This window comes from Afipia felis ATCC 53690, assembly GCF_000314735.2.
In the GTDB taxonomy this organism is placed as follows: domain Bacteria; phylum Pseudomonadota; class Alphaproteobacteria; order Rhizobiales; family Xanthobacteraceae; genus Afipia; species Afipia felis.
Genome location: NZ_KB375270.1, coordinates 3,321,227 through 3,535,000 on the forward strand (window position 1 = coordinate 3,321,227; position 213,774 = coordinate 3,535,000).

The 213,774-nt window shown below is 61.6% G+C and carries 201 protein-coding genes, 3 tRNA genes, 1 rRNA gene, 1 other RNA gene and 1 riboswitch (2 of these 207 only partly in view); of the genes, 100 read left to right on the top strand and 106 right to left on the bottom strand.

What is annotated here, in order from left to right; translation table 11 throughout:
* Both HMPREF9697_RS15865 and HMPREF9697_RS15870 read right to left on the bottom strand, forming a co-directional pair.
* Positions 1 to 312 carry the 5' portion of a hypothetical protein gene (locus tag HMPREF9697_RS15865; RefSeq protein ID WP_002718256.1) on the bottom strand. It extends 192 nt beyond the left edge of the window, so 312 of the gene's 504 nt are visible here — the first part of the coding sequence; it begins with the start codon at positions 310 to 312; its stop codon lies beyond the left edge, outside the window.
* Between the two features lie 240 nt (positions 313 to 552).
* Positions 553 to 963 carry a VOC family protein gene (locus HMPREF9697_RS15870; protein WP_002718257.1) on the bottom strand — a complete coding sequence of 137 codons (411 nt, stop codon included), beginning with the start codon at positions 961 to 963 and terminating at the stop codon, positions 553 to 555.
* A 276-nt stretch (positions 964 to 1,239) separates the two neighbouring features.
* On the opposite strand from HMPREF9697_RS15870, the gene HMPREF9697_RS15875 reads away from it, so the two are divergent.
* From HMPREF9697_RS15875 to HMPREF9697_RS15890, 4 genes are all read left to right on the top strand, one after another.
* A complete protein-coding gene (locus tag HMPREF9697_RS15875) occupies positions 1,240 to 3,168 on the top strand; it encodes a methyl-accepting chemotaxis protein (RefSeq protein WP_040307982.1) in 1,929 nt (642 codons plus the stop codon).
* 544 nt (positions 3,169 to 3,712) lie between these two features.
* Positions 3,713 to 3,789: transfer RNA gene (locus tag HMPREF9697_RS15880), tRNA-Arg, on the top strand.
* A gap of 155 nt (positions 3,790 to 3,944) precedes the next feature.
* Positions 3,945 to 5,429 carry an NHL repeat-containing protein gene (locus HMPREF9697_RS15885; protein WP_002718260.1) on the top strand — a complete coding sequence of 495 codons (1,485 nt, stop codon included), beginning with the start codon at positions 3,945 to 3,947 and terminating at the stop codon, positions 5,427 to 5,429.
* 225 nt (positions 5,430 to 5,654) lie between these two features.
* Positions 5,655 to 7,280 carry an FMN-binding glutamate synthase family protein gene (locus HMPREF9697_RS15890; RefSeq protein WP_002718261.1) on the top strand — a complete coding sequence of 542 codons (1,626 nt, stop codon included), beginning with the start codon at positions 5,655 to 5,657 and terminating at the stop codon, positions 7,278 to 7,280.
* 3 nt (positions 7,281 to 7,283) lie between these two features.
* On the opposite strand, the gene HMPREF9697_RS15895 is transcribed toward HMPREF9697_RS15890, so the two are convergent.
* Both HMPREF9697_RS15895 and HMPREF9697_RS15900 read right to left on the bottom strand, forming a co-directional pair.
* Positions 7,284 to 9,269 (bottom strand): carbohydrate porin, encoded by a 1,986-nt coding sequence (locus HMPREF9697_RS15895; RefSeq protein ID WP_040307983.1) that lies wholly within the window; start codon positions 9,267 to 9,269, stop codon positions 7,284 to 7,286.
* Positions 9,270 to 9,571: 302 nt separating this feature from the next.
* A complete protein-coding gene (locus HMPREF9697_RS15900; protein WP_002718263.1) occupies positions 9,572 to 10,384 on the bottom strand; it encodes a creatininase family protein in 813 nt (270 codons plus the stop codon).
* A gap of 115 nt (positions 10,385 to 10,499) precedes the next feature.
* Here HMPREF9697_RS15900 and HMPREF9697_RS15905 point away from each other — a divergent pair, with 115 nt between their 5' ends.
* The 5 genes from HMPREF9697_RS15905 to HMPREF9697_RS15925 are packed head-to-tail and all read left to right on the top strand — an operon-like array spanning position 10,500 to position 14,797.
* Positions 10,500 to 11,525 (top strand): ABC transporter substrate-binding protein, encoded by a 1,026-nt coding sequence (locus tag HMPREF9697_RS15905; RefSeq protein WP_002718264.1) that lies wholly within the window; start codon positions 10,500 to 10,502, stop codon positions 11,523 to 11,525.
* Positions 11,522 to 12,289: an ABC transporter ATP-binding protein gene (locus HMPREF9697_RS15910; RefSeq protein ID WP_002718265.1), complete on the top strand. Its 768-nt coding sequence runs from the start codon at positions 11,522 to 11,524 to the stop codon at positions 12,287 to 12,289. The genes HMPREF9697_RS15905 and HMPREF9697_RS15910 overlap by 4 nt, the downstream gene beginning before the upstream one ends.
* Before the next feature lie 29 nt (positions 12,290 to 12,318).
* Positions 12,319 to 13,116: an ABC transporter permease gene (locus HMPREF9697_RS15915; protein WP_002718266.1), complete on the top strand. Its 798-nt coding sequence runs from the start codon at positions 12,319 to 12,321 to the stop codon at positions 13,114 to 13,116.
* Between the two features lie 5 nt (positions 13,117 to 13,121).
* On the top strand, positions 13,122 to 14,102 hold the full coding sequence (locus tag HMPREF9697_RS15920; RefSeq protein WP_040308314.1) for a 2-hydroxyacid dehydrogenase: 981 nt from the start codon (positions 13,122 to 13,124) through the stop codon (positions 14,100 to 14,102).
* Positions 14,099 to 14,797, top strand: a complete 699-nt coding sequence (locus HMPREF9697_RS15925) for an AprI/Inh family metalloprotease inhibitor (protein WP_002718268.1) — start codon at positions 14,099 to 14,101, stop codon at positions 14,795 to 14,797. The genes HMPREF9697_RS15920 and HMPREF9697_RS15925 overlap by 4 nt, the downstream gene beginning before the upstream one ends.
* 18 nt (positions 14,798 to 14,815) lie before the next feature.
* Here HMPREF9697_RS15925 and radC read toward each other — a convergent pair whose 3' ends face one another.
* The 3 genes from radC to HMPREF9697_RS15940 form a co-directional block, all read right to left on the bottom strand.
* Positions 14,816 to 15,535, bottom strand: coding sequence for a RadC family protein (gene radC / locus HMPREF9697_RS15930; protein WP_002718269.1), 720 nt, complete (start codon positions 15,533 to 15,535; stop codon positions 14,816 to 14,818).
* A gap of 87 nt (positions 15,536 to 15,622) precedes the next feature.
* Entirely contained in the window at positions 15,623 to 16,450 is an 828-nt protein-coding gene (gene map / locus HMPREF9697_RS15935) for a type I methionyl aminopeptidase (RefSeq protein ID WP_002718270.1), read from the bottom strand.
* A gap of 105 nt (positions 16,451 to 16,555) precedes the next feature.
* Positions 16,556 to 17,902, bottom strand: a complete 1,347-nt coding sequence (locus HMPREF9697_RS15940) for a mechanosensitive ion channel family protein (RefSeq protein ID WP_002718271.1) — start codon at positions 17,900 to 17,902, stop codon at positions 16,556 to 16,558.
* Positions 17,903 to 18,119: 217 nt separating this feature from the next.
* On the opposite strand from HMPREF9697_RS15940, the gene HMPREF9697_RS15945 reads away from it, so the two are divergent.
* Positions 18,120 to 19,913: a potassium/proton antiporter gene (locus HMPREF9697_RS15945; RefSeq protein ID WP_002718273.1), complete on the top strand. Its 1,794-nt coding sequence runs from the start codon at positions 18,120 to 18,122 to the stop codon at positions 19,911 to 19,913.
* Between the two features lie 10 nt (positions 19,914 to 19,923).
* Here HMPREF9697_RS15945 and HMPREF9697_RS15950 read toward each other — a convergent pair whose 3' ends face one another.
* A complete protein-coding gene (locus HMPREF9697_RS15950) occupies positions 19,924 to 20,709 on the bottom strand; it encodes an ABC transporter ATP-binding protein (RefSeq protein WP_002718274.1) in 786 nt (261 codons plus the stop codon).
* Positions 20,706 to 21,713, bottom strand: a complete 1,008-nt coding sequence (locus tag HMPREF9697_RS15955; protein ID WP_002718275.1) for a FecCD family ABC transporter permease — start codon at positions 21,711 to 21,713, stop codon at positions 20,706 to 20,708. The genes HMPREF9697_RS15950 and HMPREF9697_RS15955 overlap by 4 nt, the downstream gene beginning before the upstream one ends.
* A 149-nt stretch (positions 21,714 to 21,862) precedes the next feature.
* On the opposite strand from HMPREF9697_RS15955, the gene HMPREF9697_RS15960 reads away from it, so the two are divergent.
* A complete protein-coding gene (locus tag HMPREF9697_RS15960; RefSeq protein ID WP_430642225.1) occupies positions 21,863 to 22,642 on the top strand; it encodes an ABC transporter substrate-binding protein in 780 nt (259 codons plus the stop codon).
* A 6-nt stretch (positions 22,643 to 22,648) separates the two neighbouring features.
* Here the strand turns inward: HMPREF9697_RS15960 and modC are convergent, their stop codons facing one another.
* The 7 genes from modC to mepA all read right to left on the bottom strand — a co-directional run bounded on the left by modC (position 22,649) and on the right by mepA (position 27,662).
* Complete coding sequence (gene modC / locus HMPREF9697_RS15965) at positions 22,649 to 23,314, bottom strand: molybdenum ABC transporter ATP-binding protein (RefSeq protein WP_002718277.1); 666 nt, start codon at positions 23,312 to 23,314, stop codon at positions 22,649 to 22,651.
* A 1-nt stretch (position 23,315) separates the two neighbouring features.
* Positions 23,316 to 24,011 carry a molybdate ABC transporter permease subunit gene (modB, locus tag HMPREF9697_RS15970; protein WP_002718278.1) on the bottom strand — a complete coding sequence of 232 codons (696 nt, stop codon included), beginning with the start codon at positions 24,009 to 24,011 and terminating at the stop codon, positions 23,316 to 23,318.
* 18 nt (positions 24,012 to 24,029) lie between these two features.
* Entirely contained in the window at positions 24,030 to 24,842 is an 813-nt protein-coding gene (modA, locus tag HMPREF9697_RS15975; protein ID WP_002718279.1) for a molybdate ABC transporter substrate-binding protein, read from the bottom strand.
* Between the two features lie 248 nt (positions 24,843 to 25,090).
* Positions 25,091 to 25,594 (bottom strand): hypothetical protein, encoded by a 504-nt coding sequence (locus HMPREF9697_RS15980; protein WP_002718280.1) that lies wholly within the window; start codon positions 25,592 to 25,594, stop codon positions 25,091 to 25,093.
* The gene (locus HMPREF9697_RS15985) at positions 25,594 to 25,803 is read right to left on the bottom strand and encodes a TOBE domain-containing protein (RefSeq protein WP_002718281.1); all 210 of its coding nucleotides are present in this window, start codon (positions 25,801 to 25,803) and stop codon (positions 25,594 to 25,596) included. The genes HMPREF9697_RS15980 and HMPREF9697_RS15985 overlap by 1 nt, the downstream gene beginning before the upstream one ends.
* A 157-nt stretch (positions 25,804 to 25,960) precedes the next feature.
* The gene (locus HMPREF9697_RS15990; protein ID WP_002718282.1) at positions 25,961 to 26,548 is read right to left on the bottom strand and encodes a rhodanese-like domain-containing protein; all 588 of its coding nucleotides are present in this window, start codon (positions 26,546 to 26,548) and stop codon (positions 25,961 to 25,963) included.
* Positions 26,549 to 26,714: 166 nt separating this feature from the next.
* Positions 26,715 to 27,662 carry a penicillin-insensitive murein endopeptidase gene (gene mepA / locus HMPREF9697_RS15995; RefSeq protein ID WP_051053947.1) on the bottom strand — a complete coding sequence of 316 codons (948 nt, stop codon included), beginning with the start codon at positions 27,660 to 27,662 and terminating at the stop codon, positions 26,715 to 26,717.
* Positions 27,663 to 27,803: 141 nt separating this feature from the next.
* On the opposite strand from mepA, the gene HMPREF9697_RS16000 reads away from it, so the two are divergent.
* On the top strand, positions 27,804 to 29,042 hold the full coding sequence (locus HMPREF9697_RS16000) for an alpha/beta fold hydrolase (RefSeq protein WP_002718284.1): 1,239 nt from the start codon (positions 27,804 to 27,806) through the stop codon (positions 29,040 to 29,042).
* 55 nt (positions 29,043 to 29,097) lie between these two features.
* On the opposite strand, the gene HMPREF9697_RS16005 is transcribed toward HMPREF9697_RS16000, so the two are convergent.
* The 7 genes from HMPREF9697_RS16005 to HMPREF9697_RS16035 form a co-directional block, all read right to left on the bottom strand.
* Positions 29,098 to 29,280 carry a YegP family protein gene (locus tag HMPREF9697_RS16005; RefSeq protein ID WP_002718285.1) on the bottom strand — a complete coding sequence of 61 codons (183 nt, stop codon included), beginning with the start codon at positions 29,278 to 29,280 and terminating at the stop codon, positions 29,098 to 29,100.
* Between the two features lie 141 nt (positions 29,281 to 29,421).
* Positions 29,422 to 31,227, bottom strand: coding sequence for a translation elongation factor 4 (gene lepA, locus HMPREF9697_RS16010; protein ID WP_040307984.1), 1,806 nt, complete (start codon positions 31,225 to 31,227; stop codon positions 29,422 to 29,424).
* Between the two features lie 107 nt (positions 31,228 to 31,334).
* Complete coding sequence (locus HMPREF9697_RS16015) at positions 31,335 to 31,631, bottom strand: HPr family phosphocarrier protein (RefSeq protein ID WP_002718287.1); 297 nt, start codon at positions 31,629 to 31,631, stop codon at positions 31,335 to 31,337.
* A gap of 2 nt (positions 31,632 to 31,633) precedes the next feature.
* Positions 31,634 to 32,035 (bottom strand): PTS sugar transporter subunit IIA, encoded by a 402-nt coding sequence (locus HMPREF9697_RS16020; protein WP_002718288.1) that lies wholly within the window; start codon positions 32,033 to 32,035, stop codon positions 31,634 to 31,636.
* 209 nt (positions 32,036 to 32,244) lie between these two features.
* Positions 32,245 to 32,688, bottom strand: a complete 444-nt coding sequence (locus HMPREF9697_RS16025) for an HPr kinase/phosphorylase (protein WP_002718289.1) — start codon at positions 32,686 to 32,688, stop codon at positions 32,245 to 32,247.
* Complete coding sequence (locus tag HMPREF9697_RS16030; protein ID WP_002718290.1) at positions 32,685 to 34,520, bottom strand: sensor histidine kinase; 1,836 nt, start codon at positions 34,518 to 34,520, stop codon at positions 32,685 to 32,687. Before HMPREF9697_RS16030 ends, HMPREF9697_RS16025 begins: the two co-directional genes overlap by 4 nt.
* A 75-nt stretch (positions 34,521 to 34,595) precedes the next feature.
* A complete protein-coding gene (locus HMPREF9697_RS16035; protein ID WP_002718291.1) occupies positions 34,596 to 35,300 on the bottom strand; it encodes a response regulator transcription factor in 705 nt (234 codons plus the stop codon).
* 224 nt (positions 35,301 to 35,524) lie between these two features.
* Here HMPREF9697_RS16035 and HMPREF9697_RS16040 point away from each other — a divergent pair, with 224 nt between their 5' ends.
* From HMPREF9697_RS16040 to HMPREF9697_RS16050, 3 genes are all read left to right on the top strand, one after another.
* Positions 35,525 to 36,262 carry a HugZ family pyridoxamine 5'-phosphate oxidase gene (locus tag HMPREF9697_RS16040; protein ID WP_002718292.1) on the top strand — a complete coding sequence of 246 codons (738 nt, stop codon included), beginning with the start codon at positions 35,525 to 35,527 and terminating at the stop codon, positions 36,260 to 36,262.
* A 102-nt stretch (positions 36,263 to 36,364) separates the two neighbouring features.
* Complete coding sequence (locus HMPREF9697_RS16045; RefSeq protein WP_002718293.1) at positions 36,365 to 37,981, top strand: phosphoenolpyruvate carboxykinase; 1,617 nt, start codon at positions 36,365 to 36,367, stop codon at positions 37,979 to 37,981.
* 144 nt (positions 37,982 to 38,125) lie between these two features.
* Positions 38,126 to 38,557, top strand: a complete 432-nt coding sequence (locus HMPREF9697_RS16050; RefSeq protein ID WP_002718294.1) for a hypothetical protein — start codon at positions 38,126 to 38,128, stop codon at positions 38,555 to 38,557.
* 13 nt (positions 38,558 to 38,570) lie between these two features.
* On the opposite strand, the gene HMPREF9697_RS16055 is transcribed toward HMPREF9697_RS16050, so the two are convergent.
* The 5 genes from HMPREF9697_RS16055 to polA form a co-directional block, all read right to left on the bottom strand.
* Positions 38,571 to 39,371: a DUF2865 domain-containing protein gene (locus tag HMPREF9697_RS16055; RefSeq protein ID WP_002718295.1), complete on the bottom strand. Its 801-nt coding sequence runs from the start codon at positions 39,369 to 39,371 to the stop codon at positions 38,571 to 38,573.
* 119 nt (positions 39,372 to 39,490) lie between these two features.
* Positions 39,491 to 40,879: a sodium:proton antiporter gene (locus HMPREF9697_RS16060; protein ID WP_430642226.1), complete on the bottom strand. Its 1,389-nt coding sequence runs from the start codon at positions 40,877 to 40,879 to the stop codon at positions 39,491 to 39,493.
* A gap of 58 nt (positions 40,880 to 40,937) precedes the next feature.
* Positions 40,938 to 41,498, bottom strand: a complete 561-nt coding sequence (gene pyrE, locus HMPREF9697_RS16065) for an orotate phosphoribosyltransferase (RefSeq protein WP_002718297.1) — start codon at positions 41,496 to 41,498, stop codon at positions 40,938 to 40,940.
* Positions 41,499 to 41,592: 94 nt separating this feature from the next.
* Positions 41,593 to 42,222, bottom strand: coding sequence for a LysE family translocator (locus HMPREF9697_RS16070; protein ID WP_002718298.1), 630 nt, complete (start codon positions 42,220 to 42,222; stop codon positions 41,593 to 41,595).
* Positions 42,223 to 42,250: 28 nt separating this feature from the next.
* The gene (gene polA, locus HMPREF9697_RS16075; RefSeq protein WP_002718299.1) at positions 42,251 to 45,274 is read right to left on the bottom strand and encodes a DNA polymerase I; all 3,024 of its coding nucleotides are present in this window, start codon (positions 45,272 to 45,274) and stop codon (positions 42,251 to 42,253) included.
* Between the two features lie 127 nt (positions 45,275 to 45,401).
* Between polA and HMPREF9697_RS16080 the strand changes: the two genes are divergently transcribed.
* A complete protein-coding gene (locus HMPREF9697_RS16080; protein ID WP_002718300.1) occupies positions 45,402 to 45,995 on the top strand; it encodes a hypothetical protein in 594 nt (197 codons plus the stop codon).
* Positions 45,996 to 46,001: 6 nt separating this feature from the next.
* Here HMPREF9697_RS16080 and HMPREF9697_RS16085 read toward each other — a convergent pair whose 3' ends face one another.
* Complete coding sequence (locus HMPREF9697_RS16085; RefSeq protein WP_002718301.1) at positions 46,002 to 47,063, bottom strand: acyltransferase family protein; 1,062 nt, start codon at positions 47,061 to 47,063, stop codon at positions 46,002 to 46,004.
* Between the two features lie 182 nt (positions 47,064 to 47,245).
* Between HMPREF9697_RS16085 and HMPREF9697_RS16090 the strand changes: the two genes are divergently transcribed.
* The 3 genes from HMPREF9697_RS16090 (at position 47,246) to HMPREF9697_RS16100 (ending at position 51,840) form a co-directional block, all read left to right on the top strand.
* A complete protein-coding gene (locus tag HMPREF9697_RS16090; RefSeq protein ID WP_002718302.1) occupies positions 47,246 to 48,553 on the top strand; it encodes a UDP-glucose dehydrogenase family protein in 1,308 nt (435 codons plus the stop codon).
* A 109-nt stretch (positions 48,554 to 48,662) separates the two neighbouring features.
* Positions 48,663 to 51,140, top strand: a complete 2,478-nt coding sequence (gene hrpB / locus HMPREF9697_RS16095) for an ATP-dependent helicase HrpB (protein ID WP_002718303.1) — start codon at positions 48,663 to 48,665, stop codon at positions 51,138 to 51,140.
* Positions 51,141 to 51,312: 172 nt separating this feature from the next.
* Complete coding sequence (locus HMPREF9697_RS16100) at positions 51,313 to 51,840, top strand: TIGR02281 family clan AA aspartic protease (protein ID WP_002718304.1); 528 nt, start codon at positions 51,313 to 51,315, stop codon at positions 51,838 to 51,840.
* 12 nt (positions 51,841 to 51,852) lie between these two features.
* Here HMPREF9697_RS16100 and HMPREF9697_RS16105 read toward each other — a convergent pair whose 3' ends face one another.
* Complete coding sequence (locus tag HMPREF9697_RS16105) at positions 51,853 to 52,455, bottom strand: DUF938 domain-containing protein (RefSeq protein WP_002718305.1); 603 nt, start codon at positions 52,453 to 52,455, stop codon at positions 51,853 to 51,855.
* A 139-nt stretch (positions 52,456 to 52,594) separates the two neighbouring features.
* Here HMPREF9697_RS16105 and HMPREF9697_RS16110 point away from each other — a divergent pair, with 139 nt between their 5' ends.
* Positions 52,595 to 54,094, top strand: a complete 1,500-nt coding sequence (locus HMPREF9697_RS16110) for a phosphomannomutase/phosphoglucomutase (RefSeq protein ID WP_002718306.1) — start codon at positions 52,595 to 52,597, stop codon at positions 54,092 to 54,094.
* A 7-nt stretch (positions 54,095 to 54,101) separates the two neighbouring features.
* Here HMPREF9697_RS16110 and HMPREF9697_RS16115 read toward each other — a convergent pair whose 3' ends face one another.
* The 5 genes from HMPREF9697_RS16115 to HMPREF9697_RS16135 form a co-directional block, all read right to left on the bottom strand.
* The gene (locus HMPREF9697_RS16115) at positions 54,102 to 54,989 is read right to left on the bottom strand and encodes a LysR family transcriptional regulator (RefSeq protein ID WP_002718307.1); all 888 of its coding nucleotides are present in this window, start codon (positions 54,987 to 54,989) and stop codon (positions 54,102 to 54,104) included.
* A gap of 8 nt (positions 54,990 to 54,997) precedes the next feature.
* A complete protein-coding gene (locus tag HMPREF9697_RS16120) occupies positions 54,998 to 56,035 on the bottom strand; it encodes a YeiH family protein (RefSeq protein ID WP_002718308.1) in 1,038 nt (345 codons plus the stop codon).
* A 178-nt stretch (positions 56,036 to 56,213) separates the two neighbouring features.
* Entirely contained in the window at positions 56,214 to 56,729 is a 516-nt protein-coding gene (locus HMPREF9697_RS16125; RefSeq protein ID WP_002718309.1) for an Lrp/AsnC family transcriptional regulator, read from the bottom strand.
* An 87-nt stretch (positions 56,730 to 56,816) separates the two neighbouring features.
* Positions 56,817 to 57,755: a PfkB family carbohydrate kinase gene (locus HMPREF9697_RS16130; protein WP_002718310.1), complete on the bottom strand. Its 939-nt coding sequence runs from the start codon at positions 57,753 to 57,755 to the stop codon at positions 56,817 to 56,819.
* A 98-nt stretch (positions 57,756 to 57,853) separates the two neighbouring features.
* Positions 57,854 to 58,270, bottom strand: a complete 417-nt coding sequence (locus HMPREF9697_RS16135) for an HIT domain-containing protein (RefSeq protein WP_002718311.1) — start codon at positions 58,268 to 58,270, stop codon at positions 57,854 to 57,856.
* Positions 58,271 to 58,456: 186 nt separating this feature from the next.
* Here HMPREF9697_RS16135 and ffs point away from each other — a divergent pair.
* The 4 genes from ffs to recR all read left to right on the top strand — a co-directional run bounded on the left by ffs (position 58,457) and on the right by recR (position 61,467).
* An RNA gene (ffs, locus tag HMPREF9697_RS20590) (signal recognition particle sRNA small type) lies at positions 58,457 to 58,553 on the top strand.
* Between the two features lie 94 nt (positions 58,554 to 58,647).
* Positions 58,648 to 60,522, top strand: coding sequence for a DNA polymerase III subunit gamma/tau (locus HMPREF9697_RS16140; protein WP_002718312.1), 1,875 nt, complete (start codon positions 58,648 to 58,650; stop codon positions 60,520 to 60,522).
* A gap of 20 nt (positions 60,523 to 60,542) precedes the next feature.
* Positions 60,543 to 60,860, top strand: a complete 318-nt coding sequence (locus tag HMPREF9697_RS16145) for a YbaB/EbfC family nucleoid-associated protein (RefSeq protein WP_002718313.1) — start codon at positions 60,543 to 60,545, stop codon at positions 60,858 to 60,860.
* 1 nt (position 60,861) lies between these two features.
* On the top strand, positions 60,862 to 61,467 hold the full coding sequence (recR, locus tag HMPREF9697_RS16150; RefSeq protein ID WP_002718314.1) for a recombination mediator RecR: 606 nt from the start codon (positions 60,862 to 60,864) through the stop codon (positions 61,465 to 61,467).
* Between the two features lie 3 nt (positions 61,468 to 61,470).
* On the opposite strand, the gene HMPREF9697_RS16155 is transcribed toward recR, so the two are convergent.
* Positions 61,471 to 62,826 (bottom strand): AmpG family muropeptide MFS transporter, encoded by a 1,356-nt coding sequence (locus HMPREF9697_RS16155; RefSeq protein ID WP_002718315.1) that lies wholly within the window; start codon positions 62,824 to 62,826, stop codon positions 61,471 to 61,473.
* 49 nt (positions 62,827 to 62,875) lie between these two features.
* Complete coding sequence (locus tag HMPREF9697_RS16160; protein ID WP_002718316.1) at positions 62,876 to 64,081, bottom strand: DNA recombination protein RmuC; 1,206 nt, start codon at positions 64,079 to 64,081, stop codon at positions 62,876 to 62,878.
* A gap of 159 nt (positions 64,082 to 64,240) precedes the next feature.
* On the opposite strand from HMPREF9697_RS16160, the gene def reads away from it, so the two are divergent.
* Genes def through truA form a run of 3 tightly spaced genes read left to right on the top strand, consistent with a single transcriptional unit; the run spans position 64,241 to position 66,437 of the window.
* A complete protein-coding gene (gene def / locus HMPREF9697_RS16165; RefSeq protein WP_040307986.1) occupies positions 64,241 to 64,756 on the top strand; it encodes a peptide deformylase in 516 nt (171 codons plus the stop codon).
* Between the two features lie 11 nt (positions 64,757 to 64,767).
* Positions 64,768 to 65,700, top strand: coding sequence for a methionyl-tRNA formyltransferase (gene fmt / locus HMPREF9697_RS16170; protein ID WP_002718318.1), 933 nt, complete (start codon positions 64,768 to 64,770; stop codon positions 65,698 to 65,700).
* On the top strand, positions 65,700 to 66,437 hold the full coding sequence (truA, locus tag HMPREF9697_RS16175) for a tRNA pseudouridine(38-40) synthase TruA (RefSeq protein ID WP_002718319.1): 738 nt from the start codon (positions 65,700 to 65,702) through the stop codon (positions 66,435 to 66,437). The genes fmt and truA overlap by 1 nt, the downstream gene beginning before the upstream one ends.
* Here truA and HMPREF9697_RS16180 read toward each other — a convergent pair.
* The 10 genes from HMPREF9697_RS16180 to rpmH all read right to left on the bottom strand — a co-directional run bounded on the left by HMPREF9697_RS16180 (position 66,431) and on the right by rpmH (position 74,405).
* Positions 66,431 to 67,003, bottom strand: a complete 573-nt coding sequence (locus tag HMPREF9697_RS16180; RefSeq protein WP_002718320.1) for a phosphorylase family protein — start codon at positions 67,001 to 67,003, stop codon at positions 66,431 to 66,433. The genes truA and HMPREF9697_RS16180 overlap by 7 nt on opposite strands.
* A 10-nt stretch (positions 67,004 to 67,013) precedes the next feature.
* On the bottom strand, positions 67,014 to 68,168 hold the full coding sequence (gene dapE / locus HMPREF9697_RS16185) for a succinyl-diaminopimelate desuccinylase (protein ID WP_002718321.1): 1,155 nt from the start codon (positions 68,166 to 68,168) through the stop codon (positions 67,014 to 67,016).
* A 3-nt stretch (positions 68,169 to 68,171) separates the two neighbouring features.
* The gene (dapD, locus tag HMPREF9697_RS16190; RefSeq protein WP_002718322.1) at positions 68,172 to 69,017 is read right to left on the bottom strand and encodes a 2,3,4,5-tetrahydropyridine-2,6-dicarboxylate N-succinyltransferase; all 846 of its coding nucleotides are present in this window, start codon (positions 69,015 to 69,017) and stop codon (positions 68,172 to 68,174) included.
* Between the two features lie 152 nt (positions 69,018 to 69,169).
* Positions 69,170 to 69,862: a pyrimidine 5'-nucleotidase gene (locus HMPREF9697_RS16195; protein ID WP_002718323.1), complete on the bottom strand. Its 693-nt coding sequence runs from the start codon at positions 69,860 to 69,862 to the stop codon at positions 69,170 to 69,172.
* A gap of 40 nt (positions 69,863 to 69,902) precedes the next feature.
* Positions 69,903 to 70,790 (bottom strand): acetylglutamate kinase, encoded by an 888-nt coding sequence (gene argB, locus HMPREF9697_RS16200; RefSeq protein ID WP_002718324.1) that lies wholly within the window; start codon positions 70,788 to 70,790, stop codon positions 69,903 to 69,905.
* Positions 70,791 to 70,874: 84 nt separating this feature from the next.
* A complete protein-coding gene (locus tag HMPREF9697_RS16205) occupies positions 70,875 to 71,261 on the bottom strand; it encodes a DUF423 domain-containing protein (RefSeq protein ID WP_002718325.1) in 387 nt (128 codons plus the stop codon).
* On the bottom strand, positions 71,258 to 71,923 hold the full coding sequence (gene yihA / locus HMPREF9697_RS16210; RefSeq protein ID WP_002718326.1) for a ribosome biogenesis GTP-binding protein YihA/YsxC: 666 nt from the start codon (positions 71,921 to 71,923) through the stop codon (positions 71,258 to 71,260). Before yihA ends, HMPREF9697_RS16205 begins: the two co-directional genes overlap by 4 nt.
* Before the next feature lie 83 nt (positions 71,924 to 72,006).
* Positions 72,007 to 73,842, bottom strand: a complete 1,836-nt coding sequence (yidC, locus tag HMPREF9697_RS16215) for a membrane protein insertase YidC (RefSeq protein WP_002718327.1) — start codon at positions 73,840 to 73,842, stop codon at positions 72,007 to 72,009.
* 3 nt (positions 73,843 to 73,845) lie between these two features.
* The gene (rnpA, locus tag HMPREF9697_RS16220; protein WP_002718328.1) at positions 73,846 to 74,241 is read right to left on the bottom strand and encodes a ribonuclease P protein component; all 396 of its coding nucleotides are present in this window, start codon (positions 74,239 to 74,241) and stop codon (positions 73,846 to 73,848) included.
* A gap of 29 nt (positions 74,242 to 74,270) precedes the next feature.
* Entirely contained in the window at positions 74,271 to 74,405 is a 135-nt protein-coding gene (rpmH, locus tag HMPREF9697_RS16225; RefSeq protein ID WP_006609582.1) for a 50S ribosomal protein L34, read from the bottom strand.
* Between the two features lie 404 nt (positions 74,406 to 74,809).
* Between rpmH and HMPREF9697_RS16230 the strand changes: the two genes are divergently transcribed.
* The 4 genes from HMPREF9697_RS16230 to HMPREF9697_RS16245 all read left to right on the top strand — a co-directional run bounded on the left by HMPREF9697_RS16230 (position 74,810) and on the right by HMPREF9697_RS16245 (position 80,356).
* Positions 74,810 to 76,243, top strand: a complete 1,434-nt coding sequence (locus tag HMPREF9697_RS16230) for an ATP-binding protein (RefSeq protein WP_002718329.1) — start codon at positions 74,810 to 74,812, stop codon at positions 76,241 to 76,243.
* A gap of 142 nt (positions 76,244 to 76,385) precedes the next feature.
* Positions 76,386 to 76,462 (top strand) — tRNA-Arg (locus tag HMPREF9697_RS16235).
* 684 nt (positions 76,463 to 77,146) lie between these two features.
* Positions 77,147 to 79,456, top strand: coding sequence for a Tex family protein (locus HMPREF9697_RS16240; RefSeq protein ID WP_002718330.1), 2,310 nt, complete (start codon positions 77,147 to 77,149; stop codon positions 79,454 to 79,456).
* 222 nt (positions 79,457 to 79,678) lie between these two features.
* Positions 79,679 to 80,356: a TenA family protein gene (locus HMPREF9697_RS16245; RefSeq protein WP_002718332.1), complete on the top strand. Its 678-nt coding sequence runs from the start codon at positions 79,679 to 79,681 to the stop codon at positions 80,354 to 80,356.
* 171 nt (positions 80,357 to 80,527) lie between these two features.
* On the opposite strand, the gene HMPREF9697_RS16250 is transcribed toward HMPREF9697_RS16245, so the two are convergent.
* Positions 80,528 to 81,553 carry a flavin reductase family protein gene (locus tag HMPREF9697_RS16250; protein WP_002718333.1) on the bottom strand — a complete coding sequence of 342 codons (1,026 nt, stop codon included), beginning with the start codon at positions 81,551 to 81,553 and terminating at the stop codon, positions 80,528 to 80,530.
* Positions 81,554 to 81,715: 162 nt separating this feature from the next.
* On the opposite strand from HMPREF9697_RS16250, the gene HMPREF9697_RS16255 reads away from it, so the two are divergent.
* Positions 81,716 to 82,339, top strand: coding sequence for a helix-turn-helix domain-containing protein (locus HMPREF9697_RS16255; protein ID WP_002718334.1), 624 nt, complete (start codon positions 81,716 to 81,718; stop codon positions 82,337 to 82,339).
* Positions 82,340 to 82,436: 97 nt separating this feature from the next.
* Here HMPREF9697_RS16255 and HMPREF9697_RS16260 read toward each other — a convergent pair whose 3' ends face one another.
* The gene (locus HMPREF9697_RS16260; RefSeq protein WP_002718335.1) at positions 82,437 to 82,841 is read right to left on the bottom strand and encodes a cupin domain-containing protein; all 405 of its coding nucleotides are present in this window, start codon (positions 82,839 to 82,841) and stop codon (positions 82,437 to 82,439) included.
* Between the two features lie 65 nt (positions 82,842 to 82,906).
* A complete protein-coding gene (locus tag HMPREF9697_RS16265; RefSeq protein WP_002718336.1) occupies positions 82,907 to 83,554 on the bottom strand; it encodes a DJ-1/PfpI family protein in 648 nt (215 codons plus the stop codon).
* 143 nt (positions 83,555 to 83,697) lie between these two features.
* Here HMPREF9697_RS16265 and HMPREF9697_RS16270 point away from each other — a divergent pair, with 143 nt between their 5' ends.
* The 4 genes from HMPREF9697_RS16270 (at position 83,698) to HMPREF9697_RS16285 (ending at position 91,088) form a co-directional block, all read left to right on the top strand.
* Positions 83,698 to 85,002, top strand: coding sequence for an MFS transporter (locus HMPREF9697_RS16270; RefSeq protein WP_002718337.1), 1,305 nt, complete (start codon positions 83,698 to 83,700; stop codon positions 85,000 to 85,002).
* A gap of 187 nt (positions 85,003 to 85,189) precedes the next feature.
* Positions 85,190 to 86,269 carry a hypothetical protein gene (locus tag HMPREF9697_RS16275; RefSeq protein WP_002718338.1) on the top strand — a complete coding sequence of 360 codons (1,080 nt, stop codon included), beginning with the start codon at positions 85,190 to 85,192 and terminating at the stop codon, positions 86,267 to 86,269.
* Between the two features lie 519 nt (positions 86,270 to 86,788).
* Positions 86,789 to 87,901, top strand: a complete 1,113-nt coding sequence (locus HMPREF9697_RS16280; protein WP_002718339.1) for an efflux RND transporter periplasmic adaptor subunit — start codon at positions 86,789 to 86,791, stop codon at positions 87,899 to 87,901.
* A 4-nt stretch (positions 87,902 to 87,905) separates the two neighbouring features.
* Complete coding sequence (locus HMPREF9697_RS16285) at positions 87,906 to 91,088, top strand: efflux RND transporter permease subunit (RefSeq protein ID WP_002718340.1); 3,183 nt, start codon at positions 87,906 to 87,908, stop codon at positions 91,086 to 91,088.
* A 165-nt stretch (positions 91,089 to 91,253) separates the two neighbouring features.
* Here HMPREF9697_RS16285 and HMPREF9697_RS20200 read toward each other — a convergent pair whose 3' ends face one another.
* From HMPREF9697_RS20200 to HMPREF9697_RS16300, 3 genes are all read right to left on the bottom strand, one after another.
* Complete coding sequence (locus tag HMPREF9697_RS20200) at positions 91,254 to 92,054, bottom strand: helix-turn-helix transcriptional regulator (RefSeq protein WP_157223256.1); 801 nt, start codon at positions 92,052 to 92,054, stop codon at positions 91,254 to 91,256.
* 544 nt (positions 92,055 to 92,598) lie between these two features.
* Positions 92,599 to 93,363, bottom strand: coding sequence for a slipin family protein (locus tag HMPREF9697_RS16295; protein ID WP_002718342.1), 765 nt, complete (start codon positions 93,361 to 93,363; stop codon positions 92,599 to 92,601).
* Positions 93,360 to 94,760: an NfeD family protein gene (locus HMPREF9697_RS16300; RefSeq protein ID WP_002718343.1), complete on the bottom strand. Its 1,401-nt coding sequence runs from the start codon at positions 94,758 to 94,760 to the stop codon at positions 93,360 to 93,362. Before HMPREF9697_RS16300 ends, HMPREF9697_RS16295 begins: the two co-directional genes overlap by 4 nt.
* 447 nt (positions 94,761 to 95,207) lie before the next feature.
* On the opposite strand from HMPREF9697_RS16300, the gene HMPREF9697_RS16305 reads away from it, so the two are divergent.
* The 5 genes from HMPREF9697_RS16305 (at position 95,208) to HMPREF9697_RS16325 (ending at position 98,456) form a co-directional block, all read left to right on the top strand.
* Positions 95,208 to 95,831, top strand: coding sequence for a LemA family protein (locus tag HMPREF9697_RS16305; protein ID WP_002718344.1), 624 nt, complete (start codon positions 95,208 to 95,210; stop codon positions 95,829 to 95,831).
* Positions 95,832 to 95,855: 24 nt separating this feature from the next.
* Positions 95,856 to 96,719, top strand: coding sequence for a TPM domain-containing protein (locus tag HMPREF9697_RS16310; RefSeq protein WP_002718345.1), 864 nt, complete (start codon positions 95,856 to 95,858; stop codon positions 96,717 to 96,719).
* Positions 96,720 to 96,736: 17 nt separating this feature from the next.
* Positions 96,737 to 97,234 (top strand): TPM domain-containing protein, encoded by a 498-nt coding sequence (locus HMPREF9697_RS16315; protein ID WP_040307987.1) that lies wholly within the window; start codon positions 96,737 to 96,739, stop codon positions 97,232 to 97,234.
* A gap of 120 nt (positions 97,235 to 97,354) precedes the next feature.
* Positions 97,355 to 97,978, top strand: coding sequence for a hypothetical protein (locus HMPREF9697_RS16320; protein ID WP_002718347.1), 624 nt, complete (start codon positions 97,355 to 97,357; stop codon positions 97,976 to 97,978).
* A 91-nt stretch (positions 97,979 to 98,069) separates the two neighbouring features.
* Complete coding sequence (locus HMPREF9697_RS16325) at positions 98,070 to 98,456, top strand: hypothetical protein (RefSeq protein ID WP_002718348.1); 387 nt, start codon at positions 98,070 to 98,072, stop codon at positions 98,454 to 98,456.
* A gap of 58 nt (positions 98,457 to 98,514) precedes the next feature.
* Here the strand turns inward: HMPREF9697_RS16325 and HMPREF9697_RS16330 are convergent, their stop codons facing one another.
* On the bottom strand, positions 98,515 to 99,795 hold the full coding sequence (locus tag HMPREF9697_RS16330) for a glycerate kinase type-2 family protein (RefSeq protein ID WP_002718349.1): 1,281 nt from the start codon (positions 99,793 to 99,795) through the stop codon (positions 98,515 to 98,517).
* 228 nt (positions 99,796 to 100,023) lie between these two features.
* On the opposite strand from HMPREF9697_RS16330, the gene HMPREF9697_RS16335 reads away from it, so the two are divergent.
* Complete coding sequence (locus HMPREF9697_RS16335) at positions 100,024 to 101,211, top strand: acetyl-CoA C-acyltransferase (RefSeq protein ID WP_002718350.1); 1,188 nt, start codon at positions 100,024 to 100,026, stop codon at positions 101,209 to 101,211.
* Positions 101,212 to 101,220: 9 nt separating this feature from the next.
* Positions 101,221 to 102,723 (top strand): glycerol kinase GlpK, encoded by a 1,503-nt coding sequence (gene glpK / locus HMPREF9697_RS16340; protein ID WP_002718351.1) that lies wholly within the window; start codon positions 101,221 to 101,223, stop codon positions 102,721 to 102,723.
* 63 nt (positions 102,724 to 102,786) lie between these two features.
* Here the strand turns inward: glpK and HMPREF9697_RS16345 are convergent, their stop codons facing one another.
* The 3 genes from HMPREF9697_RS16345 to metF form a co-directional block, all read right to left on the bottom strand.
* Positions 102,787 to 103,305, bottom strand: coding sequence for a hypothetical protein (locus HMPREF9697_RS16345; RefSeq protein ID WP_002718352.1), 519 nt, complete (start codon positions 103,303 to 103,305; stop codon positions 102,787 to 102,789).
* A 226-nt stretch (positions 103,306 to 103,531) separates the two neighbouring features.
* Positions 103,532 to 107,404 (bottom strand): methionine synthase, encoded by a 3,873-nt coding sequence (gene metH / locus HMPREF9697_RS16350; protein ID WP_002718353.1) that lies wholly within the window; start codon positions 107,402 to 107,404, stop codon positions 103,532 to 103,534.
* A gap of 42 nt (positions 107,405 to 107,446) precedes the next feature.
* The gene (gene metF / locus HMPREF9697_RS16355; RefSeq protein ID WP_002718354.1) at positions 107,447 to 108,352 is read right to left on the bottom strand and encodes a methylenetetrahydrofolate reductase [NAD(P)H]; all 906 of its coding nucleotides are present in this window, start codon (positions 108,350 to 108,352) and stop codon (positions 107,447 to 107,449) included.
* Between the two features lie 344 nt (positions 108,353 to 108,696).
* Here metF and HMPREF9697_RS16360 point away from each other — a divergent pair, with 344 nt between their 5' ends.
* Positions 108,697 to 109,716 (top strand): LLM class flavin-dependent oxidoreductase, encoded by a 1,020-nt coding sequence (locus HMPREF9697_RS16360; protein WP_002718355.1) that lies wholly within the window; start codon positions 108,697 to 108,699, stop codon positions 109,714 to 109,716.
* Positions 109,717 to 109,722: 6 nt separating this feature from the next.
* Here the strand turns inward: HMPREF9697_RS16360 and HMPREF9697_RS16365 are convergent, their stop codons facing one another.
* Both HMPREF9697_RS16365 and HMPREF9697_RS16370 read right to left on the bottom strand, forming a co-directional pair.
* A complete protein-coding gene (locus tag HMPREF9697_RS16365; RefSeq protein WP_040308319.1) occupies positions 109,723 to 110,589 on the bottom strand; it encodes a prephenate dehydratase in 867 nt (288 codons plus the stop codon).
* 8 nt (positions 110,590 to 110,597) lie between these two features.
* On the bottom strand, positions 110,598 to 111,341 hold the full coding sequence (locus HMPREF9697_RS16370) for a 3-deoxy-manno-octulosonate cytidylyltransferase (RefSeq protein WP_002718357.1): 744 nt from the start codon (positions 111,339 to 111,341) through the stop codon (positions 110,598 to 110,600).
* A 219-nt stretch (positions 111,342 to 111,560) separates the two neighbouring features.
* On the opposite strand from HMPREF9697_RS16370, the gene HMPREF9697_RS16375 reads away from it, so the two are divergent.
* The 6 genes from HMPREF9697_RS16375 (at position 111,561) to HMPREF9697_RS16400 (ending at position 119,945) form a co-directional block, all read left to right on the top strand.
* Entirely contained in the window at positions 111,561 to 112,079 is a 519-nt protein-coding gene (locus HMPREF9697_RS16375) for a c-type cytochrome (protein ID WP_002718358.1), read from the top strand.
* 201 nt (positions 112,080 to 112,280) lie between these two features.
* The gene (locus HMPREF9697_RS16380; protein ID WP_002718359.1) at positions 112,281 to 114,164 is read left to right on the top strand and encodes an extracellular solute-binding protein; all 1,884 of its coding nucleotides are present in this window, start codon (positions 112,281 to 112,283) and stop codon (positions 114,162 to 114,164) included.
* The gene (locus HMPREF9697_RS16385; protein ID WP_002718360.1) at positions 114,161 to 116,023 is read left to right on the top strand and encodes an extracellular solute-binding protein; all 1,863 of its coding nucleotides are present in this window, start codon (positions 114,161 to 114,163) and stop codon (positions 116,021 to 116,023) included. Before HMPREF9697_RS16380 ends, HMPREF9697_RS16385 begins: the two co-directional genes overlap by 4 nt.
* A 3-nt stretch (positions 116,024 to 116,026) precedes the next feature.
* A complete protein-coding gene (locus tag HMPREF9697_RS16390; RefSeq protein ID WP_002718361.1) occupies positions 116,027 to 117,133 on the top strand; it encodes a microcin C ABC transporter permease YejB in 1,107 nt (368 codons plus the stop codon).
* On the top strand, positions 117,130 to 118,302 hold the full coding sequence (locus HMPREF9697_RS16395) for an ABC transporter permease (RefSeq protein ID WP_002718362.1): 1,173 nt from the start codon (positions 117,130 to 117,132) through the stop codon (positions 118,300 to 118,302). Before HMPREF9697_RS16390 ends, HMPREF9697_RS16395 begins: the two co-directional genes overlap by 4 nt.
* Before the next feature lie 5 nt (positions 118,303 to 118,307).
* Entirely contained in the window at positions 118,308 to 119,945 is a 1,638-nt protein-coding gene (locus HMPREF9697_RS16400; protein ID WP_002718363.1) for an ABC transporter ATP-binding protein, read from the top strand.
* Positions 119,946 to 119,973: 28 nt separating this feature from the next.
* Here HMPREF9697_RS16400 and HMPREF9697_RS16405 read toward each other — a convergent pair whose 3' ends face one another.
* Positions 119,974 to 120,831 (bottom strand): C40 family peptidase, encoded by an 858-nt coding sequence (locus tag HMPREF9697_RS16405; RefSeq protein ID WP_002718364.1) that lies wholly within the window; start codon positions 120,829 to 120,831, stop codon positions 119,974 to 119,976.
* Positions 120,824 to 122,200, bottom strand: coding sequence for a leucyl aminopeptidase family protein (locus HMPREF9697_RS16410; RefSeq protein ID WP_002718365.1), 1,377 nt, complete (start codon positions 122,198 to 122,200; stop codon positions 120,824 to 120,826). Before HMPREF9697_RS16410 ends, HMPREF9697_RS16405 begins: the two co-directional genes overlap by 8 nt.
* Positions 122,201 to 122,352: 152 nt before the next feature.
* Between HMPREF9697_RS16410 and HMPREF9697_RS16415 the strand changes: the two genes are divergently transcribed.
* Complete coding sequence (locus HMPREF9697_RS16415; protein WP_002718366.1) at positions 122,353 to 123,162, top strand: tetratricopeptide repeat protein; 810 nt, start codon at positions 122,353 to 122,355, stop codon at positions 123,160 to 123,162.
* 61 nt (positions 123,163 to 123,223) lie between these two features.
* Here HMPREF9697_RS16415 and HMPREF9697_RS16420 read toward each other — a convergent pair whose 3' ends face one another.
* From HMPREF9697_RS16420 to HMPREF9697_RS16455, 8 genes are all read right to left on the bottom strand, one after another.
* The gene (locus tag HMPREF9697_RS16420) at positions 123,224 to 124,201 is read right to left on the bottom strand and encodes a type II secretion system F family protein (RefSeq protein ID WP_002718367.1); all 978 of its coding nucleotides are present in this window, start codon (positions 124,199 to 124,201) and stop codon (positions 123,224 to 123,226) included.
* A gap of 10 nt (positions 124,202 to 124,211) precedes the next feature.
* Entirely contained in the window at positions 124,212 to 125,186 is a 975-nt protein-coding gene (locus tag HMPREF9697_RS16425) for a type II secretion system F family protein (RefSeq protein ID WP_002718368.1), read from the bottom strand.
* 11 nt (positions 125,187 to 125,197) lie between these two features.
* Positions 125,198 to 126,664: a TadA family conjugal transfer-associated ATPase gene (locus HMPREF9697_RS16430; protein ID WP_002718369.1), complete on the bottom strand. Its 1,467-nt coding sequence runs from the start codon at positions 126,662 to 126,664 to the stop codon at positions 125,198 to 125,200.
* An 18-nt stretch (positions 126,665 to 126,682) separates the two neighbouring features.
* The gene (locus HMPREF9697_RS16435; RefSeq protein ID WP_002718370.1) at positions 126,683 to 127,948 is read right to left on the bottom strand and encodes a CpaE/TadZ family protein; all 1,266 of its coding nucleotides are present in this window, start codon (positions 127,946 to 127,948) and stop codon (positions 126,683 to 126,685) included.
* Positions 127,945 to 128,685 carry a CpaD family pilus assembly protein gene (locus HMPREF9697_RS16440; RefSeq protein WP_002718371.1) on the bottom strand — a complete coding sequence of 247 codons (741 nt, stop codon included), beginning with the start codon at positions 128,683 to 128,685 and terminating at the stop codon, positions 127,945 to 127,947. Before HMPREF9697_RS16440 ends, HMPREF9697_RS16435 begins: the two co-directional genes overlap by 4 nt.
* Positions 128,686 to 128,705: 20 nt before the next feature.
* On the bottom strand, positions 128,706 to 130,181 hold the full coding sequence (locus HMPREF9697_RS16445) for a type II and III secretion system protein family protein (protein ID WP_040308320.1): 1,476 nt from the start codon (positions 130,179 to 130,181) through the stop codon (positions 128,706 to 128,708).
* Between the two features lie 135 nt (positions 130,182 to 130,316).
* Entirely contained in the window at positions 130,317 to 130,841 is a 525-nt protein-coding gene (locus HMPREF9697_RS16450; RefSeq protein ID WP_002718373.1) for an A24 family peptidase, read from the bottom strand.
* Positions 130,842 to 131,146: 305 nt separating this feature from the next.
* On the bottom strand, positions 131,147 to 131,314 hold the full coding sequence (locus HMPREF9697_RS16455; protein ID WP_002718374.1) for a Flp family type IVb pilin: 168 nt from the start codon (positions 131,312 to 131,314) through the stop codon (positions 131,147 to 131,149).
* A 365-nt stretch (positions 131,315 to 131,679) separates the two neighbouring features.
* Here HMPREF9697_RS16455 and cpaB point away from each other — a divergent pair, with 365 nt between their 5' ends.
* From cpaB to HMPREF9697_RS16470, 3 genes are all read left to right on the top strand, one after another.
* Positions 131,680 to 132,501 carry a Flp pilus assembly protein CpaB gene (cpaB, locus tag HMPREF9697_RS16460; protein ID WP_002718375.1) on the top strand — a complete coding sequence of 274 codons (822 nt, stop codon included), beginning with the start codon at positions 131,680 to 131,682 and terminating at the stop codon, positions 132,499 to 132,501.
* A gap of 155 nt (positions 132,502 to 132,656) precedes the next feature.
* Entirely contained in the window at positions 132,657 to 133,202 is a 546-nt protein-coding gene (locus HMPREF9697_RS16465; protein WP_002718376.1) for a TadE/TadG family type IV pilus assembly protein, read from the top strand.
* 21 nt (positions 133,203 to 133,223) lie between these two features.
* On the top strand, positions 133,224 to 133,805 hold the full coding sequence (locus HMPREF9697_RS16470; RefSeq protein WP_040308321.1) for a TadE/TadG family type IV pilus assembly protein: 582 nt from the start codon (positions 133,224 to 133,226) through the stop codon (positions 133,803 to 133,805).
* 111 nt (positions 133,806 to 133,916) lie between these two features.
* Here the strand turns inward: HMPREF9697_RS16470 and HMPREF9697_RS16475 are convergent, their stop codons facing one another.
* The 4 genes from HMPREF9697_RS16475 to HMPREF9697_RS21570 all read right to left on the bottom strand — a co-directional run bounded on the left by HMPREF9697_RS16475 (position 133,917) and on the right by HMPREF9697_RS21570 (position 137,244).
* Positions 133,917 to 134,129 (bottom strand): cold-shock protein, encoded by a 213-nt coding sequence (locus tag HMPREF9697_RS16475; protein WP_002714433.1) that lies wholly within the window; start codon positions 134,127 to 134,129, stop codon positions 133,917 to 133,919.
* Positions 134,130 to 134,352: 223 nt separating this feature from the next.
* Positions 134,353 to 134,631 carry a translation initiation factor IF-1 gene (gene infA, locus HMPREF9697_RS16480; protein WP_002718378.1) on the bottom strand — a complete coding sequence of 93 codons (279 nt, stop codon included), beginning with the start codon at positions 134,629 to 134,631 and terminating at the stop codon, positions 134,353 to 134,355.
* Positions 134,632 to 134,649: 18 nt separating this feature from the next.
* Entirely contained in the window at positions 134,650 to 136,152 is a 1,503-nt protein-coding gene (locus HMPREF9697_RS16485; RefSeq protein ID WP_002718379.1) for a DEAD/DEAH box helicase, read from the bottom strand.
* Between the two features lie 891 nt (positions 136,153 to 137,043).
* Positions 137,044 to 137,244, bottom strand: a complete 201-nt coding sequence (locus HMPREF9697_RS21570; protein ID WP_244598034.1) for a hypothetical protein — start codon at positions 137,242 to 137,244, stop codon at positions 137,044 to 137,046.
* Here HMPREF9697_RS21570 and HMPREF9697_RS16490 point away from each other — a divergent pair.
* Positions 137,149 to 138,750 carry a CHASE domain-containing protein gene (locus HMPREF9697_RS16490; protein ID WP_244597981.1) on the top strand — a complete coding sequence of 534 codons (1,602 nt, stop codon included), beginning with the start codon at positions 137,149 to 137,151 and terminating at the stop codon, positions 138,748 to 138,750. The two genes, HMPREF9697_RS21570 and HMPREF9697_RS16490, sit on opposite strands and share 96 nt — an antisense overlap.
* Positions 138,751 to 138,883: 133 nt before the next feature.
* Here the strand turns inward: HMPREF9697_RS16490 and HMPREF9697_RS16495 are convergent, their stop codons facing one another.
* Together HMPREF9697_RS16495 and HMPREF9697_RS16500 are read right to left on the bottom strand one after the other, a co-directional pair.
* Entirely contained in the window at positions 138,884 to 139,432 is a 549-nt protein-coding gene (locus HMPREF9697_RS16495; protein WP_002718381.1) for a sigma-70 family RNA polymerase sigma factor, read from the bottom strand.
* On the bottom strand, positions 139,432 to 139,650 hold the full coding sequence (locus tag HMPREF9697_RS16500) for a NepR family anti-sigma factor (RefSeq protein WP_002718382.1): 219 nt from the start codon (positions 139,648 to 139,650) through the stop codon (positions 139,432 to 139,434). Before HMPREF9697_RS16500 ends, HMPREF9697_RS16495 begins: the two co-directional genes overlap by 1 nt.
* A gap of 223 nt (positions 139,651 to 139,873) precedes the next feature.
* Between HMPREF9697_RS16500 and HMPREF9697_RS16505 the strand changes: the two genes are divergently transcribed.
* Both HMPREF9697_RS16505 and HMPREF9697_RS16510 read left to right on the top strand, forming a co-directional pair.
* Positions 139,874 to 140,674, top strand: a complete 801-nt coding sequence (locus HMPREF9697_RS16505; RefSeq protein ID WP_002718383.1) for a response regulator — start codon at positions 139,874 to 139,876, stop codon at positions 140,672 to 140,674.
* A gap of 198 nt (positions 140,675 to 140,872) precedes the next feature.
* A complete protein-coding gene (locus HMPREF9697_RS16510; RefSeq protein WP_002718384.1) occupies positions 140,873 to 141,277 on the top strand; it encodes a hypothetical protein in 405 nt (134 codons plus the stop codon).
* A 63-nt stretch (positions 141,278 to 141,340) separates the two neighbouring features.
* On the opposite strand, the gene HMPREF9697_RS16515 is transcribed toward HMPREF9697_RS16510, so the two are convergent.
* The 3 genes from HMPREF9697_RS16515 to HMPREF9697_RS16525 all read right to left on the bottom strand — a co-directional run bounded on the left by HMPREF9697_RS16515 (position 141,341) and on the right by HMPREF9697_RS16525 (position 143,368).
* A complete protein-coding gene (locus HMPREF9697_RS16515) occupies positions 141,341 to 141,760 on the bottom strand; it encodes a hypothetical protein (protein WP_002718385.1) in 420 nt (139 codons plus the stop codon).
* Between the two features lie 75 nt (positions 141,761 to 141,835).
* Positions 141,836 to 142,171, bottom strand: a complete 336-nt coding sequence (locus HMPREF9697_RS16520; RefSeq protein ID WP_002718386.1) for an ElaB/YgaM/YqjD family protein — start codon at positions 142,169 to 142,171, stop codon at positions 141,836 to 141,838.
* A gap of 99 nt (positions 142,172 to 142,270) precedes the next feature.
* Positions 142,271 to 143,368: an AI-2E family transporter gene (locus tag HMPREF9697_RS16525; RefSeq protein ID WP_002718387.1), complete on the bottom strand. Its 1,098-nt coding sequence runs from the start codon at positions 143,366 to 143,368 to the stop codon at positions 142,271 to 142,273.
* A gap of 278 nt (positions 143,369 to 143,646) precedes the next feature.
* Here HMPREF9697_RS16525 and HMPREF9697_RS16530 point away from each other — a divergent pair, with 278 nt between their 5' ends.
* From HMPREF9697_RS16530 to HMPREF9697_RS20750, 3 genes are all read left to right on the top strand, one after another.
* Positions 143,647 to 144,417, top strand: coding sequence for a L,D-transpeptidase (locus tag HMPREF9697_RS16530; RefSeq protein WP_002718388.1), 771 nt, complete (start codon positions 143,647 to 143,649; stop codon positions 144,415 to 144,417).
* Between the two features lie 45 nt (positions 144,418 to 144,462).
* Positions 144,463 to 145,116 carry a DUF2865 domain-containing protein gene (locus tag HMPREF9697_RS16535; protein WP_002718389.1) on the top strand — a complete coding sequence of 218 codons (654 nt, stop codon included), beginning with the start codon at positions 144,463 to 144,465 and terminating at the stop codon, positions 145,114 to 145,116.
* A gap of 94 nt (positions 145,117 to 145,210) precedes the next feature.
* Positions 145,211 to 145,369, top strand: a complete 159-nt coding sequence (locus tag HMPREF9697_RS20750) for a Thivi_2564 family membrane protein (RefSeq protein WP_002718390.1) — start codon at positions 145,211 to 145,213, stop codon at positions 145,367 to 145,369.
* 58 nt (positions 145,370 to 145,427) lie between these two features.
* Here HMPREF9697_RS20750 and HMPREF9697_RS16540 read toward each other — a convergent pair whose 3' ends face one another.
* The 4 genes from HMPREF9697_RS16540 to HMPREF9697_RS16555 all read right to left on the bottom strand — a co-directional run bounded on the left by HMPREF9697_RS16540 (position 145,428) and on the right by HMPREF9697_RS16555 (position 150,915).
* Positions 145,428 to 147,593 carry a malate synthase G gene (locus tag HMPREF9697_RS16540; RefSeq protein ID WP_002718391.1) on the bottom strand — a complete coding sequence of 722 codons (2,166 nt, stop codon included), beginning with the start codon at positions 147,591 to 147,593 and terminating at the stop codon, positions 145,428 to 145,430.
* 261 nt (positions 147,594 to 147,854) lie between these two features.
* Positions 147,855 to 149,771, bottom strand: a complete 1,917-nt coding sequence (cysC, locus tag HMPREF9697_RS16545) for an adenylyl-sulfate kinase (protein ID WP_002718392.1) — start codon at positions 149,769 to 149,771, stop codon at positions 147,855 to 147,857.
* Positions 149,772 to 149,786: 15 nt separating this feature from the next.
* Positions 149,787 to 150,581, bottom strand: coding sequence for a sulfate adenylyltransferase subunit CysD (cysD, locus tag HMPREF9697_RS16550; RefSeq protein WP_002718393.1), 795 nt, complete (start codon positions 150,579 to 150,581; stop codon positions 149,787 to 149,789).
* A 19-nt stretch (positions 150,582 to 150,600) separates the two neighbouring features.
* On the bottom strand, positions 150,601 to 150,915 hold the full coding sequence (locus tag HMPREF9697_RS16555) for a 2Fe-2S iron-sulfur cluster-binding protein (RefSeq protein ID WP_002718394.1): 315 nt from the start codon (positions 150,913 to 150,915) through the stop codon (positions 150,601 to 150,603).
* A gap of 143 nt (positions 150,916 to 151,058) precedes the next feature.
* Here HMPREF9697_RS16555 and cysG point away from each other — a divergent pair, with 143 nt between their 5' ends.
* From cysG to HMPREF9697_RS16595, 8 genes are all read left to right on the top strand, one after another.
* A complete protein-coding gene (gene cysG, locus HMPREF9697_RS16560; RefSeq protein ID WP_002718395.1) occupies positions 151,059 to 152,471 on the top strand; it encodes a siroheme synthase CysG in 1,413 nt (470 codons plus the stop codon).
* A gap of 11 nt (positions 152,472 to 152,482) precedes the next feature.
* Positions 152,483 to 153,172 carry a phosphoadenylyl-sulfate reductase gene (locus HMPREF9697_RS16565; protein WP_051053950.1) on the top strand — a complete coding sequence of 230 codons (690 nt, stop codon included), beginning with the start codon at positions 152,483 to 152,485 and terminating at the stop codon, positions 153,170 to 153,172.
* A 123-nt stretch (positions 153,173 to 153,295) separates the two neighbouring features.
* Positions 153,296 to 154,285, top strand: coding sequence for a sulfate ABC transporter substrate-binding protein (locus HMPREF9697_RS16570; RefSeq protein WP_002718397.1), 990 nt, complete (start codon positions 153,296 to 153,298; stop codon positions 154,283 to 154,285).
* An 83-nt stretch (positions 154,286 to 154,368) separates the two neighbouring features.
* On the top strand, positions 154,369 to 155,196 hold the full coding sequence (gene cysT, locus HMPREF9697_RS16575; RefSeq protein WP_040307988.1) for a sulfate ABC transporter permease subunit CysT: 828 nt from the start codon (positions 154,369 to 154,371) through the stop codon (positions 155,194 to 155,196).
* A gap of 1 nt (position 155,197) precedes the next feature.
* Positions 155,198 to 156,076 carry a sulfate ABC transporter permease subunit CysW gene (gene cysW, locus HMPREF9697_RS16580; protein ID WP_002718399.1) on the top strand — a complete coding sequence of 293 codons (879 nt, stop codon included), beginning with the start codon at positions 155,198 to 155,200 and terminating at the stop codon, positions 156,074 to 156,076.
* Entirely contained in the window at positions 156,066 to 157,112 is a 1,047-nt protein-coding gene (locus tag HMPREF9697_RS16585; RefSeq protein WP_002718400.1) for a sulfate/molybdate ABC transporter ATP-binding protein, read from the top strand. Before cysW ends, HMPREF9697_RS16585 begins: the two co-directional genes overlap by 11 nt.
* A gap of 105 nt (positions 157,113 to 157,217) precedes the next feature.
* Positions 157,218 to 157,721, top strand: a complete 504-nt coding sequence (locus tag HMPREF9697_RS16590) for a CAP domain-containing protein (protein ID WP_002718401.1) — start codon at positions 157,218 to 157,220, stop codon at positions 157,719 to 157,721.
* A gap of 145 nt (positions 157,722 to 157,866) precedes the next feature.
* Positions 157,867 to 158,655, top strand: coding sequence for a 3-hydroxybutyrate dehydrogenase (locus tag HMPREF9697_RS16595; protein ID WP_002718402.1), 789 nt, complete (start codon positions 157,867 to 157,869; stop codon positions 158,653 to 158,655).
* A gap of 19 nt (positions 158,656 to 158,674) precedes the next feature.
* Here the strand turns inward: HMPREF9697_RS16595 and HMPREF9697_RS16600 are convergent, their stop codons facing one another.
* From HMPREF9697_RS16600 to HMPREF9697_RS16620, 5 genes are all read right to left on the bottom strand, one after another.
* Entirely contained in the window at positions 158,675 to 160,033 is a 1,359-nt protein-coding gene (locus HMPREF9697_RS16600; protein WP_002718403.1) for a lipopolysaccharide biosynthesis protein, read from the bottom strand.
* Between the two features lie 83 nt (positions 160,034 to 160,116).
* Positions 160,117 to 160,665 carry a DUF924 family protein gene (locus tag HMPREF9697_RS16605; protein WP_002718404.1) on the bottom strand — a complete coding sequence of 183 codons (549 nt, stop codon included), beginning with the start codon at positions 160,663 to 160,665 and terminating at the stop codon, positions 160,117 to 160,119.
* Positions 160,662 to 162,350 carry a long-chain-fatty-acid--CoA ligase gene (locus HMPREF9697_RS16610; RefSeq protein WP_002718405.1) on the bottom strand — a complete coding sequence of 563 codons (1,689 nt, stop codon included), beginning with the start codon at positions 162,348 to 162,350 and terminating at the stop codon, positions 160,662 to 160,664. Before HMPREF9697_RS16610 ends, HMPREF9697_RS16605 begins: the two co-directional genes overlap by 4 nt.
* A 145-nt stretch (positions 162,351 to 162,495) precedes the next feature.
* The gene (locus HMPREF9697_RS16615; protein ID WP_002718406.1) at positions 162,496 to 163,929 is read right to left on the bottom strand and encodes a serine hydrolase; all 1,434 of its coding nucleotides are present in this window, start codon (positions 163,927 to 163,929) and stop codon (positions 162,496 to 162,498) included.
* 233 nt (positions 163,930 to 164,162) lie between these two features.
* Positions 164,163 to 165,965 (bottom strand): glucan ABC transporter ATP-binding protein/ permease, encoded by a 1,803-nt coding sequence (locus HMPREF9697_RS16620; RefSeq protein WP_002718407.1) that lies wholly within the window; start codon positions 165,963 to 165,965, stop codon positions 164,163 to 164,165.
* Positions 165,966 to 166,160: 195 nt separating this feature from the next.
* Here HMPREF9697_RS16620 and HMPREF9697_RS16625 point away from each other — a divergent pair, with 195 nt between their 5' ends.
* The 5 genes from HMPREF9697_RS16625 to HMPREF9697_RS16645 all read left to right on the top strand — a co-directional run bounded on the left by HMPREF9697_RS16625 (position 166,161) and on the right by HMPREF9697_RS16645 (position 169,677).
* Positions 166,161 to 166,565, top strand: a complete 405-nt coding sequence (locus tag HMPREF9697_RS16625) for a hypothetical protein (RefSeq protein ID WP_002718408.1) — start codon at positions 166,161 to 166,163, stop codon at positions 166,563 to 166,565.
* 118 nt (positions 166,566 to 166,683) lie between these two features.
* The gene (hisE, locus tag HMPREF9697_RS16630) at positions 166,684 to 167,076 is read left to right on the top strand and encodes a phosphoribosyl-ATP diphosphatase (protein ID WP_002718409.1); all 393 of its coding nucleotides are present in this window, start codon (positions 166,684 to 166,686) and stop codon (positions 167,074 to 167,076) included.
* Positions 167,077 to 167,139: 63 nt separating this feature from the next.
* The gene (locus tag HMPREF9697_RS16635) at positions 167,140 to 167,721 is read left to right on the top strand and encodes a YqaA family protein (RefSeq protein ID WP_002718410.1); all 582 of its coding nucleotides are present in this window, start codon (positions 167,140 to 167,142) and stop codon (positions 167,719 to 167,721) included.
* Positions 167,722 to 167,788: 67 nt separating this feature from the next.
* A complete protein-coding gene (locus HMPREF9697_RS16640) occupies positions 167,789 to 168,373 on the top strand; it encodes a hypothetical protein (RefSeq protein ID WP_244597804.1) in 585 nt (194 codons plus the stop codon).
* 269 nt (positions 168,374 to 168,642) lie between these two features.
* Complete coding sequence (locus HMPREF9697_RS16645; RefSeq protein WP_002718412.1) at positions 168,643 to 169,677, top strand: GGDEF domain-containing protein; 1,035 nt, start codon at positions 168,643 to 168,645, stop codon at positions 169,675 to 169,677.
* A gap of 5 nt (positions 169,678 to 169,682) precedes the next feature.
* Here HMPREF9697_RS16645 and HMPREF9697_RS16650 read toward each other — a convergent pair whose 3' ends face one another.
* The 4 genes from HMPREF9697_RS16650 to HMPREF9697_RS16665 all read right to left on the bottom strand — a co-directional run bounded on the left by HMPREF9697_RS16650 (position 169,683) and on the right by HMPREF9697_RS16665 (position 172,233).
* Positions 169,683 to 169,937: a DUF3551 domain-containing protein gene (locus tag HMPREF9697_RS16650; protein WP_002718413.1), complete on the bottom strand. Its 255-nt coding sequence runs from the start codon at positions 169,935 to 169,937 to the stop codon at positions 169,683 to 169,685.
* A 127-nt stretch (positions 169,938 to 170,064) separates the two neighbouring features.
* Positions 170,065 to 171,186, bottom strand: a complete 1,122-nt coding sequence (locus tag HMPREF9697_RS16655; RefSeq protein WP_002718414.1) for a nickel/cobalt transporter — start codon at positions 171,184 to 171,186, stop codon at positions 170,065 to 170,067.
* Between the two features lie 61 nt (positions 171,187 to 171,247).
* The gene (locus tag HMPREF9697_RS16660) at positions 171,248 to 171,913 is read right to left on the bottom strand and encodes a DUF1007 family protein (RefSeq protein WP_430642172.1); all 666 of its coding nucleotides are present in this window, start codon (positions 171,911 to 171,913) and stop codon (positions 171,248 to 171,250) included.
* A 235-nt stretch (positions 171,914 to 172,148) separates the two neighbouring features.
* A tRNA-Leu gene (locus HMPREF9697_RS16665) sits at positions 172,149 to 172,233 on the bottom strand.
* A 137-nt stretch (positions 172,234 to 172,370) separates the two neighbouring features.
* Here HMPREF9697_RS16665 and HMPREF9697_RS16670 point away from each other — a divergent pair.
* Positions 172,371 to 172,910, top strand: coding sequence for a disulfide bond formation protein B (locus HMPREF9697_RS16670; RefSeq protein ID WP_002718416.1), 540 nt, complete (start codon positions 172,371 to 172,373; stop codon positions 172,908 to 172,910).
* 95 nt (positions 172,911 to 173,005) lie between these two features.
* On the opposite strand, the gene HMPREF9697_RS16675 is transcribed toward HMPREF9697_RS16670, so the two are convergent.
* Complete coding sequence (locus HMPREF9697_RS16675) at positions 173,006 to 173,236, bottom strand: PsiF family protein (protein ID WP_002718417.1); 231 nt, start codon at positions 173,234 to 173,236, stop codon at positions 173,006 to 173,008.
* 172 nt (positions 173,237 to 173,408) lie between these two features.
* Between HMPREF9697_RS16675 and HMPREF9697_RS16680 the strand changes: the two genes are divergently transcribed.
* A complete protein-coding gene (locus HMPREF9697_RS16680; RefSeq protein ID WP_002718418.1) occupies positions 173,409 to 173,885 on the top strand; it encodes a hypothetical protein in 477 nt (158 codons plus the stop codon).
* Between the two features lie 82 nt (positions 173,886 to 173,967).
* Here HMPREF9697_RS16680 and HMPREF9697_RS16685 read toward each other — a convergent pair whose 3' ends face one another.
* Positions 173,968 to 176,010, bottom strand: coding sequence for a methyl-accepting chemotaxis protein (locus HMPREF9697_RS16685; RefSeq protein WP_244597806.1), 2,043 nt, complete (start codon positions 176,008 to 176,010; stop codon positions 173,968 to 173,970).
* A 455-nt stretch (positions 176,011 to 176,465) separates the two neighbouring features.
* Between HMPREF9697_RS16685 and HMPREF9697_RS16690 the strand changes: the two genes are divergently transcribed.
* The 3 genes from HMPREF9697_RS16690 (at position 176,466) to HMPREF9697_RS16700 (ending at position 178,483) form a co-directional block, all read left to right on the top strand.
* Positions 176,466 to 176,741, top strand: a complete 276-nt coding sequence (locus tag HMPREF9697_RS16690; RefSeq protein ID WP_002718420.1) for a ribbon-helix-helix domain-containing protein — start codon at positions 176,466 to 176,468, stop codon at positions 176,739 to 176,741.
* A 162-nt stretch (positions 176,742 to 176,903) separates the two neighbouring features.
* Complete coding sequence (locus HMPREF9697_RS16695; RefSeq protein ID WP_002718421.1) at positions 176,904 to 177,923, top strand: beta-ketoacyl-ACP synthase III; 1,020 nt, start codon at positions 176,904 to 176,906, stop codon at positions 177,921 to 177,923.
* A 116-nt stretch (positions 177,924 to 178,039) separates the two neighbouring features.
* Complete coding sequence (locus HMPREF9697_RS16700) at positions 178,040 to 178,483, top strand: acyl-CoA thioesterase (RefSeq protein WP_002718422.1); 444 nt, start codon at positions 178,040 to 178,042, stop codon at positions 178,481 to 178,483.
* Here the strand turns inward: HMPREF9697_RS16700 and HMPREF9697_RS16705 are convergent.
* Together HMPREF9697_RS16705 and HMPREF9697_RS16710 are read right to left on the bottom strand one after the other, a co-directional pair.
* Positions 178,456 to 179,013 carry an HNH endonuclease gene (locus HMPREF9697_RS16705; protein ID WP_002718423.1) on the bottom strand — a complete coding sequence of 186 codons (558 nt, stop codon included), beginning with the start codon at positions 179,011 to 179,013 and terminating at the stop codon, positions 178,456 to 178,458. The genes HMPREF9697_RS16700 and HMPREF9697_RS16705 overlap by 28 nt on opposite strands.
* Positions 179,014 to 179,103: 90 nt before the next feature.
* Entirely contained in the window at positions 179,104 to 179,901 is a 798-nt protein-coding gene (locus HMPREF9697_RS16710) for a DNA-3-methyladenine glycosylase family protein (RefSeq protein ID WP_002718424.1), read from the bottom strand.
* Positions 179,902 to 179,919: 18 nt separating this feature from the next.
* Between HMPREF9697_RS16710 and gluQRS the strand changes: the two genes are divergently transcribed.
* A complete protein-coding gene (gluQRS, locus tag HMPREF9697_RS16715) occupies positions 179,920 to 180,789 on the top strand; it encodes a tRNA glutamyl-Q(34) synthetase GluQRS (RefSeq protein ID WP_002718425.1) in 870 nt (289 codons plus the stop codon).
* 46 nt (positions 180,790 to 180,835) lie between these two features.
* Complete coding sequence (locus HMPREF9697_RS16720; protein WP_002718426.1) at positions 180,836 to 182,131, top strand: ATP-binding protein; 1,296 nt, start codon at positions 180,836 to 180,838, stop codon at positions 182,129 to 182,131.
* Here the strand turns inward: HMPREF9697_RS16720 and HMPREF9697_RS16725 are convergent.
* Entirely contained in the window at positions 182,064 to 182,948 is an 885-nt protein-coding gene (locus HMPREF9697_RS16725) for a YihY/virulence factor BrkB family protein (RefSeq protein WP_002718427.1), read from the bottom strand. The two genes, HMPREF9697_RS16720 and HMPREF9697_RS16725, sit on opposite strands and share 68 nt — an antisense overlap.
* A 156-nt stretch (positions 182,949 to 183,104) precedes the next feature.
* Between HMPREF9697_RS16725 and HMPREF9697_RS16730 the strand changes: the two genes are divergently transcribed.
* From HMPREF9697_RS16730 to HMPREF9697_RS16755, 6 genes are all read left to right on the top strand, one after another.
* Positions 183,105 to 183,299 carry a twin transmembrane helix small protein gene (locus HMPREF9697_RS16730; RefSeq protein ID WP_040307992.1) on the top strand — a complete coding sequence of 65 codons (195 nt, stop codon included), beginning with the start codon at positions 183,105 to 183,107 and terminating at the stop codon, positions 183,297 to 183,299.
* A 12-nt stretch (positions 183,300 to 183,311) separates the two neighbouring features.
* Positions 183,312 to 183,884: a cob(I)yrinic acid a,c-diamide adenosyltransferase gene (locus tag HMPREF9697_RS16735; RefSeq protein ID WP_002718429.1), complete on the top strand. Its 573-nt coding sequence runs from the start codon at positions 183,312 to 183,314 to the stop codon at positions 183,882 to 183,884.
* A gap of 123 nt (positions 183,885 to 184,007) precedes the next feature.
* Positions 184,008 to 184,754 carry an electron transfer flavoprotein subunit beta/FixA family protein gene (locus HMPREF9697_RS16740; RefSeq protein ID WP_002718430.1) on the top strand — a complete coding sequence of 249 codons (747 nt, stop codon included), beginning with the start codon at positions 184,008 to 184,010 and terminating at the stop codon, positions 184,752 to 184,754.
* Entirely contained in the window at positions 184,754 to 185,698 is a 945-nt protein-coding gene (locus HMPREF9697_RS16745; RefSeq protein ID WP_002718431.1) for an electron transfer flavoprotein subunit alpha/FixB family protein, read from the top strand. Before HMPREF9697_RS16740 ends, HMPREF9697_RS16745 begins: the two co-directional genes overlap by 1 nt.
* Positions 185,699 to 185,806: 108 nt before the next feature.
* On the top strand, positions 185,807 to 186,688 hold the full coding sequence (locus HMPREF9697_RS16750; protein WP_002718432.1) for a 3-hydroxybutyryl-CoA dehydrogenase: 882 nt from the start codon (positions 185,807 to 185,809) through the stop codon (positions 186,686 to 186,688).
* An 82-nt stretch (positions 186,689 to 186,770) separates the two neighbouring features.
* Positions 186,771 to 186,962, top strand: coding sequence for a putative motility protein (locus tag HMPREF9697_RS16755; RefSeq protein ID WP_002718433.1), 192 nt, complete (start codon positions 186,771 to 186,773; stop codon positions 186,960 to 186,962).
* Between the two features lies 1 nt (position 186,963).
* Here HMPREF9697_RS16755 and HMPREF9697_RS16760 read toward each other — a convergent pair whose 3' ends face one another.
* Both HMPREF9697_RS16760 and tlpA read right to left on the bottom strand, forming a co-directional pair.
* Positions 186,964 to 187,323, bottom strand: a complete 360-nt coding sequence (locus HMPREF9697_RS16760; RefSeq protein WP_002718434.1) for a DUF1428 domain-containing protein — start codon at positions 187,321 to 187,323, stop codon at positions 186,964 to 186,966.
* A 78-nt stretch (positions 187,324 to 187,401) separates the two neighbouring features.
* Entirely contained in the window at positions 187,402 to 188,061 is a 660-nt protein-coding gene (gene tlpA / locus HMPREF9697_RS16765; protein WP_002718435.1) for a thiol:disulfide interchange protein TlpA, read from the bottom strand.
* 46 nt (positions 188,062 to 188,107) lie between these two features.
* Here tlpA and argH point away from each other — a divergent pair, with 46 nt between their 5' ends.
* From argH to HMPREF9697_RS16785, 4 genes are all read left to right on the top strand, one after another.
* Positions 188,108 to 189,505 (top strand): argininosuccinate lyase, encoded by a 1,398-nt coding sequence (gene argH / locus HMPREF9697_RS16770; RefSeq protein ID WP_002718436.1) that lies wholly within the window; start codon positions 188,108 to 188,110, stop codon positions 189,503 to 189,505.
* Positions 189,506 to 189,587: 82 nt separating this feature from the next.
* Positions 189,588 to 189,887 (top strand): LPS translocon maturation chaperone LptM, encoded by a 300-nt coding sequence (lptM, locus tag HMPREF9697_RS16775; RefSeq protein WP_244597808.1) that lies wholly within the window; start codon positions 189,588 to 189,590, stop codon positions 189,885 to 189,887.
* A gap of 6 nt (positions 189,888 to 189,893) precedes the next feature.
* Positions 189,894 to 191,159, top strand: a complete 1,266-nt coding sequence (lysA, locus tag HMPREF9697_RS16780) for a diaminopimelate decarboxylase (protein WP_002718438.1) — start codon at positions 189,894 to 189,896, stop codon at positions 191,157 to 191,159.
* 88 nt (positions 191,160 to 191,247) lie between these two features.
* The gene (locus HMPREF9697_RS16785; RefSeq protein WP_040307993.1) at positions 191,248 to 193,749 is read left to right on the top strand and encodes a TIGR02302 family protein; all 2,502 of its coding nucleotides are present in this window, start codon (positions 191,248 to 191,250) and stop codon (positions 193,747 to 193,749) included.
* On the opposite strand, the gene HMPREF9697_RS16790 is transcribed toward HMPREF9697_RS16785, so the two are convergent.
* Together HMPREF9697_RS16790 and HMPREF9697_RS16795 are read right to left on the bottom strand one after the other, a co-directional pair.
* Positions 193,743 to 194,120 carry a response regulator gene (locus tag HMPREF9697_RS16790; protein ID WP_002718440.1) on the bottom strand — a complete coding sequence of 126 codons (378 nt, stop codon included), beginning with the start codon at positions 194,118 to 194,120 and terminating at the stop codon, positions 193,743 to 193,745. The two genes, HMPREF9697_RS16785 and HMPREF9697_RS16790, sit on opposite strands and share 7 nt — an antisense overlap.
* Positions 194,120 to 194,980 (bottom strand): zinc-ribbon domain-containing protein, encoded by an 861-nt coding sequence (locus HMPREF9697_RS16795; RefSeq protein WP_002718441.1) that lies wholly within the window; start codon positions 194,978 to 194,980, stop codon positions 194,120 to 194,122. The genes HMPREF9697_RS16790 and HMPREF9697_RS16795 overlap by 1 nt, the downstream gene beginning before the upstream one ends.
* Before the next feature lie 159 nt (positions 194,981 to 195,139).
* On the opposite strand from HMPREF9697_RS16795, the gene ftsE reads away from it, so the two are divergent.
* From ftsE to HMPREF9697_RS16815, 4 genes are all read left to right on the top strand, one after another.
* Positions 195,140 to 195,799 (top strand): cell division ATP-binding protein FtsE, encoded by a 660-nt coding sequence (gene ftsE, locus HMPREF9697_RS16800; RefSeq protein WP_002718442.1) that lies wholly within the window; start codon positions 195,140 to 195,142, stop codon positions 195,797 to 195,799.
* Positions 195,800 to 195,822: 23 nt separating this feature from the next.
* Positions 195,823 to 196,761, top strand: coding sequence for a cell division protein FtsX (locus tag HMPREF9697_RS16805; protein ID WP_002718443.1), 939 nt, complete (start codon positions 195,823 to 195,825; stop codon positions 196,759 to 196,761).
* Positions 196,762 to 196,865: 104 nt separating this feature from the next.
* Complete coding sequence (locus tag HMPREF9697_RS16810) at positions 196,866 to 197,576, top strand: YdcF family protein (protein WP_040307994.1); 711 nt, start codon at positions 196,866 to 196,868, stop codon at positions 197,574 to 197,576.
* Entirely contained in the window at positions 197,576 to 198,343 is a 768-nt protein-coding gene (locus HMPREF9697_RS16815) for a lysophospholipid acyltransferase family protein (protein WP_002718445.1), read from the top strand. The genes HMPREF9697_RS16810 and HMPREF9697_RS16815 overlap by 1 nt, the downstream gene beginning before the upstream one ends.
* Before the next feature lie 10 nt (positions 198,344 to 198,353).
* Here HMPREF9697_RS16815 and HMPREF9697_RS16820 read toward each other — a convergent pair whose 3' ends face one another.
* Positions 198,354 to 198,938 (bottom strand): gamma-glutamylcyclotransferase, encoded by a 585-nt coding sequence (locus HMPREF9697_RS16820; protein WP_002718446.1) that lies wholly within the window; start codon positions 198,936 to 198,938, stop codon positions 198,354 to 198,356.
* A 92-nt stretch (positions 198,939 to 199,030) separates the two neighbouring features.
* Between HMPREF9697_RS16820 and HMPREF9697_RS16825 the strand changes: the two genes are divergently transcribed.
* Positions 199,031 to 200,248: a DUF2125 domain-containing protein gene (locus HMPREF9697_RS16825; protein ID WP_002718447.1), complete on the top strand. Its 1,218-nt coding sequence runs from the start codon at positions 199,031 to 199,033 to the stop codon at positions 200,246 to 200,248.
* Between the two features lie 9 nt (positions 200,249 to 200,257).
* Here the strand turns inward: HMPREF9697_RS16825 and HMPREF9697_RS16830 are convergent, their stop codons facing one another.
* Genes HMPREF9697_RS16830 through HMPREF9697_RS16840 form a run of 3 tightly spaced genes read right to left on the bottom strand, consistent with a single transcriptional unit; the run spans position 200,258 to position 203,177 of the window.
* The gene (locus HMPREF9697_RS16830) at positions 200,258 to 201,220 is read right to left on the bottom strand and encodes a prephenate/arogenate dehydrogenase family protein (RefSeq protein WP_002718448.1); all 963 of its coding nucleotides are present in this window, start codon (positions 201,218 to 201,220) and stop codon (positions 200,258 to 200,260) included.
* Positions 201,217 to 202,311 carry a histidinol-phosphate transaminase gene (gene hisC / locus HMPREF9697_RS16835; protein WP_002718449.1) on the bottom strand — a complete coding sequence of 365 codons (1,095 nt, stop codon included), beginning with the start codon at positions 202,309 to 202,311 and terminating at the stop codon, positions 201,217 to 201,219. The genes HMPREF9697_RS16830 and hisC overlap by 4 nt, the downstream gene beginning before the upstream one ends.
* A gap of 17 nt (positions 202,312 to 202,328) precedes the next feature.
* Complete coding sequence (locus HMPREF9697_RS16840; RefSeq protein ID WP_002718450.1) at positions 202,329 to 203,177, bottom strand: chorismate mutase; 849 nt, start codon at positions 203,175 to 203,177, stop codon at positions 202,329 to 202,331.
* 129 nt (positions 203,178 to 203,306) lie between these two features.
* Positions 203,307 to 203,386: riboswitch (SAM riboswitch) on the top strand.
* Positions 203,387 to 203,444: 58 nt separating this feature from the next.
* Between HMPREF9697_RS16840 and metX the strand changes: the two genes are divergently transcribed.
* The 3 genes from metX (at position 203,445) to HMPREF9697_RS16855 (ending at position 206,117) form a co-directional block, all read left to right on the top strand.
* Positions 203,445 to 204,653, top strand: a complete 1,209-nt coding sequence (gene metX / locus HMPREF9697_RS16845) for a homoserine O-acetyltransferase MetX (RefSeq protein ID WP_002718451.1) — start codon at positions 203,445 to 203,447, stop codon at positions 204,651 to 204,653.
* A gap of 1 nt (position 204,654) precedes the next feature.
* The gene (gene metW, locus HMPREF9697_RS16850) at positions 204,655 to 205,308 is read left to right on the top strand and encodes a methionine biosynthesis protein MetW (protein ID WP_002718452.1); all 654 of its coding nucleotides are present in this window, start codon (positions 204,655 to 204,657) and stop codon (positions 205,306 to 205,308) included.
* 191 nt (positions 205,309 to 205,499) lie between these two features.
* On the top strand, positions 205,500 to 206,117 hold the full coding sequence (locus HMPREF9697_RS16855; protein WP_002718453.1) for a TIGR02594 family protein: 618 nt from the start codon (positions 205,500 to 205,502) through the stop codon (positions 206,115 to 206,117).
* Here HMPREF9697_RS16855 and HMPREF9697_RS16860 read toward each other — a convergent pair.
* Positions 206,114 to 206,884, bottom strand: a complete 771-nt coding sequence (locus tag HMPREF9697_RS16860; protein WP_002718454.1) for an MOSC domain-containing protein — start codon at positions 206,882 to 206,884, stop codon at positions 206,114 to 206,116. The genes HMPREF9697_RS16855 and HMPREF9697_RS16860 overlap by 4 nt on opposite strands.
* A gap of 213 nt (positions 206,885 to 207,097) precedes the next feature.
* On the opposite strand from HMPREF9697_RS16860, the gene clpB reads away from it, so the two are divergent.
* A complete protein-coding gene (gene clpB / locus HMPREF9697_RS16865) occupies positions 207,098 to 209,734 on the top strand; it encodes an ATP-dependent chaperone ClpB (RefSeq protein ID WP_002718455.1) in 2,637 nt (878 codons plus the stop codon).
* 81 nt (positions 209,735 to 209,815) lie between these two features.
* On the opposite strand, the gene HMPREF9697_RS16870 is transcribed toward clpB, so the two are convergent.
* Positions 209,816 to 212,074 (bottom strand): M23 family metallopeptidase, encoded by a 2,259-nt coding sequence (locus HMPREF9697_RS16870; protein WP_002718456.1) that lies wholly within the window; start codon positions 212,072 to 212,074, stop codon positions 209,816 to 209,818.
* A 531-nt stretch (positions 212,075 to 212,605) separates the two neighbouring features.
* Here HMPREF9697_RS16870 and HMPREF9697_RS16875 point away from each other — a divergent pair.
* A 16S ribosomal RNA gene (locus HMPREF9697_RS16875) occupies positions 212,606 to 213,774 on the top strand (it continues 320 nt past the right edge of the window).

Consider the following 213,774-nt stretch of genomic DNA (forward strand, 5'->3'; position numbering starts at 1 on the left):
ACCGCTGAGCTGGCCACCGCTCGAGCGAACCTCGCTTGCAAGATCGAAGCGATAGCTGTCGCTCGCGCAACGCAGGTTGATGCCCACCACGTTGTTGCCGTTGCTGGTCGTGTACTGCCCGCGGCAGCGAATCCGTTCATTGCTGACGCCGTTGTTATTGGCGATGGAGATCGTACCGCTGCCCGACCAGTGGCCAGCATAGTCGGAGAAGGCGCCGTCGGCGGCATAACCGGCCGAAGACGGCAACAGCATCGCAGCGCCCAGTGCGGCGGCGACGGCAGCGCCCGGCAAAGTTCTGGAAAAACGGATCATGTGGCGTGTTCCTGCAGTGAGCATGTCTGTTGTGGTCCCGATCTGCGAGCGGACATGACTCGCCTCAGGCCACGACGAAAGTGAGGCAGCACCATAGATTGCTAGCCCGAAGGATATAGGAACCGACCCGGCAGCGCCAAGGGGTTGGAACCCGGCTCCCGGATCGTCTCCATGTCTATAAGTCGGACGAGCCAGGGAAAGGTTCAAAGCATCTGTGTGACATCGGCCGCTCACCGATACCTATTTGTCGTAGGACGAAATCTCGATCAGGCTTCCGTCCGGGTCACGGCAATAGACCGAGGTGAGGGTGCCGCGCGCGCCCTGCTTTTTCACCGGTCCTTCCTCGATCGCGACGCCGCAGGCCCCCAGATGGGCGATCACCGCCTCTGGCCCGGCGGCGGTGAGAAAGCACAGATCGTCGCTGCCCGCAGCCTCATGGTCGGCGGTGAACCATTCCCCCTTGTTGGTTTGGACCGGACGCAGGTTGATCTTCTGCTGCCCGAATTTCATGGAAATACGGGGCGCCTTACCTTGGCCGGGGTCGAAGACGACGCGGGTCATGCCGAGCACGCGCTCATACCATCGGGCGGAGGCCTCCGCGTCCGCGACATTGACGACGAGATGGTCGAGTGCATCGACGGCGACTGTCATGTGATCTCCATATTGCGGCTGCTTGGGATGTCACTGGATTTTGCGGCAGGCTGGGGTCGGTGGCAACCGTGCGACCGTCGTTCTGTCGCCTAGCCGGTGCCTGCGAGGTGCTAATCGCCGCCTAAATTCTAGAAAATGGAATCGGTCGTTAAATTGAGTTCGCCAAAGAATGACGGCGTTAATTCGTTATTGAGTCCCCGTCATTACGGTACCGCCGGGCACTGTATCGGTCAGTTGGGGGTATCGGTGAAATTCAAGTCTATTTCAGTTCGTATCATGGTGGCGATTTCTCTCGTCGCCGCAGGTTCATGCGCGGTTTTGGGAGGCCTCGGTCTGTGGCGCCAGCAGGCGACCATCGACACGGCGCTGGAGCGAGAATCGCGCGCTGATTATGCCAATCTGACGGCGGCACTCGATGCGGATACGCGCACGACGCTTGCCGTGGCGAACTCGCTTGCAGTCATTCCCGAACTCAAGGCGCTCGTTCATGCCGGTGATCGCGATGGCACGATCGCGCTGACGACGAAGGTGCTGGAAAAGATCAAGCCATTGGGACTTGAGCTGATCACGATCCAGACGCCACCCTCGATTTCTTTCATGCGCGCCCATGCACCGAAGGCTTTTGGCGATGACGTCGGTCCCCGCCGCAAGATGGTGGTCGAGGCGATGGCCGAGAAGAGGGCGATTGGCGGTGTTGAAGTCGGCCGCGAAATCCTGAACGTGTTCGGTTCGTCTCCGATGATCGATAATGGCACGGTGATCGGCAATGTCGACATCGGCGAGCCCTTCGGCGAAGCCTTCGTAAAGAACATGAAAGCGCGGTTCGGCGTCGACGTCGCGATCCACCAGATGAACGACGGCAAGATGAAGACGCTCGCGACCACGCTCACGGATTCCGTGACGAGCGTCGACGACGTCAAGCGCGCCTTGAGCGGTGAAATCTTCACGCATCAAAGCGAGCATGCAGGCCGCCCCGTTGCGACTGCTTTCGGTCCGATCAAGAGCTATTCCGGCAAGCCTGTCGCGGTGTTCGAAATTGTTCGTGATGCATCGGCCTATGCCGCTCTGAGGCAGAGTTCGACGATGTGGCTCGGGCTGATGACCCTTGCTGCGGTGATTCTGGCCGGTCTGATTTCGGTGTGGATCGGGCGCGGGCTTGCCGAGCCGATCCGCGCGCTCGAAGGTGCGATGCGCGCCATCACCGCCGGCGATCACGAACTGGTGGTGCCGGGTGCTCAGCGAGCCGATGAAATCGGTTCGATGGCGGCTGCGGTCGAGGTATTCAAGGACAGCCTCGCGGAAACGACACGTTTGCGAAACGCGCAGGAGCAGCAGCGCGCGATGTCCGAGGCGGAGCGTCGAGAGACGCTGCATGCCTTGGCGATGCGATTCGAGGAAGGCGTCGGACAGATCGTCTCCTCCGTCAGCACGTCGGCGGACGATCTGCGCGGCACGGCGGAATCGATGGCCAGCACAGCCGAGGAAGCAACCAACCAGACCGATCTGGTGGCGCGCGTCTCGGAAGACGTATCCCGCAGTTCGCAGGCGGTTGCGGCGGCGATCGAGGAAATGAATGCCTCGATCAATGAGATCGCCCAGCAGGTCAACGAATCGACCAAGGTGACGGGCGACGCGGTGGCGCAGGCCAATGAAACCAACGCGGGCGTTCGTGATCTGGCGCAGGCTGCGCAGCGGATCGGCGACGTTGTGAAGCTGATCAGCGAGATCGCCGCGCAGACCAATCTGCTGGCGCTCAACGCCACCATCGAGGCGGCGCGGGCGGGCGAAGCCGGCCGTGGGTTCGCGGTCGTTGCCTCCGAGGTGAAGGAGCTTGCGACCCAGACCTCCAAGGCGACCGACGAGATTGCTGCGCAGGTCGCGGCGATCCAGTCCGCGACGCGTACGTCCGTCGATGCGATCGACGAGATCACGCAGACGATCGGTCGCGTCAACGAGATCGCCAGCGCGATCGCCTCGGCGGTCGAAGAGCAGGGTGCGGCGACGCGCGAGATCGCCAACAACGTCTCGCAGGCGGCCGAAGGCACCAGCGAAGTCTCGAGCAACATCGCTGGCGTCCGCGACGCCGCGCGTGAGACCGGCGTCACCGCGGGCCGCGTGGTCGATGCCGCGGCGGCGCTGTCGGAGAACGGCGAGACGCTGAAGCAGCAGGTCCAGGCTTTCCTGAACGAAGTGCGGGCCGCCTGATCGCTACTTCGTCATTCTTTGCTGGCGGCGGTTACGCCGCCGCCAGCGTGTTACCCTGCGCGAGCGCTAACCTGTTGGAGGCCGTGCGCTCGCGATGAACGGTCAAATCCCGCTCTCGATAAGATGCCAGCGACTTCGTGCGTGCGCTGTTCAGCGCAACGCGCGTACCAGACTATCTTACTGGATCGGCAATATATTGCCTATCCAGACTGCTCAGTACCCGGTAGCGATTAGTTCGGACCGCAGGGTACGGGATGCAGCCATGATGACCGACAATCTGAGAGTTAATGAACGGGTCGCTCTAGACCTCATCGCAGTTCTACTCGCCTGCGTAATGATACAGTCAGTGGAAGTGGGAGTTAATCTGGCAAACCAGTATCCGGTTTTTGGTTTCTACAGGGCTGGTCTGCTCGGCATTGTGTAGTCGTCATGCGGCGGAATGGAATCGCTTTGAAGCTACCGTTGCGGGGTAAATTGGCGGCGATGGCTACCTGATATGTCGGTTCTAGCCTCATAGCGTCTCCTCTGCTATTAACGGGCCGCCGGTCCCGTAGCTCAGCCGGATAGAGCGACGGTTTCCTAAACCGTAGGTCGGAAGTTCGAGTCTTCCCGGGATCGCCATCTCTCCACCAGACCTGACGTCAATCGCTGCATTGTGATCGGCTGCATTGCGAAACCGCGCAAGTCGGCCCTGTCCTCCGAACCGACACCAATTGACGGCGCGCCGAAATCTTCAGAACCTTCTTGTCCCACTCATAAGAAAAAGAGTTCACGGGATGAGAAACAAACGGGAGTTCGCAGCGCTGCTGCTTGCCGGCACGTTTGCATCAATGATGCCGGTGTTTGCCGCCGAAAAAATCGATCTCGCAAAGAACGGGGTCCTTGATCGTCTGATCGCCCAGACCGGGGTCTACAACAAATCCAAGACCGGCAAGATGCCGGACTTCGTCGCCGATCCGACATGGCCTCAGCCATTGCCGCACAACTGGCTGCTTGGTCAGATCGGTGGCCTTTATGTCGACAGCCACGATCACGTCTGGGTCTACAATCGCCCCCGGACCATGACCAATGACGAGGTGGGTCTTGAAGGGCCTCTGCCGGGCGCCACCAACGCAAAAGGCGAGCCGGTTAACGGTCTCGGCTTTGCTCGCGTGAACGGGTTTGGCGCCGATTGCTGCCGTGCCGCGCCGTCGGTGCTCGAATTCGATGTCGACGGAAAATTGTTGCGCAGCTGGGGCGGTCCGTCCGATCCAGATTTCCTCAAAACCAAATGCAAGGCCGAGGACGGTTGCATCTGGCCGAACAGCGAGCACGGCATCTACGTCGATCAGAGGGACAACATCTGGCTCGCCGGCAACGAAACAGGCGGCAAGGTCGGCATGCCATGGATGACGAACAAGGAGGGCGGCGACGGCTTCGTTCTCAAGTTCGACATGAACGGCAACTTCAAGATGCGGATCGGCGGAACGCCGAAGGCAGCCGACAGCAACAACAAGGATGGTGGACTGAACGGCACGCCGTTGCTGTATCGCCCGGCCGATATGGTGGTCGATCCGAAAACCAATCGGCTTTACATCGCGGACGGTTATGGCAATCGCCGTATCCTGATCGTCGATGCCGATACCGGAAAATATATCGGGCACTTTGGAGCCTACGGAAACAATCCTGTCGATGATGCGGCTGCGGCCGCGCAGGGTGCGTGGCCGGAAGGTGTTGCAAAGGGCGTGAAGAAGCCGGCGTTCTTCCGCAATCCGGTGCACTGCGTGAAGATTGCGGATGACGGCAGGCTTTATGTTTGCGACCGCGGCAACGATCGCATCCAGGTATTCGACAGCAACGATCCTTCACTCGGCAAGGAATGCAGCAATCCAAACGGCGAGGCCGGGAAGTGCGGCTTCGTCGATGAGCGCTGGGTCTCCGCCAACACCTACACCCAGCCGGTCATGCCGGGCACGGCCGTGTCGCTGAACTTCTCGGTCGACAAGGATCAAAGTTGCCTCTTCGTCGGCGATAACACCAACCAGACCATCTATATTCTCAACCGCAGCTACCTCGAAGAACTCGGACGCTTCGGCCGAGGTGGACGTGCGAGCGGTGACTTCCACTGGCTGCATCAGGTGAGCCTCGACAGCAAAGGCAACATCTACACAGCCGAGGTTGACACGGGAAAGCGCATCCAGAAATTTCTGCGTTATGGCGAGATTGGATGCAGCGGAAGCGGGACTAAAACGGTTGGCGGGGAAGCTGCAGAACTCAAATAAGCCACTTGGCGACAGATCATGCCTGTCGACGGCAGGCATGATCTGATTCAATAGTAGGTAGAAATCTGGAATCGACGTCGCTTCGCAGGTGATCAGCACGCATATTTGTCGATTCAAACGTTCATTTCGGCAGGGTAAGCGTTCTTTGTCGTGACGCCGTGATGCGTAAGAGGGTAAAAGTGGTCCTGTTATTCTGCTGGGACTGCAATTTTCTTCGAGGCGCTTATGCGGATGCTACTTCTGCCCTTCACCTCGCGATTCATCGTTCTCACCCTTTGCACGATAGCCACGCTGGTGCTGTTCGTTGCGGGACTCGCGAATGGCGGACTGCCTGCGGTCCTTTGGGTGGCGGTTGCGATATTCGGCGGCCTTACCTGCATCGGCATCAACGATCTGGTGCAGCGGCGCCATTCGGTGCTGCGCAACTATCCGATCACGGCGCATTTCCGCTTCCTGCTCGAAACAATTCGCCCGGAGATGCGGCAATACTTTTTCGAGAGCGAGAAGGACGGCAGGCCGTTCAGCCGCGATACTCGCGCTGTCGTCTATCAGCGCGCCAAGATGGCGCTCGACAAACGCCCTTTCGGCACTCAGAAGGACGTCTATGTCGATGGTTACGAATGGATGCACCATTCGATCACGCCGAAGCCACCAACGGAATCGGATCTGCGCATCGTCATCGGTGGCACGGAATGTGCCAAGCCATACTCGGCCTCCGTCTTCAACATTTCGGCGATGAGCTTCGGCGCGTTGAGCGCGAATGCGATCCGCGCGCTGAACGCCGGCGCGCGTCAGGGCAATTTCGCGCACGACACCGGCGAGGGTGGCGTCAGCTCGTATCACCGCGAGAATGGTGGCGACATCATCTGGGAGATCGGCTCCGGTTATTTCGGCTGCCGTACCCGCGACGGGCAGTTCGATCCCGAGGCATTCGCGCGCGTCGCATCTGACGACCAGATCAAGATGGTTGAGCTCAAGATCAGCCAGGGCGCGAAGCCAGGCCATGGTGGCGTATTGCCGGCGGCGAAAGTATCCGAGGAGATTTCATTGATCCGTGGCGTTGCGATGGGCGAGGATTGTATCTCGCCGGCCTATCATCGCGCTTTCTCGACGCCGGTGGGATTGATGCAGTTTATCGGCGAGATGCGGCGGCTGTCGGGTGGCAAGCCCGCGGGCTTCAAGCTATGCATCGGTCATCGTTGGGAGTTTCTCGCGATCTGCAAGGCGATGCTGCAGACCGGCATCTATCCCGACTTCATCGTGGTCGACGGCAAGGAGGGCGGCACCGGCGCCGCGCCGATCGAGTTCGCCGATCACATCGGCATGCCGATGCGCGACGGCGTCAACTTCGTCCACAATGCGCTGGTTGGCATCGGCGCGCGCCATCGCATCCGTATCGGTGCATCGGGCAAGATCGCGACCGCCTTCGACATGGCGCGGGCGATGGCGCTCGGCGCGGACTGGTGTAATTCCGCGCGCGGCTTCATGTTCTCTTTGGGATGTATCCAGTCGCTGAGCTGTCACACCGATCGCTGTCCGACCGGTGTTGCGACACAAGACCCGGTGCGCGGGCGCGCGCTCGTCGTCGAAGATAAACGGGTTCGCGTTGCGAACTACCACAGCGCGATGGTGCGTGCGCTCTCGGAGCTGATCGCAGCCGCCGGGCTTGAGCATCCGAGCGAGATCCGACCGATCCATTTTTCCCAGCGCATCTCAGGCAACGATGTGGTGTCGTTCGCGCAGCTTTATCCGCAGCTGGAGCCCGGCGAATTGCTGTCGGTCACCGAAGACAAGCGGTTTGGTAGGGCGTGGGGGCTGGCACAGGCCGAGACCTTCGCGCCGAAGGTGTGAGGTTCAGAACTCGCCGTGCAGGCGGCCGGAGAAGATCGATACCGGGCCGCGGTCGGCGTTGTAGGCCGGATTGACGACGAACTGGTAGTCGGCGGTCGCGGTCAGCTTCGGGGTGATGGCATAGGCGTAATAGGCCTCCATCAGCCGCTCCTGCCGATAGTTCAGGCGACCGTCGCCGATCAGCACGCCCATGCCGCCCGCCGCGATGAAATCGCGATGGTCGCGCGACAGGGCATTGATCGCGCCGCCAATGCCGATGGTGTCGTCGGGGCGGCCCCATGACTTGCCTTTGATCGACAGGCCGCCCGACAGGCTGGCGTCGATATCGGTGAAAGCCATGATCTCGGTCTTGCCGTTATTCCAGCTCCAGCGGCCGAACAGGCCCACGGTGTCGCTCAGCGCCTGTTCGAGATTGACGACGTAGCCGTATTTGATGCGCCCTTCGCGCGTCGCGGCGATGTCGAGATTGAGCGCGGGGTTGTCGAGCGTCGCGCGGTAGCTGCCGGCGAACGCGCTGTTGAGCCATCCGATCGTGCGCAGTTTTCCCGGCTGGCCGAACAGCGTGTAGCGCTGCTCGAATTCGGCGACGTACTCACCGCGCCGGAAAAGATGCATGTCGAAATTGTTGGAATTGGATTCGGAGTCCATCAGGAAATAGCCGAAACGCAATGCCCAGTTTTTCTGGTTGAGTTCTGCGGTCGCGCCATAGGTGAGCCCGACCTTGTCGGCCGCATAGTCGAACGCGCCCGGTGCCCAGATCGCCCAGTTCATGAAATCCTTGCGGGGATCTTTCGCATAGGCGTTGCCATCGAAGACATCGACCACGGCAAACTTGCCGACCTGCACCGTGAGGCGGGAGACATCGGCCTTGCCGCTGAGTTGGGTCGGTCCGCTTTCAAGCGTCTCCTGTTCGCCGCCGAAGCCGAAGGTCTGGCGCACGAAGAGACGCGAGGGATTGAAACGCGGATAGGGAAAGCTCGATTTCTGCGCCTCGCCGCTGGAGAATCCGGCCAGGCCGACCGTGTCGCTGAGGCCGAATCCCTGCACAAGATCGGGATTGAAATATAACTCGCCGCCATCCCAGAGCCGCGCGTTGATGAAGAGGCTGTTGCTCCATGTCGCTTTGGCCTGCCCGTTCGGTGCAAGGCTGTTCAGGCCGGAATAGGGGGCGCGAAACGAAGGATAGGCCTGCATGAGATAGGTAGACTGGCCGGAGACTTCCCAGTTCGACGGGCCGCCGTCGCCAAAGTTGCTGTCGTTGCCGCCGACGAAGTCGAGCTTCCGGTTAAGCCCGAAGCGGACGGTCTGGAAATCGAACGAGCCTGCCGATTGCAGGCCTGAACCCAACTGCACATTCGTGCGACCATAATCGCTGTAGAGGTATTCGACCCTCGCGCTCCATTTCGGCCCGATCGCGTATTCGGCGCCGACGCCCGCAATCCATCCCGTTCGCAGCGACAACTTCTTCTCGTCGAAAGCCGGAGATGTGTACTCGAAGCGTTCGCCTGCGAATGCGAGGCCGCCGGTGACATAGAGCAGCCAGCGCGGTGCTGCGTAACCGAGCCGCGCGCGCAGTGATCCGGCGTAGTCCAGTCGTTCAGTCAGAATACCGTTCGCCGTTGCGGTCGTAGTGATAACCCCGCCGGAATCCAGATAGTCTGGAAAGGTCAGGTCGCCTTCGACGCCAAGCAAGACACGTGACGGCAGTACGACATTGTAGCCAGCCTGCACGCCAGCGGCGGCGGTACCGAAATGGTCATGCGTATTGTAGGCGGCGCCATCAAACACGTTCGCGCGCGAAGAGCCGAAGCCATAACCGAAATGTGCGCCCACATAGGCGCCGCTCCAGTCGAATGCAGGCGCGGCCTTGAACACTGGGTCTGCCGCGAACACAGCCGGGGACGGCAACGCAGCCGCCATTGCCGCCGCCAGCGCGCATGTGGCGGGTGTGCCGATTGAGAAAAAACGCGGGCGGCGAATCGCGGTCATAGGCCACAGGTGCCATGGCGCCAGCGGGTGCGCCACAGGTCGTTGTGGTGTGTGCACTGTCGTCAGGCCGTCACAGGACCGGTGCAAAAGGCGAGCGTTCTTCATGGCGGCAACCAACGCTATATGCGAATGATTGTCAACAGTATTGCGAGCAATTCGCAACTAGACAGGAGAACGACTTCCCCGATAGCCCGTTAAGTGGCGCGTCCGATCAGAGCAGTTTGGCGGATCGGTTCGTGCAGCCGCCCTCCCGCCCGGTCAAGGGCGGCTGAGCCGTTGAGAGCGGTCTAAGTGGGAAATTCTCAGGCGGTGGGGCGGTTCGCGAGACGCGCGATGTCGAAGGCATGAACGTCGGCGAGCAGTTCGCAGAACGCCCCGGCGCCATGCTCGATCAACTGCCGGCCCTTGTCCGCACTTGCCAGCGTGGCGTCGCCTGCGACGCCGCTGGGGTGCAGGTCCTGCGCCGCCCACGCGAAGGGCGCGGGCCGGTGCGGCGACAGCCAGCGGAATTCGCGCGCCATCGCGATGCTCGCAGGCTCGAAGTTGGCGATCTTGTCCTGACGCACCATCTCCGGCTGCGCCGCCAGCATGATCGAAGTCTCGATTGCGCCACCATGGATGCCGTGAGCGATTTCCTCGTCCGGGAAAAGTCCGTCAGGCGTGCCGAAACGGTGCCAGTTCGTCGTCACCGCGAGCATGCCGAGGCGGGAGCGCAGCTCCTGCGCGACAATCGCCATCGGCGCGCTGTTGCCGCCGTGGCTCGTCACCATAACGATCTTCTTTACGCCGCTGCGCGCGACGCTTTCGCCGAGCGACATCCAGTGACGGATGGCGACGTGATAGGGCAGCGTTACTGTACCCGGATAATCGATGTGCTCGATCGAGAAGCCGATGCTCTGGGTCGGCAGGAATGACGCCGGAATCTGCGCGGGAAGCAGCGCCTGCACGCGCGCGAGGTAGGCCTGCGCGATCAGCGTATCGGTGCCGACCGGCAGATGCGGGCCATGCTGCTCCGTCGCCGCCAGCGGCAGTACCGCGATCCATTGCCCTGCGGCTGCAGGATCGACATCCGGCCATTTGATGGCGGTCCAGTCGCGGGGTGGTGTGACACTCATGAATGAAGATATCTTTGGATGAGATGGCGCGGATCGATTAGAAGGCGATGGGCTCTTTCAGGAACCGGAGCCTTCGGCTTCTATCATGGGCCAGAACGACCAGCGGAGTCCAATCATGCAGCCTGCCCTTTCGTTGCGAGCGTTAACGGCGGCCGGCCTGCTGATCTCGCTTCTGATGCCCGCACAGGCGCAAACTCCACAGAAGCTCGACAAGGTCACCTTCGGCACCAACTGGCTGGCGGAAGGCGAGCAGGGCGGCTTCTTCCAGGCGCTTGCCGACGGCACCTACAAGAAATACGGCCTTGACGTGACGATCGTGCCGGGTGGCCCCAACGTCAATAACCGCATCCTGCTGCTGTCGAAGAAACTGGATTTCGACATCGCCGCCAACAACCTGCAATCGCTGGATGCGGTTGCGAACAAAGTGCCGGTGGTGGCGGTCGCGGCGATGTTCCAGAAAGACCCGCAGGTTTTCATCGCGCACCCGGAATCCAAGGTTAAATCGCTCGACGATCTCAAGCCGCTGACGCTGTTCGTCTCGAAAGAGGGGATGCCGACCTATTTTCAGTGGCTGAAAACCGAACACGGCTTCAGCGAGGATCGTGTCAAACCCTACACTTCCAACGCGCAACCGTTTCTGGCGAACCGCAACAGCGCGATGCAGGGTTATGTGACCTCCGAGCCTTTCGCCATCGAGCAGAAAGCCAAGTTCAAGCCGACGGTAATTCTGCTCGCCGATTACGGTTTCAACGCCTATTCGACCTTCATCGAAACAAGAACCGATCTGGTCGAGAACAAACCCGATCTGGTGCAGCGTTTCGTCGATGCCTCGATCGTCGGCTGGTACCATTATCTGTATGGTGACAACAAAGCGGGCAACGCGCTCATCAAGAAAATGAATCCGGACATGACCGACGCGATCCTGGATTACTCGGTCGCGAAAATGAAGGAATACGGCATCGTCGATTCCGGCGACACGCTGAAGAACGGGATCGGCGCGATGAGCGACGAGCGCATGGCGGATTTCTTCTCGACCATGGTGCATGCCGGGGTGGTGAAGCGCGATATCGATTTCCGCAAGGCCTATACGCTGCGCTTCGTCAACAAAGGCGTCGGGCTCGACCTGCGCCCCGCGCAATGACGGCGATTGTCTGCAAGGATGTCACGCGGCGCTACGCCAATGGCGTAGATGCGCTCGGCCCTGTCGATTTGAAAATCCGCGAAGGCGAATTCGTCTCGCTGCTCGGCCCCTCGGGCTGCGGCAAGTCGACCTTGCTGCGGATCATCGCCGGGCTCGATGCGCCGAGCGCGGGGAGCGTCACGGTCAACACCCGTGCGCGGTCATCCCGCAGCATTGGTTTCGTGTTTCAGGAGCCGACGCTGATGCCGTGGGCGAGTGTCCGCGACAATGTCTGCCTGCCGCTGCGGCTCAAAGGAGACACGAGCGCGGCAAGTCTTGCACGGGTCGACGATCTGCTGGTGCGCGTCGGCCTGCGGGAATTCGCCGGCGCCTATCCGCGCGAACTGTCCGGCGGCATGAAAATGCGCGCATCGCTTGCCCGTGCGCTGGTGACAGACCCGGATATCCTGCTGCTGGACGAGCCCTTTGCTGCGCTCGATGAAATTACCCGCTTTCGTCTCAATAATGATCTTTTGGCGTTGTGGCGCGACCTGCGCAAGACGGTGGTTTTCGTCACCCATTCGGTGTTTGAATCTGTCTTTCTGTCGCAACGCGTGATCGTGCTGACCGCGCGGCCCGGTCGGATTTTCACCGAGCGCCGGATCGATGCGCCTGAACCGCGCGACGAGAACTTCCGCACCTCGGCGTCATATGCCGGTTTCTGCCGCGAGGTCTCCGCTCTGCTGGGGCAGGCGAGCGCAGGGGAAAGCGGGCGGGTTGCCTGATGGGCCGGGATAGAGAGCAAACCAGATCGATGTTCACGCAGGATCGCTCGCTGCCGAAGGCGCTGCGCGTTCTGCTGCCTGTTATCGTCTTTGCTGTCCTGATGGGGATCTGGGAAACGACGGTCCGCCTGCGTGATATCCCTCCTTACATCCTGCCTGCGCCGAGCCTGATCCTGCAGACGCTGGTGAAGGATTGGAGCCTTCTGTTTGCCTCTCTGCTCGCGACGCTGCGCGCGACGTTGGAGGGGTTTCTGGCAGCGGTAGTCGGCGGCATTGGTCTTGCGCTGCTGTTCAACCGCTCAAAATGGGTGGAGGATGCGTTCTTGCCCTATGCGGTGATCCTGCAGGTCACGCCCGTCATCGCCGTCGCGCCGCTGCTGCTGGTCTATCTGCCGCAGCATCTGGCCGTGGTGGCCTGCGCCTGGATCGTCGCGTTCTTTCCAGTGCTGTCGAACACGTTGCTCGGACTGAAATCGGTTGACCGTAATCTCGTTGGACTGTTCACCTTGTACGACGCCTCCCCGGCTCAGAAACTGTGGCGGCTTCGTCTGCCCTCGGCGCTGCCTTACATCATGGGCGGCCTGCGGATCGCAGGCGGCCTGTCGCTGATCGGTGCCGTGGTGGCGGAAATCGCGGCGGGCTCCGCAGGCTCCGGCTCCGGTCTTGCCTTCCGGATCGCGGAGGCCGGATATCGCCTGAATATTCCGCGCATGTTTGCCGCGTTGGCGCTCTTGTCGGCTGCCGGGATTGTGATTTATGCCGGTCTCTCAGCGGTGTCGCGCCTCGTGCTACGACGCTGGCATGAGAGCGCAATTGAAGGGGACTGATGACGATGGCGAATGAAACGGCGAAACCCGACATCCTGATTTTTGGCCCGAAGAAGCCCTTGATCGAGCGCGGTCTGGCCGAGCGGTTCAACGTGCACATCTTCCACCACCCGGATGATCTCGCCAAACTCTCGCCAGCGCAGGCGCAAAACATCCGCGGCATGGCGATCACAAATCTGGTCAAGGCCGATAGCACGATGCTGGCGCGCTTCCCGAAACTCGAGATGATCGCTTCCTTTGGCGTGGGCTACGATCATGTCGATTTCCGCTATGCGGCAGAGCACAACATCGTCGTCACCCACACGCCGGACGTGCTGACCGACGAAGTTGCCGACACCGCCATCGGGCTTCTGATCGCGACGCTGCGGGAATTCATCAATGCCGACCGCTATGTGCGTGAAGGCCGCTGGCCCAAGCAGAATTATCGTCTCAGCCCGGGCTCGCTGCGCGACCGCACCGTCGGCATCGTCGGCATGGGCCGGATCGGGCAGGCGATTGCCAGACGCGTGGCGGCCTGCGACGTGCCGATCGTCTATCATTCGCGCAATCCGGCTGCTGGCGTCACCTTCAAGCATTATCCGAACCTGATCGAGATGGCGACGGAGGTCGATACCCTGATCGCGATTACCCCGGGCGGCGCTTCGACCGCGAAGATGATCAATGCCGACGTGCTGAAGGCACTGGGACCCCGCGGCGTCCTCATCAACGTTGCGCGCGGCTCGGTGGTCGACGAGGATGCGCTGATCGCAGCCCTCCAGGATGGAACGATTATGGCGGCCGGGCTTGATGTCTTCGCACATGAACCGAACGTGCCGGAAGCTTTCTTTGCGATGGATAACGTCGTGTTGCTGCCGCACATCGCTTCGGCGTCGGTGGCGACACGCGATGCGATGGATCAGCTTGTGGTCGACAATCTGTTGAACTGGTTCTCCGGCAAGCCGGCGTTGACCCCGGTGCCGGAGACGCCTTTCGGAAAGCGTGCATGACATTTCGCACCGCTGCGCTTGCTGTATGTGTCGCCGCAGGCTTTGGGTCTGCGGTGCCGGCGTTCGCGCAGGACGCACGCTCGCTCACCAAGGAGATGGTGGGACAATGGGAGCTTGCGACGGCAGGGCGCGACCGGACCTGCGTGGTGACGTTGAAGAACGATGAGGTGCCGCTCGGCATGAAACTCGATCTCGAAAAAGGCTGCGAAGAAGCCCTGCCGTTCACGGGATCGATTGCATCGTGGACGGTGAAGGGCCTCGATATCGTTCGCTTTCAGGATGCGAAGGGCGAGTCCGTGCTGGATGTCTCCGAAGTCGAGAACGGCATCCTTGAAGGCGTCCGCAGCGGCGAGGGCGTCTACATCCTGCAGGGTCTCGCAGCCGCGCGTGCGCTGTCGAAGTCGACCGACCAGATGATCGGCGACTGGGCGATGGTGCGCGGCAACGGGAGCCCGATCTGTGGCCTGACTCTCACCAACAACGAGGCGGGTACGCCGGAAAACTTTCAGGTTTTCCTCAAGCCGAAATGCGATCCTGCTGTGAGCCGCTTCGCGCCGGTGATGTGGCGGATCGAGCGCGGCGAAATGCTGCTGATCTCGGCGAGCGGCGAGGTCTGGCGGTTCGGCGCCGACGATCATGCGCAATGGCGGCGGATCCCCGACAGCGCCGATCCGTTCATCATGGTGCGCCAGTAAAGCGCGCAACGCGCACGGCTACATCAGCTTCATGCCCTTGAGGCTCGAATGGCCATTCTTTCCGACGATGATGTGGTCGTGCACGGAGATGCCGAGCGGGGCCGCGATCGCGACGATGGATTTCGTCATCTGGATGTCGGCCTGCGACGGTGTCGGGTCGCCTGATGGATGGTTGTGGACGAGAACGATGGCGGTTGCCGACAATTCCAACGCGCGCTTCACCACTTCGCGGGGGTAGACCGGCGTATGATCGACGGTGCCGACCTGCTGCAATTCGTCGGCGATCAGCTGATTGCGCTTGTCGAGAAACAGGATGCGGAATTGCTCTTTGTCGGCAAAGGCCATCGCGGCGCGGCAATAGTCGATCACGCTCGACCATGACGACAGTACGGTGCGCTGCTTGACCTGACCCTTGGCGACGCGGCTCGCGGTCGCGGCGATCAGCTTCATTTCGGTCACGGCGGCATCGCCCAGCCCGCTGATTTCGCGCAGTCGCGCCTCGGGTGCATGGACCACCTCGGCGAAGGAGCCGAATTTGGCGATCAGGGTTTTCGCCAGCGGCTTGACGTCGCGCCGTGGCAGCGCGCGAAACAGCACCATTTCCAGCAATTCGTAATCGCTGAGCGCGTCGGGGCCCGCATCGCGAAAGCGATCCCGCAATCGTTCCCGATGGCCGTGATAATGCGGCGCTTCGGAGAAACCAGACTTGTCTGACTGATCGTCAGCGTTTTCAGGCATGGGCTGGCACGTCGCGAACTTACACGACCACCATGCCGAGCCTGCCATCTTTTGCAAGGCGGCAATTGCGGCGCGTCCGCTACGAAATCAGGCGGCGTTGTAGGGAGGCTTGTCCAGCTTGCCGGGGGAGAGCGTGAAAATCTCGACCCCGTCCTGTGTCACGCCAACGGAATGTTCGAATTGCGCTGACAGCGACCGGTCCCGCGTCACCGCAGTCCAGCCATCGGAGAGAATCTTCACATGCGGCTTGCCGAGGTTGATCATCGGCTCGATGGTAAAGATCATGCCGGGGCGCAGCATGACGCCGTCTCCCGGCTTGCCGATATGGATGATGTTCGGCTCGTCGTGAAACAGCCGGCCGAGGCCATGACCGCAGAAATCGCGGACCACGCTCATCTGCTGCGGCTCGACAAAGCTCTGGATCGCATGACCGATGTCGCCAGTAGTCGCGCCCGGCTTCACAGCGGCAATGCCACGCATCATCGCCTCGTAGGTCACGTCGATCAGCCGCTCGGAACGGCGCGAGATCGCGCCCGCGGTGTACATGCGGCTGGAATCGCCGTACCAGCCATCGACGATCAGGGTGACGTCAATGTTGACGATATCACCTTCCTTCAACTGCCGATCGCCGGGAATGCCGTGGCAGACGACATGGTTGATCGAGGTGCAGGTGGAGTGACGGTAGCCGCGATACATCAGGGTCGCGGGAATGGCATCGTGCGCAATCGCGAATGTCTGGACGAACTCGTCGATCTCCGAAGTCAGAACGCCCGGCCGTACGATCGGCACCAGTTCGTCGAGGCATTTGGCGGTCAGCGCGCCGGCTTTACGCATTCCGGCGAAGGCGGCCGGGCCGTACAGCTTGATCTGGCCGGTCTTGCGCGCGGCAGCTTGGGTAGCATCAACGTAGTTCATGAAAAGTCTGGCTTCGAAGGGGTTGCGGGCACACCGGCCGGATCACGCTAATCTAATGCCTTACGGGTAATTCGCAACCTTTGCGCGCAGGCCGGAGCTTCGAAATTAGACGGGCTTGGCGGCCGCGCCCGGGATGTTGTCGGTTGGAACTTCGACGATGGTTTCCACCGGTAGCGCCCCGCTGCGAACCCGCAGTTCGCGCACCGGATAGGGCACACGGATGTTTTCCTTCTTGAAGGCGGTCCAGAGCGCCTGCATGACCGCGCTTTTGACATTGTCCATTCCGACGTCGAGGTCGGCGACCCAGAAGGTCAGCGCGAATTTCATTCCCGTTTCGGCGAATTCGGTCAGCAGGCAATTCGGAGCCTTGAAGGTCGCGACATTCTGCGTGTTGCGGGCGATGTCGACAGCAAGCTCGCAGACCCGGTTCGGGTCTGCTTCGTAATTGGTGGCAAAAGTGACTTTCACCAGCATGCTTTTGTCAGTGTAGGTCCAGTTGATGACACGCTGGGTGACGAGATCCTCGTTCGGAATCAGAATCGAGCGCCCGTCGCCGGGCGCGACCGAGATGTAGCGGGTGTTCATCGAGCTGATTTTCCCGGTACTGTCGCCGATGGTCACGAGGTCGCCCGGCTTCACCGATTTGTCCGCGAGCAGGATCACGCCGCTGATGAAATTGGCGATGATCTTCTGCAGGCCGAAGCCGAGGCCGACGCCGATCGCTCCCGAGAACAGCGCGAAGGCTGATAGGTCGATGCCGACCGCCGACATCACCATGGCGATGGCGACGACCACGAGCGCGACCCGCACGAGCTTGATCAGCAGGACTTGAACCGACGGGGTGAGATCGTGCGAGCGGACGATCCGGGCTTCGATGAAGTTGCCGGCCGCGCCGACGAGCCACATCGCGATCGAAAGCAGGACGGCCGCCTTGATGAGCAGGAGCGGGGTCAGCCGCAGCGCGCCCAAGGTGATCGAGATCGAATCGAGCGCATTAGCGACGTCGTCCAGTCGGCCGATGATGCTCAGCGCCGCCACGGCCCATGCTGCGATGGAGACCACGCGGACTACGAACTCGTTGCGGATAACGCTGGTGGCAACGCGGATGATAAGCCAGGCGGTCGCGAGATTGACCGCTGTCGACAGGACGTAGCCGCGATAGAGCAACCCCGTCTGGACCATGATCAACCGCGATATTTCGGCCAACAGGGCAAAAATGATCGTGCCGGCACGTTGCATCACTGTCCGGGCGAGCAGCCTCAGTGGTGCCGGCCAGCCCATCGTCAGCGAAGTAATGTCAAATCTGGTCCGCAGGCCGCTACCGAGCGCGAGCGAGATACCGGCTGCGACCAGGATGATGCCGAACTGCAGATAGAACCACGGCGAGGTGATTTCCCCGCCGATGGATTGCATCGTGCGGTTCAGGGCGTCTCGCAGGTCGTCCCAATCCATTGGTAGATCCCGTCAGATGGAGGCAGGGGGCATCTTTTCATGCGGCCTTGCGACGCGGGCGTCAATATCGGTAAGGGCTGCATATGGGTCGTGCAGGTCGCGACGCGATGCGTTTGGCGCCGGAAATCCGGCACATTTGTGATGCCGATTTTATTTGGCGATCTGCCGTGGCCACTATAAGCAAGGTGGAAGCGCAAGTCGAAAGTCCCCGCCGCCCATGGCCATTCTCGATTCCGTCAGTCTCTCGATCCTGCTCGGCTCCGTGCTGATCATGGCTGGCATATTATCGAGCTTGCTGGCGCTTCGGTTCGGCGCACCGTTGTTGCTGGTCTTCCTTGGCCTCGGTCTGCTCGCGGGCGATGGCGGGGTCGGCAAGCTCAAATTTGACGATGTCAGGCTCGCCTATCTGGTCGGCTCCACAGCGCTGGCGCTGATTCTGTTCGACGGCGGACTGAAGACGCGCTTTCAGAGCATCCGCGCCGTTATCGCGCCCTCGGCAGTGCTCGCGACCGTGGGCGTTCTGATAACGGCGCTGCTGACAACCCCTATCGCCAAGTATGTACTCGATCTGAGCTGGATCGAGTCCTTCCTGCTTGGGGCGGTGGTCGCATCGACGGATGCCGCAGCGGTGTTTCTGCTGGTCCATGCGCAGGGCCTGCGCCTTCGTCCGCGCATCGGTGCGACGCTGGAGGTCGAATCCGGCACCAACGATCCGTTTGCCGTGTTTCTGACGATGGTACTGGTAGAGTTCCTGTCGCTCGGAAAAGGCTCGGCCTCGCACATCTTCTGGCAGTTCGCGCAGGAAGCGGTGCTCGGCATGGTCATCGGATTTTTGGGTGGCCGGCTTGTCGTGTTTGCGCTCAACAAGATATCCCTGCCGCAGGGCCTGCATGCGCCGTTCGTTACCACGGCGGCGCTGGTGATTTTCGGCTTCGCGCAGATCGATCATGCGTCCGGTTTTCTTGCGGTCTATCTCGCCGGGATCGTGATCGGAAACCGCCCCACGCGCGCTCACAATTCCGTGCTGACGTTCCTTGATGCCGCGACCTGGCTTGCGCAGATCGTGATGTTCGTGCTGCTCGGCCTTCTCGCGTCGCCCGACAAGCTGGCGGTGGTGGCTCTGCCGGCGCTGGCGGTTGCACTTGGGCTGATGTTCTTCGCGCGGCCGGTGGCGGTGTTTCTCTGCCTGACGCCTTTCCCCTTTCAACTGCGCGAAAAGATATTCATCTCCTGGGTCGGCTTGCGCGGTGCCGTCGCGATCTTCCTCGCGTCGATTCCGCTGCTTCTCGATCTGCCGAAGGCTCAGATCTACTTCAATGTCGCGTTCATCGTCGTTATCGTCTCCCTTCTGTTACAGGGGTGGACGCTCGGGTTCGCGGCGCGGCGGCTGCACGTCGCTCTGCCGCGTACTGATCGCGGCCCGCGACGCATCGAACTGGATCTGCCGGGGCAGCTCGAACAGCAATTGGTCGGCTATGCCGTGCGACCCAACAGTCTGTTCCTGAAGCGAGGACTGATCCCGTCGTGGTCGAAGCCGACGCTGGTTATCCGCGAGGAGAAGATCTTGTCCGCCGCGGAAGCCGCGCCGGTTCAGAAGGGCGACTATCTCTACCTGCTTGCGCCGCCGGAGAAGGCTGACGCGCTCGACCGTTTCTTCGTCGATATGGCGCCGGTGGCGGCTCCCGATCCGAACCTGCTCGGTGACTTCATGCTCGCGGGCGACGTAACGCTGGATGCGGTGGCCGAAGTCTATGGCATCGATGTGCCTGCGAATTTGCGATCACTGACGCTGGCGGATTATTTCGACATTCATCTGGACGGTGCGCCCCGTGTCGGCGCGGCGCTACCCCTTGGGTCCATCGCCCTGGTGGCCCGTGGTCTCGGTGGTAACCGCGTCAATGTCATCGGCCTGCGCCTGTCGCAGGATGAAAAGCCCATCCGCGTGCCCCGGCGTATCCCAGCGATCCAGCGCAAGGTCTTGCGGGCCTGGAAGAGGTTATCGGGCACCTAGCGCTCGTGTTTCAGAGCGCGCGGGACGGGATCAGCAACGGCCCGTCCGGCGTCTCGATCCGGTGCACGGAGATGTTGAAAATCTGCGCGATGCGTTCCGGCGTCAGCGCCGCCCCCGGCGTATCGTTGGCGATGATACGGCCTTCATCCATCAGAACCACGCGGTCGGCGAAACGCGCCGCCAGCGTGAGATCGTGAATGATCGCCAGCACCGCCGCGCCCCGATGGGCGATGCCGCGCAGCAATTCCATGACGATGAGCTGGTGACGTTCGTCGAGCGCGGCGATCGGCTCGTCGGCGATCAGCACCGAGGCCTGCGTCGCGAGCGCGCGTGCGAGCGCGACACGGGCGCGTTCGCCGCCGGACAGCGTGGTGACGATGCGGGTGGCGAGCGTGTCGGTCGTGGTCGCTTCCATCGCGCTCAGGATGGCGGCGCGATCCTCGGGCGTGACTTGCGAAAACGGATCGGCATGCGGCTCGCGCCCGAGCGCGACGATATGCTCGACGCTCATCGGCCAGTGGAATTCATGGCCTTGCGGCAGATAGGCCAGCGCGCGGGCGCGTTCGCGCGTACTCATGGCGGCCAGCGCCGTGCCGTCGAGGCTGATATTGCCCTGCGACGGAATAAGCCCCGCCATGGCGCGGGCCAGCGTGGTTTTTCCGGCACCGTTCGGCCCGGCGAGCACTGTCAGTTCGCCTGCGTTCAGCACGAGGCTTGCATCGGTCACGATGGTGCGCGCCCCGCGGCGGATGGTGAGGTTGTCCGCGTGCAGGCGCGGTGCGGTGTCGGGCTTCATGCCGATTCCTCCAGCACCTGACGTTCGCGGAAGATCATCACGATGAAGAACGGCACGCCGATCAGCGCGGTGATGACGCCGATCTTGATCTCCAGCGGTCCGGGCACGAGCCGCACGATGATATCGGCGGCAAGCAGCAGCGCGGCGCCCGCCAGCGCGGAGGGAAGCAGTGTGCGGGCCGGATCGGAGCCGTAGAACCGCCGCACCAGATGCGGTGCGACAAGGCCGACGAAGGAGATCGCGCCCGCCACAGACACCGCCGCGCCGACACCGAGCGCCACGCCGATCACGACCCAGATCCGCACGCGTCCGACATTGACGCCGAGCGAGGTCGCCGCATCCTCGCCGAGCGTCAGCGCGCGGAAGGCGCGGGCGTTTGCCGCGAGCACGATCCAGCTTGCAATCATGAATGGTGCCGCGATCCAGACATGGATCATGCTGCGGTCTCGCAGCGAGCCGAGCAGCCAGAATGCGATTTCCAGTGCGATGTAGGGATTGGGCGCGAGATTGAGGACGAGTGCGATGGCAGCCCCTGCGAGGCTTGCGAGCGCGAGGCCCGCGAGCAGCGTCATGGTCAGCGAGGCGCGTCGCCCGGCGATAGCAACCAGCGCGCCGACCGAGAGCAGCGCGCCAAGGATGCCGCCGAGCGGCACGGCGAGCGAAATAGGGCTCACAAGTCCGAAGGCCATCAGGCCCGCGGCGGTGGCGGCGGCGGCCTGCGGCGCGCCGAACAGCGACGGTTCGGCGAGCGGGTTGCGCAGCAGTCCCTGCAGCGACGCGCCCGCAATCCCGAACGTCGCGCCGATCAGGGTCGCGAGCAGTGTACGCGGCAGGCGCACGTCGCGGACGATGATCGAGGCGACGCCCTGATCGGAGAATAAAGCCTTTGCTACGGTCTCTGCGCCGAAATGCGCCGGTCCCGTCATCAACGACGACGCGAACAGCACCGCAACGAGGGCGGCAAGCAGGAGGCTGAGTAGACTTCCCTGTCGGTCGAAGGCCATGCGATCCGGGTACGATTCAGGGCGCCAGCGGCTGGCGCGATAGGATGGGCGTGGCATAACAGGGCCCCGCGATCAAGAAAATGGCGAACAGGGACATGCCGGCCCGGAAAACATCAGTTTGCGCAGCGTTGATCTTGCTGCTGGCGAATATGGTCTGCAGGGCTGCGGAGCCGCCGAAGCGCGTGGTATCCTTCAATCTATGTGCAGATCAGTTGCTGCTGACGCTGGCTGATCCTGCGCAGATCGCAGCGCTGTCACCCTATGCGACCGATGCCACGCTGTCGGTCACGGCGAAGCAGGCAGAGGCTTTTCCGAAAATCGACTGGAACTCTGAGTCAGTGGTCAATTTGGCTCCGGATCTTGTTCTGTCCGGCTTCAGTGATCGGCCGACGCAGGCCATTCTTGCCGCGACGGGGCTTCGCGTGGTGCAGGTCGCGCTGGTGCGCAATCTTGCCGAGGCGCGCGCGCAAGTGCGTGAGATTGCCACGCTTCTCGGCCATCCCGAGCGCGGTGAGATCCTCGCCGAAAAACTGCGTCGGGCGGAATCGGACCTGAAAGCGGTCGCTTTGAATCCGCCGCGCACCGCCATCGTCCTGCAGCGGGAAGGCTACACGGAAGGCACAGAGAGCCTTGTCGCGTCGATGCTGGCTGCGGCTGGATTGAAGCCGCCGCCGAATGCGCGCGGCGGCATCGGCGGCTTCATGGATATGGAAACGCTGCTCACGGCAGGTCCGGATATTCTGGTGCTGCAGGAGACGGCGAGCCACGCGAGCGATCAGGGCGCATTGTTTCTCACGCATCCCGCGCTGCGTGCGCGCTACAACGAGACGAAGCGCATCAATCTGCCGTCGCGTTACACGCTGTGTGGCGGCCCTGCGCTGCTCGAAGGCCTCGGTGTTCTGAAGGATGCGTTGAAGAAACTGCGTTAGGGCGTTTTAAGGTGGAAGAATCTCCGGCCCGCCCTGCGCGACGATGCGGCCGCGCTTGAGCATCACCACATGCCCGGCAAGACGGCGCGTCTCGTCCGGGTCGTGGCTGACATAGACCATCGGGATATTCTCCTCGTCACGCAGCCGCTCGAGATAGGGCAGGATTTCAGCCTTGCGGTCCTGATCGAGCGATCCGAGCGGTTCATCGAGAAGAAGAAGGCGCGGTTTCGAGAGCAACGCGCGGCCGAGCGCGACACGCTGGCGTTCGCCGCCGGACAATTGCCCCGGCCGCCGCATCAGGAGATGGCCGATATCCAGAAGGGCGAGGATGTGCTGCAAATGCGCGGCATCCGGTGCGAGCTTGTTCATGCGCCGGCCGTAATCGAGATTCTGCGCGACGCTGCGGTGGGGAAACAGCCGCGCATCCTGAAACACGTAGCCGATGCGCCGGCGATAGGGCGGCACGTGCAGGCCTTTGGTGGTATCGTCCACCGTCTCGTCACCGATGGCGATAATGCCGCGATCCGGTTTCGACAGGCCGGCAATCATGTTGATGATCGAGCTCTTGCCAGCGCCGGACGGCCCGAACAGGCCTGTGACGGGGCTGTCGCTCTGGAATGCGGCTTCGAGCTTCAATTCGCCGAGCTGCTTGGTGACGTCGATGCTCAGCATGTCACAGCCCGTGAATGCGGCGCAGTGCGCGCCGTGCGAAGAATTCCGAAGCAATCAGTGCCCCGATGGCCATGACGGCAGAGATGATGACGAGCCGCAACGCCGGCATGTCGCCTTCCGGCGTCTGGATCAGCGAATAGATCGCCGATGAGATGGTTTGTGTTTCGCCCGGGATGTTCGAGACGAAGGTAATGGTTGCGCCGAATTCGCCTAGCGCCTTGGCGAAACCCATGATCATTCCAGCGACGATGCCGGGCAAAGCAAGTGGTAGCGTCACGGTGAGAAACACCTGCCAAGGCGTGGCGCCGAGTGTGCCCGCAGCCTGCTCCAGCCTGCGGTCGATCGCCTCGATCGACAGCCGCATCGGCCGCACCAGCAGCGGAAAGGACATCACGCCGCAAGCCAGCGCGGCGCCGGTCCAGCGGAACGAGAATACGATGCCAAGGTAATGGTCGAGGAAGCCGCCGATCGGGCCTTTTCGGCCGAAGCTCAGCAGCAGAAGATAACCGGTGACGACGGGCGGCAGCACCAGCGGCAGATGGATCACCGCGTCAAGGAGCGCTTTGCCCCAGAAATCGCGACGCGCCAGCAGCCACGCCACGGCGATGCCGATTGGCGTGGATACCAGCGTGGCGACGACGGCGACACGAAGCGAAAGCTCGATCGCCGTCCATTCTTCAGGAGTGATGTCGAACACAGTCGTGCGCGATGTCGCTTACGTCGTGGGCTTGATCAGGTAGCTGAAGCCGTACTTCTCGAACGTGGCTTTTGCCGCCGAGCTCTTCAGAAACGATAGATAGTCCGCAGTGCCGTCCTTCGCGGTGGCGGTCGCTGCCACCGGATAGATGATCGGAGGATGCGAATCCGCCGGGAAGGTGCCGACGATCTTCACGCCGGGATCGACCTTGGCATCGGTGGAATAGACGATGCCGAGAGCGGCTTCGCCGCGCGACACCAGTGCCAGTGCTGCGCGCACGTTTTCAGCCATCGCCATTTTCGGCTCGACAGCCTGCCATGCGCCGAGTTTCTCCAGCGCGGCCTTGGCGTATTTGCCGACCGGCACGGCCTTGACGTCGCCCGTGGTGATCTTGCCGTCGCCGACGAGCTTGGCGAGATCGAAGCCCTGCTTGATGTCCACGTGGGTGATTTTGGAATCCTTCGGCGCGATCAGGACGATGCTGTTGCCGAGCAGATCGATGCGGGTGGCAGGATTCACGCTCTTGTTCTTGATGGCGTAGTCCATCCAGGCGGTATCGGCCGAGATGAAGACGTCGGCGGGCGCGCCCTGTTCGAGCTGCTTGGCAAGCGCGGACGAGGCCGCATAGCTTGCGGTGACCTTGTTTCCGGACTTCGCGGCATAGGCGGCATCGACTTCGTCGAGCGCGTTCTTCATCGAGGCGGCGGCGAAGTTGATGAATGTCTTGGCCGACGTTGCGGCGGCAGGCTTCGCATCCTGCGCAAACGCCGAGGTCGCAAGCGGTGCGCTGACCAGCGCAGCGGCGAGGAAAATACGGGGAAACAATTGCATAACGCGCTCCATATCCCTCCGCCGCAAAATCCGGGCGGAGTCCAAGTGTCAAATGGGAAGGGACGAAAATTGGAAGCGCCGTTCCAAAGGCTTCGGCAGGCTTACGGCGAGCCAAAGCATCGTGCGAGGCGCACCATATCAGGCATGAGGCGTGCGTAAAGGGTCGGTGCTGCCGCACTCACGTGGTTTGCCTAGATGTACCAACGGCCTAGCTGCGGCTTGGCTATGGAATGGTGCAGGAATACGGTTCAGTTCGACGATGGCGTGACAGCAACCCGGATCGTTTTGGTCGCGACGCTGCTGATCTGCATGGTGACCGGCCCACCGGCAATATTGAAGCGCATGGTCTTGCGGATTCCCGAGCAGCCAGTCGCGCCGCTGAATTCCGTCGGCTTGAGGTAGTTGCCATCCTGGATCAAGTCGATCCAGGCACCATCCGAAACGCTGACGGCGTAGAAGCCGCCGGGAATTTGGCCGAGACGCAAATATCCGGCGAAGGTACCGGGCTTTTGCGTCCGCTCGGAGGGCTTGGGCAACCCCGCCTCCGTCGGAGGGTGAAGAGACAATGTTGCCGCGAAGGGCGGCAGTGTCGAGACGTCCACGCCCGACTTCAGATTCGGCAAGTCGGGTGTGGTCAGAAGCGCGCGCTCGCGCGTCACCGGCCATTTGAAATGCTCGCAGCCGACAGGCTCGGCTGCATAAGCGGGCGCGAGGCCCAGCATCAGGACAGCGACGGCGAGGCGCTTGCGCATCAGTTCACCGCGATCATCACATCGGAGGCCTTGATGACGGCGATGACGTTGTCGCCCTTTTTTAGGCCGAGTTCGTCGACGGCTTCATTGGTGATCGCCGAGGTCACGATCTGGCCGCCGCCGATGTCGACGCGCACGTGCGAGGTGGTCGCACCCTTGGTGACTTCCACGACCTTTCCCTTGATCTGGTTACGGGCGCTGATACGCATGTCGATCTCCTCATTGTTTGGCGGCCATCACGCTGAAGGTAACGAGCCAGAAATGGCAAGATTATGAATCCTGAAACGCCGCAGGGTGCAAGCATAAGGACAAGCTAGCAAGTCAGGACGGGCGGTTCAAACGCGGCGGAAAAGCATTGTGACAGCGTCAGTTATCGACGCGGTACATTTTGGCTTTGTCGAGCTTGTAGGACCACGCCATGCCGGAGTTCTTCCAGCCGTTGACGGCGCGTTGGCCTGCGTGCGGTCCGTCTGACGCAAGGTCGCCTTCAAAGCCTTCGACGACGGTGTAGACATTCTTGAAGCCGGCTTCGCTCAACAGGTTTGCTGACGCCGCGCTACGATCACCGGAGCGGCAAATCAGTACGATCGGGCTGTCGCTGGTGAGTCCCTTCGCACTCAGACGCTTGCGTACTTCGGGAATGAAGTCGGGATTGGGTTCGAGTTTGAGCGTGTGCTTTTGCTGATCGAACACGGGAATGGCGGGCTCGAGCATATAGGGCACGTTCGCATCCGTTTCGCTCGGCATGCCGAGAAAGACGACTTCGGAGGGCGTGCGCACGTCGAGGAACAGGCTGTCCTTCGGATGCTTGGCGACGAAGTCCGACGCTTCCTGCGCGGACAGATATTTGCCGAGCCGGGTCTGCTTCTGCTTCGGCACCGAAGCGGCGTCGAGTGCGTGAGATGCCGACACCGTCAGCAGAAGCGCCAGCGCTCCGAACAAGAATCGTTTCATGAACGTCTCCCGAAAGAATGAGTGATGATGTTGCGAGCCGGACAGGACAGCTGACAGGCGAGGGCGCACCTCGCTGCATGCCGATCCTCGGGACACGTTCCGGGGAGGCTCAATAATTTAGATTATTCTAAATTAGCTTTTCCTGCAATAGCGCACAGGTCTTCCGCTAGGGCGCGGTGAGCACCGTGCGGCAGGCTGCGGGCAGGTCAGCAAGCGTTAAAGGCGGCTTCGGTTTCGGCGGCACCTTCGGTGGCCTCGGATGCAGCACCGCGTCGCTGAACCAGTAGGCGAGATCCGCAGGCTTGCAATGCTCGTGATCATCCGGCGGCGTCTGCGGTTCGCATCCGGCGCTGCCTGCCGGGCATTTGATGCGGATGTGGAAGTGATAATCGTGCCCGTACATCGGCCGGACTTTTGAGAGCCACTGACGATTCCCGGTCGCCTCGCGGCACAGTGCCTTCTTGATCGCTGCGTTGACGAAGATGCGTTCGACCTGCGGCGCCTCGGCGGCTGCGCGGATGACCTTGAGATGTTCAGGCGTCCAGACGCGCGGATCGATGTCGAGGCGGTCTTTCCGCACCATCTGCACGGCCGACATGTTTTCGCGCTCGGCGCGGGTGAGCGTGCGGTTTGGCATCGGCGTCAGCCAGATGTCGGCATCCAGCCCGATCTGGTGGCTGGCGTGGCCGGTGAACATCGGCCCGCCGCGCGGCTGCGACATGTCGCCGACGAGCAGGCCCGGCCAGCCGAGCTTGTGAGCTTTCGCTGCGAGATGTTCCAGGAACGCGACGAGCGTGGGGTTGCCCCAGTTGCGGTTGCGCGACAGACGCATCACCTGCCAGTACGGCCCGTCGATCGGCAGCGCCTCTGCGCCGGCGAGGCAGCCTTTGGCATAAAATCCGATCGAACGCGGCGCGAGCCGTGCAGGCGAAGGCTCCCGCCCGAACAACTGTTTTGCCGCGAGATGCGGATCGTTCGGATCGGCGAGCGGTGGCAACGGCTTTGGATTCAGCGTGCCTCTGTCTTGCGCGAGCGCGGGAGACGCCATAGCGATGATGGCTGCGACGACGGCAGCGGACAAAAGGCCGGGCGTGAGAATCAGGCGCGAGGTCATCGCGTGCGAGCATAGCGTAAGAGGGGCTTGAGGAGAATCGCCGCGCGCGAGTTCCTTGAAGAGGTCCATCGCACATGGTTGCATTCATCCATCTTTCAGAGGTTGATGATGATCGGGTCGTCTCGCACAGGAAGCATTTGCATGTCCGTTGTCCGTCATATCGCCGCGTTTATCTGGGTCGCCATCGCCTGCCTGGCCTCGCTTCCGGCGCGCGCGGCTCCCATTCCGGCCGGGCCTGCGGGCGATGCCTTCTATGCGCCGCCGTCGCCGCTGCCGAAGGGGCCACGCGGCTCGGTGATCTGGATGCGCCCGCTGGATGGCACGATGGCGCTACCGGGCGCGGCGAAGAATATCCTCGTGCTGTATCGCTCGGTGGGCGGTGCCGGTGAGAGCGTCGCGGTGTCCGGCACGGTTTCAATTCCGCAAGGCACCCCGCCGCGCGGCGGCTGGCCGGTCATCACATGGACTCACGGCACCACCGGCCTTGCGCCGTCATGCGCGCCGTCGCGCGATACCGACAACGGCCCCGAACACGACTACATCGCGATCATCCGCACGCTGCTCGATAGCTTCGTGAAGAAGGGCTACGTCGTCGTCGCGAGTGACTATGCCGGGCTCGGCACGCCGGGCGACCATCCGTTCCTGCAAGGCGTAACGACCGGGCGCAATGCGCTCGACATGCTACGCGCCGCAAAGGCCATCGAACCGCGGATCGGCAAGCGATACGCGGTAATGGGCCATTCGCAGGGCGGACAGGTCGATCTGTTCGCTGCGGCACAGGGCCCGCGCTACGCTTCTGAATTTAGGCTCGTGGGTAATGTCGCCTTCGCGCCCGGCTCGCATATCGCAGGGCGGCTCGATGCGGTGATGACGTCGCCGACGACCGAGCTGGCGTTGCCTTATGTGCTCTACACACTCGGCTCTTATGCCAAGACCAATAAGAACATCGATCTCGCGCGCATCCTGACGCCGCAGGCGCTGTCGCATATGCCGGATCTGTTGGAGGGCTGCATGACGCATGCGCTGTCGACCGGCTACTGGTCGACCGCCATCGCCAAGGATCAGTTCGTCGCCAAGCCGGATGTGCGAGCCTTCCTCAAGATGGCGCGCAGGAACGAGCCGGGGCTGCTGCGCATCTTCGCGCCCACGCTTGTCGTGCAAGGCACAGCCGACGTGACCGTGTTACCCGGCGACACTGACGATGTCGCCAAACAACTCTGCATCCGCGGCAACGATGTCGACTACAGAGTGGTCGCGGGTGCGGACCACAACGGCTCGATGCAGAAAGGCGGCGCCGATGCGCTGGCCTGGATCGATGCGCGCTTCAGGAGCCAGCGAGCCGCAAAGAATTGCCGCACGCTGCCGAAAGCCGGCAAGTGAAGTTTCCGATTCCCGAGCCTTCTCGATCTGAAGGCCCGGAAATCGACATCAAATCTTACTTGGTCTGATCTTCGATCTCGGCTCCGGGAGCATGGGCCTTGATGGAATCAATGGCGCTGGTCGCGGACGATTTCTGCTTGTAACCCTGCGAGCCGAACATTTCCTCGCCGTTCGGGGCTCGAAACCGGAACCGGAATTCTCCCGCCTTGTCTTTATAAATCTCGAATTTGTAAGCCATCATGCCTCCCGAAATTCGCAAAGGAAAAGCGCAGGGCTTCATTGCCCCGGCCGGGAGAATGCTTGAGCGGGTCCCTTAGCGAGTCAAGCCCGACAGGGGCCCGAGATCAGTGTTTCCGCCTCGCAGGACCGCGATGTGCGGTCAACTATCGACCTTGAGCGCGGCGATGAAGGCTTCCTGCGGAATGTCGACCTTGCCGAACTGCCGCATCTTCTTCTTGCCTTCCTTCTGCTTCTCCAGAAGTTTGCGTTTGCGCGTGATGTCGCCGCCGTAACATTTCGCGGTGACGTCCTTGCGCAGTGCGCGCACGGTCTCGCGCGCAATCACCTTGCCGCCGATCGCAGCCTGGATCGGAATGACGAACATGTGCGGCGGGATCAGTTCCTTCATCTTCTCGACCATGGCGCGGCCGCGGCCTTCGGCGCGCGAGCGGTGCACGAGCATTGAGAGCGCATCGACCGGCTCGCTGTTGACGAGGATCTGCATCTTGACGAGATCAGCCGCCTTGTAGTCGGTGAGGTGATAGTCGAACGAGGCATAGCCCTTCGAGACCGATTTCAGCCGGTCGTAGAAATCGAATACCACCTCGTTGAGCGGCAGCTCGTATTTCACCATCGCGCGCGCGCCGACATAGGTGAGTTCTTTCTGCGTGCCGCGCCGCTCCTGGCACAACTTCAGAACGGAGCCGAGATATTCGTCGGGTGTGAGAATCGTTGCCTCGATCCACGGCTCCTCGATCTCGGCGATCTTCACTACGTCCGGCATGTCGATCGGATTGTGAATCTCGATCTCCTGCCCGTCGTTGAGGTGCATTTTGTAAATGACGGACGGCGCGGTCGCGATGAGGTTGAGGTTGAACTCGCGCGACAGGCGTTCCTGGATGATCTCTAGATGCAGCAGGCCGAGGAAGCCGCAGCGGAAGCCGAAACCCAATGCCGCGCTGGTTTCCATCTCGAAGGAGAAACTCGCGTCGTTCAGGCGCAGCTTGCCCATCGCCGCGCGCAGCGTCTCGAAGTCGTCGGCATCGACCGGGAACAGGCCGCAGAACACCACTGGGATCGCCGGCTTGAAGCCCGGCAGCATTTCGGTGATCGGCTTGCGGTCGTCGGTGATCGTGTCGCCGACGCGGGTATCGGCGACTTCCTTGATCGCGGCGGTGATGAAGCCGACTTCGCCCGGCCCCAGTTCGTCGACATTGACCATCTTCGGCGTGAACACGCCGACGCGTTCGACGTCATAGGCAGCACCCGTGCCCATCATGCGGATGCGATCACCCTTCTTCAGCACGCCGTCGACGACGCGGACGAGAACGACGACGCCGAGATAGACGTCGTACCAGCTGTCAACGAGCAGGGCCTTCAGCGTCGCGTCGCGATCGCCCTTCGGCGGCGGCAGGCGCGTGACGATCGCTTCCAGCGCGTCGGGAATGCCGAGGCCGGTCTTGGCAGACACCATGATGGCGTCGGAGGCGTCGATACCGATAACGTCCTCGATCTGCTGCTTCACCTGCTCGGGTTCGGCAGCGGGCAGATCGACCTTGTTGAGGACCGGTACGATCTCGAGGTTGTTGTCGATGGCCTGATAGACGTTGGCGAGCGTTTGCGCTTCCACGCCCTGCGAGGCGTCGACCACGAGCAGGGCACCCTCGCAGGCGGCGAGGCAGCGGCTGACCTCGTAGGCGAAGTCGACGTGGCCGGGCGTGTCCATCAGGTTGAAGATGTAGTCCTTGCCGTCCTTCGCCTTGTAATGGAGGCGGACGGTCTGCGCCTTGATGGTGATGCCGCGCTCGCGCTCGATATCCATCGAATCGAGCACCTGTTCCTTCATCTCGCGCTCGGCAAGGCCGCCCGTCGTCTGGATCAGGCGGTCGGCCAGCGTCGATTTGCCATGGTCGATATGGGCGACGATGGAGAAGTTGCGGATGTTCGATATCGGGGTGGTTGTCATGCGCGCGGGGATACCATTTGCAGCATTTTCCGGCAAAGGCCGAATGCTGCTTTGGGGCATAAAATAACGGGTTTTGCGGAGGCCGGCCGGACCGGGCGGGAACGGTGTTACTCTTCGTCGAACTTGTTCGTTACCAGCGTGGTGATGGCCTCGACCGCTTCCCGCGCTTCACGGCCGGTCGCGGTGACGGTGATCGATGTTCCGATCCCGGCGGACAGCATCATCAGGCCCATGATCGAGGTGCCGCCGACGCTCTCGCCGTTGCGTGTGACGGTGATCTCAGCGTCGAACTTCTCGGCCGTCTGCACGAACTTGGCGGACGCCCGCGCATGCAGGCCGCGCTTGTTGGTGATGGGAATCTCCCGGACGATGGCATCGGCCTGTGACGTTTGCTCGTCCGCCATGGTCATTTCCCCGCCAGAACCCGGCTGGCGATGGTGACATATTTGCGCCCCGCCTCCTGAGCTGCGGCGATCGCGTCAGGCAGCGATTTCTCCTCGCGCACCTTGGCGAGCTTCACCAGCATCGGCAGGTTGATGCCTGCAAGCACTTCCACCTTCGGGCGGCTCATGCAGGAGATCGCGAGGTTCGAAGGCGTGCCGCCGAACATGTCGGTGAGAATGGCAACGCCTTGCCCGCTGTCTGCGCGCTTGACGGCCTCGATTATATCGCTGCGGCACAAATCGGCATCGTCTTCCGCGCCGATCGTGATCGTTTCGATTTGCTTTTGCGGACCCATGACGTGTTCAAGCGCTGCCTTGAACTCGTCGGCAAGACGCCCGTGGGTCACCAGAACCAGACCTATCATCAAAGACTCCTCGCGGGTGCGTTTGGTGCACCGCACGAAAGGGCCACATGTTGACCATCCCGCGCGTGGGCGCAAGAGGGTCAATGGCATTGCCCCCGCTGAAACCGCAGGAAGCCGTGCCGGCTAAACTGGAGGTTATAGTGGGATTTATATGGTTACCAAATCCCTTCCGGCAATCGGCGGCAGCCTACCGCGACATAACGGCAAGGTTAATTCGTGGAGAGGAACCCGAGCACCAGCGGCAGCGGATCGTATTCCGGCCCGACCGGAATCCGGGGCAATTCGATCCCTGAAATCAAGGTTTTGAGCCGCTCCGGCGGTGGCATCCGCTCGGCATCGGAAGCGGCGAGATCGACCACCAGCGCAACCTGCGCTTCGGGAACAAATGCGCAGCGGCGGATGCCGAGACCGCGAATTTCGATCATGCCTTCAAGCTCGGGAACAACACGCACGATAAGATTGCCGTCCCGGGTATCGAGACGCACGCGATCATCGCCGATCAGCCGCGTCTCTGTGATCGCACCGGTGCGGCCTGCGAGAATGAGATCGAGCGCGAGACGCGATTTGCCGGTGCCGGAGGCACCACGAATGAGGATCGCCCGATCGCCGACGCAGACGGCAGAGGCGTGAACGCTGGCGGATGGCGGCGTCATGTCGCGGGCAACCGCACCACGAAACGCGCGCCGGCGACCCGCGCATCGCCTTCGGCATCCGTCGGACCAGCACGGTTCTCGGCCCAGATCTTTCCGCCATGCGCTTCGATGATCTGCTTCGAGATCGAAAGCCCCAATCCGGAATTCTGGCCGAAGCCCTGATGCGGCCGGTCGGTGTAGAAGCGCTCGAAGATTTTCTCCAATGCGCCGGGGCGGATGCCGGGACCGTCATCGTCGATCACGATCTCGACCTGATCGCGACGGCGGCGGCAGGTGACGCGGACCTTGCTGCCTGGTTTCGAGAAGGACTGGGCATTGGCGAGCAGATTGGCGATTACCTGGCCGAGACGTGAATCGTGGCCGGGCACCGAGAAGGCGTCGAACGCCGTACCCTCGAAGCGCGTTTCCACCTTCACCTCGTGGCCCTGCTGCGTCTCGTTGGCGACGGAGGTCAGCGTCTCCAGCAGGCGGCGGATATCGACCGGCTCGGCATCCTGACGCTGCAATTCGGCGTCGAGGCGGCTTGCGTCCGAGATGTCGGAGATCAGGCGGTCGAGACGGCGCACGTCGTGTTCGATCACGGCGAGCAACCTGCCGCGGCTGTCGTCAGATCTTGCGAGCGGCAGCGTCTCGACGGCGGAGCGCATTGAGGTCAGCGGATTTTTCAATTCATGCGCGACGTCGGCGGCGAAACGCTCGATGTCGTCGATGCGGTTGTAGAGCGCGTCCGTCATGTCGCGCAGCGCCTGCGAGAGGTGGCCGATCTCATCGCTGCGCGAGGAGAAATCGGGAATCTCGACGCGGGTCTTGATACGCCGGCGCACGCGCTCGGCGCTGGCGGCGAGGCGACGTACCGGACCTGCGATGGTGCTCGCGAGCAGGAGCGACAGTGCGATCATCACCACGGCGGCGATGCCGAACACTTTCAGAATCGCGAGGCGCTCGGCCGTGACCATTTCGTCGATGTCGTCGCCCTGCGTGGAAAGCATCAGTGCACCGCGCACTGCGCGGAATCGCTGCACCGGCACCGCGACGGAGACGATCACCTCGCCGCGGTCGTTGATCCGTACCCTGCTGGCGCTCTGTCCATCGAGTGCCTGCTGCACTTCCTGATAGCCGTTGCCGTTCTCGGGGCCCAACTCGCGATAGAGCGGGAGGTCGCCGCGGTTGAGCCATGTGCGGATCGCAATGACCGTGCGTTCCCACAGGCCGGGCTTGCTGTCGGAAGGCGCGGGCAGTTCGAACCGCATCACATCGCCGCGGCCGTAAAGGCTGCGGCTGTCGAGCAGCAGCACACCGTCGCGGTCATAGATGCGCGCGCGCGTCTTTGTCGGCGAGATCAGGCGGCGCAGCACCGGGGCGACGCGCTCCGGATTGATCGGAAAGTCCATGCCGGAGAGCGTTTCGTCGTTCGGCCCGTAGCTTTCACCGGGCTTGAGATCGCCGAGGCGGTCCGGGTCGACGGTAATGGCGTTGGTCTCGACCGTGGCGGAGGCGGCGATCGCGCCTGAGATGATTTCGGCTTGCACCAGCAAGCTCTGCGCGCGGGCGTCGATCAGTCCGGCGCGGAATTGCGACAGATAGAGGATGCCGACCACCAGCACGATCAATCCCGCGAGATTGAGCGAGACAATGCGCCGCGTCAGGCTGGAGAATGTCAGGGCAAGGAAATAGCGGCTCGCGCGCTGGAAGACGCTGAGGTGTTTGGCGCGGGTCTCGATGGGTGCGACATCATCGATCGAGGCCTCGTCAGGCGCAAGATCGGCCGGTGCGGCACCGCCGGTGGTCTTGGATTGATCTGATTGCGGGCGGTCGAGCAATCGTAAACCCATTCGCTTGTCAGAGCGGCGGGCGCCTTGACCTCAGGAAGCCCGCCGCCAATCTCGATTCCAAAATTGGAAAGCCGCTCAGGCGGCTTCCTTGAAACGATAGCCTACGCCGTAAAGCGTTTCGATCATCTCAAAGTCGTCGTCAACGACCTTGAACTTCTTGCGCAGGCGCTTGATGTGGCTGTCGATGGTGCGGTCGTCGACATAGACCTGATCGTCATAAGCGGCGTCCATCAGCGCGTTGCGGCTTTTCACGACGCCGGGGCGCTGAGCGAGCGCCTGCAGGATCAGGAATTCGGTGACCGTCAGTGTCACCGGCTCGTTCTTCCAGGTGCAGGTATGGCGCTCGGGGTCCATGCGCAGCATGCCGCGCTCCAATGCCTTGGCGTCCATTTCCTTCTGCGTGACGGTGGGGTCCTTCGGCACCGCGCGGCGCAGCACGGCCTTGACGCGCTCCACCAGCAGCCGCTGGGAGAACGGTTTGCGGATGAAATCGTCGGCGCCCATCTTGAGGCCGAACAGTTCATCGATCTCCTCGTCCTTGGACGTGAGGAAGATCACCGGCAGGTCGGATTTCTGGCGCAGGCGACGCAGCGTCTCCATGCCGTCCATGCGAGGCATCTTGATATCGAGGATCGCCATGTCGGGAGGGCTGGTCTTGAAGCCGTCCAGCGCGGAGGCGCCGTCAGTATAAGTCATAATCCGGTAGCCTTCGGCTTCCAGCGCGATCGAGACAGAAGTGAGGATGTTGCGATCGTCGTCAACGAGAGCGATTGTTGGCATGGTCTGGTTTCCGAGCGTTTTTGATGCGTCTGGTTGAGACCCTGATGCCGAGCAAAATAAGGCAATCGGGATAATCCACGAGCAATGCAAGCTGGGCTGAAATGTGACCGGGTTCCCCGACCCAGACAAATCAACCTGATTTTGCTCATATAATGCGCCAAACCACGAAAAGAACCACCTTTCGCTTGGAAAAAGTCCTTTAATTTCAAGAAAGATTCTGGGCCATGAAACCGTCGCCGTCGTCCGATTCCGCCGGAATGGTCCGCGAATTGCTCCGTTCCAGCCGTCAGGGGGCGCTGGCGACGCTGATGGTGGAAAGCGGCGCACCCTATTGCTCGCTGGTCAATGTGGCGCCGGATGCCGATGGGGCGCCGTTACTGCTGGTTTCGGCCCTGGCTCTTCACACCAAGAACATCGCGTCGGATGCCCGCGTCTCTTTGATGCTGGACGAGCGCCGGGCAGGCGATCCGCTTGAGGGCGCCCGGATCATGCTGGCGGGCGAGGCGCGGCCGACAGCGCCGGATGACCTGCCGCGTATCAGGCGGCGGTACCTCGCTTTTCACCCCTCGGCCGCGGATTTCGCCGGTTTCGCCGATTTCTCCTTTTTGAAGATTTTCCCGACGGGCGTGCATCTCGTTGCGGGGTTCGGCCGCATCGTCGATCTGCCGCCCGCGCGCTTTCTCACCGCGGTCGATGACGCGGAGAGCCTGCTCGCGGCGGAGGAGGGGATCGTCGCGCATCTCAATGCCGATCACCGCGATACGATGAATCTATATGCCGTCCATCTCGCAGGTGCACCAGCGGCCGACTGGTCCTGTGTGGCCTGCGATCCGGATGGTCTCGATCTTGCCGCGGAGGGCCGGTATCTGCGTTTGACGTTCCCGCGGCACGTGACCAGTCCGGAGGTTTTGCGGATGCTCCTGAAGGAATTGGCCGCGCAGGCGCGCGCGAAGGCGGGTTAACCGGCGCTTTCGGTGCGACTCGTCAGTCCGTTTTCGAGGAGATAAGCTCACCTCATTAAATCAACGACTGCGCAGAACGCGTAGCATAATGGGAGACGTTCAGTGGAGCAGAGTGGCGTACATAACGGCGCATTCGGCGTCGACAAGTTCGGTCTCAAGAAACTCAAGGCCGTGCACTGGAATCTCGGCACGGCCGCCCTCTACGAACATGCATTGCAAAGCTACGAGGCGGAGCTGACGCGGGAGGGCGCGCTGTGCGCGGAGACCGGCGAGTTCACCGGCCGCAGCCCGAAGGACAAGTTCACGGTGCGCGATGCGCTCACCGACAAGACGATGTCGTGGAGCACCAATCAGTCGATCACGTCGGAACAGTTCGCGACGCTGCATGCGGACTTCATCAAGCATGCCGAGGGGATGACGCTGTTCGCGCAGGATCTCCATGGCGGCGCCGATCCGAAATTCCAGATTAAGGTGCGTGTCTACACCGAGTTCGCGTGGCACTCGCTGTTCATCCGCACGCTGCTGCGCAGGCCCGAGACGGCCGAGCTGGCAGGCTTCGTGCCGGAACTCACCATCATCGATTTGCCGAGCTTCCGCGCCGATCCGAAACGCCACGGCTGCAAATCGGAAAACGTCGTCGCGATCGATTTCACCCGCAAGATCGTGCTGATCGGCGGCAGCCAGTACGCCGGCGAGATGAAGAAGTCGGTGTTCACCACGCTGAACTTCTATTTGCCCGAACAGGGCGTGTTGCCGATGCATTGCTCCGCCAATGTCGGGCCGAAAGGCGACACGGCAGTGTTCTTCGGGCTGTCCGGCACCGGCAAGACCACGCTCTCCGCCGATCCCGGTCGCACGCTGCTCGGCGACGACGAGCACGGCTGGGGACCGGACGGTGTGTTCAACTTCGAAGGCGGCTGCTACGCCAAGACCATTCGCCTGTCGCGCGAGGCGGAGCCTGCGATCTACGATGCCAGCCTGCGCTTCGGCGCGATCCTGGAGAATGTCGCGGTCGATCCTTCGACTCGCGAAGTCGATTTCGACGACGGCTCCAAGACCGAGAACACACGCTCGGCCTATCCGCTCGATGCGATTCCGAACGCGTCGCCGACCGGCCGCGCCGGACAGCCGAAGAATATCGTGATGCTCGCGGCCGACGCCTTCGGCGTGCTGCCGCCGATCGCCAAGCTGACACCGTCGCAGGCGATGTATCACTTCCTGTCGGGCTATACTGCCAAGGTCGCGGGCACGGAGCGGGGTCTCGGCAATGAGCCGCAGCCGGAATTCTCCGCCTGCTTCGGCGCGCCGTTCCTGCCGCGTGATCCGACCGTGTACGGCAAGATGCTGCGGGAGCTGATCGCCAAACATAACGTTGACTGCTGGCTGGTGAACACCGGCTGGACCGCCGGCAAGTTCGGTACGGGCAGCCGGATGCCGATCAAGGTGACGCGGGCGCTGCTCACCGCGGCGCTCGACGGCTCGCTGCGCGATACCAAATTCCGCACCGATCCTTATTTCGGGTTCGCGGTGCCGACCGCGCTACCCGGCGTGCCGAGTGAGATTCTCGATCCGGTCAATACCTGGAAGGACAAGGCCGAGTTCGCGAAGACGGCACAGGCGCTGGTCGGCATGTTCCAGAAGAACTTCGCCAAGTTCGAGAAGCTCGTTGATGCCGACGTGCTGGCGGCCGCGCCCGAGGTGAAACAGGCGGCCGAGTAACGCGTCCCTTATCTGTCCGCCGGGGCCAAACGCCGCGGCGGGTGGTTTTTGCGATGAGAACAAATATAGAACATTTTTAACGATTGCTGTAGCATGGTGATTCGCCGGGCGCCGCTGGAGGCGCTCTTTTGTTTCGAGGGTGCCATGTCCCATACTGCGCTGAACGCCGTCGCCATGACCCGGATCGCCGATTTCGCGCGGACGCTGACGCGCCTGCACGCCGCCGCGCGCCGCCAGATGATCGACGACGACCAGATCGACCGCGCCTTCAATGCGGTATGCCTGTCGGTGTGGGGCTACACCATCGAGGATATTTCCGACGACATGCTCTCAGTGGAGGATCACGAGTTTCTCGATACGCTTGATGAGTATCGCGCGCGCCTGTTCGCGGCCGAGCACGGCTACGATCTTCTCGGAGACGAGGGCATCCTCACCGACTGGTGGGGTTATTGCTGGATGATTTTGGCCGAGAAGCGCGGCCTGCTAACGCCGGAAAACCGTGCCGCTGCGCGGCTCGAGTGGGAAGATCGTTTCCGCTCGGTCCCGAACGTAATCGGCGTGATCGTCAGCCGCTAGCAGCCGTGTCGCCTCAATAAAGCGAGGCGCGGGTTGTCGGCATCGCGTTTTTCGGCGCGGCGCCGCTCGCATGCGCAGATTTGGCAATCGGCAGCGCGCCGGTGATCTCCACGTTCGAATTCGGCTCAGCCTGACTGATGTCTGCCCGCACCGGCGCGACCTTCATCTCGCCGAGCTTGGCGCGCAGTTCGGGCGTCAGGCCCGGATAATTCGCGACGGGTGTGAACTCCGCGGTCTGTCCGTTGATCGGCGACACGCCCTTGTAGGCAACCAAACCGTCGGTGGTGGCAACGATGTCGCCGGGCCGCAGCGTGGTGTCGAGCGACAGATCGATCGGCGCAAGCCCTGCGGGATCCCGGCCGTTACAAGTGCAGTCCGCCTTCAGCGCCTTGCGATAGGCGAAGGCGTGAGGCAAGTCGGCATAGCGCTCGCCGTTCGGGCCGAGCGCACTGTCGATGTTGCTTCCGAAGTAAATCTTTGTGGTGCTCGCCGGGCAGAATGACTGACACATCTGGGCGGGCGTCATGCCGGCGCGCGCGGACAGCGGGAAATACTTTCCGTCGCAGGTGCGCACGCAATAGGACGCGGAGCGGCCGCTGCTCACGGGCGCGACGCTTGTCGGACCCGGATCGATCGGGTTGCCGAAGAAATCCGTCTGCTGGGTTTGCGTGGGAGACTGGGTCGCGCGGGGTGCGCGGTCGCCGCCGAACAGAAAATCGAAGAAGCCAGCGGAAGCCGGGCGCGGCGTCAGCGCCAGCAGGGACACAGCCAGCAGCGCGACGTGACCGGGCATGAATGCGAAACGCAAACGCAACGCTTACTCCACGACGCGACGGGAATGTCAGCCGGCAACCTGCGGCGCCAGCGTCGAAACATTATCGCGGGATGGTAAATGGAGAGTTTAGATCGTTCTCGCGGAGTGTACGCGCGCTTCTAGAAGAAGATCCATGTGACAAGCAGGAACGTCGGCAGCAGCACCAGCGACGACCAGGCCATGTAGCCGAAGAAGCTCGGCATCTTCACACCGTTCTCGCGCGCAATAGCGTAGACCATGAAGTTCGGCGCGTTCCCGATATAGGTGTTGGCGCCCATAAAGACCGCGCCGGAGGAAATCGCCGCAAGCAGCGCCGCTTGCGTTGTCATCAGAACTTGCGGATCGCCGCCTGCGAGCTGGAAGAACACCAGATAGGTCGGTGCATTGTCGAGGAAGGACGACAGCGCGCCTGTCAGCCAGAAATAGGCCGCCGGATTGCCGGAGCCGTCGGGGTGGCTCACCAGCTTGAGCAAATTCGCGAACGGGCCATTAGCACCCGCCTGCAGCATCGCCATCACCGGAATGATGCAAATGAAGATGCCTGCGAACAGGATCGCGACTTCCTTGATGGGCCCCCACGAGAACCCGTTGGCGGCACGGACGCTCTTCGCCGTGATACGGACGGAGACGATCGCGACGAGCAGGAAGACCAGGTCGCGCAGCAGGTCCTGCAATTGCAGATCGACGCCGGCGACATGGAAGGCGATGCCCGGCTTCCACTGTGCGCTCATCAGGATCGCGGCGATGATGATGGCGAGAAGCAGAAGATTGGCTTTGCCGTGGAGCTTGAGCGGGGCGTCCGGCGTCGGGTCCTTGATGCGCGAGAAGCGCCCATCACGGTGGTGGAAATAAAGATCGAGCACGCAGAAGATCGTGAGCACGATGCCGGCCGTGGTCAGCGTTTCCAGCCACAGATGTTGGGTGGTCCAGAAGAAATCGACGCCCTTGAGGAAGCCGATGAACAGCGGTGGATCACCGAGCGGCGACAGCGCGCCGCCGATATTGGCGACGAGGAAAATAAAGAACACCACGACGTGGGCGTTGTAGCGGCGGTCGTCGTTGGCACGGATGAGCGGGCGGATCAGGATCATCGCGGCACCCGTGGTGCCGACGACGCTAGCGAGAGCGGCGCCTACGCCGAGCAGTACGGTGTTGGTGAAAACGCTGTCGTGCAGATTACCTTCGAGATAGATGCCGCCCGCGACCGTGAACAGCGCCAGCAGCAGCAGAATGAACGGCATGTATTCGAGGAACGCCGTGTGCGCGAGCGCACCGCCGACCGCCGCCATGTCAGCGCTGGTCAGCATCGCGATGATAATCAGCGCCGACCAGACCGCGGCGAATTTGCCGTAATGATGTTCCCAGAGATGGGGATAGAGCACCGGTCCGGTAGCGATGGACAGCAGGATGCCGACAAACGGCAGTGCCTGCCATAGCGGCAGATGCGCGCCATTAAGACCTTCGGCGGCGAAGGCTGGCGCCGGGATGGCGGCAAGAAAACCAATCATGACGGCAGAGAGGAGTCCGCGCTTATAGAGACGCGTGTCAGTCACCGTCATGTCGTTTTCAACCTTTCAGGAATTCGTCGGCCTTGAACAGCGTGCGCAGCGTGAGACCGGCTTCACGGAAATTGTCTTCGGCGCCTTCATTTCGGTCGACCATGGTGAGCACCATCACGACATCGCCGCCGGCATCCTTCACCGCTTCGATGGCCTTGATCGCCGAGCCGCCGGTGGTGGTGACATCCTCGACGATGACGATGCGCTTGCCCTTGAGGCTTTCATTCCTGGCGAGCCCTTCGACCGCGAGCCGTGCGCCGTGTTCCTTCGGCTTCTTGCGGACGAAGAAGGCCGCGATGGGATTGCCCTTCATCCATGAGAGCTGGGCGATGGCGCCCGCGAGCGGTACCGCTCCCATCTCGAGTCCGCCGATGTAATCGATCTTCTCGTCCTTGAGGGCCTCGTAGGACAACTCCGCCAGCAACGCCGCGCCTTCCGGATCGAGCATGGTCGGCTTGAGGTTGAAGTAGAAATCGCTCTTGCGCCCGGAGGCGAGGGTGATTTCGCCGCGCCCGAATGAGCGGGTGCGGATGATGTCGGCCAGGCGGGCGCGGGAAGAGGTGGACACAAGCTTGCTCGAAAGTTCATGGAAAGCCGCAATCTAGCGGCGATCGGAAAGGTGAACCACTATCGCGCGAGCCGATCAACAGTTCAATGCGGAATTATGAACGGGCTGTGCTGAAGGCAAACCAGATTGCAATGGCCGCCAGCAGCAGCGCGAGGATGCGACGAATGGTCCTGCGTTTGTCCGGCGTTGCGATCACACCCTGCAGGCGTCCGGCGAGACACACGATCACGAGATGAATGGCCGTGGCGATGCCAACATAGATTGCCGACAGCATCAGGGTCTGAGACGCGACTGATCCCGCGTCGATCCGGACGAAGTCCGGCAGCACCGCGACATAGAACACCGCAGCCTTGGGGTTGAGCAGATTGGTGATGAGGCCGCGGCGGAAGGCGATCCACGGCCGGGCATTGGGATCGTCCGCGTGTTGGGGCGAAGTCTCGGCCTCGCTCGCCCACGCTTCCCAGGCCAGCCACAACAGATAGGCGACACCGCCCCAGCGCAGCACCTCGTAGAGCAGCGGCGACCTGTCGATGATGGCGCTGAGGCCGAGTGCCGCCGCGACGCCATAGACCGACAAGCCGAGCGCGACACCAATCACGGCAGCAAGTCCTGCGCGAATACCTTGCGACAGCGATAGCGCTGCGAGATAGGCCATGTTCGGCCCCGGCGTCATCTCGACGACGAGCGCGGTCAGGGCAAACGCAGCGAGCGAACTGGAAAGCATCTCGCTCATCCGATCAGGCCATGATGATCTAGTGCGCCTCGTCCCAGTTATGGGCGGCGCGGGCATCGACATGCAGCGGTACCGACAGCCTGGCGGCCGGGAATGCTGCGTTCTCCATCACCTCGCGGATGACGGGAAGGGTTTTGTCCACCTCGCCGTCCGGGACCTCGAACACCAGTTCGTCGTGCACCTGAAGCAGCATGCGCGCGGCGAGCTTTTGCTCCGCCAGTGCATCCTCCATCCGGATCATGGCGCGGCGAATGATATCGGCGGCGGTGCCCTGCAGGCGCGCGTTGATCGCGGCGCGTTCGTTGAAGGCGCGAATCGAGGCGTTCGAGGCCTTGATGTCCGGGTAGTGGCACTTGCGCCCGAACAGCGTTTCGACATAGCCGTGCTCGCGGCAGAAATCGCGCGTCGCATCCATATAGGCGCGGATGCCCGGAAAGCGCTCAAAGTATTTTTTGATATAGGCGCCTGCCTCTTCTCGCGGAATGCCGAGCTGGTTGGCGAGGCCGAAGGCCGAGATGCCGTAGATGATGCCGAAATTGATCGCCTTGGCGCGGCGGCGCACTTCGGCGGGCATGTCCTTCACCGGCACGCCGAACATCTCGGACGCGGTCATCGCGTGAATGTCGAGTCCGTCGGTGAAGGCCTTCTTCAGCACTGGAATGTCAGCGATCTCCGCGAGCAGCCGCAGTTCGATCTGCGAATAGTCAGCCGAGACGAGCTTGTGGCCCTTCTCGGCAATGAAGGCGCGACGGATCTTTCGGCCATCCTCGGTGCGCACCGGAATGTTCTGCAGATTCGGCTCGTTCGACGACAGCCGCCCCGTCGTGGTCGCCGCGAGCGCATAGGTGGTGTGAACACGTTGCGTCTGCGGATTGAGATAATTCGGCAGCGCATCGGTGTAGGTCGATTTCAGCTTCGACACCTGCCGCCAGTCGAGGATCTTACGCGGAAAGACATGGCCTTCCTCCGCGAGGTCTTCGAGGATCGAGGCGGAGGTTGACCATGCGCCGGTCTTGGTTTTTTGCCCGCCGGGCAGGCCCATCTTGCCGAAGATTACGTCGCCAAGCTGCTTCGGACTGCCGGGGTTGATGTCCTCGCCCGCGATCTCGCGGATTTCGCTTTCCAGCCGCGATGCGGTTTGAGCGAAATCGCCGGACAGGCGCGACAGCACCTGACGGTCGATCATGATGCCGCGCCGTTCCATCCGCGCCAGCACGCCGACCAGCGGCCGCTCCAGCGATTCATAGACGTTGTTCATGCGCTCGGAAATCAGCCGCGCCTTCATGAGAAGCCACAGCCGGATGGTGATGTCGGCCGTTTCCGCGCCGTACTCAGTAGCCCGCTCGATGGTCACCTGATCGAGCGACAGCTTGTTGCGGCCGCTGCCGATCACATCGCCATGCTTGATGGCTGCGTGGCCAAGCCAGCGCTCCGCGAGATTCTCGATGTCGTGCGAGCCACGCCCGGCATCGAGCGCGTAGGACATCAGTTGCACGTCGTCGACCGTGCGCAATGTGATCTTGTGCTGCGCCAGCATCACAGAAGTAAACTTGATGTCGAAGCCGGATTTCAGCACGGCTTCGGATTCCATGAGCTTACGAAGCGCCTCGAACGCTTCCGCTGCCTCGATCTGTCCTTCGGCAAGTCCACTGGCGAAAAGATCCTCGCCGCCGCCGGACTTTTTGTGGCCGAGCGGAATGTAGCAGGCCTCGTTCGGCGTCAGCGCCAGGGCGATGCCGCAGATGTCGGCCTGCATCGGATCGATCGAGGTCGCCTTGATGTCGATCGCGACATGGCCGAGATCGTGAGCGCGAGTAATCCAGCGGTTGAGCTCGTCGAGCGTGCGGATGGTCTGATATTTGCTGCGGTCGATTTTGGTGGTGGCGGCCTGCGCGGTGCGTGTTTCAGCCAGGGCCTGCGGTGAATGGGCGGAGGCCGCCGCGGTGGTGGCGCCGCCGGACATTGCCGCCGTGCCTTTCGCCCGCGCATCCGGCTCGCCGCCGAGCGACGGCGTCTGCGGCGAATCTTGGTGGGCGGCTGCCGCAAGCGGACTTTTTAGATGCTCGTCCGGCAAGATATCGGCGGGATCGATTTGCGCGTATTCGGCGACGCGCCGCGTCAGCGTCGAAAACTCCATCGCCTTGAGGAAAGCGACCAGCTTGCGCGAATCCGGCTCATGCACCGCAAGCTCGTCGAGCGGCACGTCGAGCTTCACGTTGTTGTCGAGCAGCACGAGTTCTCGGGAGATGCGTGCCTTCTCGGCGTGTTCGATCAGCGACTCGCGCCGTTTCGGCTGCTTGATTTCGCCTGCACGCTGCAGGAGTGTTTCGAGATCGCCATATTCGGTGATGAGCTGTGCGGCGGTCTTGATGCCGATGCCCGGCACGCCCGGCACGTTGTCGACGGAATCGCCGGCCAGCGCCTGAACCTCAACGACCTTCTCCGGCGGCACACCGAATTTCTCGATCACCTCGGGGATGCCAAGGCGGCGATCCTTCATGGTGTCGTACATCGTGACGCAATCGGTCACGAGCTGCATCAGATCCTTGTCGGAAGAGACGATGGTGGCAGTGGCGCCGCGCTCGCAGGCCTGCCGCACATAGGTCGCGATCAGGTCGTCGGCCTCGAAGCCGATCTGTTCGAGGCAAGGCAGGTCGAAAGCGCGGACGGCTTCGCGGATCAGCGCGAATTGCGGAATGAGATCGTCAGGCGCAGGCGGGCGGTGCGCCTTGTATTCGGGATAGATCTTGTTGCGGAATGTGACCTCGGACCTGTCGAACACGATGGCGAGGTGCGTCGGCCGGTTGTCCGGCGGCATATCGCGCATCAGCTTCCACAGCATGTTGCAGAAGCCGAGCACGGCGTTGACCTGCAGGCCGTCCGACTTGCGGTTCAGCGGCGGCAGCGCGTGATAGGCGCGAAAGATGTAGCCCGAGCCGTCGACCAAAAAGACATGGTCGCCCTTGCCGGGAGGTTTCACGCCAGCGGGCGTGCGAGCCTGCGGAGCGGCGGATTTTGCGGAGGACTTTGCCATGGTGCTCATATAGGAGAGAACCTAGGCAATATCACCCTGAACCGGAGGGAAGCTACCCGGAAATGCCATGGAAAGAGGCTTGATAAGCGTTTTCCAAGGTCGGCATTTCGTGGTCCCGGTTACGAAGGAGGCTATGATGGATGCGCAGTTGTCAGAGTTGTTCGAGAAGCTGCGGGTGGCCGAGGCCAACATCGAGGCCGAGTTGACGCGGCGGCGAGAAGCCTTGCGTTACGACCTGCACAATCGCCGCATTGTCTTCGAGCAGGAGGTTCGCCGTCTTCACCGCGCCATGAAGACCCACGCGTTGCGCTATCTGTTCGAGGCCAATCTGCTGGTGATGCTGACCGCGCCGGTGATCTACTCGCTCATTGTCCCGATGATCATTCTCGATATTTTCGTGATGGTTTATCAGGCGATCTGTTTTCCGATCTACGGAATTCCGAAGGTGCGCCGCCGCGACTATCTGGTGTTCGACCGTCACCATCTCGCGTATCTGAATATTATCGAGAAAATAAACTGCGCTTACTGCTCATATTTCAACCAGACAGTCGCATTCGTGCGTGAGGTCGCTTCACGCACCGAGGTTTACTGGTGCCCGATCAAACATGCCCGTCGCGTGCTCGGCCCGCATCCGCATTATGTCGGGTTTGCCGATTTCGGCGACGCCAATGCCTATCGCGAGCGGGTCGCTGACATGAAAAATGGCGTGACGCCTGAGATGTTGCGATAGAGCGGACTATTCCGCTGGCTGGAGCGCAGCTCGCTGTTTCGGCGGCGCGATCCAGAACATCGCCGGCCGCTTGAACAGGAAGCCGAGGCGGGTATCGCGCAGCGCCCACCAGATCAGCAGCGAGCCGATTACCCCGACAGTGGTGACGATCAGCGAGATCCATCCTGTGTCGGTGACGAGATGGGTTTTCAGCAGCAGCGTACGGGTCGAGGCCATCGGCAGGAAGAAAGCTAGGTAGATCACGATCGAATGCTCGCCGCAGTAGCGGATTGCGTCGATCCATTTCATGCGGGCGAGCAGCGTGGCGATGGTGATGACGGCGCATGCGCCCGCGATGCCGAGCGCCAGCGAGATCGCCGGCCATTCGCTCATGCCGACATAGACCAGCGTGGCGTTCATCAACGCCCATGCGCCGAGGCCCGCGAGCGCGAATCCCGGATTGCGCCGCACGGTTTCCGCCAGTGTGAACACGTGTTTCGAGAACAAATAGCCCGAATAGAAATAGACGAAGCGCGATGCGAATTCATCGATCGTGGTCCAGCCGGTATTGAGGTGCGAGGATTCCAGCAATGCGGCGGTGATCCAGATCGCCCACGCCGGGACGCGCAGCGTCGCCTTGGTGACGATGAAGAACACCGGCAGCAGATAGATGAACCACAGCGTGCCGAACGGATCGATGAACGTCTCCAGATACATCAGGCCGACATGCGACCAGCCTCCGCCTTCGGCTGCGAAATGCGGCGCCTTGAAGCCGAACTGGATCGCGGTCCAGAGCAGATAGAAATAGAAGAAGTGCACCACCTTGCGGTCGAGGTAGGTGCGCCAGTCGCGATTGATGACGAGCGGAAGGAACAGGCCCGAGATCAGGAAGAAATCCGGCATGCGAAAGGGTTTCGCGAAAGCTACGACCAGATGCATGAAACCGGTCTCGCCCGCCGCGGCCTCTACGCCGAGCGTCGAGTGCATCATCACCACCATGACGATGCAGATGCCCTTGGCGTAATCGACCCAGTCGACGCGCTCTGCGCTCAAACGAGGTGTCGCGGCTGTCTCGTTTTTAGCCACCATCGTCCCATATCCGCTATGCTGGCGGCACATTCGCGGGCCCCAGCTTTCATTCCGGTGTATTCATTCAAATGTCATGCCGGATTGCTCTTTAGGTTTGCGGCATGGGTTTTCTCTCCTTGCCAAAACCGCTAAGAGGCGAAGGAATTTGGCAGGCGGCCGTTAACCATGAGGCGGGTTGAGCAATGCGGATAACGATGATCGGGACTGGCTATGTCGGACTTGTTTCCGGGGCCTGTTTCGCAGATTTCGGCCATCGCGTGACCTGCGTTGACACTGACGCCGCCAAGATCGCGGCACTTCATCGCGGCGAGATGCCGATCTTCGAACCCGGCCTCGATCAACTTGTCGAAGCTTCCGTGAAAGCGGGCCGCCTCGATTTCCAGACCGATCTTGCAGGCCCCGTCGGCGAGGCGGATGCAGTCTTCATCGCGGTCGGGACGCCCTCGCGGCGCGGCGACGGGCACGCCGATCTCAGCTACGTCTACGCGGCGGCGCGCGAGATCGCGGGCGCGTTGAAGGGTTTCACTGTTGTTGTCACCAAGTCGACGGTGCCTGTGGGCACCGGCGACGAGGTCGAGCGCATTATCCGCGAAACCAATCCGAACGCGGACGTAGCGGTTGCCTCGAACCCGGAATTTCTGCGCGAAGGCGCGGCGATCCGCGACTTCAAGCATCCCGACCGCATTGTGGTCGGCGCGGAAGACGAACGTGCGCGCAAGGCGATGGGTGAGGTCTACCGGCCGCTCTACCTCAACCAGGCGCCGATCATGTACACGGCGCGGCGCACGGCCGAGCTCATCAAGTACGCGGCAAATGCGTTTCTCGCGACCAAGATCACCTTCATCAATGAGATCGCGGACCTATCGGAGAAGGTTGGTGCCGACGTGCAGGAAGTCGCGCGCGGTATCGGTCTCGACAACCGCATCGGCTCGAAGTTTCTCAACGCCGGGCCGGGCTTCGGTGGCTCCTGTTTCCCGAAGGACACCCGCGCGCTGGTGAAGACCGCGCTCGATCATGACGTGCCGCTGCGTATCGTCGAGGCCGTGCTCGCGGTGAACGACAACCGCAAGCGCGCGATGGCGCGCAAGGTCGCCGCCGCAGTGGGCGGCAGCCTGCGTGGCAAGACCGTGGCGGTACTCGGCCTCACCTTCAAGCCGGAGACCGACGACATGCGCGAGGCGCCGTCGATCCCGCTGGTGACGGGCCTGCTTGATCTCGGCGCGCGCGTCCGCGCCTATGATCCGATCGGCATGGAGCTCGCGAAGCACGAACTGCCGGACATCGGCTACGCCACGGATCCTTACGATTGCGCCAAGGGCGCCGACGCACTGGTGATCGTCACCGAATGGGTGCAATTCCGCGCGCTCGATCTGGTGCGCTTGAAGCAGGAGATGGCGCGGCCGGTGATCGTCGACCTGCGCAACATCTACCGTCGCGACGAGATGAAAGAGCTCGGCTTCATCTATGAGAGCGTGGGGCGGGGGCCGTAATTCGCTTCGGGGCATTGCGAGGACCCCTTGCGATGAAGCAATCCAACCTATCTTGCTGTTCCGGATTGCTTCGCTTCGCTCGCAATGACGGCTATGTATTGTAGTCGATATGATCTTCACCACGCCTCTTCCCATCGATGCTGTTCTCGCGGACCTCGCGGCGACGCTCGCGCGCGACAACACCGCCGTGCTGGTCGCGCCGCCCGGTGCAGGCAAGACCACGCGCGTGCCTTTGGCGCTGCTCGATGCGCCGTGGATCGGCGAGGGCAAGATCATCGTGCTGGAGCCGCGCCGGATCGCAGCGCGCGCCGCCGCTGAGCGGATGGCGCACACGCTGGGCGAAAAGGTCGGCGAGCGCGTCGGCTATCGGGTTCGCTTCGGCTCGAAGATTTCGCGCAGGACCAAGATCGAAGTGGTGACCGAAGGCATCTTCACCCGCCAGATTCTCGACGATCCTGAACTGAAAGGCGTCGCGGCCGTCCTGTTCGACGAATTCCACGAGCGCTCGCTCGATGCCGATCTCGGCCTTGCGCTTGCGCGCGATGCGCAGAGTGGCCTGCGCGAGGATCTGCGCATTCTGGTGATGTCGGCGACGCTCGACGGCGCGCGGGTGGCGAATCTGCTTGGCGATGCACCGGTGGTGGAAAGCGAGGGACGTGCTTTTCCGGTCGAAACGCGTTATCTCGGCCGCAAGGTCGATGCGCCTGTCGAGCGGCAGATGGCGGATGCGATTGCATCCGCATTGCGCGCGGATTCCGGTTCGGTGCTGGCGTTTCTGCCGGGCGCTGCTGAAATCCGCCGCACGCAGACTTTTCTGGCCGAGCGCGTCAGCGATCCGAATATCGAGATTGTGCCGCTGTTCGGCGCGCTCGACGCGGCCGTGCAAGATCGCGCCATCGCGCCTGCGCCCAAGGGCATGCGCAAGGTGGTGCTCGCGACATCCATTGCGGAAACCTCGCTCACCATCGAAGGCGTGCGGATCGTGGTCGATTCCGGCCTCGCGCGTGTGCCGCGCTACGAGCCGGACATCGCCCTGACGCGGCTGGAGACCGTGCGTGCCTCGCGTGCCGCAGTCGATCAGCGCCGCGGCCGTGCCGGACGCACCGAGCCGGGTGTCTGTTACCGGCTATGGGATGAGCCGCAGACGGCGTCGTTCGAGGCGTTCACGCGGCCGGAAATTTTGTCCGCCGATCTGTCGCCGCTGGTGCTCGATCTCGCGCATTGGGGCGTAAGCGATCCGGCGACGTTGGCGTTTCTCGATCCCCCGCCGCCGGTCGCGCTTAAGGAGGCGGCCGCATTGTTGCGCGAACTCGATGCGCTCGATGCCGATGGGCGCATTACAGCGGAAGGCAAGGCGCTACGTGCGTTGGCACTGCCGCCGCGGCTTGCGCGCATGATCGTCGATGCCAGTCGAATGGGTGCGGCCGAAGAGGCCGCGCAGATCGCCGCGATCCTCACCGAGCGCGGGCTTGGTGGCGACAGCGTCGATCTTGATGTGCGGCTGGAAAATTTTGCCCGTGACCGCTCGCCGCGTGGACAAAGCGCGCGGCAACTCGCGCAGCGATGGGTCGCGCAGGTGAAAGAGCGCGCCGCGAAAATCGACGGTGCTGCGGATAACGGGCTCTCGACCGGCGCGATCCTTGCGCTTGCCTTCCCCGATCGCGTCGCGCGCAATCGCGGCAAGGCAAGTTTCACGCTGGCGAACGGACGCGGTGCGTCGGTTGATCCCGCCTCGGCGCTGGCGAAGGCGTCCTATATTGCGGTCGCGGAATTGACAGGCACCGCCGCCAGCGGGCGCATCCTGCTCGCCGCGCCAATCACGCAAGGCGAGATCGAGTCGCGCTTTGCGGATCATATTATTGTCGAAGACGAAACGAGCTTCGACAAATCCGCGATGGCGCTGCGCGCACGCCGGCGCAAGCGGTTGCACGCGATCACGCTGTCGGAGCAGAATTTGCCCGTGATGCCATCGGCGCAGACCGCGCAAGTCCTTGCCGATGGTCTCGCCGCAGCAGGTCTCGACCGCCTGCCATGGTCGAAGCCGCTGAAGCAATGGCGCGACCGCGTCATGTTCCTGCGCGCGACCGCGCCCGATGCGTGGCCCGATCTGTCCGATGCCGCGCTCGCGGCAAGCCGCGCCGAATGGCTCGTGCCTGCATTGATGGACAAGACCTCGCTGTCCGATTTCTCCGCGGGCGATCTGTCGGACGCGGTGATGGCGCTGCTGCCGTGGGACAAGCGCGCGCAGCTCGAGCGCGAGGCCCCGACCCATTTCACCGCGCCGACCGGCACGTCGCTGCCGATCGACTATGAAGCGGAGCAGGGCCCCACCATTGCCGTCCGGCTGCAGGAATTGTTCGGCTTGAATGTCCACCCTGCGATCGCGAATGGAAGGCTGCCGCTGGTGGTGGAGTTGTTGTCGCCCGCGCATCGGCCGGTACAAGTGACGCGCGACCTGCCAGGTTTCTGGCGCGGCTCCTACGCGGCCGTGCGTGCCGATCTGCGCGGGCGCTATCCACGCCATCCCTGGCCGGAGGACCCGGCTGTGGCGGAACCGACGCGCCGGGTGAAGCCGCGTGGAACCTGAACAGCGCGGTACCGGCTTCGAAAATTAAGACTTTGCTTACCCTATTCGTTGAAACAAGACGGGAGCCTGCCGCGAGGGGACGCTTTCGTTAACCCCTTCTGGCAGGGAGTCGGCCGGCCCGAATCGGCGTGAAGCGGATTTGGCGGGCAATGTCGTTGAAAGGCGTTGGCGAATGCGTACCGTCCTGATCGTTGCGGTCATCATGGCCGCTTCCGGCAGTTACCTGGCCAAGGTCGCCGAGCGGCTGGATTTTCCGCTGCCCGCGAAAGCCGACGCCCAGTCCCAGACGATGAACGCCTATGCCGCGATGCCTGATGCGCAGGCGGGCGTGCGCCGGGTGTCGCTGCGCTCCGACCGCAGCGGGCATTTCCGCACCGAAGCGCGGGTCGATGGCCGTGATCTCGATTTTCTCGTCGATACCGGCGCAACCGTGATTGCGCTGACGCAGAAGGATGCCGAGCGGATCGGCATCCGTCCGTTTCTCAGCGAATACACCACCAACGTGAATACGGCGAATGGTCCGGCAAAGGCCGCTCGTACCCGCATCGGTCGCATCGATATCGGTGGGGTGGTGGTGCGCGACGTCGATGCGCTGGTGATGCCGGAAGGCGCACTGCAGCAGAACCTGCTCGGCATGACTTATCTGTCGAAGCTCAAGCGGTTCGAATACAGCAGCGGCAGCCTCGTGCTGGAGCAGTAACCGCGCGACGGTTTATGTTCGTCGAAACACCACGCTAAGATTGTTTGCCGGCATCGGCATCACCTCCGGCCCTGAAAATCCTGCCTCGCGCGCGAGTGCTGCGACCTCGTCCAGATGGCGAAGTCCCCATTGCGGGTTGCGTGATTTCAGATCGGCATCGAACGCCTCGTTGCTCTCGGCGGTGACGACATCCTTCTGCCGGTAAGGCCCATAGAGATAGATCGCCGCGCCGTGCGGCAAAATGCGTCCGGCATTGCGCATCAGCGCCTGCGTCGCTTCCCACGGCGAGATGTGGATCATGTTGATGCACAGGATCGCGTCGGCCTGTGCAATCGGCCATGGTTCGTGCAGCACGTCGATTGCGAGCGGCGGGCGGATATTGGAAAGCTTCATCTCCGCCGTCCATGCGGCAATGCTGAGACGCGCAGCGTCTTCCGGATCGGAGGGCTGGAACGTCAGGCCGGGCAGGGCGCTCGCAAAATGCACGACATGCTCGCCCGAGCCGCTCGCGATTTCCAGCACCAGTCCCGAAGGCGGCAACACGCTGCGCAGCACCTCAAGGATGGCGTCTCGGTTGCGCTGGGTGGCGGGGTATTGCAGTCGATGGCTGGTCATAGGAGAAAAATGCGTTAGACATCTGTTCGGAGTATGGCTGTCAAACTGCCGCAATTCATTCCTAAAAGCTACGTCCCGCCTTTTCTCAGGCCGTCGCACTCGCTATGGCTTGCCACCGTTCTTTCCACGAGGCCTTTTCATGTTTCCGAAGCCGAAAGCTGAGCTGAAGCCCAACACCTATGCCTACGAGTCCGAGCCGATGGTGAAGGCCACCGGCTTCCGCGAATACGACGCGCGCTGGCTGTTCGGCAAAGAGATCAACCTGATGGGCATTCAGGCGCTCGGCATGGGGCTCGGGACCATGATCGGCGAGATGGGTGTGAAGCAGGAGATCGTGGTTGGGCACGACTTCCGCGGCTATTCGGCCTCGATCAAATACGCGCTGATCTCGGGTTTGCTGGCGGCGGGTTGCAAGGTGCATGACATCGGGCTCGCGGTGACGCCGATGGCGTATTTCGCGCAGTTCGATCTCGACGTGCCCTGTGTGGCGATGGTCACGGCCTCCCACAACGACAATGGCTGGACTGGTGTGAAGATGGGCGCGAACCGTCCGCTCACCTTCGGTCCCGACGAGATGACGCGGCTGAAGGAGATCGTGCTCAACGCCGCGTTCAAGCCGAAGCCGGCGGGCGGCTACCAATTTCATGAAAACTTCCCGGCGCGCTATATCGCCGATCTCACCAACCGCAAGCCGTTCTCGCGCCGCATCCGCGCGGTGGTCGCCTGTGGTAACGGCACCGCGGGTGCGTTCGCGCCGCAGGTGCTGGAAAAGCTCGGCGTCGATGTTATCCCGCTCGATGTCGAACTCGATCACACCTTCCCGAAGTACAATCCGAATCCGGAAGACATGGAGATGCTGCACGCGATTCGCGATGCGGTGCTCGCCAACAAAGCGGACGTCGGTTTGGGTTTCGATGGTGACGGTGACCGCTGTGGCGTTGTCGATGACACTGGCGAGGAAATTTTTGCGGACAAGGTCGGCGTGATGCTCGCGCGCGACATGTCGGCGATCCACAAGAATGCGCAGTTCGTCGTCGATGTGAAATCGACCGGCTTGTTCGTGACGGATCCCGTGCTGCAGAAGCAAGGTGTCCACGCGAGCTACTGGAAGACCGGCCATTCCTACATGAAGCGGCGCACGCACGAGCTCGGCGCGCTGGCCGGTTTCGAGAAGTCCGGCCACTTCTTCTTCAACCCGCCAGTCGGTCGCGGTTACGACGACGGTCTCGTCTCGGCGATCGCGATCTGCGAGATGCTCGAGCGTGCGGGCAACAAGAAGATGTCCGACCTGAAGAACGCTCTGCCGAAAACCTGGTCGTCGCCGACCATGTCGCCGCATTGCGCGGACGAAGCCAAGTACGGCATCGTCGCCGATGTGGTGAAGCATTTCGAAGCGGCTCAGGCGAAAGGCGACAAGGTTGCCGGTCAGCCGATCCGCGATCTCGTCACCGTCAACGGCGTGCGTGTCACCTGCGAGGACGGAAGCTGGGGGCTCATTCGCGCTTCATCGAACAAGCCCGAGCTTGTCGTCGTGGTTGAAAGTCCGGTTTCCGAGCAGCGCATGCGCGACATGTTCGAGGCGATGGATTCCGTGCTGCGCACCCACCCCGAAGTCGGCGAGTACAATCAGAAAATCTGATTGCCGCTTACTGAGGTTTCTCGACGATCAGCTTCTCGAACTCGCGTTCGGCCTGCGTGACGTGATGCTCCTTGTGGCGCAGCCGGAAGAAGCGCCGCGATGGCAGCGGGATTTTCAGTTCGGTCAACGCACCTGAATTCAGCAGGTTCGCGACCACGATGCGCGAGATGACAGTCGCGCCGGCGCCGGCGACGACGGCGGCGCGCACCGATTCGTTCGACGGCAGTTCGAGACCGATGGCGATATCGTTGCGGGCGATGCCGAGCCCGGCGAGAACCGTCTCAAGCACATGGCGCGTGCCTGAGCCTGGCTCGCGAACGACCCATTTCCCATCCTTGAGTTGTTCGGCGGTCGGCTTCTTCATCGCTGCCCATGGGTGAGTGGCGGCGACCACCAGCGCAAGCTCATCGTTCGCAACATTGGTGATAGACAGGCCTGTATCTTCGACATCGCCTTCGATGAAGCCGAGATCGGCAAGCCCGCTATGCACCCATGCCGTGACCTGTTCGGTGTTGCCGATCTTCAGCGTCACGTTGATACCGGGATAGCGCTGACGGTAACGGTGGATCAACGGCGGCAGCCAGTAATTGCCGACGGTCTGGCTCGCCGCGAGCGACAGCGAACCACGGGTGAGGCCGGTGAGATCGGCGAGCAGGGCTTCGGCGGCGGCGGCGCGCGCCAGAACCGCGCGCGCCTCAATGACGAATTGCCGCCCCGCATCGGTCAGCTTGATGCTGCGGCCGATGCGGTCGAACAGCTTGATCGCATAACGGTCTTCAAGTGCTGCGATGGCAGCACTTGTCGCCGACTGGGTGAGATTGAGAACGCCGGCGGCACGAGTCATATGCTCCTGTTCCGCGACCGCAACGAAGATACGAAGCTGCTCCAGCGTCATTCATGGTCCTAAGTCGTCAGCTTGATCAGCATCAGGCTGAACAAGGAAATGAAAATCGATGCCGCCGCGCCGACTGCCAGCGGGCGAAGCCCCTTAGCGTACAGCTTGCCGATATCGGTTTCGAGCCCCATCGCGGCGAGCGCCATGGTCAGCAGGAAGGTCGTAACCGATACAATCACGGACTTGGCTTCCGGAGGTATCGTGATGATGCTGTTGAGGGCAATCATCGCAATGAAGCCGAGCACGAACCACGGCATCGGTGGGCGCGCACTGGAGGTGCCGCTGCTGCGGCGGGCCGCGGCCACGCCGAGCGCGATGACCAGTGGTGCCAGCAGTGTCACGCGCGACAGCTTGGCGATGGTGCCGAACTCGCCGGCCTGACGGCCTTCCTGGAAGGCTGCCGCCACCACCTGGGCGATCTCATGGATGGAAGAGCCTGCCCACAGGCCGTAGGCGCGCGGATCGAGATGCAGCAGGGTGCCGAGTGTTGGATAGGCGAACATAGCGATCGAGCCGAACACCGTGACGCATGCGACGGCGTAGGCGACATCCTCGTCATGCGCGTCGGTGACAGTGTTGGTCGCGATCACGGCCGATGCGCCGCAGACTGAGGTGCCCGCGCCGATCAACTGGGCGAGCTTGGGGTCGATGCCCATCATGCGGCCGAACCAGCCCGTGAAAAGGAAAGTTGCAGCCAGCGTCACCGCAATGATGCCGATGCCGGTTGCGCCGACTTCGCCAATCTGCGTCGCCGTGAGCTGCAGGCCGAGCATGATGATTGCGAAGCGCAGGACCCGCCGCAGCGAAAAAGTCACGCCTGGCTTGGCGCTCACAGGCGTCCCGACGACGTTATGGAAGATCATGCCAAGCAGGATCGCGATGATCAGCGGGCTGAAGGTCGAGACAACGGGCAGGAGGTGCACGCCATAGGCGGCGCAGGCGACCAGCGTCGTCAGGAACAGGCCGGGCCAGATCCCGGTGATTTGAAAACGGGCGGCGGGGCGTGACTTCTCCTCGTCGGCGGCGGTGTAGGTGATGGTGGACATTGGCCGAACTCCTTGAATACGGCCACTGATCGCAAGTAACGATCAATCGTTCAAACTCATTATATATGTATTTTTAACATATAAAATCGATTATTCGGAATAAATGATGGAGCGCGCGCAAAAGAAAACGCGCCGCTGATGAGGCGGCGCGTTTTCGCTAGGAATTGCGGGCTTGTTATCAGGCCGGATTCAAGGCCGGGACGGGCAGGGCCGTCACAGATTTGATCTTTTCCATCGCGAAGCGCGAGGTGACGTTCTTTAACGCCACGGCGCTGATGAGCTTCTTGTAGAACACGTCGTAGCTCTGCATGTCGGCGACGACAACGCGCAGCATGTAATCGACGTCGCCCGCCATCCGGTAGAATTCCATCACTTCGGGCATGGCCTTCACGGCACCGGCGAATTTCTTCAGCCACGCGTCGGAATGGTCGCCGCTCTCCACCGAGACAAAGACAGTGATGCCGAGGCCGATCTTGTTCTGATCGACGAGCGCCACGCGGCGCAGGATGATGCCTTCGGCTTCGAGCCGCTGGATGCGCTTCCAGCAGGGCGTAGACGACAGGCCGACCCGGTCGCCGATTTCGGCAACGGAGAGAGAGGCATCGTCCTGCAGCACGGTCAGGATCTTGCGGTCGATGGCATCAAGCCGGCGAGGTGTATCGAGCGCGGCAGGTGCGAGGTCGGCGTCTGACATTGGAAACATTCTTCTAATGAAGTGGGATATGAAAACTTCATATAGAAGAATATTCTAAATCACAAGTCCAGAATCCGGAATATTCCGTCAGGCGAAGTGCGGGATGGCTGATTTGGTCAAAAACTCTTCCACTTCAACGCGTTGAGGCGAGCCGAAGGCCCCACCATGCCGGGTGCATTTCAGCGCTGCGGCGGCGGCGGAAAAGCGCACCGCGGCTTCAAGGGGTTGGCCTTCCGCGATCGCTATGGTGAAGGCGCCGTGGAACACGTCGCCCGCACCCAGCGTATCCACCGCTGCGATCGGGAAGGCCGCCATGTGGCGAACGTTGCCGTCTTCGAGCCAGGTCATCCCGCCCGCGCCATTGGTGACCCCGACGAACGCCGGTGTCAGTGCTGCGATTGTCCGCAGCGCGGCGATGCCGTCCTCGGCGCCTGTGGCCGCGTGCAGAGCCTCGGCGGAAAACACGATGTGTGTGGAAGCTTGCAGGAGAGGCTCGTCCAGCGGCATCGCGCGGTCGGCGTCGAGGATAACCGGAATGCCGCGCCGCTTGGCTTCGAAGCAGAGGTCGCGCACGAAAACACAACGGTTCTCGGTCAGGACCGCCTCGCAATCCTTCAGCAGTTCGTTGGTGTCCGGCAGCGTGACGTCCCACATTTTCGGATCGCGATAGGTGACGATGGTCCGCTCGCCGGTGTGGTCGATCATGATGTTGGAGATCGGCGTCACGAGACCCGGCATCTGCACCATAGCGCTGCCGTCGATGCCTTCGCGCGCGAGATCCTCGAAAATCTGTTCGGCGGCTTTCTCGCCGACATGGCCCATGGGGCCCGACATCAGGACGCGGCCGCCCAGGCGCGCGATGGCGATGGAGGCGTTCAGCGCATTGCCGCCGCTATATTCGGTGAAATGCGTGGCGCGCATCTTGTTGCCCCGCGCGGGAATACTCTCGACGCGAAACACCAGATCGCGCACAGGCATGCCGACACAGAGAATGTTCGGGGCGACCGGTCGAGGCTGTGCAGTCATATGGGTTCCCCCAAATCAGGCAAGACGGCTCAAGGAAAACAGCGGGAACGCCTGCTGGGTTCCAGCATGCTGAATGCCATCTCGCCAAAGCGCGTGGTTCAGGTGATCCAGATTTTCTCGCGCAGCGCCTGCGTAAATCTTACGGCCTCCGCCGGATCGTAAGGCGCGGCCGCCACCAAGCCCCAGACCGGTCGCGGCCACGCGGCGTCGCTGGTCCGGCGCGCGATGATGTGGACATGCAGTTGCGGCACGACATTCCCGAGCGCGGCGACATTGAGCTTGTCCGGCTTGGTGATCTCCTTCAGCGCACGCGAGACACGATTGATCTCGGTGGTGAGTTGCGCCTGTTCGACCTCATTGAGATCGATCAGGTCGGAAGCCCCTGCACGGCGCGGCACCAGCAGCAGCCACGGGTAGTTGGAATCCTTGATGATGAGGAGGCGAGACAGCGGCAGGTCGCCGACTTCAAGCGTGTCCTTTGCGAGTTGGTGGTGAAGCGACCACGATGACGACATGCGGGCCTCGAAATTGATTCTGCAATGTGACCACTCTATCAGGCGGAAGCGCGGACGTGGGGAACCCTGTATCCGTCGGAATGCGCATCCGGTGCCTCCCTGAGTGTGTCCTGGCGTCCGTGTAAAGCGGTAAAACGGCCGATGCCTTGCTTGCTTTCCCTTCGGTTTGGCCCCAAATAGGCGTCGGGAGATTGGCGGTGGACGAGCCACTCGCCAACCGGGTCAGGTCCGGAAGGAAGCAGCCCTAACGAGGTCCGGATCGGGTCGCTCGTCAGTCTCCTACCTCTTTTCATGCCGGGGCCGGCGCGATGCTGGTCGACTGCCCGCCGTTTCGCGTGGCAGAGCGGCGCGCCCGATGAACCAATGCGGATCGTTCGATGCCCGATTCCGACCTCCCAGGCCTGAGTGCGGGCGATCAAGCGGGCCTTGGCCTCGCCGATACGGGAGCGGCTGGGACCGCAAGCGCATCCGGCTACCGCGTTCTGGCGCGCAAATATCGTCCTTCGAATTTCAACGATCTGATCGGCCAGGAGGCAATGGTCCGCACCGTTTCGAATGCGTTCGAGACCGGACGCATTCCGCAGGCCTGGATTCTCACCGGGGTGCGCGGCGTCGGCAAGACCACGACCGCGCGCATCCTGGCGCGCGCGCTGAACTACGAACTGCCCGATGGCTCGGTGAAGGGGCCGACCATCGCCATGCCGACGCCCGGCGTCCACTGTCAGGCGATCATGGAGAGCCGTCACATCGACGTGCTCGAAATGGACGCGGCTTCGCACACCGGCATCGACGACGTGCGCCAGATCACCGACGGCGTGCGTTATGCGCCGTCGAGCGCGCGCTACAAGGTCTACATCATCGACGAAGTCCACATGCTGTCGGAGAAGGCGTTCAACGCCTTCCTCAAGACGCTGGAGGAGCCGCCGGAGCACGCCAAGTTCGTGTTCGCGACCACTGAAATTCGCAAAGTGCCGGTGACGGTGCTGTCGCGCTGCCAGCGCTTCGATCTGCGCCGTGTCGATGCCGACGTGCTGATGTCCCATCTCGGCAACATCGTAACGCGCGAAGGCGTCGAGGCGGAGCCCGAGGCGCTGGGGCTGATCGCGCGCGCGGCCGAAGGCTCGGTGCGCGATTCGCTGTCGCTGCTCGATCAGGCGATCGCGCATGCGGCGGGTCTCGTGCGTGCCGAAGATGTGCGGCAGATGCTCGGCCTCGCCGATCGCACGCGCGTAATCGATCTGTTCGAACATCTTGCCAAGGGCGACATCGCCAGCGCCTTTGCCGAATTCCGCGAACAGTACGACACCGGCGCCGATCCGGTCGTGGTGCTGAGCGATCTCGCCGAATTCGTGAATTTCGTCACACGCGTGAAGGTGGTGCCCGCGACGGCGGATAACGTCGCGCTCGGCGAAGCGGAACGCACGCGCGGCCGCGAGTTCGCCACCAAGCTCTCGATGCGCGTGCTGTCGCGGATGTGGCAGATGCTGCTCAAGGGCATTGCTGAAGTGCAGAATGCCACGCGCCCACAGGCCGCCGCCGAAATGGTGCTGGTCCGCATCGCCTATGTCGCGGACCTGCCGACGCCGGATGAAGCGATCAAGATGATCGGTGAGGGCGGAGGTGCACCGGCTGCGTCGTCGGCTGTTTCCAGCGGGGGTGCTGCGCCTCGCTCGCTTGTGCCATCCGCGCTAGCTGATCGGAACGCGGCGCCGCGTGGAATTGTATCGCCTGTGATGGGCTTAGCTGGTGCACGCACGGGCAACGAGACAATGGCTCGGCAGCAACCGCGACCCGTGGAAGTCGCAGCGACGCAGGCGGCACCGACATTGCGGCTGTCGAGTTACCCCGAAATCGTCGCGCTCGCCAGCGAGAAACGTGATATTGCGCTCAAGGCCGCGCTGGAGGCTGACCTGCGGTTGGTGCGCATGGAAGACGGCAGGCTCGAGATTGCACTCGAGCGCAGCGCCGCGCGCTCGGTGGTCAACGATCTGCAGCGCAAGCTTGAACAATGGACCGGCCGCCGCTGGGCGGTGATCGTCTCCAACGAGGAAGGCCAGCCGACGCTGCGCGCGCAGGCGCGGGAGCAAAAGGATAAACTGACCGAGGACGTACAGGCTGATCCGCGCGTGCAGGCGGTGATGGCGGCGTTCCCTGGCACCCAGGTGGTTGATGTGCGGCGTCTCGCGCCGGAGCCGCCGCCGGCGGTCATGCCCATCGAGGACGACGCCGATGGTGACGATGATGATCTCTGAGATTGTGAGAAGGACAATGAATGGCTGATTTTCTCGGCATGATGAAGCAGGCCGCCCAGCTTCAGTCGAAAATGAAGGAAATGCAGGAGCAGCTCGATCTGATCGAGGTCGAGGGCTCGGCTGGGGGCAACATGGTCACCGTGCGCATGACCGCGAAGATGGAACTGAAGTCTGTGTCTATCGATCCCTCGCTGATGAAGGCCGAGGAGCGCGAGGTGCTGGAGGATCTTCTCGTCGCAGCCCAGAACGACGCGCGCCGCAAGGCGGAAGAGGCGATGCAGGAGCGGATGCAAGCCATCACCGGCGGCCTCAACATTCCGGGGTTGGGCCTCGGCTGACATGGCCTCCACGGTTGCCGGACCCGAGATCGAGCGGCTGATCCAGTTGCTGGCGCGGCTGCCGGGCCTTGGCCCGCGTTCGGCGCGGCGTGCGGCGCTGCATCTCATCAAGAAGCGCGAAGCGCTGATGGCACCCCTTACCAGCGCGCTGCAGGTCGCGATCGAGCGCATTCAGGTGTGCAGCACCTGCGGCAATATCGACACGCAGAATCCGTGCACGATCTGCACCGATCCGCGCCGCGATCCGTCGATCATCGTCGTGGTTGCCGATGTCGCCGATCTCTGGGCGCTGGAGCGGGCGCATGCGACGCAGGGCCGTTATCATGTGCTGGGCGCGACATTGTCACCGCTCGATGGCATTGGACCGCAGGATCTCACCATCGACGCGCTGGTGACGCGCGCGCAGGCTTCGGACGTGACGGAGATCATTCTCGCCCTTAATGCCACGGTCGATGGCCAGACCACGGCGCATTACGTCACCGATCTGTTGCAGGACGCCGGCGTCAAGGTGACGCGGCTGGCGCATGGTGTGCCGGTTGGCGGCGAACTCGACTATCTCGATGAGGGCACGCTGTCGGCGGCAATGCGCCAGCGCACGTTGTTCTGACACTCAGGGTTTCATCGGTGCGGTCAACGTCTCGAAGTGTCCGCGCGCCTGCAGCCACGCCAGCAACATGAAGCTCGGCACCGCCACCACCATGCAGATCGCGAAGAACCATGCCCAGCCCGTGGCTGCCGCGACATAGCCCGCACCCGATGACAGGTAGGTGCGGCCGATCGCGGCCAGCGCGGTGAGCAGCGCGTATTGGGTCGCGGTGTGCGCGGGATTGCGGCACAGCGCGGAGAGATAGGCGACGAAGATCACGGTGCCGACAGCGCTGGTGAAATTCTCGGCGGTGATGGCAACCGCCAGGGCATAATGGTTGATGCCGACGAGGGCGAGCCATGAGAACGACAGATTGGCGATGGCTTGCAGCATGCCGCCGATCCACAGGCTTGCGACAAGCGAGTAGCGGCTGGCGAGAAAGCCGCCGGCGAATCCGCCGAGCAGCGTGGCGGCGAGGCCCAATCCTTTCACGATGGCGGCGTAATCGTTGCGGGTGAAGCCGAGATCGATGACGAAGGGCGCCGTCATGGTGCCGGAAAAGGCATCGGTGAACTTGAACAATACCACGAAGGCGAGAATGGCCCACGCATCCTTGTAGCGGGCGAACTCGGTGAATGCGCCTGCTGCGGCGTGGACTATGCGCCCGAATGCGCGCTCGGTACTGGCCTCGGCCTTGCGCGAGGCTTCCGGCTCTGTCGCAAAGAGCGCCGTGACAATACCGATGACGACGAGCGCCGCCATCGCGACATAACCCCACTGCCATGCGGCATGGCGAACGAAGCCCAACGCTTCGAATCCGCTGACAAGAAACAGAGCGCCTGCTGTCGAGAGCAGCATGCCGACGCGATAGGCCGCGACATAGGAGGCCATGCCCGCGGCCTGTTCGTTTTCCGGCAGGCTTTCGACACGGAAGGCGTCGATCACGATGTCCTGCGTCGCGGAGGCCGCCGCGACGAAGAGTGCTGCGAGCGCGACGCCAAGCGGTTTGGTCGGATCGCTCACGGCCAGCAGCACGATCGCGATCATCAGCACCAATTGGGAAAAGATCAGCCACGCCCGCCGCCGCCCGAGCAGGCGGGTCAGGATCGGCACATGCAGCGCATCGACCAGCGGTGCCCAGAAGAACTTGATGGTGTAGGGTGTGCCGACCAGCGCGAACAACCCGATGGTCTTGAGATCGACACCGGCTTCGCGCATCCACACCAGAAGTGTCGAGCCCGACAGCGCCAGCGGCAGGCCGGACGAGAAGCCGAGGAACAGCACGACCAGCACGCGCGGCTGCAGATAGACCGCAAGCGCGTCGCGCCACGAAGCACGGGTGGTAATGGAGGTTTTCTCGACGCTCTCGGGAGATGTCATGGAGAGGTGTTAGCAGATTCGCACGCCTCCCCGGGAGACGGCTGCGGAGCTATTCGCCCGCCTGCAGTTTCCGTGGTTGAGCCGGAAACAGGTCCGGTCCCCGGGCGCTCTCGGAACTGGCGGGAGCCTCTTCGTTCTGGCCGAAATCCAGTTCCTCGATGCGGCCTGCACGCTTCTCGATCTTGTCGGCGGAAATCAGGATCTGGCGGACGTCCTCGTTCACCTGTCCAAAGTGATTTTGCAGTTTCAGCACTCGCTCGCGCAGCCGTGCGAGATCGTCCGACATGGTCATGACCTCGGTGCGGATCTGGCCCGCCGCGTCGCGCATCCGCGCGTCCTTCATGATCTGCTGCATCACTTGAATCGCGAGCATCAAGAGCGAGGGCGACACCAGCACGACGCGAGCGCGATAGGCCTTTTGCACCACGTCATCGAAACCGTCATGAATCTCCGCATAGACGGATTCGGAAGGCACGAACATCAAGGCCGTGTCCTGCGTTTCGCCCGGGACAAGATATTTGTCGGCGATGTCGGCGACGTGCTTCATCACGTCCTGTCGCAGGCGCTGCGAGGCGAACTTGCGCTCGTCGTCGCTTTTGGCCTCGCGCAGAGCCGTCACAGCCTCGAGCGGGAATTTGGCGTCAATGCACAGCGGCCGCTGATCGGGCAGAAACACTACGCAGTCCGGGCGCTTGTTGTTGGTCAGCGTATGCTGGAACGCGAACGAGCCCTTCGGCAGGCCGTCCTGCACGATGGCTTCCATGCGCGCCTGGCCGAACGCGCCACGCGCCTGCTTGTTGGCGAGCACGTCGCGCAGCGTCGTCACCTGCGTGGTGAGGTCGGTGAGGTTCTTGTGCGCGCTGTCGATGATGCCGAGGCGTTCGTGCAGCACGCGCAAACTGTCCATGGTGTTGCGGGTGGTCTGCTCCATCGACTGGCCGACGCGATGCGTCACCGAATCCAGCCGCTCGTTCACCGCACGCGCCATCTCTGCCTGCCGCCCGACGAGCGCCTGTCCCATTTCATGCACGCGGCCCGCGGCTTCGTTCTGGGTACGCAGCACTTCGCTCAAGCGCTCCTCCAGTTCGTCGGCGCGGATCGCCTGTGCCATGGCGAGCGCGGCGTTCTTGCTCCCCGAGCGGGAGATGATGAGGGCGATGATTGCAAGCAGCACAAGCGCCAGCACGCCGAAGGCAAGCAGGGCTGCACCAGTGCGGACGGGGACGTCACCGATGGAAAACAAAATCTCATTCATCGCCGCACTGTAGCGCGATTCGCTGTCGAATAGGAACGAATGGGGAACATTTATGGTTAATAATTCCTTGATGCACCGGTTTTCCGCAGCGGAAAGACAGTTGTTTTGAGGACTCAATCCCCGTTTGACCCCGGCAGGCAGTCCGATTACATCGCGGGCATGGCCATTCGTGAAATCATCAGCATCCCGGACAAGCGCCTGCGCGTTGTTTCCGATCCCGTCGCAAAAATCACGCCCGAGGTGCGCGCCCTCGCCGAAGATATGTTCGAAACCATGTATGACGCGCCGGGCATCGGCCTTGCCGCCATTCAGGTGGCGGTGCCGCTGCGGCTTATCACCATGGACCTTGCTAAGAAGGAAGGTGAGACCGAGCCGCGCGTGTTCATCAACCCGGAAATTCTGTCGAAATCGGACGATCTTTCGGTCTACGAAGAAGGCTGCCTGTCGATCCCTGAATATTACGAGGAAGTCGAGCGGGCAGCATCGGTGCGCGTGCGCTTCATGGACCTCGACGGCAAGGTGCATGAGGAAGATGCGGAAGGGCTTTATGCCACCTGCATCCAGCATGAGATCGACCATCTCAACGGCGTTCTGTTCATCGACTATCTGTCCAAGCTCAAGCGCGACCGCGTGATGAAGAAGTTCACCAAGGCCGCGAAGCTCGCGGCCAAGTAACAGCGAGCACCATGCCGCTTCGTCTGATCTTCATGGGCACGCCGGACTTCGCGGTGCCGACGCTGCGCGCATTGCACGCGCACGGCCATGACATCGCGGCGGTCTATACCCGCGCGGCGAAGCCTGCCGGGCGCGGCATGAAACTGCAGCCGACGCCGGTGGAGCAGGCGGCGCGCGACCTCGGCCTTTCCGTATTGACGCCCTCAACGCTGAAGACGCCGGAAGCGGAAGCCGAGTTTCGCGCCCACAATGCCGCGGCTGCCGTCGTCGTCGCCTACGGCATGATCCTGCCTGCAAACATTCTCGACGCCGTGCCGCGCGGTTGCTTCAACCTGCATGCCTCGCTGCTACCGCGCTGGAGAGGCGCTGCGCCGATCCAGCGCGCAATCATGACCGGCGATGCTGAATCCGGTGCCATGGTCATGAAGATGGATGTCGGTCTTGATACCGGCGACGTCGCGATGACGGATCGCCTGCTCATCACTGACGATATGACGGCGCAGGATCTGCATGACGCGCTGGCGCCGCGCGGCGCCGATCTCATGGTGCGGGCGATTGCCGCGCTGGAGCAGGGCCGTCTCGATCTCACGCCGCAAGATGACGCTGGCGTCACTTATGCCGCCAAGATCGGCAAGGCTGAGGCGAAGATCGACTGGACGAAGCCCGCGCACGAGGTGCTGCGCCACGTCCACGGCCTGTCGCCATTTCCCGGCGCGTGGTTCGAGGTGGACATCGACGGCGCGCCTGTCCGCATCAAGGTGCTTCGTTGCGAACTCGCGCAAGGGGCGGGCAAGCCGGGCGCGTTGCTTGACGACCGGCTGACGATCGCCTGCGGGAGCGGCGCGATCCGTCTTCTTCAGGTGCAGCGCGCGGGCAAGCAGCCGATGACCGCGCCGGATTTCCTGCGCGGCACGCCGCTCGCGCCGCCGCTGAGTGTGGTTTGATGCCGCGCTACAAACTCATCATCGAATATGACGGCACGCCGTTTTGTGGCTGGCAGTATCAGGACAACGGCCCGTCAGTGCAGGGCGCGCTGGAAGATGCCGTGATGGCGATGACCGGTAGCCGCGTGCGTGTTCATGGTGCAGGTCGCACCGATGCCGGCGTGCATGCGCTCGGCCAGGTCGCGCATATTGATCTCGAGAAAACCTATCGCGCCGACCGGGTGCGCGACGCGCTGAACGCGCATCTGCGACCGCATCCCATCGGCGTGCTGTCTGCGGAGATCGTGCCGGAGACGTTCGAGGCGCGGTTCTCGGCAATGAAGCGACACTACATCTATCGCATCAGCAACCGGCGGGCGAACCTCGCGCTCGATGTCGGGCACGCGTGGCGTGTGGCGCGTCTGCTGGACGTGGTGGCGATGCAGGAGGCCGCGCAGGTGCTGATCGGCAAGCACGATTTCACGACGTTCCGCGACACGGAATGTCAGGCGAAGTCAGCGGAGAAGACGCTCGACCAACTCGATGTCGTGCGCGAGGGTGATGCCGTCAATATCGTCACCTCGGCGCGCTCGTTCCTGCACAGTCAGGTGCGCTCGATGGTCGGCTCGCTGGTCTGGGTCGGGCACGGGCGATGGACCGCCGCCGACATGCGGAAAGCGCTCGATGCGCGCGACCGCGCGGCGTGCGGTCCCGTCGCGCCGCCGGATGGTCTGTATCTGGTGAGAGTAGATTACTGAGCGGTCTGCGCGAGCAGCGGCTTCATCGCGTCCCAGAACAGCTCCTCGCCGTCCTTCACATTGTCTTGCCAGTGATCGGCGGCGTTGTCGTCGGCTTCATCGGTGATGAACTTGAATGCGCGCCATGGCAGCGAATGGCGCTGGCAGACATGGGCGATGGCGTAAAGCTCCATGTCGACGATGTCGATGTTATTCTCGACCAGCCACGGGTCAGTTGCGGTGACGAAGCTGTCGCCGGTGCCGCAGATCACGCCGTCCTGTCCCGACGAAAGGCGATCGATCTCCGGCGAGAACGGCGTGCGGCCGCGCGGCGCCAGCGGCATCGCCATCATGTCGCGCTGGATGACGTGCGCGACCTCGACGAGGCCGCTGTGCATCTTGTGAATCTTGCCGGCGGTGCCGTAATTGACGACAAGACGCGGGCGCAGCACCAGCAGCGCGAGCGTCGCGGCGCTTGCCGCGTTGACCTTGCCGACGCCGGTGTAGATCACCTCGATGCCTTCGGGGGCGCGGGCCTTGTCGAGTTCGTCGTCGATGGCGGTGAGAACGAGAATGTTGCCGCTCATGCGCGCGCCCTCACTTGAAGTAGCGATCCAGTACGCCGCGATAGATTTTCGTCAGCGCCTCAAGATCGGCGACCGGTGTGCGTTCGTCGATCTGGTGCATGGTCTGGCCGACGAGGCCGAATTCGAGCACCGGACAATAATGAGTGATGAAGCGCGCGTCCGATGTTCCGCCGCCGGTGTCGAGCTTCGGCGGCCGCTTGGTCACCTCTTCGATGGCGGCGACGACGAGATCGGTGAAGGGGCCGGGTTGCGTCAGGAAGGCGTCGGCGTTCGACGGCTCCCATTCGACGCGTGCGGTGGTGTGGTTGCCGGAGAGCTTTTCGACGCGTCCCTCGATCAGCGCGCGCAGCGCGTCCTGTGTGCGGCAATCGTTGTGGCGGATGTTGAAGCGCGCGCGAGCCTGCGCAGGGATCACGTTCCAGGCCGGGTTGCCGGTGTCGATCGACAGGAATTCGAGATTGGACGGCGGGAAGTGATCGGTCCCTTGATCCAGTGGATCGGCGTTCAATGCGCTGACGAGTGCTGCGATGTCCGGCAGGGGATTATGCGCGCGGTTGGGATAGGCGACATGGCCCTGCTTGCCTTCGACGATCAATGTGCCGGACAGCGATCCGCGCCGCCCGACCTTGATGCAGTCGCCGAGCGCATTGACGTTGCTCGGCTCGCCCAGCACGCAATGATCGAACTTCTCGCCGCGCTTCGCGATCCAGTCGAGCAGCTTCACGGTGCCGTTGACGGCGGGGCCTTCTTCATCGCCGGTGATAAGAAAGGAGATCGAGCCCTTGGGCTTGCCGCCGTTCTCTTGCAGATAATCGAGCACGGCGGCGACCGAGCAGGCGATCGCGCCCTTCATGTCGACCGCGCCGCGGCCATAGAGCACGCCGCCGTCCACCTCGCCCGCGAATGCATTGTGCGACCACGCCTTGTCGTCGCCCGGCGGCACCACGTCGGTGTGGCCAGCGAAGGTAATGTGTGGCGCGGCCGTGCCGATGCGGGCGTAGAGGTTGTCGGTGTCGTCCGCGCCCGGTTCGCTGAAGGTCAGACGGTGGGTTTCGAACCCGGCGCCCTTCAGCAGCTTTTCAAGCACGCCGAGCGCGCCTGCGTCTGCCGGCGTCACCGAAGGGCAGCGCAACAGATCGCGGGCGACGTCGAGCGCCTTGGTCATTTGTCAGTCCCGCAGCAGTTCGTTGATGCTGGTCTTGGAACGGGTCTTCTCGTCGACGCGCTTGACGATCACCGCGCAGTAGAGCGATGGGCCGGGCGAGCCATCCTTCAGCGGCTTGCCGGGCAGCGAGCCCGGCACGACGACGGAATAGGCCGGTACTTCGCCAATGAAGGTTTCACCAGTGGTGCGATCGATAATCTTGGTCGATGCGCCGATGAACACTCCCATCGAGAGCACCGCGCCCTTGCGCACGATGACGCCTTCAGCGACTTCCGAACGCGCGCCGATGAAGCAGTCATCCTCGATGATGACCGGGCCGGCCTGCAGCGGTTCGAGCACGCCGCCGATGCCGACGCCGCCGGAGATGTGGACGTGCTTGCCGATCTGCGCGCACGAGCCGACGGTGGACCACGTGTCGATCATGGTCGCTTCATCGACATAGGCGCCGAGATTGACGAAGGACGGCATCAGCACGACGTTCTTGCCGATGAAGGCCGAGCGACGGACGATCGCGCCGGGAACCGCGCGGAAACCGGCGTCGCGGAAGGCCTGCTCGGAATAGTCCTCGAACTTCGAGGGCACCTTGTCCCACCAGTGCGCACCGCCAGGGCCGCCGGAAATCGGCGCCATGTCGTTGAGGCGGAACGACAGCAGCACGGCCTTCTTCAGCCACTGATTGACCTTCCACTCGCCGTTCGCCTGCGGCTCCGCGACCCGCGCCTCGCCCTTGTCGAGCATATCGAGCGCGAGCTCCACCGCATCGCGCACCTCGCCCTTGGTCGAGGCGTTGACGGTGTCGCGGGCGTCGAAGGCTGTGTTCAGCGTGGTTTCGAGAGCGGAGAGAGACATCGGTTTCCTTGGAAAATCAGTGCGATAAGAATTGTTGCCAACTCGCTTGAATTGCGAGTTTGTTGTAATTCTTTGGCTGAAAACCCTAAGGAGAGCAAGGTACAACTAGATTGCTAGTTGTCATGCCCGCGACGAGTGCGGGCATGACGGGGTTAGTGGTTGCTGAGAGCCGCCAGAAATCCCGTCAGATCTTCGGTGACGTGATCGACGTGTGGGGCGTCGCGGCCCTCCATTTCCCACGCCTCGCGCACGACCTCCTTGGTGCCGTCGGGCACCACCAGCACCGTGGTCATGCCGAGCTCGTGGGGGATGGCGAGGTTACGGGCGAGGTCTTCGAACATCGCCGCGCGCGAGGCGTCGACGTCGTGCAAATCGAGAAAGCGGCGGTAGGTCTGGCGCGCGGGCTTCGGCTCGAACTCCGCCGAGATGATGTCGAACACGCCGTCGAATTCGACGCCGAGCGCGAGCCGTTCCAGCACCTTGTCGGCGTGGGCGACGGAAGCGTTGGTCAGGATCAGCTTGCGGCCGGGCAATTTGGCTAACGCCTGTCCCATCGCGGGGTTCGGCTCGAGCGGCGAATGGTCGATGTCGTGGACGTAAGCGAGGAAATCGTCGGGGCTGACGCCGTGCTCGGTCATCATGCCGCGCATCGTGGTGCCGTAGCGACGATAGTAGTCTTTCTGGATGCGGAACGCTTCCGCAGCCTCGACCTTAAGCTGGTTGGCGACGAAATCGCGAATGCGACCGTCTACCTGCTGCCACAGATTGACGTGGTGCGGATAAAGGGTGTTGTCGAGATCGAACACCCAGGTGTCGATATGGTCGAAGCCGCGTATGTCGGTCATGATATTCTGGAAGCGGCGCCAGCCGTTCGCATCCGCTCCGTCACTTGTACATCAGTGTGCCGGTGCCCTGATTGGTGAACAGCTCCAGCAGCACGGCATGTGGCGTTTTTCCATCGAGAATGACGACGCCTTCGACGCCCGCTTCCAGCGCGTAGATGCAGGTCTCGACCTTCGGAATCATGCCGCCGGAAATGGTGCCGTCCGCGATCAGCCGTCGCGCATCCTTGATCGACAGTTCGGGGATCAGCTTTTTGGATTTGTCGAGCACGCCGGGCACGTCGGTCAGCAGCAACAGCCGCTTCGCGCGCAGCGCACCGGCGACGGCGCCAGCGAAGGTGTCGGCGTTGACGTTGTAGGTCTGCCCGTCGGAGGACACCGCCAGCGGCGCAAGCACCGGGATGAGTTCGTGGCCGATCAACTGATTCAGGAGCGCGAGGTCGACCTTGTCGGGCTCGCCGACGAAGCCGAGATCGATCACCTTCTCGATGTTGGAATCCGGATCGATCATGGTGCGCGTCGCCTTCACGGCGGTGACCATATTGCCGTCCTTGCCGGACAGGCCGACGGCCTTGCCGCCCGCCGCATTGATGTGGCTGACGATCTGCTTGTTGATCGATCCCGCCAGCACCATCTCGACGATCTCGATGGCGGAGGCGTCGGTGATCCGCAGTCCGGCTGCGAATTCGGACTTGATGCCGAGGCGCGACAACATGGTGGCGATCTGCGGGCCGCCACCATGGACCACCACCGGATTGATCGCGGTCTGCTCCAGCAGCACGATGTCGCGCGCGAAGTCGCGGGCGAGGTTTTCTTCGCCCATGGCGTGACCGCCGTACTTAATGACGATGGTTTCCTCATCGTACTGCTGCATATGCGGCAGCGCTTCGGACAGAATGCGGGCCTGATCCTGCGGGCTTATCTCGGACATGAAACGAACCTTGAGTGGCGGGTGGCCCAAGGGTTTGGCTGGGCGGGAAGGGTTTAGCCGATTGATGTGACGGTGCAAAGCACCTCAGGCGCGGGGTGTCCGGCTCAGGCTGAGTGCGGCGGCGGCAACCATCAGCCAGCAGACAATGAACAGGGTACCCCCAGTCGGAGCGGCCATCGGGAAGAGGCTGTGACCGGCATAGTGCAATGAGACGAGGTCGCCACCGAAAAGGATACCGGCGAGTACGAAGCCGTAGGCTGCCGTCAGCCCGAGGCGTCGCCTCACCAACCCTTGATGAACCAGCAGCACCGTGCCGATCACTGCGCAGGCGTGGAACAGCAGCATCGAGGAGGCGATGCCGAGTTGTCTTGCGTCCGCCAGATGCGCGGCAGCAGCGGCGAGTGCTACGCCGATGGCGCCCATCAAGCCTGCAAGAGCCGCCGCGATTCGCAGCGACAGGGTGGAAGTCATGCCCGCTCCCTCAACAGTTTGACGATGGCCGCGCGCATCTCAGCCATGCCTCCGCCGTCGCGCGAGGATGTCACCAGTAGTTCTGGGAAGGCGGCCGGGTGCTTGCGCAGCTTGTCCGCCATCGTGGCCATGGTTTCGTCGAGCGCGGCCTTTTTCACCTGATCGGTCTTGGTCAGTACGATCTGGTAGCTGACGGCAGCCTTGTCGAGTGTGGTCAGCACCTCGTTGTCGGCGTCCTTGAAGCCGTGCCGGGAGTCGATCAGCACGTAGACGCGCGCGAGATTGGCCCGGCCGTGCAGGAAGCTATGGATCAGCTTGGTCCATGACGCGATCTGGGTTTTTGGAGCGGAAGCGTAACCGTAGCCCGGCATGTCCACGAGCCGCAGTTCGGGCGTACGTTCGTCGAGCGGCCCCGGTCCCTTGAAGAAGATCAGCTCCTGCGTGCGACCCGGGGTATGCGAGGTGCGCGCCAGCGCGTTGCGGTTGGTCAGCGCGTTGATGAGGCTCGACTTGCCGACATTGGAGCGACCGGCGAAAGCGATCTCGACGCCCTGCATCGGCGGCAGTGTCTCGATGGAGGGCGAAGCCCAGAAGAACTGCCAGTCGCCGGCGAACAGCTTCCGGCCGGCTTCCATCAGTTCAGCGTCTGGTTCGGTCATCATGTTCTTTCGAGACTACAAAAACGTGGATGCCCGGCACAAGGCCGGGCATCGCGATGAGATGATGATTGCAACGTTTGGCGCGGCTATCCGGGTTTCTTTGTGCCGGCAAAGGTTGATTTCACATTGTCGAACAGCTCGATCTTCACGCCGTTCTTTTTCATGATTGCGCTCTGCTGGAGCACGGAGAGCGTGTTGTTCCAGGCCCAGTAGATCACGAGACCGGCGGGGAAGCTCGCCAGCATGAACGTGAAGATCACGGGCATCCAGTCGAAGATCATCTTCTGCGTCGGGTCCGGCGGCGCGGGATTGAGCTTCATCTGGAACCACATGGTCACGCCCATAATCAGCGGCCATGCGCCGATCGCGAGGTAATGGCCGATCACCGGCACCGCGCTAGGGTCGTAGGGCAGGAGGCCGAACAGGTTGAAGACATGCGTTGGGTCCGGCGCGGAGAGGTCGTGAATCCAGCCGAAGAACGGCGCATGACGCATCTCGATGGTGATGAACAGCACCTTATAGAGTGCAAAGAAGACCGGAATCTGGATCGCGATCGGCAGGCAGCCCGCGATCGGATTGATCTTCTCCTTCTTGTAGATCTCCATCATTTCCTGCTGCTGCTTCATCTTGTCGTCGGGATATTTCTCCTTCAACGCGGCGAGCTGCGGCTGTACGGCCTTCATCTTCGCCATCGAGGCGTAGGACTTGTTGGCGAGCGGGAAGAAGATCGCCTTCACGATGACGGTGACGAGCAGGATGGCGATGCCGAAGTTGCCGAACAGGCGATACAGATGATCGATCGTCCAGAACATCGGCTTGGTGATGAAGTAGAACCAGCCCCAGTCGATCAGCAGTTCGAAACGGTTGAGCTTGAGCTGCTTGTCGTAGGCGTCGACGGTCGAGACTTCCTTGGCGCCCGCGAACAGATGCGTGGTGGTGGTCGCATTGCCGCCGGCCTGCACGGTGACCGGGTCGAGCAGGTAGTCGGTCTGGTAGACGCGGGTGCTGCCGGAGAGATTCGACGAGAAGCGCGCGGTCAGTGCGGCGGCGGGATCTGGCAGCAGCGTCGCGGCCCAGTATTTGTCGGTGATACCGAGCCAGGCGTTGGTGACCTTGAATTCGGCCGACTTGGCCTCGTCCATCTTCTTGTAGGTGAATTCCTGCAGGCCCTTGTCGCCGAGAACGCCGATCGGGCCTTCATGCAGAATATAATAGCCGGACGTCTCCGGCAGGCCATGCCGCGAGATCAGGCCGAACGGATAAAGCGTCGCGGCAGTCGAGCCGGCGTTGGCCACTTCATCCTTGATGGTGAAAACGTATTTGTCGTCCACCGAAATGGTGCGGGTGAAGACGAGGCCCTGGCCATTGTCGTATTTCAGGACGACCGGCGTCGAGGGCGTCAGCGCGTTCGAGCCCTGCTGGGTCCAGACGGTATCGCTGCCCGGCATTTTGGTGGCTGCGCCCGCGGCGGGTACGAAGCCGAACTCGGCATAGTAAGGCGCTTTGGTGCCCGACGGCGAGAACAGCACTTCCGCCGGAGATTTCGGATCGACCGTCTCGCGATATTTTACGAAGGCGACGTCATCGATGCGCGCGCCCTTCAGCGCGATGCTGCCGATCAGGCTCGGCGTGTCGATTTTGACGCGCGGCGAGGAGGCGATCGCTTCGGCGCGGTCCTTCACCGGCGCAGCCTGCTGCTGCTCGGTGCCGGGCGAATTCGGAGTGGGTGCAGCACTGCCGGCGGCCGGGGTCTGCGTGGTCGCGGCGGGTGCCGAGGAGTTGGCCGGGTTGGCGGCCTGCATCTGCGCCTGCTGCGCTGCGCGCTGCTTCTCCATCTGCGGCATGTTGTAGAAATACTGCCAGGCGAGCAGCACGAGGCCGGACAAAACTACGGCGATGATGGTGTTGCGATTGTCGGTCATCGGTCAGGTCTCGCGGGTAGGCTGAGAGAATTTTGGTGAAGGGCGGGCAGAATGAGAATCGCCGTCGCGATCCTTCATACGGGCCAGACGCATGAGCGCGGAACGGAAATCCTCAATCATGACGGAGAATTCACGTTCCAGCGCGCCGCGCCGGCCGACAATGACATAGTCGCGAGGCGATGGCGGCGCGATGACACCGGCCAGCCTGACCATTTCGCGAAGCCTGCGGCGCACGCGGTTGCGCTCGGTCGCAGTGCCGACTTTTTTGGTGACGGTGAAGCCGATGCGGGTGGGGCCGGTATCGTCGCGAAAGCGCGACTGCACCACGAACGCGGGCCGGGCAATGCGGGGGCCTTGGGCGGCGGCAATGAAATCCGCGCGTTTTTTCAACCGGTCCATGTTGTCAACCGGCGCATCGTGATGCCGGTTCAGGCGCTCAGACGCTTGCGGCCACGCGCACGACGGGCAGCGAGAACCTTGCGGCCGCCAGTGGTCGCGAGGCGCGCACGAAAGCCATGACGGCGCTTGCGCACCAGTTTGCTGGGTTGATAAGTCCGCTTCACGGTCGTTCTCCGCTGCCGGGCGTCCGCCGATCGCGGTATCGCCCCAGTGAGTGCCGAGCAAATTCGAATTGCCGAGCAAGTTTCAATGGTTTCGTCCGGGTTCAGCCGGTTCAAGGTCCTAAGTGACCATGGCCCTTAAATGAACCGGCCCGGTCGAACCGGGCCATCGCGGACAATTGGCCGGGCTTATACGGGAGCGGGCTGTTTTCGTCAACGGAGCGTGCAAATTGCCCCATTGCCGCGCCGGAAGCCAGTCTGCCCTGAAATATTCATATATTTCAGGCATTTCGAGCGTTTGACGAGGCCAGCCGCAGGTGCGACTGTGGCGGTGCGGAAGATCGAAAATCAAGGGCCGGATCGTGGCTGAAAGCGTGCCGCCAATGACGTCGCAGGAGAGGCCGGCCATGCCGCGCGGGCGCCTCAACCTGTCCGGCAAGCTGCTGCTGCTGACGATCCCCCTCGTGATGATCGCCGAAGTGCTGATCTACGTCCCCTCGATCGCCAATTTCAGCGTCAACCGCCTGAACGACCGGATCGCGGCAGCCAACACCGCGGCGCTGGTGCTTGATGCCGCGCCGGCGGGCATGGTGCCGGATTCGCTGGCGCGCAGCATCCTGCAAAGCATCGGTGCGCGCGCGGTCGCGATCAAGACCGGCCAGCAGCGACGCCTGCTTGCGGTCGCGGACATGCCGCCCGCCGTGGTGCGCGACGTCGACATGCGGACCATGAACGTGTGGGAAGCTATCGTCGATTCATTCTCGATGATGCTGGAACGCGGCGACGGCGTCATCCGCATCATCGGACCTGCGCCGCAGGGCGAGCAGTTCATCGAGGTCGTGGTGGATGAAGCGCCGCTGCGTCAGGCGATGTATCGCTTCTCCTCGAACGTGCTGTTGCTATCGTTCGGCTTCGCCATCGCCACGGCGGGATTGATTTATCTTGCCCTGCATTTTCTGTTCGTGCGGCCGATGCGGCGGATGACCGCGAGCCTCATTGCTTTCCACGAAAACCCGGAAAGCGCTGATCGCGTGATCGTGCCGTCGAATCGCGCCGATGAGATCGGCGTGGCAGAGCGCGAACTTGCCGACATGCAGCACGATCTGGTCTCGATGCTGCATCAGAAAAGCCATCTTGCGGCGCTCGGGCTTGCAGTCTCGAAAATTAACCACGACCTGCGCAATCTTCTCGCGTCTTCGCAACTTCTGTCAGACCAGCTCGCGAGCGTGCCGGATCCGCGCGTGCAGCGTTTTGCGCCGAAGCTGCTGCGTTCGCTCGAGCGCGCTATCGCGTTCTGTCAATCGACGCTCTCCTACGGCAAGGTGCAGGAAGCGCGGCCGGAGCGTCGCATGGTGGCAGCAGAGCCGATCATCAACGAAGTGCGCGAATCCGCGGGCATCGCTACCGATCCCGATATCGTCTGGAGCAATGCGATCGAGCGCGGTCTCGTCGTAGATGCAGATCCCGATCAGTTGTTTCGTGTGCTGCTCAATCTCGTGCGCAATGCCTTTCAGGCGCTCGAAGGCCAGCCGCATGCCGATATCGCGCCGAAGCAGATCCGGATCGCGGGCCGCCGCGAGGGTGCGGTCGCGGTGCTGGAGATTTCAGATACCGGCCCTGGCATCCCGGAACAGGCGCGCGCCCATCTGTTCGAGGCCTTCCAGGGCTCCTCGCGCGATGGCGGCACCGGACTCGGGCTCGCGATCGCCGCCGAACTCATCCGTGCCCATGGCGGGCAGCTCGATCTGGTGGAGGGGACGATCGGTGCGACCTTCCGGATCGTGATTCCCGACCGAACCATCCCGCTGCATCAACTCCGGCAGGAGCGTTCCCGCGCCTGAAGGGCGTAAGCCGCGGTCTGCCTTGGGAAAATGGGGCGTTTCAGCCGGTATACGATCCTGTCAAAACCGAGCTTGCCAAGCCGCACCGGAGCCGTTAGCTATGCCCCCTCGCGAGGGCGTTTTCGCCCCATATCCGCGACACGCGCCCGTAGCTCAGCTGGATAGAGCACCAGACTACGAATCTGGGGGTCAGAGGTTCGAATCCTTTCGGGCGCGCCATTTATCAATGACTTAGCCGTCACCCCGCTCGCTGATACCGAGTGTTACCATAAGCGTTATCGTGAGGTTGGTCGCGTCATTTCAGCGCCAAGGCGATGTCGATCAGGGCTCGTCGTCTAACGATCCTTACCTGAAAAAGACATGGCTTGAGTCCTGATCCAGGGGATCTGAAATCTCGGTGCCTCTGTCGAGGCTTTCTCATTTCGGGCCAAACACCAGAACGTTGCTGTGCCCCGGTGATCGAGCCAGCGCAATAAGCGGCCCCTGGCTTCGCGAACGTCAAATTGTCCGTGGCCTAGATGTCCGAGAGCTTGTTCAGGATTTGGGACCCACAGAGAGAATCATCAGGGGACAGACTTTGTTGGAGAACAGAGCGCTCTGAGTTTGTAATTGAGTTGTCGATCTTGAATTTCTGCTTTTGATCCAAAGCGGACATGGACCCGACATACGGTAGCTCTGGGAGGGCTAAGCGTTCTCGTTCAAGTTAACTACTTTGCTTTCCTCAACCAGCCTGGGCATCAATTCATTCGATTCGTTGAGGAGGCTCGTCGCGGAGTCACGCAGAGTTGCCGCGACAAAGTCGGTGATCCGCAAACAGCAGCTTGAAGAATCAAGAGTGTGCAGTCCATATCCGCTGCCTAGTTTAGCAACACACTCTAACGTTCCTCGATAAGGTGCTTTTTGGTGGTTTCCATTCAGACGCGAATCTCTACAGAACTCGGAGTCAAAGAGCAGCAAGTCCAAGCTGCCGTAGAGTTACTCGATAGCGGTGCTACCGTGCCGTTTATTGCTCGCTATCGCAAGGAAGTCACAGGCTCGCTTGACGATGCACAGCTCCGCACGCTTGAGGAGCGGCTGCGGTATCTGCGTGAGCTAGAGGACCGACGCAAGGTGATCCTCGACTCCGTGCGCGAACAGGGCAAGCTCGACGCGACGCTTGAAGCGGCGATTATGGCGGCCGATAGCAAGAGCCGGCTTGAAGATATCTATCTTCCCTACAAGCCGAAGCGCCGCACCAAGGCCGAGATGGCAAGGGAGGCGGGTCTGGAGCCACTTGCAGACCTTTTGATGACGCAGCCTCTGAACGAACCCGAGGCGAGTGCGGCTCAATTTGTCTCAGTCGACAAGAATGTCGCCGACGTCGCAGCGGCCCTTGAGGGCGCGCGCGCTATTCTCGTTGAGCGTTTCGCGGAAAATGCAGACCTCATTGGCGCGCTGCGTGAGGAATTGTGGACGAATGGTCGCCTTAAATCGACCGTGCGTGACGGCAAGCAGGAGGCCGGCGCGAAATTCAAGGACTATTTCGAATTTTCGGAAGCCCTGAAAAAGATGCCGTCGCATCGCGTTCTGGCGTTGTCCCGCGGCGAAGGGGAGGAGATTCTCTCTCTGACCGTTGAGCCGGATGATGGGGAGACGCGCCCGACCATCAGTGCGTATGAGTTGCGTATCATGGGTGCCTTCGGCATCGCTGATCAGGGCCGTCCCGGGGACAAATGGCTCGTGGACACGGCACGCTGGGCTTGGCGCACGAGGATTTTTACAACACTGTCGATCGATCTTCGGATGCGTCTGTGGAGCGCGGCCGAAGAGGAAGCCGTGCGCGTTTTTGCTTCCAACCTCCGTGATCTGTTGCTCGCTGCGCCGGGAGGTGCACGACCGACTCTCGGGCTCGATCCTGGATACCGGACGGGTGTGAAAGTCGCGGTCGTCGACGCCACGGGCAAGGTCGTGGCCACGAGCACGATCTATCCGCACGAGCCGCAGCGGCGATGGGACGAAGCGCTCGCCGTCCTGATGAAACTCGTGCGCGAGCACAAGGTAGAGTTGGTTGCCATTGGCAACGGCACTGCCTCGCGCGAGACTGACAAACTTGCAATAGAGCTGGTCAAAAAACTCTCCGATCTCAAGCTGCACAAGGTCGTCGTGTCAGAGGCGGGCGCATCAGTCTATTCGGCCTCGGCTTACGCGTCGGAAGAGCTTCCCGATCTCGACGTGACATTGCGTGGTGCGGTCTCTATCGCGCGACGCCTGCAGGACCCTCTCGCCGAACTGGTGAAAATCGATCCGAAATCAATCGGCGTCGGCCAGTATCAACACGATCTCAGTGAATTCAAACTGTCGAGATCGCTCGGTGCGGTGGTTGAAGATTGCGTCAACGGTGTCGGTGTGGATCTGAACACCGCTTCACCGCCTTTGCTGGCGCGCGTCTCCGGAATTGGAGCCGGCCTTGCCGAAAGCATCGTATCCTATCGCGACGCGCACGGTTCGTTCCGCTCTCGCAAAGCGCTTATGGATGTGCCGAGACTTGGCCCCAAGGCATTCGAGCAATGCGCCGGCTTCCTGCGTATTTCCGGCGGTGACGATCCGCTGGACGCATCCGCGGTGCATCCGGAATCCTATCCGGTAGTGCGCCGGATCATGGAATCCACCAAGAGTGATATTCGCGGCCTGATCGGAAACGCGCCGGTTCTGCGCGCGCTCAAACCGCAAGCTTTCGCCGACGACAAATTCGGTATTCCCACTGTCACGGATATCCTGCGGGAACTCGAGAAGCCAGGCCGCGATCCGCGGCCGGCATTCAAGACGGCGGAATTCAAGGACGGCGTCGAAACACTCAGCGACCTGCGGCCGGGTATGGTGCTCGAAGGGGCTGTAACGAATGTCGCGGCATTTGGGGCGTTCGTCGATATTGGTGTGCACCAGGATGGCCTTGTGCATGTCTCGGCAATGTCGAAGACCTTCGTGAAAGATCCCCGCAGCGTGGTGAAGCCGGGCGATATCGTGCGCGTGAAAGTGCTGGAAGTCGACCAGCCGCGTAAGCGTATCAGCCTGTCGCTTCGTCTTGACGATGAAATCGGTGCGCAGCCGCAGCGCTCTGCTGGAACCGACCGCGTTTCGGCCAAGCGCAGTTTTGCCAACAACCCGAGCCGCAATACGAAAACTTCAGACGGAGCGTTGGCGGATGCCTTGCGACGGGCAGGTCTCCGTGACTGAAGGCAATGCGCGGGCTCGGCTGTCGCAATGGCTGTGCCATCGCGATCGTAAGGGCTCCTTTCGGCGCAAAGCGGACATGGCCTCGGCAGAGGTAGATTTCGCCGACAACAAGCGTAACCGGCGAAGAATGGCGATGCTCCTTCGTTGGTTTGGCGGGATTCTCTATTGCTCGTTGGAGAGCCGTAGTGTTCGAATTCGATATGATTACAAACGGACTGACAAATGGATATTTTCGATCGGCTGAAGGCGGCGGCGATTGCGGACTGGCAAAGCTATATCGGCCATGACTTCGTCCTTCGCCTCGGAACGGGTACGTTGCCGCAGGCAGCATTTCGCGCCTACCTTGTGCAGGACTATTTGTTCCTGGTTCAATTTGCCCGAGCCTATGCGCTTGCCACCTACAAGAGTCGTACTGTTGCAGACATGCGGATAGCGCAGGCAGGGCTTTCCGCCATTCTCGACGAGATGAACCTTCATATACGGCTGTGCGGTCGTTGGGGTCTTTCGCCAAAGGAGATCGAGGCGACCCCGGAACATCAGGCCACTATCGCCTATACGCGTTTCGTGTTGGATTGCGGTGCGGCCGGGGATCTGCTCGATCTGCATGTTGCGCTTGCTCCATGCGTTATCGGCTACGCTGAGATCGGTCGTAATCTGATGCCGAACCGCATCGAGGACCTCGGCAATCATCCTTACCGTGAATGGATTAGTGAATACGCAGGCGAGTCGTATCAGGACGTTGCTGTCGTGGCGCGACGTCATCTGGATGATCTCGCGGCGAGGGCGATGACCGAACAGCGCGTTGCAGAGCTTGCTGCTCTGTTTGGAAAAGCGTCAAGGCTTGAGGCGGAGTTCTGGCAGATGGGTCTCGATGTTGCTGAGCGGCATGCCACTACTTAGGACTTCAATCATCTCCTGTTTTGCGGTTTCTTCCCATTTCCATCGCGTCAATCGCCCGCGGAGTTGAGGCGTGCCGCGCCTGCTCTCGATCCTGAGAAGTGGTCCTCGGGCAATATTCGCATCTAGCGCCGGTGGAGCAGTAAGGCTCTGGAGGGGCGCGAAGCCTGCCTGCTACAGTTCGATCTCAACCTTGCTCATGGGAATGTTTGAGCACATCAGCTGGCAGTGCTCCCGTGTCTTTGCCGACGTGACTCGGATTTTCATCAACTCGCCCACGACGACCTTGCGTGCGCACATGCCGCACATACCGGTGCGGCAGTTGAAGGGCGCCTTAATTCCGAGGCTTTCGGCGAATTCCAGCAACGTGCCTTGTTCAGGGGTCCAGATTGCCTCGATACCTGATGTCGTGAACGTCACCGATTGCGGATGGAGCGGCGGTAGCTCTTTTTCCTCCGCAATTTCGGCTGGCGGAGCGAGTGTTGCACCCATCTCCTGCTTGTAGATCCTACGGCATACGACGCGGCTTTCGCGCAGGGCCGCCTCAGTCGCTGCAACAAACTCTCGTGGGCCGCAAATGTAGGCGTCGAACTCCTCGGAGGGGAGGAATTCCACGTCTTGGTCCAGATGCATCTCGCCGCCGAGATCGTATTCCTTGCCTGGCCGGTCGACCTGACGCGGATTGCTGAACCAGACTTTCCAGACGCTGTTCGGCAGATCAGCTTTCAGCGACCCCAGTTTGCCCTTCAGGGCGAATGTCGAACTGTTGAACGTGCTGTGCAGGAACACGACATGATGCCGTGATGCTCTCACGGCCAGTTCTTCTGCCATCGCGGTAACGGCGGCCTCGCCGATGTCCTTGCTGAAGATGACGACAGGTCGGTCGAGTTCAGCGGTGAGATGGAATGAACCCTGCGGCCCAGTCGCGTGGATGAGGCCGCCTTTTTCTGCCTGATCGGTCCAGAAGAACGCTGCCCGCGCAGCATCCTTCACGTCTGTATGAATGACCGTGATACGATAAATCTTCGGGTCGGAGGAAAAGGCTGACAGCACATAAGGGCGCTCGCCGACACCCGGAATGTCGAAGGCAAGGTGCTGTCCGGCCTGAAAACGGCTCAGTGTCTCGTCCGATGTCAGGAATACGGAGATCGTATTCGGTGTTTCATTGACCTTCCGGGCGATTTTGTACTGTCGCTGCATGTGCCGTCCCTGAGTTCCGAATGTTTCTTATCAGGAAACTTGAGGAGGATCAAATGATGGGTGGCTGGCAGTTTGCTATAGATGGGATTATCTGCTGAAAACGGTTCCGACTACGCCGGACTATTGATAATCAAGAGTTTCTGGCGCAATTGACGATTCGAAATGACAGCTACCGACATCTTGGAAACTGGGTCTAACAGCGAGCAGGAGACTGACACGCTCGGACGCCGGATCAGGCAACTCCGAAAAGCGCGGGAGCGCACGCTGGATTCGCTGGCGCAGGAGGTCGGGCTCACCAAGGGCTATCTTTCCAAGGTCGAGACAGGTCGCCAGACACCGCCTTTGGGGACGTTGTCGAAACTCGCCAAGGCTCTCGGTACTGACCTTGCCGGACTCGTTGAAAACGGCACCACTGATCGCACTGAGCTTGGTTATGAAGGTGTTTCGGTGGTGCGGGCCGATGAGCGGCGCAATGTCGTACGTGGTGCGACGTCATTCGGCTACGACTATCAGTCGCTGGTGCAGAATGCCGTCGGCAAGCACATGTCGCCGTTTCTGTTCACCTTCCCCTCGCAGATCCTCAAGGAAGTGTTTTTCGAGCATGGCGGCGAGGAGATGATCTTCGTGCTCAGCGGTGTTGTAGAATTCGAAGTCGGCAGCGAAACCTTCGAGTTGATGCCGGGCGACTGCATTTATTTCGATCCTCGCCAACGGCATCGCGGGCGCGGAAAGTACGGCGAGGCCAAGGCGCTGGTTGTACTGTACGAGCCGAAAAATCGCAGCTAGTTCGTCTTCCTAAAAGGACGCGGCATAGAGCACTAAAAAAGGGGCGCTGCGAGCAGCGCCCCGAGATCAAGGCTGGGGGAACGATAGTGGCCTTGAATCAGCTCGCGAGAGCGTCTTCCTTCTCGACGCCGAACCCCGCGGTTTCACCGAATTTGTTCGGCTTGCGATAGACGGCGAGCAGGATGCAGCCTTCGTCGCTCTTGGTCTCGTGATAGGAGCCCGGGTGGCGCCAGACGAAATTGCCGGCCCGACAAATACCGTCATGGTCGTAGAACGAGCCTTCGAGCACGTAGCTCTGCTCGAGTTCCGGATGCTGGTGGAATGGAAGCGTGGTGCCCGGCTCCCACTTCAATAGGCAGGTCAGCTCGCCACTTGCCGGATTTTCATACAGAACCTTGATCTGGATGCCTTCGAACTGGGAAGGCTTCCAGCCCATATCAGTGACCTTCACATAGACCGAGCCGCCTGGCGTGGGTTCCTTGGTGACGAAACGCGGATCCATTGGGTATCCTCCTTGTTAAATAAGTATCCTATTAGGATACAAAATGACATGAGATGTCAACTCGATTATGCGGCCACGGTTTTTGGTGCAGCAGCGGCCTCGGAAAACGCGCCGTCGCCGCCGCTCCATCGATATTCGATGATGCGCGCGGTCTCTCTCGCGACGTCTGCGCCGCGAAGTCGTGCGATCAGATGCAATGTCGTATCGATTGCCAGAGCGACGCCGCCGCCGGTCACGACCGTTCCGGAATCAACGAACCGCGCTTCTGTACCATTCACTCCGGGGTAGAGCTTTTTCATCAAAGCGAGCGGCGTCTCGACGCCGGCAGGAGCGTAACGGCGGGTGGTTGCCTCCTTGCCGTCGAGCAGGCCAGCGCCTGCAACGATAAGCGCCCCAGTGCAAACTGACGCAACGATGCCCTTGCGTGAGAACGCCCGGATGAAGCTGAGAGTCTGTTCGTCCTTGCTGACCTCCGGCCATGCGGCCCCGCCGAGAATCATCAACACATCGCCGGGAGGACAATTCGTCACGCTGTAAGGCGCGAGGATCTCAAGTCCATTGGCCAGACGGACTATACCGGCCTTGTTGGCCACCAAAGCCATCTCAATACCCGGATCGACACGCTTGGCCATTGAAAGAACGCCGAATGTTGCGCCGATGTCGATCGGTTCAACATCATCATAGGCGTGGATGATGAACGTGGTGTTTGACATGCCAGATATCCTCCTCAGCAAGAAACTTCGTCAAAATAAGTATCGCAAAAGGAAACTTAGTTGACAACTTTTCATTCTGCAACGATGCTCAAGTTTCTTAAGACGGGAAACAAACCCCGCAAAAGTCAACTAGGGAGAAACAAATGTCGACGGCAGAGGTCCTTAATCCCGCTGTTCCCAAGGAAGGGTCCAGCATTAAACACATCGTTGCGGCGAGCGTGCTCGGCACGACGGTCGAATGGTATGATTTCCTTATCTACGGCACCGCGGCTGCGTTGGTGTTCAACAAGCTGTTCTTTCCGAATTTCGATCCGCTCGTCGGCACGCTTGCCGCGTTCGGCTCCTATGCGGTTGGCTTCGTCGCGCGTCCGCTCGGCGGCGCAATCTTCGGCCATTTCGGCGACAAGCTAGGCCGCAAGGCGATGCTCACGCTGACCATGATCATCATGGGTGCGGGCACGTTCCTGATTGGTTGTCTGCCCACCTATGATCAGGTCGGCATTCTTGCTCCGATCCTGCTGTTGATCCTGCGTATGGCGCAGGGCATCGGTATCGGCGGTGAGTGGGGTGGTGCGACCCTGATGGTCATCGAAAGCGGCGATCGCAACCGGCGCGGCTTTCTCGGCAGCCTTGTGCAGGTCGGTTTTCCACTCGGCATGGTGTGCGCGACCCTGATCTTCCTTCTCGTCTCAAAACTGCCTGATGAGCAGTTCATGAGTTGGGGCTGGCGTCTTCCGTTCTGGCTGAGTGCGATCCTCGTCGCCGTCGGGCTGTTCGTGCGCATGCGGCTCGTCGAAACGCCGAAGTTCGCGAAGGTCCAGGAGCAGGGTGAGATCTCCAACGCTCCGCTCCTCGACGTTCTCACCAAGGACTTCAAGAACTTCGTCGTCGCTGTCGGCCTCAAGATATCGGAAGTAGCGTGGGTGTATGTGCTGATCGGCTTCCTTGTCTACTACGCGACATCGCATCTTCATCTGTCGAAGACGGTTATTCTCGACGCGGTGCTTTACGCAGCGATTCTGGAACTGGTCACGCTGCCGCTGTTCGGCCTGTTGTCGGATTATGTGGGGCGCAAGCCGCTCTACATCGCAGGTACCATCCTATCGATGATTGTGGCCTTCCCGCTGTTTACGCTGGTCGCGACCAAGGACCCGACGACAATCGCGATTTCGATTGCGATCATCATGAGTATTACCCACGGTCTGATGTTCAGTCCGCAAGCTGCGTTCATTCCCGAACTGTTCGGCACGAAGGTGCGCTATAGCGGTGCCTCGCTCGGTGTGCAGGTATCGGCGGCAATCAGCGGCGGCTTCGCCCCGATGATCGCAACGGGACTCCTTGCTTACTACGGCACCACGACGCCGATTTCCTGGTACCTCATCGCGCTCGGCGCCATCACGCTGATTGCGACACTGGTTTCGCGGGAAACTGCTTTCGAGGACCTGTAGTGAATCATGAGCCGGCCCCCTTAGGGCCGGCTCATCTCTGCCGCCCGGTTGATAGATGCGTTGGTCTGGCTAGAAGGCGCAAACGCTGGGCATAAAACGTTCAAGCAAAAAACACCTTGGGAAATACGGAGATAGACTCTGGCCGGCAAGGCCGGTCGCAGCGTCTCCGTCTGCAAAGAGAACAACAATGCCGCACTATAAAATCCTCATCCTCGGCGCGTCCTATGGATCGCTACTTGCCTCCAAACTTCTGTTCGGCGGCCATTCCGTCACGTTGGTCTGCCTGCCCGCGGAGGCTGACCTCATCAACAGCGAAGGCTTCCGCGTGCGGATGCCCATCCGTGGCCGTGAGCAGCCGGTGCTGATCGATTCGCGCGAATTGCCCGGCAAGGTCTTCGCCGTGAGTGCGGCGGATGCGAATCCGGCAGATTTCGATCTGATTGGGCTTGCAATGCAGGAGCCGCAATATGGCTCGCCCGGCGTGCGCGAACTGCTTGAGCGTATCGCGAAGTCACGCGTACCCTGCATGTCGATCATGAACATGCCGCCGCTGCCCTACATCGCGCGTCTGCCGGGCATTGATGCGAGCGCGGCGAAAGCCGCATACACCGATCCGTCGGTCTGGAGTGCATTCGATCCCGGCGCGCTGACCTTGTGCAGCCCCGACCCGCAGGCGATCCGTCCGCCGGAGGAAAAGGTCAACTTCCTTCATGTCACGTTACCGACCAATTTCAAGGTCGCGCGTTTCGATAGTGAAGACAGCAACGCCATCCTGCGCCAGCTTGAGCAGGATATCGATGCGATCCGCATGGAGACACCGGAAGGTAAGACCGAAGTGCCGGTGAAGCTGCGCTTCCACGATTCGCTGTTCGTGCCGCTGGCGAAATGGCCGATGCTGCTCGCGGGCAACTATCGCTGCGTGACGGCGGGTGGCATGCGCACCGCGCAGGAGGCGGTGCACTCCGATCTGACGGAGTCGCGCGCGGTGTATGAGTTCGTGATCGATGTTTGCATCGCGCTCGGCGCCAAACGTGAGGATCTCGTGCCGTTCGACAAATATGCCGCGGCAGCCAAAAGCCTTGCACGCCCGGCTTCGGTGGCACGGGCGCTGACCAATGGTGCGCCGAATGTCGAACGCGCTGACAAGCTCGTGCAGTTGCTGGCGCAGCAGAAGGGCATGAGTCATCCGGTGGTCGACCAGATTGTCGCGCTGGTGGACCGTCGGCTTGAAGTCAATCGGAAGAAAATGAAATCTGCGGCTGCCTGAGGCGGCCGCAGTTCCGCTCAGGTCCTCAAGGACCTTCGCTCACCTGAAGGCAGGTCAACAAGGCGCAGATCGAAACTGGAGACCGAAATGGCGTTAATCGGTTCGTCTTCGCAGCTGGCATGATTTGCTTAGTCCAAATAGCGTCTTACGGTAACAGACTTCAATAATTTCAATGATCTGGCCGAGATTACTAACCGGGGGATCAGAGGTTCGAATCCTCTCGTGCGCGCCATTTGCATTTAAAACTTGTGAAGCCGGAATGAACTCCTTCCGGCTGGCCAGGACCGCTCCTTCGGGGACGCCTTTGCCGTCATCTATCGCGTTGTCCCCCGGGGCATCACCCTCCGCTAAACGCCGACGTGGACCGCAAACACCATCGCACTTTGCCGAAAGTGCATAGCGCGGACGACGCGACAAAGCCGAAATATATCAAGGAATAATGTTGTCGGCTCATGCTGTCGCAAGAGCGCGGGTGCAGCGACTTTCGGGTCGACAAGTGAAGGCAATGGTGAGCTTGCAATGCGCGTTGCGATTTTTGCCTTGTTCGTGGCTGGCGGACTTACCTTGCCCTCTTACGCGGAACAGGCAGCCACAGCCGTTCCGGTCGGCGTCGTTAAGGCTGAGCTGAAGTCGGTGGGCACGACGCTCGACTTCGTGGGGCGCGTCGAGGCGATCAACCGGGTCGAAATCAAGGCGCGGGTAACGGGCTTTCTGGAAGCGGTCTTGTTCAAGGAAGGCGACCTGATCAAGGAGGGTGCGCCCCTCTACCGCATCGAAAAAGGGCTATTCCAGGCTGCTGTCGAGCAGGCGACAGGAGCGCTTGAGCGTAGCAAGGCGGCCAAGGCGCTCAGTGATTTGCAGCTCCAGCGTGCCCAGGAATTGCTCGACAGGAATGTCGGCACGGTGGTGGCCCGCGATCAGCAGAAGGCAGCAGTCGATCAGGCTGCGGGAGCCATGCTGACCGATGAGGCCACCCTTGCGACGGCCAATATCAATCTCGGCTACACCGATATCACCTCGCCGATCACGGGCAAGGTCAGCAAGACAAACGTGACCAAAGGCAATCTCGTTGGGCCGGATACCGGCACGCTGACGATGATCGTCAGTCAAGATCCCATGTATGTGACCTTCCCCGTAAGTCAGCGTGATTTCCTGAAGGCGCGCCAGAGCGGGACTAAACTCGACGTCGGCGCCATCAAGGCCCAACTCCGCTTCGCCGACGGAACGATCTACGAGCACCCGGGGCGGATCAACTTCATCGATGTGACGGTCGATCGCGCCACCGATACGGTGCTGGCGCGCGCGACTTTTCCCAATCCCGATTTTAGCCTCATCGACGGTCAGTTCGTGCAGGTGCAGATTGATCTGCAAGGCAACAATGCAAAAGACCGAGTCGAAGTGCCGCAGACCGCTCTGATCGCAGACCAGCAGGGTGTCTATGTGTTCGTGGTCGAGGACGGCAAGGCGGTGGTCAAGCGTGTTAAGCCCCTAAGGGGGGCTGGCACCAACGTCATTCTGGACTCCGGACTCAACGGCGGCGAGGAGGTCATAGTCCAGGGCCTCCAGGGCGTGCGTCCAGGTGCGCCGGTGCGCGCCACCCCGATTCAGCCGGCTCTCAACCAAAGAGGCTGAGACCATGCTGTCCGCCATTTTCGTCGACCGGCCACGGCTAGCCATCGTCATCGCTATCGTTACGACGATCGCCGGCGCGCTGGCGCTCTATGCGATTCCCATCGCGCAATACCCTGACATTGTGCCTCCGCAAGTATCGGTTACGACGTTCTATCCCGGTGCTAACAGCGCTGTAGTCGACCAGACGGTTGCCCAACCGATCGAAGCGCAAGTCGTCGGCGTCGACAAGATGATATATATGAAGAGTGTCAGCGGCGATGATGGCAGCTACACGCTCACTGTCTCGTTCGAACTCGGCACCAATCCCGACATCAACACCGTCAACGTGAACAACCGGGTACAGGTCGCGCTCTCCGGCTTGCCGGAGACCGTGCAGCGCCAGGGCGTCACGGTGAAGAAAAAGTCGTCCGCCTTGCTCGGTGTGATCGCGCTCTACTCGCCGAAGCACACGCATGACTCACTGTTCCTGTCCAATTACGTCACCATCAACATGCTCGACGCGATCAAGAGCACGCCCGGTGTCGGTGATGCGAGTCTGTGGGGGCCGCAGGACTATTCGATGCGCGCTTGGGTGCGGACCGATCGGTTGACCGGCCTCAATCTGACGACCGGCGACATCGTCAACGCAATCAAGGCCCAGAATTTCCAGGCAGCGGTCGGACGGATCGGCGCGCGGCCGATCTCGAACGATCAGCAGCTCCAACTCAACATTCAGACAAAGGGCCGTCTAACCTCGAAGACAGAATTCGAGAACATCGTCATACGTACTAATCCAGACGGATCGATACTTCGGCTCGGCGACGTGGCGCGGATCGAGTTGGGCGCGGCAAATGTCGACCGCGAAACTCGCTTTAACGGTGGACCGGCCGCGGCCATCGCGATGTACCAGAGTCCCGGCGCAAACGCGATCACCACGCTAAAAGAGGTGCGAGCCAAGATCGAGGAACTGCAGAAGCGCTTCCCTGAGGATCTCGCCTGGAAAGTCACTTACGATCCCACGGTATTCGTAACCGATACAATTCATGAGGTGCTGAAGACGCTGTTCGAGGCATTCATCCTCGTTGTAATCGTTGTCTACCTGTTCCTCGGCAGTATACGCGCGACCCTTATTCCGACCATCGCCGTTCCGGTCAGTCTGATCGGCACCTTCATCGTGTTGCTTGCCGTCGGCTATTCGGCAAACTCGGTGTCGCTGCTTGCCGTCGTGCTTGCCATCGGCATTGTCGTCGACGACGCTATTGTTGTCGTTGAGAACGTCGAGCGCGTGATGGAGGAACATCCGGAGCTCTCACCCGCCGACGCAACCAAGCGCGCCATGGCGGAGATTACTGCGCCGATCGTCGCCATCACCCTGGTGCTACTCTCGGTGTTCGTGCCGGTGGCTTTTATCCCCGGTATTTCCGGCGAGTTGTTCCGCCAGTTTGCCGTCACTGTCGCGGTTTCGATGTTCTTGTCGGCCATCAATGCGCTCACGCTATCGCCGGCGTTGGCGGCTGTGTTGTTGCGGCCGCATCACGGGCCGCGGCGCGGCCCAATCGGCTATGTGATGCGTGGGATCGACCGCGTCCGGGATCTCTACGGCGCAGCGGTGGCTCGCCTCGTGCGGCTGTCGATCATCGGGCTCGTCATGGTCGCGGTTGCCGGTGCGGGTGTGTTCGGTCTAGCGAAAATTACGCCCACCGGCTTCCTGCCGGAGGATGATCAGGGCGCGCTTTTTGTGGTCGTCCAGTTGCCGGGCGGTTCGTCTGTCTCGCGGACCGCTAATGTGATTCAGCAGGCGGAGGCGATCCTCAAAAAGGACCCGGCGGTTGCCGACTACACCTCAGTCGTCGGTTTGAACTTCATCGACAATTATTCTGCGTCTAACGCTGGGTTCATCGTGGTGACGCTCAAATCCTTCGATGAGCGCAAGAAGGATCGAACGCTCGGCGTATCGGCGCTGATTCCGCGACTCGGCGCTGAATTTCGTCAGATCAGCGATGGCACGGTGGTCCCCCTGGCACCGCCTCCAATCATCGGGCTCGGTACAGGCGGCGGGTTCACCTATGTGCTGAAGGACCTGCGTGGTGGCGACCCGGGAGCGTTGGCACAGGCGGTGCGTGGTTTGGTTGTGGCGGCGAACCAGGATCCGCAATTGAGGCGCGTGTTCACCACCTTCTCGGCCACCAACCCGTCAATTTACCTCGATATCGACCGCGACAAGGTGCAAATTCTCGGCGTGCAGCTCAATGATGTGTTTCAGGCGCTGCAGACGTCGCTCGGCGGTTTTTATGTGAACGACATCAATCTGTTCGGTCGCCGGTGGCAGGTCAATGTTCAGGCCGAGGCATCCGATCGGGCAAGCATCGACGATATCTATCGCATCAACGTCAGGAACGCTGAAGGCAAGATGATTCCCATGCGCAGCCTGGCAGAGGCGCGTATCGTGGTCGGACCGCCAGCGCTGATCCGTTACAACAATCTCCGCGCCGTCACCATCCAAGGCAGTCCGGCTGCCAACGTCTCGTCTGGACAGGCGCTGAATGCGATGGAATCCGTGGCTGCCAAGACGTTGCCTGATGGCTACGCCGGAGAATGGACCGACACCGCTTTCCAGGAGAAACGCGCGGAGGGTAAAACCGGATTGATCCTCGGATTTGCGGTGCTCTTCGCCTACCTGTTCCTGGTTGGACTGTACGAAAGCTGGACGATTCCTGTACCGGTGTTGCTGTCGGTTTCAATCGGCGTCCTTGGGTCATTCATCGCCATGGTTTTGAGCGGCCTTACTCTCGATCTCTATGCCCAGATTGGTATGGTCGTGCTGATCGGCCTCGCCGCCAAGAACGGCATCCTGATCGTCGAATTTGCCAAGGAGCAACGCGAGAAGGGTGTGCCGCTGCTTGAGGCCGCCGCCGAAGGTTCACGACTGCGATTTCGTCCGGTGATGATGACGTCTTTTGCCTTCATCCTCGGACTTTTGCCGCTGGTCATTGCGACGGGTGCCTCTGAACTCGCACGGCGCAACGTTGGTACCCCTGTGTTTGGCGGGATGATCCTTGCGTCCTTCATCGGCATCTTCGCTATCCCGCCACTCTATGTGACCTTTCAGGCTGTGCGAGAGCGTATACGGCCCGGGTCACGGCCACAGGCAGGCAAACCCGCGATTGCACCCGAGGCAGGCGGACCAACAACGGACATTCCTGCTTGAGAAGCCGACCGCCGTTTCTGGATTGTGCATATCGCCTGTTGCTGCGACGTTGCAGTGATGGACAGCGCCGATCGCGATGACCAGCAACGGCCCCGGCGGGGCCGTGCCGTCCTTGCCGCATTTGCTACGAGCTACGAGGGAGGATCGAGGTAAATCGCTCGTTGCTCAGCCAGTTGTCCGCAATGTTTTCGACGGCGATTCTCCGAACAGTGTGCGGTAGGCGACCGAGAAACGTCCAAGCTCCCAGAATCCATGGTCGGTGACGACGCGCGTGACGTTCGTCTTGCCGGCGTCGGCATCGCGAAGCGCCTGACGCACGAGATGCATTCGCCGCAAGGTGAGATAGCGTATCGGCCCCATGCCCAAATGTTCTTCGCACGCTGCGCGAAGTGTTCGCTCCGCGACGCCGATGCCCGAACAGATATCGGTGAGATAAAGCGGTCGATCCGGATGAGCCGCCAGATACTTCTCGAACTTCGTCATGATCGCATCGTACCGGCGGCCGCCGGTCGTGATCTCAATGTCGGCACCTTCCGCGAGGCACCGCACCATGAGATGAATCAATCGTTGCTCAAGTGCTCGGCGAATTTCTGGAAGTTCGAAAATTTCGGGAGTATCGAGAGCCAGCTGTCCGACCATCTTATGAAGCTCCAGCAAGCGCAACATCAAAGCCGGGCTTGGTCGAACGATGGGTTTTGTGAGCTTCTCCATAAAATTATGACCGATGATCGCCTCGAGCGCCGTATTGAGATCATCGATGACAAGAGACATGGTGCCGCCATGAAGATCCGTGTCGGTTTGTTGATGTCTCTCGCCGTCTTTGTTGATGATGATGTCACCGGGCAGGACTTTCAAACCACGATGACGAACTGACGCCTCTGGCTCAGTCAGAAAGGCAATCACTGCACGCTCAGGCTTGATGCCGAAAACGTTGACTTGCGGCGAGGACAGGCTGTAGCGCGCCATCCAGAGCCGCTCCATGCCGATCTGTGTAAGCTTGAAGTGAAAATGACCCGTTTCCTTAGGAAACGCTTGGAAATTGCAATCTGCAAACGCGTCCTGGCAATCGGCCGGGTCGTTAATCTCCCGAGTTCTAATCCAAGGCATCTCTGTCCACCGAGTCAGAAATTGCGCTTTAATTCTCGAGTTGAATTTTCCTAAATCTTCTCAAGTGGTGTCCCAGGAGCGACAGCGTTGCTTGGATGCATCCCTCTGTCAATGAACCGAGTAAGACATAATCGTTGCGCCTCGATATGGCGCGCTTTGTCCAGCACGCGGATTGGCTAAAAGGTAACTTCCCACGATGCAATTTGGCAAACAATTTCGAGGGATGTCGAATCTAAAGCGAGGTCGGGCCGAGCTCTCCGATTCTGGATTGGCCGGGTTGCTGGCGCGCTAGAATGGCGCGCCAAATTGCCCCACTTGAAACGGACTTCGAAGGTCGCGTCGCTGCCCGCGCCATCGACGGTTCTCGATGGTCCATGGCATGTCGCTTTCCCTCAACAGCAAGTCACGACGTGCTACCCTGCCGCGGTGTCAAATGGCTGAGGAGATCCATCGGCAGCGGAAAAACGACGGTCGATGATCGGTCGCCTGCGATGTCGTGCAATGCTGCGAAATAGCGTAGCTGCATCGCCTGCGGCTCCTGAGCGAGAATCCGGCCTGCCTCGACGAGCTTCTCGGCAGCTTGCTGCTCGCCCATCGCGTTGATCACCTTCGCGCGCCGCAACCGCTCCGCTTCGGCCTGCTTGGCGATGGCGCGCACCATGTTCTCATTCAGGTCGATATCCTTGATCTCGATGTTCGTGACTTTGATGCCCCAAGCGTCAGTCTGCTGGTCGAGGATTTCCTGAATGTCGGCGTTGAGCCTGTCGCGCTCGGCAAGCATTTCGTCCAACTCGTGTTTGCCGAGAACTGAACGCAGCGTGGTCTGTGCCAACTGGCTTGTCGCGGCCATGAAATTCCCGACCTTGATGATCGCGCGCTCCGGATCGATGATACGGAAGTAGAGAACGGCGTTCACTTTCACTGAGACGTTGTCGCGGGAAATCACATCCTGCGGCGGCACGTCCTGCACCATCACCCTGAGGTCGACCTTCACCATCTGCTGCACGAACGGAATCAGGATGATGAGGCCCGGGCCTTTCACACCGGTGAACCGTCCGAGCGTGAAGACGATGCCGCGTTCGTACTCTCGCAGGATGCGTATGGCCGAGGTCAGAAAAACGATCACGACGATCGCGAGGAGAAGATAGCTCAGATAATCAATCATCATCGCACACCTCCTTCGCCGGCTTTCAGGGCCGGCCGGCGACGTACCACAAGCGTCAGGTCCATAACGTTGGCCACCTCGACCATTTCGCCGGGCCTGAAAGCTTCCGCGCCGCGTGCTTGCCAGCGCTCGCCCTGCGTGAAGACGTGGCCTTCAATGTCGTTCCAGTCGAGAACCTCGGCGGACAGGCCACGCATGGCTTGCGCGCCGACTCGTGCCGGGGCTTTGCGAGCACGCCAAAGCGAGCGGAGCACCACGAGAATAAGGCCGATGAACATGGCTGCCGCGATGCCAACGACCGTCCATGAGAGCCGGTATCCCGGCGTTTCGACCTTGAACAGCATCATTGCCCCGAGCAGGAAGGCGATGACGCCGCCGAAACCGAGAACCACTGTCGGATTGAAGGCTTCCACGACCAGAAGCGCGATTCCCAGCAGCATCAAGGCGAGGCCCGCATAGTTGATGGGAAGCATGTTGAGGGCATAAAGGCCGAGCAGCAGACAGATCGTGCCCACCACACCGGGCGCGACGGCACCAGGCGACATGAACTCGAAGATCAGACCGTAGATGCCGACCAGCAGCAGAATGAAGGCGACGTTGGGATTGGTGATGATCGACAGAAATTGCGATACCCGACCGGGATTGAGCGCTTGGATCGTTGCGTCCTTCGTCGTCAGCCGCCGTGTCTCGCCGCCGGCGACTTCCACGGTACGGCCGTTGATTTGTTTCAGCAGGTCAGCCGGATTGCTTGCGATGAGATCAATAACATTCGCCTGCAACGCGGCGCTGGCGGATAGGCTGGCTGCCTCGCGAACAGCTTTTTCGGCCCAGTCGGCATTGCGTCCGCGCAGTTCAGCAAGGCTGCGGATGAAGGCGACTGCGTCATTCGTGACCTTCGCCGCCATCGCGTCTTTTGGTTCGGGCTGGTGGGTGCTGTCGTCCTTGCCTTTGCCGCCTTTGTCAGGGCTGGAGCCTGGCAGACCCGGTATTGGACTGTCGATTTGCACGGGCGTCGCGGCGCCGAGATTGGTGCCGGGCGCCATTGCTGCGATATGCGTTGCATAAAGGATATAGGTGCCGGCGCTTGCGGCGTGGGCACCGGACGGAGCAACATAACCGATGACAGGAACGGGCGACGCCAGTACGTCTGCAATGATCCCACGCATGCTGGTGACAAGACCGCCCGGTGTGTTCAGACGCAGGATGACGGCTTCGGCGTGCTGCTCGTTTGCCTTGGCCAGCGCGTCTTTAACGTAATCGGCAGTCGCCGGTCCGATCGCGTCGTCAATCGTGACTGTCAGCACAACATTGCTTTTCTCTGCCGCCGAACCGGCGGTGGGAGAGAGAAGCAAAATGGCGGCTGCAATTGCCGCGGCAAGAGTCGCCTGTACGGTCTGCACGGCGAGGACTCCCTAATCTCGGTGATATGGGGAGAACCTCGCTTAACCTCAATATGAGCGGGTTTGGCGAGCAGCCGCGGCGCCTGCCGAAGCGAAGGTAAGTGAGGTCGTGCAAAATGAGAAAAGAATTAAAAATTATATAGTAATTTCAATATTATATTTGTTTTCTATCCATTCGTTTTGTGGACTTGAGGCCGTCGCGGCGGCTCCGTCTTCGCATACGTCACGCCTGTCATGTCTCTAACTACCGCCGTCGCGGGAGGGCGGAGAGACATGGTCCGGCGATGTTGGGCAACGGCAAGGTATGGTTGCCTTCATTCAGGCGGGTTTGGCAGTCGATTGCCGCGCATTAAGGCCGGTGGTCATGACGCAATGACCGTATTGATATAGAGTGCGATGCATCATGCCACGCGGATGCGTGGCATCTTTTGATATCAGGAGGTTTTCATGCGCAGATTGCTGACGGTTCTCGCCGCGCTCGCGACGCTCAGTCTGACCAATTGCGGCTACAACGCGATCCAGCAGAACGACGAGCAGGTGAAGTCGGCCTGGTCGGAGGTGGTGAACCAGTATCAGCGCCGCGCGGATCTTGTGCCCAACCTCGTCAATTCGGTGAAGGGTTTTGCGCAACAGGAAAAGGATGTGCTGCTCGGCGTCACCAATGCGCGCGCCAAGGTCGGCAGCGTGCAGGCGGGTCCTGAAGTCGTCAACGACCCAGCGGCGCTGCAGAAATTCCAGGCGGCGCAGGGTGAACTGTCGAGTGCGCTGTCGCGTCTGCTCGTCGTCACCGAAAACTATCCGCAGCTCAAGTCCGACCAGTTGTTTCGCGATTTGATGGCGCAACTCGAAGGCACCGAGAACCGCATCACGGTCGCGCGCAACCGCTACATCAAGGCAGTGCAGGATTATAACGTCAACATCCGCACCTTCCCGAACAACCTCACCGCGATGGCGTTCGGCTACAAGACAAAGGCAAACTTCACTGTCGACAATGAGAAGGACATCTCGACCGCGCCGAAGGTCGATTTCAACGTGCCTTCAAGTGCGCCCGCTCCTGCGCCTGCCAAATAGCGGGGTGATGCTCGAGGCGCGTCGATGAAGATCGCCAGACAACTCGTTCTTGCGCTCCTGCTGTGCTGGGCTGTGGTCGCCGTGGCGGATGTCGCGGTGCCGCAACTCACTGCGCGCGTCACCGACCAGACCGGCACGCTCAGCGCCGCCGACATCGCGAATCTCGATCAGAAGCTCGCGGACTTCGAGGCTCGCAAGGGTAGCCAGATCGCGGTGCTGATCGTGCCGACGACGCAGCCGGAGAACATCGCGCAATACTCCATCCGCGTCGTCGAGCAGTGGAAGCTCGGCCGCAAGGGCGTTGATGACGGCGTGCTGCTGCTGGTCGCGAAGGATGATCGCCGCCTGCGCATCGAAGTCGGCTACGGTCTCGAGGGTGCGCTGCCGGACGTCACCGCCAGCCGCATCATCAACGAGATCATCACGCCGAAATTCAAGCAAGGCGACTTTGCCGGCGGCATCGATGCCGGTGTTGACCGGATCATCAAGACGCTCGACGGTGAGCCGCTGCCTGCACCCAAGCCGCGGAATGATGTCAGCCAGGGTAATTGGGACGAGGTCGGCCAGGCGTTTCCGGTCTTTCTGGTGGTGACCATCGTGATCGGAGGGATTCTGCGTCAGGTCTTTGGCCGGTTTCCGGGTTCGCTATTGACGGGAGGCGGCGTCGCCGTCGTGGCCTGGCTGTTCATGGGAATTTGGGCTGTCGCGCTTTTTGCCGGTGCCATTGCGTTCTTTTTCACGCTGATTGGCGATGCGATGTTTTTATCCGGTGGTGGCGGCGGTTATGGCGGCGGCCGCGGCGGATCGAGCTGGAGCGGCGGATCTGGCGGCGGCTTCAGTGGAGGCGGCGGTAGCTTCGGCGGCGGCGGCGCGTCGGGAAGCTGGTAGCGAGGTTGGCGATGCCAATGAATGTCAGGCGATTGGGCAAGCATCTTCTCAGCAATCGCACGCGCGTGCGCAAGACGTTCGCGCCGCAGGCGTTGAAGCGCATTGAGGATGCGATCAAGGCGAGCGAAGCGCGCCATGCCGGTCAGATTCGTTTTGCTGTAGAGGGTGCGCTCGATGGGCGGCCGTTGTTGGCGGGGCAATCCGCGCGGGACCGCGCGCTCGATCTGTTCGCGCATCTGCGCATCTGGGATACCGAACATAATTCTGGTGTGCTGATCTATCTGCTGCTCGCGGACCGCGACGTCGAGATCGTCGCCGATCGCGGCATCGACGCGAAGGTTGGTGCGGCACGCTGGCGCGAAATTTGCGCCGTGATGGAAAGCGAATTCCGGCAGAATCATTTCGAGCAGGGCGTGTTGGCCGGCATCGAGCGCATCACCACCGAACTCGCGGCGCATTTTCCGGCGCATGGAGCGCATCGCAACGAATTGCCGGACCCGCCAGTGGTTCTTTGATGCATCAGTGTGGGGAAAACTTTTTCGCGTCGACGTAAGCCCGCCATCGCGCCTTGGCGGTTCGTTCTTGCTCGATTAGCCTTCGTCTCGTTGCGCCAGTCTGAGTTGAGTAGGCTTGTCATGTTCCGCAGTTCATCACTTCGAGGCGTATTTCTGGCAATGGCGGCGATGTCGCCCTTGCCTGCTGTTGCGATGGAGCTGACGCCACCGCAGGCCGATCTTTACACGTCGGTGTCGATCAATCCGCCGTCTAAGAGCGAAATGACTGTGTGCTACGGTTTCGTGTGCCGCCGCCGCGCGATTCTGGCTTTCTCCGACGCGGACCGCAGGACGCTGACGCAAATTCTTTCCGCCGGAAAAGCAAGTGCCGCCGCCGAGCGCGTGGCGCTACAGAGGGCCGTGGTCTGGTTCGATCGCCGCGTAGGGCCGATGATCGGCACCACCAAGCGTGTTGCCAAGGCCGATATCCGTGCCGGATCGGACGCCACCAATTTCGACTGTTTCGACACCACCCGCGACACGACAAGCCTGTTGCTGGTGCTGCAGGAATGGAATCTGCTGAAATTCCATAAGGTCGGCAATCCGCGCTACCGGGGCAATCCGTTTGCGCTCCAGACTCCGCACAACACCGCGGTGGTGGTCGACAAGGCGAGCGGCGTTGAATGGGTGGTCGATCTCTGGCCGAAGAACTACGCCGAGGCGCCCGACGTCATGCCGGTCGAGCAGTGGCTGAAGGAAGACTGAGGCCAGTCTCGCGTCCATCCGGGCGTTGCCCTGCTATGGTTAACCTTCCGTTAGCGAATTACATCGCATCTTTCGCGGAAGGAGAGATGCCATGTCTTCCAACCGCACTTCTTTGGACAATGATTCCTGTCCCGTCGGGGACGAACTGCTCGGTAGCCTGTATCGCGCGAGCGAACACGGTCTTGCCCAGTTGGTCGATACAGTGTCGGGCGACGTACGGGCGATGCTGGCGCTGTTCTGCTATCGGCGGGCTCATTTGCATTCGATGAGCCTTGCCATCGCCGCGACATGCAGCGAGCGGGATTTGAAAGAGCAGGGCGGCACGGTCGGCGCGACGTTGTTTGCGATGTCGCGTGAGGCACCCGCCGAGCAAACTGTTTCTGCTGCAAGCGGCCGCCGCGCCATCACGCTCTCGACCAAGCCGCTTCGGGTTATCCCCGAAATGGCCGACGATGATACCGAGTCGCTGAGCGCCTAAAACGGCTTTGCCCGCGCGCCATCGCGCGAGGGCTTTATGTCTGCCGCCTGCCGCGCGGTTACTCGACCAAGATGACCCGGATGTCGTTGACGTTCGTCAACGTCGGTCCGGTCAGCACGAGGTCGCCGGTCTTCTCGAAAAACGTCGTGGCGTCGTTGTTGTCGAGATAGGCGACCGGATCGAGCTTCATCTCCCGCATTTTCGCAAAGGTCGTTTCGTCTGCCATTGCGCCGGCAGGGTCGGTTGGCGAACCGCCGCCGCCATCGGCGCCGTCGGTATCGGCAGCGAGGATCGAGATGCCCTTGGTGTCCGCCAGTGCTGCGGTTGCGGCAAGCACATATTCCTGGTTTGGGCCGCCGCGTCCGTTTCCGCGCACGATCACGGTGAGTTCGCCGCCCGACACGATGGCGACGCGCTTACCCTTGGCACGGGCGTCCAGAGCGAGTTTGGCATGTTTGGTGGCAACCGCGCGTGCTTCACCTTCGAGGTCGGCGCCGAGGTCGATGACTTCGTATCCGGCCTGCGCTGCGACGCGCAGTGCGGCATCGAGCGAATCGCTCGGTTTGGCAACGATGTCGAAGCGCGCACGTTCGAAGGCCTTGTCGCTGGGCTTGACGCTTTCGTTGCGCGGATCGGTCAAAGCCGTGCGCACCGCATCGTCCACCTGCAGCTTGTAGCGTTCGACGATGTTGCGCGCGTCCTGCAGCGTCGAGGGATCGGGAACGGTTGGGCCGGATGCGATGACGGCCGGATCGTCATGCGGCACGTCGGAGATCGCGAGCGTCACCAGTTGGGCCGGGTAGGCGGCGCGGGCGAGCCGCCCGCCCTTGATACGCGACAGATGCTTGCGCACCGTGTTCATTTCGGAGATCGGAGCGCCCGAGCGCAACAGGCTTTTGTTGACCTGCTGCTTTTGCGTGTAAGCGACCCCTTCGACCGGCGCGATCCAGTTGGCGGAGCCGCCGCCCGAAATCAGAGCGAGCACCAGATCGTCTGGGCCGGCTTCCGCGGCCAGCGCGAGAGCTTTCTCCGCGCCGCGAACGCTGGCCTCGTCCGGCACGGGATGGCCAGCCTCGATTACTTCGACCCGGCGGGTTGGCACGGCATGGCCGTGGCGGGTGGTGGCGATACCTGAAATCCGGTCCGCGCTCAGGCCTGCTTCGTCCATGTAATGGCGCTCGGCCGCAGCGGCCATCGCGGCGGCAGCCTTGCCGACGGCGACGATAAAAACCTTCCCCCGCGGCGGCCCGGGTAAGTGCCGGCGCAGCATTTTGTCGGGATGGGCTGCAGCCACGGCAGCATCAAAAATGGCGCGAAGCAGGGAACGGTGATCGGTCATCAGGTACCTTTTACGTGAGTTCAGCACCGCCGAATATATCCCGGCTACCGGGATACGGAGCTGAAAGGTCTGCGCCGGAATAAGGAAAACTGAAGCGGATTACAACCTTTGGAGTATATCGGAACCCGACGTGGCTAACGTCGGGTGGCCGATCATGGTTTTCGGCTGGTAGATCGTGCAACACTCATTGGGCGCTTGAATCGTTGCCCGCCTGACAAGGGGAAGTGTATGCCCGAGGCCGTTATCGTTTCCACAGCCCGTACCCCGATCGGAAAAGCCTATCGGGGCGCGCTGAATGCAACCGAAGGCGCGACCCTGCTGGGCCATGCCATCAGGGCGGCGGTGGAGCGGGCCAACCTCGATCCCGCCGAGGTGGAGGACGTGGTGATGGGGGCGGCCCTGCAGCAGGGCGCGACCTTCGGCAATATCGCGCGCAAGGCGCTGCTCCGGGCAGGGCTGCCGGTTAGCGTCGCCGGGACCACGGTCGACCGGCAATGCGCTTCCGGCCTGCAGGCGATCGCGACGGCCGCACGCTCGGTGCTGTTCGACGGTGTCGACATTGCGGTCGGCGGCGGCGGCGAATCGATCAGCCTCGTTCAGAACGACAAAATGAATATGTTTCACGCTGTCGATCCGGCGCTGATGGAGATCAAGCCCGAGATTTACATGTCGATGCTCGACACCGCCGAGGTGGTGGCGAAGCGTTACGGCATCTCGCGCGAACGGCAGGATGAATACGCGCTCGAAAGTCAGCGCCGCATCGCCGCCGCGCAGCAGGCGGGCAGGTTCAGCGATGAGATCGCGCCGATCACGACGAAAATGGGTGTGCTCGATAAAGCGAGCGGCGAGGTCTCGTTCAAGGACGTGACGCTGTCGCAGGATGAAGGCCCGCGCCCCGACACCACGGCCGAGGGCTTGGCAGCGCTGAAGCCGGTAAAGGGCGAGGGCTTCAGCATCACTGCAGGCAACGCGAGCCAGTTGTCGGACGGCGCGAGTGCGGCCGTTATCATGAGCGACAGGATGGCCGCGCAGAAGAATCTCAAGCCGCTCGGAATCTTCCGCGGCATGGTTTCGGTCGGATGCGAGCCCGACGAGATGGGCATCGGCCCGGTATTCGCGGTGCCGCGTCTCCTCAAGCGCCACGGGCTCACGGTTGACGACATCGATCTGTGGGAATTGAACGAAGCATTCGCCGTGCAGGTGGTCTATTGCCGCGACCGACTCGGTCTCGATCCGCAAAAGCTCAACGTCAATGGCGGCGCCATCGGTGTAGGGCATCCTTATGGTATGACCGGCGCGCGGCTCGCAGGCCATGTGCTGATCGAAGGACGGCGGCGCAAGGCGAAATATGCCGTGGTAACGATGTGCGTTGGCGGCGGTATGGGTTCGGCCGGATTGTTCGAGATCGTGCACTAGGCGGCCATGATGGCTTATCTTCTTGCCATCGACCAGGGCACGACATCCTCCCGCGCCATGCTGTTTCGCGACGATCTTTCCGTCGCGGCGAAGGCGCAGCAGGAATATACGCAACACTTTCCGGCATCGGGCTGGGTCGAGCACGAGCCTGAGGATATCTGGACAAGCACGCTCGCCACCTGTCGCGCCGCGATGCGCGAAGGTGATGTCACAGCGTCGGGCATCGCGGCCATCGGTATCTCCAACCAGCGCGAGACGGTGGTGGTGTGGGATCGCCAGACAGGGCAGGCGATCCATCGCGCCATCGTCTGGCAGGATCGTCGCACGGCGGATGTCTGCGCGCGATTACAGGCTGAAGGCAGCGAGACCCTGATCACCGCGCGGACCGGGCTGATCGCCGATCCTTATTTCTCGGCGACCAAGATCGCGTGGATTCTCGATCATGTCAGCGGAGCACGCGAGCGCGCCGAACGTGGCGATCTCCTGTTCGGCACGGTCGATTGCTATCTGCTCTGGCGGCTCACCGGCGGTGCGGTGCATGCGACCGACGCCACCAATGCCTCGCGTACCCTGCTGTTCAACATCCACACCGGCGCGTGGGACGACGATCTGCTCAAGCTGTTACGTGTACCGCGCGCGATGCTGCCCGAGGTTCGCGACTGCGCTTCCGACTTCGGCGTAACGCATCCCGATCTGTTCGGTGGCCCAATCGCTATTCGCGGCATCGCGGGTGACCAGCAGGCGGCAACCATCGGTCAGGCCTGTTTCGCGCCCGGAATGATGAAATCCACCTACGGCACCGGCTGTTTTGCAGTGCTCAACACTGGCGAGACGGCGGTGGCGTCAAACAACAAGCTGCTCACGACCATCGCCTATCAGTTGAACGGCAAACGCACCTACGCGCTCGAAGGCTCGATCTTTGTGGCAGGCTCGGCCGTGCAATGGCTGCGCGACAGCCTTCATCTCATCAAGACTGCGCATGACAGCGATAATCTTGCGCCGACAGCGGACGAGACGCAGTCGGTCTATCTGGTTCCAGCTTTTGTCGGGTTAGGTGCGCCGTACTGGAATCCGCGCGTGCGTGGCGCGTTGTTCGGGCTGACGCGCAACACTGGCCCCGCCGAACTCGCGCAGGCGGCGCTGGAAAGTGTCTGCTATCAGACCCACGATCTGTGGCAGGCAATGCGTGCCGACTGGCCGGACCTGATTTCGAAAGACACCACGCTACGCGTCGATGGGGGCATGGCGATCTCGGACTGGACCATGCAGCGCCTCGCTGACATCCTGAAGGCGACGGTCGATCGGCCGGTGATTCCCGAGACCACGGCGCTTGGCGCAGCCTATCTCGCGGGCCATGCCGCAGGGGTCTGTCCGTCGCCCGAAGCATTCGCCGCGAACTGGCAACTCGACCGCCGCTTCACGCCCACGATGGACGATGCCCTGCGCACAAAGAAACTGCGCGGTTGGTCCCAAGCAGTAAAAGGCCTGCTCGCGAGCGACATGGATACCTAGTTCATTGCAGTAATGAGAGGGCAACGGCGAAGCGTTGCCCTCTCATTGTCATCGAAGACCTGTTTACTGGCAGAGCGTAGGCTGCCCGTTCAGCTTGATGATGGTGCCGGGACGGCAGGTAAAGCCATTGCGGGCGTCGAAGCTCGGTGAGCCCGGAATGGCGGTGCCGTCATAGTTATATGGGCCGAAACCTTCGTCCATCGACGCAAAGGTGTTGTCGTGGCGGTAATCGTTGCGGTAGGCGACATCGCCATAAGGTCGGCGATACTCTCCATAGTAGCCGTTGTCATAACCGCCACGGAAAGGTGCTGTTGCAATCGCACCAGCGGTCGCGACTGCGCCGCCGGCAATGCCGGCTGCGGTATCGGCAGGCCAGAAGCCGCTTCGGCGGCCCCGGGTGTGGAACTCATCGCGTCGCGCAAGGCGATCGCCCGAGCGCATGGCGCGAGCATGGTGCACGGCATGAGGGCGCATGGACTTCATGTGCATCTTCGAATGCGGTTGAGCCGTATCCTGTGCGAGCGCAGGTGTTGCGATGAGCGCGATCGCGGCGGTGGCTGCGAGGAGAGTTGCCTTGGTCACAGTGAATCTCCTTTTTCTATTGCGAAATTTTATGAGAAGGCCGGAGGAGAAGGTTCCGGCGTGGCGCAACGCCGTCAAATTTCCGGCGCTGTGCGGGCAGAACGAACCGGCGCAGATGCAAGTTCCACCTAGGGATCGCCTCACTCAGACGTGAACGGCAAAAGGCCGAACGGAATCGAGGTTCCGTTCGGCCTTTTCTGAAAATCTTCGGAAAAATACGGTGCCCTTAGCCCGGTCGTGCATCCGTGCGCGGCTTCATGTTCAGTCGCATATGGATGGCGCAGCCGCAGCCGGGCGGATGCTGCGCAGGCGGCAGGTTTGCGATGTCGTCTTCCGCGGGTGCAGGCGGCTGAGGTTCGCTGGCCGGAATATAGTTCAAGACTGGTGCGAGCGAACGTTCGGTGTCCGCGACAGTCGTACCGATGCGCTCGGCGTAATCCTCGACCTGATCGCGCTCGATTTTGCCGACGCCGAAATACTCGCTTTGCGGGTGGCTGTAATAGATGCCGGACACCGACGAGCCCGGCCACATTGCGAGGCTCTCCGTCAGCGTCACGCCCGCATTGCGCTCGGCATCGAGCAGCTTGAAGATCGTCGTCTTCTCGTTGTGGTCGGGTTGCGCAGGATAGCCTGGAGCCGGACGAATGCCTTGATACTTCTCGAGGATCAGATCGTCGTTCGAGAGCGTTTCGTCGGCCGCATAGCCCCACAGCTCCATGCGGACGCGCTGGTGCATCCGTTCGGCGAACGCCTCGGCGAGACGATCCGCGAGCGCCTTGACGATGATCGAGGAGTAATCGTCGTTCGCTTTTTTGAAGCGCATGGTGATCGCTTCTTCGCCGATGCCGGCGGTTACGACGAACGCGCCGATGTAGTCGGCGACGCCGCTTTGCTTCGGTGCGATGAAATCCGACAGCGCGAGGTTATGGCGGCCTTCGCGCTTCTCGAGTTGCTGGCGCAGTGTGTGCAGTGTCGCAAGCGGCTTGGTACGGGCTTCGTCGCTGTAGAGCGTGACGTCGTCGCCATCGGAGTTGGCGGGCCAGAAGCCGATGGTGGCGTTGGCGGTGAACCAGTTCTCCTTGATGATGGTGTCGAGCATCTTGCGCGCGTCGTTGTAGAGCGACTGCGCGACCTCGCCGACATTGGGATCCTTCAGGATCGCAGGGAAGCGCCCCGACAACTCCCAGGCCTGGAAGAACGGCGTCCAGTCGATGTATTCGGCCAGTTCCGCCAGCGAGTAGTTGCTGAAGTTCTTCACGCCGAGGAATGAAGGCTTCTTCGGCGTGGCCTTCGACCAGTCGATCTTCAGAGCATTGGCGCGCGCCGCCTCAAGAGACAGCCGCTTCTTGTTCTGCTGGGCGCGGAAATGTGCGTCCGCGATCTTGGTATAGTCGGCGCGAACTTCGGAGATGTATTCGTCGCGCTTCTCGGATGACAGCAGTGAGGAAGCGACGCCGACCGCGCGGCTCGCGTCGTTGACATGCACCACCGGGCCTTTGCGATAGCGCGGGTCGATCTTCACGGCGGTATGGACGCGGCTCGTGGTCGCGCCACCGATCAGCAGCGGAATGTCGAAGCCCTGCCGCTCCATTTCGGAGGCGACGAACACCATTTCATCCAGAGAAGGCGTAATCAGCCCGGACAGGCCGATGATGTCAGCGCCTTCGTTCTTTGCGGTTTCCAAAATCTTGTTGGCGGGCACCATGACGCCGAGGTCGATCACCTCGAAATTGTTGCACTGAAGCACGATGCCGACGATGTTCTTGCCGATGTCGTGGACATCGCCCTTTACCGTCGCCATCACGATCTTGCCGGCGGATGAGCGCTGGCCTTCGGCAAGGCCTGCAGCCCTGTTCCGCTCCTTCTCTTCTTCCATGAACGGCATCAGATAGGCGACCGCCTGCTTCATGACGCGAGCAGACTTCACCACCTGCGGCAGGAACATCTTGCCCGAGCCGAACAGGTCGCCGACGACGTTCATGCCGTCCATCAGCGGACCTTCGATCACCGAGAGCGGACGATCGACGGTCTGACGCGCTTCTTCGGTGTCGATCTCGATGTATTCGGTGATGCCGTTGACGAGCGCGTGCGCGAGCCGCTTCTCGACCGGCCATTCGCGCCAGCTAAGATCCTGCTCCTTGACCTGCTTGCCCTGGCCGCGGAATTTTTCCGCAAGCTGCAACAGACGCTCGGATGCGCCGGGGTCGCGGTTGAGGATGACGTCCTCGCAGACGTTGCGCAGTTCGGGATCGATGTCGTCATAGATCACCATCTGCCCGGCATTGACGATGCCCATGTCCATGCCCGCCTTGATGGCGTAGTACAGGAACACCGAATGCATCGCCTCGCGCACCGGTTCGTTGCCGCGGAACGAGAACGACAGGTTCGAGACGCCGCCGGAGATATGCGCGTGCGGGAGGTTCTGGCGGATCCAGCGCGTCGCCTCGATGAAGTCGACGCCGTAGTTGTTGTGCTCTTCAAGGCCGGTAGCGATGGCGAAGATGTTGGGATCGAAGATGATGTCCTGCGGCGGGAAGTCGAGCTTCGTCGTCAACAGATCATAGGCGCGTTTGCAAATCTCGATCTTGCGCTCATAGGTGTCTGCCTGTCCGGTCTCGTCGAAGGCCATGACCACGACCGCCGCGCCGTGGCGGCGGGCGATCAGCGCCTCGTGCAGAAACTTCTCCTCGCCCTCTTTCATCGAGATGGAGTTGACGATCGGCTTGCCCTGCACGCATTTCAGTCCGGCCTCGATCACTTCGAACTTCGAGGAGTCGACCATCACCGGCACCTTGGCGATGTCAGGCTCTGATGCGACGAGGTTGAGGAATTCGATCATCGCCTGCTTGGAGTCGAGCAGGCCCTCGTCCATGTTGACGTCGATCACCTGCGCGCCGTTCTCGACCTGATCGCGGGCGACCTGAAGTGCTGCGGTGTAGTTGCCTTCCTTGATGAGCTTGCGGAAGCGCGCCGAGCCGGTGACGTTGGTGCGCTCGCCGACATTGACGAACGGAATGTCGTTGGTGAGCACGAAGGGTTCAAGGCCGGACAATCGCAGCCTTGGCTCGATGGCGGGCACCACGCGCGGCTTATGTGGTGCGACGGCCCGCGCAATTGCGCCAATGTGGTCCGGCGTGGTGCCGCAGCAACCGCCGACGACGTTGACGAGACCGGCTTCGGCGAACTCGCCGACGAGGCGCGCCATGTATTCCGGCGTCTCGTCATACTGGCCGAACTCGTTCGGCAGACCGGCGTTCGGGTAAGCGCAGATGAGCGTATCGGCGACGCGGCCGATATCGGCGATGTGGGCCCGCAGGTCTTCGGCGCCGAGCGCGCAGTTGAAGCCGATGGTGATCGGGTTCGCGTGTTGCACCGAATACCAGAACGCTTCCGGCATCTGGCCGGACAGCAGGCGGCCGGATTTGTCGGTGATGGTGCCTGAAATCATGATCGGCACGTCAATGCCGCGCGCCTCGCAGATTTCCGCGATGGCGTAGAGAGCGGCCTTGGCGTTGAGCGTATCGAAAATGGTTTCGACCAGCAGCAGGTCGGCGCCGCCGTCGAGCAGGCCGTTGATCTGCTCGCTGTAGGCGATGCGCAGATCGTCGAACGTCACCGCGCGATAGCCGGGGTTGGCGACGTCCGGCGAGATCGAGGCGGTGCGGTTGGTCGGGCCTAGCGCGCCCGCGACGAAGCGCGGCTTGCCGTCATCTGCCTCGGCGCGGTTGGCGGCGTTGCGCGCGAGCCGTGCGCCCTCGTGGTTCAACTCATAGGCGAGCTCCGACATGTCGTAGTCGGCCTGCGCGATCGAGGTCGAGGAGAAGGTGTTGGTTTCGACGATGTCCGCGCCGGCTTTCAGGTATTCGTAGTGAATGTCCTCGATTGCCTGCGGCTGGGTCAGGATCAACAGGTCGTTGTTGCCGCGGACGTCGCGGTGAAAATCCTTGAAGCGTTCGCCGCGGAACGCGGCCTCGTCGAGCTCGAGCCGCTGGATCATCGTGCCCATGGCGCCGTCGAGCACCAGAATGCGCTCGCGTGCGAGGGCGCGGAATTTGTCGGCGGTGGGAGAGGTCACTTTACTCACGGCATTACCCTGCATGCGTCACGTCCGCGACAGAAGCGGGCATGACGAAAAAAAACACTAAGCGGCTTGCTGCGATCCGTTCGGACGGATGCCGAGCAGATGGCTGATGGCAAACACGAGGTCGGCGCGGTTCATGGTGTAGAAATGGAAATTCTCGACGCCCTGCTTGGCCAGCTTCTGCACCTGGCCCGCGGCGACGGTCGCGGCGACGAGCTTGCGGGTCTCGGCATCGTCGTCGAGACCCTCGAATTTCGCGGCGAGCCAGTCCGGCACGGTGGCTCCAGCGCGCTCGGCGAAATTCTTCGCCAGTTTGAAGTTCTGTACCGGCAGGATGCCGGGCACGATCGGAATTTCAATGCCGGCTTTGCGGACGCGGTCGAGGTAACGGAAGTAGAGATCGTTGTCGAAGAAGAACTGGGTGATGGCGCGTGCCGCTCCCGCATCGACCTTGGCCTTAAGGACGTCGATATCGGCGTCAATGGTCGCGCTCTCGGGATGTTTCTCCGGATAGGCCGAGACGGTGACTTCCATGTCCGGGTGGCGACGTCTGATCGAGGCAACGAGATCGGCGGAGGTCTGATACCCTTCCGGGTGTGCCCGATAGGCGGTGCCGATGCCGCCCGACGGATCGCCGCGCAGCGCCACGATGTGACGCACGCCGATCTCGTGATAGCGGTCAACCACGTCGTCGATGTCGGCGCATGTTGCGTCGACGCAGGTCAGATGCGCAGCCGGAGTCAGGCTGGTCTCATCGAGGATGCGCTTGATGGTCGAATGGGTGCGCTCGCGCGTCGAGCCGCCCGCGCCGTAGGTCACGGAGACAAAATTCGGCGTCAGCGGCGCGAGGCGATTGATGACGCCCCACAGATTCTGCTCCATCTCCTCGGTCTTCGGCGGGAAGAACTCGAACGAGATCGCGGGTCGCTTGGCCTGCGTATGGGCAGATGGGTTGGTGTCGCTCATGACGCCTCGGGAGCCGGCTGGAATGTGAGTGTGGCGCGCGGTGGCGAAAGCCTACCGCGCAAACGGCAAAATAGGCCATATCGGTCCGCCCGGACAGCCCACTGCGGCCTCTATCACAGTGGGAAATTGCCCATAACATGGGAAATAACTCCAAAAAGTCCAGTTCTTGAGGGGCGAGTGGGCCGTGTCACGACCCCGACAAGGCTGTACTTCAACGAAAGCCGCAAGGGATCGTCAGGCCATGGGCGGGAATGGCGAAATGGAGTAGGCCAAGATGGACTTTTCCGGCTGGCGTTGCCCACCGGCGACTTGAGCGCGGCGGCGCAGCCATTACCTGAGAGCCTATGCCTCCCTTGTCTGTTCTCGATCTCTCCGTCGTCACCACCGGTACCAAACCCGCACAGGCGCTGCGCAACAGCATCGACCTTGCGCAGGAGGCCGACCGGCTCGGCTACACCCGCTATTGGCTCGCCGAGCATCATGGGCTCGCGTCCGTCGCAAGCCCTGCGCCCGATCTCATGATCGGGCAGATCGCAGCGGCTACGCAGCGCATCCATGTCGGGTCAGGCGGCGTGATGCTGCCGAACCACGCGCCGCTTGTCGTGGCCGAGCGCTTCAAGATGCTGGAGGCGTTGTTTCCCGGGCGTATCGATTTAGGCCTCGGTCGTGCGCCGGGTACCGATGGCGTGACGGCTTACGCGCTCCGTAACCGGCTGGAAGTGCGGCCGGGCGATGATTTTCTGGAGCGGCTGCAGGAATTGATGTTGTGGGAGACGCGGGAATTTCCACCGGATCATCCCTTCAACAAGGTCGTCGCGATGCCGGACGATACGCCGCTGCCGCCGCTGTGGCTGCTCGGCTCCAGCGACTACAGCGCGCAACTGGCGGCACAGGTCGGGATGGGCTTCGCTTTCGCCCACCATTTCGCATCGTTCGATGCGGTTGCGGCGCTCACGCATTATCGAGCGCATTTCCGCCCCTCGCACTGGCGGCAGACGCCGCACGGCATTCTTGCGGTCGCCATCGTCGCTGCACCGACCGACGCGGAGGCCGAGGAATTGGCGATGTCGATGGACCTCAATCGCCTGCAGCGCGAGCGCGGCGCGTATCTGCCGATTCCGAGCATCGCGGAAGCGAAGGCCTATCCGTACACCGAAGCCGACCGTGCGATCATTGCACGCAACCGCGCGAAGCTGTTCGTCGGCAGTCCGGCGACGGTGATGTCACGGCTGATGCCGCTGATCGAGGAAAGCCAAGCCGATGAGGTGATGGTGACGAGCGCGATCTACGATCACGACGCGCGCAAACGCTCCTACGGGTTACTCGCCGAGGCATTCGGGCTGAACAAGCCGGCGGCGGCGTAACGCCGTCTACTTGATGATCCTGTTGTTGAACGCGATACGGAACGGGTGCGCCGGATAAACACCGACGATACGCAGCTCCGCCGAGAAGAACTTCAACTCTTCCAGCGCATAGGCGAGGTTCTGGTCGTCCGGGTGGCCGTCGACGTCGGCGAAAAACTGCGTAGCGGCGAAATTGCCGTCCACCATGTAGCTTTCCAGCTTGGTCATGTTGACGCCGTTGGTCGCGAAGCCGCCGAGCGCCTTGTAGAGCGCAGCCGGCAGGTTGCGCACACGGAAGACAAAGGAGGTCACGGTGGCGCCGGAATCGTGCGGCGCCCATTTCGGTTCGCGCGCCAGGATAACGAAGCGCGTGGTGTTGTGGTGCTCATCCTCGACGTCTTCGGCCAAGATGTCGAGATTGTAGATGTCGGCAGCGATCTTCGGTGCGAGCGCGGCGCGGGTCTTGTCGCCCGCTGCCGCGATGGTGCGGGCGGAGCCTGCGGTGTCCGGGCTGACGATCGAGCGCAGTCCGAGCTTGCGGATGATGTTACGGCACTGGCCGAGCGCGTGGACGTGGCTTTCTATGGTCTTGAGGCCTTCGAGCGTCGCGCCGCGCGGCGCCATCAATTGATGATGGATCGGCAGGAACCATTCACCGACGATGAACAGGTTCGATTGCGGCAGCAGATGATGGATGTCCGCGACGCGACCCGCGACCGAGTTCTCGATTGGGATCATGCCGAGGTCGGCTTCGCCCGATGAAATCGCGGCCAGCGCATCCTCAAAGGTCGGACAGGGCAACGCCTTGGCTCCGGGATAGGCTTCGTCGATCGCGATATGCGAATTCGCGCCGGGCTCGCCCTGAAAAGCGATGGTTATCGGTTTTGTTGTCATGCTCGTCGTCATGCCTGTTTTGCCAGTGTCCGCCGTGCGGCGTCCAGATCGTGAGGGGTGTCGACCCCGAGCGGCACCGAATCGACGATCCGGACGTCGATCCTCATGCCCGCTTCCAGTGCGCGCAATTGTTCGAGCTTCTCGCGCTGCTCAAGGGGCGAGGGCGGCATCCCGACGAACCGCGTCAGCGCCGCGCGACGATAGGCATAGAGCCCGATGTGATGATAGCGCGGTCCCTCGCCATAGGGCGCGGTGGCGCGGGTAAAATACAGCGCGCGTAGCGTGTTATGGGACAGCGGCGAGCCGACCACCTTCACCACGTTGGAATTGCCGTGTTCTTCCGGAATGCGGATTTCCGCGGCCAGGGTGGAGATCTCCACGGCGGGCTCCGAGAAGGGCTGCAGTACGGCGCGAATATCACCCGGCGCGATGGTCGGCAGATCGCCCTGGACGTTGATGATGGTGTTGATACCCCCATTGCCGTCGAGCTTGTCCAGTGCCTCGAAAATGCGATCCGATCCGGAGGGATGGTCGGCGCGAGTCATCACGGCTTCGCCGCCCTGGGCTGTGACCGCGGCGGCGATTTCGGCCGAATCGGTCGCCACCGCGACGCGCCCGAGTCGCGCCGCCTGCGCCCGGCGCAGGACATGGACGATCATCGGCAGTCCGGCGATATCCAGAAGCGGTTTTCCCGGCAGTCGCGACGCCGCCATGCGGGCGGGAATCAGGACCAGGGTGTCTTGTTCGGTCATGGAAGGGGCCGGGCTTGCGGGGCTGGAAACGCACGGAAACGCGGGATATTTGCGAGACCGGGACATTTATACGGGTTGCCAGAAGCCGGGCAAACCGTTATTCCCTCGGCGCTGCCCTTCGAGCGGCGCGTAGCTGACCCTGCACTGATGTTTTGGTCCGTTTTTCAGCGGAAAATGCAAGGCATCAGGTCAATTTCCCGGCCCGGAGCCTGATCTGAAATGGACTCTTTCGAACTCAACAAGATCATGGGTGCGATTCTCGGTACCTGCCTTGTTTTGCTGGTGACGAATTTTGCTGCCCACGCGATTTTCGCTCCGAAGGCGCCGGCCAAGCCGGGCTTTGAGATCGCGGTGAAGGAAGCGGCGGCTGGCGGCGGCGAGGCAGCCAAGGCGGCGCCCGAAGTGCCGATCAAGGACCTCCTTAAAACGGCCTCGGCCGAGAAGGGCCAGGCGGTTTCCAAGAAGTGCGCAGCCTGCCACACCTTCGAGAAGGGCGGCGCGAACAAGGTCGGTCCGAACCTGTTTGGTATCGTCGACGAGCCGCGTGGCCAGGGCCGCGGCGGCTTCAACTTCTCGGCGGCCATGAAGGCCAAGGGCGGCAACTGGAGCGTCGAGGACCTCAACGAGTTCATCAAGAGCCCGAAGGGTTTCGTCCCCGGCACGGCGATGGGCTTCGCGGGTATCAGCAAGGACTCCGAGCGCGCCGATCTGATCGCCTATCTTGAGACTCTCAAGTAAGGTCAAGTTAGTACGGTCACGTTCGCTCAAGCGCACGTTCCAGCCTAAACGAATTTTTAGAATCCGCGCGACATCGTCGCGCGGATTTATCGTTTCAACAGGCTGGCATCACATCCAAAAACCGACATAATGAACGCGGACGGTAAAGCGGTCGCGCTCTGCGGCGTTGCGTTTATTTCACAACCAACAGGATTTTGACGGTTGCCGATTTCCCGACGCCAACTCCTTCGCAGCGGTGCGTTCGCCGCCTCGTTTCCTCTCCTCAGCTCTGTCCGGCCGGCCTTCGCCGAAACGGCACCCGCCAGGGATGGCGCGTGGACACACGGCCTGTCGCTGTTCGGCGACGTGAAGTATCCGGCGAATTTTCCGCACTTCGATTACGTCAATGCGGCCGCGCCGAAGGGCGGCGTGGTGCGGCAGACCGCGCTTGGCACGTTCGACAATTTCAACATGGTCGTTGCCGGCGTGAAGGGATCAATCGGCGCCATCGGTGAGATCTATGAGGCACTGACGGTGTCCGCGCTCGACGAAGTGTCCACCCAATACGGTCTGCTTGCGGAAGCGATGAGCTACCCGGCGGATTATTCGTCCGTGACCTATCGCCTGCGCAAGGAAGCGAAATGGCATGACGGCAAGCCGGTGACGCCGGATGATGTCATCTTCTCGCTTGAGGCGTTCAAGAAATATCACCCGTTTTATTCCGCCTATTATCGCCATGTCACCAAGGCGGAGAAGGCTGGCGACCGCGAGGTCAAGTTCACCTTCGATGCGCCGGGCAATCGCGAGCTGCCGCAGATTCTCGGCCAGTTGACGGTGCTGCCCAAGCACTATTGGGAAGGCAAGGACAGCGCGGGCAAGCCACGCGACATCGGCGCGACAACGCTCGAGCCGCCGCTTTCTTGCGGCCCCTACAAGATCAAGAGTTTCGTGCCGGGCCGCTCGATCGTGCTCGAGCGCGTGAAGGAGTATTGGGGGCGCGACATCAATGTGAATGTCGGTCGTAACAATTTCGACGAGTTGCGCTACGAATATTTCCGCGACTCGACGGTGGCGCTGGAAGCTTTCAAGGGCGACCAGATCGACTGGCGCACCGAGAACAGCGCCAAGAATTGGGCGACTGCCTACGACTTTCCGGCAGTGGCAGACAAGCGCGTGGTGCTGGAGGAGTTTCCCAACCGCACCGTCGGCATCATGCAGGCATTTGCGTTCAACATCCGGCGCGACAGGTTCAAGGATGCGCGCGTGCGCCGCGCGATGAATTTCGCCTTCGATTTCGAGGAAATGAACCGGCAGATTTTCTTCGGCCAGTACACGCGCATCGCGAGCTACTTCGAAGGCACCGAACTTGCATCGAGCGGTCTGCCGCAGGGTCGCGAGCTCGAGATTCTTGAAACGGTTCGAGGTCAGGTGCCGCCCGAGGTCTTCACTGCGCAATACACCAATCCGGTTGGCGGCTCGCCGGAGAATGTGCGCAACAATCTGCGCGAAGGTCTGCGGCTTCTCAAATCGGCCGGTTACGAGATCAAGGATCGCAAGCTCGTCGATGGCAAGACCGGCGCGCCGTTCGAGGTCGAACTCCTCACCTACGATCCGAGCTTCGAGCGCGTGTTGCTGTTCTTCAAGCCGTCGCTGGAGCGCATGGGCATGACGGTGAATGTGCGCACAGTCGACGCGACCCAGTACGAGAATCGTTTGCGCAACTGGGACTTCGACGTGGTGGTGAACTCGTGGGCGGAGTCGCTGTCGCCGGGCAACGAGCAGCGTGAGTTCTGGGGCTCGCAGGCCGCCGACATGCCGGGCTCGCGCAATATCATCGGCATCAAGGATGCCGCGATCGATAAACTGATCGGGCGCGTCATCTACGCCAAGGATCGCGACGACCTCGTTGCGGCGACCAAGGCGCTGGATCGCGTGCTGCTCTGGCATCATTTCGTTGTGCCGCAATGGACTTACGGCAAGATCCGCACCGCGCGATGGGATCGTTTCGGCCGCCCACCTGAGATGCCGAAATACGGCATGTCCGCTTTCCCAGACATCTGGTGGTTCGACGCCGACAAGGCGGGCAAGACCGGGCGGCGCTCTTGACGCGGGTTTCGCGCCGACACGTTCTGGTGCTTGGCGGTGGCGCTGCACTCGCCTGCGCCGTCAAGCCGGTGTTCGCTGATAACGCAAATTTTGTGCACGGCATGTCGGCCTTCGGTGACCTGAAGTACCCGAAGGACTTCAAGCAGTTCGACTACGTCAACGTCAGCGCACCGAAGGGCGGGCTGTTCTCGACGGTGCCCTCGAGTCGCTCCTACAATCAGTCGTTCCAGACCTTCAATTCGCTCAACGCGTTTATTCTGAAGGGTGACGGTGCCATCGGCATGGAGCAGACCTTCACCGCGCTGATGGCGCGCTCCGGCGATGAACCAGATGCGATGTATGGCTTGGCTGCAAGCGGCGTGCAGATTTCCGCTGACGGTCTGACCTATCGTTTCAAGATGCGACCTGAGGCGCGTTTTCACGACGGCTCACGCCTGACGGCGAAGGATGCTGCCTTTTCATTGAACATCCTGAAAGAGAAGGGCCATCCGATCATCCGTCAGCAGATGCGCGACGTCATCAAGGCCGACGCGCCGGACGACGATGCGTTGGTGGTGACCTTTGCGCCGAACCGCGCGCGCGACGTGCCGCTCTACGTTGCCTCGCTGCCGGTTTTCTCGCGTACCTATTACGCCAAGCAGCCGTTCGAGGAATCGACGCTGGACATTCCGCTCGGCTCAGGACCCTACAAGGTCGGCAAGTTCGAGGTCGGGCGCTTTATCGAGTACGACCGCGTCAAGGACTGGTGGGGACGCGATCTTCCCGTTTCGAAAGGTGCTTTCAACTTCGATACTGTGCGTTACGAATTCTATCGCGACCGTGACGTTGCGTTCGAAGGCTTCACCGCGCGCAACTATCTCTACCGCGAGGAATTCACCGCGCGCGTGTGGGCGACGCGCTATGATTTTCCCGCGATCAAGGATGGTCGGGTGAAGCGCGAAACGCTGCCGGACGACACGCCGTCCGGCGCGCAAGGCTGGTTTATCAATCTGCGGCGCGAGCAGTTCAAGGACCCGCGCGTGCGTGAGGCACTCGGCTGTGCCTTCGATTTCGAATGGACCAACAAGACCATCATGTATGGCGCATATGCGCGCACTGTCTCGCCATTCCAGAATTCCGATTTGATGGCTACGGGTGTACCAGACGCCGACGAGCTCAAGCTGCTCGAGCCGTTCCGCGGGCAGGTGCCGGACGAAGTGTTCGGCGAGCCGTTCGTGCCGCCGGTGAGCGACGGCTCGGGTCAGGACCGCGCGCTGCTGCGGAAGGCAGCACATCTGCTGCAGGAGGCGGGCTGGACGATCAAGGACGGCAAGCGCGTCTCGAAGTCGGGCCAACGCTTCACGCTCGAGTTCCTGCTGGATGAGCCGTCGTTCCAGCCGCATCACGCGCCCTACATCAAGAATCTCGGTGTGCTCGGCATCGATGCAAGTTTGCGCGTGGTGGACCCTGTACAATATCGCGCCCGCCGCGACGATTTCGATTTCGACGTCACCATTGAGCGGTTCTCGATGGCATCGACGCCGGGCGAGGCATTGCGCACGTTCTTTTCGTCGCAAGCCGCCGCAATCAAGGGGTCGAACAATCTGTCGGGCGTGGCCAGCCCCGTGCTCGATGCGCTGATCGAGAAGATCATTGCCGCCAACAGTCGTGACGAATTGCGCATCGCCTGCCATGCGTTCGACCGGGTGTTTCGCGCCGGCCGCTATTGGGTGCCGCAATGGTACCGTAACAACCATCCCATCGCGTACTGGGACGTGTTCGGTCATCCGGCGAAACTGCCGCGCTATGCGGGCGTGGGCGTGCCGGACCTATGGTGGTACGATGCCGCGAAGGCATCGAAGCCCGAACAGGCGAAATAACCGATGGTTGCCTATATCGCTCGCCGCATCCTGCTGATGGTGCCGACGCTGTTCGGCATCCTGTTTGTGTCCTTTGTGGTCGTGCAGTTCGCGCCGGGTGGGCCGGTGGAGCGGGTGATCGCGCAGTTGTCGGGCGCCGATACGGGTGCGAGTTCGCGCATTTCTGGCGGTGGCGGAGATCTCGGTGCGCGCGGCGCTCCGGGCGCCTCGATGGATGCGGTGAATTCGAAATATCGTGGCGCGCAGGGGCTCGATCCCGAATTCATCAAGAGCCTCGAGAAGCAGTTCGGCTTCGATAAGCCGGCACCGGAACGTTTCGCGCTGATGCTGTGGAATTTCGCTCGCTTCGATTTCGGCAAGAGTTATTTCCGCGATGTCAGCGTGCTGCAGCTCATCAAGGAGAAGCTGCCGGTGTCAATGTCGCTCGGCATCTGGATGACGCTGCTAACTTACCTGATCTCGATTCCACTCGGCATCCGCAAGGCGGTGGCGGACGGCTCGCGCTTCGATACATGGACCTCAGCGGTCATTATCGTTGGCTTCGCGATTCCGGGTTTCATGTTCGCGATCCTGCTCATCATCCTGTTCGCAGGCGGTTCGTTCTACGACATTTTCCCGCTGCGCGGGCTGACTTCGGACGGCTGGTCGCAGTTTCCGTGGTACTGGAAGATCATCGATTACTTCTGGCATCTGACGTTGCCGCTGCTATCGATGGCGCTGAGTTCGTTCGCGACCATGACGCTGCTGACCAAGAATTCGTTCCTCGACGAAATCCGCAAGCAATATGTCATGACCGCGCGCGCCAAAGGATGCAGCGAGCATCGCGTGCTTTACGGGCACATTTTCCGCAACGCGATGCTGATCGTGATCGCCGGATTCCCCGGCGCGTTCGTCCATGCGTTCTTCTCCGGCTCGCTGCTGATCGAGACGATCTTCTCGCTCGACGGCCTCGGATTGCTCGGCTTCGAAAGTGTTCTGAACCGCGACTATCCCGTGGTGTTCGGAACGCTGTTCATCTTCTCGCTGGTGGGTCTCGTCGTGAACCTGCTCTCCGACCTGACTTACATGTGGGTCGATCCGCGAATCGATTTCGAGGCGCGTCAGGCATGAGTGTCACGCCGCCGATCGAGACGAAAAGCCTGTCGCCGCTCGGGGAGGCTGTACCGGCATCGCAGCACGGATTGCAGCTGTCGCCGCTCAATCGGCGGCGCTGGCAGAATTTCAAGGCCAACCGTCGCGGCTACTGGTCGTTCTGGATCTTCTCAATTCTGTTCATCGTCTCGCTGTTCGCGGAATTGATCGCGAATGATCGGCCGTTTCTGATCCAGTACGATGGGCATTTGTATTTCCCTGCTTTCGTCACCTATCCGGAGACGACATTCGGTGGCGATTTCGAGACGGCGGCTGACTATCGCGATCCTTATCTGCAGAAAATGATCGCGGAGAAGGGCGGTCGCATCGTCTGGCCGCTGATCCGCTATTCCTACGACACCCATAATCTCGATCTGCCGACGCCCGCTCCCTCCAAGCCGACATGGATGTTGACCGAGAAGGAATGCGCGCCGGTCGTGGAGCGCAAGGGACTGAAAAGCTGTCGGGATCTCGAATACAACTGGCTCGGTACCGACGATCAGGGGCGCGACGTGGTGGCGCGGCTGATCTACGGCTTCCGCATTTCCGTGCTGTTCGGTCTCGCGTTGACGATTGTTTCTTCGATTGTTGGCGTCGCGGCAGGCGGCATTCAGGGGTACTTCGGCGGCTGGATCGATCTTGGCTTCCAGCGCTTTATCGAAGTGTGGACCGCGATCCCCTCGCTTTATCTGCTTCTGATTCTGTCCTCGATTCTGGTGCCGGGTTTCTTCGTGCTGCTCGGTATTCTGCTGCTATTCTCCTGGGTGTCGCTGGTGGGGCTTGTGCGCGCGGAATTCCTGCGCGGGCGAAATTTTGAATACATCCAGGCGGCACGTGCGCTCGGCGTTTCCGATCGTGTCATCATGTTCCGCCATCTGCTGCCGAACGCGATGGTTGCGACCATGACGTTCCTGCCCTTCATCGTGTCGTCGTCGGTGATGACGCTGACGGCGCTGGATTTTCTGGGCTTTGGCCTGCCGCCGGGCTCGCCCTCGCTCGGCGAACTGCTGTCGCAGGCCAAAGCCAATATTCAGGCGCCGTGGCTCGGCCTGTCCGGCTTCTTCTCGCTTGCGATCATGTTGTCGCTGTTGATCTTCATCGGCGAAGCCGTGCGTGACGCCTTCGATCCGCGCAAGACGTTCGAGTGAGGAGCATGGACACAACCTCACAGCCCTTGCTTGATGTGCAGGATTTATCGGTCGCCTTCCGGCAGGGCGGCAAGACATCCGTTGCGGTCGACAGGATTTCGTTCACGATCAACCGTGGCGAATGCGTCGCGCTGGTCGGCGAGTCCGGTTCGGGAAAATCCGTCAGTGCGCTGTCGGTGCTGAAGCTACTGCCTTATCCGACCGCATCACATCCATCGGGCAGCATCAGGTTTAACGGGCGCGATCTGTTGCCGCTCGACGAGAATGAGATGCGTGGGGTGCGCGGCAACGACATCTCGATCATCTTTCAGGAGCCGATGACCTCGCTCAATCCGCTCCATACCATCGAAAACCAGATCGGCGAGGCGCTGCTGCTCCACGGCGGCCTGCGCGGCAAGGCCGCGCGCGCCCGCACACTGGAGTTGCTCGCGCAGGTCGGCATTCCCGATCCGGAGACGAGGCTTGGGGCGTACCCGCATCAATTGTCCGGTGGGCAGCGTCAGCGCGTCATGATCGCGATGGCGCTTGCCAACGAACCTGATCTTCTGATCGCCGACGAACCGACCACGGCGCTCGACGTCACTGTGCAGGCGCAGATTCTCAAGCTGCTGGCGGACATTCGCGCGAGGCTCGGTATGAGCCTTCTGTTCATCACGCATGATCTCGGCATCGTGCGGCGTATCGCGGACCGTGTCTGCGTCATGAACAATGGCAAGATCGTCGAGCAGGGACCGGTCGAACAGGTTTTCACCGCGCCCCAGCACGACTATACCAAGGCGCTGCTCGCGGCCGAGCCGAAGCCCGATCCTGCGCCGCCGCGTCCCGATGCGCCGATTGTGATGCAGGCGGACGATCTCAAGGTCTGGTTTCCGATCAAGCGCGGGCTGATGCGCTCCACGGTCGGTCACGTCAAGGCCGTCGATGGCGTCTCGCTTGCGGTGCGCAAGGGCGAGACTCTTGGTGTGGTCGGCGAATCCGGCTCGGGCAAGACCACGCTTGGTCTCGCGCTGCTGCGGCTGATTTCGTCCGATGGCTCCATCGTGTTTCTCGGCAAGCCCATTCAGGGGCTGCGCTTCAAGGAAATGCGGCCGTTCCGGCGTGACATGCAGATCGTGTTTCAGGATCCTTACGGAGCGCTCAGTCCACGCATGTCGGTGAACGACATCGTTGCCGAGGGTCTGAGCGTGCACCAGCCGTCATTGTCTGCGGCGGAGCGCGAGGCGCGCGTGGTGAAGGCGCTCACCGATGTCGGCCTCGATCCGCAGGTACGGTTTCGCTATCCGCATGAATTCTCCGGCGGGCAGCGCCAGCGCATCAGCGTGGCGCGTGCCATCGTGCTGGAGCCGGATTTCGTCGTGCTGGATGAGCCGACCAGTGCGCTCGATATGCTATTCCAGGCGCAGATGGTCGATCTGTTGCGCAGCCTGCAGCGCAAACGCGATCTCACCTACATGTTCATTTCCCACGATCTGCGCGTGGTGGCCTCACTCGCGAGCCATCTGATCGTGATGCGGCAGGGCAAGGTCGTGGAAGAAGGGGAGGCGGCGACACTCTTCAAGAATCCAAAGACGGACTACACCCGCGCGCTGTTTGCGGCGGCGTTCAATATCGAGGCAGATGCGGCGATTGCGCTGGAGGGGTGAGGCGAAGGGCGATTATTTCAAAGGGCGATTATTTCAATCGCTTGACGCTCGTCACCTTGCTGCCTACGGCCTCGATCCGCGCGATGGCTTGTCCCAAGGGCTCATAGGCCGTGGCCATCGCATGAGCGTTGGCATGAACGAGCATGTCGTAGCCGCTGACGATGGCGACATGTCCTTTCCAGAACACAAGATCGCCGCGCCGCAAGTCGCTCCATTGCGATGGCGGCACGATATTGCCCAGGGCGTTTTCCTGCATATCGCTGTCGCGCGGCGCATGAATGCCTGCAGCTGCAAGTGAGATTTGCACCAACCCCGAGCAGTCGATGCCCATGTTGCTCTTGCCGCCCCACAGATAGGGCGTGCCGACGAAACGCTCCGCGACCGCGACAAAATCAGTTTCATGAGCGGCAAGCGGTGCCAGATGCTGCGCGGGAATATGATGGCCCTGCCGTGTGACAGCGAAAATTCCGGTCTTCACGACGATCTCAATCCGCGCACCAAGCGGCAGGCTTTCGACAGGTGGAAGCTTGATGGAAGGGCCGGGGAAGGCGAGCGTCTGCAGGGCGATGACATGATGCGTCGGCGTCGTGCGTGGATGCACGAGGGCTGATTCCGGCAGCCAGCCAACATAGCCGTCGGCATTCAACTGCCCCCATGCCCAGCCCTCGCCATTGCGCTCGTAGATCGTGACGCGCTCGCCCTTTAGCGCCTGCGTGAGTTGCGTGGCGTTGTGCGAGGGTTCGCAGCGCACCGGCGCGATCGGATCGAGCACCTCGTTCTCCCCGCCGTCGACGAAACGCACGGCTTCGACCTGGCCGCGCAGATGCGATGCCGCGAGATCGGGCCGTGCAGGCGTCAGCCGTGGATCGAGCTTCATCTCAGCCATAGCGTTCGCTCAACAGTTTGTAGAATGCTCGAGCGCCCTGGCATTCGCCGCCTTCGGGACGTGCGGGTTTGGCCGATGGTGTCCAACCATAGATATCGGCATGCAGCCAGCGCGTCTCGGCATCAACGAAGCGCTGCATGAACAGCGCGCAGGTGATCGAGCCCGCGAATCCGCCCGAGGGTGCATTGTTAATGTCGGCCACTTTCGAGTCGAGCCATGCATCGTAGGGTTGCCACAGCGGCAGCCGCCACAGCGGATCGTTTTCCTGCCGCGCATGACGCGCGACGTCGGCCGCGAGCGCGTCGTCATTGGTGTAGAACGGCGGCAGATCGGGACCGAGCGCCACGCGTGCCGCGCCCGTGAGCGTGCCCATGTCGATCAGCAGATCTGGTTTGTCCTCGCAGGCCAATGTGAGCGCGTCGGCGAGCACGAGGCGGCCTTCGGCATCGGTGTTGCCGATCTCGACCGTCAGCCCCTTGCGTGAGCGGAACACATCGAGCGGGCGGAAGGCGTTGCCGGCGACGGAGTTTTCGACCGCCGGAATCAGCACCCGCAACCGAACCTTCAGCTTCGCGTCCATCACCATCCGTGCCAGCGCGAGCACGTTGGCTGCGCCGCCCATGTCTTTCTTCATGATGAGCATGGCGCTGGAGGGTTTCAGATCGAGACCGCCGGTGTCGAAGCAGACGCCCTTGCCGACCAGCGTGATCTTGGGATGCGCGGCATCGCCCCATGTAAAGTCGATCAGGCGCGGTGCGCGGGTCGACGCCATGCCGACGGCGTGGATGAGCGGAAACTCGCGCGCAAGCTCTTCGCCGCTGACGCAGCGAAAGGCCGCGCCGAATTCGTCCGCAAGCGCCTTGGCGGCGTCCGCAAGTTCATCGGGCCCCATGTCGTTCGGCGGCGTGTTGATGAGATCGCGCGCCAGCGCCGCGGCTTCGGCCATGCGCGTCAATTCGCTTGCATTGATGCCTTCCGGCGGCACGAGGCTGACCTCATAAGGCTCGGCTTTTTTGTACCGGCCGAACCGGTAACTGCCGAGCGCGAAGGCAAGCGTAGCGAGGCGTGCATCGTGCGGCGCGTTCGCGAAGCGATAGGTCCCCTTCGGCAGCTTGGCGGGCAACTGGCCCGCCCGGAACGGATCGGCTTTGGTTGCATCGTCCTCCAGCCCGAACAGGACAAAGCCGAGCTTGCCGTCCTCACCCGGCAGCGTGAGACATTCGCCGGGTTTGGCTTTGAAGGCGTTGGTTGCCGCGAATTCACGCGCAAGCGCGGGCAGGCTTGCGGCAACCGATTCCCAGGTCGATTTCGTGGCGAACAGGATGGGCGTGGCGAGAGAGGCAGGCGCGGTCGAAAAGAAGGCTGGCATCAGGCAACTCGGAATTGAATCGGCAGGCGCGAAGCGCGGCTTGAGAAGCGGTGTATCATGCCGTCGGTGAAATTAACCACTCATTAGGGTTAACAATTTACTGCTCAGGTATCGGCGGCGTTTGTCGCCCATCTTGCCTCGAGCGAACGCCCATGCGGCCATCCTCCCATGTTGTCCGGTTTCTCGGCTCGGCCGGCTTTCTGGCCATCGCCGCGATCGGCCTTGCCGGTTGCCAGACGATAGGCGCGTCGGATGTCACGGGATCGTTGGGCAGCAAGACGAGCGCTGCCGCTCCGGAGACCGATGCCCGTCGGGTAGTCGAGGTCTATGGCGAGAAATATCGCGCCAACCCGAAGGATCTCGACATCGCACTTCGCTACGGGCAGGCGCTGCGCGCCAACGGCCAGCGCGAGCAGGCTGTGGCGGTGCTGGAGCAGGCAAATCTCACGCATCCCGGCAACCGGGAAGTGCTCGGCGCTTATGGCCGGGCGCTGGCGGAAAACGGCAACTTCAAACCTGCCTTCGATGTGCTTTCTCGCGCGCATTCGCCGACCAATCCGGATTGGCGCATCCTCTCCATTCAGGGGGCGGTGCTCGACCAGATGGGCAAGCCCGAAGAAGCGCGGCGCTATTATGCCAGCGCGCTGAAGATCAGGCCGGACGATCCTTCGGTGCTATCCAATCTCGGGCTGTCCTACGTGCTCACCAAGGAGTTGCCGCAGGCAGAGGCGACGTTGCGTCGCGCCCAACAACTCGCGCCGAACGATTCTCGTATCCGTCAGAACCTGGGTCTCGCGCTCGGGCTGCAGGGCCGCTTCGCGGAAGCCGAGGCCATCGTGCGGGCGGATCTGCCCCCGGATGAAGCCGCGGCAAACGTCGCCTATCTCAAGGATATGCTGAACAGCGGGCAGGGCGGCAAGACGGCCGCGCAGCCGCGCAACGCGATGTCCTCGCGCTCCTGAAATCTTTCTCTTTTTGAAGAGTAAAGGTGGAACTGCCGCGCGTATGGCAGCAGGTCATGGTTTAGTGCATGTAGGCCGCGACCTTGATGCCGGTCGGTCCGAGAATGACCACGAACAGGATCGGCAGGAAGAACACGATCATCGGCACGGTGAGCTTCGGCGGCAGACTTGCTGCCTTCTTCTCGGCTTCGTTCATGCGCATGTCGCGGTTTTCCTGTGCCATGACGCGCAGCGTCTGGCCGAGCGGCGTTCCGTAGCGCTCCGATTGCATCAGCGCCATGCAAACCGATTTCACGCCTTCGAGGCCGGTTCGTTTCTGCAGGTTCTCGTAGGCCATTTTGCGATCCTGCAAATAGGATAGTTCCGCGGTCGTCAGCGTGAATTCCTCAGCGAGCGCCACGGATTGCGATCCGATCTCGTAGCTGACCTTGCGGAAGGCCGCTTCGATCGACATGCCGGATTCGACGCAGATCAGGAGGAGATCCAAGGCGTCCGGAAAGGCGCGTTTGATAGAAAGCTGCCGCTTGCTGATAGCGTTCTTCAGAAACAGCATTGGAGCCTGCATGCCCGTCCAGGCGGCGCCGATGCAGATGCCGATCTTGACCAACGTGGTCATTTGAAGATTCAAGATCACGAAAATGTACAGCGCCGTCGCGAGCAGGAGGACGAGCGGCGTGACGAGGCGGAAAAACAGGAAGGTGATGTAGGGTGCGTGGCCGCGATAGCCGGCCATCACCAGCTTGTCCTTGGCCTCCTCCTGCGCAAGCCATTTGCCGAGGTTGAAATCGTGGACGATCTTTCCGACGAACTGCTTCGGGCTTTGCCGCAGAGTGACTTTCTCGTTGCGGCTCATGCGATCGCGTTCACGCTGCCGAATCCGCTCGCGTTCGTTGGCGACCGCCTTCATTCGCCGCGTCAACCCGTCGCTGACAAACATCGGAGAGATCAGCGCATAGGCGGTGGCGCTCGCGGCGACGGCGGCAAACAGCATCGTCAGGAAGCGGACATCGTGGAGCTTGTCGATCAACAAATCGAGCATGGCATGTCCATCAGAAATCGAAGTTGATCATTTTCTTCATGACGAGGATGCCGGCGGTCATCCAGACAGCGCAACATGCGAGCATGAAGCGGCCGGTCGGATGGGTCCACAGCAACGAGATGTAATCCGGTGACATGACGTAGACGATAACCATCACCACCGGCGGCAGCGAGCCGATGATGCCAGCGGAGGCTTTTGCTTCCATCGACATCGCCTGAATCTTGGCTTTCATTCTCTTGCGGTCGCGCAACACCTTGGAGAGATTGCCGAGCGCCTCCGACAGGTTGCCGCCGGATTTGGTCTGAATGCCGATTACGATACCGAAGAAATTAGCTTCCGGCAGCGGCATGCGCTCGTAAAGGCGCATGCAGGCTTCGCCGAGTGGAATGCCGATGCTCTGGGTCTCGATGATGGCACGGAATTCCGAGCGCAGCGGCTCCGGTGAATCGTTGACGACCACCTTGATCGAGTCGAACAGCGGAAGGCCGGCCTTGACGCCGCGTACGATGACGTCGACGGCGTCGGGAAGTGCATCGAGGAATTTGTTCTCGCGGCGGCGCTTCAGATAGCCCAGTACCCAGCGCGGCAGTCCGAGACCAGCGGAAAGGCCGAACGCGATCGTTGCGATCAGGTTCGCCCCGATCATATAGCAGACGAGGAATGTCAGGAGGCCAAGCCCTGCCGACCCGATGATAAACTGCTGTTTGGTCCAGTTCACGCCAGCCTGGGCAAGTCGGATATTCAGGGGAATCTTTTTGGCCTGCTTGGCGCGGCTATCCACCTCTTTCAGCGTGTCCTCGACCTGCTCGCGGCGCGAGCGTTGATTGCGCTCGACGCGCCGCGTCGTGACTTCGGGACGCGCGAAGGAGGCGCGGCGTTGCTCGGCTTTACGCTCACCGGACAGGAGAGGATACAGGAACACCCAGGCAAGGCCGCCCAGCGTCACTGCGCTCATGAATGCAATCGCAAGGGTCTGAATCTTCATGAGATCACCCCTTACCGCTCGGGATCGGGCGCTTCCGCCGCGTCGAGTGCTGCGGCCAGCCGCTTCTCCTCGCCATAGTAACGTGCACGATCCCAGAAGCGCGGACGCCCGATGCCGGTCGAACGATGCCGGCCGAGAATGTTGCCGTTGATGTCTTCGCCGACGATGTCGTAGACGAAAATATCCTGGGTGATGATGGTGTCGCCTTCCATGCCCATCACCTCGGTGATGTGCGTGATGCGACGCGAGCCGTCGCGCAGGCGCGCGGCCTGAACGACGACATCGATGGAGGCGCACATCATCTCGCGGATGGTACGAGACGGCAGCGCGTAACCGCCCATCGTGATCATGGATTCGCAGCGGGAAAGGGCTTCGCGCGGATTGTTGGCGTGTAGTGTCCCCATTGAGCCGTCATGGCCGGTGTTCATCGCTTGCAGCAGGTCGAACGCCTCAGGTCCGCGGACTTCGCCGACGATGATGCGCTCAGGACGCATGCGCAGACAGTTCTTGACGAGATCGCGCATCGTAACCTGACCCTCGCCCTCGATGTTCGGCGGGCGGGTTTCGAGGCGTACGACATGCGGCTGCTGGAGCTGAAGTTCGGCCGCGTCCTCACAGGTGATGACGCGTTCGTCCTCGTCGATATAGTTGGTCAGGCAGTTCAGCAGCGTGGTTTTGCCCGAGCCCGTGCCGCCGGAGATCAGCACGTTGGCGCGGCAGCGGCCGATGATCTGGAGAATCTGCGCGCCCTCCGGCGAGATTGCGCCGAACTGGACGAGCTGGTCGAGAGTCAGCTTGTCCTTCTTGAATTTGCGGATGGTGAGCGCGGGACCGTCGATGGCGAGCGGCGGCACGATCGCGTTGACGCGGGAGCCGTCGGCGAGACGCGCGTCGCAGATCGGGGAGGATTCGTCGACGCGGCGGCCAACCTGGCTCACGATGCGCTGGCAGATATTGAGAAGCTGCTGGTTGTCGCGAAAGCGGATGCCGGTCTTCTGGATCTTGCCTGAGACTTCGATGAACACAGTGCCGGCGCCATTCACCATGATGTCGGCGATATCGTCGCGGGCGAGCAGCGGCTCCAGCGGGCCGTAGCCCAGCACGTCGTTGCAGATATCGTCGAGCAGTTCTTCCTGCTCGGCGATCGACATCACGATATTCTTAATCGCGATGATCTCGTTGACGATGTCGCGGATTTCCTCGCGCGCCGACTCGATGTCGAGCTTGGAGAGCTGGGCCAGATCGATGGCTTCGATCAGCGCGCCGAAGATCGTCGCCTTGACCTGATAATAGGAATCGGAACGGCGGGATTCTTGGACGGGCGGCGGCGCCGGACGTGCGGGCGCCAGCGGCGGTGTTGCAGCTTTCGGCACGTCGATGACCGGCGCGCGCGGCGCCGGCGCCTGGGGCTCCGCCGGTTTGACGGCGACGCTTCCTGGCCGGAAGTCCGTGTCTACTCCGCTACGCTTGCCGAACACGCTCTACCTCAAACCGGATTACTTCCGGCGCAACTTCCCGAGAAGGGGGGCCAAAAATGAATTGCCTGATTTCTTCGATTCGCCGCGACCGGTGAGGCGCTGCGCGATCTGCAGGAACATCTCCGCGGTGCGGTGATTGGCCGAGATTTCCGCGATCATCTGGCCGTTGTTGGCGGCGGACCCGAAAATCTGCGGTTCGAACGGAATCGAGACAATCGGATCGCTCTCAATCGCCTTGGCAAATTCTCCGGCCTTGATCTCGGGCCGCTTCGGAATTCCGACCTGATTGAGACAATAGATCGGCGCGCGGTCGTTCGGACGGGCGGCCTTCAGCGTGTCGAACATATTCTTGGCGTTGCGCAGATTGGCAAGATCCGGTGCAGCCACGATCAGGATGTCGTCGGCGCCGACGAGGGCACGTTTGGTCCAGCCCGACCATTGATGCGGCACGTCGAGCACGATGCAGGGCATAGTGGTACGCAGCGTATCGAAGATCGCGTCGAACGCGTCGGTGCCGAAGTCGTAGACCCGGTCGAGTGCGGCAGGTGCCGCGAGCAAATTGAGGTGGTCCGTGCACTTCGACAGCAGGCGGTCCAGAAAGGCGGTGTCGACGCGGTCCGGCGAGAACACGGCATCGGCAATGCCCTGCGGGGGGTCCTGATTGTAGTCGAGCCCTGCGGTGCCGAAGGCAAGATCGAGATCTGCAACCACCGAATCCAGCGCAAGATCGCGGGCGATCGCCCAGGCGACGTTGTGCGCGATGGTGGAGGCGCCGACACCGCCCTTGGCCCCAACGACGGCGATGATGCGGCCGACAGCCTTGGCTTCCGGCGTCGTGAACAGGTTGCAGACCGAGCGGACGATATCGAGTGGGCCGATCGGCGCGATCACGTAATCGCTGACACCCCGGCGCACCAGCTCGCGATAGAGCGTGACGTCGTTGACGCGACCGATCACGATGACGCGCGTGCCGGCGTCGCAAACGGACGCCAACTGGTCGAGGCCCGGAAGGATATCGGTGTGGCCCTCGGTTTCGAGAAGAATGACGTTGGGCGTCGGCGCGGTGCGATAGGCCTCGATGGCGGCGGCCATGCCGCCCATCTGGATTTTCAGGTGAGCTTTGGCGAGCCGTCGATCTTCGCAGGCTGCCTGCACGGCGGCTGCGGTCTCGACGGTTTCGCAGAACGCCTGCACGGACACGCGTGGCGCGGGAGCGATATGCTCGTCCATCGCCGCCTGATGTGTCTCGTCGTTCTGCTCGCCCTGACGCGCGTAACTGATCATTTGCCTACCGTACTGAGTTTGGCTTTTTCAACCTCGGGGTAATCGGTCGCCGTCGTCTGTCCGTTGCGATATTTGGTGAAAGCCTCGGTACGGCGGGCCGAGTTCGGCGGAGTTTCCGCGCGCGGCTGTACGAGATCGGCCGGATTGGCAACCATCGCAGCCATATTGCGCTGATAGGCGCAGCCGAAGTTCTCGTAGGACCGATTTTCGTAATACGACTTATTCTTCACCGAAGGGCCGAGATCCTCCGGCCACAGGCCGCATGGGCCTGCATCGGCGATGATGCGCGCATAGCGCACGCGAACCGGCGCGAACTGACGCGGATCGGTCGGATGATAGGGCACGACCTTTATCCCTCGCGGTGGAATGCCGGTAGCCGCCAGAATGTTCTGGATGTCGCGAGCGGTCACGCCTGCTGCCTGGGCGTTCGGCGTTCCCGCCGGAACGTCGATCGTGATGGCACCAGTGCCTTCGCTGAGCCATGCCTGAGAAAGCCCGGCGATGTCGGCGCGCTGCGCCGTCGTCAGTCCGCCGCGGGCATGGCCGACGAAAATCTCCGTGGTCTTGCTCGCCTCCTGAATGACGATCGGATGGCGCAAGCGGTAATCGTCAGGCAACGAGCCGGTCACGATCTCGGCGTCCCGGCTGTGCATACATCCGCCAAGCGTGACGGCGCTGACCAGCGCCAGCGCGGCCAGTGCCGTGGTGCGGGAGAGGTTGGATACGCGTCTATTCATCGTCGAAATCCTGTCCAACCTTAATCGGTGATGAAACCGTACTTGCCGCGATAGCTGCTGACCGCGCCTTCGCGGCGCGGCACGCCGTAAATGCGGGTGAGATTTCCGAGCAGAACCGTCTGCGGGTCCGAGGCCGAGGCGAAGCCGTCGTCAGGCCGCGAGAGATCCTTCTGCGCCACGGCGCGCACCACGTAAGGGGTCACCAGCACCATTAGTTCGGTCTGGTTGTTGATGAAGTCGCGGCTGCGGAACAGCGAGCCGAGCACCGGCACCTGCGCGAGACCCGGCAGGCCGTTGATGGCCTGCTTGGTCTGCTCCTGAATAAGGCCGGCCATCGCCATCGAGCCGCCCGAGGGAATTTCCAGCGTGGTTTCGGCGCGGCGGGTCTTGATCGAGGGAATGGTATAAGAGGAAGTTCCTCCCCCGTTGATCGTGATCGAATTGTCGTTCGACACTTCCGAGACTTCGGTCATGACCCGCAGGCTGATGCGGCCCTCGGTCAGCACGACCGGCGTGAAGTTCAACGAAATGCCGAATTTCTTGAAGGCGATGGAAGGCTGGCAAGGGCCGCTCGAAGTGCCGGAGCCGCCACTGGTTTGACAGGTAATGCCGGTGGGAATCGGGAATTCGCCGCCTGCGACGAACGTGGCGTTCTCACCGGAAATGGCGGTCAAATTGGGCTCCGCGAGAGTGCGGACCACGCCCGCGCTTTCCATCGCGCGCAGCGTGGCTTTCACCGAGGGAGCCGAACCGAATGCGGTGGAGATTTGATTGTCCGCGTTAAGAGGTCGGCCGAGCGCGGTGAAGGCATTGGTATTGTTGAAGTTCACGACGGCGGTGCCGTAGTTGAAGCTGCCACTGAGATCGACACCGAGCTGCTTGATGATGTTGCGCTGAACCTCCGCGACGGTGACCTTCAGCATCACCTGATCGCGGCCGCGCACGGTGATGTTATTGACGACGAGGGTATTGCCTTTGTCCGGGCCGCCGATCAGCCGCGCGGCCAGCTCATAAGCCTGCTGCGCCTCGGCCTGGTTGGCGGCGCTGCCGGTCAGCACCACGCCGTCGCCCAAACCTTCGACCTGGATGTCGGATTGCGGCAAGGCCTGGCGGATCGCACTGCGGATGCCGTTGAGGTCGCGGGTGACGGCGACGTCGTAGGCGGCCATCTGCTGGCCGTCGGCATCGAAGAAGATGATGTTGGTCTGGCCGACGGCGGCGCCGATGATGTAGGCTCGCCGTGAGGAGCGCACGACCGCATTGGCGATCTTCGGGTCCGCCACCAGCACGTCCTTGACGTCGCGCGGCAGGTCGACGACCAGCGATTTGCTGATGCCGAGCGTCAGCGATCTTGCGTTCAGCGAATCCGGCGATGCGGTGTTGGCGGAAGCAACGCGGTAGTCCGTGGCCAGAACGGGCGAAAGAGCCGAATTAAGGGTGAGAGCGGAGACCGCCACAAACGACAATGCGCGGGCAATTCGGGAGGCAGTCTTCATACGCTTCACTTTCCACATCACGCGGCGACGGCTCCGTCGCTGTGAGGGGATTTGACCAGTTATTCGTCAAAGCATGGTTAATGAGGCGTATCTAAATCGGGTTAACGGGAGCTTTATCGCTCGTGCCGATGCTGTTCATTGCATCGCGAGTTGAAATAGATCGACGGCCTTGATCCAGTCAGTGTTGGGATAGATCAGGAGCGCACCAACCGCGAGAGCGATCCCGTAAGGGATCCCCGTATTCTTGTCGTGCAGACGCGTGAGCCAATCCTGCGACATCAGGAAGGGCGGCAGCGGCCATTTGCGGAATGCCAGAATAAGAAATGTGAGCACGCCACCGGCGATCGCGGCGAAAACGAGATAGTCGAGCAGATAGCCGAAGCCGAACCAGAGCCCGGCTGCGGCTGCGACCTTGGCATCGCCGCCGCCGATCCAGCCGAAGGCAAAGCAGGCGAATGCAACCACGAGGACGCTCAATCCCGCGAGGCTGTGCCAGCCGATCGCCTCCCAGCTCATCCCGGTGATGAAAGCGAGAGCGAAGAAACCCGCGATCAGCAAAAGCGATACACGGTTGGGGATGGTCATGGTGAGAAGGTCGCTGGCGGCGGCGAATGCCATGAGCGCGGGAAACAGAAACAGGCGCGCAAGGTCCAGCAGCATGGCGTCTCGCAGATTGTCCGGAGCGTTCTTTCCTCCGCAGACTAGAAGTCAGATGTGAACAATCACCAAATACTGACGATCCGGATTGCCAGCAGAAGACACGCGAGAGTCAGCCCCGCGCAGATGATGCCGAGGCATTCGACATCGGATTTGGAATGGCCGGGCTTCAGGGCGGCGGCTTTGGAGAGGAGCGATTTCATGGGCGACGCAACGCAGATACGGGTGAAGGAGGGCTGTCGTCCCTTGCCAGGAATGAAAAAGGCTTCGGTTCCCCGAAGCCTTTGTTCCGGGCAGATGCCGTCGGCTTAGCCGCCGAGGCTGCTCTTGATGGTTTCAAACTTCGAGGAGATCGCGCTGCCGACACCGTTGACGGCGGCGATGATGACGATCGCGATGCCCGCGGCAATCAGCGCGTACTCGATAGCGGTGGCGCCGGATTCGTCCTTGACGAAGCGAGCGAACAGGTTGGTCATTGGTGTCTCCATAAATGGCTAAACGTGGCTGTCTATTTCAATTGGTCCATCCGGAGCGGGTGGGCGCCGAGGCCAAGCGCGAGACTAAGTTCGAGGAATTGCATCGCAGTTAATTCGATTGCGGAAAGACGCCTGCATCAGGCTCTTCTTGCACACGGTAAATGCGGCGTTAAACGAATATATCGCATTTGAAAGGCGCTGAATTGACGGGCAAAATTCGAGAAAATGAGAGATGAAATGTCGGCGTGCGTTTGATTGCAGAGAATGCGCGCACGAACATTTGCAGTTCATTCATCAATTAACGGCAGATTTGCCATACCGGGTCGTGTCGAGGCCCTTGTACTGTTGCGTAAGAGAGTAAGCAGATGAACACCGCGCGTGTTGTGGTGCTGGCCATCGCCGTCAGTGCCGGTGGCGTTGCAGCCTTCCTCGCCAGTGGATCGGATCAAAAGCCGGCAGCCCATGTCGCCGCTCCCGTCCCGCAACTGGAAACAACGGACGTGCTGGTGGCGAAGAGCGACATTCCGCTCGGCCAGACCCTCACCGCCGACGACATGAAGTGGCAATCCTGGCCGGCTGCCGCCGCAAGCTCAAGCTTCATCCGCAAAAGTGAGCGCGCCGACGCCATCAAAGATATGACGGGCTCGATCGTGCGCTCGCCTTTCCTTGCGGGCGAGCCGATCCGTGAAACCAAGCTTGTCAAGGCGAATGGTTCGGGCTTCATGGCGGCCATTCTGCCGAGCGGCATGCGCGCGATTTCGACGGAGATCTCACCGGAAACCGGCGCCGGCGGTTTTATCCTGCCCAACGACCGCGTCGATGTGTTGTTGTCTCGCCGCAATAAGAACAATGATAGCAACGGCGGCGAAGTCATCAGCTCGGATATTATTCTGAGCGATGTCCGGGTTCTCGCGATCGATCAGACGGTCGAGGAAAAGAACGGTCAGAAGGTCGTCGTCGGCAAGACCGCGACGCTTGAGCTCAAGCCGAAGCAGGCGGAAACGCTGGCACGTTCCCGGCAGAGCGGAACGCTGTCGCTGGCTTTGCGCAGCCTCGTCGATGCCAACAAATCGGCCAAGGCCGAGGACACCAGTGACGAGAAACTGATCACGGTCTATCGCGGCGGTGAGCGTGAAACCTACAATTGCACGACGTCGTGCAAGAAGAACGGCAGCGAAGGCGGTTAGCGTCGCTTTCTTCCCGAGCCCGGATGCACGGGGAAATTGGTTACCGTTTTCTTAACCGACCCCCTTGCCTTGTCCGAATCGGGCGCAAGCATTCGACAATCTCTCTCGGTTAGTCTCGGCGGTAGCTATTTAATGGCCCGACTGAGGATAACACGATGCCCGCGCCATCGCCGCGCACGCTGCGCCTGAACGCTGTTTTTCGCCGGTTCGGCGCGAACCGGAAGGGCAGCGCGGCGGTTCAATTTGCTCTTGTCGCGCCGATATTTTTCGCCGTGCTGTTTGCGATCATCGAAGTGTCGCTGGTGTTCTTTGCCACGCAAATTCTTGAGACGGGTACGCAGGATACGGCGCGCCTTCTTTTGACCCACCAGGCGCAAGACCAGAGCATGACCGCCGAGCAGGTTCATGACGATCTGTGCAGCCGGGTCCAGGTGCTGCTGACATGCAGCGGAATCTATCTTGACGTAAGAGCGTACCCCGCCAACGCGGCCTTCACTGTACCAGCCCTGTTCGACAGCGCAGGAAATGCCACCAATAATTTCACCTATCAGCCGCCCGATGCCGGAAGCGCCAGTGTCGTCGTGGTGCGGGCGTTTTACAAATGGCCGCTCTTCATCACAAATCTTGGCTTCTCGCTGGCGAACATCGGGTCGGACCAGCGGCTGATATCTTCGACGACCGCGTTTCGGGTCGAGCCGTAAATGCGATTTGGGATCGTGGAAATGTCACTTCGTCGAATGGCTGGATGGTTGAACGCACGCAAGTTGATGCGAGACACGAAGGGCGTCGCGGCAGTGGAGTTCGCCGTCATTCTGCCGATCGCGCTGATGTTGTTTTTCGGAACGATCGGAGTGTCGACGGGCGTTGCCGTTGATCGCAAGGTCATCATTCTGACACGTACGTTGTCGGATCTGATTTCGCGAGCGCAGACGATCACCGATGTCGATATCAGTAACGCCTTCAATATCTCGTCTGCGGTAATGGCACCTTATTCCAATGCACCGGTAAAGGCGAAGATCTCGCAGATCTACATCGATCCGAACACGTCGCAGCCCAAGCTAATGTGGAGCAAAGGCTACAACACGAATGCCAATGCGTGTGGCGCTGCGATCACCATCCCTCCGGGGATTGCGATTGGTGGCACCTATCTCATCATGAGTGAGGTGAGCTACGACTATACGCCTGTCGCGGGAATGAGCGGTGGGGTCTTTTCACCGCCGACATTCCATCTGAGCGACAGAACCTTCACCCGTCCCCGCCAGACAGACTCGGTCTCTTACTCTGCCGCTTCATCGTGCCCTTGAGGCAGAGTTGATGTCACGCGCCGCTATCGCGAGCGCGCTCTAGCCACAAACTAAAAAGGCCGCGCAGAGCGCGGCCTTAATAGATCACCGATAGATATCGGCGAGATCGGTTTAACCGGCCGCGCGAAGATTGTCGGCCGACGACTTGCCCGAACGACGATCGGCAACGATTTCGTAGCTGATCTTCTGGCCTTCGCGCAGTGTGCCGAGGCCAGCGCGTTCAACGGCGCTGATGTGGACGAACACGTCGTTGCCGCCATCATCCGGCTGAATGAAGCCGTAGCCCTTGGTCGCGTTAAACCACTTCACTGTTCCCATGCTCACGTGGGTAGTTCCTCTCAAGTAGATGTCGAATAACCCGTGTCGCCACGGGTTGGTGAGATCGAAATTTGGAAGAGGTCGTCAGCGCTAACCGGCTATACCGGGGATAGCTATTGTCGTCCGGCCGAAATTCGATTGAGTGATATTATTCGAAACAGGGCCCCAAAACAATCCTGCCTCCCGACGTTTTTGGGAGGCAGGCTCAGGGGCGTGTAACGAGGACCGATCAGCGGCGGCGAAACTGACCGCGTGGTGGCGTGGGGCGCGGTGCGCCCGCGGGGCGCTCGTCCTTGTGGCGGAAAATCAGGCGGCCCTTTTCCAGATCGTAGGGTGACATTTCGATCGTCACGCGATCGCCTGCCAGCGTCTTGATGCGATTCTTCTTCATCTTGCCCGCTGTGTAGGCAACTATTTCATGCCCGGCATCCAGTTGGACGCGATAGCGCGCGTCCGGGAGGATTTCGGTTACCAATCCTTCGAATTGGATCAGTTCTTCTTTGGCCATAAACGTCTCCGGATCAGGTCAGCGCTGCGGGCGCCGATTGCGATTGGGTTGTGTTGCGGTGCGCGCAGGCGCGCTGCCGCGGTGGAGGAAGGCGACGCCTTGTATACCGCTTCCCTGGCCGGCTTGCGACGGCCGAGTTCGTTCATGTTGCCCCTGTTCGGTACGGGGAGTGGCCGCCGGATCGTGATGCGAGCCATGGGTTGAGCCCTGACCGGGGTGCCGGCGCCGGCGCTGCGGCCCGCGAGATCCCGGGGCGCCCTCGCCTTGGGAGCGGTCGGACTGCTCAAACGAGCGTCCCTTGCCGTGCCCTTGGCCGCCACGGCCCTTGCCGGGGCCGCCGCTGCCACGATGGCTTTTGCGCGGCTGTGAGGTGGGCTGGGCGGCTTCGTGCTTGCCGGTCCGGCGATCCTCGCGCGGGAGGCTGACGCGGGTCAGCCGCTCGATGTCTCGCAGGTAGGTGTTTTCCTCACCCGCGACGAGCGAGATCGCGGTGCCTTCCGCGCCAGCGCGCGCGGTGCGGCCGATGCGGTGGACGTAGGTTTCCGGCACGTTCGGCAGGTCGAAATTGAAGACGTGGGTGATGCCGTCGACGTCGATGCCGCGCGCCGCGATATCGGTCGCGACAAGGGTGCGGATGTCGCCGTTGCGGAACGAGGCCAGCACGCGCTCGCGGTGGTTCTGCGACTTGTTGCCGTGGATGGCTTGCGCTGGGATGCCGGCCTTTTCGAGGCTGCGGACGACCTTGTCGGCGCCATGCTTGGTGCGGGTGAACACCAGCGCCCGGTTGACGGGCTCGGATTTTATCAGTTCCGACAAAATGCCAGGCTTGGCGCTGTGATCGACCTGAATGATGCGCTGGACGATGCGTTCGGCGGTCGATGCGACGGGGGTCACGGCGACGCGCGCTGGATCGCGCAGCATGTGCTCGGCGAGTTCGGCGATGTCCTTTGGCATGGTGGCCGAGAAGAACAGCGTCTGGCGGCGCGCCGGCAGCTTGGCCACGACTTTGCGGATGTCGTTGATGAAGCCCATGTCGAGCATGCGGTCGGCTTCGTCGAGAACGAGGAATTCGACCTGATTCAGCCGGACGGCATTGCCCTGCACGAGATCGAGCAGGCGGCCGGGGGTTGCCACCAGCACTTCGACGCCCTGCATCATCGCGCGGACCTGACGGCCCATCGGAACGCCGCCGATGGCAAGCGTTGCGCTCAGCCGGATGTGGCGGCCATAGGCATTGAAGCTGTCGAGGATCTGCCCGGACAGTTCACGGGTCGGGCTGAGCACCAGTACGCGGCAGGTCTTGGGTTGCGGACGGACCCGGTTTTCCAGAATCCGGTGCAGGATCGGCAGCGCGAACGAAGCGGTCTTGCCGGTGCCGGTCTGGGCAATGCCGATGACATCGCGTCCGGTGATCGCGATCGGAATGGTCTGGGCTTGGATGGGTGTGGGGGTGACGTAGTTCTCTTCGGTGAGAGCACGCGAGATGGGATCGGCGAGGCCGAAATCCTGAAAGGAGGTCAAGTGAGGCTTTCTATATGAATCAAAGGGCGAGCCCGGCGGCCATATCGGGCCTCGGGGCGCTCGGGTGTCGGAGACACCCGCGTGCTTGGGGCGTCGGTTCGGTTAGCTAAAAGAAGGCAAGCCAGAAACCGTAAACGGATCCGAACACGCGGCTCGCAAAGACCTGACGATTCTCAAGGTCGTGGTCAGAGCTATGGAGCACGAAGACGGCGCTTTCAAGGTTAAAATCGAAGCACGGAGCCAGCACGTTCCGGCTCCGCAATCTGCTTTCGCGGCTGGGATAACACCAACCATATGATCCATTAGGCTAATTTCCGCCCTCGCCCGGAACAGGAGGCTGGGTCACCGGTTGACCCTGCATGCGGCTGAGGACACAAAAGAAACCCGTAGATCACGGCGATTTTCTCCTCGCGATGATCTTGTTCGGGCTGTTCGTTCTCGTGGCCGGGCTGATGGCGGCCGTCCTGCAGTGATCGCGGTATTGATTTTGCTGACTTTTCCGAATGAGCCGACAGAGCCTCCGGTTTTGCAGAGCGGGAGAGCTTCGAGGCCGCGAGGAAAGGTCCGGCGACGAACGAATTGAAATATGGGGTGAAATAGCGGCCGGGACATTCGGCGTTCGGAACTATTGGCGAAGGTGCGCTTTAACGTGGCTTCAGTTTTATCGAACCGGCGCCGGTAAGCTTCGATAGATGGTTCATTGTTATTTTCAGTATGGCCCGGCAACGCTGGGTCATTTTGTAGATTGGGTGGCCTTTCGGGCCTGTTTCAAAGGGGCGCTATTCCCGATGCAGCACGAGCGGCGCTCAGGAGCAGGCGTTTTTTCATTTGGCTGGTCGAGGCGGTGCGTCCGCGTCCGTGCGGGGGCGCCGACTTTTTTGAGTTCGTCCGTCAATCCGGAGGAGTTGCAATCATCTTGAAGCGTCTTTCGCAAATGTTTGCTGCGAGTCGATAAGCGTGCTCCGGGTTGGTTTTTTCATCGGGCTTCTCGCCATCATCGGGATACTGGTCTCCGGGCTCGTGTCCTACCGGATTTATGAGCAGGAAGGCGTCATCGATCGGGCTGCTTTGACGCGCCAGATCGATGCCCATGCCGGTCTCGTCCAGGAGAGGTTGAGCGAACGCGAGGTTCTCGCGCGCGTTTCGGCAGGCACCTTCCGGCCTTCCACGGCGATTTCCTCGACAGCGTTGCAGCCGCTGCGGTCCTCGATCTATGCCTTCAAGACCAATTTCGTGGTGACGGGCTGGATCGCGCATCTGATGCCGTCCGATTTCCCGCTCGCCGAGGCGGAGCTGAAAAAAGCCGGCTTCCAGAATCCGCACATCAGGAATTTCAACGATACGCCGCTCGACGCTGCGCTTGCGGCGAAGGGCGTCGACGTGCTGATGGACGTCGAGCCGCAGGACGACCACACGCTCAAGCTGCCGGGCCGCGCCTACAATCAGCATCCGGTGATCGGTCCTACGCTCGCAAAGGCTGCGGAGACGGGAGAGCCGGAAGCATCCGATCCACTCAGCCTGTCGCCGGTCGGTGGCCCTTTGGGCGTAGTGCTGGTCGTGCCGGTCCTGAATCAGGACACGAAAGTCCCGGTCGGGTTCATCACCACGTCGTATCGCCTGTCACTCATGCTCGGAAATGACGACCTCTCGCTGTTCTCCGTGGCATTGCGGGACCCCCGGTCGAATGGCGGCGAGCTTGCGCTCAATGGCGACGGCGAGGTGGTGACGGCTGCGGCACGACCGGAGGAGAACCGGCCTGAAGTCCGCAAGATCCTGTTCGGCGGGCGGCAATGGGCGCTCGATTATTATCCGAGAACCTACACCATGCAGCGCGCGCTCAATCATGCGCTAGTCGCAGGCCTGATCGGTCTGGCGATCACCGTCGTGCTGTGTTCGCTGTTCGGTTACGTGTCCTACAACAACGTGCGTTTGAGCCGGGAAATCCAGACCCGGATAGGCTTCGAACGGCGACTGACGGCGGTGATCGACGAGCTTAATCATCGCGTAAAGAACATCCTCGCGGTGATCCAGTCGATCGTAACGCGAACGTTGCGTCACGGCTCCGATATCGACACCGCGCGCGAGTTGCTGATCGGCCGTATCCACGCGATGTCCAACGTCGTCACGCTTCTGAGCGACAGCCAATGGCAGGGCGTGAAGCTCAAAGGTCTGTTCGACTCGCGCGCTATTCCGCACGGCGACCGTATCGCGCTCGATGGTCCCGACATCACGGTTTCGGCGCGCGCGGCGCAAAGCCTGTCGCTGCTGTTTTTCGAACTGGCTTCGCATTCCGACGAGGGCCTGTCGCTGGTCGGCAAGCATCCGCATATCGTGGCGAACTGGACCGTCTCCGGCGAGGAGCCGCATTCGATCTTCAAATTCCATTGGGAAGAATTCAACACCAGCGTCGCGACCCGCAGGCCCGAGAGCGATTTCGGCATTGTACTGCTCGACCGCGTCGCGCCCGAAGCACTCGGGGGTACGTCGAAGCGATATTTCACCGATGTCAGCTATGTGTATGAACTGACCGCGCCGATGGCGACGGTGGTGGATGAGAATGAGATGAACCGGACGGGCTACATCTCGCGTACGACCTGAGATCAGTGATTCAAGGCGTTAGTGATTGAGCCCGCCGAAGGCCCAGATCAGCAGAAGAACCGGCAACGGGACGCCAAGCAACCAGAGTAGCAAGTAGCGTCCCATTGCCTTCTCCGCCTGAGGGCAGTAGCGGTCAGTTGCCGCTGCCGCCGATCACGGCACGAACCGTGCTGTCGGGGCCGAAATCTTCCGTGCCGTCGACATACAGCATGGCGCTGAGTTTCGAGCGGGCGCGGTTGACGCGGCTCTTGATGGTGCCGACGGCGCATCCGCAAATCGCAGCCGCATCCTCGTAGGAGAAGCCGGAAGCGCCGACCAGGATCAGGGCTTCGCGCTGGTCCTGCGGAAGCTTTTCGAGCGCCGCGCGAAACTCCTCGAACTCGAGATGCGAGCTTTGCGCAGGCTGCGACTTCAGCGTTTTCGAATAGCTTCCTTCGGCGTCTTCCACCTCGCGCCGCCGCTTGCGGTAGTCGGAGCGAAACAGGTTACGCAGGATCGTAAACAGCCAGGCCGGCAGGTTGGAGCCAGGCTGAAACGAGTCGATGTTGGCGAGTGCGCGCAACAGCGTTTCCTGAACCAGATCGTCGGCACGGTCGCTCTTTCCACTCAAGGAAATCGCGAAGGCGCGCAGGCTCGGCACGGACGCAAGGATTTCGTCGCGAAGGGAATCTGTGAGAGGCATTAATCCCTCCCGATACTGTTTTGCGGCAGGCCCTCGGCGTCAGCCGGGGTTTCGCCGGCATCCAGTTTACGGATCAGATCGGCAAACCGGTCCGGGACGCCCTGTTTGACCACATCGTCGTACATAGCGCGGAGCTGATGGCCGATCCGGGCCTGGATTTCTGCATTGAGGCCGCTTTTGGGGGCCGGCTTGTTTGGAAGCGGCTTGGGGTCTTTCATGGGTGAATCCATGCTGTCGCCATGGGTTAACTCCTTCAAGGAGAATGCTTTTTTCAGTTGGCGCGATAGCTCGCTGGCTATTCTCGAAAAATCTAATGCGGTTCGAACCGGAAAGTTCCGAGAAGAGGGAACTTTAATCGCCCTTGGGGGTAGATAGGTGCACGGCTTCCGGGACATAGTCCTGATCGCCTGCAGCCACACGATATCGATTAATGGAGGGGGTATGTCCCGTTCTCAGCTTGTTGCTGAACATTTGCCTCTGTTGCGCCGGTATGCCCGCGCGCTGACAGGAAGCCAGGCGTCCGGAGATTCTTATGTCGGCGCGATGCTGGAAGCCCTGTTGCAGGATCCCTCCTTGCTGGATGAGAGCCGCGGTCCCCGCATCGGTCTGTTTCGTCTCTTCACCAAGATATGGAATTCGGTCGCGCTGAACGATGAAGGCGAGCCTGTTCCTCAGGCCGCCTCTGAGCGTCGGCTTTCCAACATCACGCCGCTTGCGCGGCAGGCCTTTCTGCTGCTGTCGCTGGAAGGTTTCTCCGAAGAGGAAGTCGGCTTCATTCTCGACATTCCCGTTGCGGAAGTTCGTACCTTGACCGACACCGCAGGCCGCGAACTCGCGGCCGAGATCGCGACCGATGTGCTGATCATCGAGGACGAGACCTTCATCGCCATGGATCTCGAAAGCCTGGTGAAGAACCTCGGCCACAACGTCATCGGCGTTGCGCGCACCCACAGCGATGCGTTGGCGCTGGCGAAGACCAAACGGCCGGGCCTGATCCTGGCCGACATTCAGCTCGCGGACGGCAGTTCGGGTCTCGATGCGGTGAACGAATTGCTGCGTACCTTCGAGGTGCCGGTGGTGTTCATTACCGCCTATCCGGAGCGCTTCCTCACCGGGGAGCGGCCGGAGCCAGCCTTCCTGATTTCGAAGCCGTTCCAGCCAGCGATGGTTTCGGCGGTGGCGAGCCAGGCGCTGTTCTTTCAAAGGAACTCACGCAATCGTAATCAGCGGGCGAATGCCTGACGGCTTACCCGATGCAACAATGCAAAGCCCCGCGCGAGCGGGGCTTTTTTGTATGCGGGGCGGTGCGAAGAAGCGGAACTAACTAATCGGGGTACCTCTAAAGACTAACCGTCCGTTGCCGGATGCAGGAACGAAGCCTCTGGGCAATCGTTATCTGGCGCATCGTTTGTGGTGCGTTTGGCAGAAGCGACGACGACCATGTTTCAGTTGGCTTCAGGAATTTTAGGTGCGGCGGCGGCGACGCTGGCTTTCAGCACTGTGCATCTCGAAGTCTCCGCAAAAGGCGACCAGCAACGGCAGACGGTTGCAAGCGTGCAATCCGATGCTGCCGCTCAGGTCATGCGTGCGGGCAAAGGCGACCGTCTGACGACTCCGTCGGCGCAAGGGCAGAATCTCACCGTATCCTTCCGTCTACCGGATGCCGACAGTTCGGTGATGATGCGTGTGCAGCTTCCAGCAAGCGGTCAGAACGCGACCGATCGCAACGCGGCTCCTCCAGCCGATCGCGCATCGACCGGCAAGCGTATGGTGGCGTGCGAGCCTTCCGTCAGCGTGCTGACGTCGGTGGCAAAGGTGCTGCAGCCCTCGCGTTGTGTGACTTGAATTTTGCAAAGGGATATTTTGGTTCTGACCGCCCGCCGTTTGGCGGGCGATTTTTTGATGCCTTTATTCTTTTGCGTGGGTCCGCTTCGCCATAAGGCCCAAGGCTATGCCACCGATCGCGAGTAGGGGTATCAAACGCTTCACGCCGATGACCCGTACAGCCTGCAATGCGGTGGCCATCACCAGCGGATCGCTAAGCGCAGTCTGCAGGGTCGACTTCGCGGCCTCGACAGGGCGCTTCCGGATGGCGCGCTTGCGTAGCGCGTAGCAGATTGCTGCCAGCACTGCGCAGACGAAGAACACGCCGGCCCCTGCGAGGCAGGCATAGACCGGACCGTATTTGCCCAGCACGAAAATGAACGCCGCCGCGCACAGGAATGCTGTGGTGATGAAAAGACAAACGGCAACCGCAACAGCGAGCGATGTGAGCCGTGCCACGGTCCCGGCGCTTTCCTTCAGGTCGTCAACAAACTTGTCGAGCATGAAAGCCTCGATCAATCAAAAGGAGACAAACGAAAAGGCGGCCGCCAATGCGTCCGCCTTGAAGGTGCAGGGAGATCAGCGGCGCCACGTCACGCCGATGAGAAAGCCGAGGCCGATGGCAAGGCCGACGGCCGCTATGGGACGCTCGGTGATTGCATCCTCGATGGTTTCTTCCAGCGAGTTGGCGGCGTCCTGTGCCATGTCGAGCGCCGCGCTGCCGCGCTCGGCCGCATCGGAGACGGCGGCATCGACCTGCGCGCGTGCCTGACGATAGCCGCGCCGAGCGCGGGTCTGGGCGTCGCCAGCGAGCGAATTCAGGGACTCGGTGAGCTGCTGTGCGAGATTTGAAACGTCTTTTCTGACGGCATCAAAATCTTTCTGAAGGCGGTCAAGAGCGGCTTGATCGGTCATGTGCTGGATTTCCTGTTACCGGGACGCATATCGAAGCCCCGCCGCGCGGCGGGGCGTGTGCAGCAGAAACGCGGCCCCATCACGTAAGGTTCCCGCGCGTCAGTCGTTGGGTAGTTGCTGGTCGCGCTCGGGCATCATGTGCTCCTTGACGATGAGCCCCACGATCAGCAGCGGAGACGATAGAAACGCGCCCATCGGCCCCCATAGCCAGGTCCAGAACGCCAGAGCGAGAAACACGGCGAGCGCGTTGAGCGACAGACGGCGCCCGATGATGGTCGGTGTGATGAAATGCCCTTCGGTGAAAGCGATCACGGCAAAGGCCAAAGGTGCGATCAGCGCGCCGGTCAGTGTCGGCATCGCGACGAGACCCACACACAGCAGGATCGCAAACATCAGGATCGGCCCGATGATGGGAATGAAGTTCAGCGTTGCGGCGAGCCCTCCCAGGCCTGCCGGGTTGGGCATGTGTGTGAAGGCACAAGCGAGTCCTGTGGCTATGCCGAGACCTGCGTTGATGAGCGTGACCGTGAGCAGGTAGCCGCCGAGATTGGTCTCGATGGCGTTGAGAATTCTCAGCATTCGCAGCCGGGATTCATGATTGGGGAAGTTCATCACCAGACCGCGACGCAGGTCCGGCCAGCTTGCGATGAAGAGCACCAGCACCGCGAAGAACAGCAGGATTTCCGTGAAGGTCGGCGAGAGGAATTCGATCGTGGGCTGTACCCACGCCACTTTCGGCAACTGAAACGATGGCTCCGCCGTGTCCGGCGTACCCAGCAGCGCTTGCAACTGGTGCCAGATCGCCAGCGGCCGGTCGAATACATGCAGCTTGTCTTTCAGGATCGGACCAAGCTCAGGCAGCTTGCCGAACCAGTCCATCACCGGCACGGATATCAGCCCGATCATCAGCACGAAGGCAGCCCAGGTCAGGACCACGATCAGTGCGGCCGAAACCGGACGCGGCACCTTGAAAGCTTCGAGACGCTTGGCTGCCGGCGAAAGCATGGTGCCGAGAATGACCGCGGTGACGACCGGCAGGAAGAACGCGCGCGCCACATACAGCACTGCGACGACGGAGAGGACCAACAGCGCCACCAGACAGAAGGCGACGACTTCGGCACGCTGGATGATGGGAGGCGAGATGGTGGCGCTTTCGGGAAGGGGCTCGCCTATGGTCTCGATCGCGCGTTCATGCATGGGTTTTTCGCTCGATCGGCATCCGGCGATGGCCTCAACTTGAATGGGACGACAGAAACGCCGGCTGCCTGTCAGACGCAAAAATCCCTTTCGACGACGAATGCCGGCATCGAGAAGCGTCGATCTGACAGGCCTCATAACGAGGCTGTACGGGCAATGGTTCCGTATTTGTAGTTCGCGTGTTTTGTGATCGGGCCGCTCAGGCGCGAAGGAACCACAAGGCTTGTCTGCGCATTGGCTTCGCGCTCGCATCGTGGGATGCGCGGAGGCGTGGTGTCATGAGTGACCAATCTGGCGGTGCGAGGGACTTTTTTGCGTTGCGCTCGATGCTCAACTGGAGCGCTGGTGTATTTGTCATGGCAGCGGCGATGCTCATGGCCGCGCCTGCTTCGGCGCAGTCGCTGAGTTATGCGGTACAGCCGGGCCTGTACTGGCCGCAGGGTGCGGCGCCATCTGCTATGCCTGATGATGAAGCGACGGAAGACAGCCTTTTGCCGGCGCGCTTGAAGCGCACTGTCGTGTCCTATCCAAGCCGCGAGGCACCGGGCACGATCATCATCGATACACGCAATACGTATTTGTACCTTGTTCTCGGCGGCAATCGCGCCATCCGTTATGGCGTCGGCGTTGGGCGGGAAGGCTTCACATGGGCGGGCGTGCAGACCATTTCGCGCAAGGCGGAATGGCCGGATTGGCACCCCCCGGCACAGATGATCGCACGCCAGCCTTACCTGCCACGCTTCGTCGCGGGCGGCCCGGGCAATCCGCTCGGCGCGCGAGCGATGTATCTCGGCCATAGCGATTACCGCATTCACGGTACCAACGATCCCACCACCATCGGCAAGTTCGTATCGAGTGGCTGCATCCGCCTCACCAACACCGATGTCGAGGATCTCTTCAATCGCGTGAAGGTAGGCTCCAAGGTGATCGTGCTGCCGAAGGGCGGTTCTCCGCAATTTGAAGCAAAACGCGCGATCCGCTCTCAGGCGTCGCTAACCAGCGGCGCGGAAAGGGCAGGCCAGCCGATGCAGTTGTCGAAGCTCGATTAACGCTGCCCCTGTAGGGACGCACAGCAGGGCATGAGGACCAATCGAATGCAGCCGAACAAAACCGTCCGTGGGGCAACATTCATTGCAGCAGGATTGATGGCCGTTACGGCTGTCTCAGGCTCGCCGGTCCAAGCGCAGGATTTTTTCTCATCGCTGTTCGGCGGATTCGTGCAACCGAGCCGTCATGCGCCTGTGATGCCGTTCGCCGATCCCGGTGGCTATGGGGGCAATGGCGATGCGCAGCCGCAACCGCGCGTCGCATCGGGACCTTCGAAAGCCTACTGCGTGCGGACCTGCGACGGTCGCTATTTCCCGATGGGCGCGACAGGAAACGAGAGCAAGGCCGAGATGTGCCAGAGTCTCTGTCCTGCGAGCGCGACCAAGGTTGTGTTTGGGCATGACATCGACAGCGCCGCCACCGACAGCGGTAAACCTTATTCGGCGCTTCCCAATGCGTTTCGTTATCGCACCGAGCTTGTGACCGGATGCACCTGTAACGGCAAGACGCCGGGCGGGCTCGCACACATCGACGTCAAGGATGACCCGACTCTGCGCAAGGGCGATCTGATCGCCGCTGGAGACGGTACGCTGGTGGCGAACGGCACCAAGTCGGGGCGTCTGTCTCTGAAGGTCAGTCCCGCTCAAACGAAGCGCGCGGCCTCCCGCTTCGAGACCATTCCCGTAATGGCGGCGCAGTAGTCCGTTCCCCGGCGGGAACTTCAGGTTCCGTTGCGCGTTGGCTCGATGAAAGGCGGACATCTCCCTCCGCCGCGGTCAAACAAGCGGGACCTTCATGGCATTGCTCATCAGCGCACTGATTACGTTCGTCGTCGTTATCCTGGTTCTGTATCTGGTCAACATGCTGCCGATCGAGGGGCGCGCGAAGCAGATCATCCGCATCGTCGTTATCATCATCGGCATTCTCTCTCTGGTGCGATACATCACGCTGTAGCGGACATGAAAAAGCCCGGCGCAAAGGCCGGGCTTTTTGTTTGTCGCGATGCCGACCCTCAGGACGCCAGCTTCTGCCGTGCGGCTTCCTTGATCTCGCGGCGGCGCGCATGAAGGATGAACTCGGTGTAGCCGTTCGGCTGCTCGCGGCCCTTGAAGATCAGGTCGCAGGCGGCCTGGAAGGGGATGCCATCGTAGCGGGGCGCCATTGGCTTGTAGTCCGGGTCGCCCTCGTTCTGTTTGTCGACGATGACCGCCATGTGCTTGAGCGCTTCCATCACCTGTTCAGGAGCGATCACACCATGGTGCAGCCAGTTCGCCAGCAACTGGCTGGAGATGCGCAGCGTGGCGCGGTCTTCCATCAGGCCGACATTGTGGATGTCCGGCACCTTTGAACAGCCGATGCCCTGATCGAGCCAGCGCACGACATAGCCGAGGATGCTCTGGCAGTTGTTTTCGAGCTCCTCCTTCACATCGTCCGTCGACCAGTTGGAGTTGGCGAGCGGAATGGTGAGGATGTCGGAGAGTTTGGCGCGCGGACGCGACTTCAATTCGTTCTGGCGCGCATCGACGTCGACGAGATGATAGTGCATCGCGTGCAGCGTGGCTGCGGTCGGCGAGGGCACCCATGCGGTTGCGGCGCCCGCCTGCGGGTGCGCGATCTTCTGTGCCAGCATGTCCGCCATCTTGTCCGGCGCTGCCCACATGCCCTTGCCGATCTGGGCGTGGCCGGGAAGGCCGTCGAGCAGGCCTGTATCCACGTTCGAATCCTCGTAGGCCTTGATCCAGGCGCTTGCCTTCATCTCGGCCTTGCGGACCATCGGGCCTGCTTCGATCGAGGTGTGGATCTCGTCGCCGGTCCGGTCGAGGAAGCCGGTGTTGATGAAGCAGACGCGCTCGGAGGCGTTCTGGATGCAGTTCTTCAGGTTGACGGTGGTGCGGCGCTCCTCGTCCATGATGCCGACCTTGAGCGTGTTGGCCGGCAGTGAGAGCACTTCTTCCACGCGTCCGAACAGACGGACGGTCAGGGCCACTTCATCCGGGCCATGCAGCTTCGGCTTCACGATGTAGACCGAGCCGGAGCGGCTGTTGCGGCGCGCCTTGAGGTCGTGCAGTGCGAGCAGCGCGGTGATGGCGGCGTCGAGAATGCCTTCGGGGATCTCGTGACCAGCCGCATCGAGCACGGCATCGGTGTACATGTGAATGCTGACATTGCGCACCAGCATCAGGCTGCGGCCGGGGAGCGTGAACTCCTTGCCGTCGCGGCCGGTGTAGGAACGGTCTTCGTTCAGCGCGCGGTGGACTGTCTTGCCGCCCTTGCTGAACTCAGCCTTCAGCGTGCCCTGCATCAGGCCCAGGGTGTTGCGATAGATCAGAACCTTATCCTCGGCATCGACGGCGGCGACGCTGTCTTCCATGTCGAGAATGGTCGTCACCGCGGATTCGATGATGATGTCGTTGACGCCGGCAGGATCGTCCTTGCCGATCATCGCGGTGCGGTCGATTTCGATGTCGATGTGCAGCCGATGATTAACGAGCAGGATCGTCGACGGCGCGGCGGCATCGCCCTTGGAGCCGACGAACTGCGCCGGGTTTTTCAACGCGGTCGTGCCGCTCGCAAGCCGCGCGACCAATTCGCCCTTCTCGATAGCATAGCCGGTGACGTCGGCATGGCTACCGTTGGCAAGCGGCACGGACTGGTCGAGAAACTCCTTGGCCTTCGCGATGACCTTGGCACCGCGGTTCTTGTCGTAGCCGTTCGCCTTGTAGCCGGAATCGTAGGGGATCGCGTCGGTGCCATACAGCGCGTCATACAGGCTGCCCCAGCGCGCGTTGGCGGCGTTGAGCGAATAGCGTGCGTTGCTCAGCGGCACGACGAGCTGTGGCCCGTGAATGTAGGCAATCTCGTCGTCGACATTGGCGGTTTTGACGGGCTGCGTCGGCTGTTCAGGCACGAGATAGCCGATCTCCTTCAGAAACGCGGTGTAGGCCGCGAGGTCGATCGGCTTGCCGCGATGGGCGCGATGCCACCCGTCGATCTGCTCCTGCAGTTCGTCGCGCTTTTTCAAAAGCGCCTGATTGTCAGTGGCGAATTCCTTCACCAGCGTAGCGACGCCATTCCAGAATTTTTCGGCGGAAATTCCGGTGCCAGGTACGGCTTCCTTCGCAACGAATTCTGCGAGGACAGGAGCAATCTTCAGGCCGGCGATTTCTGTACGAGTCATATCAGTCCCATTCCCAAACAAACGTCGGCGGCCATTTCAAAAAATGGAATGAAATGTCCGCCGAAATGAAGTGAGTTGGGCCGATCTAACGATAAATGCCTCAGAAAGAGAAGCATTTTGCTGCATAGCACCTATTAGACCTAAGGCGCACGAATGCGACTGCACATTTCGACTTTGCAAATCTATTTTTACAAAAGTTACAATTTGACTCTACCACTGGGCCAATTTTGTCGCAGGTTGTGGGACATCCGTGACCAGCCGTCAGATATGGGCCGCAATATCCATCGGTTCCTGTTGCAGCACGTGGCTCGCAAGCAGCATCCGTTCGATTTCGCCGACGGCTTCCGCGACAGAACTTGTGGCAGTGTCGAGCGCGAGTTCGGCGGCGGAGGGCGGCTGGTAATCGGTGCCGGTGCCGGTGAATCCGGGCAGGCCGCCCGCCCGCGCCTTGGCGTAATGGCCTTTCGGATCGCGGCTTTCGCAAACCTCGGCGGGGGTCGACACATAGATCTCGCGGAAGAGATCGTCGGCGATGCGCCGGGCCTGGGCGCGATCTTCCGCGGCCGGCGAGACCGCTGCGACGATGGCGATGTGACCGTTGCGGGCAAGGTGAGCCGCGACCTCGGCGAGACGGCGGATGTTTTCGCGCCGGTCGTCGGCGGAAAATCCGAGATCGCTGTTGAGCCCTGCGCGCAGCGTGTCGCCGTCGAGCAATATCGCGGAGCCGCCGCGGCTGAACAGCCTGCGCTCCAGCGCGAGCGCAAGCGTCGACTTGCCGGCGCCGGGCAGGCCGGTGAACCACAGCACCGCGCCCGCGTGATGATGGCGCGCGGCCCGCTCTTCCGGCTGCAGGGCGGATTCCACCGGCACGATGTCGACCGGGACCGCGCGTTGCCCGGTATCGATGCTGAGCACGAGGCCGCCGCCCGCGATCCGGCCGCCGACTTCGATGACCAGCCGCCCGTTGCGCGGATTGTCGGCATAAGGGTCGGCGGCAGCGGGTCTGGCAAGCGACAGATCGATTTCACCGACATGGTTGCGCGCAATCGACGTGCTCGCGATGCCTGTCAGTTCTCCGGGGTCGACCGCCTTCTCGATGGCGACCACTGTGGCGCGGCTCTCCATCGTGCCGATGCGCACGAGAACCGTATCGCCGGTCTTCAGCGCCGTCTCGTGCAGCCAGAAGATGCGGGCGTGCAGGCGGCGCGTGTCGCGCGGTGCCGTCGCCGTGTGCGCGATGACGTCGCCGCGCTCGAGAAATAGTTCGCGGTCCAGCGTGATGCCGACCGAGCGGCCAGCACCTTGTGGTCCACTCAGCGGCGTCTGCGGCCAACTTTCGACGGTCTTGATCTTCGCGATCTTGCCTGCGGGCATGATGACGATCTCGTCGCCGGGCGAAAGCCGCCCTGCCTCGATGCGGCCCGCAATGATGCGGCGGTCGTCGAATTTGTAGATTGCCTGCACCGGCAGGCGCAGCGGCAATTCGGTGAGGGCGCGTGTCGGCGTCAGCGTGTCGAGCGCGCCGACGACCGTCGGACCCTTGTACCAGCTGATCCGCGGTGTGTTGTGCGCGACGCCATCGCCATCGCGCGCGGAAATCGGAATCACGGCGGTTGGCGTCACGCCGAGCCCGGTGAGATGTTCGCTGATCTCGCGTTTGATCTCGTCGAAACGCGCTTCGCTGAAATCGACGCGATCCATCTTGTTGATGACGACGCAGACCTGTTTCACGCCGAGCAGATGCAACAGATAGCCGTGGCGGCGGGTCTGGTCGCGCACGCCTTCGAGCGCGTCGATGATCAGCACGGCGGCGTCGGCCTGCGACGCGCCGGTGATCATGTTGCGCAGGAATTCCGCGTGGCCGGGCGCGTCGATCAGAACGATGTCGCGCGACGGCGTGCGAAAACGAATCTGCGTGGTGTCGATGGTGATGCCCTGGTCGCGCTCGGTCTGCAGCGCGTCGAGCAGGAACGACCATTCGAACGGCATACCACGCCGTGCGCTGACGGCCTTCAGCATTTCGAGTTTGCCGTCCGGCAGGCTGCCGGTCTCATGCAGCAGGCGGCCGACAAGGGTCGATTTGCCGTGATCGACGTGGCCGACGATGACGATGCTGACTTGCGGGCGCTCGCCACTCGAGGCATGCGGAACGGTGGACGGAGAAACAAGAATGGTCATGGCGTTGCTCCCGCTTCACAGATAGCCGGCGACACGCAGTCGCTCGAAGGCATCTTCGGTCTCGTGATCGAGCGCGCGGCCGGCGCGCTCCGGCACCTTGGTGCTGTGCAGTTCGGCGAGAATCTCGGGGATGCTCGTCGCATGCGAGGCAACGGGATGAGTGATGTCCTGATCGCCGAGCGAGCGATAGCGTTTGCCGTCCTTCGCGAGATAAAGCGGGATTATCGGAATGTTCTCGCGCTGGGTGTAGGCCCAGATGTCGGTCTCGGTCCAATGCAGGATCGGATGGATGCGCAGATGCGCGCCGGTCGGCACTGAGGCGTTGAAATGATCCCAGAATTCCGGCGGCTGGTCGCGCACGTCCCATCCACCTTCGGTGCCGCGCGGCGAGAACACGCGTTCCTTGGCGCGGGTGGCTTCCTCATCACGGCGGATGCCGGCGATCAGACCGTCGAAGCCGTACTTTGCGAGTGCGAGCTTGAGGCCTTCGGTCTTGCGCGCGGCGGAGCGGGCTGCCGGCGGCAGCGTGGGATCGACCTCCTCGACCGGCGGGCAGAAATCGATCTTGAGATCGAGGCCCCATTCTTTGGAGTAGTGATCCCGGAAGGCATACATTTCCGGGAATTTCTTCTGCGTGTCGACATGCAGGCAAGGAAACGGCACTTTGCCGAAGAACGCCTTGCGGGCGAGCCAGATCATGACGTTCGAATCCTTGCCGAGCGACCACAGCAAGGCGAGCCGTTTCAGGCGCGCGAACCCTTCCCGAAGAATGTAGATGCTTTGTGCTTCAAGCTCGTCGAGATGGTCCATGCGTCCTCATCGTTGGTTGCTACTCCGATCCCGGGGCCAGCTTGACGCGCAGGCCGTCGATCTCGGGAGTCATCAGGATCTGGCAGGCAAGTCGTGAATTCGGTTCGACAAAGAACGCCCCGTCGAGCATGTCGATTTCCTCGTCGGTCGGCGGTACGAGGCGCCCGACCCACTCCGGGTCGACATAGACGTGGCAGGTGGCGCAGGCGCAGGCGCCGCCGCACTCGGCCTTGATCGAGAGGCCCCAATCACGGATGACCTCCATGACGCGCCAGCCGTCCAGACTCTCCAGTTTGTGCTCTTGGCCGTCGCGGTCTTCGACAAGAAGATACATTTCCCTTGTTTCACTGGTTGGGGAGGCGAAAATTCTTCGTCAGGATCGATTTGTAGTAGAATTAAATTCTATGTTGTGTATTTTGAAGATACATATATAGAAATAAATTCTAGTCAATCCCAGAATTCGAGCTCCGAGTTGTCATGCGCTTCCTGCCGATCTTTCTCGACCTTCAAACCGGGCCCGTTCTTCTTGTGGGCGCAGGGGATCTGGTGCGGGCAAAGCTGCGGCTGCTGTTGTCAGCGGGAGCGCGGGTGAGATGGTTTGCCGTGGATGGCGACTACGACGCCGGTCTCGATAGCGAGGCTGTCGGCCGGGTCGAACGCGCCGGCGATCCTTTAACAGCCGACCTGAATGGTGTCATTGCCATTCTCTGCGCCGGGGCGGGGGAGTTGGGCGAAAACGTGGCAAGGCGCGCACGGGCGGTCGGCATTCCCGTTAACGTCATGGACGATCTCACGCATTCGACCTTCATTTTCCCCGCCATCGTTGATCGCGGCGATGTCGTTGTCGCGGTCGGCACGGGCGGCAGTTCGCCGGTGGTGGCGCGGCGCGTGCGCGAGAAGATCGAAAGCATTCTGCCCGCGCGCATCGGCGACCTCGCGGGGTTCATTGGTCGTTGGCGCAAGCCGATGCAGACGCGATTGCCCGAGATGTCCGATCGGCGGAAATTCTGGGAACGCATTGTCGATGGGCCGATTGGCGCGCTTGTTCTGTCTGGACGCGAAAGCGAAGCCGAGCATGCGCTGAATGCGATCGAAGATCCTGTCGCCTTCACATCTGAACGCGGCCTCGTCACGTTGGTCGGCGCAGGGCCGGGCGATCCCGATTTGCTGACGGTGAAGGCGCTGCGCGCGCTGCAGGATGCAGACGTGATTTTCTACGACGATCTGGTGTCACCCGAGGTGCTTGATCGCGCGCGCCGTGATGCTGCCCGAATTTCGGTCGGTCGCCGTATCGGCAAGCCGGGCATCGGGCAGGAGGCTACCAACAGGTTGATGATCGAGGCCGCGCGCGAGGGCAAACGCGCCGTTCGCCTCAAGGGGGGCGATTCCTTCATTTTCGGTCGCGGCGGCGAGGAGATCGCGGCGCTGCGCGAAGCGGGTGTGGCTTACGCCGTCGTTCCGGGCGTCACCGCTGGCATAGGAGCGGCGGCGCAATTCGAGGTGCCGCTGACGTTCCGCAAGAAGGCCACGCGCATTACCTTCCTCACGGCGCACAAGACTCATGATGCCGAGATAGTGGACTGGTCGCTGCTAACAGACGTCGCGATGACGGTGGTGGTTTACATGGGTATCACCGCGGCGCCTGCGATCCGCGCGGGAATGCTGGCCGCGGGCCGCTCGCCGAATACGCCAGTCGGTGTGTTCGCGCGTGTGACGCGGCCGGATGCGAAGGCCGTGGTCGGCACGCTCGACCAGCTTCCAGACCTCGTCACGCAGGTGGAGAACGGCCCTGCGATCCTCATCATCGGAGATGTTGTGTCGCGCTCGCTGCCGTGGCGGCGTTCGGATTTCGATCGGCTGGCCGCCAGCCTGATGGAGAAAGTCGAGTGACGGCATTGGATATGAAAGTTGCAGATGTAGCAGCGTTGGACGCGCGATTGAACGATGCTTCGCCTGCGGACATTATCCGCGCGGCGCTCGATGCGGTCGGGCGCGACAAGCTCGCGCTGGTGTCGTCGTTCGGCACGGAATCGGCGGCGCTGTTGAAGTTCGCAGCCGATGTTGATCCCGCGATCCCGGTGATCTTTCTCGACACCGGCTGGCTGTTCGAGGAAACGCTTGCCTATCGCAACACGCTGATCGAGCATCTCGGCCTGACCGACGTGCGCACGATCCATCCTCTGACCGAGGATGTCGCGCGGCAGGATGCGGATCGCGAATTGTGGCTGACCGATCCGGATCGGTGCTGTCATCTGCGCAAGGTTGAGCCGCTGACGCGCGCGCTGGCGCCATTCGAAGCGTGGCTTAATGGCCGCAAGCGATTTCAGGGCGGAGCACGCGCCGCCATTCCTGTCGTTGAGATCGAGGGTGCTCGGCTGAAATTCAATCCGCTGGCGAATGTGACGGCAGAGGAATTGAAGGCGCTTTATGCTGACGCGAAGTTGCCGCAGCATCCTTTGGTCGCGTCAGGATTCGCATCTGTGGGATGCATGCCGTGCTCGAGTCGAAGTGCGCCGGGTGAAGACGCGCGGGCCGGTCGCTGGCGCGGAAAAGCGAAGACAGAATGCGGCATCCACGTTGCGAAGACTTGATAGCACGTTCGTTGCGCATCGCATCAAACAAAGAAATCCCGTTTCGTTGACGTAAGTACGTGAGTTTCGGACTGTAGCTCCATCGCTGATGACGCTTTGTCGTCAGTTCGAATGGAGATTTGAATGATCCGTCGTACTCTACTTGCGCTCGCGGGATTCGTGATTGCGGGCACCGCGCATGCCGCCGATTATTCGTTGCTGAATGTATCGTATGACCCGACGCGCGAGCTCTACGTCGACTTCAACAAGTCCTTCGCGGCTGCCTATCAGAAGGAAACCGGCAAGACCGTCGAGATCAAGCAGTCGCACGGTGGCTCGGGATCGCAGGCGCGTTCGGTGATCGACGGCCTGCAGGCGGACGTTGTGACGCTTGCGCTCGCCTATGACATCGATGCCATTGCCAATAAGGGAGCGCTAAAAAAGGACTGGCAGAAGAGCCTGCCGCAGAATTCCTCGCCCTATACCTCGACTATTGTCTTTCTTGTTCGCAAGGGGAATCCGAAGGCGATCAAGGACTGGGATGACCTCGTTAAGTCCGGCGTGAGCGTAATTACGCCGAACCCGAAGACGTCTGGCGGCGCGCGCTGGAATTATCTCGCGGCCTGGGGCTATGCGCTGAAGAAATACGGCTCCGAGGACAAGGCGCGCGAGTTCGTCGCCAACATCTACAAGAACGTGCCCGTGCTCGATACCGGTGCGCGCGGTTCGACCGTGACATTCGTCGAACGCGGCGTGGGCGACGTGCTGCTTGCCTGGGAAAATGAAGCGTATCTCGCCGTGAAGGAGTTCGGTGCGGATAAGTTCGAGATCGTGGCGCCATCGGTCTCCATTCTGGCCGAGCCGCCGGTGGCAATTGTCGACAGCGTCGTCGACAAGAAGGGGACGCGCGCCGTTGCCGAGGCCTATCTGAAGCACTGGTACACGCCGGAAGGTCAGGAGATCGCTGCGCGCAATTTCTACCGGCCGCGCGATCCGGCGGTTGCGAAGAAGTTCGAGACAAACTTCGCCAAGGTTGACCTGTTCACCATCGACGACGTGTTCGGCGGCTGGACCAAGGCGCAGAAGGATCACTTCGCCGAAGGTGGTGTGTTCGACAAGATCTACAAGAACTGACGAGCGACTGTGAACGAAGGCTGCCGGGCGCACCAGTGCTCGGCAGTCCGGTTTATGAAAGCAAGCGAGGCGCTGTGAGTGTGTTGACGAAACGAAGCGTGTTGCCGGGGTTCGGGTTGACCCTGGGGCTGTCGCTGACGTGGCTTTCGGTTCTAATTCTGCTGCCACTTGCGTGTCTGTTTCTAAAGACCGCGGAGCTCGGCTTTTCCGGGTTCGTCGAGACGGTCACGAGCGGGCGCATCCTTCATGCGCTGTCGGTGTCGTTCGGCATCGCCTTCGCTGCGGCTCTGGTCAATCTCGTGGCGGGTGTCGTCGTGGTCTGGGCGCTGACGCGCTATGATTTCCCCGGCCGCCGTCTGTTCGATGCGATCGTGGATATTCCCTTCGCCCTGCCGACGGCGGTCGCGGGCATCGCGCTGAGTACTTTGTTCGGCACCACTGGCTGGCTTGGCGCGCCGCTGGCTGCGCTCGGGATCAAGGTGGCCTTCACGCCGCTCGGCATTTTCGTGGCGATGATCTTCATCGGCATTCCGTTTGTCGTGCGCACTGTGCAGCCGGTACTGGCCGATCTGGAACCAGAGCTTGAGGAGGCCGCAAGCAGCCTCGGTGCACGGCGCTGGCAGGTCATCACGAGAGTCATATTGCCGAGTCTGACACCGGCCATTCTCACTGGCTTCGCGCTCGCTTTCGCGCGCGCGGTCGGTGAGTACGGCTCGGTGATTTTTATCGCGGGCAATCTGCCGAACGTGTCGGAAATCGCGCCGCTGCTGATCGTGATCCGGCTGTCCGAATTCCGCTATGCCGATGCAACGGCGATCGCGGTCGTCATGCTGGTTGCCGCTTTCCTGATCATTTTTGTCATCAACCGCATTCAGCGCTGGGCCCAGACCCGCGGCGCCGCAGGTTACTGAAATGAGCGATTTTGTTCTCACCTCAAGCCAGGTTCTGCCGTTGGCGCGCCCCGATGCACGCTCGGAGCCGCGCGTTCTGCGCTTCCTCGTCATCGCTTTTGCGATCGGGTTTCTCTCGATCTTCGTGCTGTTGCCCTTGGTGCTGGTCTTCGTCACCGCGCTGGCTAAGGGCGTATTGGCCTATTTCGATGCGCTTAGCGGCCCCGAGACGCTGTCGGCGATTCTTCTGACGTTAACGACGGCGCTAATCTCGGTGAGCGCCAATCTTGTTTTTGGCCTGCTGGCGGCGTGGGCGATTGCCAAGTTCGAGTTCAGAGGCAAGACGCTGCTGATCACGCTGATCGATCTTCCGTTCTCGGTCAGCCCTGTGATCTCAGGTCTTGTTTTTGTGTTGCTGTTTGGCACCCAGGGTCTGTTCGGCGTCTGGCTGCAGCAGCACGGCATTCAGATCCTGTTCGCGACACCGGGCATTGTGCTGGCGACGACGTTTGTCACCTTTCCGTTCGTTGCGCGCGAATTGATTCCGCTGATGCAGGAGCAGGGCACGCAGGAGGAGGAGGCTGCGATCTCGCTTGGCGCGTCCGGGCTCCAGACATTTTTCCGCGTCACCGTTCCCAATATCAAATGGGGCATTCTGTACGGCGTGCTGTTGTGCAACGCGCGGGCGATGGGCGAGTTCGGCGCGGTTTCGGTGGTGTCCGGCCATATCCGCGGCGAGACCAACACGATGCCGCTGCTCGTGGAGATTTTATACAACGAGTATCAGCTCGTTGCGGCCTTTGCCGTCGCCTCGCTGCTGGCGCTGCTGGCGCTGGTGACGCTGGTCGCCAAGACCATCCTCGAAGGACATTTGGAAGGACAACCCGCAAGTGACGATTGATGTTCGTAACCTCGTCAAACGCTTCGGCGCGTTCAAGGCGCTCGACGATGTCAGCCTTAGAGTGGACGATGGCGAGCTGCTGGCGCTGCTCGGCCCATCCGGCTCCGGCAAGACCACGCTTTTGCGCATCATCGCGGGGCTCGACTGGCCTGATGCAGGATCGGTGCGGTTCGATGGCAACGATGCGCTCGCGCGTGGCGCGGGCGAGCGCAATGTTGGTTTCGTCTTCCAGCACTACGCGCTGTTCCGCCATATGACCGTATTCGAGAATGTCGCCTTCGGCCTGCGGGTGCAGCCGCGCGCGGTGCGCCCGAGCGAAGAGTCCATTCGACGGCGCGTGAAGGAATTGCTCGATCTCGTTCAACTGGACTGGCTGTCCGACCGTTATCCCGCGCAACTGTCGGGCGGCCAGCGTCAGCGCATCGCGTTGGCGCGCGCGCTGGCGATCGAGCCGCGCATCCTGCTGCTTGATGAGCCGTTCGGCGCGCTCGATGCCAAGGTGCGGAAGGAACTGCGGCGTTGGCTGCGCCAGTTGCATGACGAGATTCATGTCACGTCGATTTTCGTCACTCACGACCAGGAGGAGGCATTGGAAGTCGCCAACCGTGTGGTGGTGATGGACAAGGGCAGGATCGAGCAGGTCGGCTCGCCGGACGACGTGTATGACAATCCCGCCAGCGCCTTCGTGCATGGCTTTATCGGCGAATCGATCGTGCTGCCTGTGCAGGTCGTCGATGGGCAGGTTCGTCTCGGCGAGACGACCCTCGCGCTGGATGCGCAAGGCAGTGTTGCGGGGCCTTCGAAACTGTTCATCCGCCGTCACGATGTCGCAGTCGGTGCGGCGGGCAGCGGGCTTCTCGAGGGTGACGTCAGGCATGTGCGCACCTTCGGGCCGACGCAGCGGGCCGATATCGCGCTGCATGTGGGGGGTGGGGAGACCGTGATTGAGATTGATGCGCCGCGTGACCGTGGGCTGAAATCGGGAGATGTGGTGGGGCTTCAGCCGCGCCGGTTCCGTATTTTCGCTGAGGCCTGAATCAGCGGCCAAAAGGAAGCTTCCGTCCGGGGAAATCGTCGCCGCGTTCACCTTTCAGCCATTGTTCCTGTGCAACAACGGCCTCTTCGAGGGGCCTTTGCACATATGTTACGAATTGCCGCCGCCATTCTGGGATTGCTGGTGCTCGCCGGTTGTGCCGGGAACGAGGTTTCGACCGAACAGCCGTCGTTTTACGTCAGCATGGCCAATCCCAATGCCAAGCTCGATGCCGTTGCGGCGGCCTCGATGATCTCCCAATACCGTCAGAACAACGGCCTTGGCGCGGTGACGATCGATTCCGAATTAATGGCGGCCGCTGAGACCCAGTCGCGTGCTATGGCCGGGAAGAACAAGCTTGATCACGATGTCGCAGCGCCGTTCGGTAAGCGCGTGAAGGCCTCGGGCTTCAATGCCGCGAAGGCGGTCGAGAATATTTCCGCTGGCTACCACACCATGGCGGAAGCGTTTTCCGGCTGGCGTGACTCGCCCTCGCACCGCGCCAATATGCTGGCCTCCGGCGTGAACAAGATGGGCATCGCCGCGGTCTATGCGCCGAATTCCAAATACAAGGTGTTCTGGACCATGATCCTGGCCGCGCCGGATCGCTAGAGCGTTTTCAAGCGAAGTGGAAACCGGTTCGCGTTAAGAAAACGCGTCAAAAAGATTGCAGTCTGTCCTGCGCTTGTCGGGATTGACGGCGCCTCGATCACGCCCCACGTTCTCCGCGACATTCTTCAGGACGCAGGAGCACGCAATGACTTCCCTGGCAGGCAAGGCCGCCGTCATCACCGGATCGACCAGCGGTATCGGTCTCGCTTACGCGCGCACTTTAGCCAAAGCAGGCGCGAATATCGTGCTCAACGGCATGGGTGAGCCCGCCGACATCGAAAAGGAACGCTCCGGCATCGAGCGCGAATTCGGCGTGAAGGCGGTGCATTCGCCTGCCGATATGACAAAGCCTGCCGAGATCGCCGAAATGGTCGCGCTGGGGGAAAAGACTTTCGGCTCGGTCGACATTCTCATCAACAATGCCGGTATTCAGTTCGTCTCTCCAGTTGAGGAATTTCCGCTCGGCAAATGGGACGCGATTATTGCCATCAATCTGTCATCTGCCTTTCATGCGATCCACGCCGCTGTGCCTGGTATGAAGAAGCGCGGCTGGGGCCGCATCATCAATACCGCGTCGGCGCATTCGCTGGTGGCCTCGCCCTTCAAGTCGGCCTATGTCGCGGCCAAGCACGGCATCGCGGGCCTGACCAAGACCGTGGCGCTGGAGCTTGCGACCTTCAAGATCACCTGTAACGCGATCAGCCCCGGCTATGTCTGGACGCCGCTGGTCGAGCGACAGATCCCCGACACCATGAAGGCGCGCAACATGACCAAAGATCAGGTCATCAAGGACGTGATGCTGCTGGCGCAGCCGACCAAGGAATTCGTGACGTCCGAACAGGTCGCGGCCCTTGCGCTCTATCTGTGCGGCGACGATGCGAGCCAGATCACCGGCGCCAATCTGTCGATCGACGGCGGATGGACGGCGGCGTAGCCGTTCGACAAGCCCGCTCTCAGGAGGAGGCCTGCCGTCCGCCGAAGACGAGGACGTGCAGGCCGAGCTTGCGCTTGGTGAGCGCGAACAGAACGATGCTTTCAAAAACCAGCGCGGTCGAGGTTGCGGCAGCGGCTCCATAGCCGCCGTAGCGCGGCACCAGGATCACGCACAGCACGATATTCACGACAAATGCACTCGCATAGGCCAGCGCGCAGGTGTTCTGATTGCCGCTCATGTTCAGAAGCCGCTCGACCGGCCCGATCGCCGCGCGTGAGATCAGCCCGATCGCGGCAACGAACATAATGCCGTAACCGGCGGTGAATTGCGGTCCGAACAGCCACAGCAGCGGCTCGCCAAATGCCAGCAGCACCAGCGTCGCCGCAAGCGAAGGCCAGAATGTCCATTTGATCGCGTGCGTGACATAGGCCGAGAGTCGTTCGGTGTCGCCGCTCGTATAATATTCAGTGAAGCGATGCGCGGTCGTCGCGGACATCGCGTAGTGAATGAACGATACCAGTGCGAGTGTCTTCACCACCGCGAAGTAGATGCCGACTTCTTCAGCGGATCTGTACTGCTGCAGCACCAGAATATCGATGTGGGATAACAGCAGAAAAAAACCTTCCACCATCATGATGGGAAGCGACAGCTTGAGCCAGTTCGGAATCTCATAAGCGCGCGGGCCGGGGGCCACACTGCCGCGCAGACGACGATTCAGCACGATCATTTGCCCGATCATCGCAACCCACACCGCGGCGGCGCTGATAAGGGTCGCTGCGGTCGCACCGAGATGCAGCCCGAGTGCGACCATGCCTGTCGTGAAGGCGATGATCAGCGTCTGGCGGACGATGAATTGCGGCATCAGGCCGAGCCGTATCCAGTCGTGCGAGCGCGCGATGCCGTCCTGCATGTTGGCGACCACGAAAGCCGGCAGAATCAGGCAGCCGATGTAAAGCGGTGTCGGCAGGTTTGCTTCCAGCGACGGCGTCAGCAGATAAACGATGCCGGCAAACACAAGAGCCATCACGCTCGACGTGCCGAACACCATCAGGCGACTGCCGGTCAGGAAGCCGCGCAGCAGCGCGTGTTTGCCGCTGCCGCGATACTCGGGGATCAGCTTTTGTGCCGAAACAGAGAGGCCGAAATCGAGCAGACTGCCGATCAGCACCACCCAGGTCCAGACGTAGACGAAGACGCCGTATTCCGAACCGTTCATCCAGCGCGCCAGCAGAATCTGCGACAGGTACGCAAGGCCTGCGCTGAACACGCGAATGACGAACACGGTGCCTGCGAGGCGGTTCGTCAGCGAGGCCTCGCTGGTGCCTCCCAGCGCGCCGCGCAGCCGCTCCAGCCAGTTCGTCGGGCTTTGCGCATCCATGAGGGCCAAAATGATGATCCGTCTGCCGCTTCTGCGGCGATGGCTCGGCCTAGCAAGGATTCGTTAAGATATTGTTGGGCGGCCTATCCGGAGAAACCGCCGTCGGCGAGGAAGGCCGCTTCCTCCGCTGTCGTCTGCCGTCCGAGCATCGCGTTGCGGTGGGGAAAGCGGCCGAATTTGCGAATGATGTCGGCATGGATTTCCGCGAACGCAAGATTGTTTGCATTGCCAAACGCTCGAAACACCTCGATGCAGCGAAGCTGATCCTTCGGGTCTTCCGAATGCATCAGCGGCATGTAGACGAACGCGCGAAGGTCTGGGCCGATGCGTTGGTCCATGCCCAGTTCGATGGCGCGCTTGGTGAGCGCAAGCGCCTGCGGATCGGTCGCGAAAGCCTCGGCACTGCTGCGAAACATGTTTCGCGGAAACTGATCGAGCACGATGATGAGCGCCAGCATGCCTTCGGGCGTTTTCATCCAATCGGCATGCTGACCGTTGCGTGCGTCCTGCCACAAGGTCTGAAACCGCTCGCGTACTTCGGCGTCGAAATCCGCGTTCGCCTTGAACCAGCGGTCTTCTCCAGCATTCCGCCAGAACGAGATGATGTCATCGGGAGAAAACGAGGTCGTCATCGCTTGGTCTTCGCCATTTCTTCATCGCGCAGCGCACGGCGCAGGATCTTTCCGACATTGGATTTGGGTAGCTCGTCGCGGAATTCGATGCGCTTCGGCGCCTTGTAGTGGCTGAGTTGGTCCAAAGCGAAGGCGTGCAGCGCTTGTTCGGTCAAATGAGGGTCCTTCCTCACCACGAATGCTTTCACCACCTCACCGGACTTCCCATCCGGTGCGCCGATCACCGCGCATTCCCGCACGCCGGGGTGGCTGGCGAGCACTTCCTCGACCTCGTTCGGGTAGACGTTGAAACCGGACACGAGGATCATGTCTTTCTTCCGGTCCACGATCCGCAGATAACCCTCCGGCGATAACATGCCGATGTCACCTGTGCGAAAGAATCCATCCGGCGAAATCGCCTTTGCGGTCTCGTCGGGCTTATTCCAGTAACCCTGCATAATCTGAGGGCCGTTCGCGCAAACCTCACCGCGCTCGCCGATCGGCACTTCATTGTCGGCATCGTCGCGTATCGAGATCGTTGTCGACGGCAACGGCAACCCGACCGTGCCGTTGAAGTCGTCGATGTTGGACGGATTGCAGGTCAACACTGGCGATGTTTCGGACAGACCGTAGCCTTCCGCGATGGCGCAGCCGGTGCGCTTCTTCCATTCCTCGGCGACCGTGCGCTGCACGGCCATGCCGCCGCCTGCGCAGGCGATCAGATGTGTGAAATCGATGTCATCGAATCCGGGCGTATTGAGCAGCGCGTTGTAGAGCGTGTTCACCGCTGGCAGGCTGTGGATGCGGTACTGCTTCAATTCCTTGATGAAGCCTGGAATGTCGCGCGGGTTGGGGATCAGCAGGCTGGCCCCGCCCGCGCGCAATGTCAGCAGGAAGCAGGCGCTCAGCGCGAAGATATGATAGAGCGGCAGCGCGCAGACTTGAAGAAACTGGCCTTCGATATGCTTCTTCTTCAAGGCGGGCTGCAGCCAGGCGTCGTTCTGCAGCACGTTGGCGACGATGTTGCGATGAAGCAGCACGGCGCCCTTGGCGATGCCGGTGGTGCCGCCGGTGTATTGCAGGAAAGCGATATCGTCAGGGGCGAGCGCCGGCTTCTTGAATGCAAGGCTGCGCCCGCGCGCCAATGCTTCGTTGAACGGTACTGCGCCGGAGAGCGAGAACGCGGGCACCAGTTTTTTGACGTGCCGCACGACGAAATTGACGATCCTGCCCTTGAAACCCATCAGGTCGCCGAGTGTTGCCACGATGATGTGACGCACCGGCGTGACGGCCAGCGCTTTCTCCAGCGTGTGGGCGAAATTTTCCAGCACGATGATGGCGTCAGCGCCGCTGTCCTTGAGTTGCACTTCAAGCTCGCGCGGCGTGTAGAGCGGGTTGATGTTCACCACGACGTAGCCCGCGCGCAGGATCGCGGTGGAGGCGATCGGGTGCTGCAGCACGTTCGGCATCATCACCCCGATGCGCGCGCCCTTGGGCAGGCCAAGACTCTGGAAATAGGCGGCGAGCGCTGCGGAGAATTCGTCGTAGTCCCGGTAGCTCAGCGACTTCCCCATGCAGGTGAAGGCGGTGCGGCCGGCGAAGGCCGTCATGCTTTCCTCGATCAGGTCGACAAGCGAGGCGTAACGGCTCGCATCAATATCCGCCGGCACGCCGGGCGGATAGCTTTTGAGCCAGATACGTTCCATGACATCTCCCGAAATCAGCGCAGCTATTGCGCGCGCAAGTATCGGAGAGCGGCTGCATCAACGCAAGACACAGCATGTGCGTCGTCAGGATGCGCACCGAACATTTTGCCGCGCCGTCTTGTGTTGCGGCGAAAGTGTCGCGTTGTCAGGTTTTGGGAGCAGAGTCTTTTTGCGACGTGGTCGGTTTTGCTTTCGGCTTGGCCGAAGCGTTTGCCGCTGGCTTTTTGGCCGGGTGCGCCACCGGTTTCGCGTGAGCTGCAGGTTTTGTGGAAGAATGTGCTGCGGGCTTGGTTGCAGGTTTCACGGCTGGAGCGGCCGATGCAGTGGCGGTGTTTTTCTTGCCCGCGGCTGAGGTCGCCTGTTTCGCTGCTTCCGGTTTATCTGCTGATGCGACCGCAGGTTTGGCATGCTTGTGCGTGCCACGCTTTGCAGCAGTTCGCGCCTTGCGCAGTGCCTTGTTTGCTGCGGCCTGTTTGGCCGTTTCTTCCGCATCGGCCGCAAGCAGGGAGGAGCCTGTTCGCGTCGGCCCGGTATAGACGATGATCGGTTGCGCCTGCACGGCCGGTACCGACAGGATGTCCGATGCCTTGATGTTGACCTGAAGCTTGGCGAGCGCGAAAGCCGGATTCGCGGAATCGCTGTTGTTGTCGAGCGTGATCTGGACGTCGTCGTCCTCGTCTTCGGCGGCAGGACGCTTGCGATGCGGGCCACAGACCTGATCGCGCAGGTTCGGCGGCGCGGCCTCGAGAGGAGGCAGTTGCTCGACCGTGCCGAGAGAGGGTTTCAACCAGGCGAGCTTGCTGCCGCTGAATCCCTTTTCCAGAAGCTGGGCCGCCTTGATCGAGCGCTGCGCCGAGGAGGGTGCGCCAAGCACGACCGCGATCAGATGCTTGTCGTTGCGCGTGGCGCTTGCCACCAGGTTGAAGCCGGAGGCGCAGATGAAGCCGGTCTTCATGCCGTCGGCGCCGGGATAGCGGCCGATCAGCTTGTTGAAGTTCATCGTCACGCGGCGGCCGAATTTGATGCCAGGCAGGTGCGCGAAATATTCGTACTCCGGCAGGTCGCGATAGAACGCGCGCGCGAGAATGCCGATGTCACGCGCCGATGAGATGTGCGCGTCGTCGGGCAGGCCGTTGGGATTGACGAAATGACTCTGCGTCATGCCGAGTTGCCGGGCGGTCTCGTTCATCATCCCCGCAAAGCCATCGATGGAGCCGCCGACGCCTTCGGCGAGCACGACAGCCATGTCGTTCGCCGATTTCACCATCATCATCTTCAGTGCGTTATCGACCGTCACCGTTGTGCCGGCAGGGAAACCCATTTTCGACGGGGCCTGCGCCACCGCGTTCGGCGAAACCGTAAGCAGCGTGTTGAGGCTGATGCGGCCCTGCTTCACCGCCGTCAGCGTCACATAGGCGGTCATGATCTTGGTGAGTGATGCCGGATACCACGGCTGGGTGGCATTCTCCGCCTGCAGCACCTTCCCGGAATTGGCGTCGAACAGCAGATACGCTTCCGCATGTGCGGGCGTGGCCGAGACGTGCAGCGACAACGCGGCGGCGATTGCGATCAGCCACATGCGAAATGCGCCGGAATGGCGAAGCAGAAAATCAGTCACGCTTAAGTCCGGTTCGTTGTGGCGCCGGCGTAGCAGGCAGGCACGTTGCGATGGAGCCGCTCTTTGCGGATGCATGAAAACGGATGGAGCGACGGGCAAACCTATACCGGCTCGGGCGCGAGAGAAAGCCTGTGGACGCTCTTTGGGCAGTCTATCCGCCACGAACTGGGCCAAATTTCGTCGCGGGCCGGTTCCTAGAGTTTCTCGATAGCGATCGGCGGCGCATCGCGATCCGTCTCCTGCACCATGAACTGCGCCCGAGCAAGGTTCGCAAAATATCCGCCGTGCGCAACCAGTTCGTCGAAGGTTCCACTCTCGATCACGCGGCCCTTGTCGAATACGAGAATGCGCGTCGCATCGCGGATGGTGGAGAGGCGATGAGCGATCACGAATGTCGTTCGGCCCTTCATCACAGTGTCGAGAGCGGCGTTAACCTTTGCTTCGGTCACGGCATCGAGCGCGGAGGTCGCTTCGTCCAGAATGAGGATCGGAGGGTTCTTCAGTAGTGCGCGGGCGATCGACAGCCGCTGCCGCTCGCCGCCCGACAGCATGCGCCCACGCTCGCCTGCATTGGTCTCGAATTTCTGCTCGCTGCGTTCGATGAAGTCGAGCGCCTGCGCCCCACGTGCAGCCTCACGCAGTTCATCGTCGGTCGCGTCAGGCTTGCCGACGCGCAGGTTCTCAGCGATCGAGCGGTTGAACAGCAGCGCTTCCTGAAAGACCACGCCGATGTTCCGCCGCAGTGACGCAAGCGTGATGCCGCGAATGTCCATGCCATCGATCTTGATGATGCCGGATTGCGGATCGAACGCGCGGTGCAGCAGCGCGATGGCGGTGGATTTACCCGCGCCGGTTTCTCCGACGAGCGCAATGGTCTGGCCGGGCAGGGCGGTGAACGACACGTCTTCGATCGCGGGACGCTTGCCGTCATAGGAAAATGACACGTCGTTGAATTCGACGAGTCCCTGCAGGCGGCCGGGGTCGATCGCATCCGGCCGGTCGCGCACGGCGGGCACGGCGTCGAGGACGTTGAAATATTCCTGCAGTCGCGGGGCTTCCATGAACACGCTGTTGACGAAGCTGACGACCTGTTCGAGCCGCTGGATCAGCATCGTCGCGAAGGAGACGAACATCACAATCTCGCCGACGCTGGTGAGCCCCCGCTGATGCAGGATGATGCCAACAGTAAAGATCGCGAGCACGGTGATGGTGGTGGAGGCGCGCGTCATCACCGAGACCAGCGCCCACCATGACAACACTGGCATCTGCGCCGCGAGCAGTTTGTTGGCAATGCCGCGCAGCCCCTGCACTTCGGCGTCGACCCGCACGAAGCTCTGCACCAGCGCGACATTGCCGAGCGCATCGGAGGCACGTGCAGAGAGATTGCTGTATTGCTCTTCCACCTCGTTCTGCATGCCGTAGGTCTTCCGCACCACGAGCGTCGTCAGCACGGTAAAGACGATGCACAGCACGAACAGCAGCATCGCGAGACGCCAGTTGATATAGAAGGCGAGCGGCAACAGTACGAGCAGCGACAGCACCGCCGCGAAATGCTCGCGGAAGAACGACAGCCACAGCCGCCACAGCGCGTCGGTGCCTTGCAGCATCACTTTCATCAGCCGGCCCGAATGGGTCCCGGTATGGAAGGTGAGCGGCAACTGCATGATATGGTCGAAGTAGTTCGTCAGCACCGCCTGCCGCTGCCGGTGCGACAGTCGGTCGGCATGCCAGGAGACAGCGGCATTGCATAGGATCGTGAACAGGCCGAATCCGACCCATGCGGCGAGCAGCGGCCACGGGGATTGCGCGGGCAGAAGCGTGGCGGCATGGCCGCCGTCCGGATTGGCGGACAGCACGTCGATGATGCGCCCGAACAGCACCGGCTCGGCGAATTGCGCCGTTGCGAGCAGGAGGTTGGCAAAGGCGAGCACCCAGGCCAGCCGGGCTTCGTCGCCGAGCTGATCGAGAACCCGCAGGTAAAGTCGGATAAGGGCCATGGGAGATAAAACCGGTGTGAGAACGACTTTGGCAAACCTGCCGCCGCCGGACAAGCGACTGACAGGGCTCGCTCTTTAGAATGCGGGGGCAGGGAAGGATGTGGCCAACTGTCGCTTGACGTGGCTGAATGGAACCCCATGTTCCTAAAAGGGTTTCTTTCCAGAGCGACCCAGCCCATGCAAAGGAGGGACAAGATGCCAAGTCCGATCCAACCGATTTCCCACGCAGGCAAAGGCGCGGTCTTGGTCCTTGCGACAGCTATGCTGGTGGCAGTATCGGGACCGAGCCCCGCCCAGGCAGCGCCGGCAGGTTTTCCGCAGGCATCGTCACCGGCCGTAAACGCCAATGCGAGTGAACGGCTGACGGACGTGAGTGCCAAGGCCAAGAAACGCCATGTGAAGCGTCAGTACCGCCGGAATGATGCCGCCGCGGCTGCGATCTTCGGCCTTGCCGCCGGCGCGATCGGAAGCGCGATCGCGGAGTCCCGCCGTCGCGATTACTACCGGCAGGACTATTATTACGGCGGCGATCCCTATTACGGCGGGCCTTATTATGGCGGCCCAGCCTATTACGGCGGCTACCGCTACTATCCTTACTAACTGAGCGTGATAGCGTTGCGAGTGACGCCGGGGCTTGGACCCCGGCGTTCGCGTATGCTGTGCTTTCCAGCGAAACGGCGTTAACCCGGTGGCGACAAGGTTGGATTAGCTTAAAGACATGAGTGATTCGCTTGAGCGGCTATACCGTGCGGTGATCGCTGCACGGACTCTCGATCCCGCCACATCGCGGACGGCGAAGCTGTTTCAGCACGGCCCCTCCAAGATGGCGAAGAAACTGGCCGAAGAAGCCATCGAGGTCGTGATCGATGCGGTCAGCGGCAAGCAGGACGCCGTCATCCGTGAAAGTGCCGACCTTCTCTACAATCTGACGGTTTTGTGGGTCGCTGCCGGCATCAATCCGCAGGACGTCTGGGACGAGATGGATCGACGCGAGCGTGTTCAGGGCATCGCGGAAAAGCTGCCAAAGCAAAAATCGGCCATCAAGACCGCCGGTGCCGGAATTCCGGCGCCCCGCCGCCCGGTTTTGGCCCGACCTGCGGCAACACGCTAGCGACAAGCAAATTGATTTAGATCGCCGCATGGACAAAACCGCGTCTGCGTGTTTCATCGCGCCATGCTGAGACGGATCTACGATTGGTGCATTGCTGCCGCTGACAAGCCCTATTCACTGTGGCTGATGGCGGCCGTATCCTTTGCCGAAAGCTCGTTCTTTCCCGTGCCGCCGGACATCATGCTGATCCCGATGGCGCTGGCGCGACCGCGCCGAGCCTGGGTTTATGCAGGCGTCTGCACGGTGGCGTCCGTCGCCGGCGGCATCCTGGGATATGCGATCGGACATCTCCTTTATGATTCCGTCGGGCAATGGCTGATCGGGCTTTACGGCTATGGCGATAAGGTCGATGCCTTCCGCGCGTCCTATGCCCAATACGGCGCATGGATCATTCTGCTGAAGGGTCTGACACCGATCCCCTACAAGATCGTCACCATCACGTCCGGCTTCGCCGGCTATGACATCTGGCTGTTCATCCTGTTTTCAGCGATCACGCGTGGTGGCCGCTTCTTCATCGCTGCGATTCTTTTGAACCGTTATGGCGAGACGATCCGCCACCACATCGAGGCACGCCTCGGCCTTTGGGTTGCGATCGGTGCGGTTGTGCTGGTCGCGGGTTTCCTTGTCGCATTCCGGCTGTTCTGATCTGAACGCCCTTGCGCGGCTGCGGTGGCGGGCTAGTGTCCGGTTCATGGGACGAAAGATCCAGCACTTGAGAGGCCACGCTTTCCGCCTCGCGGCGTGGTTTGCGGTATGCGGCATCATCACGCTTGCTGCGCCGTTGCCTGCTTTCTCTCAAGCAACCACGCCGTCTGTGCAGGCACCCGCTCCCACGCCGCCAGCCGCTCCCGCGTCACCCCCCAATGCTTCGGTCATGGGGCCGCCACCTTCCGCGGCGCCGTCTTCTGAACCGGCAAGGCCTGCGAGCAACCCGGGTCTTGTCGAAGAACTCGGCAAGCTATTGAAGGATTCAGCCTCCCACCTCTCCACGAGCCTGAAAGGTTCGCAGAAGACGCTTGAGGATCTGAACGCCAAGACCAAGGACGCCACCGAAAGCCTGACGCGGGTGCAGTCGGTGACGACCGGCCGTGCTGCGTGTCCGGTCTCGGCCAACGGCGCGCCGGATTGCACTATTGCCGCCGAGCAGTTGTGCAAGGGCAAGGGATTCAAGAGCGGCAAAAGCCTCGACATCGAAACCGCCGAAAAATGTTCGATGAAAGCTTACCTATCGGGACGGACCGGTGCTCCAGGCGAGTGCCGCACCGAAAATTACGTCACGCGCGCGGTCTGCCAGTAGGCGCGGTACCGGTTTGATATGCTGATCATTTTGCGGCGCATCATGATCGATCTGCGGGCAATCGATTCCGCTTTCGCAACACTTCCTAAACCGCATTGGTATAGACATACAGTCAACTGCTGAGCCTGCGCCTATAACGGGCGTCGGACTCGCGCGGGCTATAGGCTCGCGACAACCCGGCTTCCTGGCGTGTCCCCCGCGATAAATTTCGCGGTGGGATTTCTTACAATTTCAGACCGTAGGTCATGACGCGAATTGTACAGGACGACATGGATTTCGATTCCGCGAAAGACGTCGCGGAAAGAGCCATGGATCATATGGTCCGCGAGAGCGTTCCGCCGACTCCCAATAATTTCACCGTCTGGTTCAATTACTGCCTTGGCACCCCGCCGGATCTGAAACGGACGATCGACATCCTGGTCGGCAACAAGCGTAAATTCGACAGCTTCGTCTGTGACGACCTGCGCACGATGTATATCGCGGCGCCTGGTGTCAGCGTGCCCGCGGCCCAGAATATTTCCGAGCAGCTCGGCCATGTCATGGCTCAGGCACAGCAATATCTGGCGACCGCCATCACCGACAACCGCGATCATATCCGCGAGATCGACGGCGTCGCCTCGCAGGCAGATAAGGGGATCAATCCGCGCTCACTGATCGAAAGTCTGATGAACGCGCTTTCCAGCGCCGCAAGCCGTGCCTCGATCCTCGAATCCAGCTTCACCGAAGCCTCGCAGGAGCTCGACACCATCCGCACCTCGCTGCGCGATGCGGAGGAGCGCGCCAAGACCGATACGCTGACCGCATTGCCGAATCGGCGCGCGCTAGAAGAGTTTTTCCGTGTCGCGCAGATGCAGGCGATGGAAGTGGAAGACCCGCTCAGCCTTCTTTTGCTCGACATCGATCACTTCAAGAAATTCAACGACACCTACGGTCACAGTGTCGGCGATCAGGTGATTCGTCTCATTGCGAGCGTCCTGCGCGAGCGGGTGCGCGAGAACGATCTCCCAGCGCGCTATGGCGGCGAGGAATTGATTGCGGTGTTGCCCGGCGCAGATCTCGCGACCTGTCAGGCGGTGGCGGAGCGAATACGCACAACTGTCGCGGGTTGCCACCTGACCCGCCGCTCGACCGGGGAATCCCTACCCGATATTTCAGTTTCGATCGGAGTGGCGCAATTCCGTCCCGGCGAATCCATGACGGCGCTGATCGAGCGCTGCGACCGCGCGCTGTACAAGGCGAAAGCGCAGGGCCGTAACTGTGTCGCCACCGAAGACGATCTCACCGACGCTGACCGTGCGGCGTGAGAGTTTCAATAATCCCGGTGCGGCTTGCTGCGATGGCGAGGCGGTCGCGCGGGTTCGGCATACATCGGATTGATGTTGCAGTAGGCGACCCGGCCTGACGCCGAGGCCATGCACTGGGCATAGGTATCGTAAGAGCAGTCGCTCGCGGTGTCGTTGTGCTCATAAAGGCAGAAGCGATAGTCGCGCGCCTGCGCCGGAAGGGCGCTCCAGATCCAGCCGGCCAACGCAGACGCGAGAGCCGCAGCCATCAAAACACGCATGTGATTTCTCCTCAGCAATCGGCAGTTCAAGCCCGGCACTGCCAAGATGTTCCGCCTTGTCGTCGGTGCAGGGGCGATATTTGAACCCTGCCTCCGGTACGATAGGCTCTCCAGCAAAGTTACGCGGTCACCTGCTGAACATCCAGAGCTGTTCGCTTGCCATGTAGCCGGTAAGAAGAAGCAGGCCGACGACGATGATTGTCGCTGCCGCGCCGACCTCGATGCCCTTCATGGCAAGCGTTCCGATTCCCGATTGGGAAATTGCAATGCGACCGGCCAGTTCTCGCGCATAGACGGCAAGCGTTGCGATAGCGGCGACGGTGATGGCGGTGCCGACGCCCATCAGGAAGGTGGAAGCAACCCCCGTCCAGAAGAGATCCTGAGAAAGTGCAAACACCAGGATGATGATGGCACCGGAACACGGACGGGCGCCGACGGACACAACCGCAGCGAGGCCCTTCTTCCAGCCTCCGGGACCTGCAAGCTCTTCCGGCTCGGGGCCATGCGCATGACCCCAGGCATGATCGTGACCGCATTCGGCATGAGTATCCGCGTGGTCATGACGCTCCGGATGATCGTGGCGGTAGCCGCAACTGCAGGGGGCCAACAAGCCGGATGAGCCTGGAATGCGGATCTCGACCGGCTCCGCGACCGCAGCACCAAGACTCCTGGGACGTCTCATGTCACGATAGGAGTTGATGAAGCTTCGTCCCTTGACCCAGAGCAGACGCACTCCGATCGCAACGACCAGGCAATAGCTCGCGATTTCGATCAGCCGCACCGTGTCGCCCATGGCTTTCGCGGTGACCTCCAGAACACCCGCACCGATCGCGACGATCGCAATCGCCACCATCGATTGGAGCAGTGCGGAGACGAAAGACAGTGCGATGCCGCGCTTCCACGTTTCATTGTTTGCGACGAGGTAGGACGAGATCACCGCCTTGCCGTGACCCGGGCCTGCGGCGTGAAAAATTCCGTACAGGAATGACAGGCCCAGCAGTCCCCAAACGGCGGAGCCGTCATTCTTGCTGGCGCGGATGAGATTGGAGAGCGAACGATAGAAGGCAGCCTGCTGGCTGAAGATCCAGCCGAAGAAGCCTGACGCCGAATAGGGCGCCGTTTGTCGCGGCCCGAACGACAGGCCCTGTGCCGAGGCGATGTCGATCAGGCAGATCGTAAGAAGAAGCACGCAAGCAAGCGTCGCGGCTCTTGTAGCATGTGGATACCCAGGCCCAGGACGACCAATCATTCGGCTCTCCGACTTGAGCACAGCCCCCGGTATTTCAACGGGTCCGCTGCCTGCAGCCTTGTCACGGGCATTTCACTTCGATCTTGTTCGCAAACATCTGTCCGAAGGTGTCGAACGGATTCAGAGGATTCTCGTCGAGCTGGCTCATTCGCGCCTGTTCGGCTGGTGTCGGTTGATGAGGAAGATCAATCCTGAGATTGCAGTTCGGCGCAGCACCGCCCAGCGTGACAGGCGTATCCTTGGCAAGCGCGAAATCGATAAAGATCGTGGGATCGTAAACCTCGATCAGCATCGTCCTTGCCGAAACCGGACTCTTCAACGGCAAGGTGAAGTGCAGCGTGAGGGCCGAGTCCTTGTATTCGAGCCAGTAGTCGGTCGGATCGGAGAATTCGATTTTCTTGCCGTCTGCCTTTGCGTAGGTGAAGTATTTGTATTCCTTCAATGACGTGACATTGAGCTTTGCGAGCGAACTCAGTTCTTCGCGCGTGTACTCGCCCTTCTTCGCATGATGGATGCCTTGAAGGGCGTAGGCGGAAAACATGTCGTCAAAGGTCCAGGCGTGCCGGACGCCGGTCATGGTTTTGTCCGCGTAGACTACTTCGCTGCGAATGGTGGTCCATACATGCGGATGGGCTTTCGCGGGTACGGATGAGCAGACAAAAAACGGCAGGCAAAGGGAAAGGCTCGCGCCGATTGTCCGCGCGTACCTGGCGAAAGCGCCAGACACCGTTGCCCGAAGTTTACAGCGGGGGATGAGGTCAAATGGAAGGAAGATCAAGCGAAGTCACCGTCGTCTGTCATTGGAAGGCAGATATCATTCAGGGTGCCACGCATCATCTCTTTGTTATGTTATAGCATAACATATTTTCTGAAAGTGCCAAAGATCGGGCAGGGAGACCACAACACGCCCGCTGATTTTCAAGGGTATTTTGACGTCGCAGAGATGCGCCCAAACAAGGCGATGGTGCCCCTGGCCGGAATCGAACCAGCACTCCTTGCGGAACTCGATTTTGAGTCGAGCGCGTCTACCAGTTCCGCCACAGGGGCGCTTGCACGCACGGGTCAGGCGCGGCGAGCGGGCGGACTATAGCCAGCGGCGTCGGCGGGTCAACCGGCTGTGATCCTTCCTCTCTCGACACCTAGGATAGGCCACGCTAGGAGCGGGCGAAACCCGGAGACAGGCCTTGTCCGACACTGTTTTTTCATCCGATCGCCCGGCGCGCTCGCGCGCCTGCTGGGCGGCGCTGGCGATTTGCCTGATCGCGCTCGCCACCATTGCGGGGGTGTGGTTTTTTCAGCTCGTGCTCGGCATCCAGCCGTGCCCGATGTGCCTTGAGCAGCGGTACGCCTATTACATCACGATCCCGCTCGCGGCGGTGCTGGCCATCGCGGCTGGCCGCGATGCGCCCCGGTCTTTGCTGGTGGCGGGTTTTGCGGTGCTGTTCTGCGTGACGGTTTTTAACAGCGCGTTCGGTGCCTATCACGCCGGGGTGGAGTGGGGCTTCTGGCCGGGACCGACCGAGTGCACGGGCTCGGCCGTCGATTTCGGTGAGCCGGGCAATCTTCTGGAAAATCTGAAGACAGCCAAAGTCGTACGCTGCGATGAGGTGCAGTGGTCTTTCCTGGGTCTGTCGCTGGCAGGCTATAATGCACTGATCTCGGCCCTGATGGCAGCCCTTGCGGGATGGGGCCTGCTCGGGCTCGGTCGCCGCCGTCCGATATAAGATCTTTTTCTGCCGGTCATGAAAAAGCCGGCGGTCAGACCGCCGGCCTAAGTTTCAGGGCAGGTGAGGTACGTCTACGCACACAACGCTAAACGCTATTTCGTCGCCGCATCGTGTTTGCACTTGGAGCGGAACTTATGACGCTCCTTGCCGTGCAAGCCCTTCGCGTCGGCCTGCTTGGAGCAGTCGAGCGAGACGGCGGAGCGCGGTTTCTCAGCCTTGGTCTTAGCGGCAGGCGCAGGCGGCGTCGGGGCCTGAGCGAGGGCGGGCCCTGCAAGCAGACTGACAACGAATGCGGTGCCGATGGCGCGAGTGAGGAATGTCATGGTTCTAGCCTCAAGTTCAGGCCCTCACCTTGTCGCCCGGTGGATGAACTGCTCATGAACGGCGGGTGTCTCCCGGGATCGGAAGGCGATATTTTGGATCACGCTTTCGTTCCTGCATTGAAACCCGCTACCGCTGCGCTAGGATCGGGCCTCTTTATTCAGGAGGCAGGCGATGTTGTTTCAATCGAAATTGCTCTTTGCCGTTGCGACGGCGGGCTTGATCAGTGTCGTTGCGGCAGGCCCGGCAAGTGCGCTGTCGATGACCGAATGCAGCGCTAAATATAAAGCCGCGAAGGCCGACGGCTCGCTCGGCAGCCAGAGCTGGAAGGATTTCCGCAAAGCCCAATGCGGTGCGGAGGCCACGGCTGCTCCGGCTGCGGCACCCGCTGCCGCGCCGGCAAAACCTGCTGCCAGATCTGCAGCGAAGCCAGCCGCCGCCCCCGCGGCGACGACGGCATCTGGACCGGCGATTTTCCCGTCGGCGATCTCTCCGAAATATGCTTCGGAGACGGCCGGCAAAGGACGCATGCACACCTGCGTCGACCAATACAATGCCAACAAGAGCACCGGTGCCAATGGCGGCCTGAAATGGATTCAAAAGGGTGGCGGCTATTACAGCGAGTGCAACAAGCGCCTGAAGGGCGGCTAGGCAGACGACTATCGGCCTGAAAAGCGAATCGCCCGGTCCTGAAGGCCGGGCGATTTTGTATTGCGTGGCTGCCGCGCGCGGATCAGGCGGCGCGGATCTGTCCGAGGAAGTTGTCGACTTGCCGGCGGAGTTGCATCGCCTGGGTTGACAATACCTCCGCCGCTTCCCGGACGTTGCGGGCTGAATTGCCCGTGGACTTCGCATCTTCCGACACGCCGCCGATATTGTCGGAGACGGCCTGCGTGCCCTGCGCGGCCTGCTGGGTGTTGCTGGAGATTTCCTGTGTGGCGGCGCCCTGCTGCTCGATCACGGCAGCGATTGCGGTTGCGACCTCGCTTACCTCCATGATGGTACCGCGGATGCCCTTCATGGCTTCCATCGAATCCTGCGCGACGTTCTGCACGGCCAGAATCTGTGTCGAGATTTCTTCGGTCGCCTTGGCCGTCTGGTTCGCCAGCATCTTCACTTCGGACGCGACCACCGCGAACCCCTTGCCGGCGTCGCCCGCGCGCGCCGCCTCGATCGTGGCGTTGAGCGCCAGCAGGTTGGTTTGCGCCGCGATGTTGTTGATGAGGCTGACCACGTCGCCGATCTTGCTGGCGGTTTCCGAGAAGCCCTTCACTCGGTTATCGGTTTCCTGAACCTGTTCAACCGCGCGCAGCGCCGTGTCGGCGGCATGGGTCACCTGACGGCTGATGTCCTGAATCGACACGGTGAGTTCTTCGGACGCCGCGGCCACGCTCTGGACGTTGGTCAGCGCGGCGTTTGCTGCCTTGACGGCGGTCATGACCTGGTCGTTGGTCCGATCCGAAATGTCCGACATCTCCTCGGAGGTATGGTTCATCTGTGCAGAGGACATCGCGAGCGCATCGAGCGCGCTTCCGATCTGCTGCTCGAAAGACGCGATATGGGATTCCACGGCGCGCTGCCGTGAGAGCTTGCGGGCGTTCTCCGCGCCGTTCTCGCTTTCGATCCGCTTCTTGTCTTCGGCATTTTGCTTGAAGGTCGCAAGCGTAGCCGCCAGAGCCCCGATTTCGTCGGTGCGTGTGGCAAAAGGAACCTCCACGCTGAGATCGTCTGCCGCGACGCTCTGCATGGCGTCACGAATACGATGCAGCGGACGGATAACGACCTTGTTCACTGCCGCGATGCAGGAGGCCGCAAAAATGATCGCGGTCAGGAGGAGGCCGATCTGCCACATCAGCGATGTGCGGGCCTGAAAATACAGCTCGGAGCTTCGGGCGCGGGTGGCGTCAAGAGCATTTTCGGCGAGAGCCACCGCGCTGCCCATCTGTTTGACGGAATAAGGGCTCCAGTAGTCCGCGTTGGTCTCCGGAGGCGTGCCGTTGGTCAACGCGTCGGCGAGGCGCTCACGTAGTGAGGTATATTTCTCGTCGAAATAGACTGTCTTGGTCGCGTTCATCGCAGCCTTCACGGCTTCCGGAAGCTGCATGCCTTCTGCCGCGATCTGCACGCCTTCCCATGCGGTCGCGATTCCGCCCACGTTCTTGATGAATTTCGTATGGGCTTCCGGAGACATTTTTCCGGCACCCAGCGCTGTCGAGACAGCAAGTGATGCTTCGCCGGCTGCGCTGCGCAAGAGCCATGCCGACTGCTTGATGGCGAGCAATTGATCGACAGCGGCATCCGCGTGGTTGATGAGTCCAACCAGCCGCGTGGACAGGTCTTCCAAAAGGGTGAGTAACTTGGTGCTGGTCTCGTTGTATTCCGTCGGCAGTGCGGCGCGGCGGGCCGATTTCTCGTTATGCACTGCGCTCATGGATTCGGTCTGGAGCGCGGCAAAACGATCGGTAAAGCTGAGAAGCTCAGCTCGGATTTTTACCTGGTCATCAAAATCGAGGAGCGCAAGGTTTTTGCCGACCTCGCGCATTGCCTTGATCTCACCGGCGTGAAGATCGTCCAGATACTTCTGGATCTTCGGTTCGATTGTTTTGGAGTCTTTGAGTGTGCGGACCATGGTCGACTTGTCGGCGCGCAGGTTGTGCATTGCCTGGAAAGCGTCGGCCGACAGATCGGAGATCACGGTCATCCGCTTTGTCTCGGTCAGGCGCTCCCAAGAATTCCAGGACTGGCGGGCAAGCATCAAAACGATGGACACAGCCATCAAAGCAATCATCAAATTCAAAGTCGAAGCAATGCTAAGGCGTTTCATCAAATGCCCCCGGGCGCTGAATTGGAATAGGGGCAGTGATCGCTTGGCATACGGTACCGCCCGATAACTCCCCCTACTCAAGTACTTTCGCTTTTCCGATTTAAATTTTTGATAAGAGCGATTGTCCGCTGCAGATGTGCGGATTTCCGCTCAAAAAGTATCGTATCGAAGATCTCGTATGAGACGTCCATGCGGTACCGCATGGGTCGTGAAGGAGCCGGTGAAGGCTTTAAACCCTGTTTCGGCGGGAGTTTGCGAAAGTATCAGTCCCTGTCCCCCCTAAAGGTCTGTTTATAAAGGGTCGCATTGCGAGCCATTGTTCTTGGCACCCTTCTTGCTCTTGAGGCGCTGAAAATAAGCGCAAGGGCTGTTGAAGGCTCTGACCAGCACCCCGGGGGAAAGTAATAATGGTCTCGTCCACGAATTCTCTGATCATCCAGCGTTCGATCGCAGTCGCCGGCCGGAAAACCAGCGTGAGCATGGAGCAGCCGTTCTGGGATGCGTTGAAGGAAATTGCCCAGGCACATAACCAGTCGCTGGCGCGTATCGTGACAAAGATCAAGGAAGATCGGGAAGACAGCAATCTGTCCTCGGAAGTGCGCCTGTTCGTTTTCGATTATTTCTTTCACAAAAGGCACGCGAAGGAAGACGACAGGATTCAGAAAATTCTGCTCGCGACCTGACCTTGTGTAGCAGAATTTATCTGCAGGCTTTTGTTCAAAGGTAATCGGCTGTTTCGCGGGCCATACCGTCGTGCATCTATTGCGCGACGGTATGATCGCCTCATTGCGGAGTACTGGATGCTCATGCAATGGATGGCGCGAGAGAGGCGTGGTCGATGATCGATGCAAGATTTTCCTGATATGAAATGTTCCGCGAATGTGAGGTCGACGCGCATTGCGGGCCTCGGCCATTACGTGCCGGAACGACGCATCGAGAACTCCGTTCTCGAGCAGGATCTCGGCTTGTCGAACGGCTGGATCGCGCGCCGCACCGGCATCAAGGCACGCCGCTGGGCGGGGCCGGATCAAGCACTGACCGACATCGCCCTGGAGGCGGCGTCATCCGCGCTCGCGCGGGCGCAGGATGCGGGCGAGGTCGGGCTTGTGCTGCTCGCAACCTCGACGCCCGACCATCTGCTGCCGCCGTCGGCGCCACTGCTTGCGCATCGTCTCGGACTCACCTGCGGAGCGATCGACTTGACGGGCGCCTGTTCGGGATTTGTCTATGCGCTGTTGTTCGCGGACGGTTTTGTCAGAACAACCGGCCAGTCCGTGTTGATCGTCGCCGCGAATATTCTGAGCCGGCGTATCAACAGGGCGGATACGACAAGCGCGGTTCTGTTCGCGGACGCTGCAGGTGCGATGCTGCTCGCGCCGTCATCGCGCGAAGGCGCGGGGCTTCTGGGCTCGAGCGTCATGTCCGACGGCAGTCTCTACGACATGATTGCGATCAAGGCGGGTGGCACGCGTAATCCCGATTTGAGCATGGTGGAGCCGGAAGACCGCGTGATCCGGATCAAGGACGGCAAGGTTGTATTCGAGAAAGCCGTGAAGACGATGACGCTCTGCTCGGCGCAAGCGCTGGAACGGGCAGGCATTCAGGCCTCGCAGATCGATCACTTCATCCCGCACCAGGCCAATGCGCGCATCTTCGATCTCGTTGCGGAAAACCTGAAGCTCGATCCGAGCCGGACGCTGCGGTCCATCGAGGAGTTCGGCAATTCGTCGGCGGCGACAATTCCGCTCACGCTGTCGCTCGCGGCGCAGGATGGCAAACTCGCGGATGGACAGTTTCTTCTGATGTCGGCGGTGGGTGCGGGTTTCACCGGCGGGGCCGCTGTCTTCCGAACCTCCGATCAGTGACGCCCGGACGACAAGCGAAACTGCGCGGCGACGGAGGCCGGGCCGCCGTTTGCAGCAAAATCAAATGAAACGAAACCAAGACGGAGCATTCCGTCGAACCGGATGGTGAAGACCCGATGCCTGCTCCCAAAGGAAAGGCCGTTATACGAACGATTGCCATGCCCTCTGATACCAACCCGGCCGGAGACATCTTCGGCGGCTGGCTGATGTGGCAGATGGACCTCGCCGCCGGTAGCCTCGCGACGCGGCTGGCACGCGGGCGCTGCGCGACCGTCGCGGTCGATGCGATGGAATTCATCAGTCCGGTTTTTGTCGGCGACGAGGTCAGTTTCTTCGCGAGCCTGAAGGAGACCGGCCGCACCTCGATGCGCATTTCAGTGGAAGCCTGGCGGCGCAGCCGGGACAGCGAAGAGTCGAACAAGGTCACCAGCGCGATCTTCGCATTTGTCGCGATCGACAATGACCGCAAGCCCCGTCCGCTGAATCTGAAAAAGAGCAAGGCCATGCCGAGGAATGGCAATGGTTGTGCGGCCTACGGATCGAGTTCGGTGTCCCAGTAGAGATAGTCGAGCCAGCTTTCGTGCAGGTAGTTCGGCGGAAATAGCCGGCCGTTGCGATGAAGCTGGTGCACCGTCGGCGCATAGGGCGTCTGGCGGGGAAACATGTTGGCCTGCTGCATTGTCATGCTGCCCTTCCTTAAGTTGCAGGGCGAACAGGCAGCGACGACGTTTTCCCACGTCGTCTGTCCTCCGCGCGAGCGCGGAATGATGTGATCGAAGGTGAGGTCTTCCTGCGAGAGGCAGTATTGGCAGGAGAAGCGATCGCGCAGGAATACGTTGAAGCGCGTGAACGCAGGATGAGTCGTCGGCTTGACGAAGGATTTGAGCGAAACGACGCTCGGCAGTTGCATCTCAAAAGATGGGCTGTGAACAGCGTGGTCGTAATTGGCAACGATGTTCACACGGTCAAGAAACACGGCTTTGATCGCGTCTTGCCACGACCAAAGTGAGAGCGGGTAGTAACTCAGTGGCCGGAAATCGGCATTCAATACCAATGCCGGCCAACCGCCTTGTGAGACATGTGCGTTCAAGTAACGCTCCTGACTCCCCCATATCGGCTGCGAAGCAGCTTTATGGGCAGGATACTACATGCAGCGCGACACGATTGTGAAGGGTACCAGTTATTTTTTCCGCTTCGTTGAGGGGGGTGATCGGGGTTTCGTTGCAGTCTTCACGCGGGATTGAGAGGGCCGCGATGCCGCGGGAACGGTGCGTAATCGGGCGCGTGCCGGTTTTGGTTCGGCGCGCGCGGCATCGTCGGGAAGGATGCCCTCGCGCCGTTTCACCGCGTGATAATAGGCCCACCACAAATGCGCCGCCGCCCCGCGCCAGGGCCGCCATGGTTCCGCCAGAGCCGCCGCCTGTTTGGCGGTGGGGCGGGCGTCGAGGCTCAGTCCGATCCGCATCGCTTCCTGTACGGCGAGATCGCCACCCGGCCACGCATCGCCGTGGCCGAGGCAGAACAGCAGATAGATGTCGGCGGTCCACGGGCCGATGCCATGCAGCGCCGTCAGTGCGGCATGGGCAAGGTCGGCCTCCTGCTGGCCGAGCGTGCCGAGATCGAGGCGCTCGGCTGCAAGCTCGCGCGCTAGCGCCTTCAGGGTTTTGATCTTGGCGGTCGAGAGGCCGAGCCGTGCCAGCCGTGTGGGCCGCGCGGTGCGAATGAGATCGTGATGGAACGGATCGAAGGCATCGCTGACCCGCTTCCAGATTGCGGCGGCGGCGTAGGTCGAGAGCTGTTGGCCGCAGATGATCGCCGCAAGCCCCGCAAAACCTGGCTCGCGACGACGCAGTGCAGGCTGGCCTGCGACTTGCGCGATCCCGGCGAGGCGCGGGTCGGCCGCGACCAGCGCGGCGATGGCTTGGTCGAGGTCGACCTGCGTGTTCAGGTATAGTGTCATGCCTTCCAGAATCAGCATGTCGCGCGAACAGGATCAATGCCGCCACCCGTTTTCCGCTTTGCCCCGAGCCCCAATGGGCGACTGCACCTCGGCCATGCCTATTCGGCGCTGCTGAATTTCGACCTCGCGCGGCAAAGTGGCGGGCGATTTCTGCTGCGGATCGAGGATATCGACCGCGCACGGTCCCGTCCGGAATATGAGGCAGCGATCTACGAGGATTTGGCCTGGCTCGGCATCGTCTGGGAGATGCCGGTGCGGCGGCAGTCGGAGCATCTCGATCTTTATCGGGACGCCGTGGCGCGGCTCGCGGATGAGGGGCTGGTCTATCCGGCGTTCGAAAGCCGGGCGGAGATTGTCCGCATGATCGGGCAGAGTCCACGCAAGCCGTGGCCGCGCGACCCGGACGGCTCGCCGCTTTATCCCGGCTCGGCGGCGACGCTGTCGCCACACGCGCGTGACATCCGGATGCAGGCGGGAGAGCCTTTCGTGCTGCGGCTGAACAGCCGGATCGCGTGTAGCCGCGCGGGCGCGCTTGTCTGGGAGGAGCATGGCATCGGCCCGGCCGGTGAGACCGGGCGCGTTGCGGCCCTGCCGGGAGCGTGGGGCGATGTCGTGCTCGCGCGCAAGGAAACGCCGACCAGCTACCATCTCTCGGTCGTGATCGACGATGCCCTGCAGGGCGTGACCCACGTGGTGCGAGGACAGGATCTGTTCTGGGCCACCAGCGTCCATCGCCTGCTGCAGCAATTGCTGGGCCTGCCCGTGCCGATCTATCGCCATCATGGCCTGCTGCGCGGCGACGATGGACGGAAGCTCTCCAAATCGACGCAAGCGACCTCGCTGCAGGTCTTGCGAGAAGATGGTGTGACCCCACAAAATATCCGGGAGATGGTCGGGTTGCCGTGACTCTTGTCCCTCCGGATGGCAGGATGAAATCTCGTTGGGGGATGAGATGGCGACGAAGCCGCGTTCGACGCGCCGCCTGGGGAAGTCGAAGACATCGCACAAGGGAAAGCGGCCTCCGGCCAAGAAGCTGGTCAAGGAGCCGGCGAAGAAGGCTGCGCCCAAACGCGCCTCTAAGCGCGCGCCCAAGCCGTCGCGCAAGCCTGCGGGACCGGCGCGCGGTGTGGTGGAGACGGCGCTCGCCGCGTTTGCTCATGAAGTGCGCACGCCGCTGACCGGTATCCTCGCGATCTCCTCACTACTGGAGACGTCCGATCTCGGTCCGCGCGAGCGGCGCTGGGTGGAAACGATCCGCACTGGCGCGGAACATCTTGCCGCGCTCGCGACGCTTTATGTCGATGCCGCCAAAAGCATGGTCGCGCATCTGCCGATGCGTGAGGATTTTTTCGACCTGCGGGCGCTGGCGCACTCCGCGGGCGACGGGCTCGCCGGACGCGCCACGGCCAACGGCCTGCAGTCGCGGGTGACGATCGCCGAAGACATGCCGCAGTTTGTGACCGGCGATGCCGTGCGCCTGCGCGCCGCGCTGGAAAATCTGATCGACAATGCGGTGAAGTTCACACCGTCGGGGCTCGTCGAACTCGATGTGTCTGTCGCCCCACATAACAAGAGCAGGATGGATGTCATCTTTGCGGTGTCCGACAGCGGCATCGGTCTGTCGCTCGCTGAGGTCAGGCGGCTGTTCAAGCCATTCTCCCAAGCAAGCATCGAAGTGGCATCGCGGTTCGGTGGTGCCGGGCTTGGGCTGTGGTCGGTGAAGCAGCTGGCGCGGGCGATGGGCGGCGATGTCAGCGTCACGCAGCGCAAGGATCGGGGCACAATCTTCACGCTGACGGTGCGCGTTGGTCTGCCGCGCGAGGAGTGTGAGGCGCCGTTGGGCTCGCCTTTGTCTTATGCGTCGGGCGGGTTGAAGATTCTCAGCGTCGAGGACAATCCGTTCGGCCGCGTCGTGCTCAACACGGTACTTGGCGAGCTTGGCCACAAGATCGAGTTCGTCGGCCAGGGCGAACTGGCTGCGGAGCGCGTCGCCCGCGGCGATCTCGATGTCGTGTTGATGGATATGGTGCTGCCGGGTATCGACGGTATCGAGACCATCCGAAGGGTTCGGGCGCTAGGCGTAGCGGGCGAACGGATTGGCATTATCGGCGTGTCGGGCCGCGAGCAGGATGAGGCCAAGGCACGCGCTGCAGGCGCTGATGCGTTCCTGATGAAGCCGGTCAGCCCGCGGGCGCTGGCGGCGGCGCTTGGTCAGGCGACGGTTCGGAAGACTGCCTCCAGCGGATGATTGCGGCGTTCAGCGCACCGCCATAGATGAAAATCGCGGCGATGAAATAAAGAAACACCAGCGCGATCACGACCGAGGCAAGCCCCGCGTAGGTTGTGACGTAGTTACTGGCGAATCGTGCCAGATATTGTCCGAAGCCTGCCGCTGAAATCAGCGATGCGATCACCGTGAAAATGATGCCGGGCATGATCTGTCGCAGCGTCCTGTGCCCGGCTGGCAGCCAGGCATGCAGCACGAACAGGGCGCTGACGAGCGAGACCAACGCGATGGCGTAGCGCGCGAGATTGAGCAGGTGTTCTTTAGGCGCGATGATGAGTGGCAGGTAATAGCGCGCCGCGGCGAGCAGCAGTGGGCCGAGTACCAGCAGCAGCGCAAGCACGAGCGAGACGAGCGCCGCGATCAGCGTATAGCCGATCGATTCCAGCCGCAGCCAGTACCAGGCTCGTGTTTCCGTCACGCCGTAGGCGCGATTAAGGCCCACCCGCAGGCTCTCTACGCCGTTGGAGGAGAAATATAGCGACAGCACGAGGCCGATCGTCAGTGCGTCGCCGCGCGTCTGCGTCAGCACGTCGTGTATCTGAACGATCAGCGTATCCGTCACCTGGCTCGGCCAGACCTGCAGCATCAGGCCCGCGGCCTGGTCGGCCAGATCCTTGGAGCCCAAGAACCCTGCGAGCGAAGTGAGCACGATCAGGAACGGAAAGAACGCCATCAGGGCTGAGAGCGCGATGTGACTTGCGATCGCCCAGCCGTCATCCGCCAGAAACGCATTGAAAGCGTCAAACCCGATCTGAAAGGTACGGCGCAGGAATGTCATGAGGCTGGATCGGTGAGGTTTCGCCTTTGGACTGTGAGGCTAATGGGACGGGAAGGACATGTCATGAAGTCCGCGAAGCCCAGCTATGTTCCGAATATTATCCATAGATAATCCCAAAGCCTTGGGGGGCAGGATGCATGGTGCTATGAACGACTTATGACATCCTTCTTTTCCATGTTTCTTCTTCCGATCGCCCTGATTGCCGTTACCATCGTGCTGTTGCTCGGTCTGCTCAACATGATGCGCGGCGGCTCGCCGAACACATCGCAGCGCCTGATGCGGCTGCGGGTGCTGTTTCAGTTTATCGCCATCGTGATCGCCATGGCGGCGATCTGGGCGATGGGACGCTAGGCGCACGGGTCCATGGTCACCCTCAATCGCATCTACACCCGCACCGGAGACGATGGCACCACCGCACTCGGCAGCGGCGAGCGGCGGCCGAAATACGATCTGCGGATTGCTGCCATTGGCACGGTGGATGAAACCAATGCCGCCATCGGCTTGGTGCGACTGCATCTTGCGGGTGATGTACGGCTCGATGCGATGCTGGGCCTGATCCAGAACGATTTGTTCGATCTCGGCGCCGATCTCACGGTGCCGGAGCGGGAAGGCAAGGCCGAGCGGCTGCGGGTGCTGCCGGTGCAGGTCGAGCGGCTGGAACGCGATATCGATACGCTGAACGAGGCGCTTGCGCCGCTGACGTCTTTTGTCCTGCCGGGCGGCACTGCTGCAGCCGCGCATCTGCATCAGGCACGCACGATCTGCCGTCGCGCCGAACGGCAGGTGGTAGAATTGGCGGCAAGAGAAAATGAGCCGGTCGGCGAGGCCGTGGTGCGCTATCTCAACCGTTTGTCGGATTTCCTGTTCGTGGCGTCGCGCGCCGCCAACGGCAATGGCGCGGGGGACGTGCTGTGGGTACCGGGCCAGAACCGGTGAACGGGACGCGGCATGGTACTTTCGGTGGCGCTTTCGAGCCTTTCCGTCGCCCAAGCGCGTTGACCCGGCTGGGCGACCTCTTTAGGTTCCGCAGCGCACACTAAGTCAGAATGAAGGGGAACCATGAAGGTTCTGGTGCCGGTCAAGCGGGTCATCGACTACAACGTCAAGATCCGGGTCAAAGCCGACGGCAGCGGCGTTGAGCTTGCTAACGTCAAGATGTCGATGAATCCCTTCGATGAAATCGCGGTCGAGGAGGCGCTCCGGCTCAAAGAGGGCGGCAAGGCAACCGAGGTGGTGGCGGTGTCGATCGGGCCCGCGCAGGCCGCTGAAACGATCCGCACAGCGCTCGCGATGGGCGCCGACCGCGGCGTTCACATCAAGGCCGATGGGCCTGTCGAGCCGCTCGCGGTGGCGAAGCTCCTCAAAGCTGTGGCCGAGCGCGAACAGCCGGGCCTCGTAATCCTCGGCAAGCAGGCGATCGATGACGATTCCAACCAGACCGGTCAGATGCTGGCGGCGCTGCTCGGCTGGCCGCAGGCCACTTTCGCGTTCAAGCTCGACGTTGATGGTTCGAGCGTTCAGGTGACGCGCGAAGTCGACGGTGGCCTGCAGACCGTCAAGTTGCAGGGGCCGGCCATCGTGACCACGGATCTGCGGCTCAACGAGCCGCGCTATGCGAGCCTGCCCAACATCATGAAGGCGAAGAAGAAGCCGATCGAGGACATGACGGCGGATCAGCTTGGTGTCGATCTCACGCCGCGCATCGAAATTCTCAAGACGTCTGAACCCTCCGGCCGTAGTGCTGGCATCAAGGTGGCCTCCGCGGCCGAGCTAGTCGGCAAGCTCACTGAGGCGGGGGTGCTGTGATGGCGACATTGTTGATGGCCGAGCACGCGGACGGCGTGCTGAAGGATGTAACCGCCAAAGCGTTGACTGCGGCCGTGGCGCTGGGCGGCGACGTCGATATTCTGGTGGCGGGGCAAAATGCCCGCGCCGTCGCTGATGTGGCGGCCAAGCTCTCGGGTGTCCGAAAAGTGCGGCTCGCCGATGATGCGGCTTATGCCCACGATTTGGCCGAGCCGTTGGCTGCGCTGATCGTCTCGCTTGCGGGCGATTACGACGCCGTCGTCGCGCCTGCGACCTCGCGCTTTAAGAACACGCTGCCGCGTGTCGCGGCACTTCTCGACGTGATGCAGATATCGGAGATCACCAAGGTCGTGGCGCCCGACACGTTCGAGCGGCCGATCTATGCGGGCAATGCCATCCAGACCGTGAAGTCGAAGGACGGCAAGAAGGTCATCACGGTGCGGACGTCCTCGTTCGCAGCTGCTGTGGATGGCGGCAGCGCGCCGGTCGAGGATGTCGCGGCAGTAACGGGACCCGGCACGTCGGCCTATGTCGGCGAGGAGGTCGCCAAGAGCGACCGGCCTGAGCTTGCTTCCGCAAAGGTCATCGTCTCCGGCGGCCGCGCGATGCAAAGCCGGGAGAACTTCACGAAATATATCGAACCGCTGGCCGATGCGCTCGGTGCTGGCGTTGGTGCGTCGCGCGCGGCCGTCGATGCCGGCTATGCGCCGAATGACTGGCAGGTCGGGCAAACCGGCAAAGTAGTTGCACCCGATCTTTACATCGCCGTGGGCATTTCCGGCGCGATCCAGCATCTTGCCGGCATGAAGGATTCGAAGGTGATCGTGGCGATCAACAAGGACGAGGATGCGCCGATTTTCCAGGTCGCTGATTATGGCCTGGTCGGCGATCTTTATCAGATCGTGCCGGAACTGACCGAGGAACTGGGAAAACGACGGCGTTAAGACGCATGCCGGAAGACGCGGCAGGCGGCGGGGTTTTGGTGTAATAAGTAGAGCGCAGGCCCGCGAAGACTTGCAGCGGATGTGCCGCGAACGGATGGCGACGGAAAGATGACAAAGGAAATCAAGTCAATCGGCGTGATCGGATCGGGTCAGATGGGCAATGGCATCGCGCATGTTGCCGCTCTCGCCGGGATGAGCGTCGTTCTGTACGATATTTCGGAGGATCGGCTGAAGTCGGCGATGGCAACCGTCAACGGCAACCTGTCCCGGCAGGTCGCGAAGAAGGTCATCACCGAAGCCGAGCATCAGGCCGCCCTGAAGAAGATTTCGCTTTCGGCGACAATGGATGGCCTTGCCTCCTGCGATCTCGTGATCGAGACCGCGGTCGAGAAGGAAGAGGTCAAGCGCAAGATCTTCCACGATCTGTGCGCGGTGCTGAAGCCAGACGCCATCATCGGTTCGAACACGTCATCGATTTCGATCACGCGGCTTGCGGCGTCCACCGATCGTCCCGAGAAATTCATCGGCATTCATTTTATGAATCCGGTGCCGTTGATGGAACTGGTCGAACTGATCCGCGGCATCGCTACGGATGACGCGACCTTCGAGGCCGCGCGCGCTTTCGTCACGAAGGTCGGCAAGCAGATCGCTGTGTCGGAAGATTTTCCGGCATTCATCGTCAACCGTATCCTGCTGCCGATGATCAACGAGGCGATCTACACGCTCTATGAAGGCGTCGGAAACGTGCAGGCGATCGACGCCGCGATGCGGCTCGGCGCCCATCACCCGATGGGGCCGCTGGAACTGGCCGATTTCATCGGCCTCGATACGTGCCTGTCGATCATGCAGGTGCTGCACGAAGGACTCGCGGATTCTAAATACCGCCCCTGTCCGCTGCTGGTGAAATACGTCGAAGCGGGCTGGCTCGGCCGCAAGTCGCAGCGCGGTTTCTACGATTATCGCGGCGAGAAGCCGGTTCCGACGCGCTGACGGTCCGACGCAGTCACATATCCGTTCGAGATTGTTAACCTTCGCTCGCTAGGTTGCCGATCTCGAACAGGGTGAGTGCGTCATGGATATGAGTCTCGTTGCAGCGGCGATGGCCATGCAGGCTGGAAACACACAGCAGCAGATCGCGACGAGCGTGCTCAAATCGCAATTGAATGCGCAAAGTTCGGTGTTGCAGTTGCTGGAGCCCGCGCAAAATGCTCCGGCAGCAAACAATGCGCCGGGCATCGGCGGGCAGCTCGACATTCTCGCCTGATTTAGAATTTCAATATCATTTCGAAGCCGCCGTAGATCATACGCTTGCCGTCGAACGGCAGCTTCTTGGTATCCATCATGCCGGCGAGGCGGGGATCCTTCATCACCTTGGCATTGACGCGGTCGCGATGCTTGCGCGATTTGTAGACGATCCAGGAAAACACAACGGTCTCCTGCGGTTTCAATTTCACGCTCTGCGGAAATGAGGTCAGCTTGCCCGGCTTGACGTCCTCGGCCACGCATTCGCGATATTCGAGTGCGCCATGTTCACGCCAGACCTTTCCAGCCTTGCGCGCGAGCGCACGGTAGGCGGCAAGATTCTTTTTCGGCACGGGGACAACGAATCCATCGACATACTGCATGATCGGCCCTTTCGTTGCTGATGCATCGCAGGGCATGGATTGCGTCAAAGGCGACGAATCTAAGGAAAGGGGTGCGGCTTATTGCTCGGTGGCGGCTTTGACGAGCTTGACCGCATCGTCGCTGGCCCACTCGGCAGGCCCCGCGATGGTCGCGATCTCGCAGCCTGACCCGTCGACTAGCATCGAGGTCGGCATACCGAGCGCGCGCCCAGCCGCCTTCAGGTCCTGAAACACCTTGGCGCTGTTGTCGTGGAAATAGCTGAGATTGGTGAGGCCGCCATCTTTCAGGAAATCCTTCGGCTTCTCGGGATCGCGGGTGTCGATATTGATGGCGACGACTTCGAACTTCGGTCCGCCGAGTTTGGCCTGAAGCTGGTCGAGCGCCGGCATCTCCTTGCGGCATGGCACGCACCACGTCGCCCACAGGTTCACCAGCAGGGTGCGTCCGCGGAATTCCGACAGCTTGCGCGATTTGCCGGAGGCATCGTCGAAGGTAAGATCCGGGACACGTAACGGCTCCGAAGCCATGGTTAATGCTGCGACTTCGCCTTGGGCGAGCGGCTTGAGTTTCTGCGCGAGATTGACCGCCGGCCGGCAGACCGGGTCGCCAGACGCATTGCCTTGCAGGCCCCGCATCCCGTATATCGCCACAGTGGCGAGGCCGACGCCGAGAACGACGGTGGCAAGCGCCATGGGAATGCGGGGGCGGGAACGGGTAGGCGGTGTCTGCTCGGTCATAGGCGCTATTTATCGTAGATTGAGTGCGAAGTCAGGTCGGACAGTCATGAGCAACAAGATGTGGGGTGGCCGCTTCGGGGAAAGTCCTGATGCGATCATGGAGGAGATCAACGTCTCGATCGACGTCGATCAGCACCTCTATGCTCAGGACATCGCCGCGTCAAAGGCTCACGCTGCCATGCTGGCTGCGCAGGGGATCATCACCACCAACGATGCAAAAAACATCGCGGCGGGTCTAGACACGATTTTGTCAGAGATCAAAGCGGGCACGTTCACCTTCAAGCGCGCGCTCGAAGACATTCATATGAATGTCGAAAGCCGGCTCGGCGAGTTGATCGGGCCTGCGGCGGGACGTCTGCATACCGCGCGCTCGCGCAACGATCAGGTCGCGACCGATTTTCGCCTTTATGTGCGTGACGCTATCGACGCTTTCGACGCCGATCTTGCCTCGCTGCAACGTGCGCTGGTGAAGCGCGCGCTCGAGCATGCCGGAACGGTGATGCCTGGCTTCACGCATCTGCAGACGGCGCAGCCGGTGACGTTCGGTCATCATCTGCTCGCCTATGTCGAGATGGTCGCACGCGATCGCGGTCGCTTTGCCGATGCACGCAAGCGTCTCAACGAAAATCCGCTGGGTGCTGCGGCGCTCGCGGGCACGTCGTTCCCGATCGACAGGCGCGCGACGGCATCGGCACTTGGTTTTGAGCGTCCGATGGCGAATTCGCTCGATGCCGTCTCAGATCGCGACTTTGTGCTGGAGACGTTGTCCGCATGCTCGATTGCGGCGGTGCATCTGTCGCGTTTCGCCGAGGAGATCGTGATCTGGACCTCCCCGCTGGTTGGTCTTGTTCACTTGTCGGACAAGTTCACCACTGGCTCCTCGATCATGCCGCAGAAGCGCAATCCCGACGCTGCTGAACTGGTGCGTGCCAAGACCGGACGCATCGTCGGCTCGCTGAATGCGTTGCTGATGGTGATGAAGGGATTGCCGCTCGCCTATCAGAAGGACATGCAGGAAGACAAGGCAGGAGCGATGGAAGCGTTCGCCGCATTGTCGCTGGCGATCCGCGCCATCACCGGCATGGTGCTCGACATCGAACCCGATGAAGCCAGCATGAAAGTTGCCGCAGGCGAAGGCTATGCGACGGCGACCGATCTTGCCGACTGGTTGGTCCGGACGCTGAAAATGCCGTTCCGCGAGGCGCATCATGTCACCGGCCGGATCGTCGCCAAGGCGGCGGAAGCGGGACTGGCGCTGCACAAGCTGCCGCTGGCGGACATGCAGGCGGTCGAGCCTGCCATCACCGAGGACGTGTTCGGTGTGCTGTCGGTGGAGGCTTCGGTCGACAGCCGGACCAGTTTCGGTGGCACTGCTCCCGAAAACGTCCGCGAACAGGCGAAAAACTGGCTTATGCGGCTGGAAAAAGAGCAAAAATCGGGCTGACCCACCGAAGATTGCCGACGCGGGGGCCTCGCCAGAAGCGGCCGTTCTTTGTATGGTGCGGCCCGAATTCAAGGACACCACCGTGAACCGTCTCGTTTCTCACGTTTCCTGGTCGAAACTCGCCACTCTCGGGCTGATTCTGTCTGCCTGCGCGCTTGGCGGTTGCGGCCGCAAAGGCCCGCTCGATCTGCCGCCCGGCGCGGCGCTCACGCCTTCGCAAACTCAGGTCGAAGGCAGCGACGCGCAGACCTATCGCTCGCAATCGTCGTCAGGCTCTTCGGCCGACGAAGGTCTTTTTGCTCCGACCGGGACTCAGGGCAAACAGATGACTGCGCCCCGCGGCGAGAAGAAGCCATTTATTCTCGATCCGATCCTGGATTGAGCCGTCATGCATCATTTCCATTATCGTGACGGCGTTCTTCATGCCGAGGACGTCGATGTAAGCCGTCTGGCGGAAACCGTCGGCACGCCGTTCTATTGCTATTCGACCGCGACGCTGGAGCGCCACTATCGCGTCTTCACCGAGGCCTTCGCAGGTCTCGACACGCTCGTGTGCTACGCGATGAAGGCGAACTCCAACCAGTCGGTACTGCGCACGCTCGCACGGCTCGGTGCGGGCGCCGATGTGGTCTCGGGCGGCGAACTGATGCGCGCCCGCGCGGCGGGGATTCCGGCGGAGAAGATCGTGTTCTCCGGCGTCGGCAAAACCGAGGCCGAACTGCGTCAGGCGCTCGCCGAGAACATCCTCTGCATCAACGTCGAGTCCGAGCCCGAACTCGAACTGCTCTCGCGCATCGCGCACGAGACCGGCACCACCGCGCGCATCTCGCTCCGTCTCAATCCGGACATCGGCGCGGGCGGCCACGCCAAGATTTCCACCGGCAAATCCGAAAACAAGTTCGGTATCCCGCTGGAGGGTGCGCGCGCCGTCTATGCGCGTGCGGCGAAACTGCCGGGCATCCGTGTCACCGGCGTCGATATGCATATCGGCAGCCAGATCACCGATCTCGGCCCGATGGAGGCGGCGTTCACGTTGCTGGTCGATTTCGTCCGCACGCTCCGCTCTGACGGTCACGTGATCGATCATATCGATTTCGGTGGCGGGCTTGGCATTCCCTACGAGAGCGATCTGCCGGTGCCGCCGGCGCCGGATGCCTATGCGGAAGTTGTCAAGCGCGTCACCAGGGGCCTCGACTGCACGCTGATGTTCGAGCCCGGACGCATGATCGTCGGCAACGCCGGAATTCTCGTTAGCCGCGTGATCTATGTGAAGCATGGCGAGGCACGCAATTTCGTCATCATCGACGCTGCGATGAACGATTTGATCCGGCCGACGCTCTACGAGGCGCATCACGAGATTCTTCCCGTGCGTGAAACGTCACTGCAGGCCGAAGGTATCGTCGCCGATGTGGTCGGCCCGGTGTGCGAAACTGGCGATTATCTCGCGCTTGGCCGCCATCTGCCCGCGCTCAAAGCGGGCGATCTCGTGGCGGTGATGTCCTCGGGCGCGTATGGCGCGGTGCAGGCAGGCACCTACAACACCCGTGGGCTGGTGCCGGAGGTGCTGGTCAAGGGCGATCAGTATGCCGTGGTGCGCCCGCGCATCGATCCCGCGCAATTGATCGCGCTGGACCGGACCGCGCCTTGGCTCTGAGCCTTTGATAGCCGGTTCTTTATCGGTTCCGGCCGTGCCTCATTGAGGCCGCCGTGATAGGCTGATCTTCGTTCAACCGGAGATTTTTGTGAGCGGCCAGTCACCCGATTCCCCGCGGACACCTCCTTCTGAGGAGGACGTGCTGCTTCAGACGATCGCGCGCGCGGTGCAACGCGCGCAGCTTGCGATCGCTTGGGAGCGGCTGTGGCCGTCACTCGCGCGGATGCTGACGGTCGCGGGCTTGTTTCTCGCCGCCTCCTGGGCGGGCGTCTGGATGGTGGTGCCGTTTGCCGTGCGCGTCGCGAGCGTTGCGGTCTTCGCCATTGCCGGTATTGCCGCGCTGGTGCCGCTGCTTCGTTTCCGCTGGCCGAGCCGCGAAGAGGCGCTGCGCCGTCTCGACCTCGATTCCGGCATTGCTCATCGGCCCGCCACGGCGCTGACCGACACGCTGAACACGGACGACCCGGTTGCACTTGCATTATGGAGTGCGCAGCGGGCGCGCATGCGTGTATCGCTCGATCGTATCCGTGCACGCCTGCCGTCGCCGGATTTGCCGCGCCATGACCCTTGGGCATTGCGTGCGGCGGCGATCTTGTTGGTGATCGCAACCTTCATCGCGGCCGGTGACGAGCGGACGGCCCGCTTTATTCAGGCTTTCGACTGGAACGGGGTGTTTTCCGGCACGCCGGCGCGCGTCGATGCCTGGATTGATCCGCCGGCCTATACCAACCGTCCGCCGGTCGTGATTTCGGGTGCGCAGAAGACAGCTTCCAATGACGAGGCGATCTCGGTTCCGGCGGGCAGCACGCTGATCGTGCGCGCGAGCGGTGGCTCGCTCGATGTCAGCCTTAGCGGCGGCGTTGTCGCAGCTGCGGACACCGAGGGCAAGCCAAAGGGCACTGACGAGCGTCGGTTCACCATCGGCGGTGACGGCACCGCGCGGGTGCGCTCGCCGTCCTCGCTGCCGCAGTGGTCGTTCAAGGCCATCCCCGACCATGCGCCGACGATCGCGCTTGCGAAGGATCCCGAACGACAGGCGCATGGCGGTCTCGCGCTCGCCTACAAGCTCGAGGATGATTACGGCGTGACCCAGGCGCAGGCGCAGATCGCGTTGCGAACGCCGGACGACGGCACGCCGGAGAAGGCAACGTCGCCATTGTACGATCCGATCGAATTCGTCCTCGGTCTGCCGAGTGCGCGGACGAAGAACGGCGTCGGCCAGACCACGAAGGACCTGAGCGAACATCCCTATGCTGGCGCGGATGTCACGTTGACGCTCATCGCCAAGGATGAGGCTGGCAATGAAGGGCGCAGCGAGCCCTTCAACATGCGGCTGCCGCAGCGGATATTCAACAAGCCGCTCGCCCGCGCATTGATTGAGCAGCGCCGGCTGCTTGCCCTCGACGCAAGCCAGAAGCCGCTGGTGATGATCGCGCTGGAGGCGCTCCTGATCGCGCCGCAGGCCTTCACGCCGGAATCGGGACAATATCTCGGCCTGCGTTCGGTTGCTGACCAGCTTGCCCATGCCAACACGCGCGAAGCACTGCGCGACACGGTAGACAGCCTGTGGGCGCTCGCGGTGGCGATCGAGGACAAGGACGTCACTGATGTCGAGAAGGCTCTGCGCGCCGCGCAGGATGCGCTGAAGCAGGCCCTGGAGCGCGGGGCGAGCGATGAGGAAATCAAGAAGCTCACGCAGGATCTGCGGGCGGCGCTGAGCGATTATCTGCGCCAGTTAGCACAGCAACTGCAAAAGAATCCGCAGGAGCTTGCGCGTCCACTCGACCGTAATGCGCGCGTGATGAGCGAGCAGGATCTCAAGGCTATGATCGATCGCATGGAGCGCCTGTCGCGCTCCGGCGACAAGGAGGCGGCGCAGCAACTGCTCGAACAGATGCAGCAGATGCTGGAGAACCTGCAGATGGCGCAGCCAGGGCAGGGTGATCAGGACATGCAGCAGGCGCTCAATGAGTTGAGCGACCTTGCCCGCAAGCAGCAGCAATTGCGCGACAGGACCTATAGCGAAGGCCAGAACTCGCGCGATGCGGAGAATGGCCGTAATGCGATGGGTAATTTGCAGCGCGAGCAGCAGGCTCTGCGCGATCGCTTGCAGAAGCTGCTCGATGGCATGAAGCAGAAGGGCATGATGCCGGGCCAGCAGGAGGGCCAGCAGCCGGGCGAGGATGGCGAACTTAGCGAGGGTAATCCGCTCGGCGACGCGGACAATGCGATGGGCGAGGCGGGAGGCCAACTCGGCCAGGGCAGCGCGGGTGGCGCGGTGGATGCGCAGGGCCGTGCGGTGGACGCGCTGAAGAAGGGCGCTCAGAATCTTGCGCAGCAGAACCAGGGCGAGGGCGATGGGCAGGGCAACCGCTTTGGTCAACGGCAGAGCGGCGGTCAGGAGACGGATCCGCTCGGGCGTCCGCTAAAGGGTCGCGATTACTCTGACGACCAGAGCGTGAAAATTCCCGGCGAGATCGACGTGCAGCGGGTTCGCCGCATTCTGGAAGAACTGCGTCGGCGGCTTGGCGATAGCTATCGGCCGCAAATCGAACTCGATTACATCGAGCGCCTTCTGAAGGATTATTGAGCCGGCCGTGAGGCGAGCGCGTCGGCCACGGCCGTGCGAATGTCGGCAATCGCAAACGGCTTCGTCACCACATCATGCACGATAGCCTCAAGGCCGGAGGCGCGTTCGCGTTGGTCGGCGAAGCCGGTCATGAGCAGGATCGTCAGCTTGGGATAGTCGCGTGCAACCGCAAGTGCGAGCGCGATGCCGTCCATCACTGGCATCTTGATATCGGTCAGCAGCAAATCGAATGTGCCATCGGCGCGGACGATGATATCGAGCGCCTCGGCGCCGTCCTGCGCGGTGGTGATGTCGTGACCGTCCATTGCGATGGCCCGCGCCACGAGGAGCCGCATGGACTCCTCGTCGTCGGTAATTAGGATTTTTGCCATCAGCTTGCCCCGGCCGCGATGTCCCGACGCTGGAAGAACCGGACGGCGATTTCACGGCCCTCGGCTGGCGGTGATGCAAGACGGGATTTGAACGCCAACCTCTCGCTGGCCTTTAGCACCGGCTGCTCCAGCACGGAATTCCACGCATAAATGTCGGCGCCGTTCTGATCGCGCACGATGAAGCGCAGGCGCGGCAGTTCGACGGGTTTGCGGGTAATGTTCTTCATCGCACCTTCGATCACCAGCACGGGCTTGCCGTTGACCGTCTCCGAGGAGAGCCGGAGGTTGTCGAATTCGAGCCCGCGCAGGTTGACGCCCAGTCCCGCCATCTTGAAGAACGTGCCGGTCTGCGGCATCAGCCGCACGATATCGGCACGCCAGATGACGAGGCCGAGACAGACGGCAGCCATCGCCGTGCTGATGAAAGACAGGCTGACCTTCGGCATCCGCGCGTGCGCCACGACCGGGAGGCGGGAGGTGACCGTGGTCAGGATCGGAGCCTGCAGCATGGGTTGCAACGGGCGCAGCAGGCTTTGCAGCCATTCGGGCTTGCGGGAGACGCGAGGCTCTTCCTCGACATCGGCCTCCTCGTGAGAGGCATATTCGTCGTTCCAGTCGGCGGCGATGGAAGGGCTTTGCACGTGAGGCGTTTCGTCTTCGCGGACAGGCGTTTCCGCCGCGAGTCCCCAGCCTGCATCAACCCCCTCGAAACTGTCGGGCCCGGCCATCGCGGAAGCGGATTCGGGCTTCACGAGCCAGGTTTCGCCGCAGCGCGCGCAGCGCACATTGCGGCCGGCGGCGCTGAATTTCGACGAGTCCACGTCGTAGAATGTCGTACAATGAGGACAGATGATCTGCATAAAACGAATCGCCGAGAGTGAGCCGTCCGCAGTCTATGCGGCGTCCGTTAACGAATCGGAAACCATAACGGCCCCAAGACTGGCGATAGAAATTTCCCTGCTTTGCGGCGGAACTGTTTCCGCCACTGGAGCCGCGCCCTTTTCCGAACGGAGCTGAGCTTGGTCCGATTCGAAAATGTCGGTTTGCGCTATGGGCTTGGTCCGGAGGTGCTGCGGGATCTGACGTTTCAGATTCCGGCACATTCCTTTCAGTTCCTCACGGGGCCGTCTGGCGCAGGCAAGACTTCGCTGCTGCGGATGTTGTTTCTGTCGCTGCGGCCGACACGCGGCCTCGTCAACATGTTCGGGCAGGATATTTCGCTTCTCGACAAGAATGCGGTCGCGCGGTTGCGCCAGCGCATCGGCATCGTGCTGCAGGACTTTCGCCTGCTCGACCACATGACGACGTATGAAAATGTGGCGCTGCCCTTTCGCGTCATGGGCAAGGACGAATCGAGCTATCGCCGCGAAGTAATCGATCTGTTGAAATGGGTCGGGCTTGGCGAGCGGATGGATGCCCTGCCGCCGATCCTCTCCGGTGGTGAGAAGCAGCGCGCGGCGATTGCGCGTGCCGTGATCGCGCGGCCGCATCTTCTGCTGGCCGACGAGCCGACCGGCAACGTCGATCCGTCGCTGGCGCGGCGGCTGCTCAATTTGTTCATCCAGCTCAACAAGACCGGAACCGCCGTTATCATCGCCACTCACGATATCGCCTTGATGGATCAGTATCAGGCACGCCGCATGGTCCTGCATGAATCCAGGCTGCACATCTATGAGTAGGTCTTTCCCGCAGGTGGATCGCAATGGCTGACGCGCGCTACCAGACCGAAGACGATGGTCCGTCGCGCAACTTGTCGCCGATCGTGCCGCGCGGCTCGATGTCCGGCCGCGCGCTGATCGCGGTCGTTGCGATCATGACGTTCCTTGCCTCCATCACCACCGGCGCAGTGCTTCTGGTGCGGGCCTCCGCCGCGCAGTGGCAATCGGATATCGCAAGCGAAATCACGATCCAGTTGCGCGCGACGTCGGGACGCGACATCGAGCGCGACGTCAAGGCGGTGACAGATGCCGTGCGCAGGGAAAGCGGCATCGTCGATGCGCGGGCCTTCACCAAGGAAGAATCCGCCAAACTGCTCGAACCGTGGCTCGGCACCGGGTTCTCCATCGACGATCTGCCGGTGCCACGTATCATCGTGGCGCGGGTGGCGCCGGGTGCCGTGCTCGACATCGCCGGCATGCAGCGGCGTCTCGCCGCGATCGCACCGTCGGTGACGGTGGACGACCATCGAGCCTGGATCGAGCGGATGCGCTCGATGAGCAGCGCGATCGTGCTGGCGGGCACGGGCGTGCTGGCCCTCGTCATTCTGGCCACCGTGATTTCGGTCTCGTTCGCGACGCGCGGCGCGATGGCGGCTAACAGGCCGATCGTCGAGGTGCTGCATTTCGTCGGGGCGCAGGACCGCTTCATCGCCAATCGTTTCTTTCGCCATTTTCTGCGGCTGGGGCTCGAAGGCGGCGTGATCGGCGGGATCGCCGCGATTCTGGTGTTCGGATTTTCGGAATCGATTGCAAGCTGGTTTTCCGGCACGCCTGCGGGCGATCAGTTCGCGGCGCTGCTCGGTACGTTCGCGCTTCCGGCATCCGGTTATCTCGTGCTTGCGGTGCAGGCGCTGCTGATCGCGGCGGTGACAGCATGGGCTTCGCGCCGGACGCTGTTCGCGACGCTCGACGAGATCGATTGACGGTGGCTTGGGAATGATGCGTTGGGAATGATTGCGGGCGGCAGCCGGTTCGTGCATTTTGGGCGCGGGGAAACGATACGATCGGGACGGAGCGCATCGCGGTCATGACCAGCAGGCCGGATCATTCGAAAATGAGCGAAGCCGAGGCGCGGGCGCGCGCCGGCGGCTGGCCGGTGATGCGGTTTCTGGTGTCGTTCGCCGTGATTTTTCTCGCCGGCTTCGCTTGGTTTGCCTCGCAACTGCGCTCTGAGGAAAAGAAGCCCGACCGTCACGCCGATGGAATCGTGGTGCTGACCGGCGGTGCCTCGCGCGTTGCGGACGGACTCGATCTGTTGTCGAGGGGTTACGGCAAACGGCTTCTGATTTCTGGCGTGCATCCGGCCAACGGCACGGCCGACATCCTGCGGGCGCAGCCGGAGAGAGAGGCGCTGCTGAAATGCTGTGTCGATCTCGACCGTTCCGCCGTCAACACCCGCAGCAACGCCACCGAGACCCGACGCTGGGTCAAGGAGCGCGGATTTCATTCGCTGATCGTGGTGACCTCGAACTACCACATGCCGCGCGCGACGGTGGAACTGACGCACGCGATGCCGGATATCGATCTTATCTTCTATCCTGTGGTCAGCGAGGCGTGGCGTGACGAGCCATGGTGGAACAGCTCCGCCGGGGTGCGGCTGGTGGCGCTTGAATATGTGAAGTATCTCGTCGCGCAGGTTCGCGTGCGCCTTGCGGCATTCGGAATCGCTTTCCCCGATTGGGAGGACCAGCCCGGCAAAAGCGGCGCGATCTCCAAGCCGTCGGCATCGGCCGGTTGATGAGCATGACGAGGTTTTCGCTGTTCGCGCGGTCGCTGATCTACAATGTCGTGTTTTATCTCAACACGATCCTCTGGTGTGCGATCGGCCTGCCGACTTACGTGATGCCGCGCTGGGGCATCATCTGGATCGCCAAGACCTGGGCACGCACCAGTGCGTGGCTGCTCACGCTGATCTGCAACGTGAAGGTGGAGTATCGCGGCGTCGAGAATATCCCGGAAGGACCTCTCCTCGTGGCGTCCAAGCATCAGTCCGCGTGGGAAACCTTCGCGCTGATGCCGTTCTTCGATCAGCCCTTGTTCATTCTCAAGCGCGAACTGACGCGGATACCCTTCTTTGGCTGGTATCTCGTCAAGGCGCAGATGATCGGCCTCGACCGCAAATCGGGCGGGCGCGCTCTTCTCCAGATGATGAAGAGCGCGCGCGATCAGGTCAGGCGCGGGCGGCAACTCATCATTTTTCCGGAAGGCACGCGCCGACCGGTCGGCGCGCCGCCGGATTACAAGGTCGGCGTCAGCCAGATTTATGTCAGTTGCGGCGTCACTTGCCTGCCGGTAGCGCTCAATTCCGGCCTGTTCTGGCCGCGACGGACCTTCCTGCGCTATCCCGGTACGCTGGTGGTGGAATTTTTGAAGCCTATTCCAGCAGGTCTTTCGCGCGACGAATTCACCGCGCAGATCTCGTCCGTGATTGAGGACGCGAGCAACCGACTGATCAAAGAGGGGCGGGAAGAGCAGGAGCGGCTGATGGGATTCTCCGCGCCGTAGACCTCCCGGATTATTCCGCCTCTTGCAGCGGTACTTCATTTTGCAGCAGCGTCACCAGACGGTGCAATTGCGCGTCGCGGCAGCCGCGGGTTTCCAGCGCCTTCACCGTCGAGATCACGTAGTCGCGATTCGCGCCCGAAATGCCGCGGCTATGGGCGACGTAGTGCAACTGCTGCTCCACCGTCAGCGCGCCGGCGTATTGTGGGTGGCCGCGATCGACCACGAAAGCCAGTGCCTGAACCCGCTCGCGCGCGTCGCCCTCGATCCAGACCGAACGCAGGACCTCGCGGTAGACCCCGGTAACCTGCTCACGCTCGCGCAGATAATCGAGCGTGACCTTGCGGTTGACCTCGGCGACCCGAAACACGGTCCCCTGGCAGGTGCCGCCGCGATCAAGCCCGAGCACGAGGCCGGGCCGCTCCGCCGTTCCGCGGTGATGGTGAGAAAAAACGCACAGCGCGCGGTGTTCACCGATCAGGCGGGCGGGAAACTCGGCGGTGTATGCGAAGCCGGGACGCCACATCAGCGATCCATAACCGAACACCCACAGGTCGCCCTGGGGCAGATCTTCCTCGGGAATGGGTCTTATCGCCATGAATCGCGCCTTCTGCGGTGAATCATCATCTCTGTTCGGCTGGACTTCAAGGCCTAACGCGGCGATGACTACCTTTCATCCGCCGGATTTGAATGCTTCTGGGACTGTTCATGATGACCTACGCCGAACCACGCGCACCTTTGCCTCGCCGCCGCCGGCTGTGGCCGGTTTTTGTTCCGTCCGCGCTGCTCCTGCTTGCGGCCATCGGCTGGAGCGGGTTCTGGTTCTATGCCGCCAATCAGGTCGACGTGCAGTTTAAGGGATGGCAGGAGCGCGAGGCCAAATCAGGGCGCGTCTACGATTGTTCGCGGCGCGAGGTCGGCGGCTTTCCGTTCCGTTTCGAGGTGCGCTGCGCCGATCCGACGATCTCGCTGACGGCGCAGACCGCCCAGCAATTCGCCACCAAGACGCCGCTGACGGCGAAACTGAGTGAAATCCTCGCCGTTGCCCAGATCTACGATCCCACCCGTGTGATCGCGGAATTCAAGGGGCCGGTCACGGTCAGTGAAACCGGGCAACAGCCGTTCGCAACCGCCAACTGGAGCCTCGGTCACGCCAGCGCCGCAGGTCTGCCGACGCTGCCCAAACGCATTTCCATGGAGTTCAACGATCCTGTCATCGAGCGGATCGTGTCGGGGGTGACTGCGCCGTTCTTCAGTGCCAAGCACGCGGAGTGGCACGTCCGGCTCGTCGAGGGTGAGCTCAACGATCATCCGGTGATCGAAAGCGTGCTGCGCAGCGAGGGTGCGAGCGTGCAGGGTGTCCATCCCGTGCTGGAGGCGCCATTCGACGAGACGGTTCATGTGAAGCTGCGGGGGCTCAACGATTTCGCGCCGAAGTCATGGCCGGAGCGGTTTCGTGAGATCCAGGCCAATGGCGGCGGCATCGATGTTACCGAATCGCGCATTCAGCAGGGCGATACAGTCGCAGTGGCTGCGGGCACGCTCAGCCTGACGCCAAGCGGTCATCTCGACGGCCAGTTGCAGATGACGATTGCGGGCTTCGAGAAAATCGTTCCGGCGCTCGGTCTTGAGAAGGCTCTCGCCGAAGGCGCGCCGCCATCGAATGTCGCGCCGGGCGTCTCGACGCAGGAGGTCAACAAGGTGATCGATTCGCTCGACCGGATCATTCCGGGTCTCGGCAAGGTCGCGCGTAAGAACGCCAATGCGGGACTGATCGCAGGGCTCAACCTGATCGGCCAGCAGACGACGCTCGAGGGCCGCCCAGCGCGCGCGATCACACTGCGCTTCATGGATGGCGCGCTTCTGCTCGGGCCGCTGCGCGTGGCGCAGACCCCGGCGCTGTTCTAGGCCGCAAAATTATTTCGACGGCGCCGGCGCGGCCGGTTTGGAATCCTGCGGCAGCTTTTCCAGCGGGCGACCGAAATTGGCGCCGGATGAATCCTGCCCAAGGTTGACGATGCCGCGGCGGATCGCCCGCGTGCGGGTGAAATGGTCGAACAAGGCCTCACCGTCACCATGGCGGATCGCGCGGGTGAGCTTCGACAGATCCTCCTGGAACGTACCAAGCATCTCCAGCACCGCATCCTTGTTGGCGAGGAAGATGTCGCGCCACATGGTCGGATCGGAAGCTGCGATGCGGGTAAAGTCGCGGAAGCCGCCCGCAGAGAATTTCAGCACCTCCGCCTCCGTCACCTTCTCCATGTCCTCGGCGGTGCCGACGATGGTGTAGGCGATCAGATGTGGCAAATGGCTTGTTACCGCGAGCACCATGTCGTGGTGATCGGGCGACATCGTCTCGACGTTGGCGCCGATGGTGCGCCAGAGCGTTGCGAGCTTTTCGACCGCGGCCGTGTCCGCGTCCGGCAGCGGCGTCAGAATGCACCAGCGATTGATGAAGAGTTCGGCAAAGCCGGAGTCGGGACCGGAGTCCTCGGTGCCAGCGACAGGATGCCCCGGCACAAGGTGAACGGTGTTGGGCAGATGCTTCGCCATGTCACGCGACACCGGCCCTTTGACGGAGCCGACATCGGAGATGATGGCGCCTGCCTTGAGATGTGGCGCGATTTCGGCGGCGACGTCACCACATTTTCCGACAGGCACGCAGACGATGACGAGATCGGAATCCTTCACCGCCTCGAGATTGTTCTGCGCCACGCGGTCGCCCAGTCCGATCTCGGCGGCACGTGTGCGGATAGCGGCGGCCGCATCCGTCACGACCAGTTCGTTGGCGAGGCGCAGCTGCTTGATCGCGCGCGCGATCGACGAGCCGATATGACCAAGCCCGATGATGGTGATGCGATTGAACTGGATCGTGCTCAATTTGACCCCATGAATTCGCGCAGGGCCTCGACCACGAGGTGGTTGGCTTCCTCGGTTCCGACGCTCAGTCGCAGTGCTTGCGGCAGCTTGTAAGCCGTGACCGCGCGCAGGATCAGCCCGCGCTTGGTGAGGAAAGCGTCGGCATCCGCCGCAGTCTTGCCCGGCGTGGTGGGAAAGTGGATCAGAATGAAATTCGCCGCGCTCGGCGTCACGGTGAGGCCGAGCCGCGCGACTTCATCGGTCAGCCAGGCGCGCCATTTTTCATTATGCGCCTGCGCCGCCCGATAGTGTTCGGTGTCGGCGAGCGAGGCGATAGCCGCCTGCATCGCGGGGCCGTTGGCGTTGAACGGATCGCGCACGCGGTTCACCACGTCGATCAGGTGCGACGGCCCGAAGATGAAGCCGAGGCGCACGGCGGCAAGGCCGTGAATCTTCGAGAAGGTCCGCGCCATCACTGTGTTGTCGGTCGCCTTCACGAGTTCGACGCCTGCTTCGTAATCGGCATTCGAGCAGAAATCGGCGTAGGCGGCATCCAGCACCAGCAGCACCTGCGGCGGCAGCTTTTCGCGCAGCCGCTTCACCTCGGCGGCGGTCACGTAGGTGCCGGTCGGGTTGTTCGGATTGGCGAGCCAGACGATCTTCGTGCGCGGCGTGACGGCCGCGAGTATCGCATCGACATCGGCGGTAAGGTTCTTCTCGGCCGCAACGACGTTGGTCGCGCCATTGCTCATGGTCGCGATCGGATAGAGCAGGAAGCCGTGGGTGGTGTGAATCGCCTCGTCGCCTGGACCGAGATAGATGTTGGCGATGGTGTGCAGCAGTTCGCCCGAGCCGACGCCGCAAACGACGTTGGCAGGATCAATATTGAAGCTACTACCAATCGCCTCGCGTAAAAGCCGCGCCGAGCCGTCCGGGTAGATTTCCAGTCCGCCCGCAGTCCGGCTGAACGCCTCTACCGCCTTCGGTGAAGGGCCGAGCGCCGCCTCGTTCGCCGACAGCTTGAACACGCGCCCATGTACGCCGGCGCCGCTTTTGCCGGGGACGTAGGGCGCGATATCAAGGATGCCGGGTTTCGGCACGGGGCGGGACATTATTGGCTCCAAAGAATTCAAGGCGCGGCGGTGCCGGGCGTGGGCACCCTATAGCGCGTTGCGTGGCCGCCGACGAGGGTGGAAGAGCGCACGGATGCGCCGGCATCCGTCAAGGCAGATATGATCTTTTCGACCCCGTCGGTGTGAGCGACTGAGACTAGCAAGGCCGCATTGCCCGACGGGTTATCCGCAACCGCCAGCACGTCGGACAGCGGGGAGAGGGCGCGGGCCGCGGCCGGGCTCCAGCCGCTGACATGCAGGCTCCAGGTCTCGATTTCGGTGACGAGCGCATCGTCCGCCACGCGGGAGATCACGAACACCGGCATCGCGGCCGGATGGTCGGCACGCTCAATAAAAGGCAATCGCGCAATGATTTTCGGTGAGCCTGGCTGTTCGAGCGCGCTCCACCACGGCGTCTGGCTCGATGTTGCCGACACCAGCGCGAGGTCGCCGCGCGATTTCGCTACGGCGTCGACGGCGGCGCCTGCATTGAAATGAGCGAGAAACGGCACGGTGAATCCGAAATGGAAGCGTGCGCTGTCGCGCATCGCGCTATCGCCTGATGACAGATCGGCATGAACGGAGAACGGCGCTTGCACGTAAGTGAAGGTCGAGATGATGACGCGCCAGATGCTCTCCACCGTATCAAGCGGCAGAATGCCGTGATGGCGCGTTGCGAGACGACGCATCATGTCTGCCTCGCGCGCGGGCCGAAATGCGGAGCCGACCTCCTGAGTCTGCTTCACGCGGATCAGGCGGTCGATGATGTCACCGCGCCGCATGAGGAGCGTGTGCACCTGCTCGTCGATCGTATCGATCTCTTGGCGCAGATCCTGAAGGGAGACGGATGAAGGTGTATCTGACATGAGAACAGCTTTCGCAACGATGCGTTCTGATTAGGAAAGACGGTGCCTGAAAGCAAAGAAAACCTTCATGCTTAATGCAGTTTGGTTTCCGCTGGCGTCTTGACGGGCCTCGGGTGCAGGACTATTTTTCCCTTGTTCCGTGGTCATTTGAGCCGGCCGGCTTGCAGCCACGTTAAAGAATTCGCTAAACAGGCCGGGGACATCTGGATCCCGGCCGAACGATTTGGTTCAGGCCGGTTTTTTTGGGCCTGAAGGTCTGGAGATACGATGTCCGATGTTGCGAGCCGACAACCGGCCGGCAAAAAGACCATTCTCAGCGAGGAGCGCGCGCGCGAGGCGGACCATCCGTCGTCGCAGCTTGTTGTGTTCGGCGTCGACAAGCCGCTGCATCTTGATTGCGGCGTCGATCTCTCCCCTTTTCAGATCGCCTATCAAAGCTACGGCACTCTCAACAGCGACCGCTCCAACGCGATCCTGATCTGTCACGCGCTCACCGGCGATCAACACGTGTTCAACACGCATCCTGTCACCGGCAAGCCGGGCTGGTGGCAGACGATGGTGGGACCGGGCAAGCCGATCGATACCGACCGCTATTTCGTGATCTGCTCGAATGTCGTCGGCGGCTGCATGGGCTCGACCGGGCCGTCCTCGACCAATCCCGCAACCGGCAAGCCGTGGGGGCTGGATTTTCCTGTCATCACCATTCCAGACATCGTGCGCGCTCAGGCGATGCTGATCGATCATCTGGGCATCACCAAATTGTTCGCCGTGGTCGGCGGCTCGATGGGTGGCATGCAGACGCTGCAATGGGCAACGGCCTATCCCGAACGGGTGTTTGCGGTGCTTGCGATTGCTTGCGGCGCGCGCCACTCGGCGCAGAATATCGCCTTCCACGAACTCGGCCGTCAGGCGGTGATGGCCGATCCTGACTGGCGACAGGGACGATATTTCGAGCACGGCACGCATCCGCGCCGTGGCCTCGGCGTCGCGCGCATGGCCGCGCATATCACTTATCTGTCGGATGCAGCGCTGCATCGCAAGTTCGGACGCCGCCTGCAGAACCGCGACGAGCCGACCTTCTCGTTCGATGCCGATTTCGAGGTGGAGAGCTATCTGCGTCATCAGGGCTCGTCCTTCGTCGAGCGCTTCGACGCCAATTCCTATCTCTATCTGACCCGCGCGATGGATTATTTCGATATCGCGGCGGATCATGACGGTGTGCTGGCATCGGCGTTTCTGGGCATCAGAACTCGCTTCTGCGTCGTCTCGTTCACCAGCGACTGGCTGTTTCCAAGCTCGGAGGCGCGCGCCGTGGTGCATGCGCTGAACGCGAGCAGCGCGCGCGTCTCCTTCGCTGAAATCACCACCGACAAGGGACACGATGCATTTCTGCTCGACGAGCCAGAATTCTTCGCGATCTCGCGCGCATTCCTGGAATCGGCCGCGAGTACGCATGGCCTGAATACGGTGAGTTGATATGAACGCGCCCGAATTGTTCCGCCCGACAGCGCAACTTCCGAAGATCGACGGCGTTCGCGGCGATCATCTGCTGGTCGCCGAGATGGTCCCGCCGGGCTCCAAGGTGCTTGATGTCGGCTGTGGCGAAGGCGACCTGCTGCAACTGCTGGAAGCACGCGGCATCGATGGGCGCGGCATCGAACTGTCGCGCGAGGGTGTGAATAGTTGTGTAGCCAAGGGCCTTGCGGTGGTGCAGGGCGACGCCGACACCGACCTCGACAATTATCCCGACGATTCGTTCGACTATGTGATCCTGTCGCAGACGCTGCAGGCGACGCGGCAGCCGCGCAAGGTGCTGGAGAATCTCCTGCGCATCGGCAGCCGCGCCATCGTCTCGTTTCCGAATTTCGGTTACTGGCGGATGCGGCTGCAATTGCTGATCAAGGGTCAGATGCCACGTACCGAGAACCTGCCGGCGACGTGGTACGATACGCCGAACATTCATTTCTGCACCATCAAGGATTTCGTCCAGCTTTGCGACGAGATCAATGTTGGGATGGAACGTGCGGTCGCACTGGACCTTAACGGAAGGCCCTTGCGGCTCAATGCGCCGTGGTGGTTCTGGAATATGTTCGGCGAACAAGGTGTGTTTCTGCTCACCCGGCGCAGTTAATCTACGCGGCAAAAACAGGGTATTTCCGCGATTCTTCCGATTTTGATCGCTGGAAGTGACCACAGCATGCTCGTGTAGCGAATACCTGCCATGCACGCGTGAATCGTGCCGTTTTCTCGCCACATCGAAAGGGGTCTTACGCGCCATGTCGCGCTGCGTGCGCGCAAGTATGCGTAAGGAACCTTCGAAGAATGAAACGACCAACTACTCGTCCGCCGTTGCGTCTCGCAGCTTTCGTCATGTGCACCGTTGCGGTTGCGGCGTTCTCCAATCCGGCTGAGGCGCGTCCGCGTCATCACGCCAGGCATCACGTCAGCCACCATCACAGCTACAAGCATCACGCTCATCGCCATGTGCGCCACAGCGCGCGCTGGGGTGCCTTCCGTGCACAGGCGCAGCAGTTCGGCGAGACCAACGCATCGATGGATTCCTCCGGCGGTTTTGGTGGTGGCTTCGGTGGCTCCAGCGTCGTGGCGGAAGCCCGCAGCTATATCGGCAGCGGCAATCCCACCAACCGTGCTCGTCTGTGGTGCGCTCGCTTCATGAACATGGTTTTGCAGAAGACCGGCCATAAGGGCACAGGCTCGGATATGGCCAGCTCGTTCGCCCGTTACGGTCATCGCGTTTCGGGTCCGCAGGTCGGCGCGATCGCAGTGATGAGCCGTCGCGGTGGCGGCCATGTCGGTGTCGTCAGCGGCATCGATGCCAAGGGCAATCCGATCATCATCTCCGGCAACCACGGTCACCGTGTTGCCGAGGCGACCTATTCGCGCGGGCGCGTCTACGCCTATGTGATGCCGTCCAGCTAAAGAATATCGATCGTGTCGCCGGGAGCCACATCGCCCCCGGCGACGACCTCCGCATAGATGCCGCAATGGGTGTGATCGAAACGGTCCATCAGCGTCTGCGGAATGTTCATGTCTCTCTCCGCGGTGACGGGGTCGACATTGGTCGCGGCGCAACGCACGATGTTGCGTGTGACGCGCAGCCGGACATCACCGGCGCGGATTTCCCTTCCCATCAAATCAAGCTCGTGCCAGGCGGGCCATCCCCGGACATACAGATTGGCGCGAAAGCGTAACGGGTTGACTGGCTGTCCGACGGCGCCTTCAATCTCCGACACGCTTGCCAGATTGACGATTGATACGACTTTGGCGGCGATGTCTGAAAAGCTGTGACCGGGTGCTTCAAGCAGCTTCGGCGGTCCTCTCAATTCCGTGGCGAAGTTCGTGGAGAAAAAATCCTCGATTGCCGTTCGCCCCGCAGCGGTGGTGAGATCGCCACGCGCCACTTCCGCGTTGTTATAGGCAATGCTCAGTGTGTGGCTGCGGTCGTCGAAATGGCTGTGCAGAGCTGCCAGCCGTTCGTCGCGCATCAGCATCAGAAAACGGATTTTTGGAAAATGCTTTGGCTGTGCCGGGTCGAAATCGAGCGGGCCATTGGCGATGGCATAGCGCCGGTCTGACGGCAGGGTCTGCCCGTTCTGCAGAGCGGTTCGGGTGAGGCGCTCGGGGGACAGACCCTTGACGGGATAGCGGTAAAGGCTTGCGAGCGTGCCTTGAGCGAGATCAAGCATACCGCTTTGTAGCGGAGGTTCGGGCTGTGCGCCAACGAGATTGAATTTCCGCCTCTGCCCCTTTCGCAAACCAAACCGTAGTCCCACATTATGGCCAAGCCGGGTGCTTCCCGGCCCGCGTCCGGCTGGCTGTGGTCAGGTCGTGCGTAACCCAATGAAGATGCCTACGTCGTGCTTACGAGGCGATGGGGCAGGCTGAGGGAAGGCCATCGAATGAACGTTGAAAAATATACCGACCGTGTGAAGGGGTTCATCCAGTCCGCGCAGTCGCTCGCCCTGCGGGAGGGGCATCAGCAATTTTCTCCGCTCCACATCCTGAAGGTTCTGCTTGACGACAGCGAGGGGCTTGCAGGCGGTCTGATCGACCGTGCAGGTGGCAACTCGCGCGCCATCCTGCAGGCGACCGAGCAGGCGCTCGCCAAACTGCCGAAGGTATCCGGTGGCGGCGCGGGACAGATTTATCTCGCGCCCGAGACGGCGCGGGCTTTCACCGCCGCCGAGCAGGCCGCGGAAAAGGCAGGCGATAGTTTTGTCACCGTCGAGCGCCTGCTTCTGGCGCTGACGCTGGACAAGGACAGCGAGGCCGGCAAGCTGCTCGCGCAGGGCGGCGTCACGCCGCAAAATCTCAATGCCGCGATCAATGCGCTGCGCAAGGGCCGCACAGCCGACAGTGCGTCGGCGGAAAACGCCTATGATGCGTTGAAGAAATACGCCCGCGATCTCACTCAGGCCGCGCGGGACGGCAAGCTCGACCCGGTGATCGGCCGCGACGAGGAAATCCGTCGCACCATCCAGGTTCTATCGCGCCGGACCAAGAACAACCCGGTGCTGATCGGTGAGCCAGGCGTTGGCAAGACCGCCATCGTCGAAGGTCTCGCGCTGCGGATACTCAATGGCGACGTGCCGGAAAGCCTCAAGGACAAGAAGCTGTTGTCGCTCGATCTCGGCGCGATGGTCGCCGGCGCAAAATATCGCGGCGAGTTCGAGGAGCGGCTGAAGGCCGTGCTGCAGGAAGTGACCTCCGCGGAAGGCGGCATCATCCTGTTCATCGACGAGATGCACACGCTGATCGGCGCGGGCAAGGCGGACGGTGCGATGGACGCCTCCAACCTGCTCAAGCCCGCTTTGGCGCGCGGCGAATTGCATTGCATCGGCGCAACCACGCTCGATGAGTACCGCAAGCATGTCGAGAAGGACGCGGCGCTGGCGCGGCGCTTCCAGCCGGTGTTCGTCTCTGAGCCGACCGTCGAGGATACGATTTCGATTTTGCGCGGCCTGAAAGAGAAATACGAACTGCATCACGGCATCCGCATCGCGGATTCCGCGCTGGTGGCTGCGGCCACGCTGTCGAACCGCTACATCACCGACCGCTTCCTGCCCGACAAGGCCATCGATCTGGTGGACGAGGCGGCTGCGCGGCTGAAGATGCAGGTCGATTCCAAGCCGGAAGAACTGGATTCGCTCGACCGCGAAATTATCCGGCTCAAGATCGAGCAGGAGGCGCTGAAGAAGGAAACGGATGCAGGGTCAAAAAGCCGGCTGCAGACGCTGGAAGGCGATCTCGCGGACCTCGAAAAGAAATCGGCCGATCTGACCTCGCGCTGGCAGTCGGAGAAGAGCAAGCTTTCCGACGCCCAGAAGATGAAAAGCGAACTTGAGCAGTTGCGCACCGAACTCGCCAACGCCCAGCGCAAGGGCGAGTATCAGCGTGCGGGCGAACTCGCCTATGGCCGTATCCCAGATCTTGAGAAGAAGCTCGCGGCGGTCGAAGCCAGCGAGAGTACTTCCACCATTGATGAGGCGGTGACCGCCGACAGCATCGCGCAAGTGGTGTCGCGCTGGACCGGTGTGCCCGTCGACAAGATGCTGGAAGGCGAAAAGGACAAGCTGCTGCGCATGGAAGAGATGCTCGGCAAGCGTGTCATCGGCCAGGCGCAGGCGGTGCGTGCGGTTTCGACCGCAGTGCGTCGCGCGCGCGCGGGCCTGCAGGATCCGAACCGGCCAATCGGCTCGTTCATGTTCTTGGGGCCCACCGGCGTCGGCAAGACCGAGCTTACGAAAGCGTTGGCGGAGTATCTATTCGACGACGAGACTGCGCTCGTACGCATGGACATGTCCGAATACATGGAGAAGCACTCGGTCGCCCGGCTGATCGGCGCGCCTCCGGGCTATGTCGGCTATGATGAGGGCGGCGCGCTCACCGAAGCGGTGCGGCGCAGACCGTATCAGGTCGTGCTGTTCGACGAGATCGAGAAGGCGCATCCGGACGTGTTCAACGTTCTGCTGCAGGTGCTCGACGACGGCCGCCTCACCGACGGTCAGGGTCGCACCGTGGACTTCCGCAACACGCTGATCATCATGACCTCGAACATCGGCGCGGAATTCCTCGTCAACCAGCCGGAGGGCGAGGACACCAACGCCGTGCGCGATCAGGTGATGGGCATGGTGCGCACGCACTTCCGCCCGGAATTCCTGAACCGCATCGACGAGATCATCCTGTTCCATCGCCTGCAGAAGAGCGAGATGGGCAGCATTGTCGAAATCCAGTTCAACCGACTGCGCAAGCTCCTGGAAGATCGCAAGATCGACCTCGTGCTCGACAAGAAGGGGCGCGACTGGCTTGCCGAGAAGGGCTGGGACCCGGCCTATGGCGCGCGTCCGCTCAAGCGCGTGATCCAGCGCAGCGTGCAGGATCCGTTGGCGGAAATGGTGCTCGCGGGCGAGGTGCAAGACGGCGCGACCGTGAAGATTTCGGCCGGCAAGGACGGCCTGACCTTCAATGGCAAGCCGGTCGGCGAAGATGCCTCGGATCTCGACGAGGCGCCGATGCCGAAGCGGGTGCTGAACTGAATTTCAGTCTGTTGGATGCGCCTGAGAAATGAAAAGCCCGGCTTTAGCCGGGCTTTTTGTATCGCGAAGGCCAATGGGATCTCAGCGCACGCTGGCCGAGGAAGAAATCGGTGGCAGACTCGGCACGCGGTTGGCAGGCGCTTGCGTGACGACCGGCTGGTTTTGCGCGACCTTTGGCGCGCTGCGGCTCGCCATCATCGCATCGATCCGGTCGCGTTCGCTTTCGAACGCGGTGAGCAGCCCGCCTTCGAGCGAGCGCCCGCGCGGCAGCTTCACGCGCATCGGGTCGACGAAGCGGCCGTTGACGAGAATTTCGTAGTGGACGTGCGCGCCGGTGGACATGCCGGTCGAGCCGACGAAGCCAATCACCTGCCCCTGACGCACGCGCTTGCCTGGCTCCATACCCTTGGCGAAGGCGCTCATGTGGCCGTAGGCCGTCTCGTACCCGTTGGGATGCTTGATGCGGATATATTTGCCGTAACCACCTTCCCATTCCGCCTTTTCGATCACGCCGTTGCCGGAGGCGAAGATCGGCGTGCCGTAGGCGGTGGCCCAGTCCACGCCAGTATGCATCTTGGTGTAGCCGAGGATCGGGTGGCGGCGTCCGCCGAAGCCGGAGCGCATGATGGCGTTGTTGACGGGCTTGCGGACCAGGAATTTCTTCGCGCTCTTGCCAGTGTCGTCATAGTAATCGACGACGCCGTCGTCGGGGGTCTGGAAGCGATAGTATTTCTTGGTTTCGCCGCCTGTGGTCAGTGCGGCGTAGAGGACTTCGGGCTTTTCGTTGGCGGAAGGTGTTTCGTCTTCTCCGGCAAAGAACACTTCGAACGAATCGCCGGCCTGCACTTTCCTCTGGAAATCGACGTCATAGGAATAGATGCGGACCATGTCGCCGATGACCTGCTGCGGGACCTTGTCGCGCATGGCCGTCTCGTAGATGCTCTGGTAGAGGCGGATGCCGGTGCCGTCATCGTCTTCGTCGTCATCGTCACTCGAATTGGACGCCATTTCCATCGAGGTGTTGAAGCTCTGTACGTCGACCGCGACGTATTTGCCGAGATCGGAGAGGGCGGCGACGGCTTCAATCGCGGTTTCGTTGGCGACGATCACTCGCACCGGCTGCAGTGGCAGACCGGGACCGGCCGGCGCCATCAGGATGCGCAGCTTGAGACCTTCCTTGAGGCCGCCGTCACGCCCGCGCGGGCCGAGCTGGGAGGCGATGGCGCGGGCGTCGCTGGGGCTGGCGCCTTCGTCGCGCAGAATCGATTCGACGCTCTCGCCCTTCTTGACGACGCGGACGCGCTCGGCGGCATCCGAACCGCCGGTGGTCTGCTGACGGGTCTTGGCGAGAAGCGTGACGTTTTCGGGAATCAGGCGGGCCTCGAAACCGCGATAGGGGTCGATACCGCCTTCCGAGGCATAGGCCATCTTCAGGCCTGACGAGCCGTTATAGGCATAGCGGACACCGGAATTTCCGCGCCAGTTCGTAGCATTGCGCACCTGCATCAGCACGTCTTCCGCAGGCACGGTGGCCGCGATTTTTGCATGCGGCAGCACGCTGCCGAGGTCGCGCATGACGAACGAGACCTCTGCATCAGGCTCGGCGGCCGCACCCGGATTGCGCGAATCGTCGCCATCGGACGCAGGGCTGCCGACGTCAGTCAGCAGGCGCTGGGCGTCGAAGGGAGGCACTTTCGAAGCGAGATCGGTCGAGGAGAGCGACAGGTTACCGGCGATTCGCACGAACGGACGGACGCGCACGACCTCGCGATTACCGACCTTCGCGACCATCGAAACCTTGATGACCTGGCGGGCAGCGGTGGCCTCGCTCGGCGGCGGCAGGCGATCGCTCTTGCGGGCAACGGCGTTCTTGTCGGCGCCGCCGAAGGCGCCACGCAGCGCTGTTTCCATGCGTTCGGGCACCTTGGCGAAAGTGGTTTCGCCATCAAGGGACGCAAAAACGGCGCCGCCGATCAGGGCTGCGCCGCAAAGGCCTGTGAGAATGGTGCCGCTGAACCATTGCACGGAGACGCTGCGGCGATCGATGACGGCGGCTTCCGAGCCGTCGACCGACAATGGCGGTTCATGGCCGAGATCTATCGGCGCGGAACGTCCGTATTGTCCGCCTGTCGTCCTCTGGTGCAAGCCGTAGTCCCCAACTGGTCTGTTCAGCGGGCTGAAAGAGCCGCGCTCAAGCTCGTCCGGTCGATCCGCCGCCCCCGCGGGGAGACACAAGTGATAGCCGAAAACGCCGATCTTCGAAATATGCCGGTCGGGACCAACAAATTTCTTTGCCCAGAACGTCGGAGGAATGTGGCTCAAGTGCGGCGTGAGGCCCATTCAAGCCAATCAATTCAGGGACTTCTTGAATTTTGGTGCGTTGCGACGATTTTTTGACATGGGCGTTGACAAGCTCTGATGCCCAGGCCTATAACCCGACCACTGAGCGCGGCGGCGCCGGGGCAAACAGCCCAGGAGATGCTTCCGCGCCTGTCAAGCTCCTCTCCGCGGTGAGTGAAAAAACAGCCGATAGTTGTCGGTTGTCATTCGGCGTCGGATTGGTAGCGAAGTCTCTTTAAGTAGAGACACTAGAGATTTTCACCCAGTCATGGGTGAGTGAAACCCTCGGGTTTCGGGCTGTTTGACAAGTAAAGATGAAGAAAGAGAAACGTGGACGGCGGAGTCCTTGCGGGTCTCGCAATTGAAAGCTTCGGCTTTTGGTTCGGGACCGGACGAAAGACTTCGGCGGTACACGTTTCAAAGGTTACACCATCGTTGTCAGCGATGTGAATCGCAGACAGCAAGTTGGCTTCGGCTAACAATGGTGGGACCTCGTCAAACGTTGTGATCAGCCGGTTCAAAGTTCAAGTCCAACTTGAGAGTTTGATCCTGGCTCAGAGCGAACGCTGGCGGCAGGCTTAACACATGCAAGTCGAGCGGGCGTAGCAATACGTCAGCGGCAGACGGGTGAGTAACGCGTGGGAACATACCTTTTGGTTCGGAACAACACAGGGAAACTTGTGCTAATACCGAATAAGCCCTTACGGGGAAAGATTTATCGCCGAAAGATTGGCCCGCGTCTGATTAGCTTGTTGGTGAGGTAACGGCTCACCAAGGCGACGATCAGTAGCTGGTCTGAGAGGATGATCAGCCACATTGGGACTGAGACACGGCCCAAACTCCTACGGGAGGCAGCAGTGGGGAATATTGGACAATGGGCGCAAGCCTGATCCAGCCATGCCGCGTGAGTGATGAAGGCCCTAGGGTTGTAAAGCTCTTTTGTGCGGGAAGATAATGACGGTACCGCAAGAATAAGCCCCGGCTAACTTCGTGCCAGCAGCCGCGGTAATACGAAGGGGGCTAGCGTTGCTCGGAATCACTGGGCGTAAAGGGTGCGTAGGCGGGTCTTTAAGTCAGAGGTGAAAGCCTGGAGCTCAACTCCAGAACTGCCTTTGATACTGAGGATCTCGAGTTCGGGAGAGGTGAGTGGAACTGCGAGTGTAGAGGTGAAATTCGTAGATATTCGCAAGAACACCAGTGGCGAAGGCGGCTCACTGGCCCGATACTGACGCTGAGGCACGAAAGCGTGGGGAGCAAACAGGATTAGATACCCTGGTAGTCCACGCCGTAAACGATGAATGCCAGCCGTTGGGGAGTTTACTCTTCAGTGGCGCAGTTAACGCTTTAAGCATTCCGCCTGGGGAGTACGGTCGCAAGATTAAAACTCAAAGGAATTGACGGGGGCCCGCACAAGCGGTGGAGCATGTGGTTTAATTCGACGCAACGCGCAGAACCTTACCAGCCCTTGACATGTCCAGGACCGGTCGCAGAGATGTGACCTTCTCTTCGGAGCCTGGAGCACAGGTGCTGCATGGCTGTCGTCAGCTCGTGTCGTGAGATGTTGGGTTAAGTCCCGCAACGAGCGCAACCCCCGTCCTTAGTTGCTACCATTTAGTTGAGCACTCTAAGGAGACTGCCGGTGATAAGCCGCGAGGAAGGTGGGGATGACGTCAAGTCCTCATGGCCCTTACGGGCTGGGC

Coding starts and splice junctions, on each gene's coding strand:
- HMPREF9697_RS16135 (WP_002718311.1), bottom strand. CDS start 58,270: ATGTCGTCATCGTGGTCGCTTCACCACCAACTCGCAAAGGACACGCTT.
- HMPREF9697_RS16510 (WP_002718384.1), top strand. CDS start 140,873: ATGTTTCAGTTGGCTTCAGGAATTTTAGGTGCGGCGGCGGCGACGCTG.
- HMPREF9697_RS16410 (WP_002718365.1), bottom strand. CDS start 122,200: ATGCCAGCCTTCTTTTCGACCGCGCCTGCCTCTCTCGCCACGCCCATC.
- HMPREF9697_RS16525 (WP_002718387.1), bottom strand. CDS start 143,368: ATGCATGAACGCGCGATCGAGACCATAGGCGAGCCCCTTCCCGAAAGC.
- HMPREF9697_RS16455 (WP_002718374.1), bottom strand. CDS start 131,314: ATGACCAACCTGTTCGCTCGCTTCGTCAAGGACGAATCCGGCGCCACC.
- HMPREF9697_RS15900 (WP_002718263.1), bottom strand. CDS start 10,384: ATGAGTGTCACACCACCCCGCGACTGGACCGCCATCAAATGGCCGGAT.
- HMPREF9697_RS16040 (WP_002718292.1), top strand. CDS start 35,525: ATGAAACCGTCGCCGTCGTCCGATTCCGCCGGAATGGTCCGCGAATTG.
- HMPREF9697_RS16555 (WP_002718394.1), bottom strand. CDS start 150,915: ATGTATCTTCTTGTCGAAGACCGCGACGGCCAAGAGCACAAACTGGAG.
- HMPREF9697_RS16080 (WP_002718300.1), top strand. CDS start 45,402: ATGGATGCGCAGTTGTCAGAGTTGTTCGAGAAGCTGCGGGTGGCCGAG.
- HMPREF9697_RS16335 (WP_002718350.1), top strand. CDS start 100,024: ATGCCCGAGGCCGTTATCGTTTCCACAGCCCGTACCCCGATCGGAAAA.
- HMPREF9697_RS16285 (WP_002718340.1), top strand. CDS start 87,906: ATGCTGTCCGCCATTTTCGTCGACCGGCCACGGCTAGCCATCGTCATC.
- HMPREF9697_RS16325 (WP_002718348.1), top strand. CDS start 98,070: ATGTCTTCCAACCGCACTTCTTTGGACAATGATTCCTGTCCCGTCGGG.
- hisC (WP_002718449.1), bottom strand. CDS start 202,311: ATGTCCCGCCCCGTGCCGAAACCCGGCATCCTTGATATCGCGCCCTAC.
- HMPREF9697_RS16245 (WP_002718332.1), top strand. CDS start 79,679: ATGGATATTTTCGATCGGCTGAAGGCGGCGGCGATTGCGGACTGGCAA.
- HMPREF9697_RS16465 (WP_002718376.1), top strand. CDS start 132,657: ATGCCCGCGCCATCGCCGCGCACGCTGCGCCTGAACGCTGTTTTTCGC.
- HMPREF9697_RS16790 (WP_002718440.1), bottom strand. CDS start 194,120: ATGGCAAAAATCCTAATTACCGACGACGAGGAGTCCATGCGGCTCCTC.
- truA (WP_002718319.1), top strand. CDS start 65,700: ATGCCGCGCTACAAACTCATCATCGAATATGACGGCACGCCGTTTTGT.
- HMPREF9697_RS16565 (WP_051053950.1), top strand. CDS start 152,483: ATGAAAGTTGCAGATGTAGCAGCGTTGGACGCGCGATTGAACGATGCT.
- HMPREF9697_RS16755 (WP_002718433.1), top strand. CDS start 186,771: ATGGATATGAGTCTCGTTGCAGCGGCGATGGCCATGCAGGCTGGAAAC.
- HMPREF9697_RS16445 (WP_040308320.1), bottom strand. CDS start 130,181: ATGAAGACTGCCTCCCGAATTGCCCGCGCATTGTCGTTTGTGGCGGTC.
- mepA (WP_051053947.1), bottom strand. CDS start 27,662: ATGACCTCGCGCCTGATTCTCACGCCCGGCCTTTTGTCCGCTGCCGTC.
- HMPREF9697_RS16690 (WP_002718420.1), top strand. CDS start 176,466: ATGGTCTCGTCCACGAATTCTCTGATCATCCAGCGTTCGATCGCAGTC.
- HMPREF9697_RS16030 (WP_002718290.1), bottom strand. CDS start 34,520: ATGGGTTTACGATTGCTCGACCGCCCGCAATCAGATCAATCCAAGACC.
- HMPREF9697_RS16000 (WP_002718284.1), top strand. CDS start 27,804: ATGTCCGTTGTCCGTCATATCGCCGCGTTTATCTGGGTCGCCATCGCC.
- cysC (WP_002718392.1), bottom strand. CDS start 149,771: ATGACCATTCTTGTTTCTCCGTCCACCGTTCCGCATGCCTCGAGTGGC.
- HMPREF9697_RS15915 (WP_002718266.1), top strand. CDS start 12,319: ATGTTCACGCAGGATCGCTCGCTGCCGAAGGCGCTGCGCGTTCTGCTG.
- HMPREF9697_RS16425 (WP_002718368.1), bottom strand. CDS start 125,186: ATGAAGATTCAGACCCTTGCGATTGCATTCATGAGCGCAGTGACGCTG.
- HMPREF9697_RS16840 (WP_002718450.1), bottom strand. CDS start 203,177: ATGTCAGATACACCTTCATCCGTCTCCCTTCAGGATCTGCGCCAAGAG.
- dapD (WP_002718322.1), bottom strand. CDS start 69,017: ATGTCTCTCTCCGCTCTCGAAACCACGCTGAACACAGCCTTCGACGCC.
- HMPREF9697_RS16745 (WP_002718431.1), top strand. CDS start 184,754: ATGGCGACATTGTTGATGGCCGAGCACGCGGACGGCGTGCTGAAGGAT.
- HMPREF9697_RS16160 (WP_002718316.1), bottom strand. CDS start 64,081: ATGAATGAGATTTTGTTTTCCATCGGTGACGTCCCCGTCCGCACTGGT.
- HMPREF9697_RS16155 (WP_002718315.1), bottom strand. CDS start 62,826: ATGACATCTCCCGAGAGCGTCGAGAAAACCTCCATTACCACCCGTGCT.
- HMPREF9697_RS16515 (WP_002718385.1), bottom strand. CDS start 141,760: ATGCTCGACAAGTTTGTTGACGACCTGAAGGAAAGCGCCGGGACCGTG.
- HMPREF9697_RS16090 (WP_002718302.1), top strand. CDS start 47,246: ATGCGGATAACGATGATCGGGACTGGCTATGTCGGACTTGTTTCCGGG.
- HMPREF9697_RS16700 (WP_002718422.1), top strand. CDS start 178,040: ATGCCTGCTCCCAAAGGAAAGGCCGTTATACGAACGATTGCCATGCCC.
- HMPREF9697_RS15985 (WP_002718281.1), bottom strand. CDS start 25,803: ATGCGTATCAGCGCCCGTAACCAGATCAAGGGAAAGGTCGTGGAAGTC.
- HMPREF9697_RS15920 (WP_040308314.1), top strand. CDS start 13,122: ATGGCGAATGAAACGGCGAAACCCGACATCCTGATTTTTGGCCCGAAG.
- HMPREF9697_RS16820 (WP_002718446.1), bottom strand. CDS start 198,938: ATGGCGATAAGACCCATTCCCGAGGAAGATCTGCCCCAGGGCGACCTG.
- HMPREF9697_RS16595 (WP_002718402.1), top strand. CDS start 157,867: ATGACTTCCCTGGCAGGCAAGGCCGCCGTCATCACCGGATCGACCAGC.
- HMPREF9697_RS15875 (WP_040307982.1), top strand. CDS start 1,240: ATGGTGGCGATTTCTCTCGTCGCCGCAGGTTCATGCGCGGTTTTGGGA.
- HMPREF9697_RS16100 (WP_002718304.1), top strand. CDS start 51,313: ATGCGTACCGTCCTGATCGTTGCGGTCATCATGGCCGCTTCCGGCAGT.
- HMPREF9697_RS16320 (WP_002718347.1), top strand. CDS start 97,355: ATGTTCCGCAGTTCATCACTTCGAGGCGTATTTCTGGCAATGGCGGCG.
- HMPREF9697_RS16400 (WP_002718363.1), top strand. CDS start 118,308: ATGGACACAACCTCACAGCCCTTGCTTGATGTGCAGGATTTATCGGTC.
- HMPREF9697_RS16020 (WP_002718288.1), bottom strand. CDS start 32,035: ATGATAGGTCTGGTTCTGGTGACCCACGGGCGTCTTGCCGACGAGTTC.
- HMPREF9697_RS16015 (WP_002718287.1), bottom strand. CDS start 31,631: ATGGCGGACGAGCAAACGTCACAGGCCGATGCCATCGTCCGGGAGATT.
- HMPREF9697_RS16600 (WP_002718403.1), bottom strand. CDS start 160,033: ATGGATGCGCAAAGCCCGACGAACTGGCTGGAGCGGCTGCGCGGCGCG.
- HMPREF9697_RS16505 (WP_002718383.1), top strand. CDS start 139,874: ATGTCCCGTTCTCAGCTTGTTGCTGAACATTTGCCTCTGTTGCGCCGG.
- HMPREF9697_RS16370 (WP_002718357.1), bottom strand. CDS start 111,341: ATGACCGAACAAGACACCCTGGTCCTGATTCCCGCCCGCATGGCGGCG.
- def (WP_040307986.1), top strand. CDS start 64,241: ATGGCCATTCGTGAAATCATCAGCATCCCGGACAAGCGCCTGCGCGTT.
- HMPREF9697_RS16795 (WP_002718441.1), bottom strand. CDS start 194,980: ATGCAGATCATCTGTCCTCATTGTACGACATTCTACGACGTGGACTCG.
- HMPREF9697_RS16085 (WP_002718301.1), bottom strand. CDS start 47,063: ATGGTGGCTAAAAACGAGACAGCCGCGACACCTCGTTTGAGCGCAGAG.
- modA (WP_002718279.1), bottom strand. CDS start 24,842: ATGCAATTGTTTCCCCGTATTTTCCTCGCCGCTGCGCTGGTCAGCGCA.
- HMPREF9697_RS15925 (WP_002718268.1), top strand. CDS start 14,099: ATGACATTTCGCACCGCTGCGCTTGCTGTATGTGTCGCCGCAGGCTTT.
- HMPREF9697_RS16305 (WP_002718344.1), top strand. CDS start 95,208: ATGCGCAGATTGCTGACGGTTCTCGCCGCGCTCGCGACGCTCAGTCTG.
- HMPREF9697_RS16180 (WP_002718320.1), bottom strand. CDS start 67,003: ATGAGCGGCAACATTCTCGTTCTCACCGCCATCGACGACGAACTCGAC.
- HMPREF9697_RS16125 (WP_002718309.1), bottom strand. CDS start 56,729: ATGTCAGACGCCGACCTCGCACCTGCCGCGCTCGATACACCTCGCCGG.
- argB (WP_002718324.1), bottom strand. CDS start 70,790: ATGTCCGAGATAAGCCCGCAGGATCAGGCCCGCATTCTGTCCGAAGCG.
- HMPREF9697_RS16255 (WP_002718334.1), top strand. CDS start 81,716: ATGACAGCTACCGACATCTTGGAAACTGGGTCTAACAGCGAGCAGGAG.
- yihA (WP_002718326.1), bottom strand. CDS start 71,923: ATGATGACCGAACCAGACGCTGAACTGATGGAAGCCGGCCGGAAGCTG.
- HMPREF9697_RS15955 (WP_002718275.1), bottom strand. CDS start 21,713: ATGGCCTTCGACCGACAGGGAAGTCTACTCAGCCTCCTGCTTGCCGCC.
- HMPREF9697_RS16760 (WP_002718434.1), bottom strand. CDS start 187,323: ATGCAGTATGTCGATGGATTCGTTGTCCCCGTGCCGAAAAAGAATCTT.
- HMPREF9697_RS16025 (WP_002718289.1), bottom strand. CDS start 32,688: ATGACGCCGCCATCCGCCAGCGTTCACGCCTCTGCCGTCTGCGTCGGC.
- HMPREF9697_RS15890 (WP_002718261.1), top strand. CDS start 5,655: ATGCGGATGCTACTTCTGCCCTTCACCTCGCGATTCATCGTTCTCACC.
- HMPREF9697_RS16570 (WP_002718397.1), top strand. CDS start 153,296: ATGATCCGTCGTACTCTACTTGCGCTCGCGGGATTCGTGATTGCGGGC.
- HMPREF9697_RS16330 (WP_002718349.1), bottom strand. CDS start 99,795: ATGACCGATCACCGTTCCCTGCTTCGCGCCATTTTTGATGCTGCCGTG.
- HMPREF9697_RS20200 (WP_157223256.1), bottom strand. CDS start 92,054: ATGGCGCGCTACAGCCTGTCCTCGCCGCAAGTCAACGTTTTCGGCATC.
- gluQRS (WP_002718425.1), top strand. CDS start 179,920: ATGCCGCCACCCGTTTTCCGCTTTGCCCCGAGCCCCAATGGGCGACTG.
- HMPREF9697_RS16815 (WP_002718445.1), top strand. CDS start 197,576: ATGAGCATGACGAGGTTTTCGCTGTTCGCGCGGTCGCTGATCTACAAT.
- HMPREF9697_RS16605 (WP_002718404.1), bottom strand. CDS start 160,665: ATGACGACCTCGTTTTCTCCCGATGACATCATCTCGTTCTGGCGGAAT.
- HMPREF9697_RS15960 (WP_430642225.1), top strand. CDS start 21,863: ATGGTCTGCAGGGCTGCGGAGCCGCCGAAGCGCGTGGTATCCTTCAAT.
- HMPREF9697_RS15945 (WP_002718273.1), top strand. CDS start 18,120: ATGGCCATTCTCGATTCCGTCAGTCTCTCGATCCTGCTCGGCTCCGTG.
- HMPREF9697_RS16005 (WP_002718285.1), bottom strand. CDS start 29,280: ATGGCTTACAAATTCGAGATTTATAAAGACAAGGCGGGAGAATTCCGG.
- HMPREF9697_RS21570 (WP_244598034.1), bottom strand. CDS start 137,244: ATGGGCATCGATCTGGCGCGTCAAAGCAGCCCGATCGATGACGCCTTC.
- HMPREF9697_RS16405 (WP_002718364.1), bottom strand. CDS start 120,831: ATGGCTGAGATGAAGCTCGATCCACGGCTGACGCCTGCACGGCCCGAT.
- HMPREF9697_RS16655 (WP_002718414.1), bottom strand. CDS start 171,186: ATGATTGGTCGTCCTGGGCCTGGGTATCCACATGCTACAAGAGCCGCG.
- HMPREF9697_RS16140 (WP_002718312.1), top strand. CDS start 58,648: ATGCCCGATTCCGACCTCCCAGGCCTGAGTGCGGGCGATCAAGCGGGC.
- dapE (WP_002718321.1), bottom strand. CDS start 68,168: ATGACCAAGGCGCTCGACGTCGCCCGCGATCTGTTGCGCTGCCCTTCG.
- HMPREF9697_RS16060 (WP_430642226.1), bottom strand. CDS start 40,879: ATGATTGGTTTTCTTGCCGCCATCCCGGCGCCAGCCTTCGCCGCCGAA.
- HMPREF9697_RS16870 (WP_002718456.1), bottom strand. CDS start 212,074: ATGGGCCTCACGCCGCACTTGAGCCACATTCCTCCGACGTTCTGGGCA.
- HMPREF9697_RS16270 (WP_002718337.1), top strand. CDS start 83,698: ATGTCGACGGCAGAGGTCCTTAATCCCGCTGTTCCCAAGGAAGGGTCC.
- HMPREF9697_RS16620 (WP_002718407.1), bottom strand. CDS start 165,965: ATGGCCCTTATCCGACTTTACCTGCGGGTTCTCGATCAGCTCGGCGAC.
- polA (WP_002718299.1), bottom strand. CDS start 45,274: ATGAGCACCATGGCAAAGTCCTCCGCAAAATCCGCCGCTCCGCAGGCT.
- HMPREF9697_RS16250 (WP_002718333.1), bottom strand. CDS start 81,553: ATGCAGCGACAGTACAAAATCGCCCGGAAGGTCAATGAAACACCGAAT.
- HMPREF9697_RS16195 (WP_002718323.1), bottom strand. CDS start 69,862: ATGACCGACATACGCGGCTTCGACCATATCGACACCTGGGTGTTCGAT.
- yidC (WP_002718327.1), bottom strand. CDS start 73,842: ATGACCGACAATCGCAACACCATCATCGCCGTAGTTTTGTCCGGCCTC.
- HMPREF9697_RS15940 (WP_002718271.1), bottom strand. CDS start 17,902: ATGGATTGGGACGACCTGCGAGACGCCCTGAACCGCACGATGCAATCC.
- HMPREF9697_RS16420 (WP_002718367.1), bottom strand. CDS start 124,201: ATGCTCGATTTGTTGATCGACAAGCTCCACGATGTCCGCTTCCTGACG.
- HMPREF9697_RS16035 (WP_002718291.1), bottom strand. CDS start 35,300: ATGCCAACAATCGCTCTCGTTGACGACGATCGCAACATCCTCACTTCT.
- HMPREF9697_RS16635 (WP_002718410.1), top strand. CDS start 167,140: ATGCTGAGACGGATCTACGATTGGTGCATTGCTGCCGCTGACAAGCCC.
- HMPREF9697_RS16855 (WP_002718453.1), top strand. CDS start 205,500: ATGAAACGACCAACTACTCGTCCGCCGTTGCGTCTCGCAGCTTTCGTC.
- HMPREF9697_RS15980 (WP_002718280.1), bottom strand. CDS start 25,594: ATGCGCAAGCGCCTCGCCGTCGCTGTCCTGATGCTGGGCCTCGCGCCC.
- metH (WP_002718353.1), bottom strand. CDS start 107,404: ATGCAGGGTAATGCCGTGAGTAAAGTGACCTCTCCCACCGCCGACAAA.
- map (WP_002718270.1), bottom strand. CDS start 16,450: ATGAACTACGTTGATGCTACCCAAGCTGCCGCGCGCAAGACCGGCCAG.
- argH (WP_002718436.1), top strand. CDS start 188,108: ATGAGCAACAAGATGTGGGGTGGCCGCTTCGGGGAAAGTCCTGATGCG.
- HMPREF9697_RS16590 (WP_002718401.1), top strand. CDS start 157,218: ATGTTACGAATTGCCGCCGCCATTCTGGGATTGCTGGTGCTCGCCGGT.
- fmt (WP_002718318.1), top strand. CDS start 64,768: ATGCCGCTTCGTCTGATCTTCATGGGCACGCCGGACTTCGCGGTGCCG.
- metW (WP_002718452.1), top strand. CDS start 204,655: ATGAACGCGCCCGAATTGTTCCGCCCGACAGCGCAACTTCCGAAGATC.
- hisE (WP_002718409.1), top strand. CDS start 166,684: ATGAGTGATTCGCTTGAGCGGCTATACCGTGCGGTGATCGCTGCACGG.
- HMPREF9697_RS16685 (WP_244597806.1), bottom strand. CDS start 176,010: ATGGCTGTGTCCATCGTTTTGATGCTTGCCCGCCAGTCCTGGAATTCT.
- HMPREF9697_RS16375 (WP_002718358.1), top strand. CDS start 111,561: ATGGACTCTTTCGAACTCAACAAGATCATGGGTGCGATTCTCGGTACC.
- HMPREF9697_RS16535 (WP_002718389.1), top strand. CDS start 144,463: ATGCAGCCGAACAAAACCGTCCGTGGGGCAACATTCATTGCAGCAGGA.
- HMPREF9697_RS16295 (WP_002718342.1), bottom strand. CDS start 93,363: ATGATGATTGATTATCTGAGCTATCTTCTCCTCGCGATCGTCGTGATC.
- HMPREF9697_RS16675 (WP_002718417.1), bottom strand. CDS start 173,236: ATGACATTCCTCACTCGCGCCATCGGCACCGCATTCGTTGTCAGTCTG.
- cysD (WP_002718393.1), bottom strand. CDS start 150,581: ATGGACCATCTCGACGAGCTTGAAGCACAAAGCATCTACATTCTTCGG.
- HMPREF9697_RS16275 (WP_002718338.1), top strand. CDS start 85,190: ATGCCGCACTATAAAATCCTCATCCTCGGCGCGTCCTATGGATCGCTA.
- HMPREF9697_RS15990 (WP_002718282.1), bottom strand. CDS start 26,548: ATGAAACGATTCTTGTTCGGAGCGCTGGCGCTTCTGCTGACGGTGTCG.
- HMPREF9697_RS16360 (WP_002718355.1), top strand. CDS start 108,697: ATGCCTCCCTTGTCTGTTCTCGATCTCTCCGTCGTCACCACCGGTACC.
- HMPREF9697_RS16230 (WP_002718329.1), top strand. CDS start 74,810: ATGCCGCGCGGGCGCCTCAACCTGTCCGGCAAGCTGCTGCTGCTGACG.
- hrpB (WP_002718303.1), top strand. CDS start 48,663: ATGATCTTCACCACGCCTCTTCCCATCGATGCTGTTCTCGCGGACCTC.
- HMPREF9697_RS16710 (WP_002718424.1), bottom strand. CDS start 179,901: ATGCTGATTCTGGAAGGCATGACACTATACCTGAACACGCAGGTCGAC.
- HMPREF9697_RS15910 (WP_002718265.1), top strand. CDS start 11,522: ATGACGGCGATTGTCTGCAAGGATGTCACGCGGCGCTACGCCAATGGC.
- HMPREF9697_RS16105 (WP_002718305.1), bottom strand. CDS start 52,455: ATGACCAGCCATCGACTGCAATACCCCGCCACCCAGCGCAACCGAGAC.
- HMPREF9697_RS15950 (WP_002718274.1), bottom strand. CDS start 20,709: ATGAAGCCCGACACCGCACCGCGCCTGCACGCGGACAACCTCACCATC.
- HMPREF9697_RS16390 (WP_002718361.1), top strand. CDS start 116,027: ATGGTTGCCTATATCGCTCGCCGCATCCTGCTGATGGTGCCGACGCTG.
- HMPREF9697_RS16435 (WP_002718370.1), bottom strand. CDS start 127,948: ATGATCAGTTACGCGCGTCAGGGCGAGCAGAACGACGAGACACATCAG.
- HMPREF9697_RS16680 (WP_002718418.1), top strand. CDS start 173,409: ATGTTGTTTCAATCGAAATTGCTCTTTGCCGTTGCGACGGCGGGCTTG.
- HMPREF9697_RS16450 (WP_002718373.1), bottom strand. CDS start 130,841: ATGCTGCTGGACCTTGCGCGCCTGTTTCTGTTTCCCGCGCTCATGGCA.
- cysG (WP_002718395.1), top strand. CDS start 151,059: ATGCGCTTCCTGCCGATCTTTCTCGACCTTCAAACCGGGCCCGTTCTT.
- cpaB (WP_002718375.1), top strand. CDS start 131,680: ATGAACACCGCGCGTGTTGTGGTGCTGGCCATCGCCGTCAGTGCCGGT.
- HMPREF9697_RS16615 (WP_002718406.1), bottom strand. CDS start 163,929: ATGTGGCTGATCGCAATCGCCGCCGCGTTGTCGCTGCACGTCTCGGCC.
- HMPREF9697_RS16110 (WP_002718306.1), top strand. CDS start 52,595: ATGTTTCCGAAGCCGAAAGCTGAGCTGAAGCCCAACACCTATGCCTAC.
- HMPREF9697_RS16805 (WP_002718443.1), top strand. CDS start 195,823: ATGGCTGACGCGCGCTACCAGACCGAAGACGATGGTCCGTCGCGCAAC.
- HMPREF9697_RS16740 (WP_002718430.1), top strand. CDS start 184,008: ATGAAGGTTCTGGTGCCGGTCAAGCGGGTCATCGACTACAACGTCAAG.
- HMPREF9697_RS16365 (WP_040308319.1), bottom strand. CDS start 110,589: ATGACAACAAAACCGATAACCATCGCTTTTCAGGGCGAGCCCGGCGCG.
- HMPREF9697_RS16070 (WP_002718298.1), bottom strand. CDS start 42,222: ATGCTTTCCAGTTCGCTCGCTGCGTTTGCCCTGACCGCGCTCGTCGTC.
- HMPREF9697_RS15870 (WP_002718257.1), bottom strand. CDS start 963: ATGACAGTCGCCGTCGATGCACTCGACCATCTCGTCGTCAATGTCGCG.
- HMPREF9697_RS16860 (WP_002718454.1), bottom strand. CDS start 206,884: ATGCTTGATCTCGCTCAAGGCACGCTCGCAAGCCTTTACCGCTATCCC.
- HMPREF9697_RS15885 (WP_002718260.1), top strand. CDS start 3,945: ATGAGAAACAAACGGGAGTTCGCAGCGCTGCTGCTTGCCGGCACGTTT.
- HMPREF9697_RS16650 (WP_002718413.1), bottom strand. CDS start 169,937: ATGCGTGTTTTGATGGCTGCGGCTCTCGCGTCTGCGTTGGCCGGCTGG.
- lysA (WP_002718438.1), top strand. CDS start 189,894: ATGCATCATTTCCATTATCGTGACGGCGTTCTTCATGCCGAGGACGTC.
- infA (WP_002718378.1), bottom strand. CDS start 134,631: ATGGCCAAAGAAGAACTGATCCAATTCGAAGGATTGGTAACCGAAATC.
- HMPREF9697_RS16730 (WP_040307992.1), top strand. CDS start 183,105: ATGACATCCTTCTTTTCCATGTTTCTTCTTCCGATCGCCCTGATTGCC.
- HMPREF9697_RS16720 (WP_002718426.1), top strand. CDS start 180,836: ATGGCGACGAAGCCGCGTTCGACGCGCCGCCTGGGGAAGTCGAAGACA.
- rnpA (WP_002718328.1), bottom strand. CDS start 74,241: ATGGACCGGTTGAAAAAACGCGCGGATTTCATTGCCGCCGCCCAAGGC.
- HMPREF9697_RS16735 (WP_002718429.1), top strand. CDS start 183,312: ATGGTCACCCTCAATCGCATCTACACCCGCACCGGAGACGATGGCACC.
- HMPREF9697_RS16470 (WP_040308321.1), top strand. CDS start 133,224: ATGTCACTTCGTCGAATGGCTGGATGGTTGAACGCACGCAAGTTGATG.
- HMPREF9697_RS16500 (WP_002718382.1), bottom strand. CDS start 139,650: ATGAAAGACCCCAAGCCGCTTCCAAACAAGCCGGCCCCCAAAAGCGGC.
- metX (WP_002718451.1), top strand. CDS start 203,445: ATGTCCGATGTTGCGAGCCGACAACCGGCCGGCAAAAAGACCATTCTC.
- HMPREF9697_RS16750 (WP_002718432.1), top strand. CDS start 185,807: ATGACAAAGGAAATCAAGTCAATCGGCGTGATCGGATCGGGTCAGATG.
- HMPREF9697_RS16115 (WP_002718307.1), bottom strand. CDS start 54,989: ATGACGCTGGAGCAGCTTCGTATCTTCGTTGCGGTCGCGGAACAGGAG.
- HMPREF9697_RS16205 (WP_002718325.1), bottom strand. CDS start 71,261: ATGACTTCCACCCTGTCGCTGCGAATCGCGGCGGCTCTTGCAGGCTTG.
- HMPREF9697_RS15895 (WP_040307983.1), bottom strand. CDS start 9,269: ATGACCGCGATTCGCCGCCCGCGTTTTTTCTCAATCGGCACACCCGCC.
- recR (WP_002718314.1), top strand. CDS start 60,862: ATGGCCTCCACGGTTGCCGGACCCGAGATCGAGCGGCTGATCCAGTTG.
- HMPREF9697_RS16120 (WP_002718308.1), bottom strand. CDS start 56,035: ATGTCCACCATCACCTACACCGCCGCCGACGAGGAGAAGTCACGCCCC.
- HMPREF9697_RS15905 (WP_002718264.1), top strand. CDS start 10,500: ATGCAGCCTGCCCTTTCGTTGCGAGCGTTAACGGCGGCCGGCCTGCTG.
- HMPREF9697_RS16130 (WP_002718310.1), bottom strand. CDS start 57,755: ATGACTGCACAGCCTCGACCGGTCGCCCCGAACATTCTCTGTGTCGGC.
- HMPREF9697_RS16440 (WP_002718371.1), bottom strand. CDS start 128,685: ATGAATAGACGCGTATCCAACCTCTCCCGCACCACGGCACTGGCCGCG.
- tlpA (WP_002718435.1), bottom strand. CDS start 188,061: ATGACCGAGCAGACACCGCCTACCCGTTCCCGCCCCCGCATTCCCATG.
- HMPREF9697_RS16280 (WP_002718339.1), top strand. CDS start 86,789: ATGCGCGTTGCGATTTTTGCCTTGTTCGTGGCTGGCGGACTTACCTTG.
- HMPREF9697_RS16520 (WP_002718386.1), bottom strand. CDS start 142,171: ATGACCGATCAAGCCGCTCTTGACCGCCTTCAGAAAGATTTTGATGCC.
- HMPREF9697_RS16695 (WP_002718421.1), top strand. CDS start 176,904: ATGCAAGATTTTCCTGATATGAAATGTTCCGCGAATGTGAGGTCGACG.
- HMPREF9697_RS16530 (WP_002718388.1), top strand. CDS start 143,647: ATGAGTGACCAATCTGGCGGTGCGAGGGACTTTTTTGCGTTGCGCTCG.
- lepA (WP_040307984.1), bottom strand. CDS start 31,227: ATGACAACCACCCCGATATCGAACATCCGCAACTTCTCCATCGTCGCC.
- HMPREF9697_RS16260 (WP_002718335.1), bottom strand. CDS start 82,841: ATGGATCCGCGTTTCGTCACCAAGGAACCCACGCCAGGCGGCTCGGTC.
- HMPREF9697_RS20750 (WP_002718390.1), top strand. CDS start 145,211: ATGGCATTGCTCATCAGCGCACTGATTACGTTCGTCGTCGTTATCCTG.
- HMPREF9697_RS16540 (WP_002718391.1), bottom strand. CDS start 147,593: ATGACTCGTACAGAAATCGCCGGCCTGAAGATTGCTCCTGTCCTCGCA.
- HMPREF9697_RS16825 (WP_002718447.1), top strand. CDS start 199,031: ATGCTTCTGGGACTGTTCATGATGACCTACGCCGAACCACGCGCACCT.
- metF (WP_002718354.1), bottom strand. CDS start 108,352: ATGAGCGACACCAACCCATCTGCCCATACGCAGGCCAAGCGACCCGCG.
- HMPREF9697_RS16415 (WP_002718366.1), top strand. CDS start 122,353: ATGCGGCCATCCTCCCATGTTGTCCGGTTTCTCGGCTCGGCCGGCTTT.
- modC (WP_002718277.1), bottom strand. CDS start 23,314: ATGCTGAGCATCGACGTCACCAAGCAGCTCGGCGAATTGAAGCTCGAA.
- HMPREF9697_RS16810 (WP_040307994.1), top strand. CDS start 196,866: ATGACCAGCAGGCCGGATCATTCGAAAATGAGCGAAGCCGAGGCGCGG.
- clpB (WP_002718455.1), top strand. CDS start 207,098: ATGAACGTTGAAAAATATACCGACCGTGTGAAGGGGTTCATCCAGTCC.
- HMPREF9697_RS16725 (WP_002718427.1), bottom strand. CDS start 182,948: ATGACATTCCTGCGCCGTACCTTTCAGATCGGGTTTGACGCTTTCAAT.
- cysW (WP_002718399.1), top strand. CDS start 155,198: ATGAGCGATTTTGTTCTCACCTCAAGCCAGGTTCTGCCGTTGGCGCGC.
- HMPREF9697_RS16310 (WP_002718345.1), top strand. CDS start 95,856: ATGAAGATCGCCAGACAACTCGTTCTTGCGCTCCTGCTGTGCTGGGCT.
- HMPREF9697_RS16315 (WP_040307987.1), top strand. CDS start 96,737: ATGAATGTCAGGCGATTGGGCAAGCATCTTCTCAGCAATCGCACGCGC.
- glpK (WP_002718351.1), top strand. CDS start 101,221: ATGGCTTATCTTCTTGCCATCGACCAGGGCACGACATCCTCCCGCGCC.
- HMPREF9697_RS16645 (WP_002718412.1), top strand. CDS start 168,643: ATGGATTTCGATTCCGCGAAAGACGTCGCGGAAAGAGCCATGGATCAT.
- HMPREF9697_RS16050 (WP_002718294.1), top strand. CDS start 38,126: ATGTCCCATACTGCGCTGAACGCCGTCGCCATGACCCGGATCGCCGAT.
- HMPREF9697_RS16495 (WP_002718381.1), bottom strand. CDS start 139,432: ATGCCTCTCACAGATTCCCTTCGCGACGAAATCCTTGCGTCCGTGCCG.
- HMPREF9697_RS16610 (WP_002718405.1), bottom strand. CDS start 162,350: ATGGAACGTATCTGGCTCAAAAGCTATCCGCCCGGCGTGCCGGCGGAT.
- HMPREF9697_RS16145 (WP_002718313.1), top strand. CDS start 60,543: ATGGCTGATTTTCTCGGCATGATGAAGCAGGCCGCCCAGCTTCAGTCG.
- HMPREF9697_RS16395 (WP_002718362.1), top strand. CDS start 117,130: ATGAGTGTCACGCCGCCGATCGAGACGAAAAGCCTGTCGCCGCTCGGG.
- radC (WP_002718269.1), bottom strand. CDS start 15,535: ATGCCTGAAAACGCTGACGATCAGTCAGACAAGTCTGGTTTCTCCGAA.
- HMPREF9697_RS16265 (WP_002718336.1), bottom strand. CDS start 83,554: ATGTCAAACACCACGTTCATCATCCACGCCTATGATGATGTTGAACCG.
- HMPREF9697_RS16625 (WP_002718408.1), top strand. CDS start 166,161: ATGCCAAGTCCGATCCAACCGATTTCCCACGCAGGCAAAGGCGCGGTC.